The organism is Ferrovibrio sp. GW821-FHT12E11 (genome assembly GCF_058806975.1).
This window is the reverse complement of sequence record NZ_JBXAQG010000001.1, coordinates 1889240-2110930: the sequence shown is the minus strand read 5'-3', so window position 1 is coordinate 2110930 and position 221691 is coordinate 1889240. Positions and strand designations below refer to the sequence as shown.

The 221691-nt window shown below is 64.5% G+C and carries 223 protein-coding genes and 1 tRNA gene (1 of these 224 running past the window's edge); 125 read left to right on the top strand and 99 right to left on the bottom strand.

What is annotated here, in order from left to right; genetic code table 11:
- On the bottom strand, positions 1 to 275 hold the 5' end (the start) of the coding sequence (locus tag AC1ROT_RS10490) for a hypothetical protein (protein ID WP_492998898.1). 349 nt of this gene lie to the left of the window's left edge; 275 of the gene's 624 nt are visible here — the first part of the coding sequence; its start codon is at positions 273 to 275; the stop codon falls past the left edge of the window.
- Between the two features lie 235 nt (positions 276 to 510).
- Here AC1ROT_RS10490 and AC1ROT_RS10485 point away from each other — a divergent pair, with 235 nt between their 5' ends.
- Both AC1ROT_RS10485 and AC1ROT_RS10480 read left to right on the top strand, forming a co-directional pair.
- Positions 511 to 1182, top strand: coding sequence for a PadR family transcriptional regulator (locus tag AC1ROT_RS10485; RefSeq protein WP_492998896.1), 672 nt, complete (start codon positions 511 to 513; stop codon positions 1180 to 1182).
- A gap of 21 nt (positions 1183 to 1203) precedes the next feature.
- Entirely contained in the window at positions 1204 to 1557 is a 354-nt protein-coding gene (locus AC1ROT_RS10480; protein WP_492998894.1) for a DUF3861 domain-containing protein, read from the top strand.
- Between the two features lie 86 nt (positions 1558 to 1643).
- On the opposite strand, the gene AC1ROT_RS10475 is transcribed toward AC1ROT_RS10480, so the two are convergent.
- From AC1ROT_RS10475 to AC1ROT_RS10460, 4 genes are all read right to left on the bottom strand, one after another.
- A complete protein-coding gene (locus tag AC1ROT_RS10475) occupies positions 1644 to 2213 on the bottom strand; it encodes a PAS domain-containing protein (protein WP_492998892.1) in 570 nt (189 codons plus the stop codon).
- Positions 2214 to 2286: 73 nt separating this feature from the next.
- The gene (egtD, locus tag AC1ROT_RS10470; RefSeq protein ID WP_492998890.1) at positions 2287 to 3324 is read right to left on the bottom strand and encodes an L-histidine N(alpha)-methyltransferase; all 1038 of its coding nucleotides are present in this window, start codon (positions 3322 to 3324) and stop codon (positions 2287 to 2289) included.
- Positions 3321 to 4694 (bottom strand): ergothioneine biosynthesis protein EgtB, encoded by a 1374-nt coding sequence (egtB, locus tag AC1ROT_RS10465; protein WP_492998888.1) that lies wholly within the window; start codon positions 4692 to 4694, stop codon positions 3321 to 3323. The genes egtD and egtB overlap by 4 nt, the downstream gene beginning before the upstream one ends.
- A 301-nt stretch (positions 4695 to 4995) precedes the next feature.
- Positions 4996 to 5628 carry a TetR/AcrR family transcriptional regulator gene (locus tag AC1ROT_RS10460; RefSeq protein ID WP_492998886.1) on the bottom strand — a complete coding sequence of 211 codons (633 nt, stop codon included), beginning with the start codon at positions 5626 to 5628 and terminating at the stop codon, positions 4996 to 4998.
- A gap of 83 nt (positions 5629 to 5711) precedes the next feature.
- Here AC1ROT_RS10460 and AC1ROT_RS10455 point away from each other — a divergent pair, with 83 nt between their 5' ends.
- Positions 5712 to 6983, top strand: a complete 1272-nt coding sequence (locus AC1ROT_RS10455; RefSeq protein ID WP_492998884.1) for an MFS transporter — start codon at positions 5712 to 5714, stop codon at positions 6981 to 6983.
- Between the two features lie 67 nt (positions 6984 to 7050).
- On the opposite strand, the gene AC1ROT_RS10450 is transcribed toward AC1ROT_RS10455, so the two are convergent.
- Positions 7051 to 9123, bottom strand: a complete 2073-nt coding sequence (locus AC1ROT_RS10450) for a thioredoxin domain-containing protein (RefSeq protein ID WP_492998883.1) — start codon at positions 9121 to 9123, stop codon at positions 7051 to 7053.
- Between the two features lie 59 nt (positions 9124 to 9182).
- Between AC1ROT_RS10450 and AC1ROT_RS10445 the strand changes: the two genes are divergently transcribed.
- From AC1ROT_RS10445 to mnmE, 3 genes are read left to right on the top strand one after another with little or no spacing between them, the layout of a single operon-like run.
- A complete protein-coding gene (locus AC1ROT_RS10445) occupies positions 9183 to 9449 on the top strand; it encodes a DUF6489 family protein (RefSeq protein WP_492972274.1) in 267 nt (88 codons plus the stop codon).
- Between the two features lie 9 nt (positions 9450 to 9458).
- Positions 9459 to 9833 carry a (2Fe-2S) ferredoxin domain-containing protein gene (locus AC1ROT_RS10440; RefSeq protein WP_492998881.1) on the top strand — a complete coding sequence of 125 codons (375 nt, stop codon included), beginning with the start codon at positions 9459 to 9461 and terminating at the stop codon, positions 9831 to 9833.
- 10 nt (positions 9834 to 9843) lie between these two features.
- Positions 9844 to 11187, top strand: a complete 1344-nt coding sequence (gene mnmE, locus AC1ROT_RS10435) for a tRNA uridine-5-carboxymethylaminomethyl(34) synthesis GTPase MnmE (protein ID WP_492998879.1) — start codon at positions 9844 to 9846, stop codon at positions 11185 to 11187.
- Between the two features lie 8 nt (positions 11188 to 11195).
- Here the strand turns inward: mnmE and AC1ROT_RS10430 are convergent, their stop codons facing one another.
- Complete coding sequence (locus tag AC1ROT_RS10430) at positions 11196 to 11699, bottom strand: hypothetical protein (RefSeq protein ID WP_492998878.1); 504 nt, start codon at positions 11697 to 11699, stop codon at positions 11196 to 11198.
- Between the two features lie 91 nt (positions 11700 to 11790).
- Between AC1ROT_RS10430 and AC1ROT_RS10425 the strand changes: the two genes are divergently transcribed.
- Positions 11791 to 12375: a GNAT family N-acetyltransferase gene (locus AC1ROT_RS10425; RefSeq protein ID WP_492998876.1), complete on the top strand. Its 585-nt coding sequence runs from the start codon at positions 11791 to 11793 to the stop codon at positions 12373 to 12375.
- Between the two features lie 10 nt (positions 12376 to 12385).
- Here AC1ROT_RS10425 and AC1ROT_RS10420 read toward each other — a convergent pair whose 3' ends face one another.
- The 5 genes from AC1ROT_RS10420 to AC1ROT_RS10400 all read right to left on the bottom strand — a co-directional run bounded on the left by AC1ROT_RS10420 (position 12386) and on the right by AC1ROT_RS10400 (position 15160).
- Positions 12386 to 12808 (bottom strand): PepSY domain-containing protein, encoded by a 423-nt coding sequence (locus AC1ROT_RS10420; protein ID WP_492998874.1) that lies wholly within the window; start codon positions 12806 to 12808, stop codon positions 12386 to 12388.
- Positions 12809 to 12971: 163 nt separating this feature from the next.
- Positions 12972 to 13220: a hypothetical protein gene (locus tag AC1ROT_RS10415; RefSeq protein WP_492972281.1), complete on the bottom strand. Its 249-nt coding sequence runs from the start codon at positions 13218 to 13220 to the stop codon at positions 12972 to 12974.
- Positions 13221 to 13285: 65 nt separating this feature from the next.
- Positions 13286 to 14071 (bottom strand): alpha/beta fold hydrolase, encoded by a 786-nt coding sequence (locus AC1ROT_RS10410; protein ID WP_492998872.1) that lies wholly within the window; start codon positions 14069 to 14071, stop codon positions 13286 to 13288.
- Positions 14071 to 14343 carry a DUF3303 domain-containing protein gene (locus AC1ROT_RS10405; protein ID WP_492972283.1) on the bottom strand — a complete coding sequence of 91 codons (273 nt, stop codon included), beginning with the start codon at positions 14341 to 14343 and terminating at the stop codon, positions 14071 to 14073. Before AC1ROT_RS10405 ends, AC1ROT_RS10410 begins: the two co-directional genes overlap by 1 nt.
- A gap of 19 nt (positions 14344 to 14362) precedes the next feature.
- Positions 14363 to 15160, bottom strand: coding sequence for an MOSC domain-containing protein (locus AC1ROT_RS10400; RefSeq protein WP_492998870.1), 798 nt, complete (start codon positions 15158 to 15160; stop codon positions 14363 to 14365).
- Between the two features lie 119 nt (positions 15161 to 15279).
- On the opposite strand from AC1ROT_RS10400, the gene AC1ROT_RS10395 reads away from it, so the two are divergent.
- From AC1ROT_RS10395 to AC1ROT_RS10370, 6 genes are all read left to right on the top strand, one after another.
- Complete coding sequence (locus tag AC1ROT_RS10395; RefSeq protein ID WP_492998868.1) at positions 15280 to 15699, top strand: DUF4149 domain-containing protein; 420 nt, start codon at positions 15280 to 15282, stop codon at positions 15697 to 15699.
- 174 nt (positions 15700 to 15873) lie between these two features.
- Complete coding sequence (gene mnmG, locus AC1ROT_RS10390; RefSeq protein WP_492998867.1) at positions 15874 to 17763, top strand: tRNA uridine-5-carboxymethylaminomethyl(34) synthesis enzyme MnmG; 1890 nt, start codon at positions 15874 to 15876, stop codon at positions 17761 to 17763.
- A 110-nt stretch (positions 17764 to 17873) separates the two neighbouring features.
- Complete coding sequence (locus AC1ROT_RS10385; protein ID WP_492998865.1) at positions 17874 to 18314, top strand: VOC family protein; 441 nt, start codon at positions 17874 to 17876, stop codon at positions 18312 to 18314.
- A 207-nt stretch (positions 18315 to 18521) separates the two neighbouring features.
- Positions 18522 to 19109, top strand: a complete 588-nt coding sequence (rsmG, locus tag AC1ROT_RS10380) for a 16S rRNA (guanine(527)-N(7))-methyltransferase RsmG (protein ID WP_492998863.1) — start codon at positions 18522 to 18524, stop codon at positions 19107 to 19109.
- 68 nt (positions 19110 to 19177) lie between these two features.
- Positions 19178 to 20005: a ParA family protein gene (locus tag AC1ROT_RS10375; RefSeq protein ID WP_492972825.1), complete on the top strand. Its 828-nt coding sequence runs from the start codon at positions 19178 to 19180 to the stop codon at positions 20003 to 20005.
- A 22-nt stretch (positions 20006 to 20027) separates the two neighbouring features.
- Positions 20028 to 20960, top strand: coding sequence for a ParB/RepB/Spo0J family partition protein (locus AC1ROT_RS10370; protein ID WP_492998861.1), 933 nt, complete (start codon positions 20028 to 20030; stop codon positions 20958 to 20960).
- Here the strand turns inward: AC1ROT_RS10370 and AC1ROT_RS10365 are convergent.
- Positions 20957 to 21442: a P-loop nucleotide/nucleoside kinase family protein gene (locus AC1ROT_RS10365; protein WP_492998859.1), complete on the bottom strand. Its 486-nt coding sequence runs from the start codon at positions 21440 to 21442 to the stop codon at positions 20957 to 20959. The two genes, AC1ROT_RS10370 and AC1ROT_RS10365, sit on opposite strands and share 4 nt — an antisense overlap.
- Positions 21443 to 21566: 124 nt before the next feature.
- Between AC1ROT_RS10365 and msrB the strand changes: the two genes are divergently transcribed.
- The 6 genes from msrB (at position 21567) to AC1ROT_RS10335 (ending at position 27445) form a co-directional block, all read left to right on the top strand.
- Entirely contained in the window at positions 21567 to 21956 is a 390-nt protein-coding gene (msrB, locus tag AC1ROT_RS10360; RefSeq protein WP_492998857.1) for a peptide-methionine (R)-S-oxide reductase MsrB, read from the top strand.
- 458 nt (positions 21957 to 22414) lie between these two features.
- Entirely contained in the window at positions 22415 to 23719 is a 1305-nt protein-coding gene (locus AC1ROT_RS10355; protein ID WP_493001149.1) for an ammonium transporter, read from the top strand.
- Positions 23720 to 23925: 206 nt separating this feature from the next.
- The gene (locus AC1ROT_RS10350) at positions 23926 to 25416 is read left to right on the top strand and encodes a circularly permuted type 2 ATP-grasp protein (protein ID WP_492972292.1); all 1491 of its coding nucleotides are present in this window, start codon (positions 23926 to 23928) and stop codon (positions 25414 to 25416) included.
- A gap of 3 nt (positions 25417 to 25419) precedes the next feature.
- Positions 25420 to 26367 carry an alpha-E domain-containing protein gene (locus AC1ROT_RS10345; RefSeq protein WP_492972293.1) on the top strand — a complete coding sequence of 316 codons (948 nt, stop codon included), beginning with the start codon at positions 25420 to 25422 and terminating at the stop codon, positions 26365 to 26367.
- 40 nt (positions 26368 to 26407) lie between these two features.
- Positions 26408 to 26593: a hypothetical protein gene (locus AC1ROT_RS10340; protein ID WP_492972294.1), complete on the top strand. Its 186-nt coding sequence runs from the start codon at positions 26408 to 26410 to the stop codon at positions 26591 to 26593.
- A 108-nt stretch (positions 26594 to 26701) separates the two neighbouring features.
- Positions 26702 to 27445, top strand: a complete 744-nt coding sequence (locus AC1ROT_RS10335; protein WP_492972295.1) for a proteasome-type protease — start codon at positions 26702 to 26704, stop codon at positions 27443 to 27445.
- Here the strand turns inward: AC1ROT_RS10335 and AC1ROT_RS10330 are convergent.
- The 6 genes from AC1ROT_RS10330 to AC1ROT_RS10305 all read right to left on the bottom strand — a co-directional run bounded on the left by AC1ROT_RS10330 (position 27442) and on the right by AC1ROT_RS10305 (position 32099).
- Complete coding sequence (locus AC1ROT_RS10330; RefSeq protein WP_492972297.1) at positions 27442 to 27777, bottom strand: con-10 family general stress protein; 336 nt, start codon at positions 27775 to 27777, stop codon at positions 27442 to 27444. The genes AC1ROT_RS10335 and AC1ROT_RS10330 overlap by 4 nt on opposite strands.
- A gap of 140 nt (positions 27778 to 27917) precedes the next feature.
- Positions 27918 to 28517, bottom strand: coding sequence for a PA14 domain-containing protein (locus tag AC1ROT_RS10325; protein ID WP_492998855.1), 600 nt, complete (start codon positions 28515 to 28517; stop codon positions 27918 to 27920).
- Positions 28518 to 28596: 79 nt separating this feature from the next.
- Positions 28597 to 29112 (bottom strand): sigma-70 family RNA polymerase sigma factor, encoded by a 516-nt coding sequence (locus AC1ROT_RS10320; RefSeq protein ID WP_492972299.1) that lies wholly within the window; start codon positions 29110 to 29112, stop codon positions 28597 to 28599.
- Positions 29113 to 29345: 233 nt separating this feature from the next.
- Positions 29346 to 30179 carry an exodeoxyribonuclease III gene (gene xth / locus AC1ROT_RS10315; protein WP_492998853.1) on the bottom strand — a complete coding sequence of 278 codons (834 nt, stop codon included), beginning with the start codon at positions 30177 to 30179 and terminating at the stop codon, positions 29346 to 29348.
- A gap of 32 nt (positions 30180 to 30211) precedes the next feature.
- Positions 30212 to 31438, bottom strand: a complete 1227-nt coding sequence (locus AC1ROT_RS10310) for a multidrug effflux MFS transporter (protein ID WP_492998852.1) — start codon at positions 31436 to 31438, stop codon at positions 30212 to 30214.
- A gap of 109 nt (positions 31439 to 31547) precedes the next feature.
- Positions 31548 to 32099: an AAA family ATPase gene (locus AC1ROT_RS10305; protein ID WP_492998851.1), complete on the bottom strand. Its 552-nt coding sequence runs from the start codon at positions 32097 to 32099 to the stop codon at positions 31548 to 31550.
- A gap of 68 nt (positions 32100 to 32167) precedes the next feature.
- Here AC1ROT_RS10305 and AC1ROT_RS10300 point away from each other — a divergent pair, with 68 nt between their 5' ends.
- Positions 32168 to 32668, top strand: a complete 501-nt coding sequence (locus tag AC1ROT_RS10300) for a GFA family protein (RefSeq protein ID WP_492998849.1) — start codon at positions 32168 to 32170, stop codon at positions 32666 to 32668.
- A gap of 7 nt (positions 32669 to 32675) precedes the next feature.
- Here the strand turns inward: AC1ROT_RS10300 and AC1ROT_RS10295 are convergent, their stop codons facing one another.
- From AC1ROT_RS10295 to AC1ROT_RS10280, 4 genes are all read right to left on the bottom strand, one after another.
- Positions 32676 to 33890 carry a hypothetical protein gene (locus AC1ROT_RS10295; RefSeq protein WP_492998847.1) on the bottom strand — a complete coding sequence of 405 codons (1215 nt, stop codon included), beginning with the start codon at positions 33888 to 33890 and terminating at the stop codon, positions 32676 to 32678.
- Between the two features lie 7 nt (positions 33891 to 33897).
- Positions 33898 to 35163 carry an AAA family ATPase gene (locus AC1ROT_RS10290; protein ID WP_492998846.1) on the bottom strand — a complete coding sequence of 422 codons (1266 nt, stop codon included), beginning with the start codon at positions 35161 to 35163 and terminating at the stop codon, positions 33898 to 33900.
- An 8-nt stretch (positions 35164 to 35171) separates the two neighbouring features.
- Positions 35172 to 36041 carry a hypothetical protein gene (locus tag AC1ROT_RS10285; protein WP_492998844.1) on the bottom strand — a complete coding sequence of 290 codons (870 nt, stop codon included), beginning with the start codon at positions 36039 to 36041 and terminating at the stop codon, positions 35172 to 35174.
- Positions 36042 to 36236: 195 nt separating this feature from the next.
- Positions 36237 to 36611, bottom strand: coding sequence for a nuclear transport factor 2 family protein (locus AC1ROT_RS10280; RefSeq protein ID WP_492972307.1), 375 nt, complete (start codon positions 36609 to 36611; stop codon positions 36237 to 36239).
- A gap of 167 nt (positions 36612 to 36778) precedes the next feature.
- Between AC1ROT_RS10280 and AC1ROT_RS10275 the strand changes: the two genes are divergently transcribed.
- On the top strand, positions 36779 to 37075 hold the full coding sequence (locus AC1ROT_RS10275) for a hypothetical protein (RefSeq protein ID WP_492998843.1): 297 nt from the start codon (positions 36779 to 36781) through the stop codon (positions 37073 to 37075).
- Here AC1ROT_RS10275 and AC1ROT_RS10270 read toward each other — a convergent pair.
- From AC1ROT_RS10270 to AC1ROT_RS10250, 5 genes are all read right to left on the bottom strand, one after another.
- Positions 37062 to 37709 (bottom strand): hypothetical protein, encoded by a 648-nt coding sequence (locus tag AC1ROT_RS10270; protein WP_492972309.1) that lies wholly within the window; start codon positions 37707 to 37709, stop codon positions 37062 to 37064. The genes AC1ROT_RS10275 and AC1ROT_RS10270 overlap by 14 nt on opposite strands.
- A 9-nt stretch (positions 37710 to 37718) precedes the next feature.
- A complete protein-coding gene (gene gtdA / locus AC1ROT_RS10265; protein WP_492998841.1) occupies positions 37719 to 38804 on the bottom strand; it encodes a gentisate 1,2-dioxygenase in 1086 nt (361 codons plus the stop codon).
- 373 nt (positions 38805 to 39177) lie between these two features.
- Complete coding sequence (locus AC1ROT_RS10260; protein ID WP_492998840.1) at positions 39178 to 39894, bottom strand: response regulator transcription factor; 717 nt, start codon at positions 39892 to 39894, stop codon at positions 39178 to 39180.
- A gap of 170 nt (positions 39895 to 40064) precedes the next feature.
- Positions 40065 to 40697 (bottom strand): PAS domain-containing protein, encoded by a 633-nt coding sequence (locus tag AC1ROT_RS10255; protein WP_492998838.1) that lies wholly within the window; start codon positions 40695 to 40697, stop codon positions 40065 to 40067.
- Entirely contained in the window at positions 40694 to 41275 is a 582-nt protein-coding gene (locus AC1ROT_RS10250; protein ID WP_492998836.1) for a PAS domain-containing protein, read from the bottom strand. Before AC1ROT_RS10250 ends, AC1ROT_RS10255 begins: the two co-directional genes overlap by 4 nt.
- 208 nt (positions 41276 to 41483) lie before the next feature.
- Between AC1ROT_RS10250 and AC1ROT_RS10245 the strand changes: the two genes are divergently transcribed.
- Positions 41484 to 43715 carry a heavy metal translocating P-type ATPase gene (locus tag AC1ROT_RS10245; RefSeq protein WP_492998835.1) on the top strand — a complete coding sequence of 744 codons (2232 nt, stop codon included), beginning with the start codon at positions 41484 to 41486 and terminating at the stop codon, positions 43713 to 43715.
- Positions 43712 to 44134: a Cu(I)-responsive transcriptional regulator gene (gene cueR / locus AC1ROT_RS10240; RefSeq protein WP_492998833.1), complete on the top strand. Its 423-nt coding sequence runs from the start codon at positions 43712 to 43714 to the stop codon at positions 44132 to 44134. The genes AC1ROT_RS10245 and cueR overlap by 4 nt, the downstream gene beginning before the upstream one ends.
- Positions 44135 to 44179: 45 nt before the next feature.
- On the opposite strand, the gene AC1ROT_RS10235 is transcribed toward cueR, so the two are convergent.
- A complete protein-coding gene (locus AC1ROT_RS10235; RefSeq protein ID WP_492998831.1) occupies positions 44180 to 44815 on the bottom strand; it encodes an outer membrane protein in 636 nt (211 codons plus the stop codon).
- Between the two features lie 262 nt (positions 44816 to 45077).
- On the opposite strand from AC1ROT_RS10235, the gene AC1ROT_RS10230 reads away from it, so the two are divergent.
- Entirely contained in the window at positions 45078 to 45407 is a 330-nt protein-coding gene (locus AC1ROT_RS10230; protein WP_492998829.1) for a hypothetical protein, read from the top strand.
- Here the strand turns inward: AC1ROT_RS10230 and AC1ROT_RS10225 are convergent.
- Together AC1ROT_RS10225 and AC1ROT_RS10220 are read right to left on the bottom strand one after the other, a co-directional pair.
- The gene (locus AC1ROT_RS10225) at positions 45391 to 46476 is read right to left on the bottom strand and encodes a hypothetical protein (RefSeq protein ID WP_492998828.1); all 1086 of its coding nucleotides are present in this window, start codon (positions 46474 to 46476) and stop codon (positions 45391 to 45393) included. The genes AC1ROT_RS10230 and AC1ROT_RS10225 overlap by 17 nt on opposite strands.
- Before the next feature lie 10 nt (positions 46477 to 46486).
- Positions 46487 to 47089, bottom strand: coding sequence for a TIGR00645 family protein (locus AC1ROT_RS10220; RefSeq protein ID WP_492998826.1), 603 nt, complete (start codon positions 47087 to 47089; stop codon positions 46487 to 46489).
- Positions 47090 to 47300: 211 nt separating this feature from the next.
- On the opposite strand from AC1ROT_RS10220, the gene AC1ROT_RS10215 reads away from it, so the two are divergent.
- Together AC1ROT_RS10215 and AC1ROT_RS10210 are read left to right on the top strand one after the other, a co-directional pair.
- Positions 47301 to 48890, top strand: coding sequence for an MDR family MFS transporter (locus tag AC1ROT_RS10215; RefSeq protein ID WP_492998824.1), 1590 nt, complete (start codon positions 47301 to 47303; stop codon positions 48888 to 48890).
- A gap of 95 nt (positions 48891 to 48985) precedes the next feature.
- Positions 48986 to 50224 (top strand): glycoside hydrolase family 2 TIM barrel-domain containing protein, encoded by a 1239-nt coding sequence (locus AC1ROT_RS10210; protein WP_492998822.1) that lies wholly within the window; start codon positions 48986 to 48988, stop codon positions 50222 to 50224.
- 70 nt (positions 50225 to 50294) lie between these two features.
- Here AC1ROT_RS10210 and AC1ROT_RS10205 read toward each other — a convergent pair whose 3' ends face one another.
- A complete protein-coding gene (locus tag AC1ROT_RS10205) occupies positions 50295 to 50774 on the bottom strand; it encodes a chemotaxis protein CheW (RefSeq protein ID WP_492972322.1) in 480 nt (159 codons plus the stop codon).
- Position 50775: 1 nt separating this feature from the next.
- The gene (locus AC1ROT_RS10200) at positions 50776 to 52869 is read right to left on the bottom strand and encodes a methyl-accepting chemotaxis protein (RefSeq protein ID WP_492998820.1); all 2094 of its coding nucleotides are present in this window, start codon (positions 52867 to 52869) and stop codon (positions 50776 to 50778) included.
- Between the two features lie 348 nt (positions 52870 to 53217).
- On the opposite strand from AC1ROT_RS10200, the gene AC1ROT_RS10195 reads away from it, so the two are divergent.
- A complete protein-coding gene (locus tag AC1ROT_RS10195) occupies positions 53218 to 54189 on the top strand; it encodes a Gfo/Idh/MocA family protein (RefSeq protein WP_492998818.1) in 972 nt (323 codons plus the stop codon).
- Between the two features lie 215 nt (positions 54190 to 54404).
- Positions 54405 to 54584, top strand: coding sequence for a DUF1328 family protein (locus AC1ROT_RS10190; protein ID WP_492972325.1), 180 nt, complete (start codon positions 54405 to 54407; stop codon positions 54582 to 54584).
- A 197-nt stretch (positions 54585 to 54781) separates the two neighbouring features.
- Here AC1ROT_RS10190 and AC1ROT_RS10185 read toward each other — a convergent pair whose 3' ends face one another.
- Together AC1ROT_RS10185 and AC1ROT_RS10180 are read right to left on the bottom strand one after the other, a co-directional pair.
- Positions 54782 to 54940, bottom strand: coding sequence for a hypothetical protein (locus tag AC1ROT_RS10185; RefSeq protein WP_492972326.1), 159 nt, complete (start codon positions 54938 to 54940; stop codon positions 54782 to 54784).
- Complete coding sequence (locus tag AC1ROT_RS10180; RefSeq protein WP_492998817.1) at positions 54937 to 55587, bottom strand: ferritin-like domain-containing protein; 651 nt, start codon at positions 55585 to 55587, stop codon at positions 54937 to 54939. The genes AC1ROT_RS10185 and AC1ROT_RS10180 overlap by 4 nt, the downstream gene beginning before the upstream one ends.
- A gap of 121 nt (positions 55588 to 55708) precedes the next feature.
- Here AC1ROT_RS10180 and AC1ROT_RS10175 point away from each other — a divergent pair, with 121 nt between their 5' ends.
- Positions 55709 to 56740, top strand: a complete 1032-nt coding sequence (locus AC1ROT_RS10175) for an LLM class flavin-dependent oxidoreductase (RefSeq protein WP_492998815.1) — start codon at positions 55709 to 55711, stop codon at positions 56738 to 56740.
- Here the strand turns inward: AC1ROT_RS10175 and AC1ROT_RS10170 are convergent.
- From AC1ROT_RS10170 to AC1ROT_RS10140, 7 genes are all read right to left on the bottom strand, one after another.
- Positions 56737 to 56967 (bottom strand): hypothetical protein, encoded by a 231-nt coding sequence (locus AC1ROT_RS10170; RefSeq protein ID WP_492998813.1) that lies wholly within the window; start codon positions 56965 to 56967, stop codon positions 56737 to 56739. The genes AC1ROT_RS10175 and AC1ROT_RS10170 overlap by 4 nt on opposite strands.
- A 40-nt stretch (positions 56968 to 57007) precedes the next feature.
- Positions 57008 to 58150, bottom strand: coding sequence for a DNA topoisomerase IB (locus tag AC1ROT_RS10165; RefSeq protein WP_492998811.1), 1143 nt, complete (start codon positions 58148 to 58150; stop codon positions 57008 to 57010).
- Positions 58151 to 58153: 3 nt separating this feature from the next.
- Complete coding sequence (locus AC1ROT_RS10160; RefSeq protein WP_492998809.1) at positions 58154 to 58588, bottom strand: low affinity iron permease family protein; 435 nt, start codon at positions 58586 to 58588, stop codon at positions 58154 to 58156.
- 89 nt (positions 58589 to 58677) lie between these two features.
- Positions 58678 to 59433 carry a hypothetical protein gene (locus AC1ROT_RS10155; protein WP_492998807.1) on the bottom strand — a complete coding sequence of 252 codons (756 nt, stop codon included), beginning with the start codon at positions 59431 to 59433 and terminating at the stop codon, positions 58678 to 58680.
- Positions 59434 to 59451: 18 nt separating this feature from the next.
- Positions 59452 to 59934 (bottom strand): hypothetical protein, encoded by a 483-nt coding sequence (locus AC1ROT_RS10150; RefSeq protein WP_492998806.1) that lies wholly within the window; start codon positions 59932 to 59934, stop codon positions 59452 to 59454.
- Positions 59935 to 60081: 147 nt separating this feature from the next.
- Positions 60082 to 61956 carry an AsmA family protein gene (locus AC1ROT_RS10145; protein WP_492998804.1) on the bottom strand — a complete coding sequence of 625 codons (1875 nt, stop codon included), beginning with the start codon at positions 61954 to 61956 and terminating at the stop codon, positions 60082 to 60084.
- Positions 61957 to 61958: 2 nt separating this feature from the next.
- Entirely contained in the window at positions 61959 to 63239 is a 1281-nt protein-coding gene (locus AC1ROT_RS10140; protein WP_492998803.1) for an FAD-dependent oxidoreductase, read from the bottom strand.
- A 146-nt stretch (positions 63240 to 63385) separates the two neighbouring features.
- Between AC1ROT_RS10140 and AC1ROT_RS10135 the strand changes: the two genes are divergently transcribed.
- Both AC1ROT_RS10135 and AC1ROT_RS10130 read left to right on the top strand, forming a co-directional pair.
- Entirely contained in the window at positions 63386 to 65572 is a 2187-nt protein-coding gene (locus tag AC1ROT_RS10135) for a tetratricopeptide repeat protein (protein ID WP_492998801.1), read from the top strand.
- A gap of 26 nt (positions 65573 to 65598) precedes the next feature.
- Positions 65599 to 65988 carry a hypothetical protein gene (locus tag AC1ROT_RS10130; protein WP_492998799.1) on the top strand — a complete coding sequence of 130 codons (390 nt, stop codon included), beginning with the start codon at positions 65599 to 65601 and terminating at the stop codon, positions 65986 to 65988.
- Positions 65989 to 65998: 10 nt separating this feature from the next.
- On the opposite strand, the gene AC1ROT_RS10125 is transcribed toward AC1ROT_RS10130, so the two are convergent.
- Both AC1ROT_RS10125 and AC1ROT_RS10120 read right to left on the bottom strand, forming a co-directional pair.
- A complete protein-coding gene (locus AC1ROT_RS10125; RefSeq protein WP_492998798.1) occupies positions 65999 to 67210 on the bottom strand; it encodes a serine hydrolase domain-containing protein in 1212 nt (403 codons plus the stop codon).
- A gap of 145 nt (positions 67211 to 67355) precedes the next feature.
- Positions 67356 to 68852: a CoA-acylating methylmalonate-semialdehyde dehydrogenase gene (locus AC1ROT_RS10120; RefSeq protein ID WP_492998796.1), complete on the bottom strand. Its 1497-nt coding sequence runs from the start codon at positions 68850 to 68852 to the stop codon at positions 67356 to 67358.
- Positions 68853 to 68981: 129 nt separating this feature from the next.
- Between AC1ROT_RS10120 and AC1ROT_RS10115 the strand changes: the two genes are divergently transcribed.
- Entirely contained in the window at positions 68982 to 69872 is an 891-nt protein-coding gene (locus AC1ROT_RS10115) for a LysR family transcriptional regulator (RefSeq protein WP_492972341.1), read from the top strand.
- A 6-nt stretch (positions 69873 to 69878) separates the two neighbouring features.
- Here the strand turns inward: AC1ROT_RS10115 and AC1ROT_RS10110 are convergent, their stop codons facing one another.
- Complete coding sequence (locus AC1ROT_RS10110; RefSeq protein WP_492972342.1) at positions 69879 to 70757, bottom strand: MurR/RpiR family transcriptional regulator; 879 nt, start codon at positions 70755 to 70757, stop codon at positions 69879 to 69881.
- Between the two features lie 182 nt (positions 70758 to 70939).
- Here AC1ROT_RS10110 and AC1ROT_RS10105 point away from each other — a divergent pair, with 182 nt between their 5' ends.
- The 11 genes from AC1ROT_RS10105 to AC1ROT_RS10055 all read left to right on the top strand — a co-directional run bounded on the left by AC1ROT_RS10105 (position 70940) and on the right by AC1ROT_RS10055 (position 80730).
- Positions 70940 to 72229 (top strand): ABC transporter substrate-binding protein, encoded by a 1290-nt coding sequence (locus tag AC1ROT_RS10105; protein WP_492998794.1) that lies wholly within the window; start codon positions 70940 to 70942, stop codon positions 72227 to 72229.
- A gap of 70 nt (positions 72230 to 72299) precedes the next feature.
- Entirely contained in the window at positions 72300 to 73220 is a 921-nt protein-coding gene (locus AC1ROT_RS10100) for a branched-chain amino acid ABC transporter permease (protein ID WP_492998791.1), read from the top strand.
- 4 nt (positions 73221 to 73224) lie between these two features.
- Positions 73225 to 74253, top strand: coding sequence for a branched-chain amino acid ABC transporter permease (locus AC1ROT_RS10095; protein ID WP_492998789.1), 1029 nt, complete (start codon positions 73225 to 73227; stop codon positions 74251 to 74253).
- On the top strand, positions 74253 to 74996 hold the full coding sequence (locus AC1ROT_RS10090; RefSeq protein ID WP_492998788.1) for an ABC transporter ATP-binding protein: 744 nt from the start codon (positions 74253 to 74255) through the stop codon (positions 74994 to 74996). Before AC1ROT_RS10095 ends, AC1ROT_RS10090 begins: the two co-directional genes overlap by 1 nt.
- A complete protein-coding gene (locus AC1ROT_RS10085; protein ID WP_492972347.1) occupies positions 74996 to 75691 on the top strand; it encodes an ABC transporter ATP-binding protein in 696 nt (231 codons plus the stop codon). The genes AC1ROT_RS10090 and AC1ROT_RS10085 overlap by 1 nt, the downstream gene beginning before the upstream one ends.
- A gap of 2 nt (positions 75692 to 75693) precedes the next feature.
- Positions 75694 to 76317 carry an ATP-binding cassette domain-containing protein gene (locus tag AC1ROT_RS10080; protein WP_492998786.1) on the top strand — a complete coding sequence of 208 codons (624 nt, stop codon included), beginning with the start codon at positions 75694 to 75696 and terminating at the stop codon, positions 76315 to 76317.
- Positions 76314 to 76631: a cupin domain-containing protein gene (locus AC1ROT_RS10075; protein WP_492998784.1), complete on the top strand. Its 318-nt coding sequence runs from the start codon at positions 76314 to 76316 to the stop codon at positions 76629 to 76631. Before AC1ROT_RS10080 ends, AC1ROT_RS10075 begins: the two co-directional genes overlap by 4 nt.
- Positions 76624 to 77646, top strand: a complete 1023-nt coding sequence (locus tag AC1ROT_RS10070; protein ID WP_492998782.1) for a Gfo/Idh/MocA family protein — start codon at positions 76624 to 76626, stop codon at positions 77644 to 77646. The genes AC1ROT_RS10075 and AC1ROT_RS10070 overlap by 8 nt, the downstream gene beginning before the upstream one ends.
- Positions 77643 to 78464, top strand: a complete 822-nt coding sequence (locus AC1ROT_RS10065; protein WP_492972351.1) for an SDR family NAD(P)-dependent oxidoreductase — start codon at positions 77643 to 77645, stop codon at positions 78462 to 78464. Before AC1ROT_RS10070 ends, AC1ROT_RS10065 begins: the two co-directional genes overlap by 4 nt.
- Positions 78465 to 78495: 31 nt before the next feature.
- Complete coding sequence (locus AC1ROT_RS10060; protein ID WP_492998780.1) at positions 78496 to 79935, top strand: NAD-dependent succinate-semialdehyde dehydrogenase; 1440 nt, start codon at positions 78496 to 78498, stop codon at positions 79933 to 79935.
- Between the two features lie 30 nt (positions 79936 to 79965).
- Positions 79966 to 80730, top strand: coding sequence for an HpcH/HpaI aldolase family protein (locus AC1ROT_RS10055; protein ID WP_492998778.1), 765 nt, complete (start codon positions 79966 to 79968; stop codon positions 80728 to 80730).
- An 8-nt stretch (positions 80731 to 80738) separates the two neighbouring features.
- Here AC1ROT_RS10055 and AC1ROT_RS10050 read toward each other — a convergent pair.
- Positions 80739 to 80815, bottom strand: a tRNA-Arg gene (locus AC1ROT_RS10050).
- 257 nt (positions 80816 to 81072) lie between these two features.
- Between AC1ROT_RS10050 and AC1ROT_RS10045 the strand changes: the two genes are divergently transcribed.
- On the top strand, positions 81073 to 81567 hold the full coding sequence (locus AC1ROT_RS10045) for a hypothetical protein (RefSeq protein ID WP_492998776.1): 495 nt from the start codon (positions 81073 to 81075) through the stop codon (positions 81565 to 81567).
- A 6-nt stretch (positions 81568 to 81573) separates the two neighbouring features.
- On the opposite strand, the gene AC1ROT_RS10040 is transcribed toward AC1ROT_RS10045, so the two are convergent.
- From AC1ROT_RS10040 to AC1ROT_RS10010, 7 genes are all read right to left on the bottom strand, one after another.
- A complete protein-coding gene (locus AC1ROT_RS10040; protein ID WP_492998774.1) occupies positions 81574 to 84468 on the bottom strand; it encodes a helicase-related protein in 2895 nt (964 codons plus the stop codon).
- A 4-nt stretch (positions 84469 to 84472) separates the two neighbouring features.
- Positions 84473 to 84925 carry a PaaI family thioesterase gene (locus AC1ROT_RS10035; RefSeq protein ID WP_492972356.1) on the bottom strand — a complete coding sequence of 151 codons (453 nt, stop codon included), beginning with the start codon at positions 84923 to 84925 and terminating at the stop codon, positions 84473 to 84475.
- Positions 84926 to 85006: 81 nt separating this feature from the next.
- Entirely contained in the window at positions 85007 to 86089 is a 1083-nt protein-coding gene (gene modC / locus AC1ROT_RS10030) for a molybdenum ABC transporter ATP-binding protein (RefSeq protein ID WP_492998772.1), read from the bottom strand.
- A complete protein-coding gene (gene modB, locus AC1ROT_RS10025) occupies positions 86086 to 86775 on the bottom strand; it encodes a molybdate ABC transporter permease subunit (RefSeq protein WP_492998770.1) in 690 nt (229 codons plus the stop codon). The genes modC and modB overlap by 4 nt, the downstream gene beginning before the upstream one ends.
- 66 nt (positions 86776 to 86841) lie before the next feature.
- Positions 86842 to 87603 (bottom strand): molybdate ABC transporter substrate-binding protein, encoded by a 762-nt coding sequence (gene modA / locus AC1ROT_RS10020; protein WP_492998768.1) that lies wholly within the window; start codon positions 87601 to 87603, stop codon positions 86842 to 86844.
- Between the two features lie 71 nt (positions 87604 to 87674).
- The gene (locus AC1ROT_RS10015; RefSeq protein WP_492998766.1) at positions 87675 to 88028 is read right to left on the bottom strand and encodes a winged helix-turn-helix domain-containing protein; all 354 of its coding nucleotides are present in this window, start codon (positions 88026 to 88028) and stop codon (positions 87675 to 87677) included.
- Positions 88025 to 88969 carry a LysR family transcriptional regulator gene (locus tag AC1ROT_RS10010; protein ID WP_492998764.1) on the bottom strand — a complete coding sequence of 315 codons (945 nt, stop codon included), beginning with the start codon at positions 88967 to 88969 and terminating at the stop codon, positions 88025 to 88027. The genes AC1ROT_RS10015 and AC1ROT_RS10010 overlap by 4 nt, the downstream gene beginning before the upstream one ends.
- Positions 88970 to 89038: 69 nt before the next feature.
- Between AC1ROT_RS10010 and AC1ROT_RS10005 the strand changes: the two genes are divergently transcribed.
- From AC1ROT_RS10005 to AC1ROT_RS09995, 3 genes are all read left to right on the top strand, one after another.
- The gene (locus AC1ROT_RS10005) at positions 89039 to 89239 is read left to right on the top strand and encodes a hypothetical protein (RefSeq protein WP_492998762.1); all 201 of its coding nucleotides are present in this window, start codon (positions 89039 to 89041) and stop codon (positions 89237 to 89239) included.
- Positions 89236 to 89790, top strand: a complete 555-nt coding sequence (locus AC1ROT_RS10000; RefSeq protein ID WP_492998760.1) for a GNAT family N-acetyltransferase — start codon at positions 89236 to 89238, stop codon at positions 89788 to 89790. The genes AC1ROT_RS10005 and AC1ROT_RS10000 overlap by 4 nt, the downstream gene beginning before the upstream one ends.
- Positions 89791 to 89986: 196 nt before the next feature.
- Positions 89987 to 90859: a hypothetical protein gene (locus tag AC1ROT_RS09995; RefSeq protein ID WP_492998758.1), complete on the top strand. Its 873-nt coding sequence runs from the start codon at positions 89987 to 89989 to the stop codon at positions 90857 to 90859.
- Positions 90860 to 90928: 69 nt separating this feature from the next.
- Here the strand turns inward: AC1ROT_RS09995 and AC1ROT_RS09990 are convergent, their stop codons facing one another.
- A complete protein-coding gene (locus tag AC1ROT_RS09990) occupies positions 90929 to 92005 on the bottom strand; it encodes an alpha/beta fold hydrolase (RefSeq protein WP_492998756.1) in 1077 nt (358 codons plus the stop codon).
- 159 nt (positions 92006 to 92164) lie between these two features.
- On the opposite strand from AC1ROT_RS09990, the gene AC1ROT_RS09985 reads away from it, so the two are divergent.
- The gene (locus tag AC1ROT_RS09985) at positions 92165 to 92818 is read left to right on the top strand and encodes a glutathione S-transferase family protein (protein WP_492998754.1); all 654 of its coding nucleotides are present in this window, start codon (positions 92165 to 92167) and stop codon (positions 92816 to 92818) included.
- A 17-nt stretch (positions 92819 to 92835) separates the two neighbouring features.
- Here AC1ROT_RS09985 and AC1ROT_RS09980 read toward each other — a convergent pair whose 3' ends face one another.
- The 3 genes from AC1ROT_RS09980 to AC1ROT_RS09970 form a co-directional block, all read right to left on the bottom strand.
- The gene (locus AC1ROT_RS09980; protein WP_492998752.1) at positions 92836 to 93387 is read right to left on the bottom strand and encodes a redoxin family protein; all 552 of its coding nucleotides are present in this window, start codon (positions 93385 to 93387) and stop codon (positions 92836 to 92838) included.
- 69 nt (positions 93388 to 93456) lie between these two features.
- Positions 93457 to 94002 (bottom strand): carboxymuconolactone decarboxylase family protein, encoded by a 546-nt coding sequence (locus AC1ROT_RS09975; protein ID WP_492998750.1) that lies wholly within the window; start codon positions 94000 to 94002, stop codon positions 93457 to 93459.
- A gap of 127 nt (positions 94003 to 94129) precedes the next feature.
- Entirely contained in the window at positions 94130 to 94771 is a 642-nt protein-coding gene (locus tag AC1ROT_RS09970; protein ID WP_492998748.1) for a MarR family winged helix-turn-helix transcriptional regulator, read from the bottom strand.
- A gap of 476 nt (positions 94772 to 95247) precedes the next feature.
- Between AC1ROT_RS09970 and scpA the strand changes: the two genes are divergently transcribed.
- From scpA to rnk, 3 genes are all read left to right on the top strand, one after another.
- Complete coding sequence (scpA, locus tag AC1ROT_RS09965) at positions 95248 to 97407, top strand: methylmalonyl-CoA mutase (RefSeq protein WP_492998747.1); 2160 nt, start codon at positions 95248 to 95250, stop codon at positions 97405 to 97407.
- Between the two features lie 19 nt (positions 97408 to 97426).
- A complete protein-coding gene (locus tag AC1ROT_RS09960; protein WP_492998745.1) occupies positions 97427 to 97903 on the top strand; it encodes a ParB N-terminal domain-containing protein in 477 nt (158 codons plus the stop codon).
- Positions 97904 to 98118: 215 nt separating this feature from the next.
- A complete protein-coding gene (rnk, locus tag AC1ROT_RS09955; RefSeq protein WP_492998743.1) occupies positions 98119 to 98541 on the top strand; it encodes a nucleoside diphosphate kinase regulator in 423 nt (140 codons plus the stop codon).
- Here the strand turns inward: rnk and AC1ROT_RS09950 are convergent.
- Complete coding sequence (locus AC1ROT_RS09950) at positions 98538 to 100223, bottom strand: methyl-accepting chemotaxis protein (protein ID WP_492998742.1); 1686 nt, start codon at positions 100221 to 100223, stop codon at positions 98538 to 98540. The two genes, rnk and AC1ROT_RS09950, sit on opposite strands and share 4 nt — an antisense overlap.
- An 18-nt stretch (positions 100224 to 100241) precedes the next feature.
- The gene (locus AC1ROT_RS09945) at positions 100242 to 100586 is read right to left on the bottom strand and encodes a hypothetical protein (protein WP_492998740.1); all 345 of its coding nucleotides are present in this window, start codon (positions 100584 to 100586) and stop codon (positions 100242 to 100244) included.
- 191 nt (positions 100587 to 100777) lie between these two features.
- Between AC1ROT_RS09945 and AC1ROT_RS09940 the strand changes: the two genes are divergently transcribed.
- Complete coding sequence (locus AC1ROT_RS09940; RefSeq protein ID WP_492972372.1) at positions 100778 to 101185, top strand: MAPEG family protein; 408 nt, start codon at positions 100778 to 100780, stop codon at positions 101183 to 101185.
- Here AC1ROT_RS09940 and AC1ROT_RS09935 read toward each other — a convergent pair whose 3' ends face one another.
- On the bottom strand, positions 101186 to 101572 hold the full coding sequence (locus tag AC1ROT_RS09935; protein ID WP_492998738.1) for a response regulator: 387 nt from the start codon (positions 101570 to 101572) through the stop codon (positions 101186 to 101188).
- A 150-nt stretch (positions 101573 to 101722) separates the two neighbouring features.
- Here AC1ROT_RS09935 and AC1ROT_RS09930 point away from each other — a divergent pair, with 150 nt between their 5' ends.
- Positions 101723 to 103990: a PAS domain S-box protein gene (locus tag AC1ROT_RS09930; protein ID WP_492998736.1), complete on the top strand. Its 2268-nt coding sequence runs from the start codon at positions 101723 to 101725 to the stop codon at positions 103988 to 103990.
- Positions 103991 to 103994: 4 nt separating this feature from the next.
- On the opposite strand, the gene AC1ROT_RS09925 is transcribed toward AC1ROT_RS09930, so the two are convergent.
- Positions 103995 to 105716, bottom strand: coding sequence for a GNAT family N-acetyltransferase (locus tag AC1ROT_RS09925; protein WP_492998734.1), 1722 nt, complete (start codon positions 105714 to 105716; stop codon positions 103995 to 103997).
- Between the two features lie 340 nt (positions 105717 to 106056).
- Here AC1ROT_RS09925 and AC1ROT_RS09920 point away from each other — a divergent pair, with 340 nt between their 5' ends.
- Positions 106057 to 107505: a CHAD domain-containing protein gene (locus tag AC1ROT_RS09920; RefSeq protein WP_492998733.1), complete on the top strand. Its 1449-nt coding sequence runs from the start codon at positions 106057 to 106059 to the stop codon at positions 107503 to 107505.
- Between the two features lie 42 nt (positions 107506 to 107547).
- On the opposite strand, the gene AC1ROT_RS09915 is transcribed toward AC1ROT_RS09920, so the two are convergent.
- The 6 genes from AC1ROT_RS09915 to AC1ROT_RS09890 form a co-directional block, all read right to left on the bottom strand.
- Positions 107548 to 108372 carry a phosphodiesterase gene (locus AC1ROT_RS09915; protein ID WP_492998731.1) on the bottom strand — a complete coding sequence of 275 codons (825 nt, stop codon included), beginning with the start codon at positions 108370 to 108372 and terminating at the stop codon, positions 107548 to 107550.
- 24 nt (positions 108373 to 108396) lie between these two features.
- Positions 108397 to 109443: an ABC transporter ATP-binding protein gene (locus tag AC1ROT_RS09910; RefSeq protein ID WP_492998729.1), complete on the bottom strand. Its 1047-nt coding sequence runs from the start codon at positions 109441 to 109443 to the stop codon at positions 108397 to 108399.
- A complete protein-coding gene (locus tag AC1ROT_RS09905; RefSeq protein ID WP_492972379.1) occupies positions 109436 to 110248 on the bottom strand; it encodes an ABC transporter permease in 813 nt (270 codons plus the stop codon). Before AC1ROT_RS09905 ends, AC1ROT_RS09910 begins: the two co-directional genes overlap by 8 nt.
- A gap of 2 nt (positions 110249 to 110250) precedes the next feature.
- On the bottom strand, positions 110251 to 111069 hold the full coding sequence (locus tag AC1ROT_RS09900) for an ABC transporter permease (protein WP_492998728.1): 819 nt from the start codon (positions 111067 to 111069) through the stop codon (positions 110251 to 110253).
- A 131-nt stretch (positions 111070 to 111200) separates the two neighbouring features.
- Entirely contained in the window at positions 111201 to 112211 is a 1011-nt protein-coding gene (locus AC1ROT_RS09895; protein ID WP_492972381.1) for an extracellular solute-binding protein, read from the bottom strand.
- A 3-nt stretch (positions 112212 to 112214) separates the two neighbouring features.
- Positions 112215 to 113027 (bottom strand): DeoR/GlpR family DNA-binding transcription regulator, encoded by an 813-nt coding sequence (locus tag AC1ROT_RS09890; protein ID WP_492972382.1) that lies wholly within the window; start codon positions 113025 to 113027, stop codon positions 112215 to 112217.
- A gap of 166 nt (positions 113028 to 113193) precedes the next feature.
- On the opposite strand from AC1ROT_RS09890, the gene AC1ROT_RS09885 reads away from it, so the two are divergent.
- Positions 113194 to 114618 (top strand): sodium:proton antiporter, encoded by a 1425-nt coding sequence (locus AC1ROT_RS09885; protein ID WP_492998726.1) that lies wholly within the window; start codon positions 113194 to 113196, stop codon positions 114616 to 114618.
- A gap of 76 nt (positions 114619 to 114694) precedes the next feature.
- Complete coding sequence (locus tag AC1ROT_RS09880) at positions 114695 to 115156, top strand: hypothetical protein (RefSeq protein ID WP_492998725.1); 462 nt, start codon at positions 114695 to 114697, stop codon at positions 115154 to 115156.
- On the opposite strand, the gene AC1ROT_RS09875 is transcribed toward AC1ROT_RS09880, so the two are convergent.
- Entirely contained in the window at positions 115153 to 115353 is a 201-nt protein-coding gene (locus AC1ROT_RS09875) for a superinfection immunity protein (protein ID WP_492998724.1), read from the bottom strand. The genes AC1ROT_RS09880 and AC1ROT_RS09875 overlap by 4 nt on opposite strands.
- A 104-nt stretch (positions 115354 to 115457) precedes the next feature.
- Here AC1ROT_RS09875 and AC1ROT_RS09870 point away from each other — a divergent pair, with 104 nt between their 5' ends.
- A complete protein-coding gene (locus AC1ROT_RS09870) occupies positions 115458 to 116423 on the top strand; it encodes a complex I NDUFA9 subunit family protein (protein ID WP_492998722.1) in 966 nt (321 codons plus the stop codon).
- 2 nt (positions 116424 to 116425) lie between these two features.
- Here AC1ROT_RS09870 and AC1ROT_RS09865 read toward each other — a convergent pair whose 3' ends face one another.
- Positions 116426 to 117304, bottom strand: a complete 879-nt coding sequence (locus AC1ROT_RS09865; RefSeq protein ID WP_492998721.1) for a LytTR family DNA-binding domain-containing protein — start codon at positions 117302 to 117304, stop codon at positions 116426 to 116428.
- 54 nt (positions 117305 to 117358) lie between these two features.
- On the opposite strand from AC1ROT_RS09865, the gene AC1ROT_RS09860 reads away from it, so the two are divergent.
- Positions 117359 to 118504, top strand: coding sequence for an acyltransferase family protein (locus AC1ROT_RS09860; protein ID WP_492998719.1), 1146 nt, complete (start codon positions 117359 to 117361; stop codon positions 118502 to 118504).
- Here the strand turns inward: AC1ROT_RS09860 and AC1ROT_RS09855 are convergent.
- Positions 118444 to 118971, bottom strand: a complete 528-nt coding sequence (locus tag AC1ROT_RS09855; RefSeq protein ID WP_492998717.1) for a hypothetical protein — start codon at positions 118969 to 118971, stop codon at positions 118444 to 118446. The two genes, AC1ROT_RS09860 and AC1ROT_RS09855, sit on opposite strands and share 61 nt — an antisense overlap.
- 414 nt (positions 118972 to 119385) lie before the next feature.
- Here AC1ROT_RS09855 and AC1ROT_RS09850 point away from each other — a divergent pair, with 414 nt between their 5' ends.
- The 3 genes from AC1ROT_RS09850 to AC1ROT_RS09840 all read left to right on the top strand — a co-directional run bounded on the left by AC1ROT_RS09850 (position 119386) and on the right by AC1ROT_RS09840 (position 125920).
- A complete protein-coding gene (locus AC1ROT_RS09850; RefSeq protein WP_492972391.1) occupies positions 119386 to 120831 on the top strand; it encodes an NAD(P)-dependent oxidoreductase in 1446 nt (481 codons plus the stop codon).
- 11 nt (positions 120832 to 120842) lie between these two features.
- Positions 120843 to 125390, top strand: a complete 4548-nt coding sequence (gene gltB / locus AC1ROT_RS09845) for a glutamate synthase large subunit (RefSeq protein WP_492972392.1) — start codon at positions 120843 to 120845, stop codon at positions 125388 to 125390.
- Positions 125391 to 125614: 224 nt separating this feature from the next.
- Complete coding sequence (locus AC1ROT_RS09840) at positions 125615 to 125920, top strand: hypothetical protein (RefSeq protein WP_492972393.1); 306 nt, start codon at positions 125615 to 125617, stop codon at positions 125918 to 125920.
- 3 nt (positions 125921 to 125923) lie between these two features.
- On the opposite strand, the gene AC1ROT_RS09835 is transcribed toward AC1ROT_RS09840, so the two are convergent.
- Genes AC1ROT_RS09835 through AC1ROT_RS09825 form a run of 3 tightly spaced genes read right to left on the bottom strand, consistent with a single transcriptional unit; the run spans position 125924 to position 127880 of the window.
- Positions 125924 to 126850, bottom strand: a complete 927-nt coding sequence (locus tag AC1ROT_RS09835) for a PLP-dependent cysteine synthase family protein (protein WP_492998715.1) — start codon at positions 126848 to 126850, stop codon at positions 125924 to 125926.
- A 10-nt stretch (positions 126851 to 126860) separates the two neighbouring features.
- Positions 126861 to 127253 (bottom strand): MAPEG family protein, encoded by a 393-nt coding sequence (locus AC1ROT_RS09830; protein ID WP_492998714.1) that lies wholly within the window; start codon positions 127251 to 127253, stop codon positions 126861 to 126863.
- 27 nt (positions 127254 to 127280) lie between these two features.
- Positions 127281 to 127880: a TetR/AcrR family transcriptional regulator gene (locus tag AC1ROT_RS09825; protein ID WP_492998712.1), complete on the bottom strand. Its 600-nt coding sequence runs from the start codon at positions 127878 to 127880 to the stop codon at positions 127281 to 127283.
- A gap of 141 nt (positions 127881 to 128021) precedes the next feature.
- On the opposite strand from AC1ROT_RS09825, the gene AC1ROT_RS09820 reads away from it, so the two are divergent.
- Entirely contained in the window at positions 128022 to 129830 is a 1809-nt protein-coding gene (locus tag AC1ROT_RS09820; RefSeq protein ID WP_492998711.1) for an ABC-F family ATP-binding cassette domain-containing protein, read from the top strand.
- On the opposite strand, the gene AC1ROT_RS09815 is transcribed toward AC1ROT_RS09820, so the two are convergent.
- The 6 genes from AC1ROT_RS09815 to AC1ROT_RS09790 form a co-directional block, all read right to left on the bottom strand.
- A complete protein-coding gene (locus AC1ROT_RS09815) occupies positions 129827 to 131668 on the bottom strand; it encodes a glycosyltransferase family 39 protein (RefSeq protein WP_492998710.1) in 1842 nt (613 codons plus the stop codon). The two genes, AC1ROT_RS09820 and AC1ROT_RS09815, sit on opposite strands and share 4 nt — an antisense overlap.
- A 59-nt stretch (positions 131669 to 131727) precedes the next feature.
- Positions 131728 to 132324, bottom strand: a complete 597-nt coding sequence (locus AC1ROT_RS09810) for a PAS domain-containing protein (RefSeq protein ID WP_492972399.1) — start codon at positions 132322 to 132324, stop codon at positions 131728 to 131730.
- A 20-nt stretch (positions 132325 to 132344) separates the two neighbouring features.
- Complete coding sequence (locus AC1ROT_RS09805) at positions 132345 to 132938, bottom strand: PAS domain-containing protein (RefSeq protein WP_492998708.1); 594 nt, start codon at positions 132936 to 132938, stop codon at positions 132345 to 132347.
- 102 nt (positions 132939 to 133040) lie between these two features.
- Positions 133041 to 134048, bottom strand: a complete 1008-nt coding sequence (locus AC1ROT_RS09800; protein ID WP_492998707.1) for an ABC transporter substrate-binding protein — start codon at positions 134046 to 134048, stop codon at positions 133041 to 133043.
- Positions 134049 to 134074: 26 nt separating this feature from the next.
- Positions 134075 to 134866 carry an ABC transporter permease gene (locus AC1ROT_RS09795; protein ID WP_492972402.1) on the bottom strand — a complete coding sequence of 264 codons (792 nt, stop codon included), beginning with the start codon at positions 134864 to 134866 and terminating at the stop codon, positions 134075 to 134077.
- Positions 134863 to 135657, bottom strand: coding sequence for an ABC transporter ATP-binding protein (locus AC1ROT_RS09790; protein WP_492998706.1), 795 nt, complete (start codon positions 135655 to 135657; stop codon positions 134863 to 134865). The genes AC1ROT_RS09795 and AC1ROT_RS09790 overlap by 4 nt, the downstream gene beginning before the upstream one ends.
- 613 nt (positions 135658 to 136270) lie before the next feature.
- Here AC1ROT_RS09790 and AC1ROT_RS09785 point away from each other — a divergent pair.
- The 3 genes from AC1ROT_RS09785 to AC1ROT_RS09775 all read left to right on the top strand — a co-directional run bounded on the left by AC1ROT_RS09785 (position 136271) and on the right by AC1ROT_RS09775 (position 137594).
- Positions 136271 to 136474 (top strand): hypothetical protein, encoded by a 204-nt coding sequence (locus AC1ROT_RS09785; protein WP_492972404.1) that lies wholly within the window; start codon positions 136271 to 136273, stop codon positions 136472 to 136474.
- 285 nt (positions 136475 to 136759) lie between these two features.
- Positions 136760 to 137116, top strand: coding sequence for a hypothetical protein (locus tag AC1ROT_RS09780; protein WP_492972405.1), 357 nt, complete (start codon positions 136760 to 136762; stop codon positions 137114 to 137116).
- Between the two features lie 199 nt (positions 137117 to 137315).
- Positions 137316 to 137594, top strand: a complete 279-nt coding sequence (locus tag AC1ROT_RS09775) for a hypothetical protein (RefSeq protein WP_492972406.1) — start codon at positions 137316 to 137318, stop codon at positions 137592 to 137594.
- Between the two features lies 1 nt (position 137595).
- Here the strand turns inward: AC1ROT_RS09775 and AC1ROT_RS09770 are convergent, their stop codons facing one another.
- The gene (locus AC1ROT_RS09770; protein WP_492998704.1) at positions 137596 to 137943 is read right to left on the bottom strand and encodes a hypothetical protein; all 348 of its coding nucleotides are present in this window, start codon (positions 137941 to 137943) and stop codon (positions 137596 to 137598) included.
- 416 nt (positions 137944 to 138359) lie between these two features.
- On the opposite strand from AC1ROT_RS09770, the gene AC1ROT_RS09765 reads away from it, so the two are divergent.
- The 5 genes from AC1ROT_RS09765 to AC1ROT_RS09745 all read left to right on the top strand — a co-directional run bounded on the left by AC1ROT_RS09765 (position 138360) and on the right by AC1ROT_RS09745 (position 142649).
- A complete protein-coding gene (locus AC1ROT_RS09765; RefSeq protein WP_492998703.1) occupies positions 138360 to 138974 on the top strand; it encodes a DUF938 domain-containing protein in 615 nt (204 codons plus the stop codon).
- Positions 138975 to 139130: 156 nt separating this feature from the next.
- Complete coding sequence (locus tag AC1ROT_RS09760; protein ID WP_492972409.1) at positions 139131 to 139427, top strand: hypothetical protein; 297 nt, start codon at positions 139131 to 139133, stop codon at positions 139425 to 139427.
- 63 nt (positions 139428 to 139490) lie between these two features.
- Positions 139491 to 140582, top strand: a complete 1092-nt coding sequence (locus tag AC1ROT_RS09755; RefSeq protein ID WP_492998702.1) for a metal-dependent hydrolase — start codon at positions 139491 to 139493, stop codon at positions 140580 to 140582.
- 197 nt (positions 140583 to 140779) lie between these two features.
- On the top strand, positions 140780 to 141118 hold the full coding sequence (locus AC1ROT_RS09750; protein WP_492998700.1) for a hypothetical protein: 339 nt from the start codon (positions 140780 to 140782) through the stop codon (positions 141116 to 141118).
- Positions 141119 to 141317: 199 nt separating this feature from the next.
- Positions 141318 to 142649 carry a hemolysin family protein gene (locus AC1ROT_RS09745; protein WP_492998698.1) on the top strand — a complete coding sequence of 444 codons (1332 nt, stop codon included), beginning with the start codon at positions 141318 to 141320 and terminating at the stop codon, positions 142647 to 142649.
- 499 nt (positions 142650 to 143148) lie between these two features.
- On the opposite strand, the gene AC1ROT_RS09740 is transcribed toward AC1ROT_RS09745, so the two are convergent.
- The 5 genes from AC1ROT_RS09740 to fabI form a co-directional block, all read right to left on the bottom strand.
- Positions 143149 to 144384, bottom strand: a complete 1236-nt coding sequence (locus tag AC1ROT_RS09740; RefSeq protein WP_492998696.1) for an EAL domain-containing response regulator — start codon at positions 144382 to 144384, stop codon at positions 143149 to 143151.
- Positions 144385 to 144434: 50 nt separating this feature from the next.
- Positions 144435 to 145181 carry a phosphatase PAP2 family protein gene (locus tag AC1ROT_RS09735; RefSeq protein ID WP_492998694.1) on the bottom strand — a complete coding sequence of 249 codons (747 nt, stop codon included), beginning with the start codon at positions 145179 to 145181 and terminating at the stop codon, positions 144435 to 144437.
- A gap of 129 nt (positions 145182 to 145310) precedes the next feature.
- The gene (locus AC1ROT_RS09730) at positions 145311 to 145928 is read right to left on the bottom strand and encodes a peroxidase-related enzyme (protein ID WP_492998692.1); all 618 of its coding nucleotides are present in this window, start codon (positions 145926 to 145928) and stop codon (positions 145311 to 145313) included.
- 26 nt (positions 145929 to 145954) lie between these two features.
- A complete protein-coding gene (gene aroC, locus AC1ROT_RS09725) occupies positions 145955 to 147064 on the bottom strand; it encodes a chorismate synthase (RefSeq protein ID WP_492972416.1) in 1110 nt (369 codons plus the stop codon).
- Between the two features lie 26 nt (positions 147065 to 147090).
- Positions 147091 to 147930, bottom strand: coding sequence for an enoyl-ACP reductase FabI (fabI, locus tag AC1ROT_RS09720; RefSeq protein WP_492972417.1), 840 nt, complete (start codon positions 147928 to 147930; stop codon positions 147091 to 147093).
- A 260-nt stretch (positions 147931 to 148190) separates the two neighbouring features.
- On the opposite strand from fabI, the gene AC1ROT_RS09715 reads away from it, so the two are divergent.
- The gene (locus AC1ROT_RS09715; protein WP_492998691.1) at positions 148191 to 148988 is read left to right on the top strand and encodes an FTR1 family protein; all 798 of its coding nucleotides are present in this window, start codon (positions 148191 to 148193) and stop codon (positions 148986 to 148988) included.
- Positions 148989 to 149097: 109 nt separating this feature from the next.
- Here AC1ROT_RS09715 and AC1ROT_RS09710 read toward each other — a convergent pair whose 3' ends face one another.
- Positions 149098 to 149388, bottom strand: coding sequence for an SCP2 sterol-binding domain-containing protein (locus AC1ROT_RS09710; protein ID WP_492972419.1), 291 nt, complete (start codon positions 149386 to 149388; stop codon positions 149098 to 149100).
- A 185-nt stretch (positions 149389 to 149573) separates the two neighbouring features.
- Here AC1ROT_RS09710 and AC1ROT_RS09705 point away from each other — a divergent pair, with 185 nt between their 5' ends.
- The 8 genes from AC1ROT_RS09705 (at position 149574) to AC1ROT_RS09670 (ending at position 158603) form a co-directional block, all read left to right on the top strand.
- Entirely contained in the window at positions 149574 to 150446 is an 873-nt protein-coding gene (locus AC1ROT_RS09705; protein WP_492972420.1) for an SDR family oxidoreductase, read from the top strand.
- A gap of 1 nt (position 150447) precedes the next feature.
- Complete coding sequence (locus AC1ROT_RS09700; protein WP_492998689.1) at positions 150448 to 152067, top strand: acyl-CoA carboxylase subunit beta; 1620 nt, start codon at positions 150448 to 150450, stop codon at positions 152065 to 152067.
- Between the two features lie 13 nt (positions 152068 to 152080).
- Complete coding sequence (locus AC1ROT_RS09695) at positions 152081 to 153241, top strand: acyl-CoA dehydrogenase family protein (protein ID WP_492998687.1); 1161 nt, start codon at positions 152081 to 152083, stop codon at positions 153239 to 153241.
- Positions 153242 to 155200, top strand: coding sequence for an acetyl/propionyl/methylcrotonyl-CoA carboxylase subunit alpha (locus AC1ROT_RS09690; RefSeq protein ID WP_492998685.1), 1959 nt, complete (start codon positions 153242 to 153244; stop codon positions 155198 to 155200).
- A gap of 4 nt (positions 155201 to 155204) precedes the next feature.
- The gene (locus AC1ROT_RS09685; protein WP_492972424.1) at positions 155205 to 155768 is read left to right on the top strand and encodes a GNAT family N-acetyltransferase; all 564 of its coding nucleotides are present in this window, start codon (positions 155205 to 155207) and stop codon (positions 155766 to 155768) included.
- Between the two features lie 3 nt (positions 155769 to 155771).
- A complete protein-coding gene (locus AC1ROT_RS09680; protein WP_492998684.1) occupies positions 155772 to 156914 on the top strand; it encodes an acyl-CoA dehydrogenase family protein in 1143 nt (380 codons plus the stop codon).
- Between the two features lie 79 nt (positions 156915 to 156993).
- On the top strand, positions 156994 to 157323 hold the full coding sequence (locus tag AC1ROT_RS09675) for a DHCW motif cupin fold protein (RefSeq protein ID WP_492972426.1): 330 nt from the start codon (positions 156994 to 156996) through the stop codon (positions 157321 to 157323).
- A gap of 41 nt (positions 157324 to 157364) precedes the next feature.
- Complete coding sequence (locus tag AC1ROT_RS09670; RefSeq protein ID WP_492998682.1) at positions 157365 to 158603, top strand: MFS transporter; 1239 nt, start codon at positions 157365 to 157367, stop codon at positions 158601 to 158603.
- A 9-nt stretch (positions 158604 to 158612) separates the two neighbouring features.
- On the opposite strand, the gene AC1ROT_RS09665 is transcribed toward AC1ROT_RS09670, so the two are convergent.
- From AC1ROT_RS09665 to AC1ROT_RS09655, 3 genes are all read right to left on the bottom strand, one after another.
- The gene (locus AC1ROT_RS09665) at positions 158613 to 160340 is read right to left on the bottom strand and encodes a Na/Pi cotransporter family protein (protein WP_492998680.1); all 1728 of its coding nucleotides are present in this window, start codon (positions 160338 to 160340) and stop codon (positions 158613 to 158615) included.
- A gap of 581 nt (positions 160341 to 160921) precedes the next feature.
- Positions 160922 to 161449 carry a hypothetical protein gene (locus AC1ROT_RS09660; protein WP_492998678.1) on the bottom strand — a complete coding sequence of 176 codons (528 nt, stop codon included), beginning with the start codon at positions 161447 to 161449 and terminating at the stop codon, positions 160922 to 160924.
- Positions 161450 to 161503: 54 nt separating this feature from the next.
- The gene (locus tag AC1ROT_RS09655; RefSeq protein ID WP_492998677.1) at positions 161504 to 162214 is read right to left on the bottom strand and encodes a response regulator transcription factor; all 711 of its coding nucleotides are present in this window, start codon (positions 162212 to 162214) and stop codon (positions 161504 to 161506) included.
- Between the two features lie 503 nt (positions 162215 to 162717).
- On the opposite strand from AC1ROT_RS09655, the gene AC1ROT_RS09650 reads away from it, so the two are divergent.
- The 7 genes from AC1ROT_RS09650 to AC1ROT_RS09620 all read left to right on the top strand — a co-directional run bounded on the left by AC1ROT_RS09650 (position 162718) and on the right by AC1ROT_RS09620 (position 170454).
- Positions 162718 to 164544 carry a methyl-accepting chemotaxis protein gene (locus AC1ROT_RS09650; RefSeq protein ID WP_492998675.1) on the top strand — a complete coding sequence of 609 codons (1827 nt, stop codon included), beginning with the start codon at positions 162718 to 162720 and terminating at the stop codon, positions 164542 to 164544.
- Positions 164544 to 165059 carry a chemotaxis protein CheW gene (locus AC1ROT_RS09645; protein ID WP_492998673.1) on the top strand — a complete coding sequence of 172 codons (516 nt, stop codon included), beginning with the start codon at positions 164544 to 164546 and terminating at the stop codon, positions 165057 to 165059. Before AC1ROT_RS09650 ends, AC1ROT_RS09645 begins: the two co-directional genes overlap by 1 nt.
- A gap of 65 nt (positions 165060 to 165124) precedes the next feature.
- Positions 165125 to 165595, top strand: a complete 471-nt coding sequence (locus AC1ROT_RS09640) for a hypothetical protein (RefSeq protein WP_492998671.1) — start codon at positions 165125 to 165127, stop codon at positions 165593 to 165595.
- 683 nt (positions 165596 to 166278) lie between these two features.
- Positions 166279 to 167175 carry a beta-keto acid cleavage family enzyme gene (locus tag AC1ROT_RS09635; protein WP_492998669.1) on the top strand — a complete coding sequence of 299 codons (897 nt, stop codon included), beginning with the start codon at positions 166279 to 166281 and terminating at the stop codon, positions 167173 to 167175.
- Positions 167176 to 167227: 52 nt separating this feature from the next.
- Positions 167228 to 168196, top strand: a complete 969-nt coding sequence (locus AC1ROT_RS09630) for a Bug family tripartite tricarboxylate transporter substrate binding protein (protein ID WP_492972435.1) — start codon at positions 167228 to 167230, stop codon at positions 168194 to 168196.
- Positions 168197 to 168260: 64 nt separating this feature from the next.
- Positions 168261 to 169022 (top strand): SDR family NAD(P)-dependent oxidoreductase, encoded by a 762-nt coding sequence (locus AC1ROT_RS09625; protein WP_492998667.1) that lies wholly within the window; start codon positions 168261 to 168263, stop codon positions 169020 to 169022.
- Between the two features lie 13 nt (positions 169023 to 169035).
- Positions 169036 to 170454: an aldehyde dehydrogenase family protein gene (locus AC1ROT_RS09620; protein ID WP_492998666.1), complete on the top strand. Its 1419-nt coding sequence runs from the start codon at positions 169036 to 169038 to the stop codon at positions 170452 to 170454.
- Between the two features lie 88 nt (positions 170455 to 170542).
- Here the strand turns inward: AC1ROT_RS09620 and AC1ROT_RS09615 are convergent, their stop codons facing one another.
- On the bottom strand, positions 170543 to 171610 hold the full coding sequence (locus AC1ROT_RS09615; RefSeq protein WP_492998664.1) for an alpha/beta hydrolase: 1068 nt from the start codon (positions 171608 to 171610) through the stop codon (positions 170543 to 170545).
- A 180-nt stretch (positions 171611 to 171790) separates the two neighbouring features.
- On the opposite strand from AC1ROT_RS09615, the gene AC1ROT_RS09610 reads away from it, so the two are divergent.
- From AC1ROT_RS09610 to ccoS, 13 genes are all read left to right on the top strand, one after another.
- Positions 171791 to 172576: a DNA-binding transcriptional regulator gene (locus tag AC1ROT_RS09610; RefSeq protein ID WP_492972439.1), complete on the top strand. Its 786-nt coding sequence runs from the start codon at positions 171791 to 171793 to the stop codon at positions 172574 to 172576.
- A gap of 105 nt (positions 172577 to 172681) precedes the next feature.
- Entirely contained in the window at positions 172682 to 173590 is a 909-nt protein-coding gene (locus AC1ROT_RS09605; RefSeq protein WP_492998662.1) for a cupin domain-containing protein, read from the top strand.
- Positions 173591 to 173610: 20 nt separating this feature from the next.
- Entirely contained in the window at positions 173611 to 174375 is a 765-nt protein-coding gene (locus tag AC1ROT_RS09600; RefSeq protein WP_492998660.1) for an HpcH/HpaI aldolase family protein, read from the top strand.
- Positions 174376 to 174380: 5 nt separating this feature from the next.
- Positions 174381 to 175025, top strand: a complete 645-nt coding sequence (locus AC1ROT_RS09595) for a flavin reductase family protein (protein WP_492972827.1) — start codon at positions 174381 to 174383, stop codon at positions 175023 to 175025.
- A 32-nt stretch (positions 175026 to 175057) separates the two neighbouring features.
- Complete coding sequence (locus tag AC1ROT_RS09590; protein WP_492972442.1) at positions 175058 to 176029, top strand: DUF6282 family protein; 972 nt, start codon at positions 175058 to 175060, stop codon at positions 176027 to 176029.
- 219 nt (positions 176030 to 176248) lie between these two features.
- Entirely contained in the window at positions 176249 to 177907 is a 1659-nt protein-coding gene (ccoN, locus tag AC1ROT_RS09585) for a cytochrome-c oxidase, cbb3-type subunit I (protein WP_492998659.1), read from the top strand.
- Between the two features lie 5 nt (positions 177908 to 177912).
- Positions 177913 to 178647, top strand: a complete 735-nt coding sequence (gene ccoO, locus AC1ROT_RS09580) for a cytochrome-c oxidase, cbb3-type subunit II (protein WP_492998657.1) — start codon at positions 177913 to 177915, stop codon at positions 178645 to 178647.
- Between the two features lie 4 nt (positions 178648 to 178651).
- A complete protein-coding gene (locus tag AC1ROT_RS09575; RefSeq protein WP_492998656.1) occupies positions 178652 to 178825 on the top strand; it encodes a cbb3-type cytochrome c oxidase subunit 3 in 174 nt (57 codons plus the stop codon).
- The gene (gene ccoP, locus AC1ROT_RS09570) at positions 178816 to 179688 is read left to right on the top strand and encodes a cytochrome-c oxidase, cbb3-type subunit III (protein ID WP_492998655.1); all 873 of its coding nucleotides are present in this window, start codon (positions 178816 to 178818) and stop codon (positions 179686 to 179688) included. The genes AC1ROT_RS09575 and ccoP overlap by 10 nt, the downstream gene beginning before the upstream one ends.
- On the top strand, positions 179685 to 179867 hold the full coding sequence (locus AC1ROT_RS09565) for a hypothetical protein (RefSeq protein ID WP_492998653.1): 183 nt from the start codon (positions 179685 to 179687) through the stop codon (positions 179865 to 179867). The genes ccoP and AC1ROT_RS09565 overlap by 4 nt, the downstream gene beginning before the upstream one ends.
- 13 nt (positions 179868 to 179880) lie before the next feature.
- Positions 179881 to 180672 carry a DUF2189 domain-containing protein gene (locus AC1ROT_RS09560; RefSeq protein WP_492998652.1) on the top strand — a complete coding sequence of 264 codons (792 nt, stop codon included), beginning with the start codon at positions 179881 to 179883 and terminating at the stop codon, positions 180670 to 180672.
- Between the two features lie 10 nt (positions 180673 to 180682).
- On the top strand, positions 180683 to 182923 hold the full coding sequence (locus tag AC1ROT_RS09555; protein ID WP_492998649.1) for a cation-translocating P-type ATPase: 2241 nt from the start codon (positions 180683 to 180685) through the stop codon (positions 182921 to 182923).
- A complete protein-coding gene (ccoS, locus tag AC1ROT_RS09550; protein ID WP_492998648.1) occupies positions 182923 to 183087 on the top strand; it encodes a cbb3-type cytochrome oxidase assembly protein CcoS in 165 nt (54 codons plus the stop codon). The genes AC1ROT_RS09555 and ccoS overlap by 1 nt, the downstream gene beginning before the upstream one ends.
- Here ccoS and AC1ROT_RS09545 read toward each other — a convergent pair.
- Positions 183084 to 184310: a BaiN/RdsA family NAD(P)/FAD-dependent oxidoreductase gene (locus tag AC1ROT_RS09545; RefSeq protein WP_492998646.1), complete on the bottom strand. Its 1227-nt coding sequence runs from the start codon at positions 184308 to 184310 to the stop codon at positions 183084 to 183086. The genes ccoS and AC1ROT_RS09545 overlap by 4 nt on opposite strands.
- Positions 184311 to 184363: 53 nt before the next feature.
- Complete coding sequence (locus AC1ROT_RS09540; RefSeq protein WP_492998644.1) at positions 184364 to 185077, bottom strand: Crp/Fnr family transcriptional regulator; 714 nt, start codon at positions 185075 to 185077, stop codon at positions 184364 to 184366.
- A 173-nt stretch (positions 185078 to 185250) separates the two neighbouring features.
- Here AC1ROT_RS09540 and AC1ROT_RS09535 point away from each other — a divergent pair, with 173 nt between their 5' ends.
- Positions 185251 to 185838, top strand: a complete 588-nt coding sequence (locus AC1ROT_RS09535) for a TetR/AcrR family transcriptional regulator (protein ID WP_492972445.1) — start codon at positions 185251 to 185253, stop codon at positions 185836 to 185838.
- Between the two features lie 6 nt (positions 185839 to 185844).
- On the opposite strand, the gene AC1ROT_RS09530 is transcribed toward AC1ROT_RS09535, so the two are convergent.
- Complete coding sequence (locus tag AC1ROT_RS09530; protein WP_492972446.1) at positions 185845 to 186792, bottom strand: fatty acid desaturase; 948 nt, start codon at positions 186790 to 186792, stop codon at positions 185845 to 185847.
- 207 nt (positions 186793 to 186999) lie between these two features.
- On the opposite strand from AC1ROT_RS09530, the gene AC1ROT_RS09525 reads away from it, so the two are divergent.
- From AC1ROT_RS09525 to AC1ROT_RS09490, 8 genes are all read left to right on the top strand, one after another.
- Positions 187000 to 187617 carry a response regulator transcription factor gene (locus AC1ROT_RS09525; protein ID WP_492998642.1) on the top strand — a complete coding sequence of 206 codons (618 nt, stop codon included), beginning with the start codon at positions 187000 to 187002 and terminating at the stop codon, positions 187615 to 187617.
- A gap of 114 nt (positions 187618 to 187731) precedes the next feature.
- A complete protein-coding gene (locus tag AC1ROT_RS09520) occupies positions 187732 to 188100 on the top strand; it encodes a response regulator transcription factor (protein WP_492998640.1) in 369 nt (122 codons plus the stop codon).
- A gap of 108 nt (positions 188101 to 188208) precedes the next feature.
- Positions 188209 to 190242 carry a PAS domain-containing sensor histidine kinase gene (locus tag AC1ROT_RS09515; protein ID WP_492998638.1) on the top strand — a complete coding sequence of 678 codons (2034 nt, stop codon included), beginning with the start codon at positions 188209 to 188211 and terminating at the stop codon, positions 190240 to 190242.
- 196 nt (positions 190243 to 190438) lie between these two features.
- Positions 190439 to 191434 (top strand): alpha/beta fold hydrolase, encoded by a 996-nt coding sequence (locus AC1ROT_RS09510; protein ID WP_492998637.1) that lies wholly within the window; start codon positions 190439 to 190441, stop codon positions 191432 to 191434.
- Between the two features lie 72 nt (positions 191435 to 191506).
- Positions 191507 to 192202, top strand: a complete 696-nt coding sequence (locus AC1ROT_RS09505; RefSeq protein WP_492998635.1) for a dienelactone hydrolase family protein — start codon at positions 191507 to 191509, stop codon at positions 192200 to 192202.
- Positions 192203 to 192323: 121 nt separating this feature from the next.
- Positions 192324 to 193790: a catalase gene (locus AC1ROT_RS09500; RefSeq protein ID WP_492998634.1), complete on the top strand. Its 1467-nt coding sequence runs from the start codon at positions 192324 to 192326 to the stop codon at positions 193788 to 193790.
- A gap of 161 nt (positions 193791 to 193951) precedes the next feature.
- Positions 193952 to 194380 (top strand): response regulator, encoded by a 429-nt coding sequence (locus tag AC1ROT_RS09495; protein ID WP_492998633.1) that lies wholly within the window; start codon positions 193952 to 193954, stop codon positions 194378 to 194380.
- A gap of 16 nt (positions 194381 to 194396) precedes the next feature.
- Positions 194397 to 196022, top strand: a complete 1626-nt coding sequence (locus AC1ROT_RS09490) for a sensor histidine kinase (protein WP_492998632.1) — start codon at positions 194397 to 194399, stop codon at positions 196020 to 196022.
- A 10-nt stretch (positions 196023 to 196032) separates the two neighbouring features.
- Here AC1ROT_RS09490 and AC1ROT_RS09485 read toward each other — a convergent pair whose 3' ends face one another.
- Complete coding sequence (locus AC1ROT_RS09485; protein ID WP_492972828.1) at positions 196033 to 196119, bottom strand: small membrane protein YohP; 87 nt, start codon at positions 196117 to 196119, stop codon at positions 196033 to 196035.
- Between the two features lie 59 nt (positions 196120 to 196178).
- A complete protein-coding gene (locus AC1ROT_RS09480; RefSeq protein WP_492998631.1) occupies positions 196179 to 197087 on the bottom strand; it encodes a LysR family transcriptional regulator in 909 nt (302 codons plus the stop codon).
- Positions 197088 to 197201: 114 nt separating this feature from the next.
- Here AC1ROT_RS09480 and AC1ROT_RS09475 point away from each other — a divergent pair, with 114 nt between their 5' ends.
- Entirely contained in the window at positions 197202 to 199346 is a 2145-nt protein-coding gene (locus AC1ROT_RS09475; RefSeq protein ID WP_492998630.1) for a malate synthase G, read from the top strand.
- Positions 199347 to 199366: 20 nt separating this feature from the next.
- Here the strand turns inward: AC1ROT_RS09475 and AC1ROT_RS09470 are convergent, their stop codons facing one another.
- Positions 199367 to 200305, bottom strand: coding sequence for a LysR substrate-binding domain-containing protein (locus AC1ROT_RS09470; protein WP_492972457.1), 939 nt, complete (start codon positions 200303 to 200305; stop codon positions 199367 to 199369).
- Between the two features lie 122 nt (positions 200306 to 200427).
- Here AC1ROT_RS09470 and speB point away from each other — a divergent pair, with 122 nt between their 5' ends.
- From speB to AC1ROT_RS09410, 12 genes are all read left to right on the top strand, one after another.
- Complete coding sequence (gene speB / locus AC1ROT_RS09465) at positions 200428 to 201480, top strand: agmatinase (RefSeq protein WP_492998629.1); 1053 nt, start codon at positions 200428 to 200430, stop codon at positions 201478 to 201480.
- Positions 201477 to 202913, top strand: a complete 1437-nt coding sequence (argH, locus tag AC1ROT_RS09460) for an argininosuccinate lyase (RefSeq protein ID WP_492998628.1) — start codon at positions 201477 to 201479, stop codon at positions 202911 to 202913. The genes speB and argH overlap by 4 nt, the downstream gene beginning before the upstream one ends.
- A gap of 54 nt (positions 202914 to 202967) precedes the next feature.
- Positions 202968 to 203867 carry an amino acid ABC transporter permease gene (locus AC1ROT_RS09455; protein ID WP_492998626.1) on the top strand — a complete coding sequence of 300 codons (900 nt, stop codon included), beginning with the start codon at positions 202968 to 202970 and terminating at the stop codon, positions 203865 to 203867.
- A complete protein-coding gene (locus AC1ROT_RS09450) occupies positions 203864 to 204646 on the top strand; it encodes an amino acid ABC transporter ATP-binding protein (protein ID WP_492998624.1) in 783 nt (260 codons plus the stop codon). Before AC1ROT_RS09455 ends, AC1ROT_RS09450 begins: the two co-directional genes overlap by 4 nt.
- Positions 204647 to 204669: 23 nt before the next feature.
- Positions 204670 to 205497 (top strand): ABC transporter substrate-binding protein, encoded by an 828-nt coding sequence (locus tag AC1ROT_RS09445; RefSeq protein ID WP_492998622.1) that lies wholly within the window; start codon positions 204670 to 204672, stop codon positions 205495 to 205497.
- Positions 205498 to 205573: 76 nt separating this feature from the next.
- The gene (locus AC1ROT_RS09440; RefSeq protein WP_492998620.1) at positions 205574 to 206887 is read left to right on the top strand and encodes an Hsp70 family protein; all 1314 of its coding nucleotides are present in this window, start codon (positions 205574 to 205576) and stop codon (positions 206885 to 206887) included.
- A 163-nt stretch (positions 206888 to 207050) separates the two neighbouring features.
- Positions 207051 to 208685, top strand: coding sequence for an ABC transporter substrate-binding protein (locus AC1ROT_RS09435; protein ID WP_492998619.1), 1635 nt, complete (start codon positions 207051 to 207053; stop codon positions 208683 to 208685).
- 65 nt (positions 208686 to 208750) lie between these two features.
- Complete coding sequence (locus AC1ROT_RS09430; RefSeq protein ID WP_492998617.1) at positions 208751 to 209803, top strand: ABC transporter ATP-binding protein; 1053 nt, start codon at positions 208751 to 208753, stop codon at positions 209801 to 209803.
- On the top strand, positions 209800 to 210807 hold the full coding sequence (locus AC1ROT_RS09425; protein ID WP_492998616.1) for an ABC transporter ATP-binding protein: 1008 nt from the start codon (positions 209800 to 209802) through the stop codon (positions 210805 to 210807). The genes AC1ROT_RS09430 and AC1ROT_RS09425 overlap by 4 nt, the downstream gene beginning before the upstream one ends.
- A gap of 18 nt (positions 210808 to 210825) precedes the next feature.
- A complete protein-coding gene (locus AC1ROT_RS09420; RefSeq protein ID WP_492972468.1) occupies positions 210826 to 211755 on the top strand; it encodes an ABC transporter permease in 930 nt (309 codons plus the stop codon).
- 9 nt (positions 211756 to 211764) lie between these two features.
- On the top strand, positions 211765 to 212658 hold the full coding sequence (locus tag AC1ROT_RS09415; protein WP_492998615.1) for an ABC transporter permease: 894 nt from the start codon (positions 211765 to 211767) through the stop codon (positions 212656 to 212658).
- A 16-nt stretch (positions 212659 to 212674) separates the two neighbouring features.
- On the top strand, positions 212675 to 214210 hold the full coding sequence (locus AC1ROT_RS09410) for an alkaline phosphatase family protein (protein WP_492998613.1): 1536 nt from the start codon (positions 212675 to 212677) through the stop codon (positions 214208 to 214210).
- Positions 214211 to 214306: 96 nt separating this feature from the next.
- Here AC1ROT_RS09410 and AC1ROT_RS09405 read toward each other — a convergent pair whose 3' ends face one another.
- Positions 214307 to 214879, bottom strand: coding sequence for a PilZ domain-containing protein (locus tag AC1ROT_RS09405; RefSeq protein ID WP_492998611.1), 573 nt, complete (start codon positions 214877 to 214879; stop codon positions 214307 to 214309).
- 207 nt (positions 214880 to 215086) lie between these two features.
- Here AC1ROT_RS09405 and AC1ROT_RS09400 point away from each other — a divergent pair, with 207 nt between their 5' ends.
- The 3 genes from AC1ROT_RS09400 to AC1ROT_RS09390 all read left to right on the top strand — a co-directional run bounded on the left by AC1ROT_RS09400 (position 215087) and on the right by AC1ROT_RS09390 (position 219016).
- A complete protein-coding gene (locus AC1ROT_RS09400) occupies positions 215087 to 216292 on the top strand; it encodes a pentapeptide repeat-containing protein (protein WP_492998609.1) in 1206 nt (401 codons plus the stop codon).
- 151 nt (positions 216293 to 216443) lie between these two features.
- Positions 216444 to 217667, top strand: a complete 1224-nt coding sequence (locus tag AC1ROT_RS09395) for a pentapeptide repeat-containing protein (protein ID WP_492972473.1) — start codon at positions 216444 to 216446, stop codon at positions 217665 to 217667.
- Between the two features lie 128 nt (positions 217668 to 217795).
- Positions 217796 to 219016 carry a pentapeptide repeat-containing protein gene (locus AC1ROT_RS09390; protein ID WP_492972474.1) on the top strand — a complete coding sequence of 407 codons (1221 nt, stop codon included), beginning with the start codon at positions 217796 to 217798 and terminating at the stop codon, positions 219014 to 219016.
- An 81-nt stretch (positions 219017 to 219097) separates the two neighbouring features.
- Here the strand turns inward: AC1ROT_RS09390 and AC1ROT_RS09385 are convergent, their stop codons facing one another.
- A complete protein-coding gene (locus AC1ROT_RS09385; RefSeq protein ID WP_492998607.1) occupies positions 219098 to 220576 on the bottom strand; it encodes a catalase in 1479 nt (492 codons plus the stop codon).
- A 179-nt stretch (positions 220577 to 220755) separates the two neighbouring features.
- Here AC1ROT_RS09385 and AC1ROT_RS09380 point away from each other — a divergent pair, with 179 nt between their 5' ends.
- Positions 220756 to 221310, top strand: a complete 555-nt coding sequence (locus AC1ROT_RS09380; protein WP_492972476.1) for a PAS domain-containing protein — start codon at positions 220756 to 220758, stop codon at positions 221308 to 221310.
- A gap of 28 nt (positions 221311 to 221338) precedes the next feature.
- On the opposite strand, the gene AC1ROT_RS09375 is transcribed toward AC1ROT_RS09380, so the two are convergent.
- Positions 221339 to 221602 (bottom strand): hypothetical protein, encoded by a 264-nt coding sequence (locus AC1ROT_RS09375; protein ID WP_492972477.1) that lies wholly within the window; start codon positions 221600 to 221602, stop codon positions 221339 to 221341.
- Positions 221603 to 221691 lie beyond the last annotated feature (89 nt).

Sequence of the window (221691 nt, the reverse complement as noted above, 5' to 3'; positions counted from 1 at the left end):
ACCTCCAGCGCCACTAGGCTGCCATCGGGCTGCGGCATGGCTGCGGTGCCGATATAGCTGTTCGGCTTTATCGCATCGAGGGAGGCCGGCACCAGCGCGGTGACCGTCGCAGTCGGGCTGAGCGTGAGCCTGACTTTCTCGCCCTCGCGTGTGGTGAGACCGAGCGTCTGGCCATCGACACTGTCGATGCTGGCGCGCAGGCGGCGCGGGGCTTCCTGAGCGGATGCGGCAACGGCAAACAGTGCGGCCGCCAGAAGGGTGAGCAGGGTTTTCATGGGGAATCTCTGGCCTGGGCCGATGAGGAGGTAGGGCTGTCATCAGTCTGCGCGGACCCGGCGCTGCCGCAACACACATTGGCTTGAAAGCGGCGCAGAGGCGGCTCGGGCGCGGAAACGTGATCGCCGGCACAACGGCCTGTGGACAATTCCCCTTGACCTTGGATATCGCAAACTATATCTTACGATACGTCTAAGGACACAACGAAAGACCTAACGAATGAGTGAATATATCATGCATCCCCACATTATCAATGCTTTACGCGAACATCGCGCCATGCACCGCGGCGGTCGCCGCAGCCATTTCCGTGGCAAACTGGCCGCCGCGCTGTTCAGCTCCGGCGACGACAGCCTGGGCGGTCATGGCTTCCGCGCCAGCCGCGTGGTCAACGCGGCCGATCTTCAGCTGCTGATCCTGGTGCTGCTGGAAGAGCACCCGCGCCACGGCTACGAGATCATCAAGGCGCTGGAGGAACACACTTCGGGCTTCTATGCCCCGAGCCCGGGCGTGATCTATCCGGCGCTGACCTATCTGGAAGAAATCGGGCATACCAGCGTGGCGGCGGATGGCGCCAAGAAGCTGTACAGCCTGACCCAGGCCGGCCGCGACTATCTGGCCGAGAACCGCGTCAATGCCGACACCATGATGGCGCAGCTGGCCAAGATCGGCGAGCGCATTGCGCGGGCCAAGAGTTTCTTCCGCGGCGGCAGTGAAACGCCGGACGACGATGATGCCGGCTATGGCCGACGCGGGCGTCATGGTGGCGGCGATCCGTCCTCGTCGATGAAGGCCGCGCGCCACAATCTGCGCGCCGCGCTGCATGAGAAGGACGACGCCTCGCCCGAGGAACAGCGCCGCATCATCGACATCCTGGTGCGCACGGCAAAAGAAATCCGTGGCCAGTAATCACAACAAGCGGGGGTATGGATGGGCAGCATCAGAACCAGCGATATCGCCTGGAAAGGGCATGTCATGAAGGGTCATCGTTACCGCGTTACCATCGAGCATGTCGGCACGCCGCGCGAAGGCACGGAGCGCCAGCCGGCCCTGATCTTCGAGACCATCAATCACGATGAGATCATCGGCATCGTCGAACGCATCCGCGCCAGCGGGCATTACGCCGAGGACGAGGCGGCCTCGCTCGGCATCGGTCTGAAGCTGTTTGCCGAAGTGATGCTGAAGCGCCGTGACGACCCGCTGTTCGCCGAGCTGCGTCCCGCGATCCGCGCTTTCATCGGCGGTTTGAAGGATCGCAATCGTAGTGCTGCGGCACCAGTATAGGGTCAGGCGCGGCAGCCGGGGGCGCCGCGTGTGCAATCGCTCGCACACCGCAGCGCCGCCACAGCGCCCCCCACGGTCTGTCCGCTTTAGTCGGCTGCCTCGGGCATGTCCCACAGTTCGACCGGCCGATATGGCAGGCTGATGCCCAGCAGCGTATCGGTGTTGATGCCGTCGAAAGCCAGCGGCAGCATCAGGTTCTCGCTTTCGCGCCAGCCATTGAAATCGAGAGCATCGTCTTCCACCGGGATCGGGCCGCGGCGCCAGGTCGGCACGCCATCGCGCGCCGTGGTGATCAGGCGCAGGCGGTTGGCGGCCCAGGCCAGCGGCCGGGCTTCGTCATACCAGCGGTTGGTGAGATCCTGTCCGATGGCGGTGACAAAGGCGCAGCCCGCCATGCGATAACGGAAGCGCCAGGACGGACTGCGCTGCACATCCAGCATCCAGCAATAGGGCAGCAACTCGCCGAGCAGGCTGCGGTCGATGACATTGCGGGACGGCACATGGCCGTCAGGGGTGCAGAGCCGCAGCCAGTGGCACAGCAGCTCGCGCACCTGCGGATGCCAGCCCTGGCCGCGATCGGCCGCGCGCACCACATGCCAGCCATCTCCGAGGAGGGCCGGCGACGATGTGAAATGTGCGGGGGGCGGCAAAATCATGGCCGCACCCTAGACAGCTTCGCACCCGCCGTAGCGTTACTTTCCGATTACGTTATGCGGGCCGGATCATTTGTCACGGCAGCATCAGCCAGTGCAGGCTGAACAGCTCGTTCTCGTCGGTCCAGGCCGCACCGGGCAGGAAACCGGCTTTTTCTGCCAGCTGACGGAAACCGGCCACCGTGTATTTGTAGGAGTTTTCCGTGTGAATGGACTCGCCGGCCGCAAAGCTGTAGCGCTGGCCGCCGATCTGCACGCTTTGCGCCCGCGCGCTGACCAGATGCATCTCGATGCGATGCAGATGCGGCTGGTAGAAGGCGTAATGGTGGAACGCGTCGAGGTCGAAATCGGCGCCCAGTTCGGCATTGGCCCGGCGCAGCAGATTGAGGTTGAAAGCCGCCGTGATGCCCTGGCTGTCATTATAGGCCGCATGCAGCAGCGCCGGATCCTTCACCAGATCGACGCCGATCAGCAGGCTGGCGCCCGAGGGCCCGGCCTGTTCCGACTCACCCCGGGCGTTGCCCAGCATGCTGGCGGCGTTGCGCAGAAAGCGCAGCGCTTCTTCCGGCGTGAAATTGCCGATGGTCGAGCCGGGGAAAAAGCCGACCCGGCTCTGGGCGAATTTCTCGCGCCTGGGCAGTGGCAGCGTCTGCATGAAATCGCCCACCACCGGCCGCACGGCCAGACCGGGGTAATCCTTGGCCAGGGATGCCGCAGCGCTGCTCAGATGCTCGCCCGAGATATCGATGGGCAGATAGGCGCGCGGCGTCTTCAGCGCATCGAGCACCAGGCGGACTTTGTCCAACGCGCCTGCGCCGAACTCCACGAGTTCTGCATCGGGGCCGATGATGGCGGCGATCTCGCTGGCATTGTCGCGTAGCATCTGCATCTCGGTGCGGGTCGGATAATATTCCGGCAGCGTGCAGATCTGCTCGAACAGTTCCGAGCCGCGGCGGTCGTAGAAGTATTTCGCCGGCACCGCCTTGGGCCAGCCGGCCAGGCCCTTGTGCATGTCGCGCGCGAAGTCGGACTCCTGGTCCGGGCTGCGGACGACCTGGGGTTTGAAGCCGCGATTGCGCGGCCGTTCGAAATTGAGGACGGCAATGTTACTCATAGATCCTCCGCGAGACGGATGCCGGAAAACTGCCAGCGCGCGGCCGGCGGGAAGAAGTTGCGATAACTGGTGCGGATATGGCCGGGCGGCGTGACGCAGGAACCGCCGCGCAGCACCTGCTGGCCAATCATGAATTTGCCGTTGTATTCGCCCACGGCGCCGGCGGCCGGGCGGAAGCCCGGATAGGGCTCGTAGGCCGAGCGCGTCCATTCCCAGACCTCGCCCAGCATCTGCAGCTCGCCTGACAATCCATGGCAGGGCCGCGGATGCGGATGGGCGCGGTCGAGGAATCCGCCGCTGGTGCTGCGTTTGCCAGACGCGGCCGCATGTTCCCATTCGGCTTCGGTGGGCAGGCGTTTGCCGGCCCATTCGGCAAAGGCGGCGGCCTCGTAGAACGAGACATGGCAGACCGGCTCAGCCGGATCGAGCGCGCGGCGGCCCTGCAGGGTGAATATCTGCCAGGTCTCCTTGCGCGCATCCTGCAGCCAGTAGGCGGGCGCCTGCCAGCCCGCGGTCTGCACGGTGGCCCAGCCATCCGACAGCCACAGCTCCGGCCGCGCATAACCGCCATCGGCGATGAAATCGAGATACTCGCCGCAGGTGACAGGGCGGTTGGCGATGCGATAGGGCTGCAGCAGCGCGCGATGGCGCGGCGCTTCGTTGTCGAAGGCGAAGCCATGACCGTCATGGCCGATCTCGACAATGCCGCCGGCAAAGGCGGTGAAGCCCATTGGCGCCGCCGGCTCGCGTGTCTGGCTGTGCGGCGGCACATAGGCCGGCGCGAATGGATGCCGTGAGAAGGCATGCTTGATATCGGTGAGCAACAGTTCCTGATGCTGCTGTTCATGGGCGAGGCCGAGCGCCACCAGCGGCGCGATGCGGGCCAGCGTGTCGTCGTCGGCGCGGCCGATCAGTTCAACCATCGCGGCATCCACATAGCGGCGATACTGCGTGATGGCTTCGGCCGGCGGCCGGCTCAGGATGCCGCGCTCGGGCCGCGGATGGCGCTCGCCGACCTGCTCGTAATAGGAATTGAACATGTAATTGAAGTGTTCGTCGAAAACGCAGTAGCCGGGCTGATAGGGCTGCAGCAGGAAGGTCTCAAAAAACCAGGTGACATGGGCGCGATGCCATTTGGTCGGGCTGGCATCGGCCATCGACTGGATCGACTGGTCTTCCGGTGACAGCGGCTCGGCCAGTTTTTCGGTCAGGTCGCGCACCGCGGCATAGCCCCGCAGCAGGCCGTCGCGCGCATCGAGGCTGCGCATCTCCGCTGATGCGACAGGGCTTTCGGTTTCATAGATATCGGAGATATCCGACGGCGGCACACCGGCGGTATCGCCCTTGTCCAGGGCAAAAGTCTCACTCATCTCTGCGATACTCCCCGGCCTCGGCCTGCCTTGACGCGGTGGCCCTCGCTGGCGGACAGGGAAACGGCCTGTCGGCACCGAGGTTCCGCGTTGCGTTAACGTTTGTCGGACCGTCTGGGCCGGCACGCCGGCCTCTATCAGATAGGGCGAGTGTAGGCCCAAACCATGACAGCCGATGTCAGGATTGCGTGTTTGTGGCCGATGGCACGGCGTGATTTTCCCGGTCTTTCGGGATGCGGGGCCGCGTTTCCGGTCGCGCTGTGATTTCCGTCACCTTACCGCCAGCGGGAAAGGCACGGTCTCAGCCGCGCAAATGGCTGTCGATCAGCCGGTCGGCTGCATCGGCGAGCGCCCGGGCCGGGCCGCCGCCCTGGCGGAAAATCTGGCCGCTGACATAGGCGCCCTCGATCAGCAGCATCAGGCTGTCGCCCAGCAGCTTGGGATCATCGGCGCCCATATCGGCGGCAAGCTCGGCAAGTTTCAGCCGTAGCTGCTGCTTGTGGCCCTCCGAAACCAGGCGGGCGGGATGATTGCTGTCGGGGTATTCCACCGCCGTGTTCGACAGGCCACAGCCGCGATAATCCGGGCCGCCGGCGCGTTCGCCCAGGCTGCGCAGGTAGTTGAACAGGCCTTCGCGCGGATTATCGGCGCCAGCCTTGGCCAGGTGGGCAGCAAACCGCTGCCAGAATTCGGCGTCGTAATCGCGCAGGTAAGCCGCCGCCAGTTCATCCTTGGAGGGAAAGGCGCGATACAGGCTCGGCTTGGTGACGCCGGCCTTGGTGACGATCTCGTCCACGCCGATGGCGCGGATGCCGGCGCGGTAGAACAGCTCGCGCGCCGTGCGGCGGATCTTATCGGCCGCGCGCGGGCGCGCCGGCGCAGCAGCCTGGCCGGCGGTATCGGGGGTGGGATCGACCTGGGATTTCCGGGTCACGGCAGCAGGTTCCTTATCGGGACTTGACGATGTAACCGATCGGTACGTATATAGACGCATCGCAACACGTACCGGTTAGTCACATGAGCCTAGCACGCCCCGCCCTTCTTGGCCAGAAATATGCGTTTGTCGTCGTGGCCATCATTTTCGTCTGTCTGCTGGTCGCCGCCGGCCTGCGCTCCACCCCCAGCGTGCTGCTGGTGCCGTGGGAGCAATCCTTCGGCTGGAGCCGTGACACCACCTCGCTGGCGGCCGCCATCGGCATCTTCCTCTACGGGCTGGTCGGGCCCTTTGCTGCCGCCCTGATGCAGAGCTTCGGCATTCGCCGCACCCTGATCACCGCCCTGGTGCTGATGGCGGCCTCGACCGCGCTGTCCACCCTGATGACCGAACGCTGGCATCTGATCGCCAGCTGGGGCGTGCTGACCGGCCTGGGCTCCGGCGCCGTCGCCCTGGTTATGGGCGCGACGATCACCAACCGCTGGTTCGTCACCAACCGTGGCCTCGTCATGGGTCTGCTGACCGCCAGCACCGCCACCGGCACGCTGATCTTCATTCCGGTGCTGACCGCGATTGCCGATGCCGGCGGCTGGTCCGCCGTGGTGTGGACGGTGGCGATTGCCTGCGCCGCCCTGATCCCGCTGGCTTGGTGGCTGCTGCCCGAACGCCCGGCCGATATCGGCCTGCTGCCCTATGGCGCCACCGAGGCGCCCGCCGCAGCCGGCCCGGCGCAGAACCCGCTGGTCTTCGCCGTCTCAGCACTCGGCCGCGCCTCGAAGAAGCGCGACTTCTGGTTCCTATTCCTGACCTTCTGGATCTGCGGCTTCACCACCAACGGCCTGGTCGGCACCCATATGCTGTCCTTCTGCGGCGATATGGGCATCGCCGCGACGAGTGCGGCCGGCGTGCTGGCGCTGATGGGCTTCTTCGATCTGTTCGGCACGACGGCGTCGGGCTGGCTCACCGACCGCTACGATCCGCGCAAGCTGCTGTTCATGTATTACGGCCTGCGCGGGCTGTCGCTGATCTACCTGCCCTATACCGATTTCTCGATGGTCAGCCTGTCGATCTTCGCCGTGTTCTATGGCCTCGACTGGATCGCCACTGTGCCGCCGACCGTGAAGCTGGCGGTGGAGGCCTTCGGCGAGCGCGACGGTCCGGTGGTGTTCGGCTGGATCGCCGCCGGGCATCAGCTGGGCGCGGCGAGTGCGGCCTTCTTCGCCGGCTACATGCGGGTGCAGCAGGGCGACTACCTGCAGGCCTTCATCATCGCCGGCATGACCGGCGTGGTGGCTGCCGTGGTCTCGCTGCTGATCCGCGGCAAGAAAAAAGAGATGATGCTGGCGGCCGCATAACGCACCACCTCTTTCGTCATCCCCGCGAAAGCGGGGATCCAGTGCGGCGGGAGCGACGATATGAGGCTTACACTGCCCTGGTCGCCTTCAGCGAGGCGGCCAGTTCCGCCGGCGTCGTGACCGGCAGGCCGCAGGTCGGGCCGAGACAGACATAGGCCGTCGGCTTGCCATCGATCTGCGTCTTGCCGGTGGCCGGATGGGTTTCGGGCAGTGTCGCATCGGGCGCCGTCACCATCACCACGCGGTTGGGCACCGAGACGCGATAGGCCGCATCGACCAGCGCTTCCGTCGCCGCATCGCCGCGTTTGCCGATGATCGCCACCTGCACGGCATTGCCGAAGAAGTCGGCATTGTTGAGGAAGCTGCCCATCGGGAAGAAGTTGCGGCCCACATCGGGCGAGAAGGCATCCATCAGCAGCTGCGCCCGCTCGCGCCAGACCAGTTCACCGGTCAGGTACCACAGCCGCGCAAATACGCCGAGCAGCGTGCCGTTGCCGGCCGGCGTGGCATTATCGGCCGCATGGCGCGTGCGTGCGATCAGATCCTCGGCATCCTTCGAGGTGAGAAAATAGCCGCCGTTGACGCTGTCGCTATAGTCGCTCTCGACCACTTCGGCCCAGCGCCTGGCCTGCGCCAGGTAATCCGGATTGCCGGTCGCCTCGAACAGGCTGAGCGCCGCGCTCATCATGTTGGCGTAATCGTCCAGCAGGCCCGGCGCGACCAGAATATCGGTGCGCCAGCTGTGGCCAAGACGATGCTCGCCGAAGGCCATGGTGGAGGCGATGAAGCCGTAAGCGCGTTCGGCGGCCGCCAGCCATTCGGGCTTGGCATACTGGCGTGACAGCGTGGCCAGGCTTGCGATCATCAGGCCGTTCCAGTCGGCCAGCACCTTGTCGTCCCAGCCCGGCTTGATGCGCGTCTCGCGCGCGGCAAAGAGCTTTTCACGGGCGGTCTTCAGTTTTTTCTCGCTTGCCTCGTCCTTCAGGTCGGGCTCCAGCGAGCGGCGCAGGATGGTCTTGTGTTCCCAGTTGCCGTCCTCGGTCACGTCATAGGCGGCACAGAACTCGCCGGCATAGGGGCCGAGCACCGTCTCGATCTCGCCCATATGCCAGACGTAGAACTTGCCTTCCTCGCCTTCCGAATCCGCATCCTGTGTCGCCGCGAAGGCGCCGCCGTCTGCAATCATTTCCCGTAAGAGCCAGCCGACGGTTTCCTCGATGCGCTGGCGCAGCATCGGATCGTTGGTCTCGGCTTCCACCATGGCCATGTGGGACAGAAGCTGCGCATTGTCGTAGAGCATCTTCTCGAAATGCGGCGCCAGCCATTCAGCATCGGTGGAGTAGCGCGCGAAGCCGCCGCCGAGATGATCGTAGATGCCGCCCTGGGCCATGCGGGTGATGGTGTTGACCACGGCAACGGAATAATCGGCGATGCCGGTGCGCAGGTAGCCGCGCCACAACAGATCGAACAGGCCGGTCTGCGGGAATTTCGGCGCTGAGCCGATGCCGCCCTGTTCGGGGTCGACATGGCCGAGCACCTGTCCCACCACCTGGTCGAGCACCTCGTTGCTCAAGGGCAGGCGGTCGCGGCTCTGCGGCTTGGCCATGTTGCGCAGCGCGCCGACCAGCATCTTGGTATTCTGGGCGATGGCGTCGCGTTTTTCGTGATAGGCCTCGGAGATCTTGTTCAGCACCTCGACGAAGCCGGGACGACCGAAGCGCGGCTCGGGCGGAAAATATGTGCCGCCCCAGAAGGGCTCGCCCTTGGGCGTAAGGAACATGGTCAGCGGCCAGCCGCCCTGTTCGCCCAGCACCTGCAGGGCATTCATGTAGAGCGTGTCGATATCGGGCCGTTCCTCGCGGTCGACCTTGATGTTGACGAACAGCGTGTTCATCACCCCGGCGATCTCGGGGTTTTCAAAGCTTTCATGGGCCATGACATGGCACCAGTGGCAGGCGGCATAGCCGATGCTGAGCAGGATCGGCTTGTCGGCGGCCTGGGCGGCGGCCAGCGCCTCGGGGCCCCAGATCTGCCAGTGCACGGGGTTGTCGCGATGCTGCTGCAGATAGGGCGAGGCGGCCTTGTCCAGATTGTTGCGCGCCATATCGCTCTTGATCCCTGACAACGGGTCGGTGGCCATGCTAGGTATTTGTCCTGCTTCTCAATTTAGGCATTTCCATCCAGCAGTATGGTGCAGCGATGAAGGTCACTGTCAATGTTGATTGCACGCCGGAAGAGGCCCGCGCCTTTCTCGGCCTGCCCGATGTGCAGCCCATCCAGGAGGCCGTTATGGCCCAGATGCAGGAGCGCATGCTGAATTCCCTGAAATCCATGGATCCCGAGGTGCTGCTCAAGACCTGGGGCCCGATGGGGGTGCAGAATTTCGAGCAGATGCAGAAATTCTTTTTCAGCCAGTTCCAGAACCCGCTGGGCGGGGGCGGCACCAGCGCGGACAAGAAGAAGTAGGTCGCCGCCATGACCCGTCTGCCCGGCGATCCGGCCGATTTCTACCAGGCCCATATCTTCGTCTGCACCAACGAGCGGCCGGAAAACCATCCGCGCGGGTCCTGCGCCCGCAAGGGTGCCGAGAAGCTGCGCAACTACATGAAGACCCGCGCCAAGGAGATGGGGCTCGGCCTGGGACAGGGCGTGCGCGTCAACAATGCCGGTTGCCTGGAGCGCTGCGAACTCGGCCCGACGCTGGTGATCTATCCCGACGGGGTCTGGTACCGCGCCGAGACCTTTGCCGATATCGACGAGATCCTGGACGTGCATGTGAAACAGGGCGGCCGGGTGCAGCGGCTGCTGCTCAAACCCGAAGACGGCCCGGATCATTCCGCGAAGAAGTGATGGAGAACGGGTGAGCCCCGACACCATCTACGCGCTCTCCTCCGCGCCGGGCCGCGCCGGCGTGGCGGTGATCAGGCTCAGCGGCCCGCAGGCCGGCGATGCGCTGCTCGCCTTCACCGGCGGCGACCTGCCGCGCCCGCGCATGGCAAGCTTGCGCAAGTTGAAGGCGAGCGATGGGTCTTTGCTGGATGAAGGCATGGTGCTGTGGTTCCCGCGTCCGCACAGCTTCACCGGCGAGGATGTGGCCGAGCTGCAGGTGCATGGCGGCCGCGCCGTGCTCGGTGCCATCTTTGCCGCGCTGGCGGCGCTGCCCGGCCTGCGCCTGGCCGAACCGGGCGAATTCAGCCGCCGGGCGTTTGAGCATGGCAAGCTCGACCTGACATCCGCCGAAGGGCTCGGCGACCTGATCAATGCCGAAACCGAAGCCCAGCGCCGGCAGGCGTTGCGGCAGATGCAGGGCGCGCTCGGCGATCTGTACGAGGGCTGGCGCAACCAGCTGGTGCGCGCGCTGGCGCATCTGGAAGCCGATATCGATTTCCCCGACGAAGACCTGCCCGAAGGCGTGGCGGCGGAAGTGAAGCCGCAGCTGGCGCGCCTGCGCGCCGAGATCGCTGCCCATCTGGATGACCGCCAGCGCGGCGAGCGCCTGCGCGATGGCCTGATGGTGGCGATCCTGGGCGCGCCCAATGTGGGCAAGTCGTCGCTGCTGAATGCACTGGCCAAACGCGAGGCCGCCATCGTCTCGGATATTCCCGGCACCACGCGCGACGTGATCGAGGTGCATCTGGATCTGGGCGGCTATCCCGTGGTGCTGGCCGATACCGCCGGCCTGCGCGAAACCGCCGATGCGATTGAAAGCGAGGGCGTCACCCGCGCCCTGAAACGCGCCGAGGCTGCCGATCTCAAACTCGTGGTGCTGGACGCCACCGACACGTCCGTGCCGAAGGAGACCGCGGCGCTGATCGATTCAGATGCCATCGTGATTGCCAACAAGGCCGATGCGGCCAGTGTCGCTGCGGGTTGGACAATCAATGGCCGGCCGGTGCTGCCGGTTTCGGTGCGCGGCAATCTGGGCATGGAAGCCCTGCTCGCGATCCTGGAAAGTGAAGTCACCGCGCGGATCGGCCTCACCGGCAACGCGACGCTCACCCGCGCCCGTCACCGCGAGGCGCTGATGGATTGCCTGGCCGCACTGGACCGTTTCCTGATCGGCAATGCGCGCAACAATTCCAGCGCCGAACTGGCGGCGGAAGATGTGCGGCTGGCGGCGCGTGCGCTCGGCCGCATCACCGGGCGGATCGATGTGGAGGATCTGCTTGACGTGATCTTCCGCGACTTTTGTATCGGGAAGTAGGGGAGTGGCTACGAGCTGGCAGATTCAACGATAGCTTGCTCGCGGATCTCTCCATCTTCGACAGAAAGAGAGCAGGGTGGATTTTCCCGAAGGAATATCGCCCAGGCTGGCTGCCCATCGGAAGTCATGAAGGACGTAACGTAGCGGTCCCCCGACAAGGTGAGCTGCAATTCAGGAAGTCGTCCATAAAGGGCAATATCGTCGACCTTGCGGCCTACTAATGAGCCGAGAATGGACTGCCAGGCATCTTCATCACTCCAGCTTCCGCAAAGCACGGAGTCCTTACTTTCGACGCGCCAGCTCCATTCAATCATGACTGTAAATTCGCCCTGCGAATTGGGGGCTGAGCCATCACGTTTGACGCAGGAGGATAGTTGGCCCAATTCCAGAAAAATCGCCGAGCCGTGTCCACGCCAGACGGCGGATATTGGCTTTGATCGTAGAGCGGACCTGTATTTCTCGAAAATTGCTGAAGGCACTGCGGAGCATCCATAAGAAGCCTTGATAGACAATCAATTTCCCCGTCCGTATGCTTTTCGTAAAGTGGAAATCTGCCGGATTTAAACTAATCCGAGTTAACCCTTTCACGGTCAAACCATCTGAATGTCCGACGCATACCCAACCCTCAAAACCCAGCGCCTGATCCTGCGCGCCTTCCGGCCGGAGGATGAGGCCGCCTTCCAGGTCTTCGCCGTGAAGGAAGAGTTCTGGAAATTCCTGCCTGGCCCGGCGCTGACGCCCGAGCTGGTGACGCGCTTTGTCGCTGCGCGGGTGGAAGAGGCGGCTGCGCCGTCGGGGCGCGACTGGCTGTTCGCGGTGGAAGAGAAGCAGATGGCCCGCGCCATCGGCATGGTGCGCCTGAGCATCGCCGCCGGTGAACACCGTCAGGGCAATATCGGCTTTTCGTTTGACGGCAGCATGCGCGGCAAGGGCTATGCCTCGGAAGCTATGCAGGCGGCTTTGCGCTTCGGCTTTGCCGAACTGGGCCTGCACCGCATCACGGCGCTGGCCGATGTGGAGAATGATCGCAGCCATGCGGTGCTGCGTAAACTAGGCTTCCGCCAGGAAGGCCGGCTGCAGCAGAATTTCCTGGTGCGCGGGCGCTGGCGCGACAGCGACCTGTTCGCATTGCTGCGCAGCGAGTGGCCGCGCGGTACGGGCGAACCCTCAGGAACCGCGCTGGCCTAGAGCAGGGCGTTCAGCCCTTGGGCCATTGCGGCACCGGCAGGCTGCCTTCCAGTGGACGGCCGGTGCGCGGATCAATCTTGAGGTCGCGGTCGCGGCCGTCGCGGGTGCGATAGACCACCTCGTAGCGGCCATCCTCCCAGTCGATATCCTTGATATAGGCGCAGTCGGGCCGGCTCTCGATCTGGGCAATGATCTGCGAGAGCGACAGTGCGCCGGCCGGTGGGCCGCCCGGCGGTTCCACCTGCGCGGCCGGATCGGCCGTGACATTGCTCTGGCTGCGCGTTGCCGGCGCCGGGCTGGTGATGTTCTGGCTCTGCGTATAGACGGGCCCGCTGCTGCCGCCGGGCGGCTGCGCCACCGGCTCGATGGCATGGACGGGGACGGCGGTGGTTCCCAAGGCTCCGAGCAGGAGCAGGGTGGCGAGGTTGTTCATGGCGAGCACTCCGGGTCAATCCCAAGCTGTCGCCCCATTTGGGGTCTCTAGTTGACCCCAACCCATACCCGGAATGTGGCGTCAGTCGGGCAACCCGGAGGCGATTCGACGGATTCGGCGTTCTCGCAGCCGCAGCATGGCCGCTGCGGCCGGCGGGCGGCTCTTAAAGGGCGATTTTGCCGCCGAACAGCACCAGCGGCTCGCCGCAGCAGGGGCAGGCCATGTCGCGCAGGCTGCTCAGCACGTTTTCACCGGCCAGTGCGACGCCGCGCGACAGCCGACTGTATTTCGTGGCGGCGGCGGCATGGACCGCCTCGCAGGCGAGCGCGGCCTGGGGCGCGAGGACCGTGGCGCCGGCGCCGGCAGCGGCGAGACCGGCGGAGGCGAACAGCATCTGGCGGCGGGTGATCATGGCGACAGCCTCATTGCGAAACCTGCGCGGAGCCTGCGCCTGTCACGCGTCGCAATCAAGCGGCATTACGTCGCATGACGCGTCAGAAAGCCGCGTAAAATCTGCGTAAATTCAGCGGCGCGTTCGTCATGCGGCACATGGCCGGCGCCCTCGAACAGCGCGATCTTGCAGCGCGGATTGAGTGCGGCCATGCGCTCGATCTCTTCGCGCGTCACCGCCCAGCTCTTGGTGCCATGCATCAGCAGCACGGGACAGCGCACGGCGGCGAAGTCAGCGCTCCAGTCGCCGGTGAGCGCCGCGCGGGCTGCCACGAACCAGGCATCGGAAAAGCGGAAGCCCCAGCCGTCCTCGTATTCGACCAGGCTGTCGAGCAGGAAGCGGTCGATGCCGATCGGCGTGGTCTGCATGAAGGCGAGGAACTGGTCGAGCGTCTCCCAGCGCAGCGGCCAGGATTCGCCATCCACCGGCGGGCCGAAGCGGCAGCCGATATCCTCGACGATCAGCCCGCGCACCAGGTCGGGGCGCTGTGCGGCCATCTGATAGGCGGTGACGCCGCCAAAGGAATGGCCGAGCAGCATGACCGGCCCGCAGGCGAGGGTTTCGATCAGCGCGATGGCGTCGTCGATGAAGGCGGCGCGGCTGCGGTCATCCGCATGGTCGCTCCAGCCATGGCCGCGCAGGTCCTGCGCCACCACGCGCCAGTCGGGGCGCAGGCTTTGGGCGACGGTTGCGAAATTGCGGGCGCAGCCGCTGCGGCCATGCAGGCAGACCAGCGTCTGCGCAGCCGGTCCACCAAAGTCGACATAGGAGAGCGTCACGCCGGCGCGCGTGAGGAAACCGCGCTGACCCATCAAAGCTGGTCCGCGAGCGCCGCCGCCGTATCCTTGCCCGGCGTCACCGGCACGATCTCGAACTCGACGAGGTCGGACCAGGCGGCGCACCAGCGCTGCAAGAGCGTGATGTCATCGGTCTCCATGATCTGGAAACAGCGGTCGAGATCGGCGCTGACCCAGCTCGACACGAAGCTGACGCCATCCGGCATCAGGCGGCCCTGGTCGCGGAAGCGGCGATAGACGGCTCTGGCATCCTGGTTGCGGAACCGCTCGATCACCATGAACTGCATCGCCGCGCTCCTGCCGCCTTTAGAAGATCCGGCCGACGCGGTCGCCCGGGCGGATGGTGCCGCCCTCGACCACGCGGGCATAGACGCCGCATTTGTTATGACCGTAATCGCGGTTCAGCAGGCCGACCAGATCGGTATCGGACACGCCGGTGTCAGGGTTCACATGGGTGGCGGCGCAGCGGCCGATGACGGCCTCGACCGCCAGCACCGTCTCGCCGATCTGGATTTTCGATCCCACCCACTTCATCTCGGCCCAGGCCGGGAAACCGTCGACCAGCAGGTTGCCGCGCAGGCGGCGATAGTCGAGCGGCCCAGTGCTGCCGCCGGGCTGACCGAGCTTGCGGCCGAGTTCGAGCAGGGTGGCGGTATTCTGGATCGAGATATAGGGATCGGGCACATCGGCGAACCAGGCGCCCGGCGCTTCGGCGACGCGCACGCTGCCGCGTGTGGCGTCGTTGCCGATATGCGCCAGCACCACGCGCTCGACATCCTGGCGGCTCAGCGGCGAGGTGAGGTCGGCATCGCGGACCAGCACCTTGCCATCCTTGGCGATGCTGATCTTGCTGCCGGTCGGATCGAAGCTGCAGTCGAGTGCTGCCAGCGGCGGGTTGCGGATCCAGGTGAGGAAATGCGCTTTCTTCTGAAAGGCGGGCGCGGCGGCGTCGAAGGCCGAGCTGCCATGGGCCAGCGCGAAACGCCGGTCGCCGGCAATCGGCTGGTCGGGCGTGAGCTGGGCCGCATCGAGCTTTTGCGGCGTCAGGCCTTTGACGGGAAAGCGGACGATGGAGAGAAGGGAAGCAGTCTGATCCTGAGTCATGCGCCTTCTATGGCCAAGGCCGCGAATCCCGTCAACGGCGGAATTGCCACCACGATTGTCATCCTGCAAGACTGCAACAGACTGAAACGCAATGTGATGCCAGAAGGACGGACCGGGCCATGCTGCTGCACGCAATCGCGCTCTACGCCACCGCGCTCCTGCTCGGGACGATGGCCTTCTTCTCCTTTGCGCTGACGCCGATGATTTTCATCAAGCTTGAAGCCGCCGTTGCCGCGGCCTTCGTGCGCGCGCTGTTTCCGCTCTATTACCTGATCATCATGGTCTGCGGCGGTGTGGCCGCGCTGACGCTGGCGGTCTCCGGACGCCCGATCCCTGCCGCCATCATGGCGCTGGTGGCGGCCGGCGCCGTGCTGACGCGGCAGCTGGTCATCCCGCGGCTCGATGCCCTGCGGGCCGCGAAAGACGCAGGCGATGAAAAAGCCGCCGGGCAGTTCAAGGCCCTGCATCGCCTCAGCGTGGTCATCAACATGGCACAGCTCGCCGCAGTCGCGACGGTTTTGTCCATCTTCGTTCTTTAAGGCGTCGGGATAGGCTGTCTGCCCCAATATCTATCGAACAAATCATAAACATATGACTTTGGCGGGGGGTTTCACGTGAAACGGGCTGCCTCATAGGCGGAGCCATGGTTGGGTTTCCCGTGAAACATCGATTCCCTTTGACGGCCCCTCTGCCTGTGCGTAAAACCCGCGCCCATGCAGGACAGGTACGATGTCATCGTGATCGGCGGCGGCCATGCCGGCTGCGAAGCCGCCAGCGCTTCGGCGCGGCTGGGCGCGCGCACGCTGCTGCTGACCCACAAGCTGGAGACCATCGGCGAGATGTCCTGCAATCCAGCGATCGGTGGGCTTGCGAAGGGCCATCTGGTGCGCGAGATCGATGCGCTGGATGGCGTGATGGGCCGTGTCGCCGATGCTGCCGGCATCCAGTTCCGCATGCTCAACCGTTCGAAGGGTCCGGCCGTGCGCGGCCCGCGGACGCAGGCCGACCGCAATCTCTATCGCCAGGCCATGCAGGCGCTGCTGTTCGCGCAGCCCAATCTCACCATCCGCGCGGCCGCGGCCGAAGACATCCGCATCGAAGCCGGTGAAGTGCGCGGCGTGATCTGCGGCGATGGCACCTTCATCGCGGCGCCAAAGGTCGTGCTCACCACCGGCACGTTTTTGCGCGGTCTCATTCATATCGGCGAAGAGAAGATTCCGGCCGGCCGTGTCGGCGAGGCGCCATCGCTCGGCCTCTCGAAAACCCTTGAAACATGCGGGTTTTCGCTCGGTCGCCTGAAGACCGGCACGCCGCCGCGCCTTGATGGCAAGACCATCGACTGGTCAGCGCTGGAGATGCAGAAGGGCGACGATCCGCCGGTGCCCTTCAGCTTCATGACGCGTGAAATCACCACGCCGCAGATCGAATGCGGCGTCACCTACACATCGCAGGCCGGCCACGATCTCATCCGCGCCAACCTGCATCGCGCGCCGATGTATTCCGGGCAGATCGAAGGCACCGGTCCGCGCTACTGCCCATCCATCGAGGACAAGGTGGTGCGTTTCGGCCAGCGCGACCGCCACCAGATCTTCCTGGAGCCGGAAGGCCTGGATGACGACACCGTCTATCCGAACGGTATTTCCACCTCGCTGCCGAAAGACGTGCAACTGGGCCTGCTGAAAAGCATCCAGGGGCTGGAAAACGCCGTCATGCTGCGGCCCGGCTACGCCATCGAATACGATTACGTCGATCCGCGCGAGCTGAAGCCGACGCTGGAGACCAAGCGCCAGAAGGGCCTTTATCTGGCCGGCCAGATCAACGGCACCACCGGATACGAGGAAGCCGCCGCCCAGGGCCTCATGGCCGGCCTGAATGCCGCCATTTCTGCTGGCGGGGGCCCAAAAGGCGACGGGGGCGGTTTCACGTTAAACCGGGCCGATGCCTATATCGGCGTGATGATCGACGACCTGGTGAATCTGGGTACCGCCGAGCCCTATCGCATGTTCACCAGCCGCGCCGAATACCGCCTGAGCCTGCGTGCCGACAATGCGGATCAGCGTCTGACGCCGCTTGGGATTGCGCTGGGCTGTGTCGGTGTTGCCCGTGAAACGGTTTGGAAAACCAAGGAAAACCGACTTTTTTCGGCGCGCGAACTGGTCCAGAGCCTGAAAATGACGCCGCCGGAACTGGCCAAGCGGGGCCTGAGCATCAACCAGGATGGCCAGCCGCGCTCGGCCGCCACGCTACTGGGCTATCCGGACATGACCGTCGAACGGCTGACCGCGATCTGGCCCGCGCTGGCCGGTCTGGAGCCGGAGATCGTCGAGCAGATCGAGATCGACGGGCGCTATGCCGGCTACATGGAGCGCCAGGAGGCCGATATCGTCGCCTTCCGCAAGGATGAAAGCCTGATCCTGCCCGACAGCCTGGATTACGACGCCGTCGGCGGGCTCTCCAACGAGGTGCGCGCCAAGCTCAAACAGCATCGTCCGGGCACGCTGGGCCAGGCGGCGCGGATTTCCGGCGTCACGCCGGCGGCGCTGTCGACGCTGCTGGGACATGTGAAAAAGGCCCGCCGGGGCGCGACGGAAGCAGCCGAATAACAGTATTTCAATGGCTTAGCTAAAAAGGGGGATGTTTCACGTGAAACATCCCCCTTTTTCATGCGTTGATTTTCAAACCCCGCTAGACTTGGAAATCAGGAGGAAGCTGCATGTCGGGACTCCCTGTGAGCGGTCGCCCCGCCGAACATACCGGCCAGATCGTGCCGGTTCTGCGTTATCGCGACGCCCCGGCGATGATCGATTGGCTGGAAACCGCCTTCGGCTTTGAAAAGCATTCCGTTCATACCGACGATCAGGGTCGGGTCGGCCATGCCCAGCTCTGCTATGGCGACGAGATGATCATGCTCAGCTCGGTGATCGATACGCCGTTTTCCAAACACATGGTGCAGCCCGATGAGATCGGGGGACGGGAAACCACCACGATCTACGTGGTCGTCCCCGATGCCGACCTGCATCATGCCCGCGCCACGGCGGCCGGCGCCGTGATCCTGATCGACATCAAGGACGAGAGTTACGGTGGGCGCGGCTATACCTGCCGCGATCCCGAAGGCCATATCTGGTCGTTTGGCACCTACGATCCGTGGGAGTAGACGGGTTTCACGGGAGACCGGCCACACCATAGACCGTCACCCTCGGATTTATTCCGAGGGTCCATCTGGGTATTCCGATGCGCGGATGATTGGGATGGACCCTCGGGACGAGCCCGAGTGTGACGATTGAGTAGCGGATTGGGATGGGCCATAACGCCATCCATGAGCCCGGAGGACTTTCAGACGCAGACAGGATGCAGCGACGCCGTGCTGGCGCGCCTGCGCATCTATGCCGAGCGGCTGGAGAAGTGGCAGAAAGCCATCAACCTGGTGGCGCCAAAGACGCTGCCTGACCTGTGGCAGCGGCATTTCCTCGATTCCGCCCAGCTTTTCGACCTTGCCCCGGCCGGCGCCACGCGCTGGCTCGATATCGGTTCGGGCGGCGGCTTTCCCGGCCTGGTGATCGCCGCCTTCGGCGTGGCATCCGTGCATCTGGTGGAAAGCGACCAGCGCAAATCGGCTTTCCTGCGCGAGACCGCCCATGCCATGGGCGTGGCCGCCACCGTTCACGTGAAACGCATCGAAGCGGTCGATCCCGCAGTCCTGCACGCCGCCATGGGCGGCGCACCAGAGGTGATCTCGGCCCGCGCCCTGGCGCCGCTGAAGGACCTGATTGACTTGGCCCGTCCGCTGGCCGGCGCCGACACCACCTTCCTGTTCCTGAAGGGCCGGCAGGCCGGGGATGAATTGACCGAGGCCCGGCGATATTGGACACTCGGCGCTTCCGATCTGCTGCCCAGCCGCACCGAGGCTGAGGCGCGGATCATCCGCTTTACAACCCCGGACCCGGCGTGACCAGTACGAAACAGGAACATGAGTCGGAAACCCCGGGCTGGGGCGACGACGATACGCTGAACGCCGAACTGGGCGGGGACGAGGCACAGTCCTCTGCCGCCGTTGGCCGTCAGGCCCGCGTGCTGGCCATCGCCAACCAGAAGGGCGGGGTGGGCAAGACCACAACGGCGATCAACCTGGCGACCGCTCTGGCCGCCGTGGGCGAACGCGTGCTGCTGATCGACTCTGATCCGCAGGGCAACGCCTCCACCGGTCTGGGTCTCACCCATGACGAGCGCGACTTCGGCACCTACGAATTGCTGATGGGCGCGGCCCAGCTGGAAGAGACCATCCGGCCCACGAAAGTCCCCAATCTCTCCATCGTGCCGGCGAATGTGGAGCTGGCCGGCGCCGAACTGGAGATGATGGATCTCGAACATCGCACCCATCGTCTCAAACATGCCATCGAGGGCCGGCTCGCTGGCTTCGATCATGTGCTGATCGACTGCCCGCCCTCGCTGACCCTGCTGACCGTCAATGCGATGGTCGGCGCCGATGCGGTGCTGGTGCCGCTGCAATGCGAGTTCTTCGCGCTGGAAGGCCTGAGCCAGCTGCTGCGCACGGTCGAGCGCGTGCGCAACACGCTCAATCCGACTCTCGATGTGCAGGGCGTGGTGCTGACCATGTTCGACAAGCGCAACAACCTCTCGGACCAAGTGGCGGCCGATGTGCGCGGCTTCCTCGGCGACAAGGTCTACGACACCGTCATCCCGCGCAATGTGCGCATCTCGGAAGCGCCCAGTCATGGCGTGCCGGCGCTGATCTACGATCACCGCGCACCGGGCAGCACCGCTTATATGGCGCTGGCCCGCGAGGTGATCAAACGCGAGCAGGCTTTGCGCGACGCGGCGGAGTGATTAGAAGAGTGAAAGCGTAACGATGATCGACGATCCGAAACGACGCGGCCTCGGCCGCGGTCTTGCCGCCCTGATGGGCGAACCAGCGCCGGGCTCCGAAGCCGCGGCTGCGCGCAGCGCGGCCGGCGGCGTCAGAGAAGTGCCGATCGAACAGCTCAAGCCCAATCCGTATCAGCCGCGCAAGTCCTTCCCCAAGGAGGCGCTGGAGGAACTGGCGCAGTCGATCAAGGCCAAGGGCATCCTGCAGCCGCTGCTGGTGCGCCGCGCCAAGGACGGGCAGGGCTACGAGATCATCGCCGGCGAGCGCCGCTGGCGCGCCTCGCAGATCGCCAAGCTGCATGCCGTGCCGGTGGTGATCAAGGACATCTCCGACCGCGACGCGGTCGAGATCGGCCTGATCGAAAACCTGCAGCGCGAAGACCTGAACGCCATGGAAGAGGCGGGCGCCTTCCTGCAGCTGGCCGACGAGTTCGGCTACAGCCAGGACCAGATCGCCCAGGTGATCGGCAAGAGCCGCAGCCATGTCGCCAATATCGTGCGCCTGCGCCAGCTGCCGAAATCGGTCGTGCAGATGATCATCGATGGCCGGCTCTCGGCCGGCCAGGCCCGGCCGCTGATCGGCCATGCGCTGGCCGCCGAGCTGGCCCAGCGCATCGTCGAGGGCCAACTCACCGTGCGCCAGGTGGAAAAGCTGGTGGCCGTCGGCCGCGAGGTCGGCACGCCGGCCGCCGCCAAGAAGGGCGGCCGTCCGCCGGCTGCGAAGAAGCCGCCCGCAGAGGCTGCCGCGAAGAAGGATGCCGACACGCTGGCCTTCGAGCGTGGCCTGACATCTGCTTTAGGATTGCGGGTCGAGATCGAGGGCGAACCGGGCAACGCGGAAGCCGGCCGGCTGGTGCTGCATTACCAGACGCTCGAACAGCTCGACGACCTGGCGAAGAAGTTGAGCCGGCGTTAAAGCCGCGTCAGCACGCTAGCCACAATCTCCGCCGTCGATTTGCCCGCCGTGTCGATCACGATGGCATTGCGCCACGGTTCGTAATCCAGCGTCATGACCCGCTGCCAGTCCGGCAGGACATGGCCGGGAATATCGGCGGCGCGGCTTTCGATGCGGCGGCGATACTCGGCGGCATCGGAACAGATGAGTTCGATTTCAACGATCCGCGCCGCGGCCTCGGTGGCGGTTGCGCGCCAGCCGGTGCGGCTGGCTTCTACCGGATTGACGCAGTCCGCGATCACGATCAGGCCGAGTCGCAGGTTGTCGGCGGCCAGACGCTGGGCGATGCCATAACCCGCTGCGCCGATCTCACCATGGCCGGCCGCGCGCAGCGCCTGCTCGATACTGTCGATACGCAGATGCACGGCGCGCAGATGCTGCGCCAGCGCCCGGGCCAGCGTGGTCTTGCCGCTGCCCGGCAGGCCGCCGAGAACGATCAGCATTGCGCCTCCATGATGCAGCCAGCCTACTTCACAAGATTGGCCCAGCTTACTTCACAAGATTGGCAATGGCATGACGGTTGAAGCCTCGGCACAGTGCGCTAAATCTTGGGCTACGGAGAATGCCATGACCGACACCAAGACCGCCCCCACCAAGCCGCTCTCACCCGAAGCCGAGCATGTGCTGCGCAATCACGGCACCGAGCGTGCCGGCACCAGCCCGCTCAATCGCGAAAAGCGGGCGGGCAAATACTTCTGCGCCGGCTGCGGCACCGAGGTGTTCAAGTCCGAAACCAAATATGACAGCGGCAGCGGCTGGCCCAGCTTCTACGCTCCGGTGGCCGAGAATGTGAAGGCCAGCGTCGACACCAGCCATGGCATGCGGCGCATCGAGGTGCATTGCGCCAGCTGCCAGGGCCATCTGGGCCATGTGTTCGAGGACGGGCCGCAGCCGACCGGCCTGCGCTACTGCATCAACGGCGTGGCACTCAGCTTCGATCCTACCGACAAGGCCTGATCGAGGCCGGCCCGGTCTTCAGCTCGGGCCGGTTTTCCGCCCCGGCGGGGCTGACGGCTCCCCGGATCGCCGCATAATCAGGCTGTTTTAGCGCTTAAAAAAACACCAAAAAAGCGGCAATGGCTTATTTTTTCATCACGCCAGACGCGCCCAGGCTGTAGAATGCCCGGACTTCCGTGACGGAATCCGGCTTTCCACCCTGTTTGCCGCAGTGCAACCCACTGGCACGCTTCTTGTAATCCTTCTGCCTGAGGTATGCGCCAGGGGTGTGGGCCGCCGGGATTCTCATTGGGGGGAACCGGATAAGGTCTGCCGGGCATCGGGGTCTCTCCCGGAACCGGACTGGAAACTGGCGCGGCCTTCACTGACAGGAGGATTAAACCGTCATGCAACTCCCCACCGTCTCGATGCCGACTGTTTCGGCAGCCGACCAGCGGCAGCTCAGCTGGTCCGTTTACATGCTTTTCGGCCTGGTTCTGGCCATGCTCTTCGCCCTGCTTCCCGGCGCCAGCTTCGCCCAGGATGCCGCGGCTGAAGCGCCGAAGCTGGATACCGGCGACACCGCCTGGATGCTCACCTCGACCGCGCTGGTCCTGATGATGACCATCCCGGGCCTTGCCCTCTTCTACGGCGGCATGGTGCGCAAGCAGAATGTGCTCAGCATCATGATGCAGAGCTTCGCCATCACCTGCCTGGTCACCATCCTGTGGATGATCGTCGGCTACAGCCTGGCCTTCTCGGAAGGCAACGCCATCATCGGCGGCTTCTCCAACCTGTTCCTGTCGGGCATCGCCATCGACAGCGTGAACGCGCTGGCCAAGACCATCCCGGAAACGGTCTTCATGACCTTCCAGCTGACCTTCGCCATCATCACCCCGGCCCTGATCACCGGCGCCTTTGCCGATCGCATGAAGTTCTCGGCGATGCTGTGGTTCATCGGCCTGTGGCTGATCTTCGTCTATGCGCCGGTTGCCCACATGGTCTGGGGCGGCGGTCTGATGGGCGAAATGGGCGTGCTCGACTTCGCCGGCGGCACCGTGGTGCATATCAACGCTGGTGTGGCCGGTCTGGTCGCCGCGCTGGTCCTTGGCAAGCGCCAGGGTTACGGCAAGGTCAGCCATGCGCCGCATAACCTGACGCTGTCGATCATCGGCGCCGGTCTGCTCTGGGTCGGCTGGTTCGGCTTCAACGCCGGCTCGGCCGCTGGCGCCAACGTCAATGCCGGCATGGCCATGGCCGTGACCCAGATCGCCACGGCTGCTGCCGCGCTGGCCTGGATGTTCTCGGAATGGCTCGCCCGCGGCAAGCCGAGCGTGCTCGGCATTGTCTCCGGTGCGGTCGCCGGTCTGGTCGCCATCACCCCGGCTTCGGGCTTTGTCGATCCGATGGGCGCCCTGATCATCGGCATCGTCGCCGGTATCATCTGCTTCATCGCCGCCACCACGGTGAAGAACGCGCTCGGCTATGACGACAGCCTGGATGCCTTCGGCGTCCATGGCATCGGCGGCATCGTCGGTGCGGTCCTGACCGGTGTGTTCGCCAAGGCGGCGATCGCCGGCAAGGATGCCCCGCTCGGCCTGCTCGACGGCAACGGCGGTCAGGTCCTGACCCAGATCTACGGTGTTCTGATCACCATCGTCTTCACGGCGGTTGTGACCCTGATCATCCTGAAGATCATCGACTGGACCATCGGTCTGCGCGTCGACGAGGCCACCGAGCGCGATGGTCTCGACCTGAACCTGCACGGCGAGACGGTGCAGTAACAGGCAACGCGAAGAGACCCGGGCCGGCCTTCCCACCCGCCGGCCCGGGTTGCTTCTTCTCTGTTGTTGGTGGGGTTGCGGCCGCGTGGTCATCAGTCGCCGCTTTCTGGGTCCCGACCGCGCAAGCCGCTTTTCTCTCCGCCCGTTTTCCGATTTAATCGAACGGAAGTTCTTTCCGTTCGTTCTCGTCGCGGAGATCTGATCCCTTGACCGCTTTCGACGAGATGGATACCGGCCCCGGAGGCCAGACGCAGGCGCAATCCTCGTCCGGCCAGTCGCAGGGGCAATCCGCCGGTGTCCGTGCGCCCTACCAGGATTACAAGCGCTGGCTCGATGCAGCCCCCGGCGACATGCTGGCGCGGCGCCGCCAGGAAGCCGATCTGCTGTTCCGCCGCCTCGGCATCACCTTCGCGGTCTATGGCGAGGGCGGCGACACCGAACGCCTGATCCCCTTCGATATCGTGCCGCGCATCATCGCCGCCAAGGAATGGCGCCGTCTGCGCCGCGGCCTGAAGCAGCGCGTGCGCGCCCTCAACGCGTTTCTGGATGACATCTATCACAAGCGCGAAATCCTGCGTGCCGGCACCATCCCGGAAGATCTGATCCTCAAGAACGCGGCTTACGTGAATCACATGCGCGACGTGAAGATCGCGCGCCAGACCTATACCCATATCGCCGGCATCGATGTGGTGCGCACGGCCGAAGACCAGTTCTATGTGCTGGAAGACAACTGTCGCACGCCATCGGGCGTCTCCTACATGCTGGAGAACCGCGAGGCGATGATGCGCCTCTTCCCCGACCTGTTCGCCGCCGTGCGGGTGGCGCCGGTCGGCCATTATCCCGATGCATTGCTGCAGACCCTGCGCGAGAGCGCGCCGCCGAACTGCGAGGACGAGCCCACCGTCGCCCTGCTGACGCCGGGCGTGTTCAACTCGGCTTATTTCGAGCATGTCTTCCTGGCCGAGCAGATGGGCATCGAACTGGTCGAGGGCGGCGATCTCGTGGTGAAGGACGAGATCGTTTACATGCGCACCGTCGGCGGCCTGAAGCGCGTCGATGTGATCTATCGCCGCCTGGATGACGACTTCCTCGATCCGAAAGTCTTCCGCAAGGATTCGATGATCGGCGTGCCCGGCATCTTCTCGGCCTATAAAGCCGGGAACGTGACATTGTCCAATGCGGTGGGCACCGGCGTCGCCGACGACAAGTCGATCTATCCTTACGTGCCGGATATGGTGCGCTTCTACCTCGGCGAAGAGCCGCTGCTGGCCAATGTGCCGACCTATGTGCTGCGCCGGCCCGACGACCTGAAATACACGCTGGAGCATCTGGCCGAACTGGTGGTCAAGGAAGTGCATGGCTCCGGCGGCTACGGCATGCTGGTCGGGCCGAAATCCAGCGCCGCCGAGATCGAGGCGTTTCGCGCCAAGATCATCGCCAAGCCTGAAGTCTATATCGCCCAGCCAACGCTGGCGCTCAGCACCTGTCCGACCTTTGTGGAAAGCGGCATTGCGCCGCGCCATGTCGATCTGCGGCCCTTCGTGCTGTCAGGCGAAACCATGCGTGTGGTGCCCGGCGGTCTGACCCGCGTGGCCCTGCGCGAAGGCTCGCTGGTGGTGAATTCCAGCCAGGGCGGCGGCACCAAAGATACCTGGGTGCTGGAAGACGCGCCCGATATCACCGAGGGCGAGGACTGACCGATGCTCAGCCGCGCCGCCGATAATCTCTACTGGATGACCCGCTATATCGAACGCGCCGAGGCGATGGCGCGCATTCTCGGCGTAGCCCATCGCATGAGCATGCAGTCGACTCATGGCGGCACCCGCAACGACGAATGGGAAGCGGCCCTCATCATCGCCGGCTGCGACAAGTCCTTCGCCCTGCATGGCGGTCCGCCGACGCGGCGCGCGGTGATCGACTTCCTGGCCTTCGCGCCGGACAACCCGTCCTCGATCCATGCCTGCCTCAAAGCGGGCCGAGAAAATTCCCGCGCCATGCGCGCGCAGATCACCAGCGAGGCCTGGGAAAGCATCAACGCCGCCTGGCTGGAGATGCGCACACTCAGCATGAACAAGGTGGAGGCGGACGGCTTCTCGCCGTTCTTCGACTGGGTGCGTGAGCGCAGCCAGCTGTTCCGTGGCGTCGCCGAAGGCACCATGCAGCGCGATGATGCCTATCGTTTCATGCGGCTCGGCACGCTTCTGGAGCGCGCCGATTCCACCGCGCGTATCCTCGATGTGAAGTATCACGTGCTGCTGCCCTCGCCCGGCGATATCGGCGGCGCGGTCGATTATTACCAGTGGGGTGCGCTGCTGCGCTCGGTCTCGGCCTTCCGCATCTACCGGCAGATCTACCGCGACAGCATCCGGCCGTTGAAGGTGGCCGAGCTGCTGGTGCTGCGTGAGGATTTCCCGCGCTCGCTGCATGCCTGCTTCTCGGAGATCGTTTCGATCCTGCAGTATCTGCGCGAAAGCTACCGCCGCGACTACCCGTCGGTGCGCCTGGCCGAAAGCATGCTGCTGAAGCTGCGCTACGACGATATCGACAGCATCTTCACCCGTGGCCTGCACGAATACCTGACCAACCTGATCGATACCAATATCGAGCTGGGCGCGGCGATTGCCCGCGATTTCATGCAGCCGAACTGATCGCCCCGCCCGTCGTTAGGACTGGGATCGGAGGGCATTCATGCTCGCATTTTTCAAGCGGTTCCTTATCGCCACAGTGATTGTGGCCGGGCTCAGCTTTGCCGGCTGGCTGCAGCACCTCTACACCTGCTTCACGCAGCAGGAGTGGGGTTTCCTGATCGCCGGGGCGCTGTTCTTTCCCATCGGGGTGATCCATGGCTGGGGCGTCTGGTTCGGTCTCTGGTAAGATTCGGTATTACCGCCTGTATAGCTTGACCCACCCCTTCCCTTGACCGAGGCTGGGCCAGCTTGCTTTGATGCGGGCCGGTTATCGTCTGGGGATGGGTAGGAAACAATGACTTATTGCGTCGGCCTCCAGCTGCGGGACGGCATCGTGATGCTGTCCGACAGCCGCACCAATGCCGGCGTCGATTCCATCTCCACCTTCGGCAAGATGCACACCTGGGAACAGCCAGGCGACCGCGCCCTGGTGCTAATGACGGCCGGCAACCTGTCGCTCAGCCAGTCCGTCGTCGCCCTGCTGAAGGAAGGCTTCGCCGATGAAGACGGCAAGCCCTGCGACCTGCTGCAGGCCACCAGCATGTTCGAGGCTGCCGGCATGGTCGGCACCGCGATCCGCGAGGTCGCCCGCCGCGATGGCGAAAGCCTCAAGGAACAGGGTGTCGAGCCCAACCTGTCCATGCTGCTCGGCGGACAGATCGGATCGAAGCCGCATGAGCTGTACATGCTCTACTATGCCGGCAATTTCATCCGCGCCACGGCCGATACGCCCTTCCTGCAGATCGGCGAGATCAAATACGGCAAGCCGATCCTCGATCGCGTGATCACGCCGGAAACGCCGCTGGTGCAGGCGGCGAAATGCGCGCTCGTCTCGATGGATTCCACGCTGCGTTCCAACATCTCGGTGGGTCTGCCGCTCGATCTCGCCATCCTGCCGAAGGACGCCCTGAAATTCGCCCTACGCAAACGCATCACCGAGCAGGAACCCTATTTCGCCAGCATCCGCGGCCTGTGGGGCGAAGGCCTGCGCAAGGTCTTTCTCACCATCCCCGACCCCGACTGGTCTGTCGGCCCCTAATTGAGGCCACCCTTGCGGCCGGCTTCCGCCGCGCGCGCCCGGTCATTGGCGAAATTGCCGCCGCTTTCGGAACCGCCCTTGCGGCCGGCCGCTGCGGCGCGGGCCGGATCGTTCTTGAAGTTACCGCCGCTTTCCTGTCCGCCTTTGCGGCCGGCCTGGGCTGCCAGGGTGCGGTTCTGCGAGAAGCTGCGTTTGGAATCCGGCACGCTCTGGCCGCCCTTCGAGGCGATGGCGCGCTGGCGCTCGGCATCCATGGCGGCGAAACCGCGCAGGGCCTTCGGCTTGGCTTCAGAGGGTGCCTTGTAGTCCTTCTCCGGATTGAAGTCCGACATTCCGCATCTCCTTGTACTGACGCATGACACAGCGGCGCGTGACGGCACCGTCATGGATCAACACAGGGAAAGCGGGACTGTTCCGAAAAAACGACAGCGCCGGCGCAATTAAAAAGCCCGGCGAGCCGGGCTTTTTGTCGTCACTTGCCGGGAATGTGGGCGTAGGCCGCCGCCGGCACTTCCATCAGGCCGCCGGCACCCGGCGGCTGCCACATCAGGCGCAGCGCGGTGGTGCCGCGTTTCTGGAAATACTGCACGGTGATCGGATACCAGCCCTGATGGCTGATATGCACTTCGGTGGTCGGGCTCATCTGGGTGGCATGCACATAGGGGTCATCCACCACGCGGGTCTTGTCGATGGTGACCCGAACGCCGTCATTGGACAGCGCGGCGAAACGGTAGATGCCGGCTTCCATCTGGATCAGGCCGGTCATATGGATCGAGTAATTCTCCGCGCGCTGCGAATCCCACATCACACCGGTGCCCTGCAGGATATTGAGCGTCAGGATCGGTGGGCCTGCCCGGCCGCGGGCCAGCTCGGCCTCGTTGCGCGGCATGTTGTTCACATGCTCAAGCTCGCCGATGAAATACAGCGGCTTCAGGCCGGGATTGAGATCGGTGGCGGCGGGCTGCGGCATCACCGGCTTGGGCGGGGCAACCGGCCCCTGTTGCTGGCCGCCGGCGCAGGCCGCCAGGCCCAGCGTCAGAGCCAGACCGAGAATTTTCAGTGAAATGCGCATGGGTCCCCCGCTTTTATGGAGGTGAGCCTAGCAAGCCCCGGGGCTGCCCCACAAGTCACGTTCGGGTTGGTTCAGCCAATCAGCCGCGCTCCAGCATGGCGGTCATCGACTGCCGGGCACGGGCGAGCCGGCTTTTCACCGTGCCGATATTGCAGCGCCAGCGCCGGGCCACCTGCTTGTAGGATTTGCCCTCGCCCACCACCAGGATCAGCGCTTCGCGGTGGCGCGGCGCCAGGTTGCGCATCAGCCCGGTCACTTCCTTCAGCTCCAGTTTGCTCTGCTGGGCGGGCGGCACAGGCACCTGCTCGGCGAAGACGCCTTCGGAATCCGCCACCTCGCGTTTGCGGCTGCGCAGGTGATTGAAATAGACGTTGCGCAGGATGACATGCAGCCAGGCCCGCAGATTGGTGCCCGGCGTGAAACTGTCGCGCCGCGCCCAGGCCTTGGTCAGCGCCTCCTGGGTCAGGTCTTCCGCCAAGCTGCGGTTGCGGCTGAGGACGCGGGCACGCCGCTGCAGCAGTGGAATTTCCCGCAGGAACGCCGTGCGGAAGCGCGAATCGTTTTTGCTGGCGGCTGTGGTCTTGGCGTTGGACATCGGCAAGGCCCCGGAACTGGAATCGCAAAAATAGCGTCCATAATCCTGCTGCGGCCGGAACAGCGCTCCGGCTGCATGGGTGGCATGGTTATGGCGCGGCGTGATGCCCCTCGGCCCGCGCGATGCGGCGCCGGCAGGCCAAATCACAACTGCTGCGCTTGCCGTGAGTTCCGCAGGGTGGAGCGCCTGCGGAAACGGTCACAGCCCTGCGACCGTTTCCAGAAAACCGCGCTTTATTTGCCGAGGTCAAGGGTAATGATGATCGGCGCGTGGTCGGAGGCCTTCTCCATGCCGCGCATCGCCTTTACGACTGCAGCGCCCCTCAAACGGTCCTGCAACTGCGGGCTGACCCAGACATGGTCCAGCCGGCGGCCTTTGTCGGCGGCCTCCCAATTGGCCGAGCGGTAGCTCCACCAGGAATACAGCTTTTCGCTCGGCGGCACGAAATGGCGCACCGCGTCGATCCAGCCGCGCGCCGCCTGCATCTTCAGCATGCCCTCGGTTTCGATGGGCGTATGGCTGACGATTTTCAGCAGCTGCTTGTGCGACCACACATCGGTTTCCAGCGGCGCGATATTCAGGTCGCCGACCAGGATTTCCTTGCCGCCCTTTTTCTTCAGCGCGGCCGACCATTTGGTCATGCCTTCCAGCACCGCCAGCTTGTGGGCGAACTTGTCGTTGGCGACCGGGTCCGGAATATCGCCGCCCGCAGGCACGTAATAGTTATGCAGGATGGTGCCGTCGCTGAGTTCGGCGGCGATATGGCGGCGGTCGTCGCGGCCGGCCAGGTTCAGTTTTTCCTTCAGCGTGATTGCCGCCTTGGCGAAGATCGCCACGCCGTTATAGCCGGGCTGGCCGTGGATCAGGCGATGGGTATAGCCGCGCTGCACGAACAGCTCATGGGGAAACTCGTCGTCGCGCACCTTGGTTTCCTGTAGGCACAGGATGTCGGGGTCATGCTGCGACAGGAAGGCGCCCATCAGGTCGAGGCGGGCGCGCACCGAGTTGATATTCCAGGTGGCGAGTTTGATCGGGCCGGCGGCGGTCTTCGTGGGCTTCTTGCTCATGGGGAATTTTTAGCCCAATCCGCGGCCGCCGGCTACTCGGCCGGCGCCCGTTCTGGCGCGCCGCGCAGGGTCAGCAGGGCCACGACCAGCGTGGCCAGGGCGCAGCCGGCAATGCCGGCGGTCATCGCCAGCGCGGTGCCGCCGATCAGCTTGCCGCTGACGCCGATCACCACGGCGCCGATCGCCAGCTGCGTGGTCGCCATCAGCGACGAGGCCATGCCGGCCGCCTCGCCATAGGCTTCCAGCGCCAGCACCGAGGCCGTGGGCAGCAGGATGCCGAGACAGGCATAGCCGAGCAGCAGCACCGCCATCATCAGCGCCAGGCTATGGATTCCCGCCGCCTGCAGTGCGAAGACGGCCAGCATCGCCAGGGTGAAGCCGAAGATCGAGGGCATGATCAGCCGCGGCAGGCCATAGCGGGCACCGAGCCAGCCGCAGAACTGCGCGGCGAAGAAGAAGGCCGCGGCATTCGCCGAGAAGGTCAGGCTGAAGCCGCTGGGCGACAGGCCGTATTCGCCCATCATCACGAAGGGCGCATTGGCCAGGAAGACGAAAAAGGCCGAAATGGCGAAGCTGGTGGCCAGCGTCAGGCCCATGAAGGTGCGGTCGGTCAGCAGCTGGCGGCAGCTGGCCAGCATGCTGGCGAGATTGCTCTGCCGGCGCTGTTCGGACGAACGCGTCTCGGGCACCAGGAAAAAGCCCAGCAGCCCCGCCAGCACGGCGATGCCGGTGACGAACCAGAAGACATTGCGCCAGCCCAGTGCCTCGATGATGACGCTGCCGAACAGCGGCGCCAGCAGCGGCGACACGCTGAACACCAGCATCAGCAGGCCGAGCAGTTTCGCTTCCTCGACGCCGCTGTGCATGTCGCGCACCACGGCGCGCGGAATGACGATGCCGGCCGCACCGCCCAGACCCTGAAGCAGGCGAAAGGCGATCAACGTCTCGACCGTATCGGCCAGCGCGCAGCCGATGCTGGCGACGATGAACAGGATGACGCCGAAATACAGCGGCGGCCGCCGGCCCAGCAGGTCGGAAATCGGCCCGAAGATCAGCTGGCCAAGCGCGAAGGTGATGAAAAACGCCGTCAGGCTCATCAGCACGGCATCGGCACCGGCATTCAGGCTGGCACCGATGGAGGGCAGCGCCGGCAGATACATGTCGATGGCAAACGGGCCGATGGCGGTGAGCAGGCCCAGCACCACGGCGTTGCGCAGGATGCCGGCGCCGCCGGCGCGCGGCTTGAGGATTTGGGTCATATGGAAAGTCTCTGTTCTGCTGGGAGCTTGTATCGGCCTGGAGCGCGCGGCCGATATAACGCCATGATGGCCGCTTGGCCACCGGCGTTTTGTCAGGGTGCAATCCTTGTCACAGTCCTGCCAGAAAAACCCCGGTCTGCCGCAATTGGTCTACGGTCGGCATCTCGCCATCGAGCCGCAGCACCGGACAGGTCAGGCGCGCCAGCCAGGCTTCGTGTTCGTGCCGCGAGCGTCCGGTCATGGCGGGGTCGTCATAGGCGGCGGCCCAGGCGAGGAAGTCCAGATGCTCGGCATGCATGACGCCGCCGGGCTGAATCCGCGCACCCAGCTTTTCGGCCTCGCGCCGGCGCAGCCGTTCCAGCCGCACGGTCGCCGGCGCATAGACATAGAGCACGGCGTCGAATTGCGGGATCAGCGGATCGCCCCAGCCCGACAGCGAACCCGACAGCACCCAGCCCTGCCGGGCCGCATCCTCGAAGGCGATGCGCAGCATCTGCAGCCGCGTCGGTGCCGGCACCAGTTCCTGATAGGGCGGATCGCTCGGCAGCCAGAGAAAGTCGTCGGTATCCAGGTGGCGCAGGCCATGGGCCCGGGCGAGCGCCGCGCCCAGCGTGCTGATGCCGGCGCCCGCGGGACCGGTGATATGAATATGCGCCAGCATGGGCCATGTTTAGCGGATCGCAGGCCGGGTCAGAACCGTTAGTTTTCATCTGTTCATGGGAGACTGCCATGCCGATGCATCTCGAAGGCTCCTGCCGCTGCGGCGCCGTCCGCTTCGCGCTCGACAGCCACACGCCGGTGCCCTATCAGCTCTGTTACTGTTCGATCTGCCGCAAGACCGCTGGCGGCGGTGGCTACGCCATCAACCTGGGCGGCCTCTCGGCAAGCCTGCAGATCACCAAGGGCAAACGCAGCATCGGGGTGTTTCGCGCCGCGATCGCCGACGAGGATGGCGGGACCTGCAGGACCAGCACGGGCGAGCGCAACTTCTGTAAAAAATGCGCGACGGCGCTGTGGCTTTACGATCCCACCTGGCCCGATCTGATCCATCCCTTTGCCTCGGCCATCGATACGGCGCTGCCGCAGCCGAAGGCGAAGGTACATCTCATGCTGCGCTACAAGCCAGCCTGGGTGAAACCGCAGATCGGCCGCAATGACGAGCAGTATGAGTTATATCCGAAGCTCTCGCTCGCGGCCTGGCACAGGAAGCACAAGGTCTGGGCGAAATAGCGCAGGCTCAGGGCAGGGTCGTCAGCAGCTTGGCGCTCGGTATATTGCCGGTCTTGCCTTCGAAGGTTCCGCGCAGGAACGGATACATCGCGGCTGCCCAGCTCTTGGTCGTCTCGATGTAATCCAGCTTCTTGGTGTCCTGCGCCAGATACCGGCTGTTCCACTCGCTCTCGGAGACGATCGCGGCGCGTCGTGTCGTGATGCCCCTGGCTTCCGGATTGAAGTAATAGGTTGCCCGCATGATGGCATCCTGCGACGCGAAATGCAGGTTCGCCAATACCATGGTGGCGGGCACGGGAATTTTCTGCAGATCGAGATCGGTGATGACCCATTTATACTGGGCGCTTGCGCTCGCATTGCGCCAGTTGTCCGGGAATGTGTAGTTGACGTAATAGCAATCCTGGTCGCCGAAATCCTGGTTCTTCTGCTGGACCACGTGATGCATGTCGGTGCGATTGCAATCGCTGAAGGCGCGCAGGCCGGCGCCCATCTTGGCTGTTGGCGGTGTTGAGATGGCCATGACCACCGCCTTCAGCATGCCGTTATCGGTCTGCACTAGCGATGCGACGCTGCCCTGGGTGGCGCCGAAACTGTAGCGGGCGAGGCCGGCGACACGGAATTCGCCATGCGGCAGCGGGATCTCGCGGTCTTCCAGCGTATAGGTGACGCGATGCTTGGTGCCGAAGCCACCGGTGGTGCTGCCGACGGGTGCCTGCGGTGTCAGGGATTTGTCGGGTTGGACCAGGCCGACGCCAGTCTGCGACCCTCCGGTCTGCGATCCGCCCGGCTGCGGCACCGGCGCGGCGCTGCCGGTGCGCGGTGCCGGTGTGGCAGCCGGTGGCGGCGCTGCAGCAGCCTGGGCGGCCTTGGCCACCGCGATCCGTTCGGCGGCCACCGCGGCAGCCACGGCATTCGCTTTATCCGCAGCTGCGCGGTCCAGCAGGGCTTTCTCGGCCGCGGCGCGTTCGGCCAGGACCTTGTCGACGGCGGCTTTCTCGATGGCGGCCCGGTCGGCATCGCTCAGCGGCCTGTCGATGCTGGTCGTGCTGGGCTGGAAGGCGACGGCCGGATTCACATCCACCTTGCCGGCGGCGCGTGGCGCGGGCGCGCGCGGCGGTGTGGCTGGCGGAAACACCAGGAAGCTGGTGCCGGCCAGCACGCCCAGATACAGCGAGACCCGCCATAGCGGGGCCTGACGCCAGAGACGCAGGGTGGCAGACATGCGGCGGCTAGCGTCCGGCGCTCTGTTCGAAGACGGCGACCACATCGTCACCGTTCACATCCAGGCGGATGAAGCGCGCCTTGCGCCGCCGTGCCTCGATCAGGGTATCGGCAATGCTCTCTTCGATGGCGCGCACCAGATCGCGCGACGAGCCTAGGTCTTCCAGCTTGCCCAGCTTCTCCACCAGGCCCAGCAGAATCTCGGGATCGATGCCGCCGGCCACCACTTCAAGATCGTAGCCCTTGATCATCTGCTCGATCTCCAGCGCGGCGACGCGGGCGATGTCGAGCCCCTGCAGCGGCCTGAACACGAAGATGCGGTCGATACGGCTCAGCACCTCGGGCGCAAAGCGCGCTTCCTGCAGGGCCTGCAGCGACGTGCGCCGCAGCATCTCTGGGTCTTCGACATACTGCTTCGCCAGCTCGGCCAGCTTGGCGGTGGCGGCATTGGTGGTGAGGACGAAGATTGCCTTCGAAGTGGCGATCTGCTTGCCGTCGGAGGATTCAGTGATGAAGCCGTCATTCCAGGCGGTGAGGAAATTCTTGTGGATGTCGGTATGGGCCTTCTCGAATTCATCCAGCAGGATCACCGCATCCGGCACGTCGCGCAGTGCTGCCGTCAGCGTGCCGTAAGAGTCCGAGCCGACATAGCCCTTGGTCGAGCCGAACAGCGTGGTGCCGGCCACCGCGCCGCGGGCATACTGCGCCATGTCCAGATGCACCAGCTTGCGATCCAGCGCTTCGGCCAGGCATTTCGCCAGATAGGTCTTGCCGGTGCCGGGCGGGCCGGCGAACAGGAAGACGGCGATCGGCTTCACGCGTTTGCTGAGGGCGGCGCGCCGGCGGATCTGCGCCGCGACATCGTCGCAGACGCCGTCCTGGCCGATCACCCGCGCCTTCAGCCGGCCTTTCAGCAGCTCGGCATCGATCAGGATCGGCTCCGGCGGTTCGGACAGCCGGTCTTCGATGACTTTGCGGTTGGTCAGACGATCGAGGATATCCATGACAACGCCCCTTTTGCGCTTTGCGCCGGAGGAAGATGCGGATCGCGTTTCGTGCCAGAGGCCGACGAACACGACCAGCCAGAAAAACACTGCGACGCCCAGAACCCACCAGGCCTGGGCCGAGAGCCAGATGCCGGCCTCGCCCAGCCATCCGGCGATGCGCGTCGCATCCAGGTTCAGATGCATCCACAGCTGGACCAGCATCACCACCAGAATCAGGGCGGCGATCAGAATCGAATAGCGGTTCAGCCAGTTGACCAATGCCTGCATCGCTTGCGTCACTTCACCATGACGGGAACGCCGACGATCTGTCCCTCGCTCAGCACCGGCAGGGCCACGCCCATGGCTGCCGAACCGATGCCCACGGTGATGCCGCCCTGGCCATCGGTCACGCCCATGACATTGACGATGCCGCTGGGCGGCACCGGCAGCACTAGGGTCACCGGCTCGTTCAGCAGGGCGACCGTGCGGCTGTAGCCGGCACTGACGACGCGCACGACATCGCCATCCGGGTCCTTGTGATCCCACAGCGAAATCCAGGCCAGCGGCAGCGTGGTTTCCGGATCCAGGGTGGCCGGCAGGGGCACCGGGGCCGGTTTGGGGCGCGGCGCTGCGGTCACTGCGGGTGCGGGCGCCGACCGCGCCGCCGAAGCCGTGCCGCCATTGGGCGACATCGCGGTGACGGATACCGGTGTGGGCGCCGGCGGTGCGGCTGCCACCGGCGGGTCGGCCGGCGGCGGCAGGGTTTCGATATAGCGGGCGATCTCGCGGCCGGCCGGCGTCGGCTGCTCGCGCAGTACCTGGGCCGCCAGATCGGTGCGGAAGGTTTTTTCCTGCTCGAGCGAGAAGCCCATCAGGGCGATGGCGTCGTTGGTCTGGCGCAGCCGGACGGCCTGCAGCACCACCGGACCGTTGCCGGAAAACCGCCGGGCCAGGGCATCCTTCTCATCGCGCGACATTGCATCGGGCGGGTCGCTGGCCAGCAGCATGGGCAGGCCGAAATTGGCACCGACGCGATTGGCGATCCCGAAGGCCAGGAGCCCGAAGGTCACGGCCAGGACAACGGCGGGCACCGCTTTCTTGACCCCTGCCCAGGCGCTCTCGCGCAACAGCGGCTGCGCGACGGGACTCTGCTCCGGTTCTTCCATGGCCTTGCCGTAAGCATCCCCTGCCAGGACTCACGCGACTTCAGCTTACTCGGGAAAACAACGATGAAAAACATTGGAAAACCAGCACATCTCCACCTGTGCCGCTTTTCAGCCTGCAACCGTGAATATAAGTTTTCCCGCATAAAAAAGGAAGCGCGGAATATTGCCCGGCTCCCTCGCCGCGGCGCCCGATCCTCAGGCGCGTTCCGTCTTCATCTGCGCCGGGTCGTAATAGAAGCGCTCGCGCCAAACCCTGTCGCCTTTCCAGGTCTGGTGTGCCAGTTCCTCAATGCGGCGTTTGCTGCCGTCCTTGAAGTCGAATTCGAACACCCAGTGGATCACCACCGTGTCGCCCTCGATCAGCACCGGGCGGATGCACCATGTCCGCACTGCATCGGCCCGCGCCAGGACCTGCCGCTCGCGCGCCACCAGCAGGTCGCGGCCCTGACGCGGCTCGCCCAGGTTTTCCTGCATGCTGGCGTCTTCGGTATAGAACTGTTCGATGGCGGTATCGTGCTGGTTGGATTCCACCATCGCCACAAAGGCTTCAACGGTTGCCCGGCTCGGCATGTCTGCGTTTCTCCCTGACGTATCCTTCAGCCGGCAGTATGGCAGAAGGACGCCGGTCCGGCAGCAGGGCGCGGCCGGGCGGCGCGTCCATTCGTCACATCTCTTGTTTCTTGTCGTTGCGGCGCAATCTGGTGTTCCGTAACGGCATACAGAAAAGAGAGGCAGCCATGCCCGATCCCCTCGCCCCGCTTCCCATCCCGTCGCTGCATTCGCGCAGCGACAAGATTTTCGCCATCAGCATCACGCTGGCGCTGATCGTTGCCTTCGGCGCCGCCATTGTCATGGCGCTGCGCTTCTGGCACGGCAGCGCGGCCGAGTTCGATCCCGCCGCAGCCTGGCCGCTGTTCTGGGGCGTGACGCTCAGCCTGGTGCTGGGCGGTCTGGTGGTGGGGATTTTCCTTTACGGCCGCCAGCGCGAAATCCGCGGCGAAGAACGCAGCAACGCGCGGCTTAAAACAGATTGAAGGTATTGCCGACCAGCCCGAGCGGCAGGCGGCCCATCTCGAACAGCCTGAACTTCAGCGCGAAGGGATGCTCGGCATCGGCTTCGGCCGCCAGCACCAGGGCGGCCTGGTAGGCTGCCTGCGCCGCCGCACCGGCCGCCACCTTCAGCAGGTCGGGATCGCTCACGCCATGGCGCGCGGCCGCCTTCATGGCGCGCTCATGGGCCACTTCGCCGGCCCGGGTCGAGACATGGGCCAGCGCCACTTCCAGATCGTGTTCGCTGTTGAACTGCAGGGCATCCTCGAACAGCGCGCGGCGCATCTGTTCCTCGGCCTGCCACCAGTCTTCCTCGAAATCCGTCGCCTGCGCGGTGTCGGAGGCCGCCAGCCAGTTTTCCACGCCGGCGATATGCACTTCCGAGAATCCGATGCCGGCCGCATAGCGCTCGGCAATGTCGCGCTCGGCCGCGTTCAGCGGCCGGCCGACGGCGCTGAACCAAGTGAGACTGCCGGCCAGCCGCGCCAGCCGCGCCACCGCACGCAGGCCGTCGAGATCGTCGCCGGTGCGGAAATCCTGCGCGCCCAGTTCGATGAAGTCGTCGTCATCTTCCTCGTCGTCATTGGCAACTTCGATGATCTTGTGAATCTTGGTCATATCTGGCTCTCAGCGGTTGCCGCGGCTTTCGCGCCACAGACCGAGTTTCTTCTGCACCGGACGATCCGAGAAGCTGAACAGCACGGCATCGCCGTTCGGCGCATGATGGCGATGCGGCACCCAGCTCGGGATCACGAAGGTGTCGCGCCTGCCCCAGTCGAAGCGCTGCGCATCCGCACCCTCGCCGACCAGCGTATAGCCCTCGCCCTCGACGATGCTGAACACCGTCGCGTCCGAACTGCGATAGCGCTCGCCGGCAAAACCCTTCGGCAGCAGCTGCATATAGGTGCCGATGGTCGGCATCGCCGCTTCCCCGGTGGCGGGATTCACATACTGCAGTTTCAGGCCGTGACAGGGATCCCATTCATCCGTGCGGCGCATGGTGTCCAGCGCCTCGCGCGTGCGGCTGTAGGGATAGTTGAACACCGGCGAAGTCGGCACGCGCACTTCGTGATCGACCGGCAGGAGTCCGGAACCGTAGCGCGCCAGACTATCGCCGGTGGGACGCGACAGCGGCTGGCTGTCCTCGGGATAGCGTTCCATGAAGGAGCAGTCGAGCGCCTGCACCAGCGGGATGTCGAGGCCGTCCATCCATACCATTGGACGGTCTGAGTCATTGCCGTGGTCGTGCCAGGTCCAGCTCGGCGTGATGACGAAGTCGCCTTCGCGCATGATGGTCTTCTCGCCGTCGACCGCGGTATAGGCGCCATCGCCTTCGACGATGAAGCGCAAGGCCGACTGCGTATGGCGATGCGACGGCGCCACTTCGCCCGGCAGGATCAGCTGCAGTCCGGCATAGAGCGAGGTGGTGATGCGCGACTGGCCGGGCATGCCGGGATTTTCAAGAATCAAAACCCGCCGCTCGGCTTCCTTCGCCGTGATCAGGCGGCCGGCTTCCATGATGTCGTCGCGGATATCGGCATAGCGCCACAGCGCCGGCTGGCAGGCGCTTTTCGGCTGCGGAATCACCAGCGCATGCAGCACCTCCCACAGCGGCGTCAGCTTGCGCGCGCCGATCTTGTCGTAGAAGGCCTTGCGCTGCTGCATGACGCCATTGTCGATTGTGGTGCGGTCGATGGTCGGATGCTGGGTCATCGGGCATATCCTCGGATTGGCCGCATACTATCAGAGGACGGATTAGTCTCAAAAGCCGGACAAAAGAAAACGCCCGGTCGGGGGGGCGAGCCGGGCGTTTCGCGCATATATACTACTGCGCCAGTAGTGGCATCGAAGGGGGGGATCTTCGACACCGGCAACGGCAGTGCGCCATCGCCATGACACCGATATGGGTGGTGTCTGCAAATTTTCCAAGGGCCCCTGCCATTTTGTCGCATCAGATCGGCGTGATCATGCCCCGGATGCAGGGCGCGTTCACCGTTGGCGATTTGCAATCGCCTGAGATTCAATGGATTTTCGTTTTTCGCCATGCAGACATTGCATGGCAGCCGGTCTCAGATTGCAGAGGCGATCAATGCGCGGCGGTCACGGTTTCCGGATCGGTCAGCCGATAGCCGAGCCGTGGCTCGGTCAGCAGGAAGCGCGGCTCGTCCGGATCCTTTTCCAGCTTGCAGCGCACCTTGCGCGCCAGTACCCGCAGCGCCTGGCGCATCTCGGCATTGTCATTGCCCCAGAGCGTGACGGTGAGCTGCTTGGTGCCGACCGGCTGGCCGCTTTTCTGCGCCAGCATCTTCACGAAGCGGGCTTCCATCGGCGACAGGCGCACCGGGCGGTCGTCGCGCCGTGTATCGCCGGTCAGCGGATCGATCACGAACGGCCCGACGGTGACGATTGTACTGGTGGCGCTGCCGGCTGCGTCCTGGCTGCGGCGCAGGGCGGCGCGCACGCGGGCCAGCAGCTCGCCGGCATCGAAGGGTTTGGTGACATAGTCGTCGGCGCCGAGGTCGAGGGCGCGGATTTTCGCATCCACCTCTTCCTGGCCGGAGAGGATGACCACCGGCATGGCCGAGGTCTTGCGCAGACGCTCCAGCACCTCGAATCCGCTAATCCCGGGCAGGCCGAGATCAAGCAGCAGCAGGTCGGCATCGGCAGTTTTGGTCAGTCCGTCTTCGCCACTAGGGGCTTCCAGCACCTCATAGCCGGCCGCTTCCAGGGCGGCGCGCAGGGCGGCGCGGACCGGGGTCGAATCTTCGATCAACAGGATGCTGTGCCGTTCTAGCTTCTGCACGGAACCCAGGGCCGCCTCCCATTTGTCAGCCGGCTGATTTATTCAGTCCGGTCATACACTCAGGAGATAGGGTATCGAAAAATAATGTTTTCGCCCAGCGGTAACGCATGGCGATCTCTTGCAAGCGCCAATTGCGGGTATTGCCGGTGATTTTAGCGGTTGTCCGGGGTTTACGCCTGTATGACAGGCAAGCCGGCGCCGACATCGATCATGTGCACGCGGAACCCGCTGACCGTCAGGGCGATGCTCTCGCCGCGATACAGATGCGGCAGGTTGCTCACCACCGCCAGGAGCTGCAGGGGCGCATCGGGTTCGTCGGGCAACAGCGGCACGCTGCAGACCTGCACCTCGCGCCGCCGCCCGTCGGGTTGCTGCAAGCCGTAGAATGTGACCAGCGCCACCGGCTGGTTGACCACCTGCCACAGCAGCCTGCCGCGGCAGGCGCGCAGGTCGGGCGATATCATGTCGAGGTAATCGCGGCCCATCAGGCGGGTGCCCAGCAGCTGTTCGATATCGTTGCCGGCCAGGCGGAAGGCGGTGCGTTCGGCGCTGAACACCTCCAGCAGCACCATCTGCGGCATCAGGCGCGCCACCGAGACCAGATCCATGTCGCGCCGTCGGGGCAGCAGGCGGTCGCCGCGCCAGGCTTTCCAGGCAGTCAGGAACTGCCGGCTGTCGGCGGTCAGGGCATTGTCGTCGCCGCTGTGACGCGCCGCCGGCAGAGCGGTGACGGGCACCTGCAACGCCGGCGTCTGCAACAGGGCGCGCAGGTTGTCAGTCTTGTAAGGATGGGCGCGGGTCATTGTTCCAGCTGCCCGCTGACATGCAGGTCGGGGCCCACCGGCGGCAGACCGGCGCCGATATCGATGAAATGCAGGCCTTCGCCTTCGGCGTAAGAATCCGGCTCGATCGCGCCGCCGGCATCCGAGGTTTTCAGCAGCAGGGTGGCGCAGGCCAGCACCAGACTGGGCCGTGTCTCGCCGGCCTCGCAGAGCGGTGCCGAAACCAGTTCCACCGGCACCATCTGCGCGTCCCGGCGCAGCCAGTAATAGATGACGGCGGCGCAGGGCTGCGCCACTTCAGTCAGCAGCAGGTCGGCGCGGCGCCGGCGGTTTTCCGGTTCGGTCAGATCGAGATAGTTGCGGCCGGCCAGATTGGCGCCCAGCAGATCGACGATATCGCTGCCGGCGAAATGGATCGGCATAGATTCCGGACCGCGGACTTCCAGCAAAATGCAGCGCAGCAGCAGGTCGCCCAGCCGGCCGGTATCCAGGGCGCTGCGCTGCGGAATCAGGCCGCCGCCGCGCCAGCGATGCCACTCGGCGAAGAAGCGGCGGCTCGGCTCGGTCAACGGGCTGGGAAGGCTGGCCACGAAGTCCATGGCCCGACCCTATCAAAGCTGAGCGGCGCTGGCGTCGTTATGATTCGATAATCCTATGAAAACTTGGGGAAAATCAGAATTGGTCAGAATTACTTCCTCCGGAGGTGGCAGACCCGGTGCGGAGCATCGATACAGAAGAGCTTGACCTTCCCATCATGGGAAGCCCTATGTCTTAGGACAGCCCATATAGCTGTCCCGAGAGTGTCCCATGTCCGCCCTGCCATCTCCCCAATCCCCCGCGCTTTCGCTGTCGGTCACCGGCATGACCTGCGCTTCCTGCGCCGGCCGGGTCGAAAAAGCGCTGGCCGCCGTGCCTGGCGTGGCCAGCGCCAGCGTCAATCTGGCCGGTGAAACCGCCCGTGTCTTTGGCGCGGCCGATCCGGCGGCGCTGGTCGCGGCGGTGCGCAAGGCGGGCTACGAGGCCCAGCCGCTCGCCCCGGAAGCGCTGCTGCCCGAACCGACCCAGGCCTTGCAGCGCGAGGGCCGTCTGGCCCTGCTCGCCATCCTGCTCAGCCTGCCGCTGCTTGGCGGCATGGTGGCCGAGGTTGCCGGCATTCACGATCGCATGCTGCCGGCCTGGGCGCAGTTCGCCATCGCCACGCCGGTGCAGTTCCTGCTCGGCTGGCGCTTCTATCGCGGGGCTTTCTCGGCTTTGCGCGCGCGCACCGGCAACATGGACATGCTGGTGGCGCTCGGCACCACGGCGGCCTGGGGTCTCAGCACCTGGAACTGGTATGTCGCCGCACCGCATATGGCGCATGGGGTGATGCCGCATTTGTATTATGAAGCCTCGGTGGCGATCGTCGCCTTCGTGCGCCTGGGCAAGTGGCTCGAGCTGCGTGCCAAGCGTCAGACCGTGACAGCCCTGCGCGCGTTGCTGCGCCTGCGGCCGCCCATTGCATGCCGCCGCCATCCCGATGGCCGCGAGGAAACCGTCGACACGGCACAGCTGCAGCGCGGCGATCTGATCGTGGTGCGTGCCGGCGAGGCCTTTGCCGCCGATGGCGATATCATTGAAGGTCGCGGCAGCGTGGATGAGTCGATGCTGACCGGCGAAAGCCTGCCGGTCGACAAAAGCGTCGGCGATGCCGTGCATGCCGGCACCATCAATCGCGATGGCCTGCTGCTGGTGCGCGTGGCGGCGACCGGGCAGGAAACCATGCTGGCCCGCGTGGTGCGGCTGGTGGAAAGCGCCCAGGCCAGCAAGGCGCCAGTGCAGAAGCTGGTCGATCATATCAGCGCCATCTTCGTGCCCGTCGTGCTGTTCGCCGCGCTGGTCACCTTCACGCTGACGCTCAGCCTGAGCGGCGGCGACAGCGAACGCGCCCTGCTGCATGCCATCGCGGTTCTGGTGATCGCCTGTCCCTGTGCGCTTGGCCTGGCCACGCCGGCGGCGCTGATGGTCGGCACCGGTCTTGCCGCGCGCCATGGCATCCTGATCCGCGATGCCGATGCGCTGGACGTGGCACGCCGCGTCGATACCGTGGCCTTCGACAAGACCGGCACGCTGACCGAAGGCCGGCCGGTGGTCACCGATATCATCGCCAACGCAGACAGCAATGAAACCGAACTGCTGCAGCTCGCGGCCGGCCTGCAGGCCGGATCGCAGCATCCGCTGGCCCAGGCGCTGCGCCAGCGTGCTGCCGGCCTGCCGCAGCATCGTCTCACCGACTTCCTCGATCTGCCCGGCCGCGGTGTCAGTGGACTGCTCGATGGCCGTCCGCTGTTGCTGGGGCGCGACAGCCTGCTGCGCGAGCATGGCATCGATCTGTCGCCGTTGCAGGCGCAGGCCGCGGCGCTGGCGGCCCAGGGCCGCACGGTGTCCTGGCTGGCAGCGCTACCCGGACGTCGCGTGCTGGGCCTGATCGCATTCGGCGATACGGTTCGGCCGACGGCAAAGACCGCCATCCTGCGTCTGCAGGCGATGGGCATCCGCACCCTGCTGCTCTCGGGCGACAATGCCGGCGCGGCCAATGCGGTGGCCGCCCAGCTCGGGATTGACGATGTCGCGGCGCAGCTGCTGCCGCAGGATAAGTCCGCGCGCATCCAGGCGCTGCAGAAGGCCGGCGCGGTGGTGGCGATGGTGGGCGATGGCATCAACGATGCGCCGGCGCTCAGCACGGCTGATCTCGGCATCGCCATGGGCCCAGGTGAATCTGGATATGGAGGCACCGATGTGGCGATGCAGACCGCCGGCATCACGCTGATGCGCGGCGATCCGGCGCTGGTGGTCGATGCCATCGCCATCGCCCGTGCCACCGATGCCAAGGTGCGGCAGAATCTCGGCTGGGCCTTTGTCTATAACGTCATCGGCCTGCCGCTGGCAGCCTTCGGCCTGCTCAATCCCATGTTGGCCGGCGCTGCGATGGCGCTGTCCAGCGTCAGCGTGCTGACCAACGCGCTGCTGTTGAAACGCTGGAAACCGGAGGTTCTGCCATGAATATCGGCGAAGCCAGTGCGGCGTCTGGCGTCACCGCCAAGATGATCCGCTATTACGAAAGCATCGGCCTGATGCCGGCAGCCGGGCGCAGCGGCAGCGGCTATCGCCTTTACGCCCAGCGCGACGTGCATCTGTTGCGCTTCATCCGCCGTGCCCGCGATCTCGGTTTCGCGCTGGAGGATATCCGGCTGTTGCTCGGCCTCTGGCAGGATGGTGAGCGGCCGTCTGCGGCGGTGAAAGAGATCGCGGTCAAGCATATCGACGACCTGACGCGCAAGATCGTCGAACTGCAGGCGATGAAACGCAGCCTGCAGCATCTGGCCGAAGCCTGTCATGGCGATGCGCGGCCCGACTGCCCCATTCTCGATGATCTGGGCGGCCTCGACATTCCCGCAGAGGCACCGGCCTGCCACACATAAAAAACGGCGGAGCTTTGTGGGCTCCGCCGTCGGATCGTCAGGAGATCAGAACCAGCTGCGCAGGCCGACGCGCACCACATGCATGGTGGTATCGTCCAGGCCCTGCTCGCCATCGCCGATCCACTGGTAGCGATAGCTCGGCACCAGTTCCAGGCTGCTGCTCAGGCGATAGTTCAGGCCGGCCTCGCCAAAGGCGGTGAGGTCGGTGCTGTTGCCATCATTGCCGCCCAGCGTTGTGCCGTTGCTGCTGACGGTGCGGCGGTCGAAGCGCTGGTGCATCACGCCGGCGCCGGCGCCGATATAGGGGCTGAGCGGCGAGCCGGTGTTGAAATCGTAATAGGCCGCACCGGTGGCCGAGTAGCGATCGACATCGTCGCCCAGGCGGCTGCTGCCGCCGTTGGCGCGGAAGCGGTCATACTCGCTATTGCCGTAACCGAGCTCGCCTTCCAGGCGCAGCTGGTTGGGGAAGCGGTAACCGTACTGGCCATAAATGGCATAGCCATTATCCTGCTCCAGCACCGAGCCGCCGGGACCGTCGGTGTCCTGCGGAATCAGGTAGCCGCCGGCGATACCGCCATAGGTGCCGGTGTTCATCTTCTGCTGCTCCTGCGCCATGGCGGGCGCCAGGGCAGAGGCAGACAGCAGGGCGGCCGCAAAGGCGGCGAGAGTCAAACGGGACATGGTGCAATCCTTTACCAAGTGGCGAGGGGACGTCTGTCCGCCATGTTGATCCGGCGGTGCTCCTGACGTGGGAAGGGTCAACGGCGCGCACAAGCGCAGGTGCCGTCTTTAAGCTGAAACACGGCGTGGGCGTTGTAGTTGTGCAACAGTCGGGAACCGGCCGGGCGCACCGTCGTTTCATGCCTCTGTTGCTTCGCGGCGGCTTGCCCTGCAGCGCCGTCTGCCTTATCTCGGTGGGTGCAGTTTTAGCCGAAACCGAGCCATGAGCCATCCTGAAAAGCCAGTTCTCGAACCCGTCGCCGCGCCGTGGTCGACGGCACTGGTGCTGGTGTGCTCGGAATGCGATGGCGGTCGCGGCACTGAACTGACGCAGCATCTGAAGGACGAGATCAGGGACCGCCTCGAACAGGCCGGCGCTCACAAGCGCGAGGTGCGTGTCGCGCGTGTGCGCTGTCTCGGCATCTGCCCCAAGCGGGGCGTCGCGGTGACGATTGCCGGCCTGTCGCGCAGCACCGAAAACCATGTCGTCACGGCTAAGGACAAGGCGGCCGTACCGGCGCTCTGCGCCGCCATCCTCAGGACGCCGGACTAGACACCGCAATACGATAGATCTGCACGCCGTAAGGATCGATGCGGTCGCGGAACAGGCCGCGTGCAGCATCCTGTTCCACCGGCCGGTCGTCATCCATGCGCGCGACTTTGGCAAAGCGCAGCGCGACGCGGAAATGGTCTGCCTCCGGTGTCGGGTTCACCACGATCAGCAGCAGGCCGCTCTCATAGGCTTTCAGCAGGCTGCGCAGTCGCGATGGCGCATCGCCCCGCCGCGGCTGCCGCACCGCCAGGCTGTAGCCTGTGTCGGCGCCGGCTTGCAGCAGGGCCGGGGCAAGGCGGCCGATGCGGCGGTTCATCTGCGCCACCGCATCCCACAGACGGCGCGATGTGGCGGCCGCCTCGGGCGTCACCACCAGCGGCGCGGTTGTGCCGGTGCGGATGCCGTAATCGAGCCGCGGCTGCGCGCTGATGCCCAGCGATCCGGCATTGCGGGCGGCATAGTTATCCTCGCCCTGCCAGATCAGGCCGCTGGCGCCGGCCACCAGCGCGCTCCAGGCCAGCACACGGGCTTCCTGCGGATCCAGCAGGCGTTCCGTCCCCCGGGCATAGGCCGGCAGCAAAGCCCACACCGGCTTGTCGCGATGGGCGCGCGCCGTGGCGGCAAAGGCATCGGCTTCGGCCGGATCGCGCGGCATGGCGATCACCACGGCCGCTGACGCGTCCAGCAGGGTGGCATGCAGCAGGTCGCGCTGCGGCCGCAGCAATTGCAGGCGCGAGCCCTCGGCAGCATTCAGCATGGAGTCCAGCGGCTGTTCCGGGTCGGCGGCGACGGCGTTGAAATTGGCGGTGAAGGCAGAATGGAAACCGCGTCCGGCGCTCTGGTCGAAATCGACCAGAGCGCCGCCCAGGGCCAGCGGGAAAAACGAACGCGCCGGATCGAAGACGGTCAGCACGGCACCGCTGCGGTCGGTATGCGGCATGGCGCCGGCATGGCCGCGCTGCACGGCTGCGGGCAGCGGATCGTAATCGCGATACGGATCGCTGGCGCAGGCCGCCAGCAGCAGAACGACGGACAGGACCAGGGCGCGGGGAATCAGTCGCCGCGCCATGGCCGCCGACTCAATGGGCGCTCTTGGTCTTGGGTTTCGGTTTCGGGCCGCTGTCGATGGTGCCATCGGCCACCGTCTCGTCATCGGGGATATGCGGATCCTTGCCGTGGCCTTCCGCATGCTCGGTCAGGCGATCCATCCAGGCCAGCAGCACGCCCGAGATCACGAAGGTCAGGTGGATGCCGACCAGCCAGGCCAGTTCGATATTGTCGCGTTCCTCGATATTCATGAAGGCGCGCAGCAGCTGGATCGCCGATATGGCGACGATGCTGGCCACCAGTTTCAGCTTCATGCCGGAATAATCGATCTTGCCCATCCAGCTCGGCCGGTCCTTGTGGTCGCCGGTATCGATCTTGGAGACGAAATTCTCGTAGCCGGAAAAGATCACCAGCAGCAGCAGGTTGCCGGCCAGCGACAGGTCGATCAGCGACAGGATCGACAGCACCAGCTGGGATTCCGACATCGAGAAGACCACGGGGATGGTGTGGAACAGCTCCTGCAGGAACTTGATCAGCAGCAGGATCAGGGCGATGGCCAGGCCCATATAGAAGGGCGCCATGACCCAGCGCGAGGCAAACAGAATGCTTTCAAACAGATGCTCGATCTTGCGCATGGGACTCCCCGGAAAACCGTCGGCACGCTAACCGAAGCGGCCCGGTCAAACTAGGCCGTAACGGTTGGAAAACGATGACACCCGGGCCGTGGCGAAATGCCGCCTTGTCAGGGTGGCCGGGCAGGTCTAGTAGAACGTATACGACGTTTTCCCCCGGCGACGCAGCCTTTCCGGCGCCGTCATCCCGTCGCTCTTCTTCCTTGGCCTGCCCATGACCAGCCAGCCGCCGCCCGCCGACCCGGTTCCGGGTCCAGTCGCTTTCAGTCACCAGGAAAAGATCGTCATCCTGTTCGGCCTGATGCTGGGCATGTTCCTGGCGGCGCTGGAGCAGACCATCATCGCCACGGCGCTGCCCGGCATCGCCGCCGACCTGCGCGATGCCGAACATCTGAGCTGGGTGGTCTCGGCCTATCTGCTCACCTCGACGGCGGCGACGCCGATCTACGGCAAGCTCTCCGATCTCTATGGCCGCAAGCATATGCTGCAGGTGGCCATTGCCATCTTCCTGGTCACCTCGCTGCTCTGCGGCCTCGCCACCACGATGAAGGAGCTGATCCTCTATCGCGCGCTGCAGGGCCTGGGCGGCGGCGGCCTGCTGGCCATGGCCCATGCCACGATCGCCGATGTGGTCAGCCCGCGCGAACGCGGCCGCTACCAGGGCTATATCGCCAGCGTCTTTGCCGTGGCCAGCGTGGCCGGCCCGGTGCTGGGCGGCCTGTTCACCGAACATCTGGGTTGGGCCTGGATCTTCTGGATCAACCTGCCCTTCGGCCTTGCCGCGCTGATCGTGGCGCAGAAGACGCTGCAGCGTCTGCCGGTGAAACGGCTGCGCCACCGGATCGACTATGCCGGCGCGGTGCTGATCGTCTCGGCCGTATGCTGCCTGCTGCTGGTCACCACCATGGGCGGCAACGAGGTGGCCTGGGATTCGCCGGTGATCTTCGGCCTGGCCACCGCCACCCTGCTGCTGTTTGCGCTCAGCATCTGGCAGGAACGCCGGGCGCCCGAACCAATCCTGCCGCCGCGGCTGTTCCGCAATGCCAACTATGTCACCGCCATGACCTCCAGCACGCTGCTGGCCATGGTGATGATCGGCGGGCTGGTATTCATGCCGCTGCTGCTGCAGATGGTCTACCAGATGTCGCCGGGCGATGCCGGGCTGATGCTGATCCCGCTTACCGTTACCTCGGTGGCCGGCGCCATCACCGCCGGCCAGCTCGTCAGCCGCACCGGCCGCTATAAACGCTTCCCGCTGCTGGGCCTGGGCTTCGTGCTGGCGGCGATGCTGCTGCTGGCCACGCTCTCGGCCACCACACCGCTCTGGCTGGCCGGTCTGTATATGGCGATGGCGGGTTTCGGCATCGGCCTGTTCATGCCGGTGATGCTGATCTCGGTGCAGAATACCGTGGAATACCGCGACCTCGGGGTCGGCACCGCGTCGGTTTCCTTCTTCCGCTCGATGGGCGGTTCCTTCGGCGTGGCGCTGTTCAGCGCCGTGCTGCTCGGCCGGCTCGATTATCTGCTGCGGCTGCTGCCCGGCCATGAGGCGCTCGGCCCGGCGCCGGCGGTGCAGCTGCTGCGGGCCGGCACCACGGCGCTGGCCTCCACCCCGGCAACCCTGCGGCCGGGCGTGCAGGCCGCCATCACCGGCGCCTTCCAGGCCACCTTCCTGATTGCCGCGGCGATTGCAGCGCTCGCCCTGATCGCCATCGTCCGGTTGCGCGAGACACCGCTGCGCTCCGGTCCGGTGCCATCCGCCGCGCAGGACCCCGCCGCCAGCGTCGGCGCCCCCGCAGACTGACCCTGCGCGGCGGATGGCCCGGAAGTCTCCGGGTTTTGCACAGGCCTTGCGCAAAGCGCTTGCATGCGGCGACGCATCTGGGCATGAGTCACGCCATGCCGCGCTTCTTATCCGTCCTGTCCTGTGCCGCCGCGCTTGTGCTGGCGACTGTGCCCCCCGTGTCTGCCGCCAATGTGGTTGTCGAACGCGACGCCATCCTGGTCGATGGCAAGCCCTTCGTCGCCGTCGGTGCCGCCGGCCAGAGCCGTTTCGGCCTGCTCAAACAGCTGGGCGCCACCACCATCCGCACCTATGGCGACGAGACCGGCTACGTGCTGGACGAGGCGCAGAAAAACGGCCTGATGGTGATTGCCGGCTTCTGGATGGAGCATCCGCGCCGCGGCTTCAATTACCGCGATCTGGCCCAGGTCGGGCCGCAGTTGCAGAAGCTCACCGACTTCGTCAACCGCTACAAAAACCACCCCGCCCTGCTGATGTGGGGCATCGGCAACGAGGTCGAGTCCGAGCTGAAGGACGACACCGATGTCTGGCCGGCGCTCGAGGAAGCGGCGCGTGTGGTGCGCCGCCTCGATCCGCATCACCCCACCATGGCGATCCTGGCCGAGACCGGCACCGACAAGATCGTCAAGCTGCGCAAGCATGCCCCCAGCATCCAGGTGCTCGGCGTGAATTCCTATGGCGACTCCCTGCCTTCGCTGCCCGGACGCGTGCGGGCGCAGGGCTGGCGCGGCCCGCTGATCGTCACCGAGATGGGCCCGATGGGCCAGTGGCAGGCCAAACGCACGCCGTGGAATGCGGCGGTCGAGCCGAGCAGCGACGAGAAGGCGGCGATGCTGTCGCGCTGGTTCACCGCGTTGCAGCCCGAGGTGCAGGGCCAGATCGTCTTCTACTGGGGCCAGAAGCAGGAAGTGACGCCGACCTGGCACAGCCTGCTGCTGCAGGGCGGCGAATATACCAGAACCGCTGAAGCGATGGCGGCGGCCTGGGGCGGCAACACGCCCGCCGGCAACCGCGCGCCGCGCATCGCGCTGTTCCGCTTTCCCAATGGCGAGGAATGGAACAAGGACCAGGTGGCGCGCGCTGAGATCGCGGTCGACGATCCCGATGGCGATCCCTTCGGCGTGGTCTGGCAGGTGATGGCCGAAAGCACCGATCTGCGCACCTCGGGCGATGCCGAACAGGTGCCGCCGGTCTTCCCGCAGGCGGTGCGCGAGCCCGGCCCCAAGGGCGCGGCGATCAGCGGCCTGCAGCCCGGCAACTACCGCCTGTTCGTTACCGTGCGCGACGGCAAGGGCGCGGCGGCCACGGCCAACCTGCCCTTCCGGGTGAAGTAACGCCGGATCATAAAAAAGGCGGGCTCTGAGGCCCGCCTTTTCCATCAGCGTCTGGGGAACGCTTAAAGCTTTACGCTGCGGCTTCCAGCAAGGGCGTGTCGACGGCATCGATCGCGGCCACGGTCTTGCCCTCGACCAGGCGGTCGAGGTCGATCAGCGACACCATACGCTCCTCGCGCGCGGCCAGCGCGGTGAGGAAGCCGCGCTCCACATCCATCGCCGTCGCCGGCACCGGCTGCAGTTCGCCATCCTCCAGCGAGACGATATCTGACACCGCATCGACGAGCAGGCCGTAGAAGCCGGCCTTCGCCTCCACCACGATCACCACATGGATCGCAGTCGGCTCGGTGGCTTCCGCATTCAGGCGGATACGCAGGTCGAAAATCGGAATCACCTGACCGCGCAGATTGATGATGCCGCGCACACTGGCGGGCGCGTTGGGTAGCGGGGTCTCCCGCGTCCAGCCGCGGATCTCGCGTACGCTCAGGATGTCGATGCCGTAATCCTGGCCCGAGATGGCGAAGGTCAGGTACTCGTGTCGTTCAGTCATCTCAGAATTCCTCCCAGGTGTCGTCTTCCGCCTTCAGGGCGGTGTTGCCCGCCACCGGCGGCCGTTTGGCCTTCGGTGCGGCAACGGCCGGCGCCTTCGCCTTGGTCGCCGTGAAAGCCGTGGCGGCGGCTAGCTTGGCCGCGGTCACCTTCACCACATTGGTGGCGGCCGGTACGGCATTGTCATTTCCCGTGCGGAAGAAGCCGACCAGCTGCGCCAGTTCCTGCGCCTGACCAGACAGCGCCTGGGCCGCGGCTGAGGTTTCCTCCACCAGCGCGCCGTTGCGCTGGGTGGTCTCGTCCATGCTGGCTACCGCAGTGTTGATCTGGTCAAGGCCGGTGGCCTGCTCACGCGAAGCGGCGGCGATCTCGGCGACGATATCGGCCACTTTCTTCACCGCGCCGACGATCTCGTCGAGCGAGCTGCCGGTCTGCTGCACCAGGGCGGCGCCGCTGCGCACCTGCGCATTCGACTCCTGGATCAGGCCCTTGATGTCCTTCGACGCCGAGGCCGAGCGCTGCGCGAGACTGCGCACTTCCTGTGCCACCACGGCAAAGCCCTTGCCGGCCTCGCCCGCACGTGCGGCTTCGACGCTGGCATTCAGCGCCAGCAGGTTGGTCTGGAAGGCGATTTCGTCGATCAGGCCGACGATGTCGCTGATCTTCTGCGCGCTGGCTTCAATGCCGTTCATCGCGGTGACGGCATCGCGCACCACGCTGCCGCCCTTTTCGGCGGTGCCGCGCGCCACCGAGGCGAGCTGATTGGCGGCCTGGGCGTTGTCAGCATTCTGCTTCACGGTGGCCGTGATCTCATGCATCGAGGCAGCGGTCTCTTCGATCGAGGCAGCCTGGCTTTCCGTGCGCTGGGCCAGATCCTGGCTGCCCGCAGAGATTTCGCCCGAGGCGTCGCGCACCGCAGAAGACGCGCCGCGCAGACGGCCGGCGAAATCCTTCAGGGTGGAGGCCATGCGGTTGACGCTGTCCTTAAGCGCACCGAACACGCCGTTGTAGTTGCCTTCGACATTGCGGGTCACATCGCCATCGGCCAGCGCCGCGGTGATGGTGTCCAGCTCGCCGGTCATCGACTGCAGCATGCCGGCTAGGCCGTTCAGCTTCTGGCTCATGGTCAGCAGGAAGCCGTCCTTGTTGCCTTCGTTCAGGCGGGTCTGCAGGTCGCCGGCGGCGATCTTGTCGCAGAGATCGGAAATCTCGGCAATCGCCGCACGTTCGCGGGCCTCGCGGGCTTCGCGGTCGGCGGTCTGCTTCTGGCGGTCAGCCTCGATCTGGGCTTCGGCCTCGGCGCGGGCCACCATGTTGTCCTTGAAGACCTGCACGGTCTTGGCCATGGCGCCGATCTCGTCGTGGCGGGCGGCGCCATCCACGGCAACCTGCAGTTCGCCATCGGCCAGCTTGCGCATGGTGCCGGTGATGCCGGTGATCGGACGGGTGATGGTGGCGATGACGATCAGGGCGGCCAGCAGAACAGCGGCCAGCAGGCCAATGGCCGTGGTCCAGATCATGGTCGGGCGCTGCACCTGATAGAAGTCGGTCAGCTGATCGTTCATGGTGTCGACCGCTTTGGCATTGCGCTCGGAGGCGTTGCGCAGGGTCTCGATCACGTCGTCGCGCTGCTTCAGCACGGCGGGCGAGCGGCCGATCTCGCGGGCGGCGTCGACGCCGTTTTCGGTCGCGGCCTTGATGATGGCGCGACGATTGGCGAAATAGCTCTGCAGCGGCGCTTTGACGCTCTCGCCGAAGGTCTTCTGGGTTTCCGGCGGCAGCAGCTTTTCCCAGCCGACCAGGATTTTTTCGATGGCAACAATCTCAGCTTCCATATTGTTGCCATACTGCCGGATCAGCTCCGGGGTGCCGGCCGCGTAGATTTCCATGGTGATGGCGCGGGTGGTGACGATGCGGCCCATGACGCGCTCGCTGATCAGCGCGCGTTCGGACAGCGACGACATCTGGTTGCTCTGGGTCTCGTAGCGGTCCATCGAGAAGATGCCCATCCAGCCGATGCCGATGGTGAGGGCTGCCATGATGGCGATGACGAGATAGATACGGGGGCCGATCTTCAGCCGCGGAACGAGGCGCATAACAGTCTCCTGGCGCGACCCCCTGCAAGGCGGATCGCCTGTGTCATTTCGGTTTGACTGAGACCGCGGCGGTTGCGGCGCCGGTATCATGCGGCCGCTGCACGGTCAGTGCGGAAGGCGCTCCCTTCCCGCGGGATCGCTGCGTCCGGTGTAAATCGGCGCGTGGCAGTTGTGGCGTTAAAATCCGGTAATGCCCAATGCAATTATCAGCATCCGGGTATGCATTGGCTGCATCGCGGTTTGACATGCGAAGACAACCGGGATTGCAGGACTACAGGTAGTGGTCAAACCCGGCGGCCTGCATATAATGCCGTCCTCCCGGACCATTATTCCCGAAAGCAAAGCGTCATGGCAGTTCGTCTCGGCATCATTGGTTACGGCATCATGGGCGAGCGCCTGCTGCGCGCCGCCATCAATCATGATCCGGCCGTGCTCACCGTCGCCGGCGTCTGGGACCCTGCCGCCGGTGCCATGCAGCGCCTGGCCGCCGAGCTGCCGCAGGTTGCACGGCTCGATTCTGCTGCTGCCACGATTGCGGCCTGCGATTGCCTCTACATCGCCTCGCCGCCGGCCTCGCATATGGGCTATGCGCGCGACGCCTTTGCCGCTGGCAAAGCCGTGTTCTGTGAAAAGCCGCTGGCCATCAATGTGGCCGAGGCCGAAGCCTTTGTCGCCGAAGCCGAGAAAACCGGGGCCCGCGCCGGTATCAATTTCCCCTTCGCCTCGTCCTTCGCGGTCGATCAGCTGCGCGCTTGGATGAAAGACGGCGCCACCGGCCCGGTGGAGCGGATCGAGATCGAGATCGGCTTCGCCGCCTGGCCGCGGCCCTGGCAGGTCGATGCGGTGAACTGGCTGGATGCCCGCGCCCAGGGTGGGTTCGCCCGCGAGGTCGGCTCGCATTTCCTGTTCCTGGCGCGCCGCCTGTTCGGGCCTCTTCAGTTGAAGTCTCACAGTGTCGCCTATCCGGAAGCCGGCAAATCCGAGCGCAGCATCGGCGCCGTGCTGCTGGCGGGGACGCTGCCGGTCACCGTGGATGGCGTGGTCGGCCAGACCGACAAGCCCGACCACAACCTTTTCACCATCATCGGGCCGAAGGGCCGCATCCGTCTGCGCGACTGGTCGATTGCCGAGAAGCTCGACGCCGATGGCCAGTGGCGCGAGGCGGCCGATGCCCTGCCGAACGAAAAGATGCGGCCCCTGGTACTGAAGCGCCAGCTCGACAAGGTGGCGGCGCTGACCGGCGGCGGGGTGCAGGATCTGGCGACCCTGCGCGAGGCGGCCGAGGTGCAGCGGGTGGTCGAAACCGTCCTGAAAGCCTGATTTCAGTCTAAGTATTTGTAAATATTGTAAATCCGGCTGCCTGTGGCCGCCGGCTGCCGCGCCGTTGTGACCCGCCTGTCACAGCTTTCTCCCGGTTTTCTCCCGGCGGGCTGTGCAACCAAAGCCCCGGCCCCCCGTTTCTTTTGCAACTGCCCGCCGCGATGCCTGCCCTGATTGAGGACGGCCTGACGGGCGCAAAAGAGGAGTACCCACCCATGCTGTATTGGGCCCTGATTTTCTTCATCCTGGCGCTGGTCGCCGGCCTGTTCGGTTTCGGCGGCATTGCCGCCGCCTCGGCCAGCATCGCCCAGATCCTGTTCTTCATCTTCCTGGTGGTCTTCGTGGTCAGCCTGATCGCGCATCTGATCACCGGTCGCCGACCCCCGCTGGCCTAGGGCTGTTACGCCTCCGGCCACGGCCGGCTCCGGTTCGTCCCCCCGTCCGGAGCCGGCAGAATTCCTGCCGAGTCTGAGTGTTTCTTTCCTCTGTAGGTCCTTCCCCCCAACTCAGCGGATGTCGCCAGACGTCCGCTATTTTTTTTGCCCGACATGACAAACGGCGCCCGGTGTTTCTCCGGGCGCCGTTTGCGGCTTCAAACCTTTTCGGGCCAGACCTTTTCGGGAATGGGCGGGTTGAGCGGCGGCAGATGCTCGGGCGGCTCTTCCGGTTCGCGCACCGGCGGCGGTTCCTTCAGGGGCGGCGGAATCCCCGGCTCGGCCGGCGGATCGACCGGCACCTGCTGCAGACTCACCACCGCTTATACCGGCGACCGGCCAGGGCGGCCGCGAACAGGGCTCCCGCCATCACGGCCAGGCCCGTCACCAGCATCGGCCGCTGCTTGGCTGCCGCGATCACGCTGTTGGCGGTGGCGGCGAGGCCATGGCGCATCTCCTGCGGGGTGCGCTCGGCCATGGCGGCATAGTAGTCGCGGGCCCGCCGCGCCGCGCGATGCTGCGCCTGCAGCAGACGACGCAGTTCATAAGGCAGATCGAGCACCAGCACCTCGTCGTAGGTTTCCTCGAATGCGCTTTCGCCGCGCGCCACCTCTTCCAGGATGGCGCGGCGGTCGTTGCGGGACAGCATGGATTTCGCCCCGATGAACAGGCGATGCAGCGCACCCAGCGACGAGCCGCCCGTGCCGGGTTCGGCGCCCAGGCCGCGCAGGGCATTGTCGATATCCACGGCCATGGCGCGACGCTCCTCCGCCATCGCGGCGAATTCCTCGACCAGGTCCTCGTCCTGCGCCTGGTCGGCAGCCTTGGCGTAGCCGGCCTGCGAGTCATGGCAGCGCTGGCCAAGCAGCGTCAGCAGTTCGACAACACGCTTGTCGGCAGGTGTGAGCGGCATGGTGCCGCCGCGGCTTTCGGTGCGGGATTCGATGGAACGCAATTCTGCCATGTCATGGCCTCCTTGTTTTCTGTCCGGGATACCCCATAACAACCCTTCGGACCGCTTGGTGTTCCAGAGTCTGGCAAGATGCCGCCTTGCCGGTCTGGTCCGGCTGCGCTAGATGCGGAGGATGACCCAGCCCGATCTGCGCCTCTCTGTTCTCGACCAATCCACCGTTGCCGTCGGCAGGACCGAGGACGCCGCCATCCGCGATACCGTCGCGCTGGCGCAGCATGCCGAGGCGCTGGGTTACGACCGCTTCTGGGTCTCCGAACACCATAACCATGCCAGCATCGTCGGCACCGCACCCGAAGTGCTGCTGGCGGCGCTGGCGATGCGGACGCAGCGTATCCGGCTCGGCTCCGCCGGCGTGATGCTGCCGCATTATTCCGCCCTGCATGTGGCCGAGCAGTTCCGCATCCTCGATGCGCTGGCGCCCGGCCGGATCGATCTCGGCGTCGGCCGCGCGCCGGGCTCTGACGGCCGCACGGCGGTGGCGCTCAATCCGAACGGTGACGGTGGCGAAGGTTTCCCGGCCCAGGTGCGCGACCTGCTGCACTGGCTGCATGGGCTGGAGCTGCCCGATGGCCATCGCTTCCGCGCGATTGCCGCCCATCCGATGACTCCGGCCAGTGCGCCCGACCTGTGGATGCTCGGCTCGTCGGATTACGGCGCCCAGCTCGCCGCCGTTTTCGGTCTGCCCTATTCATTCGCCCATTTCATCACCGACGGGCGCGGTGCCGACCAGGCGCTGGAGCTGTATCGCCGCAACTTCAAGGCCACGGCCTTCGGCGACACGCCGCGGGCCAATCTGTGCATCTGGGCGCTGGCTGCCGATACCGAAGAGGAAGCGCGGCATCTGTTCCGCACGCGGGCGCGCTGGAAGCTGGACCGCAATCAGGGGAAGCTGGGCCCGCTGCTGGCGCCCGACGACGTGCGGCCATTCACGGCGGCCGAAGAGGCAGAGGTGGAAGCGTTGTGGGCGCGTAGTTTTGCCGGTTCAGCCAAGCAGGTGGCGCAAAAGCTGCGCAGCTATGCCGCGCAAATGCAGCTCGACGAGATCGTCATCCTGACCTGGACCCACAGCCAGGATGTGAAGCGCCGCAGTTACGAACTGCTGGCGCGCGAATTCAACCTCTCGGAAAAATCCGCCGCCGCCTAGCCGCGACCCTGGCGCATCGCCAGCGTGAAGGCGACGCGCGCCTCGCGCATGGCCAGCGGGCGCACCGCGCGTTCCATGGCATCGGAATGCAGGCGCTTGGCCCGGATATAGGCGATGTCGTAATCGCCTTCGGCATTGTCATACATCGACACCACATAGTCGTCGTTCTCGACGATCTTGGCGGCGGCATCGACGGTCCAGTCGAGAATCTGAATCTGGGTCTGCATGGGAGGCACTCCTTTTTGTCCGTGCGGCCTGATGTGACGCTCAGGCCTCGGGCCGGGGTGCTGAAGAATAAGATCGGCCATCCATGGAACGCTGTGACAGCCGTTGAGTTCCGCTGCGATGCGGCTGTTTTTTCGTCACAGTTTTGCGCGGTTTGGCCGCGATGAAGCGCAGCACCGCCCATTCCTCCGGACGCAGACCGCTGGCTTCTGCGGGGGATTCCGCCGGAATAGCCAGGCGATGCCGGCCCATCATGTAGCCTTCGATCACCACCGGGTGGATGTAGCATTTGCGACAGATCGCCACGGTGTTGCCCAGCCTGGCGCTCACCTGGGTCAGGGCGGCGCGCAGGTTGCGCTTGGCGACGCGCTGGCTCGGCGGCGCGGCAAAGGCCTGCAGCGTCAGCGCGGCCAGCACCGTGCCGGCCCAGGTGCGAAAATCCTTCGCCGTGATATCGGCGCCGCTGATCTCGCGCAGGTAAGCGTTCACATCGGCCGAGCTGACGCTCTGCACGATGCCGTCGTCGTCGCGGTAGCGGAACACTTCCTGTCCCGGCAGGTCCTGGCAGGCGCGGATCACGTTCAGCACCCGGCGGTCATGCAGCTGCAGGTCCCAGCTCTTGCCGCTCTTGCCCATGAAGCGGAAACGCAGCACGCCGCGCTCGATCTTCACATGGCGGCGATGCAGGGTGGTTAGGCCGTGGCTGCCGTTCTGCGTCGCATAATCGGCATTGCCGATGCGGATCAGCGTGGTTTCCAGCAGATGCACGATGGTGCCCAGCACCTTGTCGCGCGGCAGGCCTTTCAGGGCCATGTCGGCGCTGACGCGGGCGCGGATGGCCGGCAGCAGGCGGGCGAAAGCCGGCAGCGCCTCGTATTTGCCGCTTTCGCGCAAAGAGCGGAAATCCGGATGGTAGACATACTGCTTGCGGCCGCGCGCATCGCGGCCCGTGGCCTGGATATGGCCGTTCTGCTGAGCGCAGATCCATACATTCTGCCAGGCCGGCGGGATCGCCAGGCTGCGGATGCGCTGCAGGGTTTCGCGGCAGTCCAGGCGCGCGCCGTCGCGGGTGCTGTAGGCAAAGCCCTTGCCATGGCGGCGGCGCAGGATGCCGGGCGCGGCGTCGCTCACATAGCGCAGGCCGGCTTCGGCGGCGGCATCCTGGGGAGTGAGCGGCAGCAGCATGGCTCAGGCCTTCGCTTTGCTGGCGGGTTTGGTTTTGCGCGCGCCAGCGGCCAGCTTCTCGTAGGTGGCACGGAATTTCTCCAGCTCCTCCTCGGTCAGCTCTTCCAGATCGAGCAGGGAGTTATGCGCTTTTGCGTTGGCCCGGATCAGTTCGTCCAGCTTGATCTGCATGGCGACGGAATCGCGGTTCTGGGTGTTCTGGATCAGGAAGACCATCAGGAAGGTGACGATCGTCGTGCCGGTGTTGACGGTGAGCTGCCAGACTTCGGAATAGTCCAGCATCGGACCAAGCGCGACCCAAGCCACGATACTCAGCAGCGCGAAGGCGAAAACCCATGGCGTGCCGGCGACATGGGCGGCCTTGCCGGCAAAGCGGGTGAACCAGCGGCTCGGGCCGGCGGTGCTGGGGGTTGGGGTGCGCGCGGGTTTCTCGGCCATGGCCAACTCAAACGCCATGCCCAAGCCGCGGTTCCGGAGGCTTCGTTAAGCCTCGGCGCCGGCAGGGATTTTTTTGAGCACCCGCCCGATCAGTTCAGCAATTGGGCCCGGCGCAGGGTATGCGGAATGCTCTGGCTCACCAGCAGGTCGAACATCTGGCGAATTTCTTCCTTATTCGCCGCCGCGGCTTCCCAGTGCTTTTGCAGCATGGGCCAGTTCGGGCCGCTGAGGGGCGAGCTGCCGGCCATGAAGGACATGGCGCTCGACTCATCCACCGGAATGGCCCGCATGTCGGCGGCGTAGGAATAATCCTTGCCGTCGATCACGGTCACGATATAGGCGGCATGCAGGCGGTGGTCGTTGCTGCTAATCACCTTCTGCAGCTTCATGATGCCGATGCCACCGCCGCTCTGATTGGTGCCGCGGACGGCGAAGCTGGCCGGCGTGATAACCAGATAGGCGTCCAGCTGTTCGGCGCCCATCAGGTTGCGCACCACCTCCTGCGCCGTCGGCGCATCGGGGGCGAACATGCCCTTCTGGCCCGGCCAGTATTTCGGTTGCGCCAGGAAGGCCTCGCGGTATTTGGTCAGATCGACCACTTCGTATTTTGCCGAGAGCGCCTGGATGGCCTTTTCGCTCAGCATGTCATCGGCGCCGAATTTGAGTTCCTCGGTCTTGGCCTCGTTGCCGAAAACAGTCACCCCGACCGCATTGAGGGCGAAGCTGTCGCCCATGGCCGACAACACGCCGATACGCTTGTAGGCGAGTGCCTTGTCCGGTGCGACCGGCTGGGTGGCGCAACCGATCAGCAGCAGGCAGGACACAAGTATGGCAGCAAAACGCATCTGAGGATTCCCGTGGTTTTACTTCTGCAGGACGCCGAGCGTGGCGCGACCCTGTACTTCGATTTTGTCACCGACGATCTGGCCGGTTCTGGTGTCTTCGATCCAGACGGCGGATCGGGTTTCACTCAGCATGCCCTTGACCATGTAAAGGCCGTCGGGTTCGGGCGTGAAGGCCACATCCCCGCTGACATGGAAGATCGGATTGATCAGTTCCTGGATCGGTGCGCCATACTGGGTGCGGCCGACAAGAGTCAGCAGCAGCGGCTGAGCCGGGATGTCGCGTTTGAGTACGGCCGGTGTCATGAAGAAGCCGCGGCCCTGATTGGCGCTGCGGGTGGCGGCCGCGCTGTCGTCAATCATCTTGCCGTCGACCTTCGACACGAAGAACATGTCGGCGCTGCTGCTGCCCTTCACGAGGGCGGAGTCGGAAATAGTGGCGCGCGGGCCGGTATAGCCGTCCGGGATCGGGTTATGGGTACAGGCGGCCAAGACCAGCAACATAAGCACAAGACTGCCGGACCGACGCATCCCACCATTCCCCTGAAAGTAACCGCCGACTGTTTTGGTAGCGCAGGTCGCGCGGCGCTCGCAAGAGGCTGAGCGATCTCCAGCGGACTTACTACTGTATGCGCGCGTGGCGCGCCGGCCTCAGCGCCAGCAGGGATTTTTCTGCGCCAGCGCGGCCATCTCGCCTTTCAGGGCCGGCAGCGGCAGGTCCGGCAGGGTGGCGTTGCGCTCGGGCGCGGCCTTGAGACCGCTGCCGTCCAGCGGCCCGGACAGCCGGATCGGAATGTCGAGCGCGAGGCTGCCGGTGGTCTTTGGATCGGACCGGATCAGCAGATCGATCTTCGGTTCGACCAGATTGAGGCTGCCGGCGCCGCGTATGGTCCCGCCATCGCTGCGCAGAGTCAGCGGCGCGATGCGGCCCTCGCCGTTCTTCAGGTCGATCACCGCCAGCAGGCAGCGCAGGCCGGTCGACTCATCCTTCTGGCGGAAGAGCGTGCGCAGATCGGCAGAGACCAGTTCGATCAGCGCGCGTGCGATACGGCCGTCCTGCAGCGCCAGCACGGTCTGGCCCTGCGCCGTCTTCATCGCCTGGCCCAGGGTCGGTCCCTGCGCGCTGAAGCTGGTCTGCAGATCCACAGGCCCGGCGAGCTGTCCGCTCGGCAGGCCCAGCATCGGCAGCAGCCGGTCGGCACTGGCACGAGCGATGCGCGCCGCCAGCACCAGCTTGCCGTCCTGTCCGCCGGAAGGTCCGCTGTTGGACTGGGCCGTCATGGTCGCCTGCAGCACGGCCTCGCCGCCGGCCAACTGCGCGGCCAACCGCTCGACATCGATGCGGCCCGGTTCCAGCGTGGCGGCGAAGGTGAGGGTTTCCGCCTGCCAGGGCCCATAGATGAAACGCTGGGCGCTGACCTGCAAATCCACCTGCGCCGTATCGGGCGCGGTCGGCGGCGGCAGTTTCACGCTGCGCCAGGCCGGGCCGGTCGCCTTGGCCTCCGGCACCGGTAGCAAAGGCGCCAGATCGAGGCGCGCAAAATCCAGCACGGCGCGGATGCGGTCGCTCTTGCCGCGTGCGCCTTCATGCAGCGTCATGTTGCCCTCGAAGGCATTGCCGCCGAGATCGCCGCTCAGGCCGTCCAGCTGCCATTGCTCGCCGGTATGAGTGAAGCCGCCGGCAAAGCGCAGCGGCACATCGCCCAGTCCGATGGCGGATTTGAAGATGCCGAGCAGCGCATCGAGCTTCGGCGCTTCCAGTGACAGCCGGCCCTGCACGTCCTCGAAATCCAGCGGCTCGTTGATCACGCCCTTGAAGTCCAGGCGTGCACTCGATGTCACGATGCCGAAACCGGCATCGAAGGGTTTCCCGGCATCGCGCAGCGTGTTGAAGGAGGCGGTCATGGCGCTCAGCTGCGCATCCGTGTCGTTGTAGCCGCCATCCAGCGTCAACGTCACCGGTGCATCCTCGTTCTGCGCCTGGATGGTCAGATCGTCCAGCGGGATCGACAGCCACTGGCCCGAGGAGGAGCGGTAGCACACCATGCCGCCGGTCAGCTTCATGTCGAGCAGGCTGGGAAACTGCGTGCGGTTCTTCGGTACCAGCGCCAGGCCGCCCTTGGCGGGAGCGCCATTGGAACTGCTGCTGCCGAAGGCCCAGTTGCCATGGCCCCTAGCGTCGCGCTCCAGCACCACGATCGGCTTGTCGACGCGCAGCTGGCGATAGACCACGCGGCCATCGAACAGCGCCTGGCGATCCACCTCGGCCTCCAGCGCCGCGATGGTGATCATATGCGTCGATTGCAAACCGTCAGGATTGGCCAGGGTCAGGTCGTGCAGGCGGATGCGCAGCGGATCGCCCCAGTGGATGCTGAGTTCGGCGAGGGTGACGCGCCGCTGCAGCAGATGGCTGGCAATGGCTTCCGCTGCCGCGCGTGGCCATAGCGCTACGGCGCCGAGACTGGCCAGGGTCAGCAGCAGCCCGAACGCCAGAACGGCGAGCCCGATTTTCAGCCATAAACGCATGGCTAATGAACGTCGGGGCTCTGCACACGTTCCCGCCGCGGGCCCAGGGCGATAAAGCGCGGCAGCAGGCCGCGGATCACCGGCAGGCGGGTGGCCAGTCTGAGCAGCCACGGCGCTCGCAGGGGGCCCTGGTCTGGTCCCTGGCCGCGCAGCACCCGGTTGAACAGGATGTCCTGGGCCCGCAGCTGGAAGCCCTGGATCATTTTCGTCGGCCATTCGCGCCGCGCCTGCACCTGGTCCAGCAGGCGGTCGGGCAGCGGGCCGTCGGCATGTTTCAGCGCGGCATGCAGGATATTGGCGGCGGCCACCGCATCCTGGATGGCGAGGTTAATGCCGACGCCGCCCACCGGCGACATCGCATGCGCCGCATCGCCGATGCACAGGAAGCCCGGCGCATGCCAGCGATGCAGGCGATTGATCTGCACCGACAGCAGTTTCAGATCGTCCCAGCTGGTGATCGCTGTCGCGAACCGCGCCGCGGCAAAGGGCACCAGGCGTGCGAGATCGGCATGCAGCGTCGGCAGGCCCAGCGCCTGCAGGGCCGCCAGGCTGCCTTTCGGAATCACATAGGCGCATTGCCAGTAATCGCCGCGGTCGATCATGGCGATCAGCTGGCCACGATCCAGCCGGCCGACCAGCTCATGGGGATCGCCGTCGCCGCGTGGCAGCCGGAACCAAAGCGCGTCGATGGGCGAGCCCAGGTCGATCACCGGCAAGCCGCTCTGGTGCCGCAATTCGGAATCGCGGCCATCGCAGGCGACGACCAGGTCGGCATGAATCTCCTCATAGCCTTGCGCCGTCTTCACGCGCACGCCACAGACTCGTCCATGTTCGCGCAGCAGCCCGTTGGCTTTAGCCTCCATGTGCAGGGTGAATTCGGGATAACGCTGCGCCTGCCGGGCGATGAAATCGAGGAAGTCCCATTGCGGCATGAAGGCGATGTATTTGCAGGCAGTGGGCAGGGTGCGGAAATCGCCAAGCGTGATTTCGTCTTTGCCGAAGCTGCCGCGCAGCGTCTGCGCCTTCTGGTGCGGCAGCTGCAGGAAGGCCTCCAGCAGGCCCAGCTCGCGCATCACTTCCAGCGTCGAGGTATGGATGGTGTCGCCGCGGAAGTCGCGGAAGAAGTCCTTGTGCTTCTCCAGCACGGTGACCTTGACGCCGGCGCGGGCCAGCAGCAGGCCCAGCATCATGCCGGCCGGGCCGCCGCCGGCAATCACGCAAGTGGTGCGACTGGCAGGAAGTGGCGCGGCGTCTGTGGCAAATGGCGTAGCGGCATCCGTCATGGCGGTACTTCGTTCGGGTCTGCAGGATAACGCAGATCAGCGCGCAACCGGGGCAGAATTATGGCCTGCCTGTCTGCGGCCGAGGCGCGATTGTGATCCGGCAGGGTCGCCGGTATGCTGCGGCGCAGGGGAATGCAGGATGGGTCATGTCGGCGAATAAGATTCTGATTCAGGCAGTCGAGGCCCATCAGGCCGGCCGGCTTGAGGAAGCGGAAAAGCTCTATCAGAAGACGCTGGCGCTGCGGCCCCGCGAGGCGACCGCCCTGCAGAATCTGGGCCTGCTGCTCTATGGCCGCGGCGAGCTCGACCAGGCGGCCAAGCTAATCCGCCGTTCCCTCACCGTCGATGCGAAACGCCCCGAGGCCTATAACAACCTCGGCACCATCCTGCGCACACAGGGCCAGTTCGACGAGGCCATTGCCGCTTTCCGCCAGGCCATTCGCCTGCAGCCCAACGAATCCGCCTATAACAATCTCGGCAATGCGCTGCGGGCGAAGGGCGATCTGGCCGGCGCGGTCGACTGCTACGAACGGGCCATTCGCATCCGGCCCGAATATTTCCAGTCCTATTATCATCTCGGCATCACCTGCCGCATCGCCGGCCGGCTGGACGAAGCCGTGGCCTGGCAGGAAAAGGCGCTGACCTACAATCCGGGCTTCGCGCAAGCGCAGGCGCATCTCGGCATCAGTCTGACCGACCTCGGCCGCCTCCCTGAAGCGGTCATCCGCTATCGCCAGGCCCTGGAGATCGCGCCGGCATTTTTCGAGGCCTGGAGCAATCTCGGCAACACCCTGAAGCGCATGAGCGACATCGCCGGCGCCGAAGCCGCCTATCGCGAGGCGCTGCGGCTCAAGCCCGATTTCATCAGCGCCCGCCTCAACCTCGGTACCCTGCTGGGCGAGTCCGCCCGGCACCAGGAAGCCATCGCCTGCTTCGAGCAGGTGGCATCCGAGGCGCCCGAGCAGGCCGCGGCCTGGGGCAAGCTGTCGTTCGAGCGGCGCTATATCTGCGACTGGCAGGATTTCGCTGCCATCGAAGCCAGGGTGCGCGACTTCGTGCGCGCCGGTCCCACCGACATCACCTGCTTCTCGCTGATTACGCTGGACACGACAGCGGAGGAACAGCTGCTCAGTGCGCGCCATTTCGCCGCGCCGATTACGGCTGCCGCCGTACGCCTGCCGCAGCAGTCGGCCCAGCGCCGCGATAAAATCCGCATCGGGTATCTCTCGGCCGACTACCATCCCCATGCCACCGCTTATCTGATGGCCGAACTGTTCGAGCGCCATGACCGCAGCCGCTTCGAGATTGCCGGCTATTCGCTTGGCGCGGATTCGGACACCGATATCCGTCGCCGCCTGGTCGCCGGCTTCGACCGTTTTGTCGATCTGCGGCCGCTGGCCCATGGTGCGGCGGCGCAGCGTATCCATGACGACGGCATCGACATTCTGGTCGATCTCAAGGGCTATACCCAGAATGCGCGCGCCGAAATCCTGGCCTGCCGTCCGGCGCCGGTGCAGGTCAACTATCTCGGCTATCCCGGCACCATGGGCGCGCCCTTCATCGACTATGTGATTGCCGACCGCTTTATTATTCCGCCGGCGCATCACGGGCAGTTCGACGAAAAAGTGGTGACGCTGCCGCACAGCTACCAGCCCAACGACACCAAGCGCGGAACGGCGGCCGTGCCGACGCGCGCCGCCTGCGGCCTGCCCGAGGAGGGCTTCGTTTTCTGCAGCTTCAACAATCCCTACAAGTTCACGCCGCAGGTCTTCGATATCTGGATGCGGCTGCTCGGCCAGGTGCCGGGCAGCGTGCTGTGGCTGCTGCACAGCACGCCGCTGGCCTCTGACAACCTGCGCCGCGAAGCACAGGCGCGCGGCATCGATCCTGCCCGGCTGGTCTTCGCGCCGGCCCTGGCGCTGCCGGCGCATCTGGCCCGTCAGGGTCTGGCCGACCTGTTCCTCGATACCTTCCCGGTCAATGCCCATACCACCGCTTCCGATGCATTGTGGAGCGGCCTGCCGCTGGTGACCTGCGCCGGCCGCACCTTCATCAGCCGTGTCGCCGGCAGCCTGCTGACCACCAGCGGGCTGTCCGAGCTGATCGCCGCCGATCTGCCGGCTTACGAGGCGCTGGCACTGGATTTGGCGCGCGATCCGGCCCGTCTCGCCGCGATCCGCCAGCGCCTGGCCGATGGTCGCGAGACGTCACCGCTGTTCGACATCGCGCGCTTCACCCGCAATCTTGAAGCCGCCTATGCGCAGATGTGGGAGCGCCATCTGGCGGGTCAGCCGCCGGCCCCCTTCGATGTGGCGGATCAGGGCGCAGCATGACCGCATGGCCGGAAGCGCGAAGGCTTATGTTCTATCGGCTGTTCGGAATCTGCGCGGCTCTTCTGCTGCTGGCGCCGGCGGCGCTCGCCAATATCGAAGCCGGGCACTATCGCGGCAAATTCACCTATCGCGAGCAGACGGTGTCCGTGCTCCTGATCCTGCAGCCGGTGCGGTTTGTTGGCGATCCCGCCGGCCGTATCCGCATGGCGCACTGGGCCTGCGGCTTCGAGCTGCAATATGCCGGCGCCACCGGCCAGCTCAGCAATTATAATTTGCGCGGCACCGGCAGCGGCAACTGTCAGAAGCTTACCCAGGGGTCGATGCGCGTGCATCCGGGCGGTCGCGGCGTGCAGGTCGAACTGTTCACATCCGAGGGCCGGCTGAACCGCAAGATCAGGCTGGCGCGGGCGCAGTAGGACGCAGGCGTCAGCTCTGCTTGGTCGCCGCGTCGAACAGCTCGAACAGCTCGCGCCGCCACGGCCCGTCATGATCGACGGCGGTATGCACCAGCACGGTGCGGCTGCGGCGGTCGATCAGCACCACCTGCCCATGGTGGCCCAGCATCATCATCCATGAACCGTCGGCGCGCGGATGCCAGAAAAAGCATTTGTAGCCGATGCCGCGATCGGCGCTGCCATGTCGCACCTGGCGGTCCTTGTCCGACCAGCTCGAACATTCGGTCAGCCAGGCGGCGCTGACGATCTGGCGCCCGCCGATCTCGCCATTCTGCGCGATCATCTGCGCCAGCCGTGCCCAGTCGCGCAGGCGTGCGGCAAAGCCGATGCAGTTGAACTCCTTGCCCCTGGAATCCGTCATCCAGGTGGCATCGGCCTCGGCGCGCAGCGGTTGCCAGATCTGCTCGGCGCAGAACTGCGCCAGGTTCTTGCCGGTGACACGGCGGATCACCATGCCGATAGTAAGCGGGCAGAGCTCGTTGTAATTGAAGCGGCTGCCGGCCTTCTCGGCGCGCCAGTTCCAGCCACGCACGGCGGTTTCCAGATCGGCGCCCTTGCCGAGGAAGGCCTGCGGATAGAGCGTGGCATTGTCTTTCGCATGCAGGATCTGCGCGCCGCTCGACATATTGGCCAGATCGCGCAGGCTGGTCTGGCCATGCACGGTGCCGGCCAGGCTGTCGACATAGCGGTCGGCGGTATCGTCCAGCGAGGCGATCAGGCCGCGGTCGATGCAGATGCCGAGCAGCAAAGACGTGACCGATTTTGCCATCGACCAGCTGGTGAGGCGCATCTGCGGCTGGCGCGCGAAGCCGTAATATTCCGAGCGGATGACGCCGTCGCGCGCGATCAGCAGCCCGGTGACTGGCCAGCTGCGCAGATAGTCGGCCAGCTTGCGGCCCGAGCCGTAGGTCAGGTCGTCGCGCAGCGAAAGCGCGAGCGGCGCCGGTGTGCCGCCGGCGGCTGCCACCTTGTGCAGCGGGAACAGGCCTTCATAGCCGCCGGAATAATTGCCGACGCGATAGGCCTTATGTTTTTCCCAGTGCGGCGTCTCGCCCGGCGGCCCCCAGCCGGTGGGATAGCCCAGGTCGCCGCCCCAGATATCGGCGGCGCGCGCCGGTTGCACTGGCAGTGCCGGCAGCAGGGCGGCGGCGGCAACACCGGTCAGGAAAGATCGTCGCTGCATGGTCCTGACGGGTGTTGCGAGGAAGCGGCGTCCGCTGAGAGCGGACGTCCCTTCACCAAGGGCTTGAACATCACGGAACGGCAGACCGCCGATGGTTTTTTGTAGTGCGATCCTGGCGTGGCGGCAAGCTGGATTCCGAGCGCGATCACCCCATGGTCGGCATGACGAACTCGGCGCCGGCCCGGATGCCGGTCGGCCAGCGGCTGGTGATGGTCTTCAGGCGCGAATAGAACCGCACGCCCTCCGGGCCATGCATATGCAGGTCGCCGAACAGCGACGATTTCCAGCCGCCGAAGGAATGGAAGGCCATCGGCACCGGGATCGGCACGTTGATGCCGACCATGCCGACCTTGATCTGGTGCGCGAATTCACGGGCGGCGTCGCCGTCGCGGGTGAAGATGGCCGTGCCGTTGCCGTATTCGTGTTCGTTGATCCACTTCGCCGCGGTCTCGTAGCTGTCGGCGCGCACCACGGCCAGAACGGGGCCGAAAATCTCTTCCTTGTAGATCGTCATCTCGGGCGTCACGTGATCGAACAGCGTGCCGCCGATGAAATTGCCCTGCTCATAACCCTGCAGCTTCAGGCCGCGACCATCGACCACCAGCTTTGCACCTTCGGCTTCGCCGGCATCGATATAGCCGCGCACCTTGTCGAGATGCTGGCGCGTGACGAGAGGCCCCATTTCGGCTTCCGCATCGGTGCCGGGGCCGACGCGCAAGGCGCGCACCTTCGGTTCCAGCTTGGCCATCAGCGCATTGGCGGTGGCCTCGCCGACCGGCACGGCGACCGAGATGGCCATGCAGCGTTCGCCGGCCGAGCCATAGGCCGCGCCCATCAGCGCATCAACGGCCTGGTCCATATCGGCATCGGGCATGACGATCATATGGTTCTTGGCGCCGCCCAGTGCCTGGCAGCGCTTGCCGGTGCGCGCGGCGGTTTCGTAGATGTAGCGGGCAATCGGAGTCGAGCCGACGAAGCTGATCGCCTGGATATCGGGATCATGCAGCAGCGCGTCGACCGCCTCCTTGTCGCCCTGCACCACGGTGAACACGCCATCGGGCAGCCCGGCCTCCTTCAGCCACTGGGCCAGCAGCAAGGAGGCCGAGGGGTCGCGTTCCGACGGCTTGAGGATGAAGCAGTTGCCGCAAGCCAGCGCGACCGGGAACATCCACATCGGCACCATGGCCGGGAAGTTGAACGGCGTGATGCCGGCGACCACGCCGAGCGGCTGGCGCAGCGAATAGCTGTCGACCTTGGTGCCGACATTCTCGGTCACTTCGCCCTTCAGCAACTGCGGGGCCGCAGTGGCGAATTCCACCACCTCCATGCCGCGCTGGATCTCGCCCCGGGCATCCGACAGCACCTTGCCATGTTCGGCAGTGATGACGGCGGCGAGTTCGTCCGTGCGCTCTTCCAGGATGCGCAGGAAGCTGTTGAGGATGCGGGCGCGCTTCAGCGGCGTGGTGGCGGCCCAGCCGGGCGCGGCTTCGGTCGCGACCTTGACGGCCGCGCGGACCTCGGCGGCCGAGGCCAGCGCCACTTCACCCGACTGGGTGCCGGTGGCCGGATTGAACACGGCGGCGCTGCGGCCCTGGCCGGGCACCAGGCGGCCGCCGATGAAATGTGAGATCTGTGTGGGCATTGCCGCGCTCCTGAAAGGACTCTGCGAAGGATTTGACCGATGGCCTGAATTGATCCAGCATCAATCAGCGCACAGCAATCTGAAATAGTCATCAACCGGTGTGCGTAAATTGAAGTCAGGACCCAAGGCATGGATTGGGATCATCTCAGGGTCTTTCTGGCCATTGCCCGCGAGGGCCAGTTGCTGGCGGCGGCCCGGAAACTCGGCCTGAATCACGCCACTGTCTCGCGGCGGCTGGATGCACTGGAGGAATCGCTGGGCTCGCAGCTGTTCATCCGGCGGCCCGCCGGCTCGACCCTGACGACGGCGGGCGAGCGGCTGATGGATGTCGCCGAGCGTCTGGAAACCGAGGTGCTGGGCATCGCGGAAGAGCTGCGCGCCGTGGAGGCCGAAGTCACCGGCACCGTGCGCATCGGTGCGCCCGACGGTCTGGGCAACTGTTTCCTGGCGGAAGAACTCGGCGCCCTGGTTGCCCTGCATCCGGGCCTGACCATTGAGCTGGTGCCGATGCCGCGCATCTTTTCGCTGACGCGGCGCGAGGCGGATCTGGCCATCGTTCTCGACCAGCCGGCGGCCGGCCGTCTCGTGGTCTCCCGCCTCACGGATTATTCGCTCAGCCTCTATGCCGCGCGCGCCTATCTGAAGCGGGAAGGCACGCCGAAAAATGCCGAAGCCCTGGCCGGGCATGTGCTGGTCACCGGCGTGGAGGACATGGCTTATTCATCGGCGCTGGATTACGGCGCGCTGCTGGAACGCACGCCCGGGCGGAAATTCCGCTGCGCCAGCGTGGTCGGGCAGCTGGAAGCGGTGAAGGCCGGAACCGGCATCGGCATCCTGCATGATTTCGCGGTACCTAAAGACAGCGGCCTGATGCGCATCCTGCCAACGGTCACATACCGGCGGAGCTATTATCTGCTGAGCCATCCCGAGGCCACATCCGTGCGCCGCATCGCCACCTGCCGCGATTTTTTGGCCAAGCGATTCCGCGAGGAACGGCGGCGTTTTCTGCCTGCCGGCTGATTTCGTTTAATCGGCCTTGGGTGTCCAGTTCAGGGCGGTGATCAGCGTCTGCACCAGACCGATGGCGCCGGAGATCGGCTGGAAGGCCGAGGCCGCGCCGGCATCGACATAGAGCTGCAGATGCGAATTGCTGGCCAGCGGGCTGGCGGGGCCGTCGGTGACGACCAGCACTTTGCGGCCGCTGACATAGGCATCAAGCACGATATCGACCACCGGCCGTGAATAGGGCGGGAAGGCGATGGCGACCAGAACATCATCGGCGCCGATGGTGGCGATCTGTGGCCCGGCCATGCCGCCGGCGAAATCGAGCAGGCTGCTGGCGCGTTCGGAGCGCGTGAGTGCGTAAGCGAGATAGGCGGCGATCGGCCGCGAGCGGCGCAGGCCGGCGATATAGACATGCCGGGCCTGGCGCAGCATCTCGACCGCTTTGCTGAGGCTCTCGATATCGCAATGGGTCAGCAGATCGTTCAGCGCCGCCACGTGCGCAAAGACGCAGGTCTGCAGCAGGTCATGCACATTCAGCGGTCCGGGGCGCGCGGTCTCCTCGGAATAGACGCGTTCGCGCACCGTCGGTTCGCCCTCGATCAGGCGCTGCCGGAACACGCGCTGCAGATCGGAGAATCCGGAATAGCCGAATTCCTTGGCGAAGCGGATCAGGGTCGAGGGCTGGATTTCCAGATCGGCGGCGATGGTCGCGGTGGTGTTGAGCGCGAAGCCGTTCGGCTCTTCCAAAGACGCCCGGGCGATCCGCTGCAGATGTGGGCTGAGGGTGGCGAAGCGGTCGCGAATGCGCTGGCGCAGGCCGTCAAAGGTCTCGACGCTGGCCGACGCTGCCAGATCGTCGATGGAAATCGGGGGCGTTTTAGAAGCCGACTGATCGCTCATGTCCTAGCCTTTACAGCATTTTAGCCGGGAATTCCATCATTGAACGGAATATTCAATCCTATAGAAAAAATATTCATTGACGTGAATTGAATTTTTATTCAGTTTCTCTGAACCGGCGTTCGATCATCGAACAGCGACCGCCGTCAGGCCCGAAAAGAGTGCCATCCAGGGAAGGAACCACCATGTCTCAATTCAAGATTAGCCGTCGTCGTCTGCTGACTTCGGCCGCGGGCGCCGCCGGCGGCGCGGCCTTCATGGGCCCGTGGACGCATAACCGCGTCTATGCGCAGGGTGCGGCCAAGCCGATCCGCATCGGCATCACATCGGATGCCAGCGGCCAGTATGCCAATTCCGGCGCCGAAGACCGCCGCGGCATGATGATGGCCATCGCCGAAGCCAACGCCAGGGGCGGCGTGCTCGGCCGCAAGATCGAAACCTTCCATCTCGATACCGAGACCACACCGGCCACCGGCAGCCGCGTCGCCGAGCGCATGATCACCCGTGAGAATTGCGGCTTCCTGATCGGCGCCATCCATTCCGGCGTCGCCAACGCAATCAGCCAGGTGGCGCAGAAATACGGCGTCATCTACATCAACACCAACTCCAGCGCGCCGTCGGAAGCCGGGCAGAACTGTCACCGCGTCAAATTCGTCTTCGACGCCAACGGCACCAACTTCGCCAAGGCGGCGGTGCAGGCCTCCGTCGAGAAGTTCGGCAAGAGGTGGGTGCTGCTAACCAACGACTACGTCTGGGGCCATTCCACATCCGCCGCCACCAAGGCGCTGCTCAAGCAGTTTGGCGGCGAAATGGTCGAGGAAATCCTGGTGCCGCAGGGCACCCGCGATTTCTCCTCGCAACTGCTGAAGATCCAGCAGCTCAAGCCGGGCGCGGTTGCCGCGGCGATCGGCGGCGACGACCAGAAGGCGATGCGCCAGCAGATCGCGCAGCTCGGCATGGGCGACAAGACCGCCTGGATCAATAACCAGCAGGACTGGCCGGACGTCTACGGCCTGCCGCTCGACAACCTGTTCGGCGTGTTCGGCACCACCTGGTACTACAATCTCGATCTGCCCGGCGTGGCCGAGTTCGTGCAGCGCTACAAGACCATGTTCCCGGATACGTCGATCAAGGTGCCCGGCAACGTGTTCTACAACGGCTACTGGTCGGTGCGCGAACTGCTTGGCGCCATCGAACGCGCCGGCTCCACCAACAACATCAAGGTTATCAAGGCGCTGGAAGGTCACAAGATGTCGGCGCGTGACCGCATGCAGCACCACGATGCCTGGATCGATCCGGTGACGCACCAGGTGCAGCAGTCCATCTATCTGGCCACGGCCAATGTCGGCACCAAGGATTCGGACGACATGTTCAAGATCCTCGGCAACACCTCGCCGCAGGAAGCGATGGATGCGGATGCGAGCGGTGCCTGCAAGCTGGAATCCTACGAGTCCACGCCGAGCTTCGACGCGTAACCCTGAAACTGCGGGCGGCCGTCATGCGGCTGCCCGCTCTTTTCCTGTCCCTGTCGAAACGCTGATTCACATGACCAGTCTTGTTCCGCATCTCGTCAACGGGCTCACGCTGGGCCTGCTGTTCGCCCTGATTGCCCTGGGTTTCACGTTGATTGTTGGCGTGATGGAGGTGATTAACCTCGCCCATGGCTCGCTCTTCACCCTCGGCGCCTACCTGGCGCTTTCGACCATTGGCGCCGGCTGGTTTGCCGGCACGCCATTCGGCATCTGGTGGCTCGAACTACCGATGGCCAGCCGTTATTTCATCGGCCTCGCATTGGGGCCGGTGCTGGCCGGCGTCGCAGGCATGCTGCTCGAACTCTGTCTGCGTCCGACCTATGGCAAGGCGCCGCTCTATGGCCTGCTGCTCACCTTTGGCGCCGCCATTGTCGTCGAAGAGGCGATCCGGCTGGTCTGGGGCACCGGCGAGCAGAGCATGCCAGTCCCGCAGATGATCAGCGGCGCCTTCCTGATGGGCGGGCTGATTTTCTCGACCTACAAGTTCTATGCCGCCGGCTTTGCCATTGTCGCCATCCTGCTGGTCTGGCTCTTCCTCGAGCGCACGCCCTATGGCGCGATCATCAAGGCGGGCGCGCATGATAGCGAGATGGTACGGGCGCTCGGCTACGATCTTGCCCGCCTGCGCCTGATCGTGTTCGGTTTCGGCTCGGCGCTGGCCGGCATCGCCGGCATGGTGATGGCGCCGATCTGGGGCCTGCGCCCGCATCTGGGCATCGATGTCGTCATTCCGGCCTTCCTCATCATCGTGATCGGCGGTGTCGGCAGCTTCTGGGGCGCCGTCGCCGCCGCCATCCTAGTGGGCATGGCCACCGGCATCACCGGCGCCTATGCGCCCGCCTGGTCGCTGATGTCGATGTATATCCTGCTGATCGCGATTGTCGGATTCCGCGCCCGCGGCCTGCTGGGACGCCAGAGTGCGCTGGAGAATTGAATCGATGATCACGCTTTCCGATATCCCGGCCCGCGGCGGCACGCCCTTCACGCTGCCGATGGGACTCTTCCTCGCGATCCTGGCGACGGCGCCGTTCTGGCTGCAGTGGGTTGGCCTCTACCAGTATCTCGGCGTCGAGATCGCAATCTGGATCCTCTTCGCCATGGGCTTCAACCTGCTGTTCGGCTATACCGGCCTGCACTCCTTCGGCCATGGCGCCTATCTCGGCATCGGCGCCTATGGCTTCGGCCTGTTCCAGCATGGCGTGGCGGTCAGCCTGTGGGGCGGCCTGCTGGCAGCCATCCTCGCGGCCACCGTTGCCGGCGCCGTCGTCGGCGCCTTCCTGTCGCATCGCCGCGGCATCTATTACGCGCTGCTCACCATCGGCTTCGGCCAGGTCTTCTGGTTCACCGCCATGAAGCTGCACTGGCTCACCGGCGGCGAGGACGGCCTGCTGAATATTCCGCGGCCCGATCTCGTCATCGGTCCGTGGCGCGTCAACCTGAACGACAATGCGGCCTTCTACTGGTTCGTAGCCGCCATCATGGCAGTGGCGGTGCTGCTGATGTGGCGGGTCGTCAACGCGCCCGTCGGCCGCATCCTGCAGGCGATCCGGCAGAATGAAACCCGCGCGCGGTTCGTCGGTTATGACGTCTGGCGCTGGAAATGGCTGGCCTTCACCGTGTCGGCGGCGTTTGCCGGTCTGGCCGGCGGGCTGTTCGCCATGGCGCAGCAGAGCGCCTATCCCGATGTGATGAGCCTGCATCAGTCCGGCATCATCGTGATGATGGTGCTGGTCGGCGGCGGCCTGGTCAGCTTCTGGGGTCCGGTGCTGGGGGTCATCCTCTATTTCATCGCCCGCGATGTGCTGGGCGGCCTGACCGAGGCCTGGCTGCTCTGGTACGGCCTGATCTTCGTCGTCATGGTCATGGTGCGGCCGGAAGGTCTGGCCGGGCTGATCCACGGCATGGCACAGCGGTCGCCGCCGCCGTCACCGTCTGCTGCGCCTGCCGTCAGGCCGGAGGCAGTGTGATGGCGCTGTTTCAGGCTCAGGGCATCCAGAAGCGCTTCGGCGCCCGCGTGGTGCTGGAGAATATCGCGCTGTCGATCGAAGCCGGCACTGTGCATGGCATCATGGGCCCCAATGGCGCCGGCAAGACCACCTGCTTCCATGTCCTCACCGGGCATCATGCGCCCGATGCTGGCCGCATTATCTTCGATGGCAAGGACATCACCGGGCTCAAGCCGCATATGATTGCGCGTCTGGGCATCTCGCGCTCGTTCCAGTTGATGAACCTGTTCGACGACGCGGTGGTCATCGAGAATGTGATGCTGGCGCTGCCGGCCTTCCGCGCCATCGGCAGCAGTCCGTTCCGCGCCACGTTTAACGACAGCAAACTGACCAAGGCGGCGCTGGCTGTGCTGGATCAGGTCGGCCTTGCGGATCGCGCCTGGAACAAGTCGAAGGATCTGAGCTACGGCGAGCGGCGCGCCCTGGAAATCGCCGTCGCGCTCGCTGCCGAACCGCGCATCCTGTTTCTCGACGAGCCGACGGCCGGTCTCGGCGCCAAGGGCACGCAGGCCCTGGCGCAGCTGATCCGCCAGCTCCGCCGGCAGTACACCATCTGCCTGATCGAGCATGACATGCGCTTCCTGTTCGACCTGGCCGACCGCATTTCGGTCATCCATTGGGGCCAGGTGATTGCCGAGGGCACGCCGGCCGCGCTCAAGGCCAACAAATGGGTGGCGCGGTCGGCGCTGGGGGCGGTTGCCTGATGCTCAGCGTATCCGGAATTGAAACCTTCTATGGCGAGACGCAGGCGCTGTTCGGTGTGTCGCTCGATATCGGCCCGGGCGAGGTTGTCGCCCTGCTCGGTCCGAATGGCGCGGGCAAGACCACGACGATCCGCTCCATCCTCGGCCTGTCGCCGCCGCGGCGCGGACAGATCCGCTTCGACGATCGCGACATCACCCATATGCCAACCCACCGCATCTCGCGCCTGGGGATTTCATGGGTACCGGATGACCGTCGCGTCTTCCCGACCCTGACCGGTGCGCGCAACCTGCGTCTGGGCACGCGCCGCACCCGCTTCCGGTCGTGGTGTCAGGACGAGATGTTCGGAATCTTCTCGGCGCTGGAGCACCTGATGCGCCGCGAATGCGAAAACATGTCGGGCGGCGAGCTGCAAATGGTGGCGATCTCGCGGGCGCTGCTGGCCTCGCCCGGCCTGGTGCTGTTCGACGAGCCCAGCCAGGGCCTGGCGCCCAACATCGTGCAGGGCGTGATGCGCACCATCCGGCGGCTGCGGGATGAGGGCATCGCCGTGCTAGTGGTCGAACAGAATGCGCTGGCGGCCCTAGAAGTCTCGGACCGCACCTATGTGATGGATCGCGGCCGCATCGAATATGAGGGCCGGGCCCAGGATCTGCTGGACAATCCGGTCCTGCGCCAGCGCCTGATCGGAGTGTGAGCATGACCGCGATGCTGGATGTCAAAGCGCTGGAGAAAGTCTATCGCCGCGGCCGGTTCGACCGCACGCCGACCTTCCGGCTGACGGCCGATTTCACCATCGAACGCCCGTCCATCGTCGGCATGATGGGGCCGAACGGCTCGGGCAAGACCACGCTGTTCGAGCTGGTGACCGGATCGAATACGCCGACGGCGGGCGAGGTGCAGGTGATGGGCCGCAACATCCATCGCGTCCGCACCGACCAGCGCGACCGCCTCGCCATCCATTATCACCAGTCCTATCAGGTCCGTCATTTCCGGTCCTGGACGCCGAATACGCTGCTCGAACCCGCCGGGTCCGACTACCCGATGGTGCATCTGTTCGACGAGCCGCAGTTCAACACGCAGGATGGCTATATCGGTTTCATGCTCGATTTCTTCCGGCGCCTGCGCGCGGAAGGCCGGCTGGTTTTTCTCTGCGTCCATCCGAACGAGAAATTCCATCTCGAGATTCTGCAGGAAATCTGCGAGCAGTTCATTTTCGTGCAGAAGGGCGCGGTGACCTGCGTGCCGGACTACGACGCGCTGCTGGCCTTCGAGTCGGCGCGCGCCTATCTGGGCGGCCTGCTGACGGATCGCGCCGCGTGAGTAGGTTCCAGTCAGAGGCTTATGACGTCCCGGTTTCCCCAGACGCCATCCGTGCGGATTTCCCGGGCTTCACCTTCGATACCTATGTCGATCCGCCCGGGCAGGTCTGGGCGGATTTCGTGCACCAAAGCGATGAATTCGTGGTCGTCGCCGCAGGGCGTGTCGAGATCGAAGTGGGCACCGAGCGCAGTCTGTGCAAGGCCGGCGACCTGGTGCGGATTCCCGCCGGCATGCGCCATACGCTGCGCACCACAAACGATTCAGGCAGTGTCTGGCATTACGGATATGGAACCTTCGGACCGCGTCATGGCTGATCCCGTCATGACCGAGCGTAAATTGCGCGTTGCGCTGATCGGCTGCGGCCTGATCAGCCTGTATCACCTGCGCGCCTGGGCAGCCGCCGGCGCCGCGATCGTGGCGGTCTGCGACACCGACCGCTCGAAGGCGGAAGCGCGCGCGCTGGAATTCGGCGTGTCGCGGGTCTACAGCAATGCTATCGACATGTTTGCCCATGGCGGCTTCGATATCGTGGATATTGCGGCATCGGTTGGCGCGCATGCTCCGATGGCGCGGCTGGCCGCCAATTTCGGCATCCATATCATGGTGCAGAAGCCGATGTGCGCGACGGTGGCCGAGGCCCGGGACCTGGTCGCGGATGTCGGCGACCGCGTGCGCTTCATGGTGCATGAGAATTACCGGTTCCGGCCGCATTACATGACCGTGCGGCGCTGGATTGACGGCGGCCGCATCGGAAAAATCCGTCACGTGGCCATCTCCTGTCGCGGCTCCGGGCTGTGCGAACGCGAGGGCACGGTGCCGTTCCTGATCGAGCGGCAGCCATATCTGAAAGGATTCGCGCGCAATCTCGTCTTCGAGACCATGATCCATCATCTCGATGTTTTGCTCTGCCTGGTCGGGCCGCTGCAGGTGGTCGCCGCGCGGCTGGGACGTCTGGGCAGCGGCCTGCCCGGCGAGGATACGGCCGCCATTCTGATGGAAGGCGAGGACGGTCTGATCGCCACCGCCGATGGCAGTCTCTGCGCGCCCGGTTATCCGCCGTTGCATGGCGACCGGCTCGAGGTTATCGGCACCACAGGCACCATCGTGATGGAGCTGAACCGCATCTTCATCGTCGGCCGTGAAGCGGAAACCCTCGAGGAGGTCGACCTGCTCGGCCGCTACCAGGAATGCTTCGATACGGCCATCCGGTCCTTCATGACGGGCCTCAGCGATGGAACGCCGTTTGAAACCGACCGGCTCGGCAACCTGAAGACGCTGGAGCTGATGGAAAGTGTTTACCGTGCCGCCGGCGTGGAGATCGACCCATGAATGTTCAAACCGAAAGCCTCACCCCGGTGATCGATCTGGGGCAGGTCGACAGCCTGTTCAGCATCCGCGGTCTGCGCACCTTCATTCCCGGCGGATATGGCGCCATCGGTGAAGCCATCGCGGTTGCCATGGCCCGGCTGGGCGCCGAGATCTGCGTCGCCGGGCCCAGCCTGGACAAGGCCGAGGCGCTGGCGGAACGGGTTGTCTCCACCGGCGGCAAGGCTCATGGCATCGCCCTGGATGCCCGGAGGGAGCAGTCCATCTTCGCCGCCACCGCGGAGGCGATAGAGCGGATGGGTGGTGTGGACGTCCTGGTCAACTGCGTCGGCATCCAGCGCGAACAGGCCATCCTCGACGTCACGCCGGAGACCTTCGACGAGGTCTATGCGACCAATCTGCGCTCGGCGATGTTCCTGGGCCAGGCGGTGGCGCGCGACCAGATTGCGCGCGGCCGGGGCGGACGCCAGATCCATCTCCTGTCCGTCCGCTCGCAGCTGGCCCTGCGCGGGCGCGGCTATTCCGCCTACTGCGCCACCAAGGGCGCGCTGGTCATGCTGGTGAAGCAGCATGCGATGGAACTGGCACCGCATAACATCACGGTCAACGGCGTTGCGCCCACCTTCATCCAGTCGGACCGCATCCGGCCGCATCTCGATCGGCCGGCCTTCAAGAATTTCATCCTGGAACGCAATCCGCTCGGCCGCATCGGCGAACCCATCGAGGTCGTCGGCCAGGTCATCACCTTCGCCGCCGCGGCCGGCAGCTACATGACCGGCCAGGTCGTCTACATCGATGGCGGCGTGACCGCGTCGCAGTGAAAACCACACAGACTCCAAGAGGACCTACAGCATGACCGTGGACCAGCCCTGTGCGCTGATTGGTGGCGCATTCCGCAGCAAGACCCAGACTGAATCGCTGCCGGTGATCGATCCCTGCACCGAAGAGGTGCTGTGGCTGCAGCCGGCCTGCGGCCCGGCCGAAGTGGCCGAGGCGCTGGGCCATGCCCGGGCGGCCCTGCCGGTCTGGTCGGCGGTGCATGGCTGGGAGCGCGGCAAGATTTTGCGGCGCATTGCGCGCGAGATGGAAGCACGCAAAGGTGCCATCGCGCGTGCGCTGTCGATGGAGATTGGCCGGCCGATTGCGCAGTCCGAGGGCGAGGTCAACGCGGCCATCGAGCAGTTCGACTGGTTCGCCGGCGAAGCCGAGCGCCTGTTCGGCGAGACGATCCGCTCGCGCCAGGGCGGCCGCCTGATCGTGACGCATGAGCCGGTCGGCATCGTGGCGGCCTTCTCGGCCTGGAATTTCCCGGTCAACCTGCCGGCGCGCAAGATCGCTCCGGCGCTGGCCGCCGGTTGCCCCGTCATCGTGCGGCCGTCCGAACAGGTGCCGATGACCACCACGCTGATCGCCGAGGCCTGCGTGGCGGCCGGCGTGCCTGCCGGCGTCGTGCAGGTTTTGACCGGCCGCGCCAACGATATCGTGCCGAGCCTGATGCAGGCCGAAGAGGTCCGCAAGATTTCGCTAACCGGATCGACCCCGGTCGGCAAGATGCTGCTGGCCCAGGCGGCCGAAACCGTCAAGCGCTGCTCGATGGAGCTCGGCGGCCATTCGGCGGTGGTGGTCTGCGCCGATGCGGATGTGGAAGCTGCCGCGGTGCAATGCGCCACCTTCAAGTTCCGCAATGCCGGCCAGGTCTGCATCGCGCCGAACCGCTTCTATGTCGAAGAGTCGGTCATCGACCGCTTCCTCGACAGGATGGTGACGGAAGCCAAAGCCCTGAAGGTGGGCGACAGCCGCGATCCGGCCACCACCATGGGGCCGCTCACGCTGGCCTCGGGCCGCAACAAGGTCGAGGGTCTGATCGCCGATGCGGTCCAGCGCGGCGCGAAAATCCGCAGCGGCGGCCGCCGGCCGGAAGGCCGCAACAAGGGCTTCTTCCTCGAGCCGACGGTGCTGTCCGATGTACCCGACGATGCCCGCATCATGATCGAGGAACCCTTCGGCCCGGTGGCGCCGGTCGCGACGTTCACGTCCCTCGACGATGCGATCACGCGCGCCAACAGCACGCCCTATGGCCTGGCGGCCTATGCCTTTACCGGCAGTTCGGCCAAGGCCGAAAAGCTCTCGGCCGGCTTGCGCGCCGGCATGGTCGGGATCAATTCCTTCCTGATCGCGCATGCCGAAACGCCGTTCGGCGGCGTCGATCATTCCGGTATGGGCCGCGAGGGCGGGCGTCAGGCGATCCAGGATTACCAGAACATCAAGCTCACCAACATGACCTGGGCCTGAGGACAGGGGCCTGAAAACGGGGACCTGAGCATGACCTTCGCTCATCGGCTACGCCAGGCCCGTGCCGGCGCAGCCGTCCTGAACGGCTGGATCGCGCTGCCCTCGCCATTGGCGGCGGAAGCCCTGATGCAGGGCGGCTGGGACAGCGTCACCATCGACATGCAGCATGGCACGGCGGAGTATGCCGATCTTCTGGCGCTGCTGCCGATCATCGAAAAGGCCGGCGCGGCCGCACTGGTGCGCGCGCCCTGGCTGGATGAGGCCGCCATCATGCGCGCGCTTGATGCCGGCGCGCGCGGCATCATCGCGCCGATGATCGAAACGGCTGCCGATGCGCGCCGGCTGGTGGCAGCCTGCCTGTATCCGCCGCTGGGTGCGCGCAGCTTCGGGCCGATCCGCGCGCGTCTGGCGCTGGCCGAGGCCTATGCCGATACCACGCGCGCCAATGCGGAGATCGTGCCGTTTGCGATGATCGAGACGCGCGCCGCTGTCGACAATCTCGATGCGATCATCGCCGTGCCCGGTCTGGGCGGGCTTTATATCGGTCCGGCCGATCTGGCGCTTAGCCACGGCTACACGCCGGGCTTCGACCGCGAGGAACCAGAGATGCTGGCGCTGCTCGATCATATTCTGGCGCGCTGCACCGCTGCCGGATTGCCCTGCGGCCTGCATTGCGGCGCGCCGGCCTATGCCGCGCGCATGGCGGCAAAAGGCTTTGCGCTGCTGACGGTCGGATCGGATGCACGGTTTCTGGAAGCCGGCGCGCGGGCTGCGACGGCAGCCTTCCGCGCCTGAACTGAAGTTGGCGTCCCCGGAGAGATTCGAACTCCCGACCCGCTGCTTAGGACGCAGCCGCTCTATCCAGCTGAGCTACGGAGACGCACGGCGGCGAAAATAGTCGCCCCGCCGGCCTGCCGCAACCCGCCGCCGCATACGGACGGCATCATCCTGCGGGAATTCAACGGCTTTCGGATGGTCCGCCTGCGGTTTCGGCAGTTGTGACAAGTATCACAGGCCGCCGGCCATATCTGAAAAGTAACTGCGTGCGACGGGCTGCCCGGTGGCAGGGTGGGTTTGCCGGTTCCTCCCAGCAGGCCTCCCCAGCCTTCGGATCGCCGGCAGCCAGGAGCCGCCGTGATGTCGTCGTCCTTCACCGAACTCTCCCGCCAGAATCTGCGCGATGGCGTGAATTTCCTCTCCGCCGCGACGCTGACGCCCGCCATGGGCAGCGGCGCCGGCATGCTGGAAGACTGGATCGCCGCCATCGAGAATGCCTATCACGGCCTGCTCTGCCTGATCGCCGCCCAGGCCAACCTGCATGCCATCGCCCCGATGCTGCCCACCGATGCCCAGCGCATCAGCGAGGCGCGCGGCATCGGCATGCATATTCGCGACGTGCTCGGGCCCTTCTCGATGGGCCATCGCTGCCCGCTCGACCATATGCCGGTCTCCGAGCGTCTGGAATTCACCGCGCTGATCCTGCTCGAACTGCAGGCCGTGCAGGCCGATCTGGTCGAGCAGCAGCGCGACTGGGTGATCGACGCCGTGGCGATGAGCGAGCTGGAGGCGGCGATCAACCGCTTGCTGCGCGCGCTCGGCCAGTGCGAAAAGCGCGCCCAGCTCAAACTCTGAAAATCGTCAGCGCCGGTCCTGCTGCTGCTTCAGCTTGAGTAGAGCGGCAAAGGGTGAATCCGCCATCTTGGCCTCGTCCTCGCGGCGCTTCTCGTCCTCGCGCTTGCGCTTTTCCACGATGGCCTTGTGCGAGCGCAGATACAGCGTCACATCGGTTTTGGTTTCCGAATCGCGCACCCTGATGGTCTTGTAGCCCAGCGCGAACAGCAGGCGGTCCAGCTCCTCGGGGCCACAGCCGGCCAGGTTCATCCAGGCGGTATCGACCTGGAAGCTGCCCGGCGGACCCAGCGGTTTTTTCCGCTTCGGCGCATCTCTCGGTACATCCTTGGGCGCGGCATCCGCATGCAGCACCGGCGCCGGGGCTTCGGCCATGGCTTCCATCGGCTGCCCGATCCGCTCGCCGATCGGTTCCGGGCCGGCGGCGACCTCGATCGCGTCATCAGCCACGGCTTCCGCCAGCGCCGCTTCCACGGCGGCCAGTTCCGTTGCCGCCAATTCGTTTTCCGCAGCCTCTGTCTCTGCTGCCGCCGCGGGCGCGGCATCCGGCTTCGGCGTCTCGCGTTTTGCCGCCTTGTCCTGCTTCAGCGCCTGGCGGGCCGCATGTTCGGCCTGGCGTGCGCCTTCGCCGATGCGCTGCACGACATCCAGGCGGAAGGCCTGGCGGCCGGCGCGCAGGAAACCGGCGGCGAGCCACCAGCGGTCGTCGCGCCATTCCAGAACGGGGAGCGAGGTCAGGCCCGGCGTCGGCGGCGCTTCCGGCTCCTTGCCATTATAGACGGCCCAGAGCAGCGTCTTCAGCTGGGTCGGCTTGGGCTTGAGCAGCTTGGGCACCAGGATATGGGTCTCGCCGAAGCTCACCCCCATCTTGCGCAGCGGATGCCGTTCGGCCTGGCCCATATGGCGCACCAGGTCGGCCACATCGTCGCGTTTCACGGTGCCCAGATCCATCGCCAGCTGGAAGGCGACGCCGCGCGCCGTACCCTTCAGCTCGGCGTCGCGCAGGCGATAGAGATCGCCCAGATGCTGGTGCAGATGCCGCTTCAGCCAGCTCTGCAATTTCTCGTCCACCGCCTTGCGGGTGTCCGCCGGCAGCTGCTCGTCGGCCAGCAGGGTCAGCTTGGGCTCCAGCATCTCGGCGCCCTTGGCCAGGATGGCGAGCGTCACGCTCCCCTTCTCCGGCGTGGTCAGCATGATGCCGCCTTCGGGCGACAGCGCGAAGCTGCTATCTTCCAGCGCCAGCATGGCCTGGGCGCGCTCGTTCAGCGCCGGACCCAGCACCCGCAGCGCCGCTGAACGCAGGATGCGCCGCTGTTCCACGCTGTCATGGCCCACCGGGCGGAAGCGCAGACCGCGCAGATGGCCGATGATCTCGCCATCCACGGTCAGCGCGTCGTCTTCGCCCAGCTTGACGTCCAGGAGAGAGATATCTTCGGCCAGACCGCGCGTCAGCACGCTGGTGCGACGGTCGACGAAGCGTTCGGTCAGCCGCTCGTGCAGCGCATCAGACAGGTTGTCCTCGATGGCGCGCGTCTTCGCCTGCCAGCTCTGCGCATCTTCCATCCAGCCGCCGCCCGAATGACCTCCTCTGTGGGTCACGGTCGTCCAGGTGCGGATATGCGCCAGCCGCTGCGACAGTGTGTCGATATCGCCGTCGGTGCGGTCGATGTTGCGCAGCTGACCGGCCACCCAGTCGCTTGGCAGCTTGCCGTGGTTGTCCACCAGATGCACATAGAGCTGGCTCAGCAGGCGGGCATGGCTGTCCGACAGGTCCTTGGTGAAATCGGGAATGGCGCAGACCTGCCACAGCAGTTCCACGCGCTCCTTCGAGGTCGCACGCTCAATGATCGCGGCGTCCGCCTTCAGGGCCTGCAGGCTCAGCAGGTCGTCGGCATCGCGGCCGCGCGTCAGGCCCTCGCGCGGCGGCGGCAGATCCAATGTTCTGATCAGGCTGTCAACAGACCGGAAATCCAGATCGCTGTTGCGCCAGCGCGCCGCCACCACCGGCTCGAAACGGTGATTCTCGATCCGCTCGATCAGGTCGGGTTCCAGCGGGGCGCAGTTGGCCGTGGTGCCAAACGTGCCGTTGCGCAGATGACGACCGGCGCGGCCGGCGATCTGGCCGATCTCGGCCGGCGTCAGCGGGCGCATCCCTATGCCATCGAATTTCGTCAACTCAGCGAAGGCCATATGTTCGATATCGAGATTGAGGCCCATGCCGATGGCATCGGTGGCCACCATCACATCGACATCGCGGTTCTGGAACAGCTCGACCTGGGCGTTGCGGGCGCGGGGCGACAGCGCGCCGAGAACGACGGCGGCACCGCCGCGCTGGCGCTTCACCTGTTCGGCGATGGCATAGACGTCGGCGGCCGAGAAAGCGACGATGGCGGAGCGCTTGGGGAGTCGCGACAGCTTCTTGGCACCAGCGTAGGTCAATTGGGAAAGCCGCGGCCGCGCCACGAATTCGGCCTTCGGCACCAGGCGGCGGATCAGACCCCGCATGGTATCGGAGCCTAAGAACATCGTCTCTTCGGTGCCGCGTGCATGCAGCAGGCGGTCGGTGAAGACATGGCCGCGCTCGGCATCCTGCGCCAGCTGCACTTCGTCGACGGCCAGGAAGTCGTATGTCCGGTCCAGCGGCATGGCTTCCACGGTGCAGACGAACCAGGTGGCGCCGCGCGGGATGATCTTCTCCTCGCCGGTGACCAGCGCCACATGACGGTCGCCCTTGATCTTGACGGCCCGGTCATAAATCTCTCGCGCCAGCAGCCGCAGCGGCAAACCGATGATGCCGCTGCGATGGCTGAGCAGCCGCTCCACGGCCAGATGCGTCTTGCCGGTATTGGTCGGCCCCAGCACGCAGAGGATGCGGCCCTTTTCGGCGGTCTTGAGATCGGTCACGGCTTCAACTCGCCTTATTCTGAATGGTTTTGGTGATGCGGGCTGTCGTGCACAGCTGCTCGTCCACGGTTGCCGCGACCTCGCAGAAGGCCACGCTGCGACCGCGTTTGAGCATGGTGCCGGTCATGATCACGCGCTCGCCGGCCTGTACGGAACGGATATGCTGCACATGAATATCCACGGTCATCGCGGTTTCATCTTCGCGCATATGACCCAGCATGGCGAGCAGCGCCGGCGGTTCCAGCAGGCCGTTCAGCACGCCGCCATGCACATATTTGCCGAAAACCAGCATATCGCCCTGGGCAGTGAAGCCCACTTCGGTCCGCCCGGGCGCAAGGCTCAGCAGGTCCAGTCCGGCCCAGCGGTGGAAGGCGGTCTGGCCGATCAGGTTTTCGGCAAAGGGCCTGACCCAGCCGGCAAGGCTAGGGTCGAAAACGGGCCCGGGGCGGGCGAACATGGACGGAGGCTCCGGTTGTGGCCGTCAGTATACTGTCGGCCTGCGCAGGGGTGCAACGCCGCCCGGCCGCCGTGAGACCCGCTAGCGCCGCCGTCCGCCGTCCAGGGCCACCGTCTTGATCATCGCGTGCACCGCAACACCGGGGGCCAGGCCGAGACGTTCGGCCGAGAGCCGCGTCACCCGCGCCAGCAGCAGCGCGCCGTTGCAGTCGATCTGCACTTCCACCTGCGGCCCGCCATCGTGTTTCAGCTCGGTGACGATGCCAGGCAGGATGTTGAGCGCGCTGGTGTCGGACGGCGGGCTTAGCGCCAGCGTCACATCGCGGGCGCGGATGCGCAAACGCACGGTCTCGCCGATGCCACGGTCGCTGCGCGCGATATAGAGACGGCCGGCGCTGCTGTGCAGTTCTGTCAGGCCATAGGTCTCGTCATGGCCCGCAACCGTGGCGGTCAGCACCGCGCCGGCCTCGTAGCGGCCGGTCAGCGGGAAGAGATCGAGCCGGCTGCTTAAATCCGCCATCGTGCCCACCGCCTGCACGCGGCCGTCTGACAGCAGCACCACGGTATCGGCCAGCCGCGTCACTTCCGGGATCGCATGGCTGACATAGACGATGGGCAGATTCAGTTCGTCGCGCAGGCGTTCCAGATAGGGCAGGATTTCGTCCTTGCGCGCGGCATCCAGGGCTGCCAGCGGCTCGTCCATCAGCAGCAGTTCGGGGCGGCTGAGCAGTGCGCGGCCGATGGCGATGCGCTGTTTCTCGCCGCCCGACAGCGTGCCCGGGCGGCGCTGCAGCAGGGCTGTTATGCCCAGCAGATCGACGATCTGCTCCAGCGTGATGGCGTCGCTGCGACCGTTGAACCAGCGGCCATAGAGCAGGTTCTGCCGCACGGTCAGATGCGGAAACAGCCGGCCTTCCTGAAACACATAGCCGATGCGACGGCGGTGTGGCGGCACGAAAATGCCGGCCGCGGTATCGACCAGGACGCGGCCGTTGATGCTGATGCGGCCGTGCCGGGGCTGCAGCAGCCCGGCAATCAGATTGACCAAGGTGGTCTTGCCGGCGCCCGAGCGGCCGAACAAAGCGGTCAGGCCGTGGTCGCAGGCGAACTGCGCGGTGAGCGTGAAATCACCCTGGGCATGGGTGATATCGACCTGCAGGCTCATTGCAGGACTCGCTTCGCCATGCGGCGCGCCAGCAGCTCGGAGGCGATCAGCGCCACGGCGGCAATGGCAATCGCGATCACGGTCAGCCGCAGCGCCTGGGCATCGCCGCCCGGCACCTGGGTGAAGACATAGATGGCGGTGGGCAGCGTCTGCGTCTCGCCGGGGATATTGGAAACAAACGTAATGGTGGCGCCGAATTCGCCGAACGCGCGGGCAAAGCTCAACACGATGCCGGCCAGAATCCCGGGCAGGCTGAGCGGCAGGGTGACGGTGAGGAAAACCAGTGCCGGATGGGCCCCCAGCGTTTTCGCCGCCTGCTCAAGCCGGGGATCGATGGCTTCCATCGACAGCCGGATGGCGCGCACCAGCAGCGGAAAGCCCATCACCGCGCAGGCCAGCGCCGCGCCGGTCCAGCGAAACGCCAGCACGATGCCCAGATGCTCGGCCAGGAATCCGCCCAGCAGGCCGCGCCGGCCGAAGACCAGCAGCAGCAGATAGCCGGTCACCACCGGCGGCAGGATCAGGGGCAGATGCACGGCGGCATCCAGCAGCGCCTTGCCGGGAAAGCTCTTGCGCGCCAACAGCCATGCAATCAGCACACCGAACGGCAAACTGCCGGCGGTGGCCACCAGAGCCACCTTCAGGCTGAGCGCAATGGCGGTGAGTTCTTCATGGGTGAGAGTCATCTGTCCCTTATTATTGTCATGCCCGGCACAAGGCCGGGCATGACAATATTCTTATGGGCCTCGTCTTCAATTGGTTTTCGCATCCGGCGCCAGCAGGGTGAAGCCGTTCTTCTCGAACACGGCCTTTGCTGCGGCGCTGCGCAGAGCGGCCAGATAGGCGGCGGCCTGCGCATGCTTCGAATCCGCCAGCACGGCGGCCGGATAGACGATCGGCGGATGGCTGTTGGCCGGGAAAGCATCCAGCACCCTCACGCCTTTTTCGGCCGCCGCATCGGTGGCATAGACAATGCCGGCCGGCGCTTCACCGCGCGCCACCAGCGCCAGCGCCGCGCGCACATTCTCGGCCTGGGCCACGCGGCCCTGGACGGAGGGCCAGACATTCAGCGTCTCGAGTGCCGCCTTGCCGTATTTGCCGGCCGGCACGGCATTGACATCGGCCATCACCAGCTTGCCGTCCCGGCCGAGCAGCGCCGCGAGATCGAAGCCCGGCGCGATCGTCACGCTTGTCTTGGAATCGGCCGGCGCCACCAGCACGATGCGGTTGCCGAGCAGGCTGCTGCGCGTGTCGGCCTTCAGCAGCTTTTTCTGCTCCAGGTAATCCATCCAGTCGAGATCGGCGGAGAGAAACACATCGGCCGGGGCGCCGGCCTCGATCTGCTTCGCCAGCGCGGAAGACGCGGCATAGGAGACCTTGATCGGCCGGCCGGTGTTGATCTCGTCCAGCGCCGTTTTCAGGCTTGCCGCAGCGAAGACCAGCAGCTCCTGGGCCTTGGCCGCAAGCGGCGCGGTGACGAGGGCGGCAGCAAGGACCAGCGGCAGGATGCGCATGGCGGTCTCCGTTATGTCCAGAAGACTATAGCGACCGTTATAGCCCTGCGGCAATAGCGAAGCAGCGGCCGTCAGCCGCGTTGTTTCTGCAGCGCCCGGATATCCGCCGCGCAGGCTTTGGCGGTGGCGGCTTCCATGGCGCGATAGCGCGCCAGCACATCGGCGCCGCGCCTGGTCAGGCTGGCGCCGCCGCCGGCCTTGCCGCCGGTGGCCGCCGTCACCAGCGGCGTCTTGAAATAGCCGTTGAGCGTTTCCACCAGTTGCCAGGCGCGCTTGTAGCTCATGCCCATGCGGCGGCCGGCGGCCGAGATCGAGCCGGTCGCGGCGATGTTTTCCAGCAGGTCGGCCTTGCCCGGCCCGAGGAACACGCCGGGCGCCAGCACGATTCTCAGCCGGGTGGCGGCAACGGCTTTGGCTTTCGTCATGTCTTATGCGCCTTTCCGGCCCGCTGCAGCGCCGCCACGGTTTCGCGCAGGCCCCGGCTCAAGGGCTTGTCGCGGCGCAGCGCCAGCGCCAGCACCCGCGTCAGTTTCGGCTTCAGCGGCCGCACGATCAATCCGCGGCGGGCATCGGGCGTGGAGAGCGCCATGCCGGGCAGCACCGAGCAGCCCAGGCCAGCAGCGACCAGCTGCTTGATCGCCTCCACGCTGTCGAGTTCCATCACCGGCTTCCAGACCAGCCCGGCCTGGCCAAGCCAGTCCTCGATCAGGCTGCGCGTATGGCCGCCGGGCTCGGGGATCACCAGCGGCAGCGCGGCGAGACTCGCCGGGCTCACCATGGCCGGCAGCGCCGTGCCCTTCTGCGTCCTGTCCTTCTGGAAGATGGCGACGAAGTCATCCTGTAAAAGCGTGGTGATCTCCAGGCTGCGGCCGAGGTTGCGCACGCGGCCACCGGCCTGCGCTGGCGGCAGGGTGATCAGGCCCAGATCTATGGTGTTGTCCTCGATGGCGCGCAGCACATCGGGCGCATTGCCGGTATTCACCACCAGTTCGAGCGCGGGGAAGCGCCGGCGCAGCTCGCCCAGCACCGGCGGCAGAAAGTGGATACAGGCGGTGGCGCCGATGCCGATGCGCACGCGGCCGGCCACAGTCTTCGCATGCTGGGTCAGGTCTTCCAGCGCGGCATTCACGGCGGCATCGATATGGCCGGCATGGCCGAGCAATTCGCGGCCGGCCGCCGTTGCCGTGGCCTTGCGCCCCACCCGCTCGATCAGCCGCACGCCCAGCTTCTGTTCGAGCTGCCGCACCTGCAGGCTGATCGCCGGCTGCGTCAGGTTCAGCCGTGCGGCGGCGGCCGAAAAGCTGCCGAGCCGGACAACATCGGCAAAGGTCTGCAGGTGGTCGAGATTGAAGCCGCGCATGGCCATAGTATTTCTCATGAATTGCATAAGAAGGCAAAATTTAATTTATGAGACGGTTTGCGCCATGCTGCGGTCATGGCACTGCTCACCCTGTTCCAGCCCCTGCCCGCCCGCCGTCTCGACGCCCGGCTTTTCGACTGGCCGGCGCTGCTGCGGGCGCTGGCCGGGCATGGCAGCGACCTGCCCGCCGATCTGGAGGACTGGCAGCTGCGCGACCTCGACCTCACCCGGCCGCATGCCGGCCCGGGTTACAACACCACGCCCTGGATCCCATGAACGCCTTCACGCCTGCCGATACCGTCCTGTTGCGCGATGCCACACCCGAGGACATGACGCCGATCCAGCGCATCTATGCCCATCATGTGCTGCACGGCTTGGCGAGCTTCGAGGAAGAGCCGCCCGCTCTGAACGAGATGTTGAACCGCCGCGACAACGTGCTGGGCCATGGTCTGCCGTATATCGCCGCCATCGACAGCGCTGACGGCCGCGTGCTCGGCTATGCCTATGCCACACTCTATCGCCCGCGCCGCGCCTATCGCTTCACGGTGGAAGACTCGGTCTACATGGCGGAGGACGCTGCAGGCCGCGGCATCGGCAAACGCCTGCTCGGCGCCGTGATCGCGCGCTGCGAAGCCGCCGGCTTCCGCCAGATGATCGCTATCATCGGCAACAGCGCCAATGCCGGCTCCATCGGCCTGCACAGCGCTTGCGGTTTCCGCCTGGTCGGCACGTTCGAGAATGTCGGCTACAAGCATGGCGGCTGGCGCGACACCGTGCTGATGCAGCGCAGCCTGGGAGACGGCGCAGGGACGCCGCCGGACGCATAACGCGGCCGATAACGAAGCCTGGCCGATGCTGCACTGCGCCCGCGCGCCGCCGGCTGTGACCCGCCGGTGTCAAACGCCCGCAATTTGATCAATGTCACGGCAATCCCACATCGGTCTTCTCATCTGACTCGGCAGGCGTCGCCGCAACGGCGGCGTCTCGTGTCGATATGTCTATCCCTCAGACAGGAGAAAACAGATGAGACAGATTTCATATGCCGTGATGGCGGGTGCGCTGATGCTCTCGGTGTCGTCGATGGCGCTGGCAGCCGGCGGCGGTGCCGCGGGTGCTGCCGGTGCGGCTGCGGGTGCAGCGGCCAGTGCAGCCGGTGATGCGGCCGGTGCGGCGGGTGCCGCAGCCGGTGCCGCGGCCGGTGCCGCCGGTGCCGCTGGCGGCGGTGGTGCGAGCGGTGGTGCCAGTGGCGGCGCCAGCGCCAGCGGTGGCGGGTCTGCGGGCAGCGGATCGGGCAGTGGCGGTGTCGGCGTCGGTGGCAGCACCGGCGTTGGTGTCGGGCCGTCCGGTGTCGGGGCCAATGCAGCGGTCGGTGCCAACGGTGCCGCCAATGCCAGCAACGGCACCAGCGGTACCGGGACGACCGGTGTGAGCGCCGGTGTCGCGGCCGGTCCCTCGGGTGTCGGCGTCAATGGCGGCGTGACCGGCAATGCGGGCGTCACCGGTCCGAATGGCGGCAGCGTCGGTGCGGGCACCAATACCGGTGTCAGTGCGGCGGCGGCTAATACCGGTGGCAACACCACGGCCGGCATCGGCGTGAGCGGTGCGGGCAATGCCGCGGCCGGCAATGGCAGCGGTCGTGGCGCCGCCATCGGTGCGAGTGCCGGTAATGCCACCGGTGCCAGCGCGGGCCGTGGCGGCCTGGGCGTCACCAGCGGCACCGCGGGTTCGGCAGGCCTCGCGGCCACCGGCAACCATGGCGCGGCGGCCGCCGGCGCGGGTGTCAACAGCGGCACCGGCGTCAGCGCCACCAACCAGGCTGTCGCTGTGGAGAATGCCTCCGCCGTGGCGGCCAATGCCGGCCTGAGCGGCGGCGCGCCGACCGCGATGTCGCAGTAAGTATGTTGGCAGGGTCAGGGAAAGGCGGGCGGCGCAGGTCGCCCGCCTTTTGCGTCTCTGCGCTGCCGATCAGCTTTTCGGCGGCAGGCCGTCGAGGAATGTCTTGAGCTGTGCGCTCCAGAATTTCGCATTCCCCGTCGTGCCATGGCCGCGCGTATCGGCGCTGGCCGGGATCACATACAGCTTGCCGCCCTTCACCTCCTTCATCGCCGCTTCCATCAGGCCGGTCTCGGGCGGATTGCGCTCGTCATCGGCGGCATTGATCGCCAGCAGCGGCGCCTTGATCTTCGCCAGACCCGGCGCGGCGTTATAGTCGCCCGACGAGGCCCATTGCCAGATGAAGTCGTTGGCGTCCGCCGTGAAAGCCGCCGCCAGGCGCTCGTCGACGAATTTGTCGGCCGCCGCCCGCGTCGGCGCCAGCGTCTGATAGGCCAGATTGCCGCCGCTGGTGCCGATGGCGAAAAAGGTATTTGCCAGCTTCATGCTCTTGGGCTGAACCGTATAGTTGCCGGCGTTGTAATCCGGATCGGTCTTGATGCTCTCGATCAGCAGCCGCCGCATCATCCAGTTGCGGCTGGCCATCTCGGTCGGCTGCGCCGCCATCGGCACCAGCGCATCCATCATCTCGGGGTAACGGCTGCCCCAGATCCAGCTATGCATGCCGCCCATCGAATTGCCCAGCACCACCCGCAGGCGCTTCACATTCAGGCCCTCGGTCACCAGGCGATGCTGCGCATCCACCATGTCGTCGTAGTTATATTGCGGAAACGCGGCCTTCATGCCGTCGGACGGTTTCGACGAGCGGCCCGCGCCCAGCGCATCGGGGATGATGATGTAGTATTTCGTCGCATCCAGCGGCTGGCCGGCGCCGAACAGTTCGCCGGCAAAGCCCGGCGTCAGCATGCTCTGCGCCGATCCCGCCGTGCCATGCAGGATCAGCACCGGCTGGCCGGTCGGTTCGCCGATGGTCTTGTAGGCGAGTTTCACCTCCGGCAGCACCTGCCCGGTATGGAATTTGAAATCCCTGGCCACGAACAGGCCGTCCTTCGCCGCGGGATAATCGGCGGCAGAGACAGGGACCGGGGCGGCGGCGAAAAAGCCGGCAGCGGCCGTGACGGCGACAGCGAAGAGCGCACGACGTGTCATGATGTCCTCCCATGGACGGTTTTTTACGCATGGCTTTTTATTGATGGCAGTGTGCCAGAAACACCGCCCGATGCCTGTGACTAAAAGGCCGGTCCTGCCATAGAATATCCGTGATCGTCTGTCCGGATATCGCACACCGCTCAACATCTGGGAGTCCGCATGCTCACCGTCCATCATCTTGGCAAGTCGCAGTCCGAACGCATCGTCTGGCTCTGCGAGGAGCTGGGCCTCGCTTACGAGCTGAAGCTCTATGCGCGCCAGCCGAATTTCCAGGCGCCGGCCGAGTATCGCGCCCTGCATCCGATGGGGCTGGCGCCGGTGATTTCAGACAAGAGCAGCACGGGCGGCGACCTGGTGCTGGCCGAATCCGGCGCGGTGGTCGATTACATCCTCGGCCGATACGGCATGGGCAGGCTGCGACCCGGCGCCAATGACGCCGCCTTTGCCGATTATCTCTACTGGTTCCATTTCGCCAATGGCAGCCTGCAGCCCGCGATGATGCGCGTGCTGGTCAGCGGCCGGCTGGGCGCGCCGGCGGATCACCCGGCGGCCAAGACCGGCGTCACGCGGCTCGGCATGATGCTCGCCATGATGGATGCGCGGCTGAAAGACCATGCCTGGCTGGCCGGCGCAGACTTTACGGCCGCCGATATCATGCCGGTCTTCTCGCTCACCACCATGCGGCATTACCAGCCGGTCGATCTCGCGCCTTATCCGGCGATCCTCGCCTGGCTGCAGCGCGTGGGCGCGCGCCCAGCGTATCAACGGGCGATGCAGAATGGCGATCCGGGGATGGAGCTGCTGCTGGGCTAATTTGATACCTGTGCGGTTTACGCCGGTACCGCGCAGGCCCCGTCCGTACAGCCGGTCGCAGGTTCGGCCTTTTCCGGCTGTACCACTGACTGTGCTACGGGCACCGGCATGCTGAGCGCGCTGGCGATGCGCGCGCCTATCATCATGTCATCCTCGGCGCCGAAGCCCTGATACAGGATGGTGCCATCGCGCCCGATGATGACGGCGCTGGGCGTGCCCTGGAACTGATAGCGTTCCATCGTTACGGGCAGCACGCCGGTCTTGCCGGGCTGGTCGACGCCGACCGGATGGGTGATGCGGTATTCATGCAGGAAGGCCTGCAGCGCCACCGGCGTCATCGCCACGTGATGCTCGAACACCGTATGCAGCCCGATCACCTGCAGATCCGAATTGCGGAACACCTGCTCGATCTTCTGCGCCTGCGGGATGGCCAGCGAGACGCAGCCGGGACACAGCATCTGGAAACTATGCAGAAAAACCACGCGGCCCCGCAGATCGGCGAGGCTGAGCGGTGTCTGGGTATTGAACCACTGGCTGACCGCCAGTTCGGGGGCAATCCGCTTGAACATGATGGCACTCCTTTGCGCGGTCCGGTCTTCGGCGGGGCAGGTTGCCGGATGGCAACCCGCCCCGACGCGTTAGGCGGCGCGCGACAGCTTGACGCCCGGGAAATCGACCGGCACGTCGAAGCCGACGTTGATGTAGTTGGTGAACAGGTTGAGCGCGACATGCGCCATCACCTCGACGATATCCTGGTCATCCAGGCCGGCATCGCGCAGGGCCTGCACGTCCGCGGCCGTGATGCCGGCGCGGTTCTCCACCACCGTCTGCACGAAGGCGAGGATCGCCGCCGTCTTCGGATCGGCCGACTGGCCATGCTGGGCCGCCGTCATCTCCGCCGTGGTGGCGCCGGCCTTCTTGCCCAGCATGGTATGGGCGGCAAGGCAGTAGTTACAGCTGTTGCGGTCGGCCACGGCCACGGCGATCTGCTCGCCCAGCTTCGCGCCCAGGCGCCCCTGCGACAGGGCGCCGAACGAGCCCCACATGCTGGCCAGTGCGGCCGGGGAATTGGCGACCGCCTTGAACATGTTCGGCACCATGCTGAAGGCGCCCTTGATCTGCGCCAGCTGTTCGCCGACCGAGCCGGTTGCGGTACCGGGATTGACCAGATTAACGTATGACATTGTCTTCTTCCTTCTTCAGGGCTTGGAGGGGGGAGAAACCGCCGGTCTGTCGATGTCCGTCGACAGACCGGCACCTTTACGCGGACGCTTACGCAACGCGACTCAAACGCACGGACTTACTCAACACTCATGCACTCAGCGCGGCCCAGGCGGCCGTGCGGGTGTCGGGATCGGCGGTTTCGTGTTCGCCGCAATCGACGCGCAAGTCCTGGCGTCGCAGTGGCGTATCCAGATAGCCGCAGTGATGCGGGGCAGCCGCATCCGCATGGCGGTTGGGCTGGAAATACTTGCAGCTGGCGCACATGCGCTGCACCGGGATGGCGCCCGCCTCCTGCAGGCGGCCGATCACCTTTACCAGCGACAGCAGCAGGTCTTCCTGATCTGCGCCCGGCAGCGCGGCCAGCGCGGCTGTCGTGGCGTTGGGCGCCTTGCCAGCCTGCTTCAGCGCGGCGCGGCCATCGGCCGTGATCTTCACCGCGGCAGAGCGCCGGTCGCTGCTGGCGGTGACCCGGGCGGCATAGCCCTTGCGCTGTAAGGCGGCGACGGAGTCCGACGTCGTAGGCTGGCTGACGCCCAGATGCGCTGCGATCTCGGTCACCCGCGTGCCGGCCGGCCGGCGGGCGAGGTAGAACAGAATATGCAGCTGGGTGGCGGTCAGCCCGATGGCCTGCGCTAGGCTCCATTCGTCGGCGCGCATGACCGTGGCGACGCGTGCCAGGCCGTCGGTGATGCGGTCCGCCAAGGGTGGGTTGAGGAGGGGCTTGTTCATGACCAAGATATTTATAGGACTCCTATGTATTGTCAACGGCACAAAACCACCCTGTGACGGCGGGCACGGATTTCGTACCGCCAATGGAAGCTGCTGTCGGTTGAGGCGCATGCAGCGAAAGATAAGGCTTGGGTCACTCGCAAAATGTTTCTATAATGTTCTTAATTTATTATAAGTCTTGCTGTTTAGGGGCGTAATCGCCTGAACGGTGCTGGCTTTCCTTTTAGTTTCATCACAATATCAATAGGTTAAGAGGCTCTCCGCCGGAAGCATCCGGAACCATCGGGGAGCGTTTGGAAGCATCGGGAAGGGATCGGCCCCGCTCCGGCCGTTGCAGCCGGCGCCCCGTCTCCGGGTCCCCGTGTTAGACTGGCTGTTACGGCACTTTGACAGCCCGGCGGGCCCGGCCACATACTACTGCTGCACCGCAGCATCAGTTTGCGGCATCAAGGCATGTGGGTGGGATGTAAGAGACGATGAGCAGCGACAAGAGCGAGATGTCTTTCCCCGAAGCCTGGGCGAAGCTGGCGCAGAAGGAGCTGGGCGACAAGCCGCTCGCCGATCTGGTCTGGCAGTCGCCCGAGGGCATCGCGGTCAAGCCGCTCTACACCGCCGCCGATCTCGAAGGCCTGGAGACGCTCGACAGCCAGCCCGGTTTCGAGCCCTTCACCCGCGGCGTGCGCGGCACGATGTATACCAACCGGCCCTGGACCATCCGGCAATATGCCGGCTTCTCGACAGCAGAAGAATCCAACGCCTTCTATCGCAAGAATCTCGCCGCTGGCCAGCAGGGCGTTTCCGTCGCCTTCGATCTCGCCACCCATCGCGGCTATGACAGCGATCATCCGCGCGTGGTCGGCGATGTCGGCAAGGCCGGCGTCGCCATCGACTCCGTCGAGGATATGAAGATCCTGTTCGATGGTATCCCGCTCGACAAGATGAGCGTGTCGATGACCATGAACGGCGCGGTGCTGCCGGTGCTCGCCTGCTACATCGTCGCCGGCGAGGAACAGGGCGTGAAGCCCGGGCAGCTCTCGGGCACCATTCAGAATGACATTCTGAAAGAGTTCATGGTGCGCAACACCTATATCTATCCGCCCGCGCCCAGCATGCGGATCATCGCCGATATCATCGGCTTCACGGCGCAGAAGATGCCGAAGTTCAATTCGATCTCGATCTCCGGCTACCATATGCAGGAGGCCGGCGCGACCGCCGTGCAGGAGCTGGCCTTCACGCTGGCCGACGGCAAGGAATATGTGCGCACCGCGATTGCCAGCGGCCTCGATGTCGATGCCTTCGCCGGGCGGCTGTCGTTCTTCTTCGCCATCGGCATGAATTTCTTCATGGAGATCGCCAAGCTGCGCGCCGCGCGCTTCCTGTGGACGCGCATCATGAAGGAGTTCAATCCGAAGAAGACCGGGTCGCTGATGCTGCGCACGCATTGTCAAACGTCTGGGGTCTCGCTCACGGAACAGGACCCCTATAACAACGTGGTGCGCACGGCGATCGAGGCCATGGCCGCCGTGCTCGGCGGCACCCAGTCGCTGCACACCAACGCCCTGGACGAGGCCATCGCGCTGCCGACCGAATTCTCCGCCCGCATCGCCCGCAACACCCAGCTCATCATCGCCGAGGAAAGCTACGTCACCAAGGTGGTCGATCCGCTGGCGGGCTCGTATTACGTCGAGGCGCTGACCCATGCGCTGGTCACCCATGCCTGGGCCCTGATCCAGGAAGTGGAAAGCCTGGGCGGTATGACCAAGGCGGTGGAATCCGGCATGCCCAAGCTGAAGATCGAGGAGGCCGCGGCCCGCCGCCAGGCCCGCGTCGATCGCGCCGAAGACGTGATCGTCGGCGTCAACAAGTATCGCCCCGGCCAGGACGACAAGCCCGAGACGCTGGAAGTCGACAACACCAAGGTGCGCGACAGCCAGGTGGCGCGGCTGAAGACCATCCGCAACACCCGCGACAAGGCCAAGGCGGAAGCGGCGATCAAGGCGCTTGAAGACGGCGCTGCCGGCACCGCCAACCTGCTCGAACTCTGCGTGAATGCTGCGCGGGCGCGGGTCACCGTCGGCGAGATGTCCGATGCGATGGAGCGCGTCTTCACCCGCCACAAGGCCACCGTGCGCTCGATCTCGGGCGTCTATGGCGCGGCCTATGCCAATGACGAGGGCTTCCGCATGATCCAGAAAGAGATCGAGGCCTTCGCCGCCGAGGAAGGTCGCCGCCCGCGCATGCTGGTGGTCAAGCTCGGCCAGGACGGCCATGACCGCGGCGCCAAGGTGATTGCCACCGCTTTCGCCGATCTCGGCTTCGACGTCGATGTCGGCCCGCTGTTCCAGACGCCCGAGGAAGCCGCGAAAGACGCCATCGACAACGACGTGCATGTGGTTGGCATTTCCTCGCAGGCCGCCGGCCACAAGACTCTTGTTCCTCAGTTGATTGATGCCTTGCGGAAGCAAGGCGCCGGCGACATCCTGGTCATCACCGGCGGCGTGATCCCGCCGCAGGATTACGACTTCCTGCGCCAGGCCGGCGTGGCGGGCATCTACGGACCCGGCACCAATATCCCCAAGGCGGCGGCCGAGATCGTCAAGTTGATCCGCCAGCAGCATGCCAAGGCTGCTGAATAGAGCGTGGCGAGTCATCGACATGACACTGACAGGCATTGCAACAACTGTTGTGTTTGCTGGTTGGCTCCTTTATGGCGGGGTTGCCGCTGCGCAAAGTGAATGTAATGCGCGCGGCTGGATTAGAAATCCGCCGCCTGGCTTGTTTTCCAAAGCCACAGCTCTCTCTCAGGACCGCTATCAGGTTTTGACCGGCGCAACGCGATCAGCAGCTCTGACCAGGCTGGAAAATGCATTTTATTATGAACCCTCGGCCGATGAGTTAAGGGTCAGTGGCGTCACAATTCCTCTGCAGGGGGGATTGAAGACATTTTTTGTCCGTGCTGTCGCAATGAATGTTGCCGGCGGAAGTTGGGAGCTGTTGCTGCAAGGCGATGAGCTCGGCATCGAATATGGCGTGCTGACACGGCAGGCCGCCGAACCGATCTGCATGCCCTTGGCCGTGTTCTTGGAAGCGGCGCCGCAGCGCGTTTACGCGCGAGGAAGTGCGGCTGAGTAGTTGATATCGTGCATGATGCGGCCCATATTGGCTGCATCATGACCTTGCGCGCCCGCACCCTCGATCTGTTCTGCCGCGCCAGCCGCCTCCACGCAGGCCGCTAGGCCCCGGCCGCGCGCGCTTTTGCGCCTCGCCCGCCGGGGCTTTCGTTCAGAAAAATCCTTATCCCTGAAATACCCGCGCCGGAAACTCCGGCCGCGGCCCGGAGTCCTGCCATGTCTTTCCTCGATCCGCGTCCCGCGATCACCCTCACCGCGTCCGATTGCGACCGCCTGCTCGCCATCGCCGAACAGCAGCGTCCGCGCCAGCCGGCGGTTGCCGATATGCTCGACAGTGAAATGGCGCGCGCCCGTGTCGTCGATCCGGCCGATATGCCGGGCGATACGGTGACCATGCGTAGTCATGTGATCTTCGGTTACGAGCACAGCGCGCGCAGCCACTGGCTCACGCTTGTCTACCCGGCGGAAGCCGATCTCGATAGGGCGCGGGTGTCGGTGGCGACGCCGGTTGGCGCGGCGCTGATCGGCCTGGCTGAAGGCCAGAGCATCGCCTGGACCATGGCCTCAGGCGCGGTGCGCCGCATCACGCTGCATCGTGTGGCCTACCAGCCCGAGCGCACCGGGCGCTACGACCTCTAGGCGGTCCTGAAGAAGCCGACCAGTTCGGCCAGCTGCCGCGCCTGGCCTTCCAGCGTCTGGGCGGCGGCGTTGGTCTCCTCCACCAGCGCGCCGTTGCGCTGGGTGAGTTCGTCCATGGCGCCGACCGCGGTGTTGACCTGATCCAGACCGGTGGCCTGCTCGCGGCTCGCGGCGGCGATCTCGGCGACGATATCGGAGGCCTTCTTGATCGCGGCCACGATCTCGGTCAGCGCGGCGCCGGTCTGGTTCACCAGCGTGGCGCCGGTCTTCACCTGCATGTTCGACTCGGCGATCAGCGCCTTGATGTCCTTGCTGGCATTGGCCGAGCGCTGGGCGAGCGCGCGGACTTCCTGTGCCACCACGGCGAAGCCCTTGCCGGCCTCGCCGGCGCGGGCGGCTTCCACACTCGCATTCAGCGCCAGCAGGTTGGTCTGGAAGGCGATCTCGTCGATCAGCGAAATGATGTCGCTGATCTTTTTGGCGCTGTCCTCGATGCGGCTGACCGCGGCCACCGCATCGGCCACCACAGTGCCGCCGCGCTCGGCGGTGTCGCGGGCGTTGGCGGCCAGCTGGTTGGCCGCCTGGGCATTGTCGGCATTCTGCTTCACGGTGGTCGTGATCTCGTGCATCGACGCGGCCGTTTCCTCGATGCTGGCGGCCTGCGATTCCGTGCGCTGCGCCAGGTCCTGGCTGCCGCCGGAAATCTCGGCCGAGGCTTCGCGCACGGCGGTGGCGCTTTCGGCCAGGCGACCGGCAAAGCCGCGCAGCTTGTCGCCCATGGCATTGATGTCGGCGGCCAGGTCGCCGAAGCGGCCGTGGAAATCGTCGGTGATGCGGCGGCGCAGATCGCCGGTCGCCATCGCCGCCGTCACGCCCTGCACGGCCGTGAACACGGTCTCGCTGCGTGCCAGCAGGGTGTTGAGCGACTGGCCGACCCGTAGCATCACGCCGTCGGTGCCGCTTAATGCAACGCGCTGGGCCAGGTCGCCGTTGGCGGCGGCGGCCACCACGCTGCCGATGGCCTGTTCGAAGCGCGCTTCCTGACTGCTGCGTTCGGCGGCAAATCGTTCGCGCTCAAGCGCTGCGGCCTGTTCCAGCTTTTCGCGTTCGGCCATGCTGGCCTGCATGTCTTTCAGGCTGACGGCCGAGCGGTCGAACAGGTTTTCCAGCACCAGGCAGAGCCAGATCAGCACGCCGCATTCCGCCACCACGATGATGGCATGCAGCACGACGCGGCCGAAATCGCCGCCATTGGGGAAGATGGCGAGCGGCAGCACGAAATTCAGCGTCAGGTGATGCAGCGCGGTCAGCGTCGCCGCCGTCAGGATGGCGCGCCAGTCGCAATAGGCGGCCAGCACGGCGAAGATCGCGAAGTAATACATATGCAGGTCGATCTGCCACGGCCCCTCGGCGGCAAATACCAGCAGCGAGGCCATGCCGACAAAGGCGGCGGCCACGACCTGTCGGGTAGACGTACCTGCTGGATCAGCGCGGCAGAACCAGGTGGCGATGCCGGCGATCACCGTGGCGATGACGCTGCCGGTGATCAGATGCTTGCCGTTGTTGAGCCAGGCGACGGCGGCGACCAGCGGCAGATGCACCCAGAGCCAGATCACGAAAACGGTGCTGGCACGGCGGCGCAGGTCGTCGAGCGAGGAGAGCTGGAGCAGGGAGGCGTTCATGGTGGAACTCGTTTCAAACTAGGAGACGGGACGGATGCCGAGACAGCCGGCGAGCAGGCTGCTGCCGTTCAGCACCAGACGGGCGCCGGCGGCATAGAGGCGTTGCGGCGCATCGGTTTCGGTGGTCGAGACTAGCCACAGGCCCGACCAGCTGCCCTGGCCGAGCGCGCGGGCATCGGCGGCATCCAGGTAGCGGGCCGCCTGCGCCAGATCGCCATCGCCGGGCAACAGCACGATCAGGCGCTGCGACATGCCGGCCGGCGCCGCGGTGGGTAGCAGCAGGGCCAGCAGCGGCAGCAGGGCGATGACGATGATGCACATGCCGGCCATGCGGCCATGCCGGGAGCGGGTGAGAGCGGACATGGGGGAATTATCGGTGACGAAACGGAGCCGGGCGAGTTATCAATCGGACACTCTACGTACCGGACGCCGCTTCCGATCACAGCTTTTCAGGAAAAGCCCGGCTTGTGGCCCGGAAAGCACAATTCCGGTATGTAGGGTCGAGTCATGGACAGGACCCTCGCCACAGGCGGGTTGTATCCCGGAGATTAACGATGCTGCCGCCTTTTGCCGTCACCCCGCTTTATGCCGCCCTCTGCGGCCTGCTGCTGCTGGCCCTGTCGCTGCGCGTCATCATGCTGCGCGGACGATACAAGGTCAGTTTCGGCGATGGCGGCCATACGGAGCTGCAGGGTGCCATCCGCGCCCAGGGCAACTTCATCGAATATGTCCCGCTGCTTCTGCTGCTGCTATTCCTGCTCGAACTGTCGCGCCAGGCGCCGGTCTGGGCGCTGCATCTGCTTGGCGCCGCCATCTTCCTCGGCCGTATCGTCCATGCCTGGGGCGTGTCGGGTGGCCCCGGCCGCTCGCCGGGCCGCACGCTGGGCATCGGCCTCACCTTCGTGCCGATGCTGGTGATATCGGTCTGGCTGCTGCTGGTGGTGCTGCAGCGCTATACGTAATCAGCCCCGCTTGCGCAGGATTTCGGCCAGCGCGGTATCCACAGCTTTCAGCAGGTCGTCGCGCCGCACCGGCTTGGTCAGCACCTGATCGGCGCCCAGGCGCTCGGCCATGCCCAGCAGTTCGGTCGCCCCGATCCAGCCGCCGCCTGAAATCGCGATCACCGGCAGTGTCGGCCAGCGCTTCTTGACCGTGCGCAGCACCTCCACCCCGTCGCGCTGGGGCATCAGGATATCGGTCAGGACGATGTCGATATTCCCGGCTTCCAGCAGGGTCAGGCCCTGATCGCCATCGCCGGCCAGTACGATCTCATGGTTTTGCGCCGCCAGATGGGTGCGCAGGATGTCCCGGAATTCCGGGTTGTCATCGATAACGAGAATGCGGGCCATGACCCTCCCTCGCGCCCCCTGCCTGAGGGGTAAGAAATTCCTCATTGCAAAGAGCAATAGATTGACTATTTCAGCGGCGAATTTGTTTTGCCGTATACATATCGAAGATAGTAAATTCGAGTATAGCAAAGCCACTGCGGGTAACAAGCCATGAACGGCGATCTACTGCAGGCCGTTGTCGAAACCGCCATCGATGGCCTGATTGTGATCGAGGCGAATGGGCAGGTCAGTCTGTTCAATCCGGCCTGCGAGCGCCTGTTCGGCTATGCCGCCGCCGAGGTCGTGGGCCGCAACGTCTCGATGCTGATGCCCGAGCCGGACCACTCGGCGCATGATGGCTATCTCGCGCATTATCACGCCACCGGCGAGCGCCGGATCATCGGCATCGGCCGCGAGGTGATGGGCCGCCGCAAGGATGGCAGCGTCTTCCCCTTCGAACTGGCGGTCGGCGAATACCAGCGCGATGGCGGGGCCAGCTATGTTGGCGTGATCCACGACATCAGTGAATACAAGCGTAGTGAGGCGCGCCTCAAGAAGGTGGTCGAAACCGCCATCGACGGGCTGATGATGATCGACAAAAATGGCGCGGTTAAAATGTACAACCCCGCCTGTGAGCGCTTGTTCGGGTATGAGCCCCATGAGGTGCTCGGGCAGAATGTATCGATGTTGATGCCCGAGCCGGATCACTCCGCCCATGACGGCTATCTACGGCATCACCTGCAGACCGGCGAAAAGAGGATCATCGGCATTGGCCGCGAGGTCATGGGCCGGCGCAAGGACGGCACAGTCTTTCCCTTCGAACTGGCCGTCGGCAGCTTCATCTTCGACGGCGAACCGCAGTTCGTCGGCGTCATCCACGATGTTTCGCGCTACCGCCGCAGCCAGGCGAAGATTCGGGAAAGCGAGGCGCGCTTCCGTCTGCTGGTCGATGCCATCACCGACTATGCTATCTTCATGCTGGATCCCGAGGGTCGCATCCTGACCTGGAATCTCGGTGCGCAGAACCTCACCGGCCACACGCCCGAGGAGGTGATCGGCCAGACCCGCGACATGTTCTACACCGAGGCCGAACGGGCCGCCGGTGCGCCGGAGGAGGCGCTTCACGTCGCGCGCGAGAAGGGCCGCTATATCAACGAGGAATGGCGGGTGCGCAAGGACGGGCACCGCTTCTGGGTCCATGTGGTGGTCAGCGCCATCCGCAATGAAAAAGGCAAGCTGACCGGCTATGTCAACATCACCCGCGACATGAGCGAGCGCCGGCAGGCCGAAGAGCTGCGCGACCAGTTGCGCCAGGCCCAGAAGATGGAAGCGCTGGGCCAGCTCACCGGCGGCGTGGCGCATGATTTCAACAATCTGCTGGCCGTGATCGTCGGCAACCTGGAACTGCTGGGCGACCGGGTGCGCGACGGCGAGAGCAAGCGCCTGATCGACCAGGCGCTGCGCAATGCCATCAGCGGCGCCGAACTGACCAAGCGCCTGCTGGCCTTCGGCCGCCAGCAGAAGCTCAAACCGGTGCGGCTCGACGTCAACGAGCTGATTGACGGCACGCTGGAGATTCTGCGTCGCACCCTGGGCGACAGTATTGCCGTGCAGGCGGCGCTGGCGCTGGATGTGTATATGGTCGAGGTCGATCCGGGCCAGCTGGAGAATGCCCTGCTCAACATGGCGCTGAATGCGCGCGACGCCATGGGCGGTGCCGGCTCCCTGCATATCCGCACGGCCGTCACCTACCTGGACGAACCCCGGGTGATGCCCACGAAGGTGGCGCCGGTCGGCACCTATGTGATGATCGCGCTGCGCGATACCGGCAAGGGCATGCCGCCCGATGTGATGGCCCGCGTCTTCGAACCCTTCTTCACCACCAAGGATATCGGCAAGGGCAGTGGCCTGGGGCTCAGCATGGTCTACGGCTTCGTCGTCCAGTCCGGCGGCTATCTGGAGGTCGACAGTCAGCCGGGCAAGGGCACCGAATTCCGTATCTACCTGCCGGCGCTGGAGGGCGAGCGGTTGTCAGCGCGCCGGCCCGAGAACGAGCCGAACCGCCGGCTGATCCTGTGCGTCGACGACAACCAGGATGTGCGCGCGACGATCACCGCCCTGCTTGGTAGCCTGGGCTTTTCCGTGCTGCCGGCCGCCAGCGGCCATGAGGCCCTGATCGAGCTGCGCCGCGGCCTGCCGATCGATCTGGTGCTGACCGACATGCAGATGCCGGGCGGTATGGACGGCCTGACGCTGGCGCAGCAGGTGGTGGCCGACAAGCCGGGCCTGCCGATCCTCTTCATGTCCGGATCGGTCGATACGCCCCGGCTGCGCGGGACGCCCTTCGAGGGCGTCACCCGCATCCTGTCCAAGCCGGTCCGGAAGGCCGAACTGGCCGAGGCTGTCGAAGCCCTGCTGGGTAAAAAACCGGAAGACTGACCGATCACTCGGCGGCATCGCGCCGCGCGACGGCGCCGGTTTCCTTCCAGGTGACGTTATAGAGGTCGAAGCGGCGGTCCTTCAGATTCTGCACCGTGCCGCTCTGCCGGGCCGCCGCCAGACTGTCGAGCTGGACATCGGCGATGGCCACCATTTCCACATTCGGCGTGGTATCGGCGGCGATGCCGTCACGGGCGAAGGCGAAATCGCAGGGCGTCAGCACGCAGCTCTGGGCATACTGGATGTCCATATTCTCCACATTGGGCAGGTTGCCCACATTGCCCGCCATCACCACGTAGCACTGGTTCTCGATGGCGCGCGCCTGGGCGCAGAACCGCACGCGCTGATAGCTCTGGCGCTCGTCGGTGCAGAAGGGCACGAACAGGATCTGCGCACCCTGGTCGACCAGATGGCGCGACAGTTCGGGGAATTCGGCGTCGTAGCAGATCATCACGCCGATCGGGCCGAAATCGGTCTCGATCACGTTGGAGGTGTCGCCGCCGGTGATGTTCCACCAGTAGCGCTCGTTCGGCGTCGGATGGATCTTGCGCTGTTCGTGCACGGCGCCATCGCGCAGGCAGACATAGCAGATGTTGTAGACATGGCCATCGGCCGGATCGCGGGTTGGATGCGAGCCGCCGATGATATTGATGTTGTAGCTGACCGCCAGTTCGGTAAACAGCGCCTTCAGCCGCTCGGTATAGCGGGTCAGTGCGGCGACCGCCTCGGCGGCCGGCGCGTTGCGGTTCTCGATGGACAGCAGCTGCAGGGTGAAGAGTTCGGGGAACAGCACGAAGTCGGCTTTGTAATCCGCCACCACATCGACGAAATACTCCACCTGCTTGGCGAATTCCTCGAAGGACGCCACCTGGCGCTGCTGATATTGCACGGCGGCGACGCGGGCGGTGCGCGCCCGCAGGGCTGGCTTGGCCGGCGCGTCATGGGCTGTATCGCCGAATTCCGGATTGCGCCAGATCATATGCGTGGCATGGCCGCGCGATTCATGGTCGGTGTCCATGTAGCCGCGCAGCACGCCCAGCGGCTCGAAATTGTTGCGCAGCTGGAAATTGATCACCGGATCGCGCAGGCGGCCGCTCTGCACCAGCTCCAGGTATTTCTCCGCCGATCGCAGCTGCATCCAGCGGCGATGCAGGCCGGGCATGCGGCCGCCGAAGACAATGCCCTTCAGATGCAGATGCTGGCAGAGCTGGCGGCGTGCATTGTAGAGGCGCTGACCCAGACGCAGGCCGCGATAGTCGGGATCGACGCAGACCTCCAGGCCATAGAGCCAGTCGCCCTGGGCGTCGTGACGTGCCGCATAGCCGCGTCCGGTGATGCTTTCCCAGTCATGGGGTTTCAGCACCAGCTTTTCAGCGATGCGGAAGGTGGCGCAGTAACCCACCACCACCTCGTCATAGACGGCGACGAACTGGCCTTCGGGGAAATGATGCTGATGGCCGCGCAGCTGCGCCGCGGTATAGGCGCCGTCCGATCCCATCGCGGCATAGACCTTGCCGGTGAGGGCGCGGATGCCGGGGATGTCATGGGGCGTGGCATTGCGCAGCACCAGGCGCGGCTTTTCCACGGGCCCGGTTTTCGCCCCCGTGCTGCCTTTGGCCAATGCACTGCCTTTGGCCGATGCGCTGCTTTTCGCCGGGGCGCTGCGTTTGCGCGGCGTGGTCTGCTGCAGGGGCTTGGTCTTGGCTTTGACGGAGGGTTTGGTCATGACGGACTCGCTTGGGGAGGGACGGAAAGAAACGCCCCAGGCCCTAGGCAAATTCCCCGGGCAAATTCCGGTCACGGTGTCGCAGCGGCGTAAAATCCGGCGACGGGATATATGGATATATGCGGGGGCTGAAAATAAAGGGCCGTCCGACGGTCTTGGGGGGAAGACCTGTGCCGGACGGCCCGGCAGGCTGCGAAAGCTGCCTGAACCACACTTAAGCCGATAAAAGGGGCGGAATTGAGGCATGGGTCTGCGAGGCTGCGGTTTCGCAGAACTGTAACAATCGTAAACGCCTGAGTTGTTTGACTTTTTCGCCGACGCTCCGATAGAGTCCGCCGCCATGAGCGAACTGCCCGCGCTGCTGCGTCTTGGCCTGGCCCCGGGCTCGCTGACCCGTATACGCAAACATCCCCTGCTGAGCGGCCTTCGCGGCCGCCGCGTGCAGTCCGATCTCCGCCTGCTCGATACCGCCGATCGCCGATTTGCGGCCGATGGCTGGCTCTGTCTCGGCCTCGAGGATAGAGCCGGGCTGCGTCATGCCATGCTGCCAGTCGCGGGTCATGCGACGGGCGATGCACCGGCGGTGGCCGGTGAACTGCAGATCCTCGCCACCGGCACGCTCAAGGGCCAGGCCTGGGCGCTGGAACGCGACGGCCAGAGCCTGGAGCTGCAGGTGCATGGCGTCACGCTTGGCCGCGGCAAGCAGCAGGTGGCTTACGAGGCGCTGGTGCTGCAGGGCGCTGCCGATTCCGCCGCCCCGGCGCTGCATGCCATCGCCGCCGAACTGGGGCTCGATTGCGATCTGCGCTGGAGCGGGGCCGCGCCGCTGGTGCAGGCCGCCGCCGACCTCGATCTGGTCGAACCGCTGCCGCTGCGTGCCGCGGCTTTCGAGACCGGCCTGAGCGAAGACTCCGATACCGCCGCTGCCTTTGTCGCCATCGCCCGGCAGTGCCTGGCGCAGTTCGATGCCAATCTGCTGCCGGTGCTGCGCGACCGCGATGCGGAAGGCGTGCATCAGATGCGGGTGGCGCTGCGCCGGCTGCGCTCGGCGATTGCGCTGTTCGCCGATCTGCTGGATGCCGACCGGCTGTCGCCGCTGCTCGACGATCTGCGCTGGCTCAACGGGCCGCTTGGCCGCAAGCGAGACATTGATGTCTTCCTCGCCGAAACCCTGGTGCCGCTGCAGCGCCTGCCCGATCCGGCACGCGGATTGCAGCATCTGGCCGTGGTGCTGGAGGATCGCCGCACCGCCGCGCAGCAGGCCCTGCAGGCCGCCCTGCTGGCGCCGCGCACCGCCAGCTTCCGTCTCGGCCTGGAGTGTTTTCTCGATGCGGTGCTCGACGGCTCGGCCGTCACCGCGGCTGATATTGCGGCAAAGCCCGTCTCGCACTTCGCCGCCGCGCTGCTGCAGCGGCGTCGCAAGAAGCTGCGCAAGCTCGGCCGCGACCATGCCAGCCTGGAAACCGAGGCGCTGCACGATCTGCGCATCCGCGCCAAGAAGCTGCGCTATGCGGCGGAATTCTTCCGTAGCGCCTTCAGCCGCAAGGAAAGCCGCCGCTTCAGCGTTGCGTTGGCCGAGCTGCAGGATTGCCTGGGCGCTCTGAATGACGCCGCGGTGGGCAGCCGCCTGATCGAGAATATCCTCGCGACGCCGGACCGCGACCCGGCAGCGGCGGCGATCGCCGCCTGGTTTGCCGGCCGCCAGCAGCTGCAGCTCGCCCATCTCGGCGATGCCTGGAACGCCTTCGACAGGATCAAGCCGTTCTGGAAGGACGCGCTGGAAGATTAAGACGTGGATAGCCGGACTTGTTCCTGGTATCCACGTCTTCTCTCAGTCGATCAGCCTGCCGTCCGGACCGTGGAAGGGATGCGGGCCGTCATAATCGCCGATCGCCACCGTATGACTGACCAGTTTTCCGTCATTCCACCAGTGCAGCATGTAGCCCGGTGGCTCCATGGTGAAGCGGCTCGGCGCCGCGTCATCGATATCCAGCGCCACCTGATGCGCCGGGCTCGGGCAGGTCAGCGCGCTGCGGCCGCCGACATCGGCGCGTATCGTGCGATGCAGATGGCCGCAGAGGATCAGGCGGATCTGGCTGTGCTGCGCGACGATGGCCTCGAAGCCGGCGGCACCTTTCAGGCCGATCTTGTCCATATGGCCGATGCCGGTCTGGAACGGCGGATGATGCATCATCACCAGGGTCGGTGCATCGGGCTTCTGCCGCAGGGCTTCATCCAGCCAGGTCAGCCGCGCATCGCACAGCTCGCCACCGCCCTGGCCGGGGATCAGGGTGTCGAGGCCGATGATGCGTAGCGGATAGTCGCCCTCGATCACGAACTGCAGGAAGCTGCCGCGTTCGCGCGGCAGGTAACCGCCGCCGGCGAAGGCGTCGCGCATCGCATCGCGTTCGTCATGATTGCCGGGGATGGCGATGATGCGCTGGCGGATCGGTGCCAGAATGGCTTTCAGATGGTCGTATTCCTCCGGCCGGCCGAGATCGACCAGGTCGCCGGTGAGCAGGATCAGGTCGGGCTGCTGCTTCAGCGTGGCCAGATGGGCGACGCAGCGCTCCAGCATCGCGGCGGTATCGACCTTGCGATAGGCCAGCTTGCCCGGCAGTTTGATATGGGTGTCGGTGATCTGGGCGATCAGCATGGGCGCTGCTCCTTACGCTCGTCCTTACAGAACCAGTATACCGCGCGGGTCGATGGTCAGGCCAACCTGCTCGCCATGGCTGAAATCGCGGCGCGCCGTGCTTTCGATCACCAGCGGCTGTTTCTCGCCGACATCGACAAACAGCCGCGTGCGGTCGCCGAGGAAGAAGGCGGCCGCGACGGTGCCGTGCAGACCGGTCTGCTCGCCGGCTTCGGCGACCCGGATATCCTCAGGCCGGAACAGGATTTCGGTGACATGCGCCGGCGCCTCGGCCCAGGCAAGGTCGCCGGCGCGGCAGGTGAAGATGCCGTTGCGCGCGGCGCCGTTCAGGCGATTCATGGTGCCGATGAAATCGGCGACGAAACGCGTGGCCGGTTTCTGGTAGATGTCGCGCGGCGCGCCGATCTGGGCGACGCGGCCATGCTCCATCACCACGATTCGGTCGCCCAGCGCCATGGCCTCGGCCTGGTCATGGGTCACGTAGATCGCGGTGATCTTCAGGCTGCGCAGCAGCGTGTCGATCTCCAGCCGCAGGGTATCGCGCAGCTTGGCATCGAGGGCCGTGAGCGGTTCGTCGAGAAGCAGCGCGCGCGGCCGCACGGCGAGCGCACGGGCGAGCGCGACGCGCTGGCGCTGACCGCCCGACAGCTGGTCGATCTTGCGGTTGGCCAGCTTCTCGATCTGCATCATGCCCAGCATCTCGCCGACGCGGGTCTTGATCTGGTCGGCCGGCATTTTGCGGATCTTCAGGCCGTAGCCGATGTTTTCGGCCACCGACATGTTGGGGAACAGGGCATAGGACTGGAACACCATGCCGACGTTTCTCTGCTCGATCGGCGTCTGCGTCACATCCTTGCCATCGAACAATACTTTGCCGCCGGCGTCGGGTTCTTCCAGGCCGGCGATGATGCGCAATGTTGTGGTCTTGCCGCAGCCGCTGGGGCCGAGGAAGACCACGGTCTCGCCCGCGTTGATGGAGAGATCGAGCGGCTCCAGCGCGCGGGTGCCGTCGGCGAAGGTCTTGGCGCAGTTGGTCAGCGCAATCGACATCGGGTTGAATTGCTCACGCATGGGTATCGTCCTCGGCGACAAACTTTTTCATTCGCGGCTGCGCAAAGGCCTGCAGGGCCAGCAGCAGCGGCATGATCATCAGGAAGAAGACCAACGTGTAGGCGCTGCCAATCTCCAGCCGGAGCGACGCGTAAGCGTCGGCCAGACCGACCGGCAGCGTCTTGGTGAAGGGTGTGTGCAGCAGCCAGGTCATGTTGAACTCGCCCATCGACAGGGTCACCACCATCAGCGAGCCGGCAAGGATGCCGGTACGGCAGTTGGGCAGCACGATGTCGCGGAAGCGGGCGATGAAGCCGGCGCCGAGCGAGGACGCGCCTTCTTCAAGGGTCTTCAGATCGATGGCCATCAGCACGGCCAGCACGCTGCGCACCATGAAGGGCAGGGTGAACAGCACATGGCCGACCAGGATGAAGCCCCAGCTGGTGCGGAAGCCCGACAGGCTGCCATAGGTGACGATCAGCGCCAGCGCGGTCGCCAATCCAGGGACAGCCACTGGCATCACCAGCAGTTCCTCGATGGCGCGGCTCATCGCGCTCTGGCGCCGCGCCAGCACATAGGCCGTCGGGATGCCGAGGACCAGCGTGACCGCCAGGCAGGCGAGCGAGATGCCGACCGAGAGGAAGATGGTGTCGCGATAGCCGTTCCACACCTCGAAGACCCAGCGCAAGGTCAGTCCGCTTTCGATGCCGACCAGGTAGTTCACCGTCAGGCCCGCCATGATGGAGAGCACCACCGGCACGATCAGGAAGGCGCAAACAATCAGCGTGAAACCGAGCTGCAGGGCGAAGAGCCATTTCTTATGCATGGTCAGCCCGCCGCCGCAACAGTGCCGCCGGCCGCCGTGCGCGCCAGCGCCAGCACGATCCAGGTGACCGCGCCCAAAACGAAACTGAGCGCCGCTGCCATGGCGATATTGGCCGACAGCGTAAACTCGGTATAGATCACCATCGGCAGCACGTTGATGCGCGCCGCCAGCGTAAAGGCCGTGCCGAAGGCGCCGACGGCGGTGGCGAAGCAGATCGCGCCGGCCGAGATTAAGGCGGGCTTGAGCCCCGGGATGATGACATCGACCACGACGCGGAAGGGCGAGGCGCCGAGCGAGCGCGCGGCTTCTTCCAGCTTGGGGTCAAGCTTCTCCGCCGCGGCCATCACGGTGAGGATGGTGCGCGGGATGGAGAAATAGACATAGCCCATGAACAGGCCGGCCAGCGAATAGGCGAAGACGATCTTGTCGCCGGTCAGTGCCTGGGCCACTGTGCCGATCAGGCCCTGGCGGCCGGCCAGCATGATGACCATGAAGCCGATGACCACGCCGGGGAAGGCCAGCGGGAAGGTCAGCATGGCGACCAGCGCGCCGTTGCCGGGAAATTTGTGGCGCTGCAGGAACACGCCGCTGATGCCGCTGATCGCCAGCGTCACCACGGTGGTCAGCGTGGCGACGATCAGCGTGGCGATCAGGCTGTTGAAATAATTCGTGTTGGTGAGGATGGCGGCATAGGCGGCCCAGCCATCCTTGCCGGTGCCGCCGATCAGGAACAGCTCGGCCATCGGAATCAGGAAAAAGGCCGCGAAGAATATGCCGGCCGGCAGCAGAAGCAGAATCAGGCGTCGCGTTTCGCGTTGCATTTTTTACGTCGTTTCCTTCCCAGTCACATCGTCACCCCCGCGAAAGCGGGGGTCCAGGCCGGCGGCTGGTCTGGATTCCCGCTTTCGCGGGAATGACGAGATAACTGTTTAATGTCCGCCTTCACGTAAACTCAGTTCACTTCCTTGTTGTAGCGGTCGACGATCACCTTCTGGGCGACGGCCAGCTTCTTCAGGTCGATCGGCTTGGCACGCGCATAGTCAGCGTCGGGCAGGAACTTCGCCTTGGCGTCGGCCGACAGATGCTGGGCGAAGACCGGGCGCAGATAGGCATTGCCCCACATGGCCTGGCTTTCATCCGAGAGCACGAAGTCCAGCACCTTCTTGCCGTTGTCCGGATTCGGGCCCTTGTTGGTCAGGCCCATCACATAGGGGAAGACCACGCTGCCTTCCTTCGGGATCACGAATTCCACCGGCGACTTGTCGGTGTATTTGCCGCGATAGGCGTTGAAGTCGTAATCCAGCAGGATCGGGATTTCGCCCGAGATGACGCGGGCATACGACGTCTGCTTCGGCACGATCGGCTGGTTCTTCTGCAGGTCCTTGAAGTATTTGATGCCGGCATCGAGGTTGTCGTAGCTGCCGCCGAGCGCGAGGTTCACCGCCATCACGCCGAGCTGGCCGACGGCCGCCGAGGTGGGATCGAGATAGCCGACCAGGCCCTTGTATTCGGGCTTCAGCAGGTCGGCCCAGCTCTGCGGCACCGGCTTGTTGCCCAGCGCCTGCTTGTTGACGAACAGGCCGAGCGTACCCGAGTGGATGGTGAACCAGTTGCCGTCCGGATCCTTCAGGTCGGCGGGGATCTTGTCCCAGTTCACCGGCTTGTAGGGCGACAGCACGCCGGCATCCTTGGCCGGATCGGCGGCAATGCCGCCCAGATAGGTGACATCGGCGACCGGATTGGCCTTCTCGGCGATCAGGGCGGCGATGGCCTGGCCGGAATTCTTGTTGTCCGGCGGCACGGTGATGCCGAGCTTGGACTGGATGACTTTAAGCTGCGAGCCCCAGTCGGCCCATTCCGGCGGGCAGTTGTAGCAGATGGCGCGCTGCTGCGCCGATGCGTCGGCGATGCTGCCGAGCGTAGCGATGCCGAGTACAGTCGCCAGAAGAATACGTTTGAACATGATTCAGCCTCTCCCGTTGGTAGGTGCAGTATGAGCGGCGTCGTCGGACCAGACGACGAGACGGATGCCGGCTTCTTTCAACTGGCCGGCAATGGCGGGAGGCACCGGCCTGTCGGTGAAGACAGCGGTCGCCTCGGTGATATGGCCGCCGCGCACCGTGGCGTTGCGGCCGAATTTCGAATGGTCGAGCACCAGGAAGCGCTGGCGGCAGTGCTGCGCCAGGCTCTGGCGCATATGCACCTCGTCGGGACTGAAATCGAGCAGCGTGCCGTCCTCGGCCACGCCGGCGACGCCGAAGATGCCGATATCGGCATTGAAGCGGCTGAAGAAGCCATGGGCCTCGCCGGCGATCACGTCGCGGTCGAGATTGCGCATGCGGCCGCCGGCCAGCGTGATCTCGCAGGACGGATTGCGTGCCAGCGCCATCGCCACATTCACGTTGTTGGTCATCACCCGCAGGCTGGCGTGATCGAGCAGGGCCAGCGCGCATTGCTCGGGCGTGGTGCCGATGCCGAAGAACAGCGAGGCGTTTTCGGGAATTTCGCCGGCGACCAGTTCGCCGATGCGGCGCTTGGCCTGGTAGTTCAGCACCTGGCGCGCGGGATAGGCGAGGTTCTCGCCCTCGGGCGGCAGCTCGACGCCGCCATGGCGACGCCGCAGCAGGCCGCGGTCGCAGAGCAGGGTGACGTCGCGCCGGATGGTCTGTTCGGTCTTGCCGAGCTGGCCCGCCAGCGCCTTGATGGTCTGATAGCCCTGCGCCTCCACCACGGCGATGATGGCGCGCGCGCGGTCGTCGGCCGAAAGCTCGGCTGCCATGGTCGTTTCCTGTCCCATTCGGCTGCTCATGTGCGAATGATGATTGGCAGCCGTTTATTTCGGTAAAATGACACGCGAATGATGATTTTGCTACTCACTAAATGAAAATAGACGATAGAGGTCCCTCAGGTTGTTGTGCAGTGCGAAAAGGTGGCAGGGTGAGGGTATGCGACAGATTCTGATCCCTGCCTGCAGCCTTCTTCTTCTCATCCTGATTGCCGCACCGGCGCATGCCGCCGGGCTCGACGGCGCGGGCCTGAGCCTGGTCTGGGGCCTGCCCTTTGCCGGCATTTTACTGTCGATTGCACTCCTGCCGCTGATCGTGCCAGCCTTCTGGCATCACCATTACGGCAAGATCGCCGGCTTCTGGGCCCTGGCCTTCCTGGTCCCCTACGGCCTGCGCGACGGCATCAGCGCGGCGGCCCATGTGATGGCCGATGTGGCGCTGCTGGAATACCTGCCCTTCACCATTCTGCTGCTGGCACTGTTCACCATCGCCGGCGGCGTGTGCATCACCGGTAACCTGCACGGCAGTCCGCGACTCAACACCGGCCTGTTGGCGCTCGGCACACTGCTCGCCAGTCTCATGGGCACCACCGGCGCGGCCATGCTGCTGATCCGGCCGCTGCTGCGCGCCAACGACAACCGGCCGCATAACGTACATGTGGTGGTGTTCTTCATTTTCCTGGTCGCCAATATCGGTGGCGCACTGACGCCGCTGGGCGATCCGCCGCTGTTCCTCGGATTCCTCAACGGCGTCGATTTCTTCTGGACGCTGCGGGCGATGCTGACGCCGACGCTGTTGCTCAGCATCATCCTGCTGGGCGTCTTCTATGTCATAGACCGGCATTACTATCTGAAGGACGGCATCGTCCACGATCCGACGCCCGATACGCGCGGCCCATTCTTCAATGGTCTGGGCGTCGAGGGCGGGATCAATCTGTTGCTGCTCGGCGGCGTGATCGGAGCCGTGCTACTGTCAGGCGCTTGGAAGCCGGCGCTGCAGCTGAATGTTTTCGGCATCCCGGTGGCGCCGCAGAATCTGGCGCGCGACATTCTTCTGCTTTTGCTGGCTGGCCTGTCTCTGCTGGTGACGAAACGCGACAGCCGCATCGCCAACGGCTTCACCTGGGAGCCGATTGCCGAGGTCGCAAAACTGTTCGCCGGCATCTTCATCACCATCTTCCCGGTGATCGCCATCCTGCGTGCCGGCAGCGACGGGGCGCTGGCCGGCCTGATCGCGCTCAGCAGCGATGCCGACGGCGCGCCGCGCGACGAGATGTATTTCTGGCTCACCGGCCTGCTGTCCGCCTTCCTGGATAATGCGCCGACCTATCTGGTGTTCTTCCACATGGCTGGCGGCGATGCGCAGGCGCTGATAGGGCCGCTGGCCTCGACCTTGCTGGCGATCTCGATGGGGGCGGTCTATATGGGCGCGCTCACCTATATCGGCAACGCGCCGAACTTCATGGTGAAAGCGATCGCCGAACAGGCCGGCATCCGCATGCCCGGTTTCTTTGGCTACATGCTGTGGTCTTTCCCGATCCTGCTGCTGCCGTTCGGGCTGGTGACGCTGATCTGGCTGCTCTAGGGCCTGTCGCGGCACTAAGCGACGGCTGGTGAGTTCTTGTCAGGACCGATTTCTCCTCGCACCTGAAGGACTCCCGATGAAACAGCAGAAAACCGCCCGGCGCGGTGCGGCCGCGCTCCGCATGACGGCGATCAAGACGGCGGCGCTGGGCGTTGCCTCCGGGCAGGTGATTGCCCGGCGGCTGACGCTCGCAGCCCGGGGCGATCATGCGGAAGCTGGTCGCATGGTGCCGGAAAAGCTCGGCGCCGCAGCGCTGTCGGGCCTGGTGGTGATGCAGCACACGATGCGGATGACCACGCGAATGAGCGGTTTCGCCATGGCCGAGGTATTCCGCATGGCCAGCGTGGCGCAGATGGTGGCGAGCGCGCGGACGCCGGCGGCGGCTTTCGCGGCACAGTTCAATTTCATGCAGGCCTGGCTGTCGCGCTGGCAGGATCAGTCGATGCAGCTGGGTACGGCGCTGACCCGGTCCGGCAGCGCGGCGCTGGCGCCGGTGCAGCGGGTGGCGGCGGGCAATGTCCGGCGGCTTGGCGGTTAAAGCGGTGCTGCCTTCGGCCGGCTGAGCGCCAGGCCCAGGCAGACCGCCCAGCCGATCACGGTCCAGCCGACCAGCAGGTTGGCGACCATGATCTTCTGGCGCCAGCGGTGATTGCGCCGCCAGGCCAGCAGGCTGGGCAGGAAATAGACGGCGCCCAGCAGCAGGCCCATGACAACGGTGGGGAATCCGGCACCCATGCGGGCAGGATACGCGGCTCCTGCGACACTGCAAAGCATTGGCGGCGGCGGCAAAATCGCTATAGTCCGGCCTAGATTTCGCTTCATTGCAGGGGAATGGCGCCATGTCGCTGCGCAACCAGCTTGTCACCGTGTTCGGCGGGTCCGGTTTCATCGGCCGCTATGTCGTCCAGAAGCTGGCCCAGCAGGGCGCCCGGATGAAGGTGGCGATCCGCCGTCCCGAGGAAGGCCTGTTCCTCAAGCCGATGGGTGCGGTCGGCCAGATCGAGATCGTGCAGGCCAATATCCGCGTCGCCCCCTCGGTGCAGGCGGCCGTGCAGGGTTCGGATGCGGTGATCAACTGCGTCGGCATCCTGTTCGAGCGTGGCGCGCAGAAATTCGGCGCTGTTCAGGCGCGGGGCGCGGAATTGATCGCTGCGGCTGCCACGGAAGCCGGTGCGAAGAAGCTGGTTCATGTTTCCGCCATCGGTGCCAATGCCGACAGCGGTTCGGACTATGCGAAGAGTAAGGCGGCCGGCGAGGCCGGTGTGCAGCGCCGCTTTGCCGGCGCCACCATCATCCGCCCGAGCGTGGTATTCGGCCCGGAAGACGATTTCTTCAACCGCTTCGCCTCCATGGCGGCGATGACCCCGGTGCTGCCGCTGGTCGATGGCGGTCATACCAAGTTGCAGCCGGTCTATGTTGGCGATGTGGCCGAGGCGATCGTGCGGTCGCTGACCGATGACAGTGCCGTGGGCCAGACCTACGAACTCGGCGGGCCCAAGACCTACAGCATGAAAGAGATCATGCAGCTCACGCTGGCCGCCATCCACAAGAAGCGCCTGCTGGTGCCGGTGCCGGGCTTCGCGCTCAAGCCGCTGGCCTTTGCGCTGGAGCTGCAGCCGATCTTCGCGCCGCCGATCACCCGCGACCAGATCGCGCTGCTGAAAGCCGACAATGTGGTGAGCGAAGGCGCGAAGAACCTGAAGGATCTTGGCATCGAGGCGCCGACTCCGGTGGAAGGCCTGATCGAGACCTATCTCTACCGCTACCGTCGCGGCGGCGGCAAATTCGAACCGCGCTTCTCGTAAATCTAAAGTCCTGAACTGTCGCGCCAGCGCCGGCTGCCGGCGATCTGGCGGCCGTCATTCAGTGTCAGCGTGAAATCGCCGCTGTCGTTGCCGGCCAGGCTGCGCACATGGCGGCGGTTGACCAGGCGCGAGCGGTGGATGCGCACGAAATCCTGGTCGGCCAGATCCTCTTCGAGCGAGGCTAGAGTCTGCCTTTGCAAGAGGCTGCGGTGGGCCAGATGCAGCTCGACGTAATTGCCGGCGGCTTCAGCCCATAGAATCTCGGCCGGATCCAGCCAGGTGCGTTTCGCGCCATCGCGGATTTCCAGGCGCCGCGGCGTGGTTGCTGTGGCCGGCACGGTCACCACGGTGACGGCGGCGCGGCGGCGGGCGGCGGCGAACAGCCAGGCCAGCGCCACCAGGCCCAGATAGATCACCACGTCCTTGCGCACTTCATAGAGCAGCTGCAGGCCGAGCTGGTCCTCGCGGCCGAAGCGGTAGGTCTGGCCGAACAGCGGAAACAGCAGGATGCGCAGCGCCGCCATGCCGGCGATATGCAGGGCGCTGCCGATGGCGAAGCCGCACAGATGCCCGGCGATGACGCGCGGCCAGCCCAGCCGGGCGGGATCGAGCCTGGCGCTGAGCCGCAGCAGCCAGGGGGTGAGCGCGAACAGCACCGCCACGCTGGTCAGTTCGGTGACGGCATAGCACCAGCCCGGCAGGGCGATGCCGTTGCGGGTATCCTCGATCCAGAAGGAGGAGGCGCCCAGCCCGGCGGCGATCAGCAGGGCCGCCGCATAGCCGAACCACAGCCGTGGCGAAAAGCCGATATAATCCGCAATATTGCCGCTCGTCACAGCAGCCCCGCCGCTCGTCCCGGCGATATTGGCATTGGCGTTCACGGTCGGCTAACCCGGCCAGGACGTCTTGCTTCTGCTGTCACGGAAAAGGGTTCCATGTCTGGTATGTCTGAACGCCGTTACGATCTCGACTGGCTGCGCATCGCCGCCTTCGGACTGCTGATCCTATACCATATCGGCATGTTTTTCGTCTCCTGGGACTGGCATGTGAAAAGCGCCCATGCCGGCCCGGGAGATCCACTTGGTCTGCAGCCGCTGATGGTGCTGACCAATCCCTGGCGGCTGGCGCTGCTATTCCTGATCGCCGGCTGCGCCACGCGGTTCATGGCCGACAAGACATCGCGCGGTGCCATGGCGAAAAGTCGCAGCGCCCGGCTCCTGCTGCCGCTGGTCTTCGGCATGCTGGTGATCGTGCCGCCGCAGACCTATGCCGAGATCGTCGAGAAGCTGGGCTATGCCGAGGGCTGGGTGGCCTTCTATGTGAAATACATCTCGTTTTATGACGGCTGGCGGATCAAGGGCGCGCCGCTGATCGTGCCGACCTGGAATCACCTGTGGTTCGTTGCCTATCTCTGGGTCTACAGCATGATCGTGATCGGGCTGCGGCCCTGGCTGCATGGCGATGCGATGCGTGGCCTGGTGGCATGGCTGGAAACCATGCTCGGCCGTCCGCTGGTGCTGCTGCTGGCGCCGGCGCTGCTGCTGATCTTGCTGCGTCTTACCTTGCGGCCGCTGTTCGGCGAAACCCATGCGCTGTTCGACGACTGGTATCTGCATCCGGTCTATCTTGCGCTGTTCCTGTTCGGCTATGGCATCGCGAAATCCGATGCGGTGTGGATGGCGATCGACCGCCTGCGCTGGGCGGCGCTGCTGCTGGGGCTCGCCTGTTATGCCACCATCGTCTGGGTCATGCTGGGCGGCGCGGTGCCGGGCTGGATGCGGCCGGTGCTGCTGGCCGGCGACCAGTGGGTCTGGATCCTGGCATTGCTCGGCTTCGCGCGCCGGCTGCTTAACCATGATGGTCCCGCACGGCGCTACCTCACCGATGCGATCTTTCCCTTCTACATCATCCACCAGACGGTGATCGTGGTGCTGGGTCATAACCTCACCCCGCTTGGCCTGCCGGCGTGGCAGGAAGGTGTGATCCTGATTGCAGCGACCGCGACGGCGTGTTTCACCGGCTACGAAATCGTGCGGCGCGTGGAATGGCTGCGGCCGCTATTCGGATTGCGGAGGCGGTAAGTCTTGTATCGGGGCTGCCAGTGCGGATCGAAAACCATCCCGTGCTGGCCGGCCCAGTTTTCGGGACCCCGTTGAGTCAGGGGCATATCCATAAAACAGTTTTCCCAGACGGGTTCCGGACAAGCAGGTCCAACCGTGTGCGAGGGACGCATATCGTAGCGTGCCTGCGGATAGGCCTCGGCCAGCGCATCGGAAAAAACCTGCCAGTCGGCATAGGTGAACCAGATATAGCGGGTCTTGACGGAAAATTTCTCTGTCATCACCTGTTCTCCGCGCGCATGGCAGTCGTCACTGGCAGCGCGCGGAGAACAGGTGATGACCTCATCATGCCGATCGACATCGTCGCGGTCATTGGCCGCTTCGACCCCAACCGGACCGCGCAGCTTGAAGACGTCCGCTTCGGAAACCTCCGGCCCCACAGGGCGCGGATAAGAGCGGGGGTGACGGTCGGGGGAGGAGAGAGGCATGGCGGGGCTCCGGCGTTTCTTTTTAATGTACCCTATATGTTCTTATGCTGCAACCTCAATCTGCACCAGCAATAATTTGCAACCGCAAGGATTCTTGTGTGCCCAATTAGGCATCACCGGACCAATAAATATTTTCAATAGCTTGTGCGTCATATAGTATCATATCGGTCCTATTTATGAGTCATCCATAGGGGCGAGCCCTGTTCAGGCCCCATAAACAGAAGACGCAACAATCGAAAAGGTCAACAAAGATGACCTATCGAACATTTTTTGCTTGATTGCCAAGCTCTGGGGCAATAAAAGGTGCATTCCGCCCCAGCGTACCGGCCTTTCGCGTCTTTCGATGACACAGACCTGCGCCCGGGGTGTCCCTGAGTTCTTACTATCCCTGCCCCCAGGGTTCCGGAGTTCGCGATGGCCGAGAAGATGCTGAAGTTCGTGCAGACCGCCCAGGCCATGCCTGACAAGCGCGCGGCCACCGAACGCGCTCACGACTTCGACGAGATTTACCGCGAATTCGCCGCCACCAAGGCCGATGAGCAGGCCTCGCGCTGCTCGCAATGCGGCGTGCCCTTCTGTCAGGTGCATTGCCCGCTGCACAACAACATCCCCGACTGGCTGCGCATGACCGCCGAGGGCCGCCTGGAAGAGGCCTATGAGATCAGCCAGGCGACCAACACCTTCCCGGAAGTCTGTGGCCGCATCTGCCCGCAGGACCGGCTCTGCGAAGGCAACTGCGTGATCGAGCAGTCGGGCCATGGCACCGTCACCATCGGCTCGATCGAGAAATACATCACCGAGAAGGCCTTCGAGGAAGGCTGGGTGCAGGCCCCGCATCCGGTGAACGGCGAGCGGGCGCAGAGCATCGGCATCATCGGCGCCGGTCCGGCCGGCCTTGCCGCCGCCGACAAGCTGCGCCGGCTGGGCTACCAGGTGCATGTCTACGACCGCTACGACCGTCCCGGCGGCCTGATGATCTATGGCATCCCGAACTTCAAGCTGGAGAAGAGCGTGGTCGAGCGCCGCTCCAAGCTGTTCGCCGAAGCCGGTGTGACATTCCATCTCAATTTCGAAGTCGGCCGCGACGCCACGCTGGACGAGCTGCGCAAGAAACACGATGCCGTGCTGATCGCCACCGGCGTCTACAAGGCACGCGACATCCAGGCCCCGGGTTCGGGACTCGACAATATCGTGCCGGCGATGACCTATCTCACCGCCAGCAACAAGCATGGCCTGGGCGACACGGTCGCCGAGTATGAAAGCGGCAAGCTGAACGCCGCCGGCAAGAAGGTGGTGGTCATCGGCGGCGGCGACACCGCGATGGACTGCGTGCGCACCGCGATCCGCCAGGGCGCCACGGCCGTGCACTGCCTGTATCGCCGCGACAAGGCCAACATGCCGGGCTCGATGCGCGAAGTGAAGAATGCCGAGGAAGAGGGCGTCGAGTTCGTCTGGCTCAGCTTGCCGAAAAGCTTCCGCGGCGAGGGCGATGTCACGGCTGTTCATGCCGGCCGCATGAAGCTCGGTCCGGCCGATGCCGGCGGCCGCCAGATGCCGGTGGAAATTGAAAATGCTGATTTCGACCAGCCGGCCGATCTCGTCATCAAGGCACTGGGCTTCGATCCGGAAGAGCTGCCGCAGCAGTTCAAGGCGCCGAACCTGGAAGTCACCCGCTGGGGCACCGTGAAGATTTCGGCGCGCAGCAAGATGACCAACATGCCGGGCGTGTTCGCGGCCGGCGACATCGTGCGCGGTGCCAGCCTCGTCGTCTGGGCGATCCGCGACGGCCGCGACTGTGCCGACGCCATCCACAGCTATATCCAGGCCAAGCTGCAGCCGGCGGCTGCAGCGGCGGAGTGAGGAGTCAGACCATGAGCGACATCGAACAAAATTACGTCGAGCAGTGGAACGACAACGTCAAGCACCTGACCGAGACCGGCATGTACCGGCCCGAGGAGGAGCATGACGCCTGCGGCGTCGGCCTGATCGCCTCGCTGGACGGCCAGCCGCATCGCAGCGTCGTTGCCGCCGGCATCATGGCGCTGAAGGCTTTGTGGCATCGCGGTGCGGTGGACGCCGATGGCAAGACCGGCGACGGCGCCGGCATCCATGTGCAGATCCCGCAGGACTTCTTCCGCGAGCATGTGCGCCGCTCGGGCTTCGAGCCGGGCGAGGGCAAGCTCGGGCTGGGCCAGGTCTTCCTGCCCAAGACCGATCTGTCGGCGCAGGAAACCTGCCGCACCATCGTTGAGACCGCGATCCTGGATTTCGGCTATGGCATCTACGGCTGGCGCCAGGTGCCGGTCGACGCCACCATCATCGGCGAGAAGGCCAATGCCACCCGGCCGGAAATCGAGCAGGTTCTGATCGAGAACCGCCATGGCAAGGATGACAACGCGTTTGAGCGCGACCTCTTCCTGATCCGCCGCCGCATCGAGAAGCAGGTGCTCAATGCGCATATCAGCGACTTCTATATCTGCTCGCTCTCCTGCCGCTCGGTGATCTACAAGGGCATGTTCCTGGCCGAGCAGATCGACTATTTCTATCCCGATCTGCAGGACGAGCGTTTCGTCTCGACCTTTGCCATCTATCACCAGCGCTATTCGACCAACACCTTCCCGACCTGGCGCCTGGCCCAGCCCTTCCGCATGCTCGCCCATAACGGCGAGATCAACACGCTGCGCGGCAACGTCAACTGGATGAAGAGTCACGAGATCAAGATGGCCTCCGAGGCCTTTGGCGATCTCTCCGACGACATCAAGCCGATCGTGCAGTCGGGCTCGTCTGACTCCGCCGCGCTTGACAGCGTGTTCGAGGTGCTGGTGCGTGCCGGCCGTACCGCGCCGATGGTGAAGACCATCCTGATTCCGGAGCCGACATCGAACAAGCCGCTGATGCCGCAGTCGCATCGCGACCTCTATGCCTATTGCAACTCGATCATGGAGCCCTGGGACGGCCCGGCGGCGATCTGCGCCACCGACGGCCGCTGGGCGGTGGCAGGGCTCGACCGCAACGGCCTGCGTCCGATCCGCTACACCGTGACCACCGACAACCTTCTCATTGTCGGTTCGGAAACCGGCATGGTGCCGGTGCCCGAGCAGAAGGTGGTGAAAAAGGGCCGCGTCGGTCCCGGCGACATGATCGCCATCGACCTGAAGAAGGGCCGCTTCTATCTCGACCGCGAGATCAAGGACAAGCTGGCCGGCGAGCACCCCTACGGCGAGTGGGTCAAGAACATCCTGACGCTGGACAAGATCAAGGATGCCGCGCCGCTGACCAAGACCTTCAGCAAGGATGAGCTGCGCCGCTCCCAGCTGGCCTTCGGCCTGACGCTGGAAGACATGGAGCTGATCCTGCATCCGATGGGCGAGGACGCCAAGGAAGCCATCGGCTCGATGGGCGACGACACGCCGATCGCCGTGCTGTCGGAACATTATCGCGGCCTGCATCACTTCTTCCGCCAGCAGTTCAGCCAGGTCACCAATCCGCCGATCGACTCGCTTCGCGAAAAGCGCGTGATGAGCTTGCGCACCCGCATGGGCAACCTCACCAACGTGCTGGACGAGGATGCCAAGCAGGTCGCCATCCTGCTCCTGGAAAGCCCCTGCCTGTCGAATGCCGATCTGGCGCGCGTGCTGAAATACGCCGAGAAGACCACGGCGAAGATCGACTGCACCTTCCCGGTCGATGCCGGCGAGGGCGGGCTGCGCGACGGCCTGAAGCGCATCCGCGCCGAGGCCGAGAATGCCGTGCGCGGCGGCGCCGCCCATATCGTGCTGACCGACGAGGGCATGAATGCTGCCCGCGCCGCGATCCCGATGATCCTGGCCACCGGCGCCGTGCACAGCCACCTGGTGCGCCAGGGCCTGCGCACCTTCACGTCTTTGACCGTGCGCTCGGGCGAATGCCTGGACGTGCATTACTTCGCCGTGCTGATCGGCGTCGGCGCCACCAGCGTCAACGCGTATCTGGCCGAGGCCTGCCTGGTCGACCGCGTCAATCGCGGCCTGCTCGGCAAGCTGACGGCGGAAGAAGCCGTGAACCGCTTCAAGGATGCGGTCGATGGCGGCCTGCTCAAGGTGATGTCGAAGATGGGCATCTCGGTGATCAGCTCCTATCGCGGCGGCTACAACTTCGAGGCGCTCGGCCTGTCCCGTTCGCTGGTGGCCGATCTCTTCCCCGGCATGCCCTCGCGCATTTCCGGCATCGGCCTGCTCGGCATTCAGAAGATGGTGCTCGGCCTTCATGCCAAGGCCTATCGCCAGGATGTGACGGCGCTGCCCGTGGGCGGCATCTATCGCTACCGGCGCGGCGGCGAGGCCCATGCCTGGGAAGCCAGCCTGATCCATATGATGCAGGAAGCGGTGGGTGGCGAGAATTACACGCTGTTCAAGAAATACACGGCCGGTCTGCGCGAATTGCCGCCGATCTCGGTGCGCGACCTGCTGGAAATCAAGCCGGCCGGCGGTGCCATCCCGATCGAGCAGGTGGAAAGCGTCACCGAAATCCGCAAGCGCTTCATCACGCCCGGCATGTCGCTTGGCGCGCTCGGCCCGGAAGCCCATGAGACGCTGACGATTGCGATGAACCGCATCGGCGCCAAGTCGGATTCCGGCGAGGGCGGCGAGGCACCTGAGAATTTCAAGCCGCGTCCCAACGGCGACAACGCCAACTCGGCCATCAAGCAGGTGGCGTCAGGCCGCTTCGGCGTCACGGCGGAATATCTCAACAACTGTCGTGAGCTGGAAATCAAGGTCGCCCAGGGCGCCAAGCCCGGTGAGGGCGGCCAGCTGCCCGGCTTCAAGGTCACTGAGCTGATCGCCAAGCGCCGCATGTCGACGCCCGGCGTGATGCTGATCTCGCCGCCGCCGCATCACGACATCTATTCGATCGAGGATCTGGCGCAGCTGATCTACGACCTGAAGCAGATCAACCCGGAAGCCCAGGTGGCGGTCAAGCTGGTGTCGGAAGCCGGCATCGGCACGATTGCGGCCGGCGTGGCCAAGGCGAAGGCCGACGTCATCCTGGTGTCCGGCCATGTCGGCGGCACCGGCGCCTCGCCGCAGACTTCGGTGAAATATGCCGGCACGCCCTGGGAAATGGGCCTGTCGGAAGTCAACCAGGTGCTGACCCTGAACAAGCTGCGCCATCGCGTGAAGCTGCGCACCGATGGCGGGCTGAAGTCGGGCCGCGACATCGTCATCGCCGCCATGCTGGGCGCCGAAGAGTATGGCATCGGCACGGCGGCGCTGGTGGCGATGGGCTGCATCATGGTGCGCCAGTGCCATTCCAACACCTGCCCGGTCGGCGTCTGCACGCAGAATGACGCGCTGCGCCAGAAGTTCACCGGCACGCCGGAGAAGGTGATCAACCTGTTCAGCTTCATCGCCGAAGAGGTGCGCGAGATCCTGGCCAGCCTAGGCGTGAAGTCGATCACCGAGATCATCGGCCGCACCGACCTGCTGATGCAGGTCAGCCGCGGCGGCGCGCATCTCGACGATCTGGATCTCAACCCGATCCTGGCCCAGGCCGACAGCGGCGACCATGCGCGCTACTGCACGCTGGAAGGCCGCAACGAAGTGCCCGATACGCTGGACGCCCAGATGCTGGGCGATGCGGCGCCGGTGTTCAGCCATGGCGAGAAGATGCAGCTCGCCTACAACATCCGGAACACCCATCGCGCCATCGGCACGCGGCTGTCCTCGCATCTGGTGCGCAAGTTCGGCATGACCGGGCTCAAGCCCGGCCATATCACCGCGCGCCTCACCGGGTCGGCCGGCCAGTCGCTCGGCGCCTTCGCCGTGCAGGGCCTCAAGCTGGAAGTCTTCGGCGATGCCAACGACTATGTCGGCAAGGGTCTGTCGGGCGGCACCATCGTGGTGCGTCCGTCGCCGGCCTCGCCGCTGATGCCCAAGACCAACGAGAATACCATCATCGGCAACACCGTTCTCTATGGCGCCACCAGCGGCAAGCTGTTTGCCGCCGGCCAGGCGGGCGAACGCTTCTGCGTGCGCAACTCCGGCGCCACCACGGTGATCGAGGGCTGCGGTTCGAACGGCTGCGAATACATGACCGGCGGCCGTGTCGTGGTGCTGGGCAAGGTGGGCGACAACTTCGGCGCCGGCATGACCGGCGGCATGGCCTTCGTCTACGATGCCGAGGACCAGCTGCCGATCGCCATCAACGACGAGAGCGTGGTCTACCAGCGCATTGCCTCCAGCTACTGGGAGGGCGTACTGCGCGGCCTGATCGACGAGCATATCCGCGAGACCCAGTCGGTCTTCGCCAGCAACCTGTTCAGCGACTGGGATGTCGCCAAGACCAAGTTCTGGCAGATCTGCCCGAAGGAGATGGTGGCCCGCCTGGAACACCCGCTCGGCCCGGTCGCGGCTGTGGAAGCCGGCGCCAAGCGCGCCTGAGACTTCTGGTTTCCGGCCTGCCCAAACCGGCCGGAGCCCAGGGAAGCGGAAACGCCGTCGAGAGCAATCTCGGCGGCGTTTTTGCGTCAGCAGTTTTCCGCGCTTTACTCTCTCCGTCATGCCACGCTTGCGTGGCATCCACGAGTTATTAGGGTTTGTTTGTTAGGAAGACGTGGATGCCACGGCCCGGCCGTGGCATGACGATATGTGGGAGGGAGTGAGTCATGCTCAAGGCGCTCTTTGCGGTTCTGTTCTTCGGCGCCTTCCTCCTTGCCGCACCCGCCCAGGCCTTCTGCGTGGTGAATGACGGCAGCGTGCCGATCGACATCAAGGCTGGCGGCAATCCGCCCACGTATGTCAAGCCGCGCCTGATGCCGGGCGACCGCGACTGCCACACGCCGCGCAAACCCGAAGGCATCCTGGTGGAAATTCTGGAAACCAATACCGGCCGCTCGCGCTGCTTGCAGTCGGTCCCGGCCAAGAACAGCACCATCACCTTCGGCACCACCTGCCGCGTGAAGCTCGACTAGGGTTCAGGCGGCCGCATACAGCGGCGTGCTCAGGTATTTCATGCCGGAGTCGACGGCCAGCGTGACCACGGTCTTGTCGGGACCAAGCTGCGCCGCCAGGTCCAGCGCCGCCACCACATTCCCGCCGGTCGACGTCCCGGCAAAAAGTCCTTCCTCTTGCGCCAGCCGCCGCGCCATCGCCATGGCGTCGGCCGTCGTCACCGGACGGATCGCGCTGGCCAGTTCCGGTCGCCATTGCGGCGGCACGAAGCCCGGCCCGGTGCCTTCGATCTTGTGGCTGCCGCCCGGCCCGCCGGACAGCACGGGCGATTCCGCCGGCTCCACTGCGATCGTCTGTACCGCCGGATTCAACGCGCGCAGCCGCGTGGCCAGGCCACGAAACGAGCCGGCGGTGCCGACCATCTGGACAAAGCCGTCGATGTGGCCGGCGCTTTGCGTCCAGATTTCGTCGGCCATCTTTGCATAGCCGGGCAGGACATCGGCGTTGTTGAACTGGTCGGTCCAGAAACTGCCGGCTTTGCTGGCCGCGATCTGCCGCGCCGTCTCGATCATCGCCAGTGTCAGTGCTTTCGTGGTGCCGCCGGTGGGACTGTGCACCAAGGTCAGTCGCGCGCCCAGGGCTGCCATGTGGTCGCGCTTTTCCTTTGAGAAGACTGCGGAGGTGACAAGCGCCAGCGGGATGCGTTTGGCGGCGCAGACAAAGGCCAGCGAAACGCCGGTGCTGCCGCCGGTATATTCCACCACGCTGCCGCCCGGCTGCAGCCGGCCGTCTTTCTCGGCCGCCGCCACCATGGCCAGGGCCATGCGGTCCTTCATGCTGCCGGTCGGATTCTCGTATTCCAGCTTGAGCAGCACGCGGGCGCTCCGCTCCGGCACGATATGCCGGAGCGGCACCAGCCGCGTCTGACCGATGGTGTCGAGGATAGACACGGCAGCGGTCTTACGGCGTCACGATGCCATAGAGCACCATGGCCATGCCCACCACGCCGCCGACCCAGGCGAAGGTGCGCACCCACGGCACCCCGGCGATATACACCACGGCATGCAGCACGCGGCTGTAGAAGAACACCTGGCTGCCCAGGGCGGTCCAGGCATCGGCCTTGCCGGCCACGGCGGCGGCCAGCACAAGCACCGCAAAGGGCACGATGTTTTCCACCATGTTCAGATGGGCGCGATGGGCGCGGCCGATCCAGCCGGTACCCGGCGGGAAATCCTCGCGGTTGCCGGCCATCACATAGAGGCCGCGCGTCAGCATGAAGCCGGTGGAATAGGGCAGGGCCAACAGCACAGTCAGCACGGCACTGGCGGTCAGCATCATCAGGTCGGTGGTCATCTCGGGGTCTCCCTTTGGATGTTATGATTACGCGGATTGGGGCAGGGGGCGCAGCACGCCGGCCGCCGTATTCGCGATGCCGGTCAGCATCTCGCGGCTGGCGCCGCTTTTCGCCATCACCATCAGGCCATGCACCATGCCGACCAGATAGCGCGCCAGCGCATCCAGATCGGCTTCGGCAAAGAGTTCTCCACGCGCCTTGGCATTGCCCAGCACATGGCGGAAGGCGGCTTCCATATTGGCCATATGGGCGCGCACTTTCTCCGCCACCGCTTCATTATGTGGCGCGAGTTCCAGGGTGGTATTCGCCATCAGGCAGGCGCGGCGCTTGGGGAACTGGATCAGGAAATCGATGATGCCCATTGCCGTATCATGCAAGGCCTGCAGCCCGGCCTCGGGCGCGGTCAGCGGTTTCAGCATCGCCGCCTCCAGCATGGCGCAATAGGCATCCATGGCGGCCAGGAACAGCCGGTGCTTGTCGCCGAAGGTGTCGTACAGGCTCTGGCGCGAAATCCCCATCACGCCGGTGAGCTGCTCCATCGAGGTGGCGGCATAGCCCTGCTCCCAGAACAGCTCCATGGCGCGGGTCAGCGCATCGGCAGTGTCAAAGGCTTTCGGACGGGCCATGGCGGCAGTCTGGCAATTCCGGAACGATCAGTCAAGAATGAAATATCCCTGTGCGGCCAAGGCCATGTCCCAAGTCCCCGCATGGGACCCTTCCGTCCGCGGGGCGGGGTTGCTACACCCTGCGCCCAGAACAGGATTTCCATGGCTCCCCCCCTTCTGATTTTACGCGATATCCACCTCACCTTCGGCGGCACCCCGCTGCTGGACGGCGCCGACCTGTCGGTCAATGCCGGCGACCGGCTCTGCCTGGTCGGCCGCAACGGCTCGGGCAAGTCGACGCTCCTGAAGGTGGTGGCCGGCATGATGCAGGCCGATACCGGCGACCGCGTCATCCAGAACGGCGTCACCATGCGCTACCTGCCGCAGGAACCCGATCTCTCCGGCTTCAAGGACGTGCTCTCCTATGTGGAGGCCGGCCTCAATCCGGGCGACGATCATTACCGCGCGCTCTCCTTGCTCGGCGCGCTCGGCCTTGATGGCACCGAAGATCCGGCGCGGCTGTCGGGCGGCGAGGCGCGGCGCGCGGCGCTGGCGCGCATGCTGGCGCCGGAGCCCGATATCCTGCTGCTCGACGAGCCGACCAACCATCTCGACCTGCCGGCCATCGAATGGCTGGAAGGCGAGTTGAAGACCATCCGTTCGGCGCTGGTGCTGATCAGCCATGATCGCAGGTTCCTGAGCAACCTCACGCGCGCCACGGTCTGGCTGGATCGCGGTGCCACGCGCCGCATGGAGCAGAGTTTCGCCGCCTTCGAAGACTGGCGCGATGCGCTGCTGGAGCAGGAAGAGACCGAGCGTCACAAGCTGGATCGCAAGATTGTCGCCGAACTCGACTGGGTGCGCCATGGCGTGTCGGGCCGGCGCAAGCGCAACATGGGTCGCATGCGCGCGCTGCAGGATCTGAAGACCGAGCGCCGCGACCAGCGCAAGGTCGCTGGCAATGTCAACATCACGGTCTCGGAAGCCGAGACGTCGTCGAAGCTGATCGCCGAAGCCAAGGGCATCTCGAAAGCCTATGGCGATCTGGTCGTGCTGCAGGATGTCTCGGTGAAGATCCAGCGCGGCGACCGGCTCGGCATCATCGGACCGAACGGCGCCGGCAAGACCACGCTGCTCAACATTCTCACCGGCAAGCTGGAAGCCGATTCCGGCAGCGTGCGGCTGGGCGAGAATATCGCGCTGGTCACGCTGGACCAGAAGCGCGAGACGCTCGATCCGGAAATGACGCTGCAATACGCGCTCGCCGGCGGCAGCGACAAGGTAACGCTCAACGGCCAGCCGCGCCATGTGATGAGCTATATGAAGGACTTCCTGTTCACCGCCGAACAGGCGCGCTCACCGCTGCGCGTGCTGTCGGGCGGCGAGCGCGGACGGCTGATGCTGGCGCGGGCGCTGGCCAAGCCCTCCAATGTGCTGGTGCTCGACGAACCGACCAACGACCTCGATCTGGAAACCCTGGATCTGCTGCAGGAGATGCTGGCCGATTATCCCGGTACGGTTCTTCTCGTGAGCCATGACCGTGATTTCATCGACCGCGTCTGCACGTCCGTTCTCGTCTCCGAGGGCAAGGGGCTGTGGCAGGTCTATGCCGGCGGCTATACCGACATGGTGGTCCAGCGCGGCGCCGGCGTGCAGGCGAAAGCGGCGGCAAAGGTCGCCGCCAAAGCCGATGCTGCCGACAAGGGCGAGGCCGCGCCGCGCGCAGCCTCGAAGCGCAAGCTGAGCTTCAAGGAGAAGCACGCGCTGGAGACCCTGCCGAAGACCATCGCCAATCTGCAGTCGGAAATCGCCAAGCAGCAGCGCATCCTCGATGACCCGCAGCTGTTCAGCCGCAATCCGTCGAAATTCCGCGCCGCCAGCGATGCGCTGGAAAAGGCCGGTACTGATTTGGCTGCCGCCGAAGACCAGTGGCTGGAGCTGGAAATGCTGCGCGAGGAAATCGGCGGCTAACGCCAGGGGATTTCCGGCCGCAGGTCGAACAGGCCGGCGCGTTCTTCGCTGCCGGTGCTGCGCCAGAGCGATGGCGGCACCGGTCTGCCATGATCGCGAACCCAGAGCGCGAACTGCCGGCGCGGATCGTCTGCGGGCAATGGCGGCATCGTCACGCCGGTCGGCATGCCGCGCGTCAGCAACGCGAAGCGCAGCTCGCCGTCCTTCACGCGCTGCGCCAGCTCATCCAGGGTCAGGATCGGATCGCGGCCGCTGAAACCGCCAAAGGCCATCACCGGCAGATCGGCCAGCAGGATCGGCGGCGCCGCCAGCCGTGTCGCCGTTGTCGCTAGGGCAAAGCGTTCGCCGTTGCGGTTGGTGCGCAGGAAATCATGCAGGCGCGGGTCGGCGCTCGGCAGCACATGGGCGGCGGCCAGCCGGCGCCAGCGCCGCTGCGGCTCGGAGTCTGCGCAGCGCGTCAGCAGGCCCAGATCGGCGGCGGGCAGCATGGCATAGCCGTGCGACATTGCACTGGCGCCGCTCCAGAGCATCGGATTGATCAACATCAGCAGGAGTGCCGCGCCGGTCGCGGCCCGAGAGCGCAGCAGAGCCAGCGGCAGCGCCAGGATCGGCAGCAGCATCAACCAGGGTGGCAGCGTTTCGGGATCGAACCTATCCACGATGCCGAAGGCGATATGAGCCTGCCACGCGGCGGTGAGCAGCAGCACGATCAGCAGCCAGCGCCGCTCCGCCTGCCAGAGCATCACCGCGCCGATGCCGACGAGAGCGGCCAGGGGTGGCGCCAGCAGCACCAGGTAATAGGCATGGAAAATGCCGCCGGCGAAACTGAACACCAGCAGAGAGCTGAACAGCCAACCGGCCCAGAGCAGAAGATCGGCCTGCGGTTCACGCCGGCGCCAGGCCAGCAGAAGTCCGGCCAGTGCGACGGGCAACAGCCACAGCACTTGAGCTGCCAAATGCCGGTCGGCCAGGCGCAGCGGCCCCACCGGCACGGCGTCGTGGAAGCTTGGCGGCGTGACGGATGGATCCGGCATCTGGGGTTGCGCGCGCGGCTGGAACCGCTCCAGTCCGTTATGCTGCACCACCAGTTCCAGCATGGAGTTGTGTGCGCTGCTGCCGGCATAGGGCCGGAATGGTGCCGGAGTCAGGTCGAAGGCGGCGGCCCAGGCGAGGCTGACGGCGACCAGAACCAGGCCAGCGGCGAACCCATGGCGGAAGCGGCGCGCCCAGGATGACGGCGTGAGCAAGAGGTAGAGCAGGCCGAAGGCCGGCAGCGGCACGAAGGCCGCCAGCATCTTGGTGTTGAATCCCAGCCCGAAGAACACGGCCGTCAGCAGCAGCCAGCGCAGCTGCATGGTTTCGATGGCGCGCAGCAGCGCATAAGCGCTCAGCAGCAGTAGCAGGACCAGCGCGGAGTCTGTATTGCCCGAACGGTCGACGGCGACGCTCACCGGCATGAGCGCCAGGCAGAGCGCCGCGACCAGCCCGGCTGCTGCGCCGAAGCGCCGCGTCACCAGATGATAAACCAGGCCGATGGCGGCGAGGCCTTCCAGCACCTGCGGCAGCAGCAGGGCGAAACCGTTGAAGCCAAGGATTTTGGTGCTGATCACCTGCAGCCAGAAGGCCAGCGGCGGCTTGTCGAGCGAGACGAAGCCGGCGGGATCGAAGCTGTTGTAGAAAAAATTATGCCAGCTCAGCCCCATGCTGCGCACGCCGGCGGCGTAATACTCGGTGCCGAAACCGTGCTCGCCCAGATGCCACAGACGCAAGGCCGCGCCCAGCAGTAGAATCGCCGCCAGCGCGATGCGCGTCCGATGCTTGTGGATGATCTCCGCCATGCCGCCATTTCCCCCGCCGCCAGTCTTTCACGCGGGTGGGGCGGAAGTCCTGCGGTTTCTTACTGAACCGGTCGTGCCGCCTGACGTTCGGCGGGCACCAGCGGCGGCACGCCGAAGCCGATGTCGATGAAGCGCATGCCCTCGCCCTCTTCATAGGAGTCCGGGTCGAGCGGCTCGCCGCGATGGGCCATCGGATCAATCAGGCCGGTGGCGCAGCACAGGATCAGGTTGGCGTCGCGCGCGCCATTCTCCACCAGCGGCGCGCCGCAGAACTCCACCGGCAGCACATTGTCGCCGGGGAAGCGCAGCCAGTAATAGATCACCACGCCGCAGGGCTGGGCGGCCTGGGCGATGGTGAGATGCGCGCGCCAGGCGCGGTTGGCCTTGCTGGTGAGGTCGAGATAATTCATGCCGTTCAGATCGAAGCCGAGTTTGGCGGTGATCTGCACGCCAACATTGTCCATCAGGATGCGGTCGGGTCCGCGAATATCCAGCAGCAGGCAGGTGGTGGCCAGCTCGCCCAGGTCGTCGAGATCCATGTTGCGCCGTTCGGGCAGGCGCTGGCTGCCGCGCCAGCTTTGCCAGACGCGGAAGAACTGCTTCGCACGCGGCGAAAGCGGCGTCGGCAACGTGGTGAGGAAGCTGTCTTCGACCATGATGCGGCGACTATAACGCCCTATTGCAGCGGCGCGCCATCCTGGATTGCGGCCGGCACCATCTTGGGCGTGCCGAAGCCCAGATCGATGAAGGCCATGCCTTCGCCGATCTGGTAGCTGTCGGGATCGGCGGGGCCGACCGGATTGACCTTGGCCATCGGCACGGCGCAGGAAAAGATCAGGCTGGGCTCGTCATGGCCATCCCTGGCCAGCGGCGCACCGATCCATTCCAAGGGTAAAATGCGGCCGTCGCCAAAGCGCGGGAACATGTACATCACGTAACCGCAGGGCTGGGCGAGCTGGGCGAGCGTCAGATGCGCGCGCCAGCTGCGGTTCGCCGCCATGGTAAAGTCCAGATAGTTGTAGCCGGTGGGATCGAAGCCGCAATATTGCGCCAGCCGCTCGCCGGCATAGAGGATGTGGATGCTGTCGCGGCCGCGCGCTTCCACCAGCATGCCGTGGTCGCGCAGATTGCCCAGCGCCGACCAGTCGATATCACCCCGCGCGGGCACCCGGCGGCCGGCCCGCCAGCGGTGCCACAGGCCGAGATAATACAGGCTTTGCGGATGCAGAGCCGGCGGCAGGGTGTCGATGAAGGCGGCCCGATCGTCCATGGTCGGACTATTATACGGCGGCCAGGCAAAGCCGCGCGACTCCCAGGGAAGCGGGCCGGAGCATTTCGCCCCGGCCGCGCGACTCTTGCGGGTATCCCTGGGTTACTTCTTCGCCGCTTTCACGAACCGGTCGGTGAAGGTGGCGGCCAGGTCGATCTTGGCGTCGGCAATTTCGGGATCGAACTGCTTCAGCATGTCATGGGCGCTCTTCATGCCGTCCGGCGAGATGATGCCGGTGCGCGAATAGGTTTCCATCGAAGCCTTCACCGCCTGCAGGTACAGCGGCTTGTCGCCCAGGAAATAGGCCTCCGGCACGGCGCCCGCGATGGCCTCCGGGCTGGCGGTGGCGATGAAGTCGAGCGCCTTGGCGAAGGCATTGACCAGCGCCTGGGTGGTCTTCGGGTTCTTCTCGATGAACTCGGGCTTCAGATACAGCACGGCCGCCGGATTGGAGCCGCCGAAGATCGCCTTGGTGCCGGCTTCGGTGCGGCTGTCGGCCAGCACGAAGCCCAGCTTGTCAGCTTCCAGCTTCGAGATCACCGGATCGAGATTCGACATGCCGTCGATCTCGCCCTTCATCATCGCCGCCACTGCGCCGGCGCCACCGCCGACGCCGATATAGGCAGTGTCCTTGGGATTGCCGCCGGCCTTGGCGATCAGGTAGTTGACGAAGAAGTTGGTCGACGAACCCGGCGCGGTGACGCCGATCTTCAGGCCTTTCAGGTCGGCCGGGGTCTTCACCTTGTCCTTCAGCTCGTTCTTCACCATCAGCACGATGCCGGGGAAACGGCCGAGTTCGATCACGGCCTGCAGCGGCTGGTTCTTGGCCTGCATGCGGATGGTGTGTTCATAGGCACCGGTGACGACATCGACGCTGCCGCCCATCAGCGACTGCAGCGATTTGGCGCCGCCGCCAAAGTCGTTGATGGTGACATCCAGGCCCTCGGCCTTGAAGTAACCCTTGGTCTCGGCAATCGTCAGCGGCAGATAGTACAGCAGCGGCTTGCCGCCGACGCCGAGTTCCAGCTTCGGCTTTTCCACCTGGGCCTGGGCGGCGCCGGCCATCAGGCCGAGTGCCGCCAGCGCGGCGAATGCGATCTTCATGGACATCTGTGTTTCCTCCTGATGATGGTTTTTTACGTAGTTTTTGCAGCGGTGTCCGGGCGCCAGACCAGCAGCCGGTTTTCAATCCGGGTGACGACGGCATCGAGAATGATCACGAAGATGGTCAGGATCAGCATGCCGGAAAATACGCCGGTGACATCGAAGACGCTTTCGGCTTCGTGAATCTTGTAACCGAGCCCGGCCGAGGAACCGAGATATTCGCCCACCACCGCGCCGATCAGCGCGAAGCCGACCGATGTGTGAAGCGACGAGAACATCCAGGTGAGCGCCGCTGGCCAGTAGACATGGCGCAGCAGCTGGCGTTCGTTCATGCCCAGCATGCGGGCATTGGCGAGCACCGTGGGGCTGACTTCCTTGACGCCCTGGTAGACATTGAAGAAGACGATGAAGAAGACCAGCGTGAAGCCCAGCGCCACCTTCGACCAGATGCCTAAGCCGAACCACAGGGCGAAGATCGGCGCCAGCACCACGCGCGGCAGGGCATTGGCGGCCTTCACATAGGGATCGAACACGGCGGCCAGCAGTTCGCGGCGCGCGAAGGCAAAGCCCACCACGATGCCCGCACCCGCGCCGATGCCGAAGGCCAGCACGGTTTCCAGCAGCGTGATGCCGATATGGCGCCACATCGCGCCGCCGGTAATGTCTTTCCAGGTGCGCGCCAGCACATCCAGCGGCGTGGAGAAGAAGAAGGGCGCAAACAGCGGCTTGCCGTTGGCCATCGGCACCGTGGTCAGCAGATGCCAGACCACTAGGAAGGCGACGCCGACCAGAATCTGCAGCGCAAGAAGGGTGGCGCGGTTCATTGTTCCGCTTCTCCGCCCTGGGCATAGGTCTTTTGCACTTCGACGCGCAGGGTCGACCAGATTGCCTTGTGGATCTCGTGGAAGGCCGGCTCGACGCGAATCTCGGCGATGTCGCGTGGCCGCGGGAGCGTGATCCTGAAATCGCCCACGATACTGGCGGCGGGACCGGCCGACATCACCACCACGCGGTCGGCGAGCGCAATCGCTTCTTCCAGGTCGTGGGTGACGAACAGCACGGCCTTTCGATCTGCAGCCCACAAATCAAGCAAAAGATTTCCCATGATCTGTCGCGTCTGCGCATCCAGCGGGCCGAAGGGCTCGTCCATGAGCAGGATCTGCGGATCGCGGATCAGCATCTGCGCCAGGGCCACGCGCTTCTTCTGGCCGCCCGACAGCATATGCGGATAGCGCTGGGCGAATGTCTTCAGGCCGACGCGGCCGAGCCAGGCCTGGGCTTTGCTCAGCGCTTCGGCGCGCGGCACGCCCTGCGGCTCCAGCGCCACGGCGACATTGTCGATCGCGGTCTTCCACGGCATCAGCGCATCGGCCTGGAACAGGTAGCCGGCTTTCGCATTCAGGCCGGCAAGCGGCGTGCCCTGGATGGTGACGCTGCCGGCCGAGGGTTTCAGCAGGCCGGCGGCGGCATTCAGCAGGGTGGACTTGCCGCAGCCGGTGGGGCCGACGATGGCGACGAATTCGTTACGCCCGATGGTCAGGTCGATCCCGGCAACCGCTGTATGCTGCTCGCCGGTCTTGAGCTGGAAGGTGATACCCAGATCGCGCAGGGCCACGGCCGGCGTCCCCGGTTCGGAGGACGGTACATAAGAAGACACGGATGCTGCGGCGGCAGACGACACGCCTTGGTTTCCTTCCCGGGATCGTTTCATTGGCCGGCATACGAAGTCATGCCGGCCGGGCACGATACAAAGCCCCGGCCCGGCAAAACAAGCGCCGCAGCCGGATCGCCGGTGATATCACTGCCATCACTGCTGCGTTTCAGGCTTATCCGATCCTTATTCCTTCTTATTTGACTCTTATTTTTGTCTTATCCCGGCTTATTGGAGGCTTATTCGAGCTTATTACGTCCTTAGGACCCACTTATTCCGATCTTAGCTGTCGGCAGAATCCAGTGGGACCGGCTCGGCGCAATAAGAACATAAATGGTACATTTTTGGCGCCAGACAAGGTCGATACATGGCGATTACCTAGCGAGGTGATAAAGTAATCGTATAATATTGCTTTGGGATCCTATGGCCTTAGCAAGTAAATCTATCAATAAAAGGAAGTAATTTTTCAAATATCATAAATAAATCATAGCGTTATTTCATTCGAAACTGGAATAAAACCAAATAATACCCATATGTACGGTCTGGCATATTCCTGCCAATAGAAAGCGTGATTTTCATGACGCAGACCCAGACCCCGAACAAGCCGAACAATCTGTCCGCCATCGACCAGAAGATTGCCGATGACAAGAAGGCAGCCCAGCAGAACCAGGGCATGACCCCGGGCAACGACCACAAGATTGACGGCAAGAAGGAAGTGCAGCCGGGTGCCGGCACGCCGACGCCGGCCCAGCAGGGCGACAGCACCGCCAACAAGCAGTAATCCCACCAGGGCCCCTGCGGTTGGCGCGAGTACCGCCGGTCGCATACCCCGGTTTCTTCGGCCGGCCCTCGGCTGGCCGAAGAAAGTCTGCCTGCGCCTGCGTGCCGCCGGATTGCGGTGCGCCAGAACATCACGGCCCGGATTTCAACCGGGCTGAGTCCCGCGTCCCGGCGCGCCATGATGTGCTGCGCCGCTTTTTCTTCCCGCGTTGCTTCCGACGCCGCTCTGCCGGCTGCGCCGCCCTTGATCTGCAAGCCGCACCGGCATGGCGGCAAAGGATATCCCATGACAATCGCTATTGATCGCAAACCGAGCTGGCAGGACCGCATGTCGAGCCAGTGGGAGCATTACAAGCTGCCGGCCGCGATGCTGGTGGTTGGCCTGATCGCCGGGCCGCTTTTTTCCAATTACATGGGCTGGCAGGTGACGCGCGGTGCTGCCGATCGCCAGAGCATGGCCAGCGCCGTTGAGCCGCAGGCCCGGATCTGCGCCTTCAATGCCAAGGCCGTCACCCCCGATACCGCCGGTATGGGCTGGGCCCCGCGCCGCGATCTGGCCGAGAAATACGCCATCATGCCTGGTCGCGATGCGGCCGAGCCCGGCGTGGCCAATGCCTGCGCCCAGTATCTGAGCGCCTCGTAAGGCCACTAGTCGTCACTGATACGGTGTTGGGGCTCTGCCTGTCGCGGTTCAAACCGCGCGGGCGGAGCGGCATTGCTGCGGCTTTGGCGCCGGGCCGGAATAAATCCCCTTTTCGGGCCGGAATGACATAGGGTGGCCCCGCGGCCCGCTGCGCCTTTTCCCAAGGTGTCTTCTTGGGCGCACCGCAGAGGGCATCCGAGTGACATCAATCCTTACCGCAGCCGAAACGCTGCAGCGCTCCAGCGCCCATCAGGAGCGCACCCGGCAGCTGCAGAAGGCCGCCGCCGATTCAGAAAAATTCCAGCAGGACGTTCGTAACGCCAGCGCCGCCAAGATGGCGCGCCTGCGCGCCCTGCGCCTGGCCCACGAAGCCGAAGAGAAGGCTGCCAAAGCCCTGCGCAAGGCGGAAAAAGCCGCCAAGCCCAAGCGGGCGCGCAAGGCCAAGCCGGCCGAAGCCGGCATCGTCGAGCCCGTGTAACTCACACCGCCTGCAGCAGCACCTGGCGCTGATTGTCCTTGGCTCCGGCGCTCAGCCGCAGGGCGCCCTCGCTGAGCCGCACGCGTTCCATCGCATTGTCGATGACGCGGCCCTCGATGCGCACTTCCTCGCGCGCGATCAGGCGACGGGCATCGTCGCGGTTGGCGGCCAGGCCGCCGAGCACCAGCAGTTCCGACAGCGAAACGCCTTCGGCCAGATGGGATTTCTGCAGGCGCAGCGATTTCGGCAGATCGGTTTCGACGAGATCCGCCGGCGCAAGCGCGCCGGTCACGGTCTTGACGGACAGATCGAGGGCAGCGTGGTGATCGATGAGAGTGTGGATCGACATGACGGTCTCCGTTGATATGGCCGAAAGGCCGGAGACCCTATGAACACAACAAGCCGCCGACCTGGCGGCTGCAGTGGTTCAGACAATAACCAGCGCGCCGCCCTTATGGGAGGTCGTAAACCAATAATACTGGTGGGCGCTGGTGATCATGACGCCGATTAAAGCGCAGCCGGGCAGGGTCGTCAACGGGGTGCAGCATAAAGCCGTCGACTGTGTGATCGCGGCAACACATGGGTTCCTGCCTAACCATTCCTTGTCATGCCCGGACTTGATCCGGGCATCCACGCTTTCTTGGGGGGAGTCCTTGACCCGTGGATGGCCGGGACAAGCCCGGCCATGACAGCAGGGTTTTGGATGAACGGCGATCATTCGCTACGCAGGTTCACTTTGTTGCCGGCACGCCATAGGGTGCCGGTATGAACCCGCTGTCCGATCCGCGCCGCCATGCGCCTGCCACCCTGCGCAACCGCGAGGCCATTCTCGCGGCGCTGAAGACGGTCGCGCCAGAGCGCGGCCTGCTGCTCGAGATCGCCAGCGGCACCGGCGAACATGCCGCCTTCATGGCGCCGCAACTGGCGCCGCTGCTCTGGCAGCCGAGCGATTTCGATGCCGCGGCGCTGGCCGGCATCGATGCCCATGCCGCCGACAGCAAGGCGGCCAATATTCGCCCGGCGCTGCATCTGGATGTGACGGCGATGCCCTGGCCGTTGCCGGCCTGCGATGCGATCCTGTGCTGCAACATGATCCATATCGCGCCCTGGACGGCGGCCGAAGCACTGTTCGATGGCGCAGCGCGCATTCTGACTGCCCGGGCGCCGCTGATGCTGTACGGCCCGTTCCGTCGCAACGGCGCCCATACCGCGCCGTCGAATGCCGCCTTCGACGATGACCTGAAAGCGCGCGATCCGCGCTGGGGCGTGCGCTGTCTGGACAGCGAGGTTCAGCCGCTGGCGGCCCGGCATGGGCTGCGGCTGGAGCGCGCGATCGACATGCCGGCCAACAATCTGGTGGCCCTGTTCCGCGGACCCTGACCATCCGGCGCAAGACTGCGCAAGAAATGCCCGGCAAAACGATGGATTCGAACCGCGGCAGCGGCAAATAAAGCCCCTTTTGCTGGGGAATTGCTGTATGCTGCAGACAAAGCGGCACCGCGCGGCACCTTGCCGTCGACCGGACAGGAGTTTCCAGTGACAACACGGCTTTCGTCGGATGAGGCGCGCCTGCGAGCGGCGGCGCGGCAGGAGAAAACGCGTCAGCGCGAGCAGCTGGTGGCGGAAACCGAAAAAATGCAGCAGGACCTGCGCAACGCCACCGATGTGAAGATTTCGCGTCTGCGCGAGATGCGGCTGGCGCGCGAGGCCCAGGAGACCGCGGCGGCCGCCGTACGTCTGGCGGAACGCGCCGCCAATCCGCCGGCCCCCAAGCGCTCGCACAAGGCCAAGACCAAGGCGGCTGTGCAGGCCGATGAGGTCGCCGACCTCTGAGAGGTTCCAGGCTGACGGCCGGCTCTTGCCAGTGCACCGGCCGTCCCGTCATGCTGCCGCGCCATGGATAGTGTCACCCAACTGCTGTTCGGCGGCGTCGTGGCGGCAGCCGGTTTCCGCAAAAGTCTCGGTCGCCGTGCGGTCGCCGCCGGCGGCCTGATCGGCACGCTGCCCGATCTCGATGTGCTCAGCAGCCTGTTCGGCGATGCGCATGTCACCGATGTCTGGCTCGATCATCGCGCCGTCACGCATTCTTTTCCGGCCACGCTGGTCTATGGCGCCGCCGCCGGCTGGCTGATCTGGAAGGCCGAACGCCTGCGCCGCAAGCCGGTGGATGCTCCCGGGGATCGCGCGCGCCGCAGCGACTGGATGTGGCTGGGCGCGCTCTGTGCCGTGACCCATCCGCTGATCGACCTGTTCACGTCTTACGGCACGCAGCTTCTGGCGCCGTTCAGCCGTGTGCGCTTCGCCATCGATGCGATGCCGATCATCGATCCGGTCTATACGCTGCCGCTGCTCGCCGTTTTTCTCGTCGCCCTCGTCAGCCGGCGCTTCGATGCCGTGGCCCAGCGCGCCGCGCAGTTCGCGCTGGTCTATATTTTCCTCTACACGACGATGGCCTGGGGCATCGGCCTGCATATGGAAAGCCGCGCCCGCGGCGAGCTGCAGGCGACGGGCAATACAGCGGCGATGTCGGCGCGCATCAACGCCTATCCGGTGATCTTCCAGCCCTGGTGGCGGCGCATCGTGGCCGATACGCCCGACGAGACCCTGATCGGTTTCGCTTCGCCCTTTGCCGAGGCGCCCATCGTCTGGCGGCGCGTGCCGCGCGCGGATCGTAGCGATGCCATCGCCGCGGTTCAGGCGACGCATGACGGCGCAGTGTTCCGCTGGTTCGCCGATGACCGTCTGCACTGGACGCAGAAGCCCGATGCCGCCGCCGATAATATCGGCGGCCTGATCGTGGAGGCGCGCGACTATCGCTATGGCATGCCGGGCGACAGCGCGCTCGGCTTCTGGGGCCTGCGCTTTCGCGTCGACGCGCAGAACCGCGTGCGGGGCGCGCCGGACCGCTTTTCCGAGCGACCAGCCTATTCCGGCGCGGCGCTGCGACAGATGTGGCAGGGCCTGAAGGGTGGCGAAACGCTGCCTTGAATAGCGGGGCGCCACGCCCCATATAAACACCAGTACCGTTCCGCAGCCCAGTGCATAAGCGCAGTGCGGAACTTCGCCGGTCCCGGACCGTTAGGTTTTTCCGCGCCCGTTTTCCGGCCGATCCTTCCCATCTCCGCCTCTGTCGCAGATGCATACCGATGCAATTCTGACGCAGGCGGATCATGCATGGAGTTTCCATGAGCACGTCATCCGAAGCGGCGCGTCTGCGCGCCGAACAGCGTTTCCAGAAAACCAGCGAGCGCGAGCGCGAGGCCGAAGTGGTGCGCCGCGAGCAGGAGAAGCTTGCCAAGGCTACGGCCGAGAAGGTCGAGCGGCTACGCGCCATGCGTCTGGCCCGCGAGGCCGCCCAGGACCTGGACGGCGAACCCACGGAGGCCCGGCGCGAGGCCGAGGCGGATGCGGAAAAACAACGCGCCGCCCTGCTTGCGATCGGCAAGCCGCCGAAACCGCCGGCGCCCAAGCGCGTGCGCAAACCCCGCGCCGTCACCAAACCCCGCGCTATCACCAAACACTGACAAACGGAGAGCCGGCGGGCCGCACCAGGCCGCCGGCTTCGGCCCGGCCGGGGCCTAGCCGCGCCGGCCGGCTTCCCCTATATTGCGGCCGCTATGCCAGACCGACCTAGCGTGGGCGTCACGCCCCAAGCCGGCCGCAGCCCGTTTCCTGCCGTCGCCGCTTCCATAACATTCCCATATACCCGAGCGCAGGGCAGTCATGTCGCTTGCGCTTGAACTGCTGCTGATCGTCGCCCTGATCCTGGTGAACGGCCTGCTCGCCATGTCGGAGCTGGCCGTGGTCTCGGCGCGGCGGGCGCGGCTGGAGGCCATGGCGCGCAAGAAGAAGCGCGGCAGCGCCGGCGCCCGCATCGCCCTGAAGCTGGCGGCCGAGCCTGGCCGCTTCCTCTCTGCCGTGCAGATCGGCATCACGCTGGTCGGCATCTTCGCCGGCGCCTATTCGGGCGCCACGCTGGCCGAGCGCCTGACCCTGTGGCTGAGCGAGAATTTCGCACTCGAACGCGCCATCACCGAGCCGGTCTCCTTCGGTTTGGTGGTCGGCGCCGTCACCTATCTGTCGCTGATCATCGGCGAACTGGTGCCGAAACAGCTGGCGCTGAAGAATCCTGAAATCATCGCCGCCGCCGTGGCGCCGCTGCTCAGCGTGATCGCTGCGATCTTCCGGCCGGTGGTGTCGCTGCTCGATGTCTCCTCGCAACTGCTGCTGCGCCTGATCGGCGGCGGCCGCAGCGATACCGATGCGGTAACCGAAGAAGAGATCAAGCATCTGGTCGCCGAAGCCGAATCCGCCGGCACGGTGGAGCCGGCCGAACGCCTGATGATTGCCGCCGTGATGAAGCTGGGCGACCGCACCGTGCGCAGCGTGATGACGCCGCGCCACGATCTCGACTGGCTCGATCTTTCGGCGCCGCATGAGGAACTGCTGCTGCGTCTGCGTGAAACCACACATCTTTTGCTGCCGGCGGCGCGCGGCTCGATCGACGAACCGCTCGGCAGCGTCAGTGTCAAGGATGTGCTGAACATCCTGCTCGATGAAGGCCGCGATGGCCTGCTGAAGCGCAGCATCAATTCGCTGGTGCGCCCGGTGCAGGCACTGCATGAAAGCGCCGATTTGCTCGATGCGCTGTCGCTGTTGCAGAAGTCGCCGAGCGGCATGGCTTTCGTGGTCGATGAATTCGGCAGCCTCGAAGGCGTGGTCACCGCCAACGACATTCTGGAAAACATCGCCGGCAATTTCGCGCTCGGCGATGGCGAGGTGGCGCCGGGCGTGATGCAGCGCGCCGATGGTTCCTGGCTGCTCGATGGCCTGCTGCCGCGCGAGGAGATGGCCGAGCGGCTGAACCTGCATCTGCCCGAGGAAGACGACCATCACACGGTGGCGGGCTTCCTGCTGGCGCGCTTCGGCCGCCTGCCCGAGGCCGGCGACATCGTCGACTGGCAGGGCTGGCGCTTCGAGGTGATGGACATGGACGGCCGCCGCATCGACAAGGTGCTGGCGGTGCCGCCGCCGCCGGCCGCGCACGACTCTTAAGTCGTTCTAAGCAAGCGGCTCTGCGGAACAATAATTGTCAGGACGCGTTACCATCCGTCGACGGATTGATATGCCGCAAAAGCCGGCTGCGCAAAGCCTGTGCGTCGGGGCGGCCGCGATAACCGTCCCGTAAAACCGTGAACCAGTTTGGGCAAAAAAAGGGGCCGCATCGAAATGCGGCCCAAGTCTAGGGAGGAAACGCCCGAGAAGGGCATGCAACAAACCGGAAGCTTGTTGCGTTGCAATATGTATCGCGGAAGCAGGTGCACTGCAAGAGGAAAATACAGCACAGAATGTCGCACCTTTAATTTCAATGACTTGTGCAATTTTGTGAGTCAAAAACCGTCCGCATGCGACAGATTATTAGCACGCATACTTTTGTGCAGACGCGAATAAATTCAGACTGTTGCGCCCGGAACACAGGCAGCCGTCTTTTTGAGCAATAATACAGAGCTGCCGAATCGGGCAGAAGCGGGCGGTTCGGCCGGGATCGTGTCGCCTAGCGGCTGAGCCAGCCGGCGATCCATTTCGGCAGGGCTTCGGGCAGCATCGGCAGGGAAATGAAATATCCTTGCGCGATATCGCAGTCTTCCTGGGCGGCGCAGTCCCAGTCGGCCTGGCTTTCGATGCCCTCGGCCACGGTGACCATGCCCAGCCGTTTGGCGAGGCGGACACTGGAGGAGACGATGGCGCGTGCCGCCGCATCCTCGGCCGCGAGACCGATGAACTGGCGGTCGATCTTCATTTCCTCGAAGGGAAAGCGCTGCAGCTGTTCCATCGAGGAATAGCCGGTGCCGAAATCGTCGATCGCTAGGTTGAAGCCTTTCAGCCGCAGGCGGGTGAGCACTTCGAGCGCTGCCGTCTGATCCTCGATCAGACGGCTTTCGGTGACTTCCAGCATGATGTCGGCGGCTTTCAGGCCATGCTCGTTCACGGCGGCCGCAATGCGCTGCGGCAGGTCGAGGCGCGTGAGGTTGGCGGTCGACAGATTGACGGCCATCTGCAGCCGCAGACCGCCGGCACGCCAGCGCGCCGCGGCCTGCAGCGCCTGGGCGAGGATGGTGTCGAACAGCGGTTCGGCGGCGGCGCCGTTCTCGGCCAGCGGAATGAACTGGCCCGGCCCGATCATGCCGCGCTGGGGGTGACGCCAGCGCGCCAGCGCCTCGACGCCGATCGGCTGGCGCGTCGTCATCTGCACCTTGGGCTGCACGGCGATCTCGATCTGGCCCATGCGAATGGCGTCGAGCAGCTCGGCCTCGCTGACCGGCGCATCGATGCGGCCGGGAATGCGCGCATCGCCTTCGCGCATGCGGCCCAGCAGGGCGGCGACGGCGGCACGCGTCAGCGGTTTTTCCAGCACGCCGAGAATATTGAGCCGATGGGCGCGCGCCAGGGCTTCCGCCGTGCGCAGCACGCTGCGGGCCTCGCCGCTGAACAGCGCGATCTGGCCGGCGAAATTGCGGTCGGCCAGATGGCGCAGCACCTCGATGCCATCCATCACCGGCATGTTGAGATCGAGCAGCATCAGGTCGCAGTGATGGCCGGCCTGCAGCATGTCGTCCAGTGCGGCCAGCGCGCCGGCGCCATCGTCGCCGGTGCGGATCATCTCGACGCCGCTGGCGCGCAGCATGGCCGACGCCATGTCGCGCATCAGCTTGACGTCATCGACCACCAGCACGCGCAGGCGGCTGAAATCGGGGGCTTTTGAATCCGGCGGTTCGGTCGGGGCGGACAAGCGGGCCTCGGCGGGGTTGCCGCTACTGTCGGCTTTCCGCCCGGGTCAGGTCAAGCCGGCTTGTCGCCGGCGCCATCGGGTGCCGCCGCCGAGGGCGGCTCGATATTGCCGCGCCGCTGCAGGGCAAGCGCCAGCAACCAGCACAGCGCCGCCCAGGCGCTGCCGGCGATCCAGCCGCCCAGCACGTCGCTCGGCCAGTGCACGCCGAGATAGACGCGGCTCGCTCCCACCAGCATGGTGAGCAGGATGGCCAGGATCAGCAGGAACAGCTTGAGCCGGCGGTTCTGCGCGCTGCGGGCCAGCAGGGCGGCAAGCGTCAGGTAGGTGACCGCCGCCATCATGGCATGGCCCGAGGGGAAGCTCTCGGTGTAGACGCTCATGCCATGGGGCACCAGGTCGGGTCGCGGCCGGTCGAAGCCGAATTTCAGCAGTCGTGACAGCAGCTGGCCGCCACCCAGCGCCAGCAGCACCAGCAGCACTGTGCGGTATTTGCGCAGCAGCAGCAGCCAGCCCAGGGCTGCCAGTGCGATGAAGGCCAGCGGCCCGGTGCTGCCAAAGGCGGTGATGTCGCGCACCATCTCCTCGAACCAGGGTGGCCCAAGCGGATCGGAGAGGTCGGACGGATTGCGCAAGGCGAGCAGCAGCCTGCGGTCGAGGTCGCTGGTGTCGCCTTCGATCATCTCGTCGGCCAGGGCAACGAAGCCCCAGACCATGGCCGTGACAAAGCCGAAGCCGAGCAGCAGCGGCAGTTCGGTGCGGCGGATCAGGTCGGCGAGGAAGCGGATGAAGCGAAGCATGGCGTTACACTAACGCGTCATCCTCGGGCTTGTCCCGAGGATCCATCCCATCCATTGGCAGCGCTGGACGTGCAGATAGACCCTCGGAATAAATCCGAGAGTGACGGTTCATACGATTGACAGGCCGCCTTACCGAAACGCGCCGTGATATTCGTCATTCGGCGCCATCTCGATGGCGGCGGCCATGCGGTTGCTCATGTTGAAGAAGCTCACTGTCGCCGCGATGTCCCAGATGTCCTTGTCGCTCCAGCCCGCTTTACGCAGGGCCTCGCGGTCGGCTTCCACGATCTTGGCCGGGGTCTCGGTCAGCTTGGCGGCGAAGTCCAGTGCGGCGCGAATCTTCGGCTTCAGATCGGCGGCGCGATAATTCATCACCATCAGTTCGCCCAGTTTCGGATCGCCGGAAATCTGGCGCACGGCGGCGCCATGGGCAGTGAGGCAGTAGAAGCAGTGATTGATGCTGCTGACCACCACGGCGATCATCTCGCGCTCAAGTTTGCTGAGCCCCGACTCGCCGAGCATCAGCTCGTTGTACATCTCGGTGAAGCCGCGCAGCTTCTTGGCGTCGAAGCTGTAGCTCAGCAGCACGTTCGGCACGAAGCCGATCTTCTCATCGCATTTGGCGAAATAGGCCTGGATCGCCGGATCGAGCGTGTTGCGCGCCGGCACCGGAATCTTCAGCGCATGCGGCCTGGTTGCCCTGACAGCTTTCGGGGCGGGCTTCTTCGCGGGTTTGGCTTTGGCCATGTCTTCCTCCTGGGCGGGAGGAAAGCTTAGCGCTTATCGAAGCCGTCTTTAAAGCCCCCGACCTGACCGCGATGGCGCAGCAGATGGTCGGCCAGCACCAGGGCCAGCATGGCTTCGCCCACCGGCACGGCACGGATGCCGACGCAGGGATCATGGCGGCCCTTGGTGGTGATTTCGGTTTCAGTGCCGAAACGGTCGACGGTGGCGCGGGGCGAGAGGATCGATGAGGTCGGCTTCACGGCGAAGCGCACGACAATCTCCTGGCCGGTGGAAATGCCGCCGAGGATGCCGCCCGCCTGGTTCGACTGGAACTCGGCCTTGCCATCCTTGAGCCGCATCTCGTCGGCATTGGCCTCGCCCGAAAGCGCGGCGGCGGCAAACCCCGCGCCGATCTCCACGCCCTTCACGGCGTTGATGCTCATCATCCCAGCCGCCAGATCGGCATCCAGCTTGCCGTAGATCGGCTCGCCCAATCCTGCCGGAATGCCGCTGGCGCGCAGTTCGACCACGGCGCCAACCGACGAGCCCGCCTTGCGGATCTCATCCAGATAATCTTCCCATTCCAGCGCCATTTTCGGGTCGGGGCACCAGAAGGGATTCTGCGTCACGCTGTCCCAGCTCCAGGTGGAGCCGTCGATCTTCTTCTCGCCGATCTGCACCAGCGCGCCGCGGATCTGCATCTGCGGGCCGATGAGAGTCTTCAGCACCTGGCGCGCCACCGCGCCGGCAGCAACGCGGGCCGCCGTCTCACGCGCTGAGCTGCGCCCGCCGCCGCGATAGTCGCGGATGCCGTATTTGCTCCAGTAGGTATAGTCGGCATGACCGGGACGGAATTTGTCCATGATCTCGCCGTAGTCTTTGCTGCGCTGATCGACATTGTCGATGAACAGCATGATCGGCGTGCCGGTGGTCTGGCCTTCAAAGGTGCCAGACAGAATCTTCACAGCATCCGGTTCGCGGCGCTGGGTCACAAACCGCGACGTGCCGGGTTTGCGCTTGTCCATCCAGTCCTGGATATCGGCTTCGGTCAGGCTGATGCGCGGCGGCGCACCGTCGATGACGCAGCCCAGGGCCGGGCCATGGCTTTCGCCCCAGGTGGTGACGCGGAACAGCCGGCCGAAACTGTTATCGGACATGACTGCTATCCCACATGGGCGCCTGCTTACTCGCCCTTCTTGAGCGACAGCAGCAGTTCGGCGACCTGCGGCGCCTGATCCACCGCCACCATGCCGACGCTGTGATAGCCGCTGTCGACATGATGGGTCTCGCCCGTCACGCCGGCACCGAGATCGCTCAGCAGATACAGGCCGGCGCCACCGACCTGCTCGATGGTGACATTGCGGCGCAACGGCGCGTTCAGTTCGTTCCACCGCAGGATGGCGCGGAAATCGCCGATGCCGCTGGCGGCCAGGGTCTTGATCGGGCCGGCCGAGATGGCGTTGACGCGGATATTCTTGCGGCCGAGATCGGCGGCGAGATAGCGCACGCTGGCTTCAAGGGCTGCTTTCGCCACGCCCATCACATTGTAATGCGGCATGACGCGCTCGGCGCCGTAATAGGTCAGGGTGATCGCCGCGCCGCCATCGGTCATCAGCTTTTCGGCGCGCTGCATCACAGCGGTGAAGCTGTAGCAGCTGACATTCATGGTCAGCGCGAAATTGTCGAAGCTGGTGTCGATATAGCGACCCTTCAGCTCGTTCTTATCGGAGAAGCCGATGGCATGGACCAGGAAGTCCATCTTGCCCCAGGCCTTCTCCAGCGCGGCGAAGGTGGAATCGATCGAGGCGGGATTGGTGACGTCGCATTCCAGCACATGTTCGGCGCCGATGGTGGCGGCCAGGGGCTTCACGCGTTTTTCCAGCGCCTCGCCCTGATAGGTGAAGGCCAGTTCGGCGCCATGCTCGTGCAAAGCCTTGGCAATGCCCCAGGCCAGCGAACGATCATTGGCGACGCCCATGATCAGGCCACGCTTGCCCTGCATGAGCGGTTGCGGATTGGACATGAATCCCCTCGGAAATCAGCTTTAATCGGGTCGGACGGCCGGGGCTGCCTGCAACAAAAAGACAACCGGGCACGCATTCTGGGCCGGGAGAGTATCCCAAAGGGGTGCCCCAGCCAAGGCGGATAACCCTTTTCCGAACAATGACTTGGCAGAATTTTCCGGGGCCCGGCAGCAGCGTGGCGGGGTCCGGGGCGGAAAGGATGGGTTTTGCCCGTTTAACGATTATACTGACAGGGAAATCTGACCCGGCCGGCCCGTTCATGCTCCATGTCGCCTCCCTGACCTTTGTCATTGTGCTCCGCGAGGGTCTGGAGGCGCTGCTGGTGATCGCCGCGCTGGCCGCCTTCCTGATGCGGGCGGGCGAAAGCCACCGCCTGAAGGCGCTGGTCTGGGGCGGCGGCCTGGCCCTGCTGGCCAGCCTGGTGGCCGCCTGGGTGTTCGAGGAAGTTTTTGCCAATATCGACGACCTGACCGAAGCCGTCATCATGCTCTGCGTCGCCCTGCTGCTGTTCCATGTCAGCGCCTGGCTCTGGCGGTTCCGCAACCTGCAGGCCTGGCAGCGCCATCTGGAGCAGAAGGTGGGCGGTGCCCTGGAAGCCGACAGTTCTTTCATGCTGGGCCTGATCGCCTTCCTGGCCGTGTTCCGCGAGGGCGCCGAGACGATCCTGTTCCTCTATGCCGCCACCGATGACGAGATCGGCGCGCTGCCGGCCGTGATCTTTGGCAGCGTTGCGGCGCTGCTGGCGCTGGTTGTCTGCTACTGGGCGATGACGCGGCTGGCGCTGCGCCTGCCGCTGCGGCCGCTGTTTGCCGTCACGTCGCTGTTTCTCTTCGTGCTCGGCCTGCGCTTTGTCGGCGTCGCCATCGATGAATTCCAGATTGTCGGCTGGTTGCCCGCCGACCCAGTGGCGCTGCCCGACTGGATGGTGCGGGTTGGCGTCAATCCCAGTCTGCAGGCGCTCGGGCTTCAGCTGTTGCTGATTCTCGGCTTCGCGGCGCTGTTCTGGTTTGCTCGCCCGTCCCAGGGCAAGCTGGGCGGCCCGGACAAGACGGCGTAAGGCGGCCGAACGCCGCTGTCATGCCATCGCGCAGCGGTGGTATCCACGACTTCGATTGATGAAGAGACATGGATGCCACGCAAGCGTGGCATGACGGCAGGGGTATGGTTCAGCCTAGGATCGATTGCAGCTTCATGGCAACGCCCATGCTGCCCTTCACCTTGAGCTTGCCCATCATGAAGGCCGTGGTGGGATCGAGGTCGCCGCCGGCCAGGGCGACGAAATTGTCGAGCGACATGGTGATGGTGCAGTCGGCTTCGGCATCCTCGTTACTCACCGTGCCGGCATTGCCGTCGATGAAGATCATGCCGTCATCACCGAAATCGAATTTCACGGTGGCGTCGAGCGCACCCGGCTTCACGCGCTGGGCCATCTGCTGGGTGATCTGTTCGAGCGACATGGTGAAAGCTCCCCGTTTTCCCTGTGATGCTACTGCGCAATGGAATTGACGTAAGGTCAAGCGCCATGCGGGTTTTTCGCACCCTATATTGACGTTGACGTAAGCGTCAAGTAGCGTTCCTCTCATAAAGAAAACAACACGCGACAGCATATGCAGAGTGCTGCGTACAGGGAGCGAAACATCCGATGCCGTATCAGTCGGTTTTCCGCGATGCGTTGTTCGCCGGCCAGGTGATCATTGTCACCGGTGGCGGCTCGGGCATCGGGCGTTGCACCGCGCATGAGCTCAGCCGGCTTGGCGCCAGGCTGGCGCTGATCGGCCGCAAGATCGACAAGCTGCAGACGGTGGCCAACGAGCTGCGCAGCGACAATCCCGGGGCGGAAGTCGCCTGCTTCAGCTGCGACATCCGCGAGGAAGCAGCCGTGGCCGAAACCGTGAAGGCGACGCTGGTGCAGTTCGGCCGCATCGACGGCCTGGTCAACAATGCCGGTGGGCAGTTCCCGGCACCCTTGGCCCAGACCTCGCAGAAGGGCTGGGATGCCGTGGTGCGCAACAACCTCACCGGCGGCTTCCTGATGGCGCGGGAATGCTACACGCAATGGATGGCCGATCATGGCGGCAGCATCGTCAACATCGTCGCCGATATGTGGATGGGCATGCCCAATATGGGACATTCCGGCGCGGCGCGCGCCGGCATGGTCAACTTCACCGAAACGGCCGCCTGCGAATGGGGTGTCAGCGGCGTACGCGTCAATGCGGTGGCACCGGGCTGGATCGCCTCCAGTGGCATGGACACCTATCCAGACTGGATGAAGCCGCTGATCCGCGACATGCGCAATCATGTGCCGCTGCAGCGCCTGGGGACAGAGGCCGAGGTCTCGGCCGCCATCGTCTACCTGCTGTCGCCGGCGGCGAGCTTCATCAGCGGCACGACGCTCCGCGTGGATGGGGCAGTACCCAATGCACGCCGGCATTACCCGTTGCCAAAGCATGGCAAGTCGCAGGCCTTCGACGGTTTCCACCGTTCGGTGATGCCGGACGTGCTGAAAGAGGGCTGAGATGGCGCTGATCCGGTCGCAGATTGAGACGGCGTCGGAAGGCTACCGGCAGAATCGCGCCGACATGCTGGCGCTGGTCGAGGGGTTCCGTGCTCTGGAGCAGCGCGTGCGCGACACCTCCAACGCGCGCCGGCCGGTGTTCGAGAAGCGCGGCCAGATCACGCCGCGCGACCGCATCGCCCATCTGCTGGATCGCGGTGCGCCATTCCTGGAAATCTCGACGCTCTGCGGCTACCAGATGCACGATGACGACGGTGCCGAGAATATCATGGGCGGCGGCTTCATTGCCGGCATCGGCAGCATTGCCGGCATCCGCTGCCTGGTCACGGCGTCTGACAGTGGCATCAAGGGCGGCACGATTGCGCCGATGGGCCTGCGCAAAAGCCTGCGCGCCCAGGAGATCGCCTATCGCAACAAGCTGCCGGTGGTGAACCTGGTCGAATCCGGCGGCGCCAATCTCAATTACCAGGCCGAGATTTTCGTCGATGGCGGGCGCGGCTTCGCCAACCAGGCCCGCCTGTCGGCGGCCGGCATTCCGCAGGTGACCGTGGTGCATGGCTCCAGCACGGCGGGCGGCGCCTATATCCCGGGCCTGAGCGATTATGTGGTGGTGGTGAAAGGCCGGGCGAAAATCTTCCTCGCCGGACCGCCGCTGCTCAAATCCGCCACCGGCGAGATCGCCACCGATGAAGAACTCGGCGGCGCCGAGATGCACACCACGGTGTCCGGCGTGGCCGAATTCATAGCCGAGGACGATGCCGACGGGTTGCGCATCGCGCGCGAGATTTTGGCCAGGCTGCCGTGGAACGAGCGCGGGCCGCAGCTCCGGAAGAAGGCGTGGACGGCGCCGGCCTACGACAGTGACGAACTCTGCGGCGTGGTGCCGGTGGATTACCGCAAGCCCTATGATGTGCGTGAGGTGATCGCGCGCCTGGTCGATGCCAGCGACTTCACCGATTTCAAGGCGTCCTACGGCGTTCATACCGTCTGCGGCCAAGCCAGCATCGAGGGCGAGGCCATCGGCCTGATTGGCAATAACGGCCCCATCGATACCGAAGGCGCCGTGAAGGCGGCGCAGTTCATCCAGCTCTGCGACCAGGCCGACATGCCGATCGTGTTCCTGCAGAACACCACCGGCTACATGGTGGGCAAGGAGGCCGAGCGCGGCGGCATCGTCAAGCATGGTTCGAAGATGATCCAGGCGGTGACCAATGCGCGCGTGCCAAAGCTGACGCTGCATATCGGCGCCAGTTTCGGGGCGGGCAATTACGGCATGTGCGGCCGGGCCTACGATCCGCGCTTCATCTTCGCCTGGCCCAACAATCGCATCGCCGTGATGGGGCCGGAACAGGCCGCCGGCGTGCTGGGCATTGTGGCGGAGGAGAAATTCCGCCGCGCCGGGGCCGAGCCCGATATGGCGGCGCTGGAAAAGATGAAGGCCCATGTGGTGAAGAAGATGGAGACGGAATCGACCGCTTATTTCGCCACCGCGCGGCTGTGGGACGACGGCCTGATCGATCCGCGCGACAGCCGTCGTGTGCTCGCGCTGTGCCTCGATATCTGTCGTGACGCGGATGCCCGCGTCACCAAGCCGAATGCCTTCGGCATCGCCCGCATGTGAGGAGGATCTAGCCATGGAATTCACCCAGGAACATGAAGGCCTGCGCCGCAACCTGATCAAGTTCATCGACGCGGAGGTCAATCCCCATGTCGAGGAATGGGAGCGTGATGGCGCGTTTCCGGCGCACGAGCTGTTCAAGAAGATGGGCAATCTCGGATTCCTCGGTATCAACAAGCCGGTGGAATATGGCGGCCTCGGCCTCGATTACTCCTACCAGCTGGTGATGATCGAAGCGCTCGGCCATATGAATTGCGGCGGCGTGCCGATGGGCATCGGCGTGCAGACCGATATGGGCACGCCAGCGCTCAGCCGCTTCGGCTCGGATGAATTGCGAAAAGAGTTTCTCGCGCCCGCGATTGCCGGTGACCAGGTGGTCTGCCTCGGCGTGTCGGAAGTCGGCGCCGGTTCCGATGTGGCCGGCATCAAGACCACGGCCAGAAAAGACGGCGGCGATTACGTCATCAACGGCGGCAAGATGTGGACCACCAATGGCACCCAGGCCGACTGGATGTGCCTGCTCGCCAATACCGGCGAGGGCCCGATCCATCAGAACAAGTCGCTGCTCTGCCTGCCGATGAAGACCAAGGGCGTGTCGATCGCCCGCAAGCTCGACAAGATGGGCATGCGCAGCTCGGATACCGCGCAGGTCTATCTGGATGACGTGCGCATCCCGCAGCGCTATCTGATCGGCCAGGAAGGCCATGGCTTCGTCTACCAGATGCAGCAGTTCCAGGAGGAGCGGCTGTGGTGCGCCTTCTCCTCGCTGTTGGCCTTCGACCGCCATATCGACGAGACGATCGATTACACCCGCCAGCGCAAGGCCTTCGGTCAGTCGATCCTCGACAACCAGGTGGTGCATTTCCGCCTGGCCGAACTGCGCACTGAGGTCGAGCTGCTGCGTTCGATCAGCTATCGCGCCGCCGATCTCATGCTCAAGGGTGAGGACGTCACCATGCTGGCCTCCATGGCCAAGCTGAAGGCCGGCCGGCTGGCGCGCGAGATCACCGATGCCTGCCTGCAGTATTTCGGCGGCATGGGCTTCATGAACGAAACGCCGATCAGCCGCGCCTATCGCGACAGCCGGCTGGCCTCCATCGGCGGTGGCGCCGACGAGGTGATGCTGGGGATCATCTCGAAATACATGGGCATCCTGCCAGGCAAGAAGAAGTCGTAAGTGGCGTCTTTCACCACCATCCTGATCGCCAATCGCGGCGAGATCGCCTGCCGGGTGATCCGTTCGGCCCGTGCGCTCGGGTATCGCACGGTGGCGGTCTATTCCGAGGCCGATGCCGGTGCGCTGCACACGCAGATGGCCGATGCGGCAGTCTGCATCGGCCCCTCTGATGCGAAGCAGAGCTATCTCAATATCGATGCGATCCTGGCCGCGGCAAAGCAGAGTGGTGCGCAGGCCGTGCATCCGGGCTATGGCTTCCTGTCGGAGAATGCGGAGTTCGCCAAAACCTGCGCCGATGCCGGGCTGGTCTTCATCGGGCCGCCAGCCGCAGCCATTGCCGCCATGGGCAACAAGGCGGCGGCGAAGCAGCGCATGATCGCGGCCAATGTCCCCTGCGTGCCGGGCTATCAGGGCGCGGATCAAAGCGATGCCGCGCTGGTCGCGGAAGCGGCAAAGATCGGCTTGCCGGTGATGGTGAAAGCAGCGGCCGGCGGTGGCGGACGCGGCATGCGTCTGGTAACGGACAAGGCCGACCTGCCCCATGCGATTGCCACCGCGCGTGCCGAAGCGGAAAACGCTTTCGGTTCCGGCGAGCTGATCCTGGAAAAAGCCGTGGTCGACGGCCGCCATGTCGAAATCCAGGTCTTTGCCGATACTAAAGGAAACACGATCCATCTGGGCGAGCGCGATTGCAGCGTGCAGCGCAGGCATCAGAAAGTTATCGAGGAAGCGCCCTCGCCGGCCGTGGATGCGGCCCTGAGGGAAAAGATGGGCGCCGCTGCGGTGGCGGCAGCGAAGGCGATTGGCTATGTCGGCGCCGGCACGGTGGAATTCCTGCTCGATGCCGACGGCAAGAGCTTCTACTTCCTGGAAATGAACACGCGGCTGCAGGTCGAGCATCCGGTCACCGAGATGGTGACGGAACTTGATCTTGTCGCCTTGCAGATTCAGGTCGCGGCCGGCCGGCCGCTGCCGCTGACACAGGCAGACGTGACATTCAACGGCCATGCCATCGAGGTGCGGCTCTATGCCGAGGCGCCCCATGCCGGCTTCCTGCCGCAGGCTGGGCAGTTGCTGCGCTGGCAGCCACCGGAAGGCGAGGGCCTGCGCACCGACCATGGCCTGCATGGCGATGGCCAGGCGATCACGCCGTTTTACGATCCGATGATCGCCAAGGTGATCGCCCATGGCGACAGCCGCGAGGAGGCCCGTCGCCGTCTGATCGCGGCGCTGGACCATACGGTGGTGCTGGGACTGGAGACCAACCGGGCCTTCCTGATCGACCTGCTGGCGCATCCGGTCTTTGCTGCCGGCGCAGCGACCACGCGATTTATTCCGCAACATTTTGCAAGCATCGCCGCGCTGCCGCCCGATGAAACGCTGTTGCGTGCGGCCGCCCTGCTGTGGTTCGAGCGCTCGGCCGCTGCCAACGGCCATGATCCGGCGAGGGCCTGGTCCTCCACCGGCGCCTTTGACTGGCCGGTGCTGCTTGGCTGGGGCGAGAGCAGGCGCAGGCTCAGCGTCGGTGTGGCGGGGCCGGAGCGGTATCGTGTGGACGGCGTCACCTGCACGATTACGCGACGAGAGTCGGGGACGATCCGTATTGGCGCCGAAGGCATAGAGCGCAGTATCGCCTTCGCTTTTGCCGGCGATGATCTGCACCTGTGTTGCGATGCGGCATCGCTGGCCTGCCGTGACCTGACCTGGGTGCCGCCGGCCGGGAACGAGGCGGCAGCCGAACGTGAGCTGCGGGCGCCGATGAACGGCAAGATCGTGGCCGTGCTGGCGGTCGAGGGCGAGAGGGTTGCGCGCGGCCAGCGTCTGGTGATCATGGAAGCTATGAAAATGCAGCATGAAATGGTGGCCCGCATCGACGGCCTGGTAGAGCGCCTGCCGGTCAAGGTGGGCGACCAGGTGGCGACACGGCAGTTGCTGGCCGCGCTGACGGCCGCGGATTAGCTCGATGAGCAAGATGGATGTCCTGCCGGCACGGGTGCGCCCTCTCTGCGAGGATGATGCCCCGTCTTATCGCGCCTGCCTCGACCAGGTGGCGCGCGAACGCCTGTTCATCGCCTTCACCGAGGCGCCGTCGGAACACGAGGCGCGTTTCTACATCAAGGCCATGCTGCAGCGGCAGCTGCCCTTCGTGGTGGCGGTCGATCCCATCGATACCGTGGTCGGCTGGTGCAACATCCATGTGGCGCCTGACAATCCGAACCGGCCTGGTTTCGGCCATGTCGGCATCCTCGGCATGGGCCTGGTCGAGCAGTATCGCGGCAAGGGCCTGGGCACTCAGATGATGCAGGCCTGTTTCGACTGGTCGGGCCGCGTCGGCCTCGAACGGATCGAGCTGCAGGTCTACGCCTCCAACACCGGCGCCATCGGATTGTATCGCAAGTTCGGCTTCACCACCGAAGGCGTGAAGACCCGGGCCCGCAAGCTGGACGGCCATTACGATGATATCGTGCTCATGGCGCGGCTGCGGCCGCCCTCGGCCTCTCCTGCGGATAATGGCGGCGGGCGCTGACCAATGCTGATGGCCTCGCCCTATTACACGGCCGATCATGAGGCCTTCCGCGACCAGCTCCGCCGTTTCGTGACGAAGGAGATCGCGCCTTTCGTCGATCAGTGGGACGAGGCCGGGGAATTTCCGCGCGCGCTCTATAAAAAAGCCGCCGGCGTCGGCATGCTGCAGCTCAATTTCCCCGAGGAGTATGGCGGCATCGCCGCCGACCGCTTCTACGCGGTGATCCTCGGCCAGGAGCTGGCGCGCACCGGCTCGGGCGGCGTGGCGGCATCGTTGATGAGCCATACCATCGGCACCCCGCCGATTGCCAAACTCGGGTCGGAGCATCTCAAGCGCCGGGTGCTGCCGGCGGTGCTGGCCGGTGAGAAGATTTCGGCGCTGGCGATCACCGAGCCTTCGGGCGGCTCGGATGTCGCCAACCTGAAGACCACGGCAAAGAAAGACGGCGACCATTACGTGGTGCGCGGCGAGAAAACCTTCATCACCTCCGGCATGCGTGCCGATTTCTACACCGTGGCGGTGCGTACCGGCGAGGCCGGCATGGGCGGCATCTCGCTGCTGCTGATCGAGCGCGACACGCCGGGATTCAGCCGCACGCCACTGAAAAAGATGGGCTGGTGGGCCTCGGATACCGCGACGCTGCATTTTGACGATTGCCGCGTGCCGGTGGAAAACCTGATCGGCGCGGAGAATCAGGGCTTCCGCGGCATCATGCTGAATTTCAACGACGAGCGGCTGGGACTTTCGGCCAGCGCCATCGGCTTCGCTCGCACGGCTTACGACGAGGCGCTGGACTATGCGCGCCAGCGCGAGGCCTTCGGCAAACGCCTGATCGGCCATCAGGTGCTGCGGCACAAGCTGGTCGACATGGCGCAGCGGATCGAGGCAAGCCAGGCGTTCCTCGAGCGCGTGGCCTGGGCGCTCGACCAGGGCGAAAGCCCGATTGCCGAATTGTGCATGCTGAAGAACCAGGCGACCCAGACCATGGCCTTCTGCGCCTCGGAAGCCGTGCAGATCCTCGGCGGCGCCGGCTTCATGCGCGGCGCCAAGTCCGAGCGCATCTATAGAGAAGTCAAAGTGAACGCCATCGGCGGCGGCACCGAGGAAATCATGAAGGACCTGGCGAGCCGGCAACTGGGCTGGTGATTGTCGCCCGACAATTCTGCGCTGGATTTCCGTGGAATGCAGGACTAGAAGCGGATTGATCCCGCCACGGAGCGTCCCCATGCAGATGTCCCAGATTCCCTTCGGCACCACCGACTGGTCGAAGATCGAGCCCACCCATCACAAGGGCGAAACCGGCAGCGCCACCTGGCGCACGCAGACCTTCGGCGGCATCCGGGTGCGCCGCGTCGATTACACGCCGGGCTACCTGGCCGACCACTGGTGCGTGAAGGGGCATATCCTGTTCGTGTTGGAAGGCGAGCTGGAGACCGAGCTTGAAGACGGCCGTGTTTTCACCATGACGGCCGGGCAGTCCTACCAGGTGGCTGACAATGCCGAGCCGCACCGCTCGCGCACCGCCACGGGAGCAAAGCTGTTCATCGTCGACTAGTCCGCGTCACTTTTCAGTCCAGGGCAGGAAACGTAAAAACAATGACCGTACAGACGGCGACCGCCGACGATATCGAATCCTCCTATGCCTGGATGCGTCTCGTTGTCGCTATGGTGATCGGCACCATCGGCGGCGTCGGCATGTGGTCGCCCGTCGTCGTTGTGCCGGCCGTACAGGCGGATTTCGGCATCACCCGCGCCGAGGCCGCGCTGCCTTACACGCTGACCATGATCGGCTTTGTCTTCGGCAGCATTCTGGCCGGACGGCTGGCCGACAAGCGCGGCATCATCTGGCCGGTGGTGCTGGCGACCTTGACCATGTCGGCGGGATATGTTGCCGCTGCGCAGGCGCCGAGCTTCCTGGTCTTCGCCGTGATCTGCGGCCTGATGGGCCTGATGGGCAGCGCGGCCTTCTTCGCACCGCTGCTGGCCGACACCTCGCTGTGGTTCGACCGGCGGAGAGGTCTGGCGATCGCGCTCTGCGCCAGCGGCAACTATGTCGCCGGCACGATCTGGCCGCCGGTGCTGGAGCATTTCATTTCCACCATCGGCTGGCGCGACACACATTTCTATGTCGGCCTGTTCTGCCTGGTCACGCTGCTGCCGCTGGCGCTGCTGCTGCGCCGCCGGCCGCCGGCGCTGAAGGTGGCGACGGCTGCCGCCACGGCCGGCTTCGTGCGGCCGCTTGGCCTGCGGCCCAACATGCTGCAGGGCCTGATTGTTCTCATGGGGCTGGGCTGCTGCGTCGCCATGTCGATGCCGCAGGTGCATATCGTCGCCTATTGCGTCGATTTGGGTTACGGCCCGGCGCGCGGCGCCGAAATGCTGTCGCTGATGCTGGGATTCGGCATCGTCAGCCGTCTGGCGTCCGGCTGGATTTGCGACAAGATCGGCGGGCTGGCGACCCTGCTGCTTGGCTCGACCCTGCAGATGATCGCGCTGTCGCTCTACCTGCCGTTCGACGGGCTGATGTCGCTCTATGTGATTTCGGCGATGTTCGGCCTGGTGCAAGGCGGCATCGTGCCGAGCTATGCCTTCATCGTGCGCGAACTGTTTCCCGCCGGCCAGGCCGGCCTGCGCGTCAGCCTGGCGATTTCCTCGACGCTCGCCGGCATGGCGCTGGGCGGCTGGATGTCGGGCAAGATCTACGACTTCACTGGCTCGTACCAGGCAGCCCTGGTCAACGGGATCGGCTGGAACCTGGTGAATGTGCTGCTTGCCGCCTGGCTGCTGTGGCGGCTGACGCGGCAGCGGCCAACATCCATGACCGCCGACGCATAAACCGTCCGGTCAGGCCAGGCTGGCGCGGCCGGCCGATTTTGCCGTTTCGGTCGAGCTGCGATCCAGCCGCTCTTCGGCGCGCAGCCGCGTTGCCGACAGCTCGCCCGACTGTTCCAGGATCGGATAGGCCACTGCGGTCAGGTGGCTGTTGATGCGCTTGAGGTCACGGATCAGGTCGAGATGGATGGCGCTGGTCTCGATGCTTTCCGAGCGGCCGTCGCGGATGCGCTGGTAATGATGCTCGGCGGCGATCTGCTCGGCCTCGCGCAGGTCGGCCTTTTCCTTCAGAAGCTGGCGCGCCAGTTTCACGTCGCCCGACATGAACAGGTTGCAGGCCATCTGCAGGTTGGCAGCGACGCGATGATGGAAGTCGGTCAGTTCGGCCAGGCCTTCCTTCGAGAAAGTCAGCTTGTTCTTGATCTTCTTCTGGGCCAGATCCATCAGGTTCTTGTCGATGATGTCGCCGATATGCTCCAGATTCGTCGTGAAGGTCAGCACCTCCACGTAACGCCGGCTCTCGGCCTCATCCAGGCCATGCTTGCTCAGCTCGGTGAGATACAGCTTGATCGCCTCATAGAGGCCATCCACCGCGTCGTCGGCCTGCTCCACGGCCTTTTTCAGCTTGGCATCGTCCTTGGTGAACACCGTCATGGTGTCGTCCAGCATGCGCGCCACGGCATCGCTTAAACGCAGCGTCTCGCGCGCCGCGCCGGCCAGGGCCGCAGTCGGCGTGTCGAGTGCGGAATGATCCAGGTAACGCGGCTTGCTGCCGTCGTCGACAGTGGGCAGGTCGGGCATGATGCGCCTGGCCAGACGGTCCAGCGGTGTGGTCAGCGGCAGGAAGACCAGGGCGATGGCGATATTGAAGGCGGTATGGGCATTCACCGCCATGCGCGCCGGATCGGCGCCGAAGACGCTCAGCCATTGCGGCAGCTGGGCGATGAACGGCAGCACGGCCACGGTGGCGAGCACGCGGGTGATCAGGTTGGCAAGCTGGGCGCGGCGGGCGGCGGGCGGTTCGCCACTGGACGCCAGCAGCGGCGAAATCGCCGTGCCGAGATTGGCGCCGACGATCAGGGCGATCGCCAGACTGCCATCGATGGTGCCGGCTTTCGCCATGGCGGCGGCCAGCAACACGGTGGCGAGGCTGGCATGGCTGATCCAGGTCAGGATCGCGAACAGGATGATGGCGAGGATCGGTTCGCGCTCCAGCGGCGACATCACGATGCTGAGGCCGGGCGAATCGCGCAGCGGCGCGGAAGCGCCGATGATCATCTCCAGCGACAGCAGCATCAGGCCGAGGCCGATCAGCAGGCGGCCGCCATGGCGCAGCATGCCGCCTTCCGACGACAGGAAACCGATGACGCCGAAGACGATGCAGAGCGGCCCGAGCCAGTGCAGGTCGAGCGAGAGATACTGCGCAGTGATCGAGGTGCCGATGCCGGCGCCGAGCAGCACGGCAATCGCCGCCCCGCCGACGATCAGGCCGCGGCCGGCAAAGGAGGAAACGATCATCGCGGTGGCGGTGCTCGACTGCAGCAATGCCGTGACGCCGATGCCGGCGAGGAAGGCATGGACGCGGTTGCGCATGGCGCCGCTCAGGTAGCGTCGGAGCGAGGCGCCGAAGGCGCGCGTCATGCCGGTGCGCACCATGCGCACGCCCCAGAGCAGCAGCGCCACGCCGGCGGCCAGATTGAGGAGGAGTTCGGTCGCGCCTGGAGTGGTGGCAGGGTTCATTGCGCGGCCCCCCGGATATGGCGCGACGGGGAGACGGAGGGCGCGCCAGCGTCCAGCGCAGGAGAATCGGGATCGGGGTCCGGATCGCGGAAAATCGCCATTTTTACTGATACCTTAAGAGCCAAATCGGATTGTTACAGTTTAATTACACCTAGATGACACTAGGGCCAAGCGGTTAATCCCGGATGTGCAGATCTTCTCTGAACTGAACGGCTCGGTGCACAGCGTGCCATCTCTGATGCACGGGAGCGTGCCAGAATAAATGAACAGATATTCCGAGAAATTGTTCAGATTGAGACAGATGCTGATGCGCGATTGCGCGAAGGAGAGAAAAAATGAAAACCGATGAATCGTTTGGTTATGCGCTTATGGCCGAGTTTCTGATTCTGCTCGGCATGCTGGGTATTGTCATGGCATCTTAGGCCGAGGATGTCATATTGCAGGGATTCGGGCTTGCTCTGGCGGCTTTTGCGGTCTTTTACAGCTTCTTTGCAATCGATCGGGCGTACCGCTAGGTAGCGCGGCGTAGCGTCAGATTTTTGAGCTAACGGAAAGTGCGTGACGAAGGCTTTGACACCATCTCACGCCCGCCTGCGATACTCTTCCGCATTTACGAGACGCACATTCGGATCCAGAACCGTCTGGAATCCCAGGCCACGGAAGGCATAACTCAGCAAATCCATGGGCTGGTCAGTACCATCCCATCCGGCGCCGGTGAGGCAGATGACATCATGGCCTGGCCGCAGGCCCAAAGTGCGGATGAGGTCGAGCGAGATCGCCAGCGCCGAGCAGGATTTATCGCGTTCATCAATGCGATCGGCATATACGGCCACATGATTGTCTGTTCGGTTCATGAGGGCGCGGAATGCATGTTCGAGCACGGGATGCGAGCCTATCTGAAGGATATCCATATCCATCACCAGGCCGCAGGTTTTTCCCTTAAAGGCATTCAAGGTGCTGGTGAGGCCGTCTCGCATCTTTTGAACGAATACCTGGCGGATTGGGCTCCATTCCGAGCGGCAAAGCAGGCCCGGCATGACGACGATGATCGCGGAGAAATCCCAGGCTGGCATCCTGTCGCGGTATTGTGAGGTGCGCTGTGTTTTCATGACCCCTGAATAACTCCCGAGGATGGATACATGAAGTCACCAGACGCAGACCCATCACGGTTTCTGGGCGGCGGTAGTCTCGGGGCTTTCTCCCATCGCGATGCGATAGCCGGCCTTGCTAGTAAGAATGATCTTCGGATCTTCCGGATCTTTCTCCACTTTCACGCGCAACTTGCGCACCAGGACCCGAAGGGTGTGCCTGGTATGCTCATCATCCCGTCCCCATAATTCTATGGCAAGGTCGGCCGGGCTAACGGCCATGCTGTCGCGGCGCGCGAGCGCAATCATCAGAACCGCTTCCATGCGCGATAACCGAATGGGTTTTCCGCCTTTCCGTATCATTCCAAGGGAAGCATCGAGCTCAATCGTCGCACCATCAATGATCTTTCTATCGCTGCGCTTGCGCAGATTCGCTTTTATACGCGCGAGCAGTTCCGTGTTGTTGAAGGGCTTCTCCACATAGTCGTTGGCGCCGCCGTCGAACGCATCGACCTTGGAGGACACAGCATTGACACCCGACACGATTATGACGGGCCCCTGCCAGAATTTGCGCAACTCTGACAGGGTCCGCAGGCCTGACAGTCCAGGCATTTCCATATCGAGCAGGACGAGGTCAACATGCCGCTTGTGAAGAATGGAAAGGGCGGTTTCACCACCTTCTGCTTCAAGAAACGTGTAGTTGGAGGTAGCAAGAATCACGCTCAGATGTGCGCGTATATTCTTGCTGTCATCAACAATTAGAATTGAACGTCCAGCGCCCGGCATTGGGTCTCCTGCTTTTCTTATACGCGACATACTCACGCCGAGATTTGTTGGCCACAGACTAGAAGGCGTGCCGGCAGTGCATATTGATTTGCGTCAATCGAAAATAGGCGCTGCCATTGAAAGTTGGTAACCAGACCGCTTCATGGAAGGTCGGGTCCGGAGTATCTCTGTCGTTCGCATCTGCGACTGATTTACAGATGAATTAATGATTCAATCGTCGTGCAGTCGTGCAGTCCGATCGACAGCCGCACGCACCTGATAAACGAATCTGGATGGTCGTCCAGCATTACCGGCCGCATTTCATACGCGGTCATCATCTGGTGATTTCCGTCGAAACTTCTTCTCCGTCACAACGTCGCTGCCCGGTCACGACGGACACAGTCGCAATGTCCACACACCAGCGACATGTCCGATGGGGATTGAGGTGGCAAAGCGGCCTTGCCGAAAGTCACTTGAAATATCAGGCGATGCAGAAGGCTGACAGACTGACGAAAGGCTAAACGATGTTATTCTTTTCCGCTTTGTCTTCCACTAAGGACTTGCGCGCGCAGTTCGCGGCCATCAACAAGTCGCAGGCAGTAATCGAATTCGGCCTGGATGGCACGGTCCTCGATGCCAATGAAAACTTCCTGAAGACTCTCGGCTATACCCTGAACGAGATCAAGGGGCAGCATCACGGCATATTCGTTGAACCGGCCTATCGGGCCAGCGCCGAATATCGCGCCTTCTGGGAAAAGCTGGGGCGCGGTGAGTTCGACGCTGCACAATACAAGCGCCTAGCCAAGGGCGGCCGCGAGGTCTGGATCCAAGCGAGCTACAACCCGGTATTCGACAGCAACGGAAAACCTTACAAGGTGGTGAAGTTTGCCACCGATATCACCGCACAAAAAGCGGCGATGGCCAATTATGAGGGACAGCTAGCGGCGATCGGCAAGGCGCAGGCCGTTATCGAGTTTACGCTGGATGGCACGATCCTGGATGCAAACGAGAACTTCCTGAAGACGCTCGGCTATGCCCTGGATGAGATCAAGGGTAAGCATCACAGCATGTTTGTCGATTCTTCGTACCGGGAAAGTGTCGATTACCAGGTCTTCTGGGCCAAGCTTGGTCGCGGGGAATACGATGCCGGCCAGTACAAGCGCATTGGCAAGGGCGGCAAAGAAGTCTGGATCCAGGCGAGCTACAACCCGATCATGGACGCCAACGGGCGCCCGTACAAAGTGGTCAAGTACGCAACCGATGTCACGGCGCAGACTAAGGCTGCGCAGATGATGCAGATTGCAGTGAGCCAGGTGCAGGCCGTGGTAGATGCCACCCGCGCCAATGACTTGACGCTGCGCATCGATATGAACGGCAAGAGCGGCGACATCCAGACGCTGTGCGAAGGTGTCAACGACCTGGTCGGGACGATGACCGGGATCATCGGCGGCATCCGCGAGGCATCCGATACCATCGCGGCGGCTTCGGGCGAGATATCCACGGGCAGCCAGGACCTGGCGCAGCGCACGGAAAGCCAGGCGGCGTCGATTGAAGAAACCGCGGCTTCCATGCATGAAGTCACGACGACCGTGAAGCAGAATGCCGACAATGCCCAGGCCGCCAACCAGCTGGCCAGTGCGGCCCGCGACACTGCCGAGAAGGGCGGTACAGTGGTGCGGGACGCCGTCGCGGCCGTCAGCCAGATCGAGGAAAGCGCCCGCAAGATCAGCGACATTATCGGTCTGATTGACGAGATCGCCTTCCAAACCAACCTGCTGGCACTGAATGCCTCGGTGGAAGCAGCGCGCGCCGGTGAGGCCGGTAAGGGCTTTGCCGTGGTAGCGCAGGAAGTCCGTGCGCTGGCGCAGCGCTCGGCCAATGCGTCCAAGGACATCAAGGCGCTGATCCAGACCTCGAACGGCCAGGTGAAGACCGGCGCCACTCTGGTCAATCAGGCGGGCCAGTCGCTGACCGAGATCGTGTCGGCCATCAAGAAGGTGTCGGACATTGTCGCCGAGATCGCCGCGGCCAGCCGAGAGCAGGCGACCGGCCTTGAGCAGATCAACACGGCGGTCGCCAGCATGGACGAGATGACCCAGCGCAATGGTGCATTGGTAGAAGAAACGTCCGCCGCAGCACAGTCGCTTTCGAACCAGGCTGGCGAGCTCGCCACGGTGGTGCAGCGCTACAAAACCGGTGACGAGGCTGCTGGTCTTCGTACCGTTGTGGGTCGGCCGGCGCTCAAAGTCATTGCCGAGAAGCGGATTGTGGCAAAGCCGGTTTCGGCGCTTAAGCCAGTGGCCTCGCGTGGAAACGCTGTGCCGAAGGCGGATAGCTGGGAGGAATTCTGATGTCCGCCGCACTCCATGCCGCCCTCCCGGTTGCGCACATGAGCGAATCGTCTGACACGAATCAGGAATGCCTTACCTTCACAGCAGCCGAGCAGGAGTATGGCGTTGCCATACTCAGTGTGCGGGAAATTCGTGGATGGGCCGCGGAAACGCCATTGCCGAACAGTCCGATTGCGGTGCGTGGCATTATTAATCTCCGGGGTCAGGTCGTGCCGATCTACGACCTGCGCATTCGACTTGGCGCGGCACCGAGTACGCCAACCGGGACCCACGTGGTGATCATCGTGGAAGCCGCGTGCGGATTCTACGGTCTGCTGGTCGATTCAGTGTCTGATATTCTCTCGGTGACTAATCAGGAACTGCAGCCTGTGCCACAGACCGGCGTGAGCATGGATAACGCGTTCATCACCGCGTTGCTCGCCCGCGAGGACCGCATGGTGTCACTGCTAGATCTCGATCTACTGGTGCGAAAATGCCCCGGAACCGATGTGGAGATGCCTCTGATTGCCGCGTGAATGTACTTGCCCCAGCCTGTCGAAATACAGCACCAGGCAGTCCATTACAGCATCTGGAAAAATCCATGTCTGACGAATGCAAGGCGAACTGGCTGGCAATGCCTGGCTATGACAGGGCCGCCAGTTTCTTGAACGGCCTTAATATCGATGCCGGGCTGTTCTCTGATCCGGCGCGCACCGAGGAATGGCTGGTTGCTGCGGAGAATTTATATCATGCGCTGCTGCTGATGGAGCTGCAGTATTCGGTTACTCAACCGGTCACAAAACCATTCTGGTTCTCTACTGCTCCATTGGGAGGGGAGTATGCCCAATTCTTCCGCCTGGCATCGAAGGTTCCGACGTCAGACCTTGAACGGCTCGATTCCGTACAAAAGCTTGTCCTGTTCTCCAATCTGGTCCGAATGATTGCCGCGGCCTGCGAAGATACGGCCGCCATTAATGCCCATAAGCTGGAATGCAAGGATGTGGATGTGAGTATACCAAGCGGGGCGCTGGGCAGGCGCAGTCCGGGTGGAAATGCCCCCTCGCCGCACTGATAAGGGGCGCATTTTCGCGTTCCAACGCCCGATGAAGGGCTTGCGCCGAGAAATCCAGACGAGTGTGAGTTTGCACCTTTGAATTTGTGCAGAGTTCGCGTCATGCCTCAGAATTTTGGGCAAAGTTTCTGTCACGCGGCGAGTCTAGGATAATATAACACATTGAGTTATTTCAATGACTTACTTTGCAAATCTGTGCAGCCATAAAAACATCTCAGACTGGTCTGAACTGGGCCATTACCTGCACAGTGTGCACTTGGGGCCTCAACAGGTGTGCATTGAGAAATGAACACCTACTGGGGAAGTCTGTTCAGATTGGGGCGGTTATCGGCACCGCTGTTTTCGCGCGCAAGATCTCCGACAGACATTAAGGACATCGCCGCCACGCCTCAGCCAAAGCGCCGGAAGACCGAAGCCGCGAAGGCCCCTGCTGCTGATCGGCTTGGGTTTCGGTGCGCCGGGCGCGGCGCGGGAATGCCTGGCATCGACGGACGGGCGCGTTGCTCATGTTTCCGATCACCCCTGTGCCTCGACAGGAATCTGGCCCGGGTCACAAGCATTCCGTATTGCGGAATGGCAGCACATTGCCCAGCCACTGCCGCCGCTTCCATTGTAGAACCCGGAGCAAGGGATGCCGTCGAAAGAGGGCAACAGGATACGCCCAGGGGGAGTGAGGCCAGCCGATGCAATCGCGCGTCATCATCACGTGTGCCGTGACCGGCAACCAGACTACGCCGGAGATGACACCGCATCTGCCGATCACGCCTGAACAGATTGCCGAAGCCTGCCTGGGTGCGGCCGAGGCCGGCGCTGCCAGTGTGCATATCCATGTGCGCGACCCGCAGACCGGTCGTCCCTCCATGGCGCTCGACTATTATCGCGACGTGATGAATCGCATCCGCGCCAGGGACAAACAGCTCATTATCAATCTCACCACCGGACCGGGCGGCCGTTTCGTGCCGGACGCAGACGACCCCAAGGTCGCCGCCCCCGGCACCACGCTGATGCGACCCGAAGACCGGGTGGAGCATATTGCGCGCCTCAAGCCGGATATCGCCACCCTCGATCTCAACACCATGAATTCGGGCAAGCAGGTCGTCATCAACACGCCAGACAACGTCCGCCGCATGGCTGCGGTGATTAACGGCGCGGGCGTGAAGCCGGAGATTGAACTCTTCGACTCTGGTGACATCGCGCTCTGCCGCGACCTGGTCAGCGACGGCACCCTGAAGGGTCCGGTCCTGTGCTCGGTGGTCATGGGCGTGAAATACGGTTTCCAGCCGTCGCCGGAAACGGTGCTGTATGCGCGCAGCCAGCTTCCGCCCGGCACCCAGTGGACCGCGTTCGGCACTGGCCGCTCGTCCTTTCCGATGGTGGCGCAATCCTATCTGGCCGGTGGCCATGTTCGCGTCGGGCTGGAGGACGCGGTCTATCTCGAAAAAGGCGTGCTGGCCGAATCCAATGCCGCCATGGTGGAGAAGGCACGCGACATCGTCGAGTTTCTGGGCGGAGAAATTGCCACCGCGCGGCAGGCGCGCGAAATGCTGGCTCTGCCGATATACGAAAAAACAATGGCCTGACGGACTCAAACAACACGTGCAGGAAAACCTGCGCAGAAAATCGGAGGAAACCATGCGTCTGTTCTCTCTTGCCCTCTTCGGCCTCGGGCTTGCCCTTGCTCCCTGTCATGGCGCCGTTGCGCAGGGATGGCCGGATCGTCCGGTCACCCTGATCGTGCCATTCCCGGCAGGCTCCGCGATCGATTTCCTCGCACGGGCCACCGGCAGCGAACTGGCCGACAAGCTGGGCAAGCCGTTCATCGTCGAAAACCGCACGGGAGCGGGCGGCAATATCGGCGGCGCCGCGGTGGCCAAGGCGCCGGCCGATGGCTACATGCTGCTGTTCGGCACGCCGTCGCCGATCGCGATCAACAAGCTGATGTACAAGGGCCTGTCCTATGACTCGGATAAGGATTTTACACCGGTCGTTCTCGTGGCCAAGTCGCCGCTGATCATCACGACGCGGCTCGGCTTTCCGGCCAAGACCTTCGAGGAGCTGATCGCTTATGCCAAGAAAAACCCTGGCAAGGTCAACGTCGGCAATCCCGGCAATGGCACGCTCGGGCATATCACCGCGGAACTGATCCAGCAGTTTACCGGTGTGACGATGACGAACGTGCCTTATCGCGGCACCGTGCCTCTGATGACCGATCTTCTGGGCGGCCAGGTGGATGTTGCCATGGATTTTATGCCGACCTATGTGCCGCAGGTGACCGAACGCAAGATTCAGGCCCTGGCGGTAACCACCAGCCAGCGCAGCAAGCAGCTTCCTGATGTGCCGACCGTACAGGAAGCAGGCTTCAAGGGCTTCGAGGCCTCTGCATGGTACGCGATGGTCGCGCCAACCGGCACGCCGCGCGACATCATCAACAAGCTGAACAAGGTGGTGAACGACTTCGTGAAAAGCGACAAGGGCAGAACCCTTCTGGAGCAGAATACCCTGGAGCCCGTCGGCGGGTCTCCGGAAGACCTCAAGGCCTTTATCGCCAGCGAGCTTGCCAAGTGGAAGCCGGTGATCGAGGCGGCAAAAATCGAGATGTAATGGATCGAGGCCGCCATCAGGCGGCCTCGCCCGAACCGCCCCAGATTTCACAAGAGTGTACACGATGACCGGTATTGAAATTCCCGTGCTGCCGATTGCAAAGGTCGCGCTTGTCACGGGCGCCAGCAGCGGGATCGGCAAGGCCACCGCGGCGCGCCTTGCCGCCATGGGATCCATGGTCGTGGTCGGCTACAACAGTCGCCGGGAAATGGCAGAAGAGGTGGTGAACGGGCTGCAGGGCAGTGGGCATATGGCCCTGCGCATTGCGATCGACGACTCTGCGTCCATCGCGGCAGCCGTGAAGGTTGTGGAGGAGCGCTACGGGCGGCTCGATGCTCTGGTCAATTGCGGCGGCGCGACCACACCCGTGCCCGCCAATGATCTGGACAGCCTGACGGATGATATCTTCGACCGGACCGTGACGATCAATCTGCGTGGGCCCTTCGCCATGATTCGTGCCTTCCGCCCCTTGCTGGAGCGCGGCAGCCAGGCGGCCATCGTGAATATTTCGTCCATCGCGGCCCGCACGGGTCTGGGCAGCAGCCTGGCCTATCTGTCTGCCAAGGCGGGTGTCGATGCTCTGACCATTGCGCTGGCCAAGGTGCTCGCGCCGCGCATTCGCGTGTTCTCCGTCTCGCCAGCGGGCGTGGATACAGATTTTGTTCCCGGCCGTACCCGTGAGCAACTGCTGAAAGTTGCCGAAAGATTGCCGCTGGCTCATGTCACCACACCGGATGATGTCGCAAGAGCCGTGATTGCCTGTATCGTCAATCTGACCAGTTCGACGGGCATCGTGGTGCCGGTGGACGAAGGCCGGCATCTGTGAAGGATCGACAGGCATGACGGACAAGCTGAAATTCTACATCGACGGTACCTGGGTGGACCCGGCCGCGCCCTCGACGCTCGGCGTGCAGAATCCGGCCACCGAAGAGATTTTCGCGCGGATCAGCCTGGGTTCGGCCCAGGATATCGACCGCGCCGTGAAGGCCGCACGCCGCGCCTTCACGACCTATTCCGAAACGAGCGTCGAAGAGCGCCTCTCGTATCTCCACAAGATCATCGCGGGCTTCAAGGCGCGTCTGCCTGAGCTGGCGCGGACCATGACGTTGGAAATGGGCGCACCGATCACCTTTGCGACCGAGCGCCAGGCCACCGTCGCGCTGTTCCATTTCGAAGAAGCTGCCCGCGTTCTGGCGTCATACCAGTTCGAGGAACCGATGGCGCCGGGCATGATCCGCCGTGAGCCGATCGGCGTCTGCGGTCTGATCACGCCGTGGAACTGGCCGCTGAACCAGGTCGCCTCCAAGGTCGCACCGGCGCTCGCCACCGGCTGTACCGTCGTGCTCAAGCCCAGCGAGGTCGCGCCACTGTCTGCCATGCTGTTCGCCGAGATTGTCCATAACGCCGGACTTCCCGCCGGTGTCTTCAATCTGGTGAACGGCGACGGCCCCACGGTGGGCGAGGCCATTGCCGCGCATCCGGGGATCGACATGGTGTCCTTCACCGGCTCGACGGCTGCCGGCATCCGCGTGGCAAAGCTCGCGGCGGATACGGTCAAGCGTGTGGCCCAGGAGCTGGGCGGTAAGTCCGCGAACATCATCCTGCCGGATGCCGACCTGAAGGCGGCCGTGATCCAGGGTGTTCATGCCTGCTATACGAATGGTGGCCAGAACTGCCAGTCCCCGACGCGCATGCTGATCCCGCGCGAACAACGCGAGGCCGCTTTTGCAGCGGCGCGCCAGGCTGTCGATGGCATCCGTCTCGGCGATCCTCTCGATCCGGCCACCACCATGGGGCCGATGGTGAGCCAATCGCAGTATGAAAAAATCCAGGCCCTGATTCAGTCCGGCCTCGATGAGGGGGCGACCCTGGTGGCCGGCGGCACAGGGCGACCGGCAGACCTCAATCGCGGCTATTACGTGCGTCCGACCGTTTTCGGCGATGTGACGCCACAGATGAAAATCGCGCGCGAGGAGATCTTCGGCCCCGTGCTGTCGATCCTGAGTTATGACAGCGAGGACGAGGCGGTCGAGATCGCCAACGACACACCATTCGGCCTGGCGGGCTTCGTGCAGTCGAAGGATCGCGACCATGCCCGCCGAGTGGCCAACCGCATCCGCGCCGGGCGCGTCTACCTCAACGGCGCGCCGTTCGATCGCAGCCTGCCGTTCGGTGGCTACAAACAGTCGGGCAACGGGCGCGAATTCGGCGTCTTCGGCTTTGAGGAATATCTGGAAGTGAAAGCTGTTCTCGGTTAGCGCCATTCTCAGCTAGCGGTCGACATAACCGTTAGAACCTCCCACTGAAAACGCCGGCGCCTCGATGAAGCGCCGGCGTCTTTTTTTGTCAGTTGGCGAACTTGTCCAAGCCCTTGCGGCCCAGCCATTTGGAAAGCTCGTCACCCACGGCTTCGTTGTTGAGGTCGGCAAAGGGGATATGCGAATTGCCGCGCAGGCCGGTATCCGGAAGCAGCAGGACCTCGCAGTCGCCACCATGCTTGTTGACGATGCCGCAGAAGGTCTTTGCCATTTCGGCCGCGTTTTTCCAGATGGCGCGTGTCTCGGTGTAGTCGCCGAACACCAGCTGGATCGGGAACTTTGTCAGCTTCATGAACTCCGCCATCGGTACGGAATGCGGACCATAGGGCGCCTTGGGCTGGGGTTCCGGGCCTTCGCCGATCGGGAAGACGAAGCCCGGGGTTTCATAGGCCACAATGCCTTTCATGCTGCTGCTATTCGCCTTGAGCGCCGACAGCAGGGCGCGCCAGCCGCCGGCGGAATTGGTGAGAGCGACGACAGGTCCGATCCTGTCGATGGCCTGGCCACCGGCTTCGGCCTGCAGCAAGGCATTTTCGAGGGTGTCGTACTCGTCGTAACGGGCGCGGGTTGCCTGGTTCCAGGCTTCCTTGTCGGCAGTCGGGAATTGCAGGCCGGGATGCCAGTTGGGGTAGGTGACACCGAACCGCCAGGCGGCGAAATTGCGCTGGTCGAAATACTCCGGGGTGTAGGTGATCGGTTCGCAGCTCCAGTTCGCGCGGCCGACGCGCGGGCCGTCCCACAGATACACGGGATAGCCTTTGCGCAGGAACATGCTTTTGTAGCCTTCCCCGCCATCCCAGCGGGTTTCCCACACCTTGGTGCTGGAACTGTGCCACATGATCAGGCCGGTCTGACGGCGCTTTTGCGGGATGAAGTATTCAACGTAGCCGTGATCGCAGGAGAGGGTTTCGTTGGGGTTGGCGGGATTGGCGATCATCTTGCCGCCCACCTCATACGCGCCTGTCGAATCCAGGATAATCGGCGGCTTTGATGTGCCCTGCGCGAAGGCCGTGTGGCTGAGTCCGGCCAACAACACTGCGCCGGCCAGCAGCTTCAACGGCCCCCAGACTTTAAAACGGTTTTCCATATACGTCATGATGCGCCTCCCTTCGGCTTTTCTTGTGCGGGAGACGCTACAGGTGCGGTTTACCGACCGGCACAGGAAGTTCTGTCCATTTCACGATCCGAAATGAAGTGACGGCATGACAGTCGTCGGCTTGCGTTTTGGCGGGCTGCATTTCACAATACGGAATAAACAGCGTATCGAGGAAACGTCATGCCGGATGCCGCCCACGTCCAATCGGTCACGCGCGCGCTGGATCTTCTGCAGGCTCTGAACCGCCAGAAGGTCGCTTCGATCAAGCAATTGCATGACACGACGGGCTTGCCCAAGCCGACCATTGTGCGTCTGCTCAAGACGCTGACGGCACGGGGCTATGTCGTCAACGATCACCGGCAGGGCGGCTATTCCGTGACCTCGCAGGTGCGCGCGCTCAGCTGCGGCTTCCATGGCGATCCGCTCGTGGTCGAGGCCGGGCGGGCCTGGGCGATCGATCTGACCCGACGATTCAAGTGGCCAGCGGCGATCGCGGTGCTGGATGAAGATGCGATGACGGTGCGTTTCAGCACCATTCCCGAAAGCCCGATTTCGCCGTTTCACGGTACCGTTGGCATGCGCCTGAGCCTGCTGTCGCGCAGCTTGGGCCGGGCCTATCTCGCGTTTTGTCCCGCTGCCGAGCGCAACATTCTGCTGCAGATGCTGTCGTCGTCGAAAGATCCCGAAGATGCCTCGGCACGCCGGCCGGCCGCGCTGTTGCGCAGCCTGCAGTCCATCCGCAGCCAGGGTTTTGCCGAGCGCGATCCGCATGTTGAGCCGAAATCATCCGCCACGCTGGGCGTCCCGGTGATGGATGGCGACCGTGTGCTGGCGACGCTGGGGCTGACGTATTTCACCTCGGCCATGAAGCGCGCCCAGGCGGTCGAACTTCTGGTGCCGCATCTGCGGTCTGCAGCCGAGAATATTGCGCGCAGCATCAGCCGTCTGGGCGGCGACATCCGGTAGTCGCCATTCCGCATTACGAAACGCGCGCGGATATTTCATCCCGCGGCGGCACGCCTTCCTTATGATCCGGCCCAATCGACCGGCAAATGATCAGGGAGGAGTGCCGTGTATAACCCCAGCGACCCGCGCGCGGGTCTGGCCGCCAGGCCGGCCGGCGCATCGGCCACGCCTGTCACGGCTTACGGCGCCTGCGAATATGTCCGCTTCTATCAGGAGCCGCCGCAGGATAGCGGACCCGAGGGTAAGACCTGGTATGCGCGCGGCCAGAATTTTCTGATCGCCATCACCGAGCCGGCCGTGGGAGCCGTGCTGGCGCGTGAGGCGCAGCCGGATGAATATGCGATCATCCTGGACGACCCGAAGCTTGAAGTGGAGATCACCACCAAGGACGGCACGCAGGTGGTGAAGGGCAATTCGCTGGCCTTCATTCCGCCCGGTAAATCCAGCGTCAAGGTGCTGAAGCCCGGCCGCATCGTGCGTATGTTCACCACGCAATCGACCGACCTCTTGGCCGAGTGCATCAACGCGGCCTCCTATAAGGAGCCGAAGCCGGCTGTCGCAGCGGCCAAGCCGTGGCCGATGCCGAAGGATGGCCTCAAGCTTCGTGTCTATTCGCTCGATGTGCCGCCGGAGAAGGGTCGTTTCGGGCGCATCTGGCGTTGCACGACCCTGATGATCAATTACATCGATCCCCGTCAGGGCCCGCGCGATCCGACCACGCTCTCACCACATCATCATGATGATTTCGAGCAGGGTTCTCTCGCGCTGGAAGGTGATTTCGTTCACCACATACGCTGGCCCTGGACACCCAACAAGCATATCTGGCGTGACGACCAGCACGAATTGCTGGGCAGCCCCTCTATCGCCGTCATCCCGCCGCCTTCGGTGCACACGACCGAAGCCGTTGGCAAGGGCCTGAACCAGCTGGTCGACCTGTTCTGCCCGCCGCGCATGGACTTCTCGCTGAAGCCCGGCTGGGTGTTGAATGCCGACGATTATCCGATGCCGGAGTAAAGCATGGCTGGGTTCTGAATATGACAGAGACGCGTACTTTCCGGCAGCGGATGCTTGCCGGTGACAAGCTGGTCGGCACATTCCTCAAGACACCGACCAGTCACGGCACCGAAATCATTGCAGGTCTTGGCTTCGATTTCGTGGTCATCGACCAGGAACATGCGCCGTTCGACCGCACCACCACCGACATTGCATTGATGGCAGCGCGTGGCAGCAATATTCCGGCGCTCGTGCGGGTGTCGGGTCCGGATGCGGTCCTGTCCGTGTTCGATTGCGGGGCGACCGGCATTCTGATGCCGCATGTGACTAGTGCGGCCTATGCACGTGAAGTGGCAGCGCTGTGCCGCTATCGCGGCGGGCGTCGCGGTTTTGCCACCAGCACCCGCGCCGGTGGTTATACGGCTGTGCCGATGTGGAAGCATATCCGTGCATCGGACGACGGCATGGCCGTCATTGCGCAGATCGAAGATCCCGAGGCGCTCGACCAGATCGACGAGATCGCCGCGGTCGAGGGGATCGACTCGCTGTTCATCGGTCGCGGCGACCTGACGGCGGCTTTCGGTGATGAGACGCCCAATCCGCCCGCCGTCCGTGCGGCGGTAGAGAAGATTGCGGCGGCGGCGCGTAAGGCGAACAAGCCGGTCAGTGTCTATGTCGGCGGCAAACCTGACGCCGAATGGCTGCGCGACCAGGGTGCGACCACCTTCATCTGCAATTCCGACCAGGGCTTCCTGCGCCAGGCGGCGATGAAGGGCCTTGCCGAGATGCGCGAGACGCTGGCGTGAGCCGCATGCAGGAAATCCGCCCCGCCGATCTCACGGGCGATGCGGCCTACAAGCTGCTCTGCGGCATTGTCGTGCCGCGGCCGATTGCCTGGGTCAGCACGCTCTCGGCCTCGGGGCAGTCGAATCTCGCTCCGTTCAGCTGTTTCACCTTCGTGTCGCATCGTCCGCCGATGCTGGGTGTCAGCATCGGCCGGCGACCGAATGGTTTTAAAGACACGGCGCGCAACATTCACGAGACGCGGGAATTCGTAGTCCACATCGGCGATGAGACGCTGCTCGATCCGCTGCATCGTTCCGGCGCGGAGTTTCCGCCCGAGGTCAGTGAGGCCGATCTGCTCGGCCTCGAGTTGCTGCCGAGCAAAATGGTGGCGCCGCTGCGGGTGGCGCGGGCGCCGGTTGCCATGGAATGCCGCCTGCACAAGGTGGTCGATTTCGGCAACAACCAGTTCTTCGTCGGCGAGATCGACCTGTTCCATATCCGCGAGGGTCTTGCGGTGGGCAACAAGGTCGATTCCGGACAGCTGCGGCCCATCGCCCGGCTGGGCGGTCCGAATTACGCCACGCTGGGCGAGATCATCGGCATGACGCCCCAGAGCGAACAGGCGGAGCAGGCGGCTCCACAACAGAAAAGCGCTGCCCAGGCGGGCTAGGCGCGTTTGGCACATCACCAGGAGGCACGGCGATGACTGATCCAATCCTTATGTTTTCCAAGACCGTCGAGGAATATTCCGACGCGCCCGAGTCGGTGATCGCGGATATCCTGCGCGGCGCCGTCGACCTGCATTGCCACAGCGGCCCCTCGGTAATGCCGCGCTCGCTGAATCACCTGCAGGCGATCCTGGAAGCCCAGGATGCCGGCATGCATGCGGTGCTGTTCAAGGACCACTACTACTCGGTGACGCCGGTGGCGAAGTACATCGAGGAGACGATGCCCGACCTGCGCATCAACCTGCTGAGTGGCGTGGCGCTCAACAACACGGTTGGCGGTCTCAATGTTTACGCCGTCGATCATATGCTCAAGCTTGGCGGGCATATCGTGTGGATGCCCACCTTCAGCGCCGCCAACCATCTGCGCCATGGCCATCGCCATGTCATCCTGCCGACCAAGGAACAGATGCTGAAGCCGACCGGCCTGTCGGTGGTGGATGACAAGGGCGACCTCAAGGACGAGGTCAAGCCGATCCTCGATATCATCGCCGAGACCGACACGGTTTTGTCGGCCGGCCATTTGCATATCAGCGAGATCTGGCCGCTGTTCGACGAGGCCAAGAAGCGGGGCGTGAAACGGCTGCTGGTCAACCATCCAACCTTCGTGATCGACGCGACGCTGCGCGACATTAAGGAACTGGTCGATATGGGCGCCTATATCGAACATTCCTTCTGCATGTTCATCAACGAAACCTACAACAAGAAATTCACCGGCGAGCAGCTCAAGCAGTTGATCGAGGCGGCAGGCGTGGACCGCACCATCCTTGGTTCGGATCTTGGTCAGGCCAAGAACCCGCATCCGGTCGCAGGCTTCCGTGCCGTCATCCGGCTCTGCCTGGGGCTCGGCTATAACGAAACTGAAATCCGCAAGATGATCGGCTTGAATGCCTGCCATCTCATGGGCCTTCCGGAGCCGCAGTTGGCGGCATCGGCGGCTGCCGGCTGAGCATGCGGGCGCCAGCCCTGTGTTGACCCGAGTGTGTCTTTGTATGGCATCACAAAGCCGGGCGCGATCCGGCATACGCGAATATCATAGTGAGTCGCTATAGCATTGAGTCGCTGATATTTCGTTGCACTGCGGCAATTTAGCTCGGGGCTTTTCAGTTCCCCTGTACCGTCATTGGGACTACCGTCTGCGCAATCAATTTGACGGCGGGGATAGCCAATGGTTGCGCAGCTCACACTTAACGAACGCTTCCTTGCGCTCCTGATTCTACTGGCCCTCGCCATCTGCGGCTTGGCAATGGCCGTTGCAGGCCAGAACAATCCGCTCGGTATGCACGGCTGGCTGGTCCTGCTCTTTTCCGGTGTCCTGTTCTGCGTGATCGGCAGAGACTATGACGCGCCCGAGCCCGGCGCAGCCCGCCTTGCCAATTACTATGACGATCCCAGCAAGGTGGGCATTGTGCTGGCGATGCTCTGGGCGATCTTCGGCATGTTTATCGGCGACTGGGTCGCCTGGCAGATGGTCTATCCCGATCTGACGTTCGATGCGGCCTGGTCGAGCTTCGGCCGCATCCGTCCCGCCCATACCACTGGCGTGATCTTCGGTTTCGGCGGCAATGCGCTGATCGCCACGTCATTCCATGTGCTGCAGCGTACGACGCGCGCCCGTCTGCCCGACCAGCTGAGCCCATGGTTCGTGTTGCTCGGCTACAATCTGTTCTGCCTGATCGCCACCACCGGCTATTTCATGGGGGTGACCCAGTCGAAGGAGTACGCTGAGCCGGAATGGTACGCCGACATCTGGCTGGTGATTGTCTGGGTGACGTATTTCCTGATCTACCTGCGCACGCTGGCGCGTCGCCGTGAGCCGCATATCTATGTGGCAAACTGGTATTACATGGCTTTCATCCTGGTGGTGGCGATTCTGCATATCGTCAACAACCTGGCCATGCCGGTTTCGCTCAGCCATGCCAAGAGCTATTCCGCATTCTCCGGCGTGCAGGATGCGATGACCCAGTGGTGGTATGGCCACAATGCCGTTGCCTTTTTTCTCACTGCCGGCTTCCTCGGCATGATGTATTACTACCTGCCGAAGCGGGCCGGGCGGCCGATTTTCTCCTACCGGCTTTCCATCATCAGCTTCTGGGGCATCACCTTCATGTATATGTGGGCGGGCTCGCATCACCTGCATTACACGGCTCTGCCGCACTGGGTGCAGACCCTGGGCATGACCTTCTCGGTGATGCTGCTGGTCCCGAGCTGGGCCTCGGCCGCCAATGCGCTGCTGACGCTGAATGGCGCCTGGGACAAGGTCCGGGATGACGCTACGCTGCGCTTCATGATGATGGCGGCAATTTTCTACGGCCTGTCGACATTCGAAGGCTCGTTCATGGCGATCCGTGCCGTCAACTCGCTGTCGCATTATACCGATTGGACCATCGGCCACGTGCATGCCGGGGCGCTCGGCTGGGTAGCGCTGATTACCTTCGGGTCGATCTATGCCGTGGTGCCGTGGCTCTGGAAGCAGCCGCGCATGTATTCGGCAAAACTGGTCGAGGTACACTTCTGGCTCGCGATGGCCGGTACGCTGATCTATGTCTTCGCGATGTGGAATTCGGGCGTGATTCAGGGCCTGATGTGGCGCACGTATAATGAAAGCGGCACGCTATCCTATTCCTTCATAGATTCGCTGGTCGCCATGCACCCCTATTACTTCGCGCGGGCCTTCGGCGGCCTGCTGTTCCTGATTGGTGCCGTGGTCGGTTTCTACAACATTGTGATGACGATCCGTATGGCTGCGACGACGGCGGCTGACGATGAATCAATTGTCGGCAATACCGCGGCGGCAGGCGCCCCCTCTGCATCGGCCGGGGAGTGAGCGCCATGTCCATCTTCGGTCTGCATTACAAGCTGGAACGCAACACCATCGGTTTTGTCCTGGCGGTCATTGTGGCGGCCAGTATCGGTGGCCTGGTTGAGATCGCGCCCCTGTTCACCATCGACGAGACGGTGGAAAGCGCGCCGGACATGCGGGTCTATACCCCGCTCGAACTCGCCGGCCGCAATATTTATATCCGCGAAGGCTGTTACGCCTGCCATTCACAGATGATCCGCACCCTGCGCGACGAGGTGGAGCGCTATGGGCCTTATTCTCTGGCTGTGGAATCGAAATACGATCATCCGATGCTTTGGGGTTCCAAGCGGACCGGACCGGATATCGCCCGCCTCGGTGGCAAATATTCCGACCAGTGGCATGTGGCACATCTGAATAACCCGCGCGATGTGGTGGCGGAATCGAAGATGCCGGCTTATGGCTGGCTGCTGCGCACACCACTGCAGGTCAACGATCTCGGTCTGCATCTGGCGGCGTTGCGTAAGGTCGGCGTGCCCTATACCGATGCCATGATCGCCAGCGCCAAGGCAGATGCTGTCGGCCAGGCATCGCCCGATAGTGATGCCGCCGCCGGCGTGGCCGAACGCTATGGCGATGCCACCAATGTGCGGGCCTTTGATGGCGTGCCCGGCACGGTGACCGAGATGGATGCGGTGGTGGCCTATCTGCAGATTCTCGGCCGCCTGACTGATGCGGCGCACAAGACCACGATGAAGACGGAGTGACGCCATGTTCGATTTCGACCACGGCAGCATCGTCGGCTTTTCCAAGTCGTTCGGACTGTTCTATCTGATCGCGCTATCGATCGGCGTCCTGATCTATGCCTATTGGCCATCCAACAGGCAGCGGTTCGACGATGCGGCCCGCAACATCATTGATGACGAGGACAGGCCATGTCGGTAGGCGAGCGCGACCCTTTCACCGGTCATATGACGACCGGGCATGAGTGGAACGGCATCAAGGAACTGAATGCCCCGGTGCCCAAGGCTGTGCTGTTCTTCCTGGCAGGAACGTTCCTGTTTGCTGTGGTCTACTGGATTCTAATGCCGGCCTGGCCGGTCGGTGTGACCTATACCAAGGGGTTGCTCGGCATAGATCAGCGCAAGACCGTGACCGAAAGCATCCGGACCGCTGCGCAAGAACGCCAGGCCTGGACCCAGCGCCTGCTCGCGACGGATTATGCCGTGGTACAGGCCGATGACAGCCTGATGCAGATCGTGCGCCAAAGCGGCAATGCCCTGTATGGCGACAATTGTGCGGTCTGTCATGGCAAGCAGGGGCAGGGCGGCAAGGGTTATCCTGCGATCGCCCAGGCGCCATGGCTGTGGGGCGGGGAACCCGATGCTGTCGCCGAGACGATCCGAGTCGGCATTAATGCCGGCCATGCCGATACGCGCGTGTCGCAGATGATGGCCTTTGGCCGCGACAAGGTTCTGGAGCGCGCCGATATCCTCAAGGCTGCAGCCTATATCCATGCCTTGTCGAACAAGGAGAGCGCCGATGCCGGGGTGCTGCGGGAGGGCAAGGCGGTGTTCGATGCCAACTGCGTCGCCTGTCATGGTGATGACGCCAGGGGCAAGCAGGAGGTCGGAGCGCCCGACCTGACAGACCGTTTCTGGATCTATGGCGGCGACTTGCAGGCCATTTACACCAGCATCTACGAGGGCCGGCAGGGTCAGATGCCGGCCTGGGAAGGTCGCCTGTCGCCCCTGGAGCGGAAAATCCTGACGCTCTACGTCCTCGATCTGCGGAGAGCCAGGTCATGACGTCCCGTGGCATCAGGCTCGGCATCGCCTTCGGCATTGCAGCCGGTGTTCTGCTGCTGGTGCTCGCCAATGTGCATCTTGTCTATGTCGCCACCACATCGCAGCCCGACTGTGTGACCCATCTGAAGACCTCCGGCGAGGCGACCGGAAGTTTCCGGGCTGCCCGGTCCTCCTGCTGAAGACGAGGATATCATGACGACGATCCCAGCCGTTGTTCCGCCGCTGCCGCGCGCTGTAAACCTGAACCGTAATCTGGCGGTCGGCGAGGCCTTTGTGTGGTTGCGCGCCGGCTGGCGTGATTTCAGCACGTTGCCGGGCCTCAGCCTCATCTATGGCTTTGCCGTCTTTGTCGTTTCCATCATCGTGGTCGGCGGTCTGCTGAAACTCGGACTGGATTACATCCTGTTCCCGGCGCTCGCCGGCTTCATGGTGGTTGGTCCGGCCCTGGCGGTTGGTCTCTATGAGAAAAGCCGCCGCCTCAGCAGCGGCAGTCCGGTCAGCTTGAGCCAAATGATATTGGTCAAGGCGCAGTCCGGCGCCCAGATCCTGTTCATCGGTGCCGTGCTCTGCCTGCTGATGTCGGTGTGGATGCGCGCCGCGGTCATCGTCTATGCCCTGTTCTTCGGCGTGACGCCCTTTCCTGGCCTCGACCGGGTCGCCGCCATGCTGTTCACCACGCCGACCGGCTGGGCCATGCTGGCGGTCGGCACCGCCATCGGCGGATTGTTTGCCGCCTTCTCCTTTGCCATCAGCGTGTTTTCCATTCCGATGCTGCTGAACGAGCGGCTTGATGCTTTCACGGCCATGGGCACCAGCATGGCCCTGGTGTGGAACAACCTGCCAGTGATGATCGTCTGGGGCGCCATCGTGATGGTGCTGTTCCTGCTCAGCCTGCTGCCCGGCATGCTGGGGCTTCTAGTGGCGTTTCCGCTGGTCGGGCATGCGACCTGGCATGCCTACAAGGCTGTCCGGCAACCCGTATGAGGCAACCGGCATGAGCTGCTGCCTGCCCGGCATTGATCCGCACCCGTCGATAGCGGCTGGCGTCGGACCGTCGCGGGAGGAAATCCTGCTTGCCAGCCACAGGCTCGGCGATGGCCTGCAGCAAACCGAGATTTCCGTGCCGACAATCCATTGCGGCGGCTGCATCCAGACCATTGAGCGTGGTCTTGCGGTGCTGGCTGGGGTCGTCAGGGCACGGGTCAATCTGTCCACCAAGCGCGTAACCGTGCAGTGGCGCGAAGAGGCGCCGCCGCCGGTCTTCGAGACGCTGGACCGTCTGGGCTATCCGGCACATCTGTATGATGCCGGGGCTGAGCAGAAAGATTCCGTGCTGACCCAGCTGTTGCGCGCTTTGGCCGTTTCCGGTTTCGCCGCCGGCAATGTGATGCTGTTTTCCATGTCGATCTGGTCAGGTGCCGATCCGGCCTCGCGCGACCTGTTCCACTGGCTTTCGGCCATTGTCGCGCTGCCTGCAGCGGCCTATTCCGGCCAGGTGTTTTTCCGCTCGGCCTGGCATGCGGTGCGGCACGGTCAGACCAACATGGATGTCCCGATTTCCATCGGCGTGCTGCTCGCTTTCGGCATGAGCATCTACGATACGCTCACGCATGGCGACTATGCCTATTTCGATGCAGCCATCTCCCTGCTGTTCTTCCTGCTGATCGGTCGCGTGCTGGACCATATGATGCGCGAGCGTGCCCGGCTTGCTGTAAAGGGTCTTGCCCGGCTGGCGGCGCGCGGTGCCGTGGTGCGGAGACCCGACGGGAGTCATGACTACCTGCCGGTGGCTGACCTGCGTCCCGGTATGCAGATCATTTTGGCGGCCGGCGAGCGCGTGCCGATAGATGGCCAGGTGGTGACCGGCACTTCCGATATCGACGCTGCGCTGGTGACGGGCGAGAGCCAGCCGCGGGCCGCCACGGTCGGCGCGCAGCTGCAGGCCGGTACGCTCAACCTGACCGCGCCGTTGGTCATGGAGGCGACAGCTGCAGCGCAGGATTCCTTCCTGGCCGAGATGGTGCGGCTGATGGAAAATGCCGAAGCCGGCCGCGTCGGCTATCGCCGCATTGCCGACCGTGCCGCGCAGCTTTATGCACCGGTGGTGCATGCCACGGCTGCGCTCGGTTTCCTCGGTTGGATGCTGGCCACCGGCGACATGCATCGCGCGCTGACCATTGCCGTCGCGGTGCTGATCATCACCTGCCCCTGCGCGCTGGCCCTCGCCGTGCCGATGGTGCAGGTGGTCGCCGCCCGCCGTCTGTTCGAGGCCGGCATCATGGTGAAGGATGGCGCCGCCATGGAACGGCTCGATACGATCGACACGGTGGTCTTCGACAAGACCGGCACGCTGACGCTTGGTCAGCTCAGCCTGACCAACCGCGCCAGCATTCGCCCGGAACATCTTTCGCTGGCCGCCAGCCTGGCGCTGCATTCGCGCCACCCGCAATCCCGTACCCTTGCCGCGGCCGCGCCGGCGACCTTGCGCTTTGACAGCATTGCCGAACATCCCGGTCTTGGCCTGGAAGCGCGCATCGATGGCGCGGTTTACCGCCTCGGTCGTGCCGACTGGGCACTGGAAGCACCAGATCGCAGCGGCACAGTCCTCGCGAAAGATGGCATCTGGCTGGCAAGCTTTGTCTTCGATGATCGGCTGCGGCCCGATGCATCGGCGGTGATCGCCGATCTGATGCAGCGCGGCATCGCCGTCGAGATCATGTCGGGTGACCGGCTGGAGGTTGTGCAGTCCCTGGCCGAGAGGCTGAATGTTACCCGCTTCCAGGCCGCCATGCTGCCTGGCGAAAAAGTCGCGCATCTGGCCCAACTGGCGGCTGGGGGGCGCAAGGTGCTGATGGTGGGCGATGGATTGAACGATGCGCCGGCGCTGATGGCCGCTCATGCCTCGATGGCGCCGGCTTCGGCAGCTGATATCGGTCGGACTGCGGCCGATTTCGTCTTCCTGCGTGACAGTCTCGCCGCGGTGCCGCAGGCCATGGCCGTGGCGCGCCGTTCCGGTCGTCTGATCCGGCAGAATTTCGTGCTGGCGCTGGTCTACAACGCGTTGGCGTTGCCCTTTGCCATCCTGGGCCAGATCACGCCGCTGATCGCTGCCCTGGTCATGTCGTCATCCTCGATTATCGTCGTCGCCAATGCGCTGCGGCTGAATGGCATCCGGCCTGCTGAGCCGCAAGATGACCGCCTTCCTGCTGCGGCCGTGCCGGGAGCGGCGGAGTGATGGGGGAGTTCTTCTATCTGATCCCGCTGTCGCTCGTGCTGGGTATCGTCGGCCTGGGGTTGTTTCTCTGGTCTCTGAGGAACGGCCAGTACGAGGATCTCGATGGTGCCGCCGAGCGGATCCTGTTCGATGATGATGCACCGGCCCCGCGGAGCGACCGCTAAGCCGGGAGCCAGTCGAGCACACCCTGTCCGGCGGCGACGCCAGTTGCCAGGCAGCCCTGCAGCAGATAGCCGCCGGTCGGCGCTTCCCAATCCAGCATCTCGCCTGCGGCAAACACACCCGGCCGACGGCGCAGCATCAGCCGCTCGTCCAGTTCCGTCAGCGCGATGCCGCCGGCCGTGGAGATCGCCCGCGCCAGACTGAACGGCGCCGTCAGCCGCACCGGCAGGGCTTTCACCAGCGCCGCCAGGGCCGCAGCTTCTGTGGCGGTATATCCGGCATGCAGGGCCTCCTGCACCAGACCGATGGCGACAGGCGGCAGGCCGATCCGCTTGCGCAGGAAATTCGACAGCGAAGCACCGCGACGCGGCTGATTCAGCAGCCCGGTCAATGCCGCGATGGTCAGGTCCGGTCGCAGGTCGACATGCAACAGGGCATATCCATGGCTTGCGATCGCGTCACGGGCCGGCGCTGCCAGTGCATAGACGGCCCCGCCTTCGATACCTTCTGCGGTGATCATGGCCTCGCCGCGCAGGCTCTGGCCGCCCAGCGACAGGGCGATGCGTTTCAGCGGTGCCCCGGCATGGCGATTGCGGAAGGGCTCCGACCAGTCGACAGTGAAGCCGCAATTGGCGGGTTGCAGCGGCGCCATCGCGATATCGGGCAACAGCGCAGTCCAGCTGCCATCGGCGCCCAGCCGCGGCCAGGAGGCACCGCCCAGCGCCAGCACCACCGCATCGGCGGCATAGGTCGTGCCATCCATGAAACTGAGCGCGCCCGCGGCATTCCAGCCGGTCCAGTGCGCCCGTGGCACCAGGCGAACGCCCATCTCGTTCAGCCGCGCAAGCCAGGCGCGCAGCAGCGGGCTGGCCTTCATGGCTTGCGGGAAAACGCGACCGCTGCTGCCGATGAAGGTTGACTGGCCCAGCGTCTCGCACCAGGCCATGAGAGCAGAAGGCGGAAAGGTCTCCAGATAGCGGCTCATCCAGTCCGAAGCCGTGCCGTATCGTGTGCGGAAGCGTTCAGCCGGTTCGGAATGCGTGATGTTGAGGCCGCCGCGTCCGGCCATCAGGAATTTGCGCCCCATGCTTGGCATGCGTTCGAACACGCTGACCGCGATGCGGCTGCCACCGGCGTTGCCACGGGCAATGACCTCGGCGGCCATCAGTCCGGCCGGACCGCCACCGATGATGGCGACGCGGAGCTGTTCAGGGGCGGTGTTCATGCCCTCTTATGAACGGTCGAACAAGTGGCTGTCCAGCCGGATGGCGGGCCGGATCAAATCGGCTCGGCGAGCAGCCGCAGGCGTTCGGCCTGTTTGATCTGGACGCGATCCGGCGCCGGCAGGCCGATGAGATCCAGCGTCTTCAGCTTGGTGAAGCAGCGGCTGACGGTTTCAATGGTCAGACCCAGGTAATCGGCCATTTCAGCCCGGGTCATGGGCAGGATCACCGGATTATCGGCCATGCCACGGGCTTTCAGGCGTCGGGATTGCAGCAGCAGGAAGGAGGCGATGCGTTCCATCGCGGTCTTACGCCCCAGCAGCAGAATCTGTTCCTGCGCGGCAACGATTTCGGTTTCCGCTTCAGCCAGCAGGCGATGCTCCAGCATGGGCAGCTGCCTCATCAGTCGCCGAAATCCCTGGCGCGGGAAACGGCAGACCCGGGTGGTGACCAGGGCTTCGGCGCTCACCGTATAGGCGCTTCTGGTGTTCAGGCCGAGAAAATCGCCAGCCCCGAGAAAACCCGTGATCTGGCGGCGGCCATCGGGCATGAATTTCGAGAGCGCAATGCTGCCGCAGGTGATGTTGTAGACATGATCGGCGCTGTCATGTTCGCTGAACAGAACCTGATGCGGATCGAGTTTCACCGTGGTCGCCAGCACGCTCAGCATCGCCTGTTCTTCGGGACTGAGGACGGCACAGATCGTCAGGCTGCGTGCCGTGCATGCGTCGCAGGGTTCGGCGAGGCGGGCCGGCAGCGGCCCAGCCATTGTCCGTGCAGCCCCGAGGATGTGAAGGTTGGCCATGCCTCAGCTTGTCAGATCGGCCGCTTGCCGTCGATCACGGCGGCTGGGCAGAATTGTCGCATCCGGTTCGGCCGGTTGAAGCTGCAGGATCGGCCACGGGCAATTGACATCCTGCGGTGCGGTTGCTTCGATGGGCTATGACAGATCGTTCGACGTCGCCGCCCCGTCGCGGTCGCCCGCGCTCGCTGGAACTCGAAACCGCTATCCTGGAAGCCACATACAAGCTCGCCGCAAACGAGGGCCTGAGCGCCACCACCATGGATGCGGTGGCGCGTGAATCGCAGGTCTCGAAGATGACCATCTACAAATGGTGGCCATCGCGGGAAGCCCTGTTGATCGACGCCTTCCTGCGCCAGGCCTCGCTGATGCTGCCATTGGCCGATGCGGGCGATCCGCTGGTCATCCTGCAAAGCCATGCCGCTGCCTATGCCAGGGCGCTGAATGGTGATTTCGGCAAGGTGCAGCTGGCCGTGATTGCCGAATGCGTGGCGAAGACCGGTTCCGGCGCGCTGTTTTTCGATCGCTACCTGAAGACGCGAAAAAGCATCGGCGTGCAGGTGATCCGCCGCGGCCAGGCGCTGGGGCAGTTCCGCCAGGCCGAAGCGGCCGGCGAACTCTACGACCGCATTTATGGTACGATCTACTACCAGTTCCTGTTCGGTTTGCGCCGTGTCACCCCGGCGCATGCTCGCAACCTGGTCGCCGCCGTCCTGATTGCCGACTGACGTCTGCTACGACGCGAGGGCGCGAGCCCGCAGGACGCGCCAAACTTCGCCGATGACCGCGCGATAACCGTGGCCTTTATGTACGATGCGGTGGTCGATCAGCGCGTTCAGCCTGGGCAGGGCGTGGAACGGCACCGAAGGATAGGCATGGTGCTCGGCGTGATAGGGCATGTTCCAGGCGAACCAGTGCATGAGTGCGTTGGTATAGGTGGTGCGGGTGTTTTCCAGCGCACTCGGCGTGGTGGCGCAGCCGGTATGTTCCGACAGCAGATACGGCCGCAGCATCAGCTGGCCGATGCAGAGCGGCAGCAGCCAGGTCCAGAGCAGCACCGCGGTCTGCAGCCAGATGGAGCCTGCCAGAAGCGCCAGGTAGAACAGAATATGCAGCCGGGCCTCGGTCACCACCAGGCCGCGCTTGCCTTCGGGAATCCAGGGCATGACAGCCCGGCCGGTCACTGCATGGCGCAGGGTCAGCAGCAGGCGCTTGAGCAGCTGTGACACGCCGGTGAAAGTGAACAGCAGCTTGAGCCGCGATGTCGGCACCGTCTTGAAGATCAGTTCCGGATCGCGCTCAGCATCCTGGGTGTAGCGATGATGATCCCAGTGGAACAGGGTGTAATATTCATAGGGCAGGGCGATCAGCACGCCTGAAACATGCCCAACCATGCCGTTCAGGCTGCGCGTCCGGAACGCCGTCTTGTGGGCGGTCTCATGCACCGTCATGAACTGGAAGGCGATCAGATAGGCCTGCAGCAGCACCAGCGGCGCGGCCCAGACGATGCCGGCATGACGCGCGGTGTAATGGATGGCGACGCCGCCGGCGATAATGGTCGCATATTGCACCAGGATGCGGATGACAGCCGGACCATTGGTCTTGACGCACAGATCGCGCAGCTGCAGCGGCGTGATCGGCCGCTCCTGGGCGGTAAAGCTGGGGGCGGCGGCCTCGCTCATGGCATGTCTGTCCGATCCGCTGGGGGCGCGCGGCTGATATTGCGCCCGGATATAAATAGTGTACTAATGGTATAGTTTATCGGCACGACGTCAAGCGCCATTCCGGTCGCCGGCCTGATTCGACCGGGGGCCATTTCGACTAAGGGAGGTGGCGGGTGCGGCCGCAAGCCACTTGCCGTCTTTTTCATCGGGAGCTAGCGTCTGGCCATGACCGAACCTGCGGTAGTCCATATCGTTGAAGACGACGCATCGCTGCGCGAGGCGCTGGACAGCCTGTTTCGTTCGGTCGGGCTGCAGACCCGCATCTATGGCGCGGTGCAGGATTTTCTCAATGCCAAACGGGACGATATGCCCGGCTGTCTGGTGCTGGATGTCCGGCTGCCGGGCATGAGCGGTCTCGATTTCCAGGCCCAGCTGGCCGAGCACAATATCCATCTGCCGGCCATCATGATGACCGGGCATGGCGATATCCCGATGACGGTGCGGGCCATGAAGGCCGGGGCCATCGATTTTCTGACCAAGCCGTTCCGAGATCAGGACATGCTGGATGCGGTGATGGCGGCTATCGAGAAGGATCGCGGTCGACGATCCGCCCAGCACAGCACCCTGATTATCAAGGAGCGGTTTCAGGCACTCAGCCCGCGCGAGCAGCAGGTCATGGCGCTGGTCACGGCCGGCAAGATGAACAAGCAGGTCGCCGGCGATCTGCAGCTCAGCGAGATCACGGTGAAAATCCACCGCGGCTCAGCGATGCGCAAGATGGGAGCCCAGAGCCTGGCCGATCTTGTCCGCATGGCGCAGGCCCTGAATCTGCGCGCCAATTAGTCCGGAAACCGGTCATACCTGAGTATAATTCCGGGCGCGGCCGGGCCGCTTATATAACACCCTGACATTCACAGATGCCGGGCAGATCGCAGGCAGTTCAGGTCAGGGATGCCGGTGTCGGATCAGGCGCTTATTTCCATCATCGACGACGACGAGTCGCTCCGCCAGGCCCTGGTCGGCCTGGTGCGCTCGTTCGGCTACCGGGCCAGGGGCTTCGGTTCAGCCGAGGAATTCCTCGGCTCGGCCGAGATCGGTGCGTCCGATTGCCTGATCACCGACATCCAGATGCCAGGCCTGAGCGGGATCGAGCTCAAGCACCTGCTGGTCGAACGCAATTACCGCCTGCCAGTCATCATGATCACCGCCCGGGCCGAAACCGACCTTCGCGACCGGGCCATGGCGGCCGGCGCCGTCTGTCTGCTGAAGAAGCCCTTCAAGGCCGACGATCTGGCGGGCTGCATCGAACGGGCCCTGGCGGCATAGACGGCCGGGGATTTTCGCAGGGGCTGCGCGGCGGTTCGGGTTAAACTGTGGCGTGAATCGAACCGGGGCCTTAACGGAATGAATGATGTCATTGCACAGGACCAGTCAATGCTTCTGGACCTTGTCCATGAAGGCATTTTTGTGCGTGACCTGGATGGACGGATCCTGTTCTGGAATCGGGCCTGCGAAGCGCTCTACGGCTGGCAGCGCGATGATGCGCTCGGCCAGCCGGCGCAAACACTGCTGAAGTCACGCTACGACGCGCCGCTTGCCGCTATCGAAGCCCAGCTGGATACCACTGGCATCTGGGAGGGCGAAATCACCCGCACCACCGCTGCAGGCGAGCGGGTGCAGATCGAGGCCCGCTGGTCGCTGCTGCCGGCCGCTGCTGGCCGGCCGCGGACCGTGGTGGAAACCGGCCGCGACATCACCGAGCGCAAGCGTACGGAAGAAGCCCTGCGCAAGAGCGAATACCGCTACCGCAACCTGTTCCAGGCGATGGCAGCTTCGTTCTGGGAGCTGGATTTCTCCCAGGTCGGCCAGATGCTGCAGGCCATGCATGCCGCGGGCGTCACCGACTTTGCCCGCCATTTCCGCGACAATCCGGCTGTCGTCCGCGACATGATGCGCGCCACCCGTGTCATCGATGTCAACGACCAGACGGTGGCCCTGTATGGCCGCGGCAACAAGGCTGAGCTGCTGCAGAGCGTCGAGCCGTTCTGGCCCGAGGCCAGCAGCCCCGTCTATGCCGCCGCCGTGGTGGCGACGCTGGAGCGCAAGCCGTATTATGTGGCGGAGACCCGGCTGCGACGGATCGACGGCAGCGAATTTGACGCCTTGTTCACCGCCTGCTTCCCGCCCGAAACCATGGGCAAGGGCACCCTGCTGGTCGGCGTGATCGACATCTCCGAACGCAAGCATGCCTTTGCCGATCTGGAGCGCAGCGAGCTGCGCTACCGCAACCTGTTCAATTCGATGGGCGTCTCGTGTTTCCAGATGGATTCGCGCGGCCTGAATGCCCTGTTCAGCGAGTTGCGCCAGGCCGGCGTGACCGATCTCGACGCCTATATCGAGCAAAATCCCGGCTTCATCGCCACCGCCATGCAGGCTTCCATCGTCACCGAGGTCAACGATCGCGCCATGCAGCTGTTGGGCGCAAAAAACCGCGATGACCTGCTGGGGCCTGTTACGCGCTACTGGCCGCCGGACGATCACGCTGCGTTCCGCGGCAGCATAGTGGCCGGTTTCAACCGCAAATCCGGCTTCGAGGCGGAAGCCCGCCAGCGCACGGTTGATGGTCGCATCATCGATGTGCTGTTCACCATGGCGGCGCCACCGGCAATGCGCGATGCGGGCATCGTGCTGTGCAGCATGCTGGATATCAGCGCGCGGGTGCGTGCCGAGGAGGCCCTGCACCGGCTGCAGGCCGATTTCGCCCATGCTACCCGCGTGTCGATGCTGGGGGAGCTGACCGCTTCGCTGGCCCATGAGGTGAATCAGCCGCTGGCGGCGATTGCCACCAATGGCGAGGCCGGCCTGCGCTGGCTGTCGCGTTCGGAACCCGATGTGGCAGAAGTGCTGACGCTGACGCGCCGCATGGTCGCCGATGCACGCCGCGCTGCCGATATCATTGCCCGCATCCGCACCATGGCGACCCGTCGGGCACCGGAAACGGCCCCGATCGCCATCAATGACGTGATCGAGGAGGCGATGGTGTTCCTTCGCCATGAAATGCAGGCCCAGGGCGTGGCCCTGACGCTCGATCTGGCGCGCGATCTGCCGCCGGTGCCGGGTGATCGCACCCAGTTACAGCAGGTCGTGGTCAATCTGGTGCTGAATGCGGTGCAGGCGATGATACAGGCGCAGAGTCCGCATCGCACGATTACGGTTACGAGCCGGCTCTCGCGTCCGGATACGGTTCTCGTCAGTGTCGAAGACAGCGGACCGGGGATAACGGCTGCGCATCGCGACAAGCTGTTCGAAAGCTTTTTCACGACCAAGGATAGCGGCATGGGCATGGGCCTGCCGATCTGCCGCTCGATCATCGAGGGCCATGGCGGCCATATCTGGGCCGATGTTTCGGAGGCCGGCGCTGGCGCACGGTTCTGCTGCAGCCTGCCGGTGGCTGGGCCCGGATTGTAATTCGGTCATAGCCCCGTCACACGGGGCTGTCAGAAACGGCTTTCATGTGAGGGCCGATCCGTATGATGGCTCATACCTAAATATAATTCCCCGTACCCTAGGTCTGATGGCTTCGGTGCAGCGGCATCGGCAAACTGTGATCACCCGCACAGATCGGCGGGATGCAAACGGAACTGCCGGGAAAGGACGCGTTGCGATGACCAGCCAGAACAGCAAGCCCTGTACGACCGCCTCGCGCCGGGACATCCTGATCGGGAGCGCCAGCGCGGCCCTTGTTGCCGGCCTGCCGGCGCTGCCCTTCGCCACCGATGCGGCGGCAGCCACCAATTCTCCCACGGCCAATAAAGGAATGACGACCATGAGCAGCTACGTGACGATGAAGGACGGCACCGAGATCTTCTACAAGGACTGGGGCCCGAAGACGGCGCAGCCGGTCATGTTCCATCACGGCTGGCCGCTGAGCGCCGACGACTGGGATGCCCAGATGATGTTCTTCCTCGACAAGGGCTATCGCGTGCTCGCCCATGACCGTCGCGGTCATGGCCGTTCGACCCAGACCTATACCGGCAATGAGATGGATACCTATGCCGCCGATCTCATCACCCTGGCCGCCACGCTCGATCTGAAGAACGCCATTCATGTCGGCCATTCCACCGGCGGCGGCGAAGTGGCGCATTATGTCGCCCGCGCTGAAAAGGGCCGGGTCGCCAAGGCTGTTCTGATTGGCGCCGTGCCGCCGGTCATGGTCAAGTCCGACAAGAATCCCGGCGGTCTGCCGCTTGAGGTGTTCGACGGTTTCCGTGCGGCTTTGGTGGCCAATCGCGCCCAGTTCTTCCTGGATATTCCGACCGGGCCCTTCTATGGCTTCAACCGCCCGGGCGCGAAGGTTTCCCAGGGCGTCATCGACAACTGGTGGCGTCAGGGCATGATGGGCGGCGCCAAGGCGCATTACGACTGCATCAAGGCCTTCTCGGAAACCGACTTCACCGATGATCTGAAGAAGATCGATGTGCCTGTGCTGATCATGCATGGCGATGATGACCAGATTGTGCCGATCGCCGATTCCGCGCATCTGGCCATCAAGCTGGTGAAGAAGGGTACGCTGAAGGTCTATCCGGGCCTGCCGCATGGCATGGCGACGACCCATGCCGATGTGATCAACGCCGACCTGCTCGCCTTCTTCAAGGCCTGATCCGGTCTGCCGGCGCCGTCAGCGATGGCGGCGCCGGGCTCCTTCCTCACCTCCCCGACAGCAGGCCATGCTATGAGCGAGACGATCACCATCACCACACCCGACGGCAGCTTTTCGGCCTATCTGGCGCAACCCGCCGTGACGCCGGCCCCCGCTATTGTCGTGATCCAGGAAATCTTCGGCGTGAATGCCGACATGCGTACAACCTGCGACGACCTTGCCGCCCGAGGCTATATCGCCATCTGCCCCGATCTCTACTGGCGGCAGGAGCCGAATGTCGAGCTGTTCGACAAGACGGAAGCCGACTGGAAAAAGGCGCTGGCGCTCTACACGGCTTTCGATGTCGATGCCGGTGTGAAAGATATCGATGCCACCCTGCAGTATGTCCGTGGCCTCAAAGGTGCTTCGGGCAAGGTCGGCGCCATGGGTTACTGTCTCGGCGGCCTGCTGGCCTACCTGACCGCCACCCGCACCGATGCCAATGCCAGCGTCGCCTATTACGGCGTCGGTATCGACAAGCTGGTCGCAGAGGCGGACCGGATTGCGCATCCGCTGCTGGTGCATATCGCCGAGGAAGACGAATTCGTATCCAAGGACGCCCAGAAGGTGGTGCGCGATGCGCTGTCGCCGCGGCCCCAGGTGGATGTCCACAGCTATCCCGGCATGAGCCACGCCTTTGCCCGCAACAACGGCATCCATTACGACGCCGCCAATGCCCAGAAGGCCAATGACCGTACGTTTGCGTTTTTCCACAAAACACTCGCCTGATTCCATCCCCCCGGGGTGATGCTCCCCAGCCATCCCGCAAGGCCGCCCTCCGGCACGCCCCTCTCCGGAGGGCGGTCTCCCCATCCAGCCAGCGACGGGCATGACGCCAAGGACCGCGACGATGACCGATACCCCACGCAGCAAAACCCTCACCAATGCCACCGGTGCGCCGGTGGCCGACAACCAGAATATCCTCACCGCCGGCCCGCGCGGCCCGGCCCTGCTGCAGGATGTCTGGCTGCTTGAAAAGCTGGCACATTTCGACCGCGAGGTGATCCCGGAGCGCCGCATGCATGCCAAGGGCTCGGGGGCCTATGGCCGCTTCACCGTCACCCATGACATCTCGCGCTATACGAAGGCGAAGATCTTCTCCCAGATCGGCAAGCAGACCGACCTGTTCGTACGATTCTCGACGGTGGCCGGCGAGCGCGGTGCCGCCGATGCCGAGCGCGACATCCGCGGTTTCGCCATCAAGTTCTACACCGAGGAAGGCAACTGGGACCTGGTTGGCAACAATACCCCGGTGTTCTTCTTCCGCGACCCGCTGCGCTTCCCCGACCTCAACCATGCCGTGAAGCGCGATCCGCGCACCGGCATGCGCAGCGCCAACAACAACTGGGATTTCTGGACGCTGCTGCCGGAAGCGCTTCACCAGGTCACCATAGTGATGAGCGACCGCGGCATTCCGCGCACCTATCGCCATATGCATGGCTTCGGCAGCCATACCTTCAGCTTCATCAATGCCGATAACGAACGGTTCTGGGTGAAATTCACCCTGAAGACCCAGCAGGGTATCGAGAACCTGACCGATGCCGAGGCCGGTGCAGTCATCGGCGCAGACCGCGAGTCGCACCAGCGCGATCTGTTCGGCAGTATCGAGTCCGGCGATTTCCCGCGCTGGACCCTGTTCGTGCAGGTCATGCCGGAAAAGGATGCGCTGACCTATCGCCTCAACCCCTTCGACCTGACCAAGGTCTGGCCGCGCAAGGACTATCCGCTGATCGAGGTTGGCGTGATGGAGCTGAACCGCAATCCCGACAATGTCTTCGCCGAAGTCGAACAGGCCGCCTTCTCGCCGGCCAATGTGGTGCCCGGCATCGGCTTCTCGCCCGACAAGATGCTGCAGGCGCGGCTGTTCTCCTATGGCGATGCCCAGCGCTATCGCCTGGGGGTCAACTTCAACCATATCCCGGTCAATGCACCGAAATGCCCCTTCCACAGTTACCACCGCGATGGCGCCATGCGCACGGACGGCAACAAGGGCGCGACGCTCACCTATGTGCCGAACGGCCGGGGCGAGTGGCAGGACGATCAGGCTTTTGCCGAGCCGCCGCTGGCAGTCCGCGGCGATGCGGCCCATTGGGACCACCGCCTGGACGAGGATTATTATTCTCAGCCGGGCGACCTGTTCCGCCTGATGACCCCGGCGCAACAGCAGGTGCTGTTCGAGAATACCGCCCGGGGCATGGGCGATGCGGCACCCGAGATCAAGGCGCGCCATATCGCCAACTGCGCCAAGGCCGATCCTGCCTACGGGGCGGGAGTGGCCCGGGCGCTGGGCATGGCCATGCCGGTCGCGGCCGAGTAACCCGTTACGGCCAAGGTCACAAAAATATCCTAACCCGGCTGTGCCGGCCCGTGCGAAAACCCGATTCTCCTGATTCCAGGAGGGGGTAAACGGACGGCGCTGCCGGTGTTTTGGGCCGCTTCTGCCATCCTCCGACGCCCCGCTTCCGCGAGTTCTGTCCGATGATGTCACCGGCCCAAGAAAATCCCCACGGCGAGGACGCCGAGAGCAAACCCGTCATTCTGATCGCGGAAGACGAGGTGCTGGTGCGCATGGTGATTGCGGATCACCTGCGCGATTGCGGCTATACGGTCATCGAGGCCGGAAACGCACGGGATGCGATTTCATTGTTTGAAGCTTCTGTCCATGTCGATGTCGTGTTTTCCGATGTGCAGATGCCGGGCGACCTGGACGGCTTCGGTCTGGCGCGCTGGTTGCGTGCGAACCGGCCAGCGGTGCAGGTGCTTCTGACCTCGGGCGTGTGGAAAGCGGCTGATGTTGCGGGCGAGCTGTCCGAAGACCGGCCGTTGTTGCCCAAACCCTACGAGCTCGAAGAAGTGGAGCGACGCATCGGCATGTTTCTCTCAGCGCAGAAGCAGTCGAAAGCATAGTCCGTAAAGGAAATCGATGGTGTGGCGTAACGGCACATATGCGCCGCCCCTGTGGTGGCTCCGGATCGGCATGGGTCTGCTGCCCTTGCTGGTCGGCGCCATCTGGGCCTGGCAGACCTGGACGCAGAAAGAAGCGGCAGCAATCGAGAATTCACGCCAGAATGCCGCTCTCGTCAGCGAGTATGTGCAGCGGATCGTGCAGACCCAGAAACTGCTGCTCAACCAGACCGGCCGTATCATGGCCGAGAATCCGGCGATCGACCCGCTCACATTGCATGAACGGCTGCGCGCGCTGGATACCGGCATGAACTTCACCACCAGCCTCGGCGTCATCAATGCCAGCGGCCATCTGATTGCCGGCAGCCGCACCTTTCCGCTTTTTATGGACTTCAGTCAGCGCGACTATTTCATCCAGCTGCGCGACCGCGATCTCCCGCTGTTCATCGACCGCATCGTGCTGCAACCGGCCGGCCGTGACTCGCTGACGGTGGCCACCCGGCTGCCGGGCGAAGGATTCCAGGGTCTGGCGACCACATCCACCGATATCACGCAGTTCACGGCTTTCCTGTCCCATATCAGTACGGCGCAGGATTCCGCAGCCTTCCTGATGCGCGAGGATGGCAAACTTCTGGTGCGTCCCGATCCCGCGGCGCCACCCGTGCAGATGGTGGCTGACGGCGCGGCCATGAAGGCGATTTCCACCGCCCCGTCCGGCGTCTTCGATGCGCCGGGCCGCATGGATGGTACGCGCCGCATTTATGCCTATCAGAAGATCGGCGATCTGCCGCTGTTTGCCATGCATGGCTTTGCCTATGCGGGCCTGGTCTCCGATGTGGCGATCGAAATGCTGCCGATCAGCCTGTTTCTGCTGGCCTGCTCCGTGCTGGGTTATATCGCGCTGAGCAGTGCCATGAAGCAGGTGGAGGCCGAGCGTGCCCGTGGCGCCGCCGAGTTCGACCGCAAGCTTCTGGATGAGGCGCAGCAGACGGCCGCGCTCAAGGAGGCGCTGCTGAAGGAGATGAATCACCGCATTCACAATAACCTGCAGATGATCCAATCACTGATCCATATGCGCAGCCGGTCGCCGGGGGATCCCGGCACGGTGCTCAAGGAGATCGGCAAGCGTGTCTGGGCGATCTCGGAAGTGCATAATCTGCTCTACAACAGCGCCGAATATTCGCATCTCGATCTCGGCGCTTTCATCCGTACCATGGCCAACAGCCCGGGTATCGTGCCGCCGGAACAGGGCATCTCGGTGCGCTGCGATACCGACCGCGTCGATGTCGAGATTCAACAGGCCGTGCCGGTGGCGCTGATCGTGCTGGAATGCCTGACCAACGCGCTCAAGCACGCGTTCCCGGACGAGCGCCTGGGCATGGTGACCATCACCCTGCGTCAGTATGACAATGAGGCCGAGGTGGTGGTGTCTGATGACGGCGTCGGCACGCCCAGCATCCGCAATCGCAATTCAGGCATGAAACTGTCGCAGGCGCTGGCCGAACAGATTCACGCCCGCATGGAGATGGAGAGCGTCGTCAATGGCGGCACCACCATCCGTCTGCGCTTTCCGCTGCTGAGCGGTGAGCAGCGGCCGCATCTGAAAGTCGTGGAGCCGGGGTCCGACCCCGTGGCGGCGGCCTGAGGGCAGAACTTTAGAAGATCAGCTTGAAGAAGCCGACCACGACCAGCAGGCCGATCAGGAAGATGATCAGCACGCTCCATCCGATAAATTTCAGCATGTCGCCTCGTCTCCGACGGTAGGCATCAGAAACGGCCGATCGGCAGTCGAGTTCCGGGGTCAGGCCGGCTGACGGTCCCAGTCCGGCTCCGGCCCGAAGGCTGTACGCAGATGGGCGATGAAAGCGCCGACGCTGGCCGGCACGAAATTGCCGGCCGGATGGACGGCGAAGACGCTGACATCGGTGGCGCCGGGATGCCCGGGCAGGATGATGCGGAGTGCACCCGATCGCAGCTCGGCACCGATATCCCAGGTCGAGCGCAGCGCGATGCCCAGTCCGGCCACCGCCAGTTCGCGCACCACCTCGCTGGAATTGGTCCGCACCGCGCTTTCGCCCGGCACCGTCACCACCTTGCCAGCGCTGTCCTGCACCCGCCAGGGCAGTTGCGCCGCGGCCGCCAGCAGTGTGTGCTGCGCCAGATCAGTCAGGTTTTTCGGCACGCCATGCTGCGCCAGATAAGTGGGGCTGGCGCAGAGCACGCGGCGATTGGGCGCCAGGCGATGGCCTACAAGTCCCGGCTCGATGGCTGGCGCGATACGGATGGCCAGGTCGATCCGCTCGGCCAGCAGGTCGACGTAAGAGTCCGTCAGGTCGAGTTCGATCTGCAGGCGCGGCCAGCGGTCGAGGAAGCTCTTCACATGCGGCGCCACATGCAGGCGGCCGAAGGAGGTTGGCGCCGACAGCCGCAAACGTCCCGATGGTGCGCCGGCCACGCCGGCCACCTGGGCTTCGGCCTCGCGCGAGGCCGAGAGAATCTCGATCACGCGCTCATAGAAGCGTTGTCCGGCTTCGGTGGTGGCCAGCTTGCGGGTGGTCCGGTGCAGCAGCCGTGCTCCCAGCCGTTCCTCCAGCCGGGCAATGCGTTTCGACACCATGGCTGGCGACAGGTTGAGCGTGCGGCCGGCGGCGGCCAGGCTGCCGGTCTCGATCACCCGGGCGAAAAGCTCGTATTCGCGATCCATCGCCATTCATTCCCATAAGGAACGACTACGTTCAATTCTTTTCATCTACAGAATGAATGGCGGCTCTGGTATCCTTACCTACAATCAGATTTAACCATTTGGAATCATTTGGGAAACGCCATGACCAAGACCGTAGACAAGGCCGGCCTCAAGGTTGCAGCCACGCTTGCCGAGTTTATCGACCGTCAGGCGCTGCCCGGCACCGGTCTGGATGCGACGGCCTTTTGGGCCGGGGTGGCCGATCTCTATGCCCGTTTCACACCGGAGAACCGCGCGCTGCTCAAGAAGCGCGATGACCTGCAGGCGAAGATCGACGCCTGGCACCAGCAGCGCAAAGGCCAGGCCTTCGATGCCGGGGCCTACCAGGCCTTCCTGAAAGAGATCGGCTATCTGGTGCCCGAGCCGGCGCCGTTCAAAATCGCCAGCGAGAATGTCGATGCCGAGATCGCGCGTATGGCCGGCCCGCAGCTGGTCGTGCCGGTGCTGAATGCACGCTTCCTGCTGAATGCGGCGAATGCGCGCTGGGGCAGCCTCTACGATGCCTATTACGGCACCGATGCGATCCCGCATGAGCCGAATGAGAAGAAAGGTTACGATCCGGCGCGCGGCGCCAAGGTGATCGCCAAGGCGAAAGCCTTCCTCGATTCAGCCGTGCCATTGGCCGCAGGCAGCCATATGGATGTGAAGGGCTGGTCGATCAGGGACGGCGTGCTCACGCCGGCGCTCAAGGATCCGGCCGCCTTTATCGGCTATCGCGGCGATGCGGTGAATCCTTCGGCGGTGCTGCTGCAGCATAACGGCCTGCATATCGAACTGGTGATCGACCGCGCCCATCCCATCGGCAAGACCGATCCCGCCGGCCTCGCCGATGTGATTCTGGAAGCCGCGCTCACCACCATCGTCGATCTGGAGGATTCGGTCGCCGCTGTGGACGCCGAAGACAAGGTGGCGGCCTATGCCAACTGGCTTGGCCTGATGAAGGGCGATCTGGAAGCCAGCTTCGACAAGGGCGGCAAGACCATGACCCGCGCGCTGGAGGCCGATCGCGATTACACCGCCGCGAAGGGCGGTAAGCTCACGCTGGCCGGCCGCAGCCTGCTGTTCGTGCGCAATGTCGGCCATCTGATGACCAATCCGGCGATCCATCTGCCCGACGGCTCGGAAGCCTTCGAGGGCATTCTCGATGGCATCGTCACCAGCCTGATCGCCATGCATGACCTGCAGAAGAAGGGCCGCTTCACCAACAGCCGCGCCGGCTCGGTCTATATCGTCAAGCCCAAGATGCACGGGCCGGAAGAGGCGGCTTTCACAAACCGCCTGTTCGATGCCATCGAAGACCTGCTCGGCCTGAAGCGCTTCACCGTCAAGGTCGGCGTGATGGACGAGGAGCGTCGTACTTCGGCGAATCTCACGGCCTGCATCCATGCCGTGAAGGATCGCATCGTCTTCATCAACACCGGTTTCCTGGATCGCACCGGCGACGAGATGCATACCGCGATGCAGGCCGGTCCGATGGTGCGCAAGGCGCAGATGCGTTCTAGCGCCTGGATCAAGGCTTACGAGGAGCGCAACGTCGCCATCGGCATTGCCTGCGGTCTTTCGGGCAAGGCGCAGATCGGCAAGGGCATGTGGGCGGCGCCCGACCGCATGGCTGACATGCTGGAGCAGAAGATCGGCCACCCGAAAACCGGCGCCAACACCGCCTGGGTGCCGAGCCCGACGGCGGCCACCCTGCATGCCACGCATTATCACACCGTGGATGTCTTCGCCCGCCAGGCCGAGGTGGCGAAGCAGGCTGTACCGCCGCTGGGCGACTTGCTGACGATTCCGCTCAGCGCAGGGCAGAATTTCTCCGAGCAGGATGTGAAGGACGAGCTCGACAACAACGCGCAGGGGATTCTCGGCTATGTCGTGCGCTGGGTCGACCAGGGCGTCGGTTGCTCCAAGGTGCCCGATATCCACGATATCGGCCTGATGGAAGATCGCGCGACCTTGCGTATTTCCTCGCAGCATATGGCCAACTGGCTGCTGCACGGCATCTGCACCAGGGAACAGGCCGAAGCGGCACTCAAGCGCATGGCCGCCAAGGTGGATGCGCAGAATGCCGGCGATCCACTCTACAGGCCGATGGCGCCGAACCCCGATGCCAGCCTGGCCTATCAGGCGGCGCGGGCCCTGGTTTTCGAGGGCGTGGCGCAGCCCAACGGCTATACCGAGCCGCTGCTGCATGCCTTCCGCCAGAAGGTGAAACTAGCGGCCGGCTAACGTCATCCCCACCGGTCGCTTTAGCGACCGGCAAGAGTCATCGCCGCGAAGCTGTCGCGGATCCACTGTCGCAGCAGGATCACTGCCGGCCGGCTCTGCGATTCCGGCCGCACCGCCAGGTAGAAGCTGTTGGCGGCGCGTGTGCTGTGCTGGATCGGACAGACCAGCCGGCCGTCAGTCAGGTAGCGGGACGTGGTGACATTGTCGCCGATGGCGATGCCGAAACCGGCGGCGCTCATCTCGATGGCGGTCAGCGCATTGCCCAGATAATGCCGCGGCCCCGATGCCAGCCGGGCGCGTCCGCTGCTGGCCAGCCATTTGTCCCATTCGTCGCCATTGTCGGCGCAGAGCAGCGGGGCATTGTCCAGCAGCGCGAAGTCATCCTGGCGCAGGCCGCGCCCGGCCAGCAGGTCGGGACTGCAGACCGGCATCAGATGCACATCGCTTAAGTGCTCGACGATCTGCGCCGGCCAGCGGCCGTCACCATAGCGGATCGCCAGATCGATTGGCGCGGCGCGGGCCGGCCGTGTGTCGCTGCCCGAGACCAGGCGCAACTGCAGGGCCGGATACTGGGCCAGCAGCGTACCGGCCTGCCGCACCAGCCACAGGGTGGTCAGGGCCGGCGGGGCGCTGATCACCACCTCGCCGCCGGTTTCGCCGGTGGTGATCTGCCGGGTCGCCTCCGACAGCAGGTCGAAGGCCTGCCGCAGCGGCTGCAGCAGGGCGATGCCGGCCGGGGTCAGGCGCAGGCGGTTGCCGCTGCGCTCGAACAGGGCCGCGCCGGTGATCGCCTCCAGCTGCCGCACATGCTGGCTCACCGCGCCATGGGTGACATTCAGTTCTTCGGCTGCCCGGGTCATGGAGAGATGCCGGGCCGCGGTTTCGAAGGCGCGGAGCGCATTCAGGGGCGGCAGACGGGAAGCGGGGCTGTTCCGAGAGTTTTTCTCACGCTGGACCATGCCGATAAACTCGCTTGTCCAACTGTGGCCGTCCAGCGCAAAGTTGTCATGAAAACGGAAAACAGGGCCGTTTGAGAGAATTCCTCCCGTAAATGGGATATCCGTCAGGAGGCGAGGGGCCGATGGACACCGCTAAGCTGCAGGCCTTGCGCGCAAAATACGGCGACGCCAAGGGCGGCGACATTTTCGACCCGCATTTCGCTGCCGTCGCCACCCAGATCTTCCTCGATCCGGAACGGCGCAAATGGCCGTTCGCCGATGTCGCCACCTTCGTCAGTGCGCCCTACCGGCCGATCCAGTCCGATGCCGATTTCGCCGGGCTGGACTGCTGCATCGTCGGCGTGCCGATGGATCTGGGCGTCACCAACCGCGCCGGTGCCCGCCTGGGCCCGCGCGCCGTGCGCAATATCGAGCGTATCGGGCCGTATGAGCATGTGTTGAAGCGTGCGCCGCTGGGTGAGATCAAGGCTGCCGATATCGGCGACGTGCCGATGCAGAGCCGCTTCAGCCTCGATCGCTGCCATGCCGATATCGAAGGCTTCTACCGCCGCATCCAGGCGGCTGGCGTGATTCCGCTTTCGGTCGGCGGCGATCATTCGATCACGCTGCCGATCATGCGCGCGCTCGGCAAAGACAGGCCGCTCGGCATGGTGCATATCGATGCCCATTGCGACACCAGCGGCGAATACGAAGGCGCCAAGTTCCATCACGGCGGCCCGTTCCGCCAGGCGGTGCTGGATGGCGTGCTGGATCCGGACCGCTGCATCCAGATCGGCATCCGTGGCGCCGCCGAATATCTGTGGGAATTCTCGGTCGAGAGCGGCATGACCGTGATCCATGCCGAAGAGGTGGATGCTATCGGCATCCCCGCTGTGATCGCGAAGGCGCGCGCCGTGATCGGCGACGGGCCGCTCTATGTCACCTTCGATGTCGATGGCCTCGATCCGGCCTATGCACCGGGCACCGGCACGCCCGAGGTGGGCGGACTCACCCCGCGCGAGGCGCTGGCGATCCTGCGCGGCCTTGCCGGCCTGGATATCGTCGGCGGCGATGTGGTGGAAGTGGCGCCGCAGTATGATGCCAATACCGTGACGGCGCAGACCGCGGCGCAGATGCTGTTCACCATGCTTTGCCTGGTGTCGATCAAAAAGACCGGCCCGCTGGTGACGCCATGAGCAAGAATACCGAAGACACCACGCGGCTCTGGGGTGCCCGTTTCCGCTCGCCGCCCGATCCTGCGCTGATGGCGCTGTCGCGCTCGCCGCAGAGCCATCAGCGCCTGATCCCCTATGACATCACATCCTCGATGGCCCATGCGCGCGAATTGCAGCGCGCCAGACTGCTGACCGATGCGGAATGCGCCGAGATCACCGCATCCCTGCAGGGCATCCTGGCTGACCAGCAGGCCGGCCGCATCGCGCCGAGCGAGAAGGACGAGGATATCCACACCTTCGTCGAGCGCGTGATGACCGAGCGGCTCGGGCCGCTGGGCGGCAAGCTGCGCGCCGGCCGCTCGCGCAACGACCAGGCCGCCAACGATCTGCGGCTTTACCTGCGCGATTACGCCCGCCGCCTGGCGCGCGGCATGCTCGGCCTGCAGCAGGCTCTGATGGCGCAGGCCGAAGCGAATATCACCGCCATCGTGCCGGGCTTCACCCATCTGCAGCCGGCGCAGCCGGTGCTGTTCGCCCATCAGCTGCTGGCCCATGCCCAGGCCATCGCTCGCGACATCGCACGGCTGCAGGACTGGGACAAGCGCTTTGCCCGCTCGCCGCTGGGCGCGGCCGCCATGGCCGGATCGGCGATTGCCATGCATCCGGAACTGGCTGCCGTCGAACTGGGCTACGAGGCGGCGACCGAGAATTCCATCGACGCCGTGGGCAACCGCGACCATGTGGCGGAATTCCTGTTCGCACTCGCCATGCATGGCGTGCATCTGTCGCGCCTGTCCGAGGAAATCGTTCTGTGGTGCTCGCGCCAGTTCCGCTGGATCGAGCTGGACGATGCCTTCGCCACCGGCTCGTCGATCATGCCGCAGAAAAAGAATGCTGATATCGCCGAGATCACCCGCGGTCGCTCGGCTCGCCTGATCGGCGATCTCAACACCATCATGATCGCGCTGAAAGGCCTGCCGCTCGCCTATAACCGCGACCTGATCGAGGACAAGGCGGCCGCCTTCGATGCCATCGATGGCTTGATGCTTGTGCAGCCGGCGTTGGCCGGTCTGGTCCGCACCATGACCGTCCGGGTCGAGGAGATGCACCGGCAGTCGACCGAGGGCTTCACGCTGGCCACCGAAGTGGCCGACTGGCTGTCGCGTCGTGGCGTACCCTTTGCCCAGGCCCATGAGATCACCGGCGCTGTGGTGCGGCTCTGCGAAGAGCGCGGCATCGGCCTGGAAGATGTAACCGCTGCCGATCTGGCGCTGGTCGATCCGCGGCTGGATATCTCGATCAAGGCGGCGCTGACGCCGGAAGCGGCGGTCGCGGCGCGGCAGGGCTATGGCGGTACGGCGCCGGACCGGGTGCGGGAACAGCTGGTACGGTTGCAGGCCATCTGCACCGCGCAGGCACAGTGGTGCGACACCTACAAGGGGCCGATGCCGTAAGTCGTTTGCATCGTTCTTGCATACAAAAGTGACGACAGAGTCGGGGGACCAGTCATGAATGCAGAGCAATCGAAGGATATGCCGCGCGACCGTTACGACATCGCACGTCTGCCCATCGTGGCGCCGCGCCATTACGGCCGCTGGCTGGCCGCTGCTGCAATTATCGCCATCCTGCTGTTCATCGTGAAGGCATTCGCCGATGGCCAGATCGCCTGGCGCATCGTCGGCCAGTTTTTCACCGCGCCGGCGATCCTGAGCGGTCTGGTCAACACCATCATCATGACCGCCTGCGCCATGCTACTCGGTATCACACTGGGCGTGCTGTTCGCCATCATGGTGATGTCGCCCAATTCGGTGCTGAAGAGCGTCGCCGTTTTCTACATCTGGTTCTTCCGCGGCACGCCGCTGATCCTACAGTTATTGCTGTGGTTCAACCTGGCGCTGGTCTTCCCACGTCTCGGCATCCCTGATGTGTTTTCGGTGCGCACGGTGGATGTGATCACGCCCTTCGTCGCCACCCTGCTGGGCATGGGCATCAACCAGGGTGCCTATACGGCTGAAGTCGTGCGCTCAGGGATTCTCTCGGTCGATGCCGGCCAGACTGAAGCGGCCCAGGCCATCGGCATGACCCGGCTCACCGTGCTGCGCCGTATCGTCATGCCGCAATCCATGCGCGTGATTATCCCGCCGGTGGGCAACGAGGTGATCAGCATGGTCAAGCTCACCTCGATCGCCAGCGTGATCCAGTATTCCGAAATCCTGCGCAACGCCCAGACGATTTATTACGCCAACAACTTCGTCATCGAGATGCTGTTCGTCGCTGCCATCTGGTATCTGGCCGTGGTCACCGTGCTCAGCATCGGCCAGCATTTCCTCGAACGCTATTTCGCCAAGGGCCATCGCCGGCCGGAGGCGGCGCGCAAGGCTGTCGAAGCGGCGGGAGTGCCGGCATGAGCGAACCCGTACTGAGCGAACCGATGCTGGTCGCGCGCGACGTGCGCAAGACCTTTGGCAGCTTTACGGCCCTGCAGGGCGTGTCTCTGGATATCCATCATGGCGAGGTGCTCTGCATCATCGGGCCATCGGGCTCGGGCAAGAGCACCTTCCTGCGCTGCCTCAATCAATTGGAGCGGCTGGATGGCGGCGGCATCTGGATCGACGGCGAACTGATCGGCTACCGTCGCACCGGCGACAAGCTTTATCCGCTGCCCGACAAGGATGTGGCGCGCCAGCGCCTGGCCACCGGCATGGTGTTCCAGCGTTTCAACCTGTTCCAGCATATGACGGCGCTGCAGAATATCATTGAAGGCCCGGTCACCGTGCAGAAGCGCCGCAGGGCCGAGGCCGTCGAAGAGGCGATGACGCTGCTCGAGCGCGTCGGCCTGGCCGATAAGCGCGATGCCTATCCGGCCCAGTTGTCGGGCGGCCAGCAGCAGCGCGTGGCGATTGCCCGCGCGCTGGCGATGAAGCCGAAGCTGATGCTGTTCGACGAGCCGACCTCGGCGCTCGATCCCGAACTGGTGGGCGAGGTGCTGCAGGTGATGCGCGGCCTCGCCGGCAGCGGCATGACCATGATCGTGGTGACCCATGAGCTGGGCTTCGCCCGTGAGGTCGCCCATCGCGTCGTCTTCATGGATCGCGGCGCCATTGTCGAAACCGGTACGCCTCAGGACATCCTGGGCAATCCGCAGCAAACCCGCACCCGCGATTTCATTGCCGCCGTTCTGAACTGACAGCCCCTGAAGGAGATCCGCCCATGTCGCTTATCAAGCATTTCACCCTCGGCCTGCTGGCCGCCGCGATTGCGCTGCCGGCCGCAGCCGCCGACCTGCCCGACCGCATCAAGGCCGCCGGTAAGGTGGTGATCGCCACCATGCCGAACTATCCGCCGATCACCTTCAAGGACCCAGCGACCAATACGCTCAAGGGCTTCGACATCGAGCTTGGGGCCGCGCTGGCCAAGGAGATGGGCGTCGCGGTCGAATGGCAGGAAATCGCCTTCGCCCAGATGCTGCCGTCCCTGCAGACCGGCCGCGTCGACATGGTGATGGCCGGCATGACCGACCTGCCGACCCGTCGCGACCAGCAGGATTTCGTCAACTACCTGAAGACCGGCGCGCAGTTCTATACCTCCACCGGGATGTCGAAGGAGATCAAGTCGCAGGCTGATCTTTGCGGCAAGAAGGTCGGCGCCAGCCGTTCGACCAACTGGCCGAAGCAGATCGAGGCCTGGAGCGAGGTCAACTGCGTGGCCAAGGGCAAGCCGGCGATCACCGTGGTCGGCACCGAAGGCTCGATCGATGCCCGCACCCAGCTCAAGACCCAGCGTATCGATGCCGGCGCCCAGGGCAACGAGACGCTGCCCTATCTGCAGACCCAGGAGCCGAATACTTATGTGATTCTCGGCGACGCCTTCACCGTCACGCTGGCCGGCATCCCGGTGCTGAAGACCGAGCCCAAGCTGCGTGATGCCCTGCTGGAGGCGCTGGCCAGCCTGCAGAAGAAGGGTGAATATGATGCGCTGCTGGCCAAGTATGACCTCAAGGCCATGACCCTGCCGGCCAGCATCAACAAGGGCGAGTAAATATCCGTGCCGTGGCGCGGCTTGTCCGCGCCACGGTCCCGGCCTATAAAGCCCGCCCTTTCAGGCGGCCGGGACCATGGCAACACAGCAGACCCACGCAATCGGCGTCGATTTCGGTACCACCAATACGGTGGTGGCGATTGCGCGCGCCGATGGCAGCGTCACGCCGGTGACCTTCGATCATGCCGGGCTGCTGCATGACATCTTCCGGTCGGCGCTCTGCTTCTGGGACGAAACCGAAGGCCGCGCGCGCCGTATCGAGGTGGAAGCCGGTCCCTGGGCCATCGAGCAGTTCCTCGACAGCCCCTATGAACACCGCTTCATCCAGTCGTTCAAATCCTTTGCCGCCAGCCGCCTGTTCCAGTCGACGGTAATCTTCGGCAAGCGCTTCGGCTATGAGGACATCCTGAGCAACTTCCTCGGCCTGATGCGTCGTCATGCCGGCCCGTCGCTGGCGCAGATGGATGCACCGGTGATTGCCGGGCGTCCGGTGGAATTCGTCGGTGCCAATCCCGATCCGGCCCTGGCGCTGCAGCGCATGGATGCGTCTTACGCGCGCGCCGGATTCCCGCCGGTGCGTTATGCCTATGAACCGGTGGGCGCCGCTTATTTCTTCGCCCGTCGCCTGAAGACGGAGGCCACCGTGCTGGTGGCCGATTTCGGCGGCGGCACCAGCGACTTCTCGCTGATGCGGTTCCAAAAAAGCACCCAGGGCCTGACCGCCACGCCGCTGGGTCATGCCGGTGTCGGCGTGGCCGGCGACGCTTTCGATTTCCGCATCATCGACAATGTCGTCTCGCCGCGGCTGGGCAAGGGCGGCAGCTATCGCAGCGATGGCAAGATCCTGCCGGTGCCGGGCCAGCATTACGCCAATTTCGCCCAGTGGCATCAGCTCGCCATGCTGAAGTCACCGCGCACCATGGCCGATCTGAAGGCGCTGGCCAAGGAAGCGGTGGAGTCCGGCCCGCTGCTGGATTTCATCACCGTGATCGAGAACGACCTCGGTTTCGGCCTCTATCGCGCGGTTTCGGCCACCAAGACGGCGCTGTCCGGTGCCGCCAGCGCTGATCTGGTGTTCCAGGCCGAAGGCATCGATATCCGCGAAACCGTCACCCGCAAGGCCTTTGAAAGCTGGATCGCGCCGGAACTGGCGCAGATCGATGCAGCACTCGATCGCGTATTTGCCGAGTCCGGTTTGACGGCGGCGGATGTCGATCAGGTGTTCATGACCGGCGGTTCATCCTTCGTGCCAGCACTGCGACACCTGTTCGAAGCGCGGTTTTCCGCCGGTCGACTCGCCACCGGCGACCAGTTGCAGTCCATCGCTTCGGGCCTTGCGCTGATCGGTCTTGACCAGAATCCAGGCAGCTGGCTCGCGCCGCGCGACTGACGGCGAGAGTTCCGCAACTTCCCTGAACCAACCTCTGGCGTCAAAGGTCGAGCCGTTATGCCGGCGGCTCGGCGCCTTCACGCATGGGTCATCGCAGCGTCACGCCGCGGTCATGCAGCCTGCCTAGCGTTTCCGCCTCAGTTCCAGAAACGGAGGGGAAGCCATGCTGGTTCATCGTCGTCATTTTCTCGTGGGCACCGGTCTTGCGGCCGGCAGCCTGGCGCTGCCGCGCTTTGCCATCGGCCAGTCTGATAACCGGCCGAGCATCACCATCGCCGTGCAGCAGATTTCCAACTCCGCCTCGCTGGAGCCGCTGCGCGAACAGTCCAATGTCGGCACGCGCACCTTCTCCTTCCTTTATGAAGGCCTGATCGGGCGCAACCTGATGAGCGAGCTGGAAGCCATGCCGGCGCTGGCGGAAAGCTGGAAGCGCATCGATTCCCGCACCGTCGAGCTTAATCTGCGCAAGGGCGTGAAATTCCATAACGGCGACGAAATGACCGCCGAGGACGTGGCCTTCACCTACAGCCGCGAACGCATGTTCGGCCCGGATTACGACATCAGCAGCAACAAGACGCTGTTTGCCAATGTGATGGTGCGCGACACCGTGCGCGGCAAGGAACTGCCGGCCGAAGTGCCCGCCGTCGCCAAGCGCAACTGGCCGGCGCTGGAAAAGATCGAGATTATCGACAAATACACCGTGCGCTTCGTCAACCGCACGCCCGACGTGACGCTGGAAGGCCGCATCGCCCGTTCGGGCAGCGAAATCATCTCGCGCCGCGGCTTCGAAGAGTCCAAGAGCTGGCTCGACTGGTCGGTCAAGCCGATCACCACCGGCCCCTACAAGGTGCGCGAATACAAGCCCGACCAGGAGCTGGTGCTCGAAGCCCATGACGAATACTGGGGCGGCCGTCCGCCGCTGAAGACCGTCCGCATCATGGTGGTGCCGGAAGTGGCTTCCCGCATCAACGGCCTGCTGTCCGGCCAGTTCGATTTCGTCTGCGACATGCCGCCGGACCAGATTGCCGGCATCGAGAAGAATGCGAAGTTCGAAGTGAAGGGCGGCCTGATCGACAACCACCGCCTCACCGTCTTCGACAAGCATCATGCGCAACTGAAAGACCCGCGCGTGCGCCAGGCCTTCACCCATGCCATCGACCGCCAGGCCATCGTCGACAGCCTCTGGGCCGGTCGTACGCGTGTGCCCGCCGGTCTGCAGTGGGAATTCTACGGCCCGATGTTCGTCGAAGGCTGGAAGGTGCCGGAATACAATCCGACCAAGGCGCGCGAGCTGCTCAAGGCGGCCGGCTACAAGGGCGATCCGATCCCCTATCGCCTGATCAACAACTACTACACCAACCAGAATGCCACCGCGCAGATCCTGGTTGAGATGTGGCGCCAGGCCGGTCTGAACGTGCAGATCGAGATGAAGGAAAACTGGCAGCAGATCTTCGAGAATAACGGCCAGCGCGCTGTGCGCGACTGGTCGAACAGCGCGCCCTTCACCGATCCGATCTCCTCCATCGTCAACCAGCATGGTCCGCAGGGTCAGCAGCAGCAGGTCCAGGAATGGACCAATGCCGAGATGAACAGCCTGTCGGACCAGATGGCGACCGAGATCGACATCCCGAAGCGCAAGGCGATGTTCGCCCGCATGCTGGAAATCTGCGAACGCGAAGATCCGGCCTATACGGTGCTGCACCAGAACGCCACCTTCACGGCCAAGCGCAAGGACATCCAGTGGAAGGCTTCGCCTTCCTTCGCGATGGAATTCCGCAGCAGCAACTTCAAGATCTGAGCAAGTGCCTGACGGCGGCGGTGATGAACCGCCGCCGTTTTCCTTTGCCCCATAAGGAGACTGGCATGACGTCACTGATAGAAATGCGCGGCCTGACCGTCGATTTCCAGCAAGGCAATCGTCTGATCCGCGCCCTGCATGGCGTCGACCTGACCGTCGGGGCTGGTGAGGCGGTCGGTCTGGTTGGCGAATCCGGCTCGGGCAAAAGCGTGACCTGGCTCGCGGCGCTCGGCCTGCTGCCGGGCAAGGCCCTGGTCAGGGGCAGTGTCATGCTGGAATCGCAGCAGCTGGTTGATGCCCCGCGCCGGGTGCTGGATGGCATTCGCGGTCGCCGCATTGCCATGATTTTCCAGGATCCGTCCTCCAGCCTCAATCCGGTGCTGAAGATCGGCCGCCAGATCGGCGAGGCGCTGGGCCTGCATCGCGGTCTTTCCGGTGCGGCCGCCGAGGCGGAAGCAAAACGCCTGCTGGATCGTGTCGGCATCGCCAATGCGGCGCAGCGCCTGCGCGATTATCCGCATGAACTGTCGGGCGGCATGAACCAGCGCGCCATGATCGCCATGGCGCTGGCCGGCGAGCCTGAGCTGCTGATTGCCGACGAGCCGACCACGGCACTGGATGCGACGGTTCAGGCCCAGATTCTGACCCTGCTCCAGGACATCCGCCGTGACAGCGGCATGGGCATGGTGCTGATCAGCCACGATCTCGGCGTGGTGGCCGAGAATGTCGACCGCGTCTGCGTCATGTATGCCGGTCGCCTGGTCGAGGAAGCGCCGGCCGACACCATGTTCGACCGCCCGCGCCATCCCTATACGCGTGGTCTGCTGGCCGCCCTGCCGGCGCTGGAGGGCCCGCGCCGCCGTCTCGCCGCCATTCCCGGTACGGTGCCCGAACCCTGGAACCTGCCGCAGGGCTGCGCCTTCGCGCCGCGCTGCGGCGAGGCAGAGGAAAGCTGTCACCGCACCGCACCGCCGCAGCTGGCGATCAGTGCCAGCGAGCGCGTGTTGTGTTTCCACGGCCGCTATCATGCCGAACCGGTGCATAAGGATGCGCCCGTGCCGGCATCCGTACCGCATGTCGCGATATCCGGCCATGCCGTTGCGGTGATCGCACGATGAGCGCTCTGCTTGAAGCGCGCAACCTGACGCGTCATTTCACCATCCGCCAGAAGGGGCCGGGCCTCGATGGCCTGTTCGGTCGCAAGGCGCTGCTGCGCGCGGTCGATGGCATCTCGCTCAGCGTGCAGCCCGGCCGTACGCTCGGCCTGGTCGGCGAATCCGGTTGCGGCAAGTCCACCACCGGCCGCCTGCTGCTCGGCTTGATGGCGCCGACGGCGGGCAGCGTGCAGTTCGGCGGCGTGCCGCTGGAACAGCCCGGCACCGCCGGCTGGCGCTCGCAGCGCCAGGCCATGCAGATGGTCTACCAGGATCCGCTCGGCGCGCTGGACCGCCGGCTCACGGTCGGCCGCCAGGTTGCCGAACCGCTCGACATTCACCACCCGAAAATGCCGGAGGCCGAACGGCAGGCGCGCGGTGCCGAACAGATGAATGCCGTCGGCCTCCAGCCACATCATGCCGAGCGCTATCCGCATGAACTGTCGGGCGGCCAGCGCCAGCGCGTGGTTCTGGCCCGCGCCCTGATCCTGAATCCGCAACTGCTGGTCTGCGACGAACCGATCTCGGCGCTGGATGTCTCGATCCAGGCCCAGGTGGTCAATCTGCTGCTCGACCTGCAGGAACAGCGCGGCCTGGCCTATGTCTTCATCAGCCACGATCTGAAGGTCGTGCGCCAGATCAGCCATGATGTCGCCGTGATGTATCTCGGCCGCATCGTCGAATACGGTGAAGCCGAAAGCCTGTTCCGCGATCCGCAGCATCCCTATACCCGGGCGCTGCTCGCGGCGATCCCGACTATCGCCCGCCAGGGCGGCGTCAGGCCGACGCCGATCCAGGGCGATCCGCCCGATCCGGCCAACCCGCCCACCGGCTGCGCCTTCCGCACCCGCTGTCCGCAGGCCACCGGGCTGTGCGCCGAGATCGCGCCATCCCTGCGCCGTCTTGCCGATGGGCGCGATGTTGCCTGTCATTTCGTTACGCCGGAGACCGACCGTGTCGCGGCCTGATTTGTCCGGAGTCCTGTGATGCTGGCTTTTGTCGCCTCGCGTCTGGCGCGCGCCGCGCTGACCATCGCCTTTGTCGTCACCTTCGCTTTCGTGGTGCTGCGGCTGTCGGGCGATCCGGCGCTGCTGATCATGTCGGTGGATGCGCCGCCCGAGGCCATTGCTGCCTTCCGCAAGTCCTGGGGCCTCGATCAGCCGATCTGGGAGCAGTATCTGGCCTATGCCGCCAATGCCCTGAGCGGCGATTTCGGCAATTCGATGCGCGATGGCCGTCCGGCGATCCAGCTGGTGATGGAGCGTGTGCCGATGACGCTGGCCATCACCATCCCCGCCTTCATCATCAAGCTGGGCTTAGGGATTCCCGCCGGCATCTTCGCCGCCCTGCACCGCAACTCGCTGCTCGACCGCCTGACCATGACCGCCTCGGTGGCCGGCTTCACGGTGCCCAGCTTCGTGCTGGCCTTGCTGCTGGTCCTGGTCTTCTCGGTGCAGCTCGGCTGGCTGCCCTCCAGCGGCAATGACGGCTGGCGCTCGGGCATCCTGCCGGTCTTCACGCTGGGCATTTCCGGCGCAGCCATCCTGGCGCGCTTCACCCGTTCGGCCATGCTGGAAGTGCTGGGCCAGCCCTATATCCGCACGGCCTCGGCCAAGGGCGTGCCGTGGCGCCGGGTGATCGTCGATCACGCCCTGCCCAATGCGGCGATCCCCACCGTCACCATCGTCGGCTTCATGGTCGGCAGCCTGATCGCCGGCGCCGTGGTGGTGGAAAGCGTCTTTGCATGGCCGGGCGTCGGCCGCCTGCTGGTCTCGGCGGTGGCCAATCGCGACCTCGCCGTGGTGCAGGCCATCCTGCTCGCCATCGCGCTGTCGATGGTCGTGGCCAATCTCTGCGTCGACCTCGCCTATGGCTGGCTCGATCCCCGCCTGCGGCGCGGCCGGGCGCAGGCCTGAGGAAATACCATGACCGACATCGCCTCACCATCGCCCGCCGATGTGTCCCGTCCGGATCGCCCCGCACTGAAGCGGTTCTTCACGGCATTCCCGCCCGGTGTGCTGCTGGCGCTGGGCTGGATCCTGCTGATGCTGCTGGTGGCGTTCGCTGCAGACCAGATCGTGCCCTACAGCTTCACGGCTTTCGATCTCAAGGCGCGCCTGCAGCCGCCGATCGGCATGGGCGGGCCATGGAACCATGCCCTCGGGACCGACGAGCTTGGCCGCGATGTGCTGTCGCGTCTCATCATGTCGATCCGTCTCAGCCTGCTGATCGCGTTCTTCGGCACGCTGATCGCGGCCACGCTGGGCACCACGCTGGGGCTGGCGGCGGCGCATTTTCGCGGTCGCGTCGAATCGCTCATCCTCGTGCTGATCGACTTCCAGGCCAGCATGCCCTTCATGATCATCGCACTCTCGGTGCTCGCCTTCTTCGGCAATTCTCTGACGCTCTTCGTGGTGCTGATGGGCTTCCACAGCTGGGAGCGTTACGCCCGCATCTCGCGCGGCCTGGCGCTCGCAGCCAACGAGCAGGGCTATGCCGCCGCCGTGCGCCAGCTCGGCGCCGGCAGCTTCCGTATCTACGGCCGCCATGTGCTGCCGAACATTGCCTCCACGCTGATCGTGTCGATGACGCTGACCTTCCCGGAAATCATCCTGCTCGAAAGCGGGCTGTCCTTCCTCGGGCTCGGCGTGCAGCCGCCGCTCACCTCGCTGGGCAACATGGTCGGCTACGGCCGCGAATACATCACCCGCGCACCCTGGATCATGCTGGCACCCAGCGCCGTCATCGTCCTCACGACTCTCTCGATCAGCATGCTGGGCGACTGGCTGCGCGATCGCCTCGATCCCACACTCCGCTAAACGAAGTAGACCGCACATGACCGACAAAGCCCGCAAGAACATCCTGCTCATCGTCGTCGACCAGTGGCGCGGCGACATCATGCCCTATCTGGGCACCCCGGGGCTGAAGACGCCCAACCTGGATTTCCTCTGCAGCCAGGGCGTCACCTTCCGCAACCATTTCACCACCGCCGTGCCCTGCGGCCCGGCGCGCGCCTCGCTGCTCACCGGCCTTTACCAGATGACCCATCGCGCGGTGCAGAACACCATTCCGCTCGATTCCCGCTTCACCAATCTGGGTCATGAACTGCGCAAGTCCGGCTACGATCCGGCGCTGATCGGCTATACGACGACGACGCCCGATCCGCGCACCACCGGGCCGAACGATCCGCGCTTCTTCGTGCTGGGCGACATCATGGACGGTTTCCGCCCGGTCGGCGTCTTCGAGCCCTACAAGGAAGCCTATTTCGCCTGGATGGCATCCAAGGGCTACAAGCTGCCCGACAATCCGGAAGACATCTGGCGTCCGAAGGAAGGCAAGCCCGGCGCCACCCGCTCGGCCAGCCCGATCCCCACCGAACTGTCGGACACCGCCTGGTTCACCGAGCGCGCGCTCACCTACATGAACGGCGCCAGCAACCGCAACTGGTTCCTGCATCTAGGCTATTACCGGCCGCATCCGCCCTATATCGCGCCCGAGCCCTATAACAGCATGTACGATCCGGCCGACATGGCGCCGCCGGTGCGCCATGGCACGGTGGATGAAGCCTCGGCCTCGCATCCGCTGCACAAATACTACATCGACCATGTGAACCAGCGCGGCTTCTTCCAGGGCGCCGATGCGCTCGGCTCGGCGATGAGCGATGACGAGGTGCGCCAGATGCGCGCCACCTATTTCGGCCTGATGACCGAGATCGACGATCATCTCGGCCGCGTTTTCCAGTTCCTGAAAGACAGCGGCCAGTGGGACGAGACGCTGATCGTCTTCACCTGCGATCATGGCGAACAGTTGGGCGACCACTACCTGCTGGGCAAGCTGGCCTATTTCGACGGCAGCTTCCGCATCCCGATGGTGATCTACAATCCGGACCGCGCCGCCGATGCCACGCGCGGCAGGATCGTGGAAGATTTCACCGAGACGGTCGACACCATGCCCACCATCCTGGACTGGATCGGCGCCCCGGTGCCGCGCCAGTGCGACGGCCGCTCGCTGCTCGATTTTACCTACGGCGACGCGCCGGCCGACTGGCGCACCGAAGTGCATTACGAGTTCGATTTCCGAGACATCTTCTATTCAAAGCCTGAAGGCGTGCTGGGGACGGCGATGGACCAGAGCTCGCTCGCCGTCGTGCAGGACGATAAATACAAGTATGTGCATTTCGCTGCCCTGCCGCCGTTATTCTTCGATCTGAAGAAAGACCCCGGCCAGCTGAACAATGTCGCCCATGATCTGGCCTATGCGCCGAAGATCATGGAATACGCGCAGAAGATGCTGAACTGGCGGCTGGCCCATGCCGACAAGACGCTCACCGGCTATCGCGCCAGTCCGCAGGGCCTGCAGGAGCGTCGCTGATACCGCAGCATTGCGGACAGGGATTGTGGATACGGAAACGGGGCGGGTGGTGACACCCGCCCCGTTTATTGGGGCCGGATTATTTGGACCGGAGAGTTACTTCGCGCTCTTGCGCGGCTTGGCGGCCGGCGCGGCGATGTCATGCGGGCGCCCCGCATTCAGCATCAGCAGCGCCATATCGTCCAGATCGGCCGACAGGCGGCCGAGGGTGACGCCGCCGGCATGCAGCAGGCAGTGCACACCGCGGTCGCTGACGCCCTTTACCGTGGCGGCCACCGGCGTTTCGCCGGCCAGCTTCAGCTTGACGCGGGCGCCGACGGCGACATTCACCTTCGGCGCGAACAGGCAGCCGGCGAGCGACAGGTTGGTCACGGTGCCCTTGACGGCGGTGCCGCCATGATCCAGCTCGGCGGTGATTTTGGTATCGCGACGGTCGAACTGGCGGCGATTGGCTTCAGCCTTGGCTTTGGCCTTTTTGGCTTTTACAGCCGGCTTCGCTTTGGCGACGGCTTTCGGCTTGGCTGCAGGCTTCGATTTCGCGGCCGGCTTCGCCTTGGTTTTCACGGCGGCCTTGGGCTTGGCGGCGGGTTTGGACTTGGCAGAGGCTTTTGGCTTCACGGCGACTTTCGGCTTGGCCGCTTTGACCGATTTACGCTTCTTCGACGCCATTGCTGCTTTTCCCCTGCTGAATACAGCAACACTAGCGATCCGGCCGGATTCTGGGAAGGGTGAATAAGGTCTTGATCCAATGACAAAAGCGTGGCGATAGCGGAGGCTTTTCTTTACAATGCGTCAGGTCTGTTACTTCACGCCACGCCCGAATCACAAAGCATCGCCATGTCCGCGCGGATACCGCCGGAGCCCGTCCTCTGGGCCTTGTCGCGTCATAATGCCTATCTGAACAGCCGCCCGGGCGGGACCCGTCTGCAGCGGCGTGGAGACGACTTTGCCGATTTGCGCCTGGATGGCGTGACGCTGGACGATGCCATTCTGCCCGGCTGCAGCTTTGCCGGGTCTTCCCTGATTTCCGCGCAGTTTCTGCGCGCCGATCTGTTCGGGGCCGATTTCACCCGCAGCGACCTGACCAAGACGCTGTTCGATCGCGCCGATCTGCGCGGTGCCAATTTCGTCATGGCGATCCTGAAAAAGACGTCGTTCCGCCAGGCCGATCTGCGGCCGGGCCAGATCGTGCAGCATGTGACGGACGATCAAGGCGGCGAGAAAGAGAAAAAGCAGGATGTGCCGGTGAATCTCACCGGCGCGAATCTGGAAGAGGCCAATCTGGGCCACGCGCATATGGATCATGCCAACATGACCAATGCCAAGGCGGCTCATGCCACCTTCACCGGCGCTTCGCTGTTTGCGGTCAATCTCACCGGCGCCGATCTGTCGGGCGCGGATTTCTCCGGCGCCAAGCTGAAGGACACCACCTTCGTCGGGGCCAATCTCGAAGGCGCCAAACTGGCCAACTGCGATCTGCGCGGCGCCAATCTGCGCAGCGTCGATCTCAGCAGCGCCGATCTCAGCGGCGCCATGATGCAGGGTGCGATCTATCGCGGCGCCCAGTTGCCGGTCGAGATCGAGGCGAGGCTGGCCAGCCATGGCAAATGGATCGCCTCCAATGGCGAGTCGGGGGAGCGCGCGGTGTTCACCGGGATGAAATTGCCCGGCATTGATTTTTCCAGCTGCGATCTGCGCGCGGCGGTGTTTCACGATACCAACCTGGCCGGCGCGCATTTCTCGCGCAGCCAGCTGCTGTTCACCAGCTTTGTCGGCGCCGATCTGCGCAAGGCCAATTTCGACCAGGCCAGTCTCGGCGGCGCCAATCTCTCGGGCGCGCTGGTGATGGGCGCCACCTTCCGCGGGGCGCAGCTGGTCGGCGTGGAGATTTTCAACGCGCTGAACCAGCGCACCGGCAAGACCATCTTCCCGCGCTTCGACAATGCCGATCTCACCGGCGCCGACCTGCGTGGCGCGGTGGTCGAGGGCGTGGACTTTGCCAGCACCGTTTTTGAAAAGGTTAATATTTCCGGGACTGATCTGCGTCAGTGCACGGGTATGCGACCCGGGAAACGGGCATAAACTTTATCGATAAGTCCTGGAAAACCGATAAAAACTGTAAAGACGAATAGTAAGAATTCGTCACAATTACAGTTAGTGGTTGCGGCCCAAATCTCTGCACGTTAGCGTTTAGTAACTATCCCGTTCGGGGATAGCCATAGATGCTGAGATTATGACCGAACGCATTATTCCATCGCACGACGTGCAGGTCGTCCTGTCCCGCCATGCCGCCTTCCTGGCCGGCCGGCAGGGCGGCACACGCCTGCAGCAGAGCGGTGCCCATTACGAAAACCTGCGGCTGGATGGTGCCAAGCTCGACGATGCGATCCTGTCGCGCGCCGGCTTTGGGAATTCCTCGCTGGCCGGCGCCGAATTCCGCCGTGCCGATCTTTTCTGCGCCGATTTCCAGAATGCCGATCTGACCCGCGGCGTGCTGGATCGCGCCGATCTGCGCGGCGCCAATATGGGCCGCGCCATCCTGCGCAATGCTTCGCTCAGCCAGGTCGATCTGCGGCCGGGCCAGATCATGGTGGCCGAGACCAACGAGAGCAAACAGGTCAATGCCAATCTGGACGGCGCCAAGCTCGACGGTGCCGATTTCAAGAATTCGCAGCTCGACCAGGCCAGCATGGCCGTGGCCTCGGCGGCCGGCGCCAATTTCGCCAATGCCAGCCTGTTTGCGGTCAATCTGGCCGGTGCCGATCTGACCGGCGCCAATCTGGCTGGATCCAAGCTGAAGGACGCCAATCTGATCGGCGCCAATCTGGCCGGCGCCAAGCTGAAGGGTGTGGATCTGCGCGGCGCCAACCTGCGCAATATCGATCTCAGCAGCGTCAATCTCGATGGCGTGTCGCTGCAGGGTGCGATCTATCGCAAGGGCGACCAGCTGCCCGATGATATCGAAGCGGCGCTGAAGGCGCACAGCCTGTGGATCGCCACCAACGGCGCCGAGGGCGAACGCGCCGTGCTCAGCGGCCGCAACATGGATGGCTGCAATTTCTCGGGCTGCGACCTGCGCGGTGCCGAGCTGCACAATGCCTCGCTCGAAGGCGCCGATTTCTCGAACGCCCAGATGATGTTCGCCAGCTTCGCCGATGCCAACCTGGCCAAGGCCACCTTCGACATGGCCGATCTGAGCGGCACCAACTTCCTGCGCGCCACGCTGGGCGGCAGCCGCTGGCGCGGCGCCCGCGTTGTCGGCGTCGATATTTTCAATGCCCGCAACCAGCGCACCGGCAAGGTCGTCTATCCGCGCTTCGAGCAGGCCGATCTGTCCAATGCCGATCTGCGCGGCGCCACTTTCGAGGGCATCGACTTCACCGGCGCTTCGATGACCGGCGCCAATATGCAGGGTACTGATCTTCGCCAGTGTGTCGGCATCAACAGCCGCCGCTGATCGGGCCGATTGCGACCATGCTGCCCTGGGCCGCAGCAGGCGGTGCCAGTGAATACGCTTGCAGGGCGAAACAAGGCCTGCGTTAATCTACTGACCTAACAGGCGCCTGCCGCACGAGACCCTGTAACATGGCCGAGCTCAGATTTCCCCCGCAGCAAATTACCAACGCCCTGTCCCGTCATGCCGCCTGGGCCGGCGGGCGCAGTGAAGGTGAACGCCTGCAGCGCCGGGGCGAGGATTTTTCCTTTCTGCGGCTCGACAATGCCAAGCTGAACGATGCGGTGCTGTCGCGCTGCATGTTCACCGGCGGCTCGATGGTGAAGTCCGAATTGCGGCGCGCCGATCTGTTCGCGGCCGATTTCATGCGCGCCGATCTCTCGGGTGCCATCCTCGACCGCAGCGACCTGCGCGGCGCCAATATGATGAAGACGGTGCTGCGCGGCGCATCGCTGAACCAGGCCGATCTGCGGCCGGGCCAGATCGTGCTGGATGGCGGCGAGTCGAAAACCCAGAAGGCCAATCTTTCGGAAGCCAAGCTGGATGGCGCCGACCTGCGTTCGGCCCAGCTCGATGAAGCCAATCTCTCGGTCTCGTCGGCCACCGGCGCTAATTTCGCCAATGCCAGCATGTTCGCCGTCAATCTGGCCGGCGCCGATCTGTCCGGTGCCAATCTCACCTCCGCGCGCCTGCGCGATGTCAACCTGATCGGCGCGAAAATGGAAGGCGCGCTGCTGCAGGGGGCCGATCTGCGCGGCGCCAACCTGCGCAATGTCGATCTCAGCAAGGTCAATCTCAAAGGCGTCGACCTTTCCAATTCGGTCTACCGCAAGACAGCCAGCCTGCCCACCGAGATCGAGGTGATCCTGCATGCGCATAGCCGCTGGATCGCCACCGGCGGCGCCGAGGGTGCACGGGCGATCTTCAACGGCAAGAAACTGGCAGGTTCCGATTTCTCCAGCTGCGATCTGCGCGGCGCCGAGATGCATGGCTGCGATCTCAAGGGCGCCGATTTCAGTTCTGCCCAGCTGCTGTTCGCCAGCTTCCTCGGAGCCGAACTCAACAAGGCGAATTTCGATCAGGCCGATCTCGGCGGGGTCAATTTCACCAGCGCGCAACTGGCCGAAGCGACCTTCCGCGGCGCCAAGCTGGTCGGTGCGCCGCTGTTCAGCGCCAGTCAGCAGGCCACCGGCCGCACGCTCTATCCCATCCTGATCGATGCCGATCTGACCGGCGCCGATCTGCGCGGCGCGGTGCTGGATCATGTGGATCTCAGCCGGTCCAAGCTCGGACGCGCCAATTTCACCGGCGCCGACCTGCGTCATTGCATCGGCCTGAGCGGCGCGGCCTGAAGGCGCCTTGCATCACCCGTTATTAAAAAGCCGGCGCAGGAGACTGCGCCGGCTTTTCTGTCGCCGCGAAGCCGAGGGGCTTTACTCCGCGGCGGCCTTGTCGTCCTGCAGGCCCAGACGCTGGGCCACGCCGGCGCCATAGGCCGGGTCGGCCTTGGCGAAATGTGCAATCTGACGGCGCTGGATGAACTCCGGCACCGGCTTCATCGCGCCGGCGATGGCATCCATCAGGCGGGCCTGCGCGGCCGTATCCATCAGGCGGAACAGCTGGCCGGCCTGGCCGTAATCGTCATTGCCATCGCGATGGCTGTAGCGATCCGCATCGCCGCTGATCTTCAGCGGCGGTTCGGCGGCGTAGGAAGACTGCACCGGCCCGCTGAAGCTGTTCGGTTCATAATTCGGACGCGAACCGCCATTGCCATCCACCCGCATCTGCCCGTCGCGCTGATAGTTGTGATACGGGCATTTCGGCTGGTTCACCGGAATCTGGCCGTGGTTGGCGCCCAGGCGATAGCGCTGCGCGTCGGCATAGGCGAACAGCCGCGCCTGCAGCATCTTGTCGGGCGAGGTGCCGATGCCCGGCACCAGGTTGCCCGGCGCAAACGCCGCCTGCTCGATTTCGGCGAAGTAGTTGTCCGGATTCCGGTTCAGCTCCACCACGCCCACTTCGATCAGCGGATAGTCGCTATGCGGCCACACCTTGGTCAGGTCGAAGGGGTTATACGGCGTCTTGTCCGCATCCAGCTCCGGCATGATCTGCACCGACATGGTCCATTTCGGGTGCTCTCCACGCTCGATCGCATCGTAGAGATCGGCCTGGGCGCTCTCGCGGTCGACGCCGATGATCTTCTCGGCTTCCGCGCCGCTGATGCTCTTCACGCCCTGATGGCTGTGGAAGTGGAACTTCACCCAGAAGCGCTCATTGGCATCGTTGATGAAGCTCAGCGTATGGCTGCCATAGCCGTTCACATGGCGATAGCTCAGCGGCAGGCCGCGATCGCCGAACAGATACGTCACCTGGTGCAGGCTTTCCGGGCTCAAGGACCAGAAGTCCCACATGGCGGTGGGATTGCGCAGGTTGGTGCGCGGATCGCGCTTCTGCGTATGGATGAAGTCGGGGAATTTCAGCGGGTCGCGCACGAAGAAGACCGGCGTGTTGTTGCCGACCAGGTCGAAGTTCCCTTCCGAGGTATAGAACTTCAAGGCAAAACCGCGCACGTCGCGTTCGGCATCGGCCGCGCCGCGTTCGCCGGCCACGGTGGAAAAGCGCAGCAGCAGATCGGTCTTGCTGCCCGGTTTGAACAGCGCCGCTTTCGTGTATCGGGTGATGTCCCTGGTCACGGTGAGCGTGCCATAGGCGCCCGAGCCTTTCGCATGCACCACGCGCTCGGGGATGCGCTCGCGGTTGAAGGCGGCCAGCTTCTCGATCAGGTGCACGTCCTGCAGCAACAGCGGTCCGCGCGCGCCGGCGCTCAGCGAATTCTGGTTGTCGGCGACTGGCGCGCCCGCGCTGGTCGTCAGGGTGGCAGCAGTCGTCGGGGTCGGGGTGGACTTGGTCATGGCTGGCTCCTCATACCGGTCGTAATGGCCGTCACAGAAGGCTAGCCAATCGCATCAGATCGGGGAAATTGATTGTTTTTGATACTATGATCGATTGAAACGATTGAAATGGCCGTAACTGGCCTTGCAGCCCCCGGGTGAGAGACTAAGGTGCTGTATCCGTTGTGGTTGGAGACCCCATGCGTTTTGCCGACAAAATCGAGGATGAGGATCTGCGTCGGCTGTATTTCTACTGGCTGGCCAAGAAAACGGGGCGTTTTCCGCCGCCGCGCCAGGCCATCGATCCCGCCGAGATCCGCAGCCTGCTGCCGATGATTTTCGTCATCGAGGTCGACCATGACGAAGAGCGTTTCCGCTATCGCCTGGCCGGCGCCGATGTCGAGCAGCTGGTGCAGGCCAAGCTGCATGGCCGCTGGCTCGACGAGGCGCTACGCTCGCCGCTGCGCGAATTTTTCGATGAAGCCTTCTGCGCCGCCACCTTCGGGCGCAAGGTGCAGTATCGCAAGAACACCCTGCATCTGACCGGACGGCCCTATATCCGCTACGCCCGGCTGCTGCTGCCGCTGTCGGGCAACGGCGAGCGGATCGATCATTTGCTGGGCTGTATCAAGGTGGATGATGCGCTGAAGCTGCGCCACGCCAGTGCCGTCGAAGAGCACGAAATCACGGTCACCGATGTCGAAAGTTATGAGCTCGACGCCTATGAGCTGTCGCCCGACGGCCCCTTGCAGTAGCGATGATGCACGGGCCGGAGCCCGGGCGTCACATCTCCACCTGGCCCCAGGGAATGCTGTGCAGCGGGATGTCTTTCAGCTTCTCGATATAGGGCTTGGCGCCGATATAGGTGGGGGCGAGGCTCACGCCCTTGGCGACCAGCACGATGTCGTCTTTTTTCAGCCGCGCCTTGAAAGCCGACATGGATTTCTGCGCGACTTCCGGGGTCGAGACGCCCGCTTCCGACACCATGATCAGGGTCACAACCTTGCCGTCGATCTGGTAATTCACGAACGGATATCGCTGGCCCATTTGTCTTCTCCCCCGCCGCCGATATGCACCATCAGCGATGCATTAAGGTTAAGATATATTAGAAAGAATGCCTAACGGATTATGATCAA

Bases quoted from the DNA above. Each gene is read 5' to 3' on its own strand.
- AC1ROT_RS10235 (WP_492998831.1), bottom strand. From the start codon at position 44,815: ATGTCCCGTTTGACTCTCGCCGCCTTTGCGGCCGCCCTGCTGTCTGCC.
- gltB (WP_492972392.1), top strand. From the start codon at position 120,843: ATGAGCGACATCGAACAAAATTACGTCGAGCAGTGGAACGACAACGTC.
- AC1ROT_RS10475 (WP_492998892.1), bottom strand. From the start codon at position 2,213: ATGATTTTGCCGCCCCCCGCACATTTCACATCGTCGCCGGCCCTCCTC.
- AC1ROT_RS09870 (WP_492998722.1), top strand. From the start codon at position 115,458: ATGTCGCTGCGCAACCAGCTTGTCACCGTGTTCGGCGGGTCCGGTTTC.
- AC1ROT_RS09970 (WP_492998748.1), bottom strand. From the start codon at position 94,771: ATGAACAAGCCCCTCCTCAACCCACCCTTGGCGGACCGCATCACCGAC.
- AC1ROT_RS10110 (WP_492972342.1), bottom strand. From the start codon at position 70,757: ATGAGCGATCAGTCGGCTTCTAAAACGCCCCCGATTTCCATCGACGAT.
- AC1ROT_RS10015 (WP_492998766.1), bottom strand. From the start codon at position 88,028: ATGACGAAAGCCAAAGCCGTTGCCGCCACCCGGCTGAGAATCGTGCTG.
- AC1ROT_RS09780 (WP_492972405.1), top strand. From the start codon at position 136,760: ATGACAATCGCTATTGATCGCAAACCGAGCTGGCAGGACCGCATGTCG.
- AC1ROT_RS10005 (WP_492998762.1), top strand. From the start codon at position 89,039: ATGGCACTGCTCACCCTGTTCCAGCCCCTGCCCGCCCGCCGTCTCGAC.
- AC1ROT_RS09925 (WP_492998734.1), bottom strand. From the start codon at position 105,716: ATGACCAAACCCTCCGTCAAAGCCAAGACCAAGCCCCTGCAGCAGACC.
- AC1ROT_RS09915 (WP_492998731.1), bottom strand. From the start codon at position 108,372: ATGCTGATCGCCCAGATCACCGACACCCATATCAAACTGCCGGGCAAG.
- AC1ROT_RS09665 (WP_492998680.1), bottom strand. From the start codon at position 160,340: ATGAACCCTGCCACCACTCCAGGCGCGACCGAACTCCTCCTCAATCTG.
- AC1ROT_RS10305 (WP_492998851.1), bottom strand. From the start codon at position 32,099: ATGCTGGCGCATATTCATATCACCGGTCCCGCGGGCGCCGGCATCAGC.
- AC1ROT_RS09700 (WP_492998689.1), top strand. From the start codon at position 150,448: ATGGCGCTGATCCGGTCGCAGATTGAGACGGCGTCGGAAGGCTACCGG.
- ccoP (WP_492998655.1), top strand. From the start codon at position 178,816: ATGTCGGTAGGCGAGCGCGACCCTTTCACCGGTCATATGACGACCGGG.
- AC1ROT_RS09900 (WP_492998728.1), bottom strand. From the start codon at position 111,069: ATGCAACGCGAAACGCGACGCCTGATTCTGCTTCTGCTGCCGGCCGGC.
- AC1ROT_RS10340 (WP_492972294.1), top strand. From the start codon at position 26,408: ATGCTCGCATTTTTCAAGCGGTTCCTTATCGCCACAGTGATTGTGGCC.
- modA (WP_492998768.1), bottom strand. From the start codon at position 87,603: ATGCGCATCCTGCCGCTGGTCCTTGCTGCCGCCCTCGTCACCGCGCCG.
- AC1ROT_RS09710 (WP_492972419.1), bottom strand. From the start codon at position 149,388: ATGTCGCTCGAACAGATCACCCAGCAGATGGCCCAGCGCGTGAAGCCG.
- AC1ROT_RS10165 (WP_492998811.1), bottom strand. From the start codon at position 58,150: ATGCTGCTGCCGCTCACTCCCCAGGATGCCGCCGCCGAAGCCGGCCTG.
- AC1ROT_RS09990 (WP_492998756.1), bottom strand. From the start codon at position 92,005: ATGACACGTCGTGCGCTCTTCGCTGTCGCCGTCACGGCCGCTGCCGGC.
- AC1ROT_RS09435 (WP_492998619.1), top strand. From the start codon at position 207,051: ATGCTGGTTCATCGTCGTCATTTTCTCGTGGGCACCGGTCTTGCGGCC.
- AC1ROT_RS10455 (WP_492998884.1), top strand. From the start codon at position 5,712: ATGAGCCTAGCACGCCCCGCCCTTCTTGGCCAGAAATATGCGTTTGTC.
- AC1ROT_RS09450 (WP_492998624.1), top strand. From the start codon at position 203,864: ATGAGCGAACCCGTACTGAGCGAACCGATGCTGGTCGCGCGCGACGTG.
- AC1ROT_RS10190 (WP_492972325.1), top strand. From the start codon at position 54,405: ATGCTGTATTGGGCCCTGATTTTCTTCATCCTGGCGCTGGTCGCCGGC.
- AC1ROT_RS09910 (WP_492998729.1), bottom strand. From the start codon at position 109,443: ATGCGTGAGCAATTCAACCCGATGTCGATTGCGCTGACCAACTGCGCC.
- AC1ROT_RS10130 (WP_492998799.1), top strand. From the start codon at position 65,599: ATGTTCTATCGGCTGTTCGGAATCTGCGCGGCTCTTCTGCTGCTGGCG.
- AC1ROT_RS09525 (WP_492998642.1), top strand. From the start codon at position 187,000: ATGACCGAACCTGCGGTAGTCCATATCGTTGAAGACGACGCATCGCTG.
- AC1ROT_RS09650 (WP_492998675.1), top strand. From the start codon at position 162,718: ATGTTATTCTTTTCCGCTTTGTCTTCCACTAAGGACTTGCGCGCGCAG.
- AC1ROT_RS09800 (WP_492998707.1), bottom strand. From the start codon at position 134,048: ATGTCCATGAAGATCGCATTCGCCGCGCTGGCGGCACTCGGCCTGATG.
- AC1ROT_RS09755 (WP_492998702.1), top strand. From the start codon at position 139,491: ATGGATAGTGTCACCCAACTGCTGTTCGGCGGCGTCGTGGCGGCAGCC.
- AC1ROT_RS09850 (WP_492972391.1), top strand. From the start codon at position 119,386: ATGGCCGAGAAGATGCTGAAGTTCGTGCAGACCGCCCAGGCCATGCCT.
- AC1ROT_RS10140 (WP_492998803.1), bottom strand. From the start codon at position 63,239: ATGACGGATGCCGCTACGCCATTTGCCACAGACGCCGCGCCACTTCCT.
- ccoO (WP_492998657.1), top strand. From the start codon at position 177,913: ATGTCCATCTTCGGTCTGCATTACAAGCTGGAACGCAACACCATCGGT.
- AC1ROT_RS09470 (WP_492972457.1), bottom strand. From the start codon at position 200,305: ATGGTCCAGCGTGAGAAAAACTCTCGGAACAGCCCCGCTTCCCGTCTG.
- AC1ROT_RS10145 (WP_492998804.1), bottom strand. From the start codon at position 61,956: ATGCGTTTATGGCTGAAAATCGGGCTCGCCGTTCTGGCGTTCGGGCTG.
- AC1ROT_RS09765 (WP_492998703.1), top strand. From the start codon at position 138,360: ATGAACCCGCTGTCCGATCCGCGCCGCCATGCGCCTGCCACCCTGCGC.
- AC1ROT_RS10170 (WP_492998813.1), bottom strand. From the start codon at position 56,967: ATGCAGACCCAGATTCAGATTCTCGACTGGACCGTCGATGCCGCCGCC.
- AC1ROT_RS10105 (WP_492998794.1), top strand. From the start codon at position 70,940: ATGTCTCAATTCAAGATTAGCCGTCGTCGTCTGCTGACTTCGGCCGCG.
- AC1ROT_RS09380 (WP_492972476.1), top strand. From the start codon at position 220,756: ATGCGTTTTGCCGACAAAATCGAGGATGAGGATCTGCGTCGGCTGTAT.
- ccoN (WP_492998659.1), top strand. From the start codon at position 176,249: ATGGTTGCGCAGCTCACACTTAACGAACGCTTCCTTGCGCTCCTGATT.
- aroC (WP_492972416.1), bottom strand. From the start codon at position 147,064: ATGTCCGATAACAGTTTCGGCCGGCTGTTCCGCGTCACCACCTGGGGC.
- AC1ROT_RS09920 (WP_492998733.1), top strand. From the start codon at position 106,057: ATGAGCGAACTGCCCGCGCTGCTGCGTCTTGGCCTGGCCCCGGGCTCG.
- AC1ROT_RS10365 (WP_492998859.1), bottom strand. From the start codon at position 21,442: ATGCTGATCGTTCTCGGCGGCCTGCCGGGCAGCGGCAAGACCACGCTG.
- AC1ROT_RS09375 (WP_492972477.1), bottom strand. From the start codon at position 221,602: ATGGGCCAGCGATATCCGTTCGTGAATTACCAGATCGACGGCAAGGTT.
- AC1ROT_RS09505 (WP_492998635.1), top strand. From the start codon at position 191,507: ATGAGCGAGACGATCACCATCACCACACCCGACGGCAGCTTTTCGGCC.
- AC1ROT_RS09945 (WP_492998740.1), bottom strand. From the start codon at position 100,586: ATGTCCGCTCTCACCCGCTCCCGGCATGGCCGCATGGCCGGCATGTGC.
- ccoS (WP_492998648.1), top strand. From the start codon at position 182,923: ATGGGGGAGTTCTTCTATCTGATCCCGCTGTCGCTCGTGCTGGGTATC.
- AC1ROT_RS09490 (WP_492998632.1), top strand. From the start codon at position 194,397: ATGGTGTGGCGTAACGGCACATATGCGCCGCCCCTGTGGTGGCTCCGG.
- AC1ROT_RS10345 (WP_492972293.1), top strand. From the start codon at position 25,420: ATGCTCAGCCGCGCCGCCGATAATCTCTACTGGATGACCCGCTATATC.
- AC1ROT_RS09705 (WP_492972420.1), top strand. From the start codon at position 149,574: ATGCCGTATCAGTCGGTTTTCCGCGATGCGTTGTTCGCCGGCCAGGTG.
- AC1ROT_RS10150 (WP_492998806.1), bottom strand. From the start codon at position 59,934: ATGTTGCTGGTCTTGGCCGCCTGTACCCATAACCCGATCCCGGACGGC.
- AC1ROT_RS10335 (WP_492972295.1), top strand. From the start codon at position 26,702: ATGACTTATTGCGTCGGCCTCCAGCTGCGGGACGGCATCGTGATGCTG.
- fabI (WP_492972417.1), bottom strand. From the start codon at position 147,930: ATGTCCAATCCGCAACCGCTCATGCAGGGCAAGCGTGGCCTGATCATG.
- AC1ROT_RS09660 (WP_492998678.1), bottom strand. From the start codon at position 161,449: ATGAAAACACAGCGCACCTCACAATACCGCGACAGGATGCCAGCCTGG.
- AC1ROT_RS09885 (WP_492998726.1), top strand. From the start codon at position 113,194: ATGCGACAGATTCTGATCCCTGCCTGCAGCCTTCTTCTTCTCATCCTG.
- AC1ROT_RS09825 (WP_492998712.1), bottom strand. From the start codon at position 127,880: ATGGCCCGTCCGAAAGCCTTTGACACTGCCGATGCGCTGACCCGCGCC.
- egtB (WP_492998888.1), bottom strand. From the start codon at position 4,694: ATGAGTGAGACTTTTGCCCTGGACAAGGGCGATACCGCCGGTGTGCCG.
- AC1ROT_RS10120 (WP_492998796.1), bottom strand. From the start codon at position 68,852: ATGCCCACACAGATCTCACATTTCATCGGCGGCCGCCTGGTGCCCGGC.
- AC1ROT_RS09475 (WP_492998630.1), top strand. From the start codon at position 197,202: ATGACCAAGACCGTAGACAAGGCCGGCCTCAAGGTTGCAGCCACGCTT.
- AC1ROT_RS10210 (WP_492998822.1), top strand. From the start codon at position 48,986: ATGCCGCGCTTCTTATCCGTCCTGTCCTGTGCCGCCGCGCTTGTGCTG.
- AC1ROT_RS09715 (WP_492998691.1), top strand. From the start codon at position 148,191: ATGCTCCATGTCGCCTCCCTGACCTTTGTCATTGTGCTCCGCGAGGGT.
- AC1ROT_RS10295 (WP_492998847.1), bottom strand. From the start codon at position 33,890: ATGTCTGCCACCCTGCGTCTCTGGCGTCAGGCCCCGCTATGGCGGGTC.
- AC1ROT_RS09880 (WP_492998725.1), top strand. From the start codon at position 114,695: ATGAAACAGCAGAAAACCGCCCGGCGCGGTGCGGCCGCGCTCCGCATG.
- AC1ROT_RS09745 (WP_492998698.1), top strand. From the start codon at position 141,318: ATGTCGCTTGCGCTTGAACTGCTGCTGATCGTCGCCCTGATCCTGGTG.
- AC1ROT_RS09840 (WP_492972393.1), top strand. From the start codon at position 125,615: ATGCTCAAGGCGCTCTTTGCGGTTCTGTTCTTCGGCGCCTTCCTCCTT.
- AC1ROT_RS10270 (WP_492972309.1), bottom strand. From the start codon at position 37,709: ATGACCAAGATTCACAAGATCATCGAAGTTGCCAATGACGACGAGGAA.
- AC1ROT_RS09670 (WP_492998682.1), top strand. From the start codon at position 157,365: ATGACCGTACAGACGGCGACCGCCGACGATATCGAATCCTCCTATGCC.
- AC1ROT_RS10450 (WP_492998883.1), bottom strand. From the start codon at position 9,123: ATGGCCACCGACCCGTTGTCAGGGATCAAGAGCGATATGGCGCGCAAC.
- AC1ROT_RS09905 (WP_492972379.1), bottom strand. From the start codon at position 110,248: ATGCATAAGAAATGGCTCTTCGCCCTGCAGCTCGGTTTCACGCTGATT.
- AC1ROT_RS10255 (WP_492998838.1), bottom strand. From the start codon at position 40,697: ATGACCCGCGCCCATCCTTACAAGACTGACAACCTGCGCGCCCTGTTG.
- rnk (WP_492998743.1), top strand. From the start codon at position 98,119: ATGTCTTTCCTCGATCCGCGTCCCGCGATCACCCTCACCGCGTCCGAT.
- AC1ROT_RS09730 (WP_492998692.1), bottom strand. From the start codon at position 145,928: ATGGCCAAAGCCAAACCCGCGAAGAAGCCCGCCCCGAAAGCTGTCAGG.
- cueR (WP_492998833.1), top strand. From the start codon at position 43,712: ATGAATATCGGCGAAGCCAGTGCGGCGTCTGGCGTCACCGCCAAGATG.
- AC1ROT_RS09415 (WP_492998615.1), top strand. From the start codon at position 211,765: ATGACCGACATCGCCTCACCATCGCCCGCCGATGTGTCCCGTCCGGAT.
- AC1ROT_RS09420 (WP_492972468.1), top strand. From the start codon at position 210,826: ATGCTGGCTTTTGTCGCCTCGCGTCTGGCGCGCGCCGCGCTGACCATC.
- AC1ROT_RS09625 (WP_492998667.1), top strand. From the start codon at position 168,261: ATGACCGGTATTGAAATTCCCGTGCTGCCGATTGCAAAGGTCGCGCTT.
- AC1ROT_RS09685 (WP_492972424.1), top strand. From the start codon at position 155,205: ATGAGCAAGATGGATGTCCTGCCGGCACGGGTGCGCCCTCTCTGCGAG.
- AC1ROT_RS10420 (WP_492998874.1), bottom strand. From the start codon at position 12,808: ATGAACAACCTCGCCACCCTGCTCCTGCTCGGAGCCTTGGGAACCACC.
- AC1ROT_RS10250 (WP_492998836.1), bottom strand. From the start codon at position 41,275: ATGGACTTCGTGGCCAGCCTTCCCAGCCCGTTGACCGAGCCGAGCCGC.
- AC1ROT_RS09385 (WP_492998607.1), bottom strand. From the start codon at position 220,576: ATGACCAAGTCCACCCCGACCCCGACGACTGCTGCCACCCTGACGACC.
- gtdA (WP_492998841.1), bottom strand. From the start codon at position 38,804: ATGACCCAGCATCCGACCATCGACCGCACCACAATCGACAATGGCGTC.
- AC1ROT_RS10370 (WP_492998861.1), top strand. From the start codon at position 20,028: ATGATCGACGATCCGAAACGACGCGGCCTCGGCCGCGGTCTTGCCGCC.
- AC1ROT_RS09735 (WP_492998694.1), bottom strand. From the start codon at position 145,181: ATGCTTCGCTTCATCCGCTTCCTCGCCGACCTGATCCGCCGCACCGAA.
- AC1ROT_RS10220 (WP_492998826.1), bottom strand. From the start codon at position 47,089: ATGCGCAAGATCGAGCATCTGTTTGAAAGCATTCTGTTTGCCTCGCGC.
- AC1ROT_RS09675 (WP_492972426.1), top strand. From the start codon at position 156,994: ATGCAGATGTCCCAGATTCCCTTCGGCACCACCGACTGGTCGAAGATC.
- AC1ROT_RS09935 (WP_492998738.1), bottom strand. From the start codon at position 101,572: ATGGCCCGCATTCTCGTTATCGATGACAACCCGGAATTCCGGGACATC.
- AC1ROT_RS10085 (WP_492972347.1), top strand. From the start codon at position 74,996: ATGCTCAGCGTATCCGGAATTGAAACCTTCTATGGCGAGACGCAGGCG.
- AC1ROT_RS09405 (WP_492998611.1), bottom strand. From the start codon at position 214,879: ATGGCGTCGAAGAAGCGTAAATCGGTCAAAGCGGCCAAGCCGAAAGTC.
- AC1ROT_RS10035 (WP_492972356.1), bottom strand. From the start codon at position 84,925: ATGTTCGCCCGCCCCGGGCCCGTTTTCGACCCTAGCCTTGCCGGCTGG.
- AC1ROT_RS09430 (WP_492998617.1), top strand. From the start codon at position 208,751: ATGACGTCACTGATAGAAATGCGCGGCCTGACCGTCGATTTCCAGCAA.
- AC1ROT_RS09600 (WP_492998660.1), top strand. From the start codon at position 173,611: ATGACAGAGACGCGTACTTTCCGGCAGCGGATGCTTGCCGGTGACAAG.
- AC1ROT_RS09620 (WP_492998666.1), top strand. From the start codon at position 169,036: ATGACGGACAAGCTGAAATTCTACATCGACGGTACCTGGGTGGACCCG.
- AC1ROT_RS10400 (WP_492998870.1), bottom strand. From the start codon at position 15,160: ATGACTCAGGATCAGACTGCTTCCCTTCTCTCCATCGTCCGCTTTCCC.
- AC1ROT_RS10205 (WP_492972322.1), bottom strand. From the start codon at position 50,774: ATGACTGAACGACACGAGTACCTGACCTTCGCCATCTCGGGCCAGGAT.
- AC1ROT_RS09810 (WP_492972399.1), bottom strand. From the start codon at position 132,324: ATGGTCGAAGACAGCTTCCTCACCACGTTGCCGACGCCGCTTTCGCCG.
- AC1ROT_RS09500 (WP_492998634.1), top strand. From the start codon at position 192,324: ATGACCGATACCCCACGCAGCAAAACCCTCACCAATGCCACCGGTGCG.
- AC1ROT_RS09960 (WP_492998745.1), top strand. From the start codon at position 97,427: ATGACACTGACAGGCATTGCAACAACTGTTGTGTTTGCTGGTTGGCTC.
- AC1ROT_RS10080 (WP_492998786.1), top strand. From the start codon at position 75,694: ATGACCGCGATGCTGGATGTCAAAGCGCTGGAGAAAGTCTATCGCCGC.
- AC1ROT_RS09645 (WP_492998673.1), top strand. From the start codon at position 164,544: ATGTCCGCCGCACTCCATGCCGCCCTCCCGGTTGCGCACATGAGCGAA.
- AC1ROT_RS10440 (WP_492998881.1), top strand. From the start codon at position 9,459: ATGACCCGTCTGCCCGGCGATCCGGCCGATTTCTACCAGGCCCATATC.
- AC1ROT_RS10410 (WP_492998872.1), bottom strand. From the start codon at position 14,071: ATGGGTCAGCGCGGTTTCCTCACGCGCGCCGGCGTGACGCTCTCCTAT.
- AC1ROT_RS09975 (WP_492998750.1), bottom strand. From the start codon at position 94,002: ATGTCATACGTTAATCTGGTCAATCCCGGTACCGCAACCGGCTCGGTC.
- AC1ROT_RS10060 (WP_492998780.1), top strand. From the start codon at position 78,496: ATGACCGTGGACCAGCCCTGTGCGCTGATTGGTGGCGCATTCCGCAGC.
- AC1ROT_RS10225 (WP_492998828.1), bottom strand. From the start codon at position 46,476: ATGGCGCGGCGACTGATTCCCCGCGCCCTGGTCCTGTCCGTCGTTCTG.
- AC1ROT_RS09950 (WP_492998742.1), bottom strand. From the start codon at position 100,223: ATGAACGCCTCCCTGCTCCAGCTCTCCTCGCTCGACGACCTGCGCCGC.
- AC1ROT_RS10070 (WP_492998782.1), top strand. From the start codon at position 76,624: ATGGCTGATCCCGTCATGACCGAGCGTAAATTGCGCGTTGCGCTGATC.
- AC1ROT_RS09455 (WP_492998626.1), top strand. From the start codon at position 202,968: ATGAATGCAGAGCAATCGAAGGATATGCCGCGCGACCGTTACGACATC.
- scpA (WP_492998747.1), top strand. From the start codon at position 95,248: ATGAGCAGCGACAAGAGCGAGATGTCTTTCCCCGAAGCCTGGGCGAAG.
- AC1ROT_RS10300 (WP_492998849.1), top strand. From the start codon at position 32,168: ATGCCGATGCATCTCGAAGGCTCCTGCCGCTGCGGCGCCGTCCGCTTC.
- AC1ROT_RS10195 (WP_492998818.1), top strand. From the start codon at position 53,218: ATGGCAGTTCGTCTCGGCATCATTGGTTACGGCATCATGGGCGAGCGC.
- AC1ROT_RS10285 (WP_492998844.1), bottom strand. From the start codon at position 36,041: ATGGAAGAACCGGAGCAGAGTCCCGTCGCGCAGCCGCTGTTGCGCGAG.
- AC1ROT_RS10160 (WP_492998809.1), bottom strand. From the start codon at position 58,588: ATGGCCGAGAAACCCGCGCGCACCCCAACCCCCAGCACCGCCGGCCCG.
- AC1ROT_RS10320 (WP_492972299.1), bottom strand. From the start codon at position 29,112: ATGTCCAACGCCAAGACCACAGCCGCCAGCAAAAACGATTCGCGCTTC.
- AC1ROT_RS09630 (WP_492972435.1), top strand. From the start codon at position 167,228: ATGCGTCTGTTCTCTCTTGCCCTCTTCGGCCTCGGGCTTGCCCTTGCT.
- AC1ROT_RS09980 (WP_492998752.1), bottom strand. From the start codon at position 93,387: ATGTTCAAGCGGATTGCCCCCGAACTGGCGGTCAGCCAGTGGTTCAAT.
- AC1ROT_RS09875 (WP_492998724.1), bottom strand. From the start codon at position 115,353: ATGGGTGCCGGATTCCCCACCGTTGTCATGGGCCTGCTGCTGGGCGCC.
- modB (WP_492998770.1), bottom strand. From the start codon at position 86,775: ATGACTCTCACCCATGAAGAACTCACCGCCATTGCGCTCAGCCTGAAG.
- AC1ROT_RS10200 (WP_492998820.1), bottom strand. From the start codon at position 52,869: ATGCGCCTCGTTCCGCGGCTGAAGATCGGCCCCCGTATCTATCTCGTC.
- AC1ROT_RS09615 (WP_492998664.1), bottom strand. From the start codon at position 171,610: ATGACGTATATGGAAAACCGTTTTAAAGTCTGGGGGCCGTTGAAGCTG.
- AC1ROT_RS10355 (WP_493001149.1), top strand. From the start codon at position 22,415: ATGCTTTTCGGCCTGGTTCTGGCCATGCTCTTCGCCCTGCTTCCCGGC.
- AC1ROT_RS09495 (WP_492998633.1), top strand. From the start codon at position 193,952: ATGATGTCACCGGCCCAAGAAAATCCCCACGGCGAGGACGCCGAGAGC.
- AC1ROT_RS09930 (WP_492998736.1), top strand. From the start codon at position 101,723: ATGAACGGCGATCTACTGCAGGCCGTTGTCGAAACCGCCATCGATGGC.
- AC1ROT_RS10055 (WP_492998778.1), top strand. From the start codon at position 79,966: ATGACCTTCGCTCATCGGCTACGCCAGGCCCGTGCCGGCGCAGCCGTC.
- AC1ROT_RS10445 (WP_492972274.1), top strand. From the start codon at position 9,183: ATGAAGGTCACTGTCAATGTTGATTGCACGCCGGAAGAGGCCCGCGCC.
- AC1ROT_RS09860 (WP_492998719.1), top strand. From the start codon at position 117,359: ATGTCTGGTATGTCTGAACGCCGTTACGATCTCGACTGGCTGCGCATC.
- AC1ROT_RS10280 (WP_492972307.1), bottom strand. From the start codon at position 36,611: ATGCCGAGCCGGGCAACCGTTGAAGCCTTTGTGGCGATGGTGGAATCC.
- AC1ROT_RS09805 (WP_492998708.1), bottom strand. From the start codon at position 132,938: ATGGACGATCGGGCCGCCTTCATCGACACCCTGCCGCCGGCTCTGCAT.
- AC1ROT_RS09560 (WP_492998652.1), top strand. From the start codon at position 179,881: ATGACGACGATCCCAGCCGTTGTTCCGCCGCTGCCGCGCGCTGTAAAC.
- AC1ROT_RS09575 (WP_492998656.1), top strand. From the start codon at position 178,652: ATGTTCGATTTCGACCACGGCAGCATCGTCGGCTTTTCCAAGTCGTTC.
- xth (WP_492998853.1), bottom strand. From the start codon at position 30,179: ATGAGCAAGAAGCCCACGAAGACCGCCGCCGGCCCGATCAAACTCGCC.
- AC1ROT_RS10425 (WP_492998876.1), top strand. From the start codon at position 11,791: ATGTCCGACGCATACCCAACCCTCAAAACCCAGCGCCTGATCCTGCGC.
- AC1ROT_RS10395 (WP_492998868.1), top strand. From the start codon at position 15,280: ATGCTGCTGCACGCAATCGCGCTCTACGCCACCGCGCTCCTGCTCGGG.
- AC1ROT_RS09590 (WP_492972442.1), top strand. From the start codon at position 175,058: ATGACTGATCCAATCCTTATGTTTTCCAAGACCGTCGAGGAATATTCC.
- AC1ROT_RS10310 (WP_492998852.1), bottom strand. From the start codon at position 31,438: ATGACCCAAATCCTCAAGCCGCGCGCCGGCGGCGCCGGCATCCTGCGC.
- AC1ROT_RS09395 (WP_492972473.1), top strand. From the start codon at position 216,444: ATGACCGAACGCATTATTCCATCGCACGACGTGCAGGTCGTCCTGTCC.
- AC1ROT_RS10385 (WP_492998865.1), top strand. From the start codon at position 17,874: ATGTCGGGACTCCCTGTGAGCGGTCGCCCCGCCGAACATACCGGCCAG.
- AC1ROT_RS09695 (WP_492998687.1), top strand. From the start codon at position 152,081: ATGGAATTCACCCAGGAACATGAAGGCCTGCGCCGCAACCTGATCAAG.
- AC1ROT_RS10010 (WP_492998764.1), bottom strand. From the start codon at position 88,969: ATGGCCATGCGCGGCTTCAATCTCGACCACCTGCAGACCTTTGCCGAT.
- AC1ROT_RS10155 (WP_492998807.1), bottom strand. From the start codon at position 59,433: ATGCGTTTTGCTGCCATACTTGTGTCCTGCCTGCTGCTGATCGGTTGC.
- AC1ROT_RS09390 (WP_492972474.1), top strand. From the start codon at position 217,796: ATGGCCGAGCTCAGATTTCCCCCGCAGCAAATTACCAACGCCCTGTCC.
- AC1ROT_RS09510 (WP_492998637.1), top strand. From the start codon at position 190,439: ATGACCAGCCAGAACAGCAAGCCCTGTACGACCGCCTCGCGCCGGGAC.
- AC1ROT_RS09535 (WP_492972445.1), top strand. From the start codon at position 185,251: ATGACAGATCGTTCGACGTCGCCGCCCCGTCGCGGTCGCCCGCGCTCG.
- AC1ROT_RS10230 (WP_492998829.1), top strand. From the start codon at position 45,078: ATGAGCCATCCTGAAAAGCCAGTTCTCGAACCCGTCGCCGCGCCGTGG.
- AC1ROT_RS10480 (WP_492998894.1), top strand. From the start codon at position 1,204: ATGGGCAGCATCAGAACCAGCGATATCGCCTGGAAAGGGCATGTCATG.
- AC1ROT_RS10325 (WP_492998855.1), bottom strand. From the start codon at position 28,517: ATGCGCATTTCACTGAAAATTCTCGGTCTGGCTCTGACGCTGGGCCTG.
- msrB (WP_492998857.1), top strand. From the start codon at position 21,567: ATGACCGACACCAAGACCGCCCCCACCAAGCCGCTCTCACCCGAAGCC.
- AC1ROT_RS10095 (WP_492998789.1), top strand. From the start codon at position 73,225: ATGATCACGCTTTCCGATATCCCGGCCCGCGGCGGCACGCCCTTCACG.
- AC1ROT_RS10090 (WP_492998788.1), top strand. From the start codon at position 74,253: ATGGCGCTGTTTCAGGCTCAGGGCATCCAGAAGCGCTTCGGCGCCCGC.
- AC1ROT_RS09445 (WP_492998622.1), top strand. From the start codon at position 204,670: ATGTCGCTTATCAAGCATTTCACCCTCGGCCTGCTGGCCGCCGCGATT.
- AC1ROT_RS09855 (WP_492998717.1), bottom strand. From the start codon at position 118,971: ATGCCTCTCTCCTCCCCCGACCGTCACCCCCGCTCTTATCCGCGCCCT.
- AC1ROT_RS09425 (WP_492998616.1), top strand. From the start codon at position 209,800: ATGAGCGCTCTGCTTGAAGCGCGCAACCTGACGCGTCATTTCACCATC.
- AC1ROT_RS09770 (WP_492998704.1), bottom strand. From the start codon at position 137,943: ATGTCGATCCACACTCTCATCGATCACCACGCTGCCCTCGATCTGTCC.
- AC1ROT_RS10215 (WP_492998824.1), top strand. From the start codon at position 47,301: ATGACCAGCCAGCCGCCGCCCGCCGACCCGGTTCCGGGTCCAGTCGCT.
- AC1ROT_RS09515 (WP_492998638.1), top strand. From the start codon at position 188,209: ATGCTTCTGGACCTTGTCCATGAAGGCATTTTTGTGCGTGACCTGGAT.
- AC1ROT_RS10405 (WP_492972283.1), bottom strand. From the start codon at position 14,343: ATGCAGTTCATGGTGATCGAGCGGTTCCGCAACCAGGATGCCAGAGCC.
- AC1ROT_RS10045 (WP_492998776.1), top strand. From the start codon at position 81,073: ATGTCGTCGTCCTTCACCGAACTCTCCCGCCAGAATCTGCGCGATGGC.
- argH (WP_492998628.1), top strand. From the start codon at position 201,477: ATGAGCAAGAATACCGAAGACACCACGCGGCTCTGGGGTGCCCGTTTC.
- AC1ROT_RS09940 (WP_492972372.1), top strand. From the start codon at position 100,778: ATGCTGCCGCCTTTTGCCGTCACCCCGCTTTATGCCGCCCTCTGCGGC.
- AC1ROT_RS10485 (WP_492998896.1), top strand. From the start codon at position 511: ATGCATCCCCACATTATCAATGCTTTACGCGAACATCGCGCCATGCAC.
- AC1ROT_RS09655 (WP_492998677.1), bottom strand. From the start codon at position 162,214: ATGCCGGGCGCTGGACGTTCAATTCTAATTGTTGATGACAGCAAGAAT.
- AC1ROT_RS10175 (WP_492998815.1), top strand. From the start codon at position 55,709: ATGACCCAGCCCGATCTGCGCCTCTCTGTTCTCGACCAATCCACCGTT.
- AC1ROT_RS09890 (WP_492972382.1), bottom strand. From the start codon at position 113,027: ATGGCAGCCGAGCTTTCGGCCGACGACCGCGCGCGCGCCATCATCGCC.
- AC1ROT_RS10000 (WP_492998760.1), top strand. From the start codon at position 89,236: ATGAACGCCTTCACGCCTGCCGATACCGTCCTGTTGCGCGATGCCACA.
- mnmG (WP_492998867.1), top strand. From the start codon at position 15,874: ATGCAGGACAGGTACGATGTCATCGTGATCGGCGGCGGCCATGCCGGC.
- AC1ROT_RS09480 (WP_492998631.1), bottom strand. From the start codon at position 197,087: ATGGCGATGGATCGCGAATACGAGCTTTTCGCCCGGGTGATCGAGACC.
- AC1ROT_RS09750 (WP_492998700.1), top strand. From the start codon at position 140,780: ATGAGCACGTCATCCGAAGCGGCGCGTCTGCGCGCCGAACAGCGTTTC.
- AC1ROT_RS09830 (WP_492998714.1), bottom strand. From the start codon at position 127,253: ATGACCACCGACCTGATGATGCTGACCGCCAGTGCCGTGCTGACTGTG.
- AC1ROT_RS09985 (WP_492998754.1), top strand. From the start codon at position 92,165: ATGCTCACCGTCCATCATCTTGGCAAGTCGCAGTCCGAACGCATCGTC.
- AC1ROT_RS09555 (WP_492998649.1), top strand. From the start codon at position 180,683: ATGAGCTGCTGCCTGCCCGGCATTGATCCGCACCCGTCGATAGCGGCT.
- AC1ROT_RS10065 (WP_492972351.1), top strand. From the start codon at position 77,643: ATGAATGTTCAAACCGAAAGCCTCACCCCGGTGATCGATCTGGGGCAG.
- modC (WP_492998772.1), bottom strand. From the start codon at position 86,089: ATGAGCCTGCAGGTCGATATCACCCATGCCCAGGGTGATTTCACGCTC.
- AC1ROT_RS09610 (WP_492972439.1), top strand. From the start codon at position 171,791: ATGCCGGATGCCGCCCACGTCCAATCGGTCACGCGCGCGCTGGATCTT.
- AC1ROT_RS10125 (WP_492998798.1), bottom strand. From the start codon at position 67,210: ATGCAGCGACGATCTTTCCTGACCGGTGTTGCCGCCGCCGCCCTGCTG.
- AC1ROT_RS10180 (WP_492998817.1), bottom strand. From the start codon at position 55,587: ATGGCAGAATTGCGTTCCATCGAATCCCGCACCGAAAGCCGCGGCGGC.
- AC1ROT_RS09820 (WP_492998711.1), top strand. From the start codon at position 128,022: ATGGCTCCCCCCCTTCTGATTTTACGCGATATCCACCTCACCTTCGGC.
- AC1ROT_RS09635 (WP_492998669.1), top strand. From the start codon at position 166,279: ATGCAATCGCGCGTCATCATCACGTGTGCCGTGACCGGCAACCAGACT.
- AC1ROT_RS09795 (WP_492972402.1), bottom strand. From the start codon at position 134,866: ATGAACCGCGCCACCCTTCTTGCGCTGCAGATTCTGGTCGGCGTCGCC.
- AC1ROT_RS10330 (WP_492972297.1), bottom strand. From the start codon at position 27,777: ATGTCGGACTTCAATCCGGAGAAGGACTACAAGGCACCCTCTGAAGCC.
- AC1ROT_RS09680 (WP_492998684.1), top strand. From the start codon at position 155,772: ATGCTGATGGCCTCGCCCTATTACACGGCCGATCATGAGGCCTTCCGC.
- AC1ROT_RS09545 (WP_492998646.1), bottom strand. From the start codon at position 184,310: ATGAACACCGCCCCTGAACAGCTCCGCGTCGCCATCATCGGTGGCGGT.
- AC1ROT_RS09895 (WP_492972381.1), bottom strand. From the start codon at position 112,211: ATGTTCAAACGTATTCTTCTGGCGACTGTACTCGGCATCGCTACGCTC.
- AC1ROT_RS10245 (WP_492998835.1), top strand. From the start codon at position 41,484: ATGTCCGCCCTGCCATCTCCCCAATCCCCCGCGCTTTCGCTGTCGGTC.
- AC1ROT_RS10290 (WP_492998846.1), bottom strand. From the start codon at position 35,163: ATGCAGGCATTGGTCAACTGGCTGAACCGCTATTCGATTCTGATCGCC.
- AC1ROT_RS09640 (WP_492998671.1), top strand. From the start codon at position 165,125: ATGTCTGACGAATGCAAGGCGAACTGGCTGGCAATGCCTGGCTATGAC.
- AC1ROT_RS09595 (WP_492972827.1), top strand. From the start codon at position 174,381: ATGCAGGAAATCCGCCCCGCCGATCTCACGGGCGATGCGGCCTACAAG.
- egtD (WP_492998890.1), bottom strand. From the start codon at position 3,324: ATGAGTAACATTGCCGTCCTCAATTTCGAACGGCCGCGCAATCGCGGC.
- AC1ROT_RS10135 (WP_492998801.1), top strand. From the start codon at position 63,386: ATGTCGGCGAATAAGATTCTGATTCAGGCAGTCGAGGCCCATCAGGCC.
- AC1ROT_RS10100 (WP_492998791.1), top strand. From the start codon at position 72,300: ATGACCAGTCTTGTTCCGCATCTCGTCAACGGGCTCACGCTGGGCCTG.
- AC1ROT_RS10275 (WP_492998843.1), top strand. From the start codon at position 36,779: ATGCCCGATCCCCTCGCCCCGCTTCCCATCCCGTCGCTGCATTCGCGC.
- AC1ROT_RS09440 (WP_492998620.1), top strand. From the start codon at position 205,574: ATGGCAACACAGCAGACCCACGCAATCGGCGTCGATTTCGGTACCACC.
- AC1ROT_RS09540 (WP_492998644.1), bottom strand. From the start codon at position 185,077: ATGGCTGGGCCGCTGCCGGCCCGCCTCGCCGAACCCTGCGACGCATGC.
- AC1ROT_RS09995 (WP_492998758.1), top strand. From the start codon at position 89,987: ATGAGACAGATTTCATATGCCGTGATGGCGGGTGCGCTGATGCTCTCG.
- AC1ROT_RS10115 (WP_492972341.1), top strand. From the start codon at position 68,982: ATGGATTGGGATCATCTCAGGGTCTTTCTGGCCATTGCCCGCGAGGGC.
- AC1ROT_RS09785 (WP_492972404.1), top strand. From the start codon at position 136,271: ATGACGCAGACCCAGACCCCGAACAAGCCGAACAATCTGTCCGCCATC.
- AC1ROT_RS10415 (WP_492972281.1), bottom strand. From the start codon at position 13,220: ATGATCACCCGCCGCCAGATGCTGTTCGCCTCCGCCGGTCTCGCCGCT.
- speB (WP_492998629.1), top strand. From the start codon at position 200,428: ATGGACACCGCTAAGCTGCAGGCCTTGCGCGCAAAATACGGCGACGCC.
- AC1ROT_RS09565 (WP_492998653.1), top strand. From the start codon at position 179,685: ATGACGTCCCGTGGCATCAGGCTCGGCATCGCCTTCGGCATTGCAGCC.
- AC1ROT_RS09485 (WP_492972828.1), bottom strand. From the start codon at position 196,119: ATGCTGAAATTTATCGGATGGAGCGTGCTGATCATCTTCCTGATCGGC.
- AC1ROT_RS09815 (WP_492998710.1), bottom strand. From the start codon at position 131,668: ATGGCGGAGATCATCCACAAGCATCGGACGCGCATCGCGCTGGCGGCG.
- AC1ROT_RS09530 (WP_492972446.1), bottom strand. From the start codon at position 186,792: ATGAGCGAGGCCGCCGCCCCCAGCTTTACCGCCCAGGAGCGGCCGATC.
- AC1ROT_RS09410 (WP_492998613.1), top strand. From the start codon at position 212,675: ATGACCGACAAAGCCCGCAAGAACATCCTGCTCATCGTCGTCGACCAG.